Here is a 230,686-nt window from a genome sequence, read left to right as displayed (position 1 = left end):
ATCGTGCCGGATCATGAAGAAGACGATTTAACCGACACCTCGGACGGGTTGGCCAGCCAATTCTATGCCGGTACCGAGCGTTTCGCGCAGGGACGTGTTCAGATAAACAAGTCTGATGGAGAAGCCATACAAGCGGACGGAACCTGTACCCCCGAACAGCCCATGTATGCCGACAGTGACCTGCTTAAACAATTCGCTGCTGATCTGGCCGGTTGGGACAAGGATACGTCGGCGGAACTGGAACTTCCCCAACTGATCGTCCTGAGACCCTCGGGCGGGAAGGGAACCGCACTGGCGGTCCTGCATGATGGCAGCCAGATCTCGGCAGCCGTGCACGAGGCGCGAAAATTGGGCGCAGTTGTCAGTCTTTGGAAAACTCTCACCGAGGCCGACGCATGAACCGGCCCCTAACATTCAAATTTTCAACGAATTCAATCCTTGATTAGGATTAGCCAGGGTAAGTGTTATGAGTGAAAATCAACGACGTGAGTTGATACGCATCGCCGAAGAGATGAACGAGGTCAGCAATGAAGAGACCCAGCAGTTCATCTCGCGGATCGTCAGCGATCTTTCGAACCTGAAGCCGTCTATCGCGTTTGTCGGGCAAATCAAGGCGGGTAAATCCCGGCTGATCAATGGATTTACCGCGCAGGCCGGGTATTTGCCCTCGGACGTAAACCCGTGGACGACTGTAATCACCGACATGCATTTCGGTCACCCGTCCGGGCGAACCGACGGAGCAGAATTCCATTTCTTTGACAATCGCCAGTGGCAGGCCCTTATCGCGGAAGGCGAAGAGCTGCGCAACATGTTCCCCGATGATGAGGACAGCTATAAGCGCGAGATGATCGAAGAGCAGGTCGACGCGATGAAAACCCGCGCCAAGCTGCGCTTGGGTGAAAGTTACAAACATCTGCTGGGCCAGCATCACGATCTGGAAAAACTCACATCCGAAGACTTGGCGCGTTATGTCTGCGCGGGCGATGATCCGTCCGAGGATGGCGTGTATGATCCCGGTTCGGATCGTGGGCTGTACAGTGACATCACGCGCAAGGCCGAGGTGTTTTTCGACATCGGTCATTTCCCGTTTCCGGTGACGGTCACGGACACGCCGGGCGTTAACGATCCCCTTCTGATCCGCGAAGAAATTTCGCGTCAGTATCTTAGGGAATCCGATTTCTTTGTTGTGGTTCTGTCAGCGCATCAGGCACTGTCACGAGCAGACCTGAAACTGTTCCGCCTGATGCAGGCGCTTGAATTGGGTCAGATTGTTGTCTTCATCAACCGCGTCGATGAACTTGGTGGGGGCGCAGATGACGCCACCAAAGTACGTTCCGATGTGATGGACGGGTTGGACAAAGCACTGGGCAACTCTGACATTGATGTTCTGATGGGCAGCGCGCAATGGGCGCATTATGCACTGACCGGCGATGAAACCGGTATTAACCACGACGATGTCCTAGCCTGGTTGCGGGCCCATCCCGAACAGATGAAACAATATCTGGACGGTGTGGAAGAGATCAAACAAGGCCCCGGTCCAATCAGTCGCGAGGGCGTGCTGCGCTTTGCGGCGATGATTGCTTCTGGCCTTCCTGACTTGCGTCGGCATGTGACCAGTGCCCTGAATGACGGGCCCCGGAACGAACATCTTCGCATGGCATGGCAGCACCTTAACAGCTTTGCCCAAGGTGAAGTTGAGCGATCCAAGGCACATCTGCGTGCCATTGACGATGAAACCGCAAACAGCCCGAACACAGGGTCTGAAAACGATAAGACTTTGGCAAACCTTCGGGAATTGGTCAGCAATAAGACCGCTGGAATCGTCAATGATATGGACGAAGTGCTGGCAAATCTGCGTGGCGTCATGGACGACACCGTGGCCGAGGCTGTCTCGGGCGTTGTCAGAGGGCCCGGTGGGGCGTCTCCGTTGCTGGCCAAGGGCGGTGAAACGGAGCTGAACTTTGGACCGCTGCGCGATCGCATGCGCGAACTGGTGCAAGGGGCAACTCAGGTTGTGCGGCAAAGAATGCTTAGCGAATTGTACGCTGTCGACATGCAAAGCAATGCGGCCCTGCGCTCGCTTCCTGGCTGGCAGGACACGACGGACAATCGAATGAATACCAGCGCGGTCAGGTGGTTCCGTCCGGACACCACGGCCCTAACACGGGGCATCACGGTGGAATTACGCGTCACTTGGTTATCGCGTCTGATTTCCAGAAAAAGTGTCGTTTCGCGGGCTGAACAGATGATCGTTCAGGAATTCGAGATGATTGGCGACGATCTGGTGGACACCGCGCGCGCAGACCTGATGGAACGGCTGAATACCGTGCTGGATCACTATCTGGCGTTGTTGGCGGGTCACCTTGAACACCGCTCTGGTACTGGCGACACAAACGCCAGAACCGAGGCTCAGCACGCGTTTGACAGCGCCCAGCGTGTTGCGGATGAACTGGAAGCCGTCTTTGGCCCCGACTCCTCTAACAAGATACTACCCGAGGCTGCGGAATGATCGAATTTCCCCGAACCGAGCAGGAAGTGCGCAAACTCGAGCACTTTCTGACCGTCACAGAAAAACTGCCGTCGGACCCGGTGCTGAACGACCTGCGCGAACGGGCGCTGGCCCACGCCGAGCGGCTTTCAAACGCGGTGAATATCGGTTTTGCGGGCGAATTCGGGGCTGGTAAGTCCAGCCTGGCCAATATGCTGGCCGGGGCGGATATTTTGCCGACCGGGCCGCAGCATCTGAAACTGCCGCTGGTGATCGTGGCCTATGCCGAGGCACCAGAAACCACCGTCGGGTGGTGGGGCAAAGAGCCCAAAGTTTACTCGGGCATCGCGTTGGAAAAGGCAGCGGCGGACAATCCTGATTTTATTTCCGTCGGCTTGAACACCCCCGCCCTGCAAGAGATTTCTCTGTTTGACCTTCCCGGCGCAGGCGCATTGGACGAGTCCTACAAACCAACGCTTGATCTGTTGAAATTCGTCGACTGTGCAATCTGGTGCACCAACGGCACCAGCGCGTGGCGGGAAACCGAGCGTCATCTTTGGTCACAGGTCCCGCAGGAACTACGGGCCAATAGCCTCTTGGCAGTTACTCATGCCGATCTTCCACCCGTCAAAGACGCAATGGATCGGATACTGGCGCGCCTGAACAAGGAAAAGGGCGACATGTTCCGGTCTGTGGTTCCGATTGGAACCCCTGTTGCTGTTCGTGCCATGTCGCAGGAACCTGAACCTGATTTTGCCCTGTGGGAGACCTGCGGGGGCCAAAACCTGGCGGAGCATATACTGGAAATTGCCTCGAACCGGCGCCTGTCGGACATCGAAGCCGCGCGCAGTGATCTTGAGCAGGATCTGATGCCCTATCTAGACTCGCTTGAACCGCCCGAGGCAGAAACGAGCCTACCCGAAATTTCGCCAATTCAAATGACGCTGGAAGCCGCAATGCCGGCGCTGGAAAACCCGATCCTCGAAGACTGGTTAGCCGCGATTGCAAGCATCTACGAAGATCTGAGGGAAAGCTCGGACATCGAACCATCTGCCTTCCTGCATAGTTGTCAGGAAATCGTCGAAGACTTTGCCGAGCGTCTTGAGCAAGGTGGGGAAATCAGCTCTGAGGCCGATTGGATTCCGGGCGAGTTTGAAAAGGCCACTGATCTGTTGCTGTTGCTACAGTTTGAATCCGGTGACGCCCCGCTCAGGGATGCGATCAGCATTCTGGCTCAGCTCAGCGACAACCTTGCATGGGCCGGCAGCCGAGCAGACTCTGTGCAGTCCAAGACCGGCACCTGACTGTTTCGCGCTATAATTGAGCAGTAAGTCAGCGATTCGAAGACCACAGAATCGGGGCGCTATTGTTTCGAAATCAGCCACCAATCATTGCAAAATCGCGATTCAGTCCGCATTTATTGCGCTCCAGATATCAATATTTAGATTTTTTGCACAAGTATACTACTATATTTAGTTTTTCCACAATTCCCGTTCTCAGTGAAGCCATGAGGCGGCCCCAATAAAGTCAAATTTGAAACGTCTAACAGTCTCAAGTGTCCTGCGGTTGTGTTTGGTTGTGAGTTGTTGGGCTGTTTGCCCCGTTAAATGAACCGCAAAATGATTAGAACGGGCGGGAAGAAATGAGCCACAACCAGGCTGTCGATGCGACGCACGACGAACCGAAAATTGAGGGACTTCAACCGGGCGCCAAGCTTTTGCGTGGGCAGTATGAGATCCTGCGCTTTCTCAGCAATGGCGGCTTCGGTATCACCTATCTGGCACGCAACAGCCTTGAGCGGGAAGTCGTCATCAAGGAATGCTATCCGGGGGCGTTGTGCCGCCGAAACGGCGATCTTGTAGAGCCTGTCGAACCTGGATTTGAAAGCGATCTACGCTCGATCATTGATCTGTTCATTCAGGAAGCCCGAAATCACGCGCGCCTTGTCCACCCCAACATCGTCGACGTTCATCAGGTGTTCGAGGACAACAATACCGCCTACATCGCCATGGATTTCATCCAGGGATCCGATCTTCTGGATTATGTCGAAAACCCAGACAACGACGCAGGCCCTGATTTTATCGTTCAGGTGACCGAGAAAATGCTGTCTGCGGTGTCCTTCATTCACCAAAGCGGCATGTTGCACCGGGATATCTCACCCGACAACATTCTGATCGACGAGAATGGTGAGCCCGAGTTGATCGACTTTGGCGCGGCACGGGAACAGGCCGCCAACCAATCCGCCGCCCTTCTGACGCTGCGTGTGATCAAGGATGGCTATTCGCCACACGAATTCTACGTCCGCGGGGCCGAGCAAGGGCCCAGCAGTGATCTGTATGTTCTGGCAGCGACGCTGTATCACGCAATCAGCGGTGAACGCCCGATTGACGGCCAAACGCGTCTGAACGCCTTCAACAACAGTCAGGATGACCCTTACGAGCCTTTGAGCGGTCGATTTAACGGGTATCCGGAGGGTTTCCTGGAAGCGATCGACAAGGCGATGGAAGTCCACGCAACGGATCGTATGCAAAGCGCGCTGGATTGGCTGCGTATGTTCCGTGGTCCGGGCGTGATGTTTGACTCGTTCGATTACCGGCCCGTTTCGGTGATCGTCGCAATGGACCGCAAGGATGAGGCCGAAGAAAAAGCCCGCATCAAGGCCGAAAGCGAAAACGCTGAGGCCGTTGTAACGGCATTGTTGGCCGGAAATTCGGACATTGTTCTGGGCAACGAGGACAAGAAAGAAGATGAACTAGCCCAGTTCACGCCAAAAGAAGAACCACCGGTGGCAGTGGACACTGTCGTTAAAAGCGGATCGGGCGGCAGCGGCAAACTGATTGCAGGCGTCGCGGTCGTCTCTGCAGCGTTGGCCGCCGGTGGGTTTTTCCTGATGTCCGACACGGACAATGCGCCCGCACAAGACGCAACCCAAGACGCAGAAGTATCGCTGGCCCCCAGCATAGAAAATCCCGAGCCCATAGTTGAAGTGTTGTCAGAAGACACTCAGGACGCACCTGAGGTCGCGACAGAACAAGCACCCAAGCAGGTAGAACCCGAGCCAGAACCTATTGAGCAGACCCTGGTTCAACCGGCTGCCACACAAGAGGCAGACGCCCCGGCAGCCGGAACCCCAACCGAAGAAGCCCCCGCCCCGGTGGAAACCGGCACACCTGCGGAAACTCAGGTTGCGTTTTCCCACTGGGACGTTGAAATTCCGTTTCAGACCTCCAAGCGCCGGGCTTCAACGGGCAACGTGATCGCAGTCACGGGCGTAGATGCAACCCGCGACATGTCGATAATCGGTGAATGGGTTCAGCGTGGCGCGGCCATTTACACTCTGAACGGCAAACCGGTTCAGGCTGACGCCACCTTTGCTGCGCAAGTTCTGAACGACCTGAATGTCGATCCTGACGGCTTTATCCGTATCACCGCACGTTATCGGGCGCTAGGGAAGACACGCGCCCAGAACGGACTACTGGCTTTGCCTGCAATTCGCATGGTTGGCCTTGAAAACGGATACGGGTTCGAAATCCGCAATTCGGACGGCGCTTCGTGGACGACAGTCACCGAAACCGTTCCGGCCGATGCGGCAGGCGGTTTGCGGGAAGGCGACGTTTTGGTCTCTGAGGCGCAAACCGGAACTGCAATCGATGGACCGGAAAGCTTGGATACCATCCTGAGCAGCCTTGTTTCTGAAGACAAATCTCAGGCCCGTTTGACGGTGTTAAGAAACGGCGCCGAGGCAGAAGTTGTCATGCAATTGGTGCAGGAGTGATCAGACCGGTTCAATTGTAGTCCGCCAGTGTGTGTTTGCTGAGGGTCGCGCAAAAGTCAGCGCTACCCCGACGGGGACCGGCCCGCCGCGGAAAGTATGAGTGACAAGAGTTTTCAATCATCAGTACCGCTGCGCGATCCTGCGCAGAGGTGAGTAGCAGCCCCACAGGTCAGAAAGCCTGTGCCCAGTAACAAAAGGTGTCGTCACCATGTTCAAATACAAAAGCCCTCTCAGCCGGCTTCTCGAAGGTGCCGGCAAACCTAAAGAAGCAGAAACCGAGGAAGCCACCGCCCCCGAGGCGGAAAAGCCCGAGCCGATTGCAGATTTCAACGCTCTGCGCGAGGCGCTGGCCGGGGGCAATATGTCGTCGTCTGAAACCTACGAAGACAGTGACGAGTTGCTGCCCGAAGACGAGATGCCAGAGTTTACGGAAGAGGCAGACGCCAACGCCGCCGACGATACGGTCGAGGACATGGATGAAATCGTGATGACCGAGGTCATCGCCGAGATTCAGGAAACGCCTGAAAACGAGATGGTATCGGAAGAACCCGAACCAGAGCAGGTTGTGACACTGCATGTCGCGACCGAGGAAACCGTGGTCGCGGAAGAAATCGTCGTCGTCGATGCAACTCCGGAAGACACGGTTGTCGAAGTCGTTGTGGAAGAGCCCGAGGCAGCAATTGAAGAACCTAAGGTGGACGAAATCAAAACCGTCGCTCCAACGCCTGCGCCCGAGCCTGCCTCGGATCGTCGCGGCCGCGTCAAGACAACTTTCCTTGGGTTCGAACGTGCCGATACGCATGTTCAGGACCTGATTGAAACCGCAGAACCGGTCGCCAAAACCGAAGCTGCTGAGCAGACATTTCCCGTTGGATGGCTTGTGGTGACAAGCGGTCCGGGCCGCGGAACAAGCGTCACATTGTCCGAAGGTCTGATGCAGATCGGTCGAAACGATGATCAGGCCATCCAGCTTGATTTTGGTGACACCGGCATCTCTCGCAGCAATCACGCTGTGATCGCCTACGACCCGGAAGATCGCAAATGCTATCTGGGACATGGCGGCAAGGCCAACCTTGTCCGCCTGAACGGTAAACCGGTTCTCAGCACCGTCGCCCTGAACAGCGGAGATCTTATTCGCATCAGCGAAACCACGGTCCGTTTTGCCGCCTTCTGCGACGACGGCTTTGATTGGCGGGATGCCTGATTTATGCTGGCGAACCCGGCATATGACGTTGCGCTGATCCTGGATCAGGGTCAGCGCGAGAATCAGGAAGACGCTGTCGCATCGCGTATGTTCGACGCGTCGGATGCTGCCTATGTTGTCGTTGCAGACGGTATGGGCGGGCACGATGCCGGGGAAGTCGCGGCAGAGTTCGTAATCAATGCCTGGCGCGAAGCACTGGACCCCGAACTTGAAACAAAATCCCCGTCAGAATCCAATCTGATAGACGCTTTGCCGCTTGCGGCAATGCTCGCCAACGCCGCGGTCTCCAATCACTGCGAGGAACAAGGCCGGGGTCTCCAGATGGGCTCGACGCTTTTGGGCGTTTTGATCCTGGGTCGACGGGTATTCTGGATCTCAATCGGTGACAGCCCTCTTTACCTGTACCGGGATGGGACCCTGAGCCAGATCAACGAAGATCATTCCATGGCGCCACTCATTGATGCTCAGGTCACTGAGGGCACACTGACCGAGGATGAGGCCCGAACCCATCCCGATCGCAATCAACTGACATCGGTGATCATGGGCCGGGCCATCCCAAAGGTAGACTGCCCTGAAGACCCCGTGGCCTTAGAAGGCACTGACGTTCTGATCGCAGGCAGCGACGGTCTTCAATACATCACTGATGCGGAAATTCTGGCAGTTCTTCAGGCCAACTCTAATGCGCTGGCGCAGGACATTGCCGACGCCTTGTTACAGGCGGTTAAGGCCAAGAACGACCCTGATCAGGACAATGTATCGATCGGCGTCGTGAAACTCACAAAAAACGAATGAAGGCAAAGCGACAGGAAAAATGAGACCTAATCTTATCATATCCAGCCTGGCACTTGCTGCCGCCGCTGGTGCTGCCTCGGCGCAAGAGGCGTGCTCCACCTATGAAATTCAACGCGGCGACAGTCTTCGCGAGCTGACCATCGAGGTCTATTCCACCGAGGACTTTCGCATAATTTTTGACGCCAACCGCGATGTGATCGGAAACAATCCGAACATCATTCGTGTGGGCGATGTCCTGACCCTGCCTTGTCTCGAAGACATTGGCCGCGCACCAGCCAAACCTCAGACTGAGGCCGAGGCGATGGCTGCGGAAATGGCATCCGAATTGGTCAAGGCCGCCGAAGACCGTGCAGCCAAAGCCATCGCCGAAGCGAAAAAGGCCAGCGATGACGCCGTCATTGCAGCCCGCGCCGAAGCGAAAAAGGAAATCGAAGCCGCGCGCAGCGAAGCAGCTGCTTTGATCCGTAACGCGGATGCTGCCGAACAGCCGGAAATTCGTGACCGTCAATTGTTGCTAATCACCGGTGGCAACTATGCCCCTTTCACGGACGAGGCCCTGCCTCATCGCGGCCTTTATACAAACCTGGTCGAAACGGCGATGCTGCGCGCAGCGCCCGAGCAGGCCTATAAAATTCAGTTCGTGAATGACTGGTCTTCGCATCTGGATCTGCTGATGCCGACACTGGCCTTTGACGCAACCTTCCCTTGGTCGCGCCCCGTTTGCGAAGAACCCGCTGCCTTGTCGGAAAAAGACCGCAACCGCTGCGAAACCTACAATTTCTCGAACCCTTTCTACGAGGTCGTCGATACATTCTTCGCACGTGAGGGGTCGGGTTATGAGCAAACTCTGACTTATGCCGACTTCGCTGGAACCACGATTTGCCGCCCTGAAGGCTGGTCACTGTCGCACATGGACTCAGTCGGTCTTTATGAGCCAGCGATTTCCCTGATGCGCCCGGTATCCCCGGACGACTGCTTTCACGCCTTGATGGACGGCACTACCGACATCGTGGCGATCGAAGCTCATCTGGCCGTCGAAGCGATTGGCCGTCTAGGGTACGAACACCGCATTATCGAAAACCCCAACCTGGCGGCGATCAAGTCGCTTAACGTTATGACCCACAAAGATAATCCAGATGGGGAAGCGATCCTTGAGACGCTCAACCAGGGTCTGGCGATCATGCAGCAATCAGGAGAGTGGCGTGACATCGTCTCAACCGCTCTGCGTCATCAAATGGAAAATGGCTAAGGCCCCAATCGGCCTGACAACACATTAGTCTGGAGGAAGTGGACATGTTTAGTTTCAACCTGAAGAAAGTCGCGCTGTCGGCAACGGCCGTCACCGCCCTGAGCGCCGGGGCCGCCGCCGCGCAGGAAGCCTGTACAAATTACACCGTCGAGGATGGCGACACGATGGCAACAATCGCCATCGCTGCCTACGGCACGTCGAACTATCAGCCGATCTTTAACGCGAACCGTAACGCGATCACGAATCCGAACGCGCTTGAGCCGGGTTTGGTTCTGGCGCTGCCTTGTGAAGACGGCAGCCTGCCCAACGGTCAGAGTGCGCAGGAAATTATCGCAGCCGAAGAACAACGTGCGGCAAGCATCAAGCGTTCGAATGTTTACGCACCGCCGATCAAACTGGTCGCGGGCAATGGCTGGGAACCCTTTACCAGCGAAGGCCTGAGCGGGGGTGGAATTATGACACGCCTGGCGACAACCAGCCTGCAACGCGCTGGCAACAGCCGTGACTATTCGGTGAGCTTTGTGGACGACTGGGGTTCGCATCTGGACACCCTCCTGCCGCTTGGTGCTTTTGACATTTCAATCGCCTGGACCATCCCTGACTGCACCAACCGCACGTATGAGTGGTCCGCTGAAACTGAGGCGCGATGCACACAGTTTGTCGCCTCGGTTCCGGTGTATGATGTTGTTGGCGGTTTCTACACTCTGCCGGAAAACGAATACACAAACGCAACGACCTTCAGCGATCTGGAAGGTGCCACAGTTTGCCGTATGGCCGGATGGAGCATGGTCGTACTTGAAGAAATCGGCCTGAACCGGACCAATACGACTGTCGTTCAGCCCAACACTGCACGTGAATGTCTGGATGCGGTCCTGACCGGGACTGCCGATGTTGCCGCGTTCGAAGTTGAATTGTTCGCAGCAACCATGAAGGACATGGGCCTGACGTCGGCAGATATTGTCGAGAACCCTTACGTGTCCACGCTGTCGTCGATGAGCTTCCTTGCGCATCGCACCAATCCCTTTGCTCGTGAATACATCGCGATGATGAACAAGGGTTTGAACGAAATGCGCGAAAGCGGCGAGTGGTACGCGATCATCTCGGATACGCTGCGGGAACAGAATGAAAAACTGAACGCAGCATCGAATTAAGAAACTGTAACGGGGCTGGCTTGTCGTCAGCCCCGTTTCACAAACCCATTCGCTTGCCGGAGAGGCTATGCGCGCCCCGGCCACAAAAAAAGGGACCGACTTTCAAGGCCGGTCCCTTTTTTGTTGTTTTCCCCTAACGCACTTGAATGAGGGATTTCAGATATCAGTCGATCAAAGCGTTCAGTGTCGCGCTTGGGCGCATGACCTTGGCCGCTTTGGCGGGATCGGTGTGATAGTAACCGCCCAGATCCGCGGCCCCGCCCTGAGCAGACGCCAGTTCGGACAGGATCTTCTCTTCTCCATCCGCCAGAGCTTTGGCCAAAGGCGCGAACTCGGCCGCGAGCTCTGCATCATCAGATTGCGCCGCCAAGGCTTCGGCCCAATAGCGGGCAAACCAATAGTGGCTGTCGCGGTTGTCCGGCTGACCAACCTTGCGGCTGGGTGAACGGTTGTTGTCCAGAATACCCTGCGTTGCGGCTTCGGCTGCGGCGCCCAGAACGCCTGCTTTGGCGTTGCCTTTGCTGTCGGCCAGGAAGTTCAGCGATTCACCCAATGCGCAGAATTCACCCATCGAGTCCCAGCGCAGGTGGCTTTCCTCGACCAGTTGCTGCACATGCTTCGGGGCCGAGCCGCCCGCACCTGTTTCAAACAGACCGCCACCATTCATGAGCTTGACGATGGACAGCATCTTGGCCGAGGTGCCCAGCTCAAGGATAGGGAACAGGTCAGTCAGATAGTCCCGCAGCACATTGCCGGTGATCGCAATCGAGTCATAGCCCGCCGTGATCGTTTCTAGCGACTGGCGGGTGGCTTCGCGCGGTGCCATGATCAGGAACTTGTCGGCTACACCTGCGGCTTCAAGCGCCGGTTTGACGTATTTGATCAGTTCGGCATCATGGGCACGGTTTGCGTCCAGCCAGAAGATTGCCTCGGACCCGGTCAGGCGCTGACGGTCCATGGCCAGTTGAATCCAGTTCTCGATCGGCGCTTTCTTGACGGTGCACGAGCGCCAGATGTCACCCTTTTCGACATCGTGCGAATGCAGCACGTCACCATTGGCCAGTACGATGCGAATGGTGCCATCAGCAGGTGCCTGGAACGTCGTCGGGTGCGAACCGTATTCTTCGGCCTTCTGCGCCATCAGACCGACGTTTGCGACCGCACCGGCAGTCGCTGGGTTCAATGCACCGTTGGCTTTGAAGAAGTTGATCGTCTCGTCATAGACCGGCGCATAGCAGCGATCGGGGATCACGCAGTTTGTGTCGCCCTTGGCCCCGGCCTCATCCCAGCCCTTGCCGCCTGCGCGGATCACGGCGGGCATCGAGGCGTCGATGATCACGTCCGACGGAACGTGCAGGTTGGTGATGCCCTTGTCGCTGTCGACCATGTACATGGACGGACGGTCCGCCTTGATGGCGTCGATTGCAGCCATGATTTCGGCGTTGCCCTTCACGCGGTCCAGCAGGTCGCCCAGACCAGAGTTCGGGTTCACACCCAGCGCGTCCAGTTCAGCGCCGAATTTCTCGAACACGGGGGCCAGCCACGCCTTGACGGCATAGCCAAAGATGATCGGGTCGCTGACCTTCATCATTGTGGCTTTCATGTGCAGAGAGAACATGGTGCCGTCGTTCTTGGTGTCTTCAATGGCATCCGCCAGGAAGGAAGACAGTGCCTTGACCGACATGAACGTCGCATCGGCCACGGTTCCTTCGGCCAGCGGCCATCCGTCTTTGAGAACGGTAACGCTGCCGTCTTTGCCGACGAATTCGATCTTGGCATCCCCGGCCTGAGCCGCGGTGATGGTGGCCGACTTCTCGTTAGCATAGAAGTCATTGCCCGACATGGACGAGACTTTTGTTTTGCTGTCCGAGGCCCACTCACCCATCGAATGCGGGTTCTTCTGAGCATAGTTCTTCACAGCACGTGCGGCGCGGCGGTCGCTGTTGCCTTCGCGCAGAACCGGGTTCACGGCCGAGCCTTTGATCGCATCATAACGGGCGCGGATCGCTTTTTCTTCGTCGGTCGAGGGTTCCTCAGGGTAGTTCGGAATATCATAACCCTGCGCCTGCAGTTCTTCGACGGCCGCAACCAACTGCGGGACCGAGGCTGAGATATTCGGCAGCTTGATCACGTTGGCTTCCGGCGTCTTCACCAATTCACCCAGAGCGGCCAGATCATCGGTTATACGCTGTTCGTCGGTCAGGTTTTCCGGGAAGGTCGCAAGGATGCGGCCAGCCAATGAAATATCCTTGGTGCCAACGCTGACGCCCGCGGCCGAGGCGAACTTGCGAATGATGGGCAGGAACGAGGCGCTGGCCAGCTCGGGCGCTTCGTCTACAATGGTATACAATATGTCGAAGTTCGATTTATCTGCCATATTCTTTTACCTTTTTTAAGCCTTTCGGGGCGTGCGATCCAAGAGTTTGCCACGTTCGCGTGGCGTAGGTGGGGCGCGTTTATCCTACCGCCCCAACGGAGACTCTGATTTGACAGGGCCTCCCTTAAATCACGAATGGCTTGGGATCAATCACAACAAGCTGCGCATTTTGACACGTTTCGCTGAAAATCGTGAAGCAGACGCATGTCAGACACCCCAGGTATCGCTAAGCCTGTACCCGCCGGGCCATGGATCGTCAGGGTCCAGCATGTGTTGATGAACACCGGTTATCCAACCGCGACCGCCGATTTCAGGAATGATTGCAGCCCGGTCACCAACCCGTGTTTCATCGACAATCTTGCCCGAAAACCGGGACCCGATAATTGAGATCGCCTCGAATGTCTGTCCTACGACCATTTGCCCTTTTGCCATCATCAATGCCATCCGCGCCGACACCGCGGTTCCGGTTGGAGAGCGGTCTACCTTTCCCGGTTGAATGGCCACAGCAGATTTACTGCGTAACCCGGTTTCGGTGGTTTCAAGCGAGCCGCAGAATGCGCAAAATGAGATGTGGTTCCAGTCTTTGTTCGTGGGATGGCTGAAACCAATCTGATCGTTCGCCGCATTCGTTATTGCCACACCCAAACGCGCAATGTCGCGGGCGGCATCTTCCTGGATATCTATCCCAAGCGCAGCCGCATCAACCACAACGAAACTGTCTCCCCCAAATGCGGTATCCACCGTCAAAGTACCGACTCCTGCCACCTCAAGAGGCGCTGCAATCTTGTCGGCATAGCTGGGAAGGTTGCGCACGAAAATCCGCTCGGCTTTGCCGTTCCTGCAATCGGCGCGAACCTGCACCAATCCTCCGGGGGCTTCGAGAACAAGCTGAGTAACCGGTTCCTGCATCGGAATAATCCCGCTATCCAGCAGCACCGTAGCCACACAGATTGAGTTCGACCCTGACATCGGCGGCGTGTCTTCGGGCTCCATAATGATAAAGGCGGCGTCGGCATCCGGGTGCTTGGGCGGCACAAGCAGGTTCACATGGCGAAAGACACCGCCGCGCGGTTCGTTGAGAACAAAGTTCCGCAATGTCTGATCTTGCGCGATGAACGACCGCTGATCCCACAGCGTATCGCCAGGAGGCGGCTGAACCCCACCGACGATAACGTCGCCGACCTCACCTTCTGCATGGGCGGATATGACGTGGATCGTTTTTACACTTCGCATGTCTCTTCCTCAGAACCGTGCCGGAGAGTACGGAGCCAACGAAATCGGCACGTCCCGGTCATCAATGAGTGCCGCGACAAGTTCAGCGGTGCCCGCCGATTGCGTCAGTCCTAGATGCCCGTGGCCAAAGGCATAAATAACGTCAGCCGCGTTTGGAGACCGCCCAATCACGGGCATGCTGTCGGGCAAAGACGGACGAAACCCCATCCACTGAGTGCCACCTTCGGTGTTCAAACCGGGAAGAAACTGCGTCGCCTTCTTCAGCAATGTGTCCGCCCGTTTGAAATTTGGTGGCAAGCTCAGTCCCGCCAACTCGACCGCCCCGCCCACGCGGACGCCGCCGTTGATCCGGCTGGCCACAAAACCGTGACGAGAAAAGGTCAAGTGCATCCGAAGATCAAAGGCCCCATCTGGCAAGGTGGTGTTGTAACCCCGCTCGGTCTCAAGCGGTATGTGATCCCCAAGCGTCCGTGCAAGGTGATGCGACCATGCACCTGCTGCCAGCACGAGTTTTGCGGTGTCAATCGTACCCCCTTGCGTAGTGATACGCGCACCGTTTTCCAACGGTGTCAGCGCCCGAATGTCCTGCTGTTCGATCCTGCCTTGTCGGCCACGAAAGGCTTGCGCCAGATGCTCGACCCACTTCTTTGGGTCAATTGTGTTCAGCCAATCCGGCGTAAACCCGGCATGCGTGAAACGTGAACTGAGACCGGGCTGCTTTTCCGCGATCGCTGCCGGACTTTCCAAAAGCTCGAACTTGATGCCATGGGCGCGGCGAACTTCCCATGCTTGCAGGCTGGCGCGGAATTCGGCTTCGGATTCATAAAGCTGCATCTGCCCGTCGCGCTGCATCAGCGGTTCGCCATTGACGGCAGGAAGCAGCCGCTCCAACGCCGCCGCCGACAATCGCATCAGGTTGGCCTGCGCCTCTAACAATCTGGCGTATTGTCCCGGTTGGCTCGCGCGCCAGAACCGGTACATCCAAGGTGCGATTTTGAGCGCATAGGCCGGGGGAATGGACAACGGGCCAAGAGGGTCCAGTAGCCATTTCGGGGCTTTTCGCATGATGCCGGGTGTCGCCAGCGGCTCGACCTCGGGGAACGCAAAAGCACCTGCATTTCCGGCCGAGGTTTCAGCCGCAACACCACCCTTGTCCAACACCAGCACCGAATGCCCGCGGCGCTGCAATTCCAGCGCGGTTGTGATACCGATGACACCAGCTCCAATGACAACGACCTGTTCGGTCACAACGCGATCCCAGTCTTGAATGGATCAGCCTTGTCAAAGATCAACGTCGCTTCGGCCATGATGAAGGCCTGCCCAGTAATCGAAGGGATCACACCACCATTCAGGCCGGGTTGGTAAGACAGCCGATACTTACTTCCAATCACACTCTGCTGAACGATTTCCTCTCCCGGAGCCAGAACGCCATCTGCGGCAAGACACGCCAGCCGCGCTGAGCTGCCAGTTCCGCAGGGCGAACGATCATAATTATTGTCAGGGCAAAGAACAAAATTGCGACTGTGAACACTATTATCGGGCGAGGCGTCTTGAAAGATCACGTGATCTATGGGCTCGCCCTGCTCCCCTCCGATACTTTGTGAAACTGAGGCGTCACGGATCGCGATCGTAAGATCTGTCAGCCTGCGGATGTTGCCGGGCTCGACCGGAATCGGGCTTGGATCAACGATGAAAAACCAGTTGCCACCGTAAGCGACATCGCCGGTTACGGTTCCGTATTCGGGTACTTCGATGGAGATATCGCCGTGGACCCTCCGACTTTCGATATTCGTCACGGTGACCGTATGCGCATCGTGCAGTTCGACCGTGACGATACCGGCAGGCGTTTCGATCCGATGAGATCCAATACCTATGCGCCCCAGATGCCCAAGGGTCACGGTAAGGCCAATTGTTCCATGTCCGCACATGCCAAGAACAGCATCAACATCAAAGAAAATCACACCGGCAACACAGGTCTGATCCACTGGCTCGACCAATAGCGCCCCGACCATGGCCGATTGGCCGCGTGGTTCAAGCATAACCGACCGATAAAACCCCTCGTGATCTTCTGCCAACCTTCGGGCGCGCTCTGACAAGGCGCCCGTGCCCAGATCAGGCGCACCTTCTAGGATAACCCGTGTTGGCTCTCCTCCGGTGTGGCTGTCGATCACGTGCATTCAGCGATCACTCCGCCCTGCTTTGACCAGTTGGCAAACCACGCCTGAAAAAGAGCATATTGCTGCTCGCAGTAATTACGCTGCGCATCCGTCAACTCATCCGTTTCGTTAAAATGCAAACGGTACTCCTGTTCGCCGTTCAGCACCAGTAAGTGCTTGTAATAAAGCACCAGATCAGGCCCTTCGTCAAAGCTGGACAGGACGTGAATCGCCTCGGTCAATTCCTGCGCGCGCACCCGCGCCTCGGCATCCCCTTGCGCCGCTTTCTTGGACAGCGCCGCCAAAAGCAAGGCTTCGCGTGGCAGGGCCGTTCCGATGCCGGTGATCGACCCGGTAGCACCACAATTTACAAATCCGTGGTACACTTCGGTGTCGACTCCGACCATTAACGTCACGTGATCCTCCTGGCTGGTGATGTTTTCAGCGGCATAGCGCAGGTCGTCCTTACCCCCGAATTCCTTGAAGCCGATCAAGTTTGGATGCTCTGCGCGCAGAGCAAAAAACAGGTCAGCCCGGGTCGCGAACCCATAATATGGGCTGTTGTAAATGATCGCCGGGACGTCCGGCGCTGCGTTCAGGATCGCCTTGAAGTGGTTCTTCTGCGCAGTTGGAGAGCTGCCGCGCGATAGAACGCGCGGTATGACCATAAGGCCAACGGCCCCAACTTTCTGCGCATGGGCCGCATGGGCAACGGCTGACTTCGTGTTTATGGCCCCCGTGCCGACAACCACGGGCAAGCCTGCCGCGATGAGGCGCTCAACACCTTCCATCCGCTGCTCGTCCGTCAACAAGGGCCAATCACCCATCGACCCACAATAGACGACTGCCGACATACCAGCGCTGATCATCTGCTGCCCTTTGCGAACCAACGCGTCGAAATTAGGTGTGCGGTCAGCGTTACAGGGGGTCATCAGTGCAGGCATTGTTCCCGTGAACACATTGGTCGACATCCGTGTCATCCTTCCAATCAAACAGTATTCGGGCGCTGGTTTCAGGCCCATTCAACTCGCTCTATCGGATATTGGATACAAAATCCAGCTCTATTACATATGAAAAAACGCGCCATTCTGGTGCCCCGGCGCGTTTCTTCGTTGGACCCGACAATATGTATATTACCGGAGTCTTCCCCCCGCTTCGGGTTCAAACAACATGGCACGTTCCGGGCGAACTTTTATGCCGATCCGTTCGCCCTGTTTGCTGCGCTGATCTTCGCGTTCTTCGACGATCAGTTTGTCGCCATTCGGGGTCAACAGATACGAATAGCTCACACCGCCCAATGCTTCTGTCAGGTCGACCGTGCAGGTATCACCCGACCGATCAACTTCGATATGCTCGGGCCGAATGCCCAGAGTGACCTTGGTCATACCTTGAGGCACAGCCACACTCATCTCTAGTGGCTCAGCCAACGCGGGATGCAGAATCTTGCCGTCCTTGAAATCACATTCCAGAAAGTTCATGGCCGGGGAGCCGATGAATCCGGCGACAAAGCGGTTATCCGGATCGCGGTACAAGTCCATTGGCGCGCCGACCTGCTCGATCCGTCCGTCGCGCAGGACCACAATCTTGTCAGCCATGGTCATGGCCTCGACCTGGTCATGGGTCACGTAGATCATCGTCGCGCCAATCTCGTTGTGAAGGCGCGCAATTTCAACACGCATCTCAACGCGCAGTTCTGCGTCCAGATTGGACAAAGGTTCATCAAACAAAAAGACCTCGGGCCCACGGACAATCGCTCGGCCAATGGCGACCCGCTGACGCTGACCGCCCGAAAGGGCCTTGGGCTTACGCTTGAGATACTGATCCAGTTTCAGGATGCCCGAGGCCTCTTTCACTTTCTGATCGATCTCGGATTTCGCGACGCCATTCATGCGCAGCCCGAACCCCATATTCTCGGCAACTGTCATGTGGGGGTACAAGGCATAGGTCTGAAAGACCATTGCAACGCCCCGCTTGGCCGGGTCCATATGCGTCACGTCCCGCGAACCAATGTGAATTTGCCCTTCGGACGTTTCCTCAAGCCCCGCAATCATCCGAAGCAGCGTGGACTTGCCGCATCCCGAAGGCCCGACAAATACACAAAACTCACCATCTTCGATTTGCAGATCAATACCGTGAATAACCTGCGTTTCGCCGTAGCGTTTAATCGCCTGGTTCAGAGTTACACCCGTCATGTCGCTTGCTTCCTGTCGCTATCGGTGTTTGGGCCGGCTTCTGGGAACCGCCACGCTTGTACTTCGGCACCTATTTGTTCGGCCACGCGGCGAACTCGGGGTACCCATGTTTCCAGTTGGTTGAAATTCATGCGCTCGGTGCTTCCCGTCACCGAGATTGCCCCCAACATCCGTCCGCTTGCCGTCAGAATTGGGCAAGCGACGCAAATGATTCCGGGCTCGTGTTCTTCGTCGTCAATCGCATACCCGCGCTCGCGTATTAGATCGAGGTCGGCCCGCAATGCATCTTCGGATGCCAAGGTTTTTTCCGTGAACCTATGATAGCTTTGCTGTGAGACCGCATCATCCAATGCATCGCTTGCAAGATACGCCATCATCGCCTTGCCGACACCTGTGCAATAAGCGGGGCCGACCTTTCCAGCTTGTGAATACATCTCGATCGGCTGCGTTGCATTTCGTTTATCAACATACAGCACCTGACCGGCATCCATCTGGGCCAGATGCACGGTTTCACCCGTCTCGCGGCTTAGAGCATCCAAAAAGGGTCGCGCGATTGGCGCAAGCGAGCTTTGTGTCCATGCCGAATGGGCCAACCGGACCAGACGCAATCCCGGCATATAGGTTTGCCGGTCCGGGTCGTATGACAACATACCCTGATTGGTCAGGGATTGCAGGAACCGATATAAGGTTGCCTTGGGAAATTCACTGCTATCCAGCAGCTCTGCAAATCTAACAGGGCGCTGAAACGCAGCGACCTGATCCAGCACGTCACATGCTTTGCCTATTGTTCCGTCACCTGCCACGAGCGTTCTTTCTCCTCCCATTGATCCATCGGCATCCGCACGAGGGTCTTGACAAGGCTAACCGATTCGATGTGTAGTTTTCAATATATAAAACTCGGTTTCAATATTTGGAACCAAATGGAAGCTAAGGGAGGAAACTATGCATTCCATTTACAAGCGCACGACGGCTGCGCTGGCCATGAGCGTTGCACTCGCTGTTCCAGCCTATGCCGAACTGACTGGTGAGCTGCGAATCTTTCTTGATACGTCCAACCCTGCGCCGCGCGCGACGATGGAAGCGATGATCGACCGTTTCGCGGAACAACATCCCGGTCTGGAAATCGAGACCACGGTTATCGACCGCGAGGCATACAAGACCCAAATTCGGAACTTTCTAACCGCCGACACGCCAGATGTCGCGACGTGGTACGCTGCCAACCGTATGAAACCCTATGTCGAAGCCGGCCTGTTCGAAGATGTGTCCGACCTGTGGGCCGAGCCTGAGATCGCTGAAAACCTCGCATCGACCAAGGGTGCAATGACCATCGACGGCAAGCAGTGGGGCGTGCCCTATACCTACTATCAGTGGGGTGTTTACTACCGCAAAGACATCTTTGATGAGCTGGGCCTGTCCGAGCCGACCACTTGGGAAGAAGAACTGGCAAACTGCCAGAAAATCGTCGATTCAGGCCGCGCCTGCTATACGATCGGCACCAAGTTCCTTTGGACCGCTGGCGGCTGGTTCGACTATCTGAACATGCGCACCAACGGCTTCGACTTCCACCAGCAACTGGCCAATGGCGAGGTGAGCTGGGAAGACGACCGCGTCAAACAGACCTTCGCGAACTGGAAGCAACTGATTGATATGGGCGCCTTCATCGACAACCACCAGACCTATAGCTGGCAGGAAGCCCTGCCCTTCATGGTCAATGGTGAAGCGGCCGCCTACTTGATGGGTAACTTTGCCGTCGCGCCGCTGCGCGAGGCGGGCCTCAGCGACGATCAACTCGACTTCTACCAGTTCGTTGCCATCAACCCCGATGTTGAACTGGCAGAAGACGCACCAACCGATACGTTCCACATCCCGTCGAACGCATCGAACAAAGAAGCCGCGCGCGAGTTCCTGCGGTTCGTTGTTTCGGCTGATGAGCAGACGGAAATCAACAACGGCTCGAACCTTGGTCAACTTCCGGTCAATGCCAAGTCTTCGGTCGATGACGACAAATTCCTGAACCAAGGCTTCGAGATGCTTTCGTCGAACAGCCCCGGCGGTGTCGCCCAGTTCTGGGACCGCGACGCTCCGGCGGAAATGGCCAAGGTGTCGATGGAAGGTTTCCAGGAATTTATGGTCAAACCTGACAACGCGGACAAGATACTCGCCAAGCTCGAGCGCGCACGTGAGCGTATCTACGACAACTGATCCGGCATAGGCCGGGCGAAAGCCCGGCCTGCGTCACCCTCAATTGTAGGGCGGGCTTCAGCCCGCCTTCACCCCACCAGACCCGAGATACCTCATGTCCGCTGTCGACACCCCGGAACAAGAAAGCTGGTTCCACCGAAATCAACAACGCATTGCGCCCTGGCTGTTTCTGGCCCCCGGCCTGTTGTTTTTCATGGTCTACGTGATCATACCGGTCTTTCAGTCCTTCAATTTGTCACTTTATGAATGGGACGGGCTTGGCTCGGCCGAATATGTCGGGTTTCGCAACTACGAAGACTTGTATTGGGAATGGGTCGACCGGGATGCCTTCTTTGTATCACTAAAGAACAACCTGATCTGGCTTATCCTTTATCTGGCAGCTATCCCGGCGGGTTTGTTCATCGCTCTTTTCCTGAACCAGACGGTTTGGGGCATCCGACTGTACAAGTCTCTGTTTTTCTTTCCCTTCGTGATTTCTCAGGTCGTTGTCGGGCTGGTTTTCACATGGTTCTATGACCCGACATTCGGTCTGCTGAATGAATTTCTAGGCGTCTTCGGCATCGAACCCCTGAATGTTCTGGGCGATGAGCGCTTCGTCACCTACGGTATCATCTTCGCGGGCCTCTGGCCGCAGACGGCGTATTGCATGATCCTTTATCTGACGGGCCTGAACGCAGTGGACCCCGAACAGATCGAGGCCGGACGTCTGGACGGCGCCAAAGGTGTGCGCATGTTATGGCACATCATCCTGCCGCAACTGCGCCCTGCCACATTCATTGCCTTTGTCGTGACAATCATCGGCGCGCTGCGGTCCTTCGACCTGATCTCGATCATGACCCAAGGGGGGCCGTTCGGATCATCCCGCGTGTTGGCCTATTACATGTTCGAGGTTGCGTTGTCCGAATATGGTTTCCGCATGGGATACGGCGCGGCCATCGCGGTGATCCTGTTCCTGATCATGCTCTGCTTCATCGCCTATTTCCTATGGTCGATGTACCGCGAAGAGAGAGGGCACTGAGATGTTTCCCAAACCTATCGAAAAGCAATCTCGCGCGGCGCAGATTTCGTATCAGGCCATGTTGCCGCTTGCCCTTCTGTTGTGGCTGGGGCCGTTGTTGGCTGTTGCTCTGTTCTCGGTCAAACCGGCTGCGGACTTTACCAATGCGAACTACTGGGGCCTGCCGTCCAGCTTCGAGGGCGCCTTCAACTATGGGCAAGTCTTCTTCAACTCGGACATGCCGCGGTATCTGCTGAACTCGTTCCTGATCACAATCCCAACGGTGATCGGGGCTGTCGCTCTTAGTTGCATGACCGGGTTTGCGCTGGGGATCTACAAGTTCAGATCGAACCTATGGATTTTCTTCATGTTCGTGGCGGGTAATTTCGTACCGTTCCAAATTCTGATGGTTCCGGTGCGCGACCTGACACTGCAACTGGGTCTGTACAACACCAAAACCGGACTTGTCCTGTTTCACATCGCGTTCCAAACGGGCTTTTGCACACTGTTCATGCGTAACTTTATCCGCGCTCTTCCGTTCGAGTTGATCGAAGCGGCCCGGGTCGAGGGTATCAGCGAATGGCGCATCTTCTGGTACGTCGTCCTGCCGCTGATGAAACCGGCGATTGCCGCACTCAGCGTGCTTATCTTTACCTTCATCTGGAACGATTACTTCTGGGCCGTCGTCCTGACCCAAGGCGCTGAAAGCCAGCCGGTCACTGCAGGTATCACCAGTTTCAACGCGCAATTCCGGGCCGCCTATCAGCTCATGAGTGCGGGCTCGATCGTGGCAGCGCTGCCGCCGGTCGCCATGTTCTTTCTCATGCAGAAGCATTTCATCGCGGGGCTGACCCTCGGTGCCGTAAAATAACGCCAAACCAAAGGTTTGCAAAATGACCAAGATTGCTTTCGTTGGAGCAGGCTCCACGATTTTCATGCAGAACATCGTGGGTGATGCGCTGCTTACCCCGTCCCTGTCGGGCAGCCACTTTGCGCTGATGGACATAGACCCAGAAAGGTTGGCTGAAAGCGAAGCCGTAGCCAAAGCCATGATCCGGTCGGTCGGGACAGGCGCAACGGTCACCACGCACACAGACCGACGGGCGGCGCTTGACGGCGCAGATTTTGTGATCACCGCGTTTCAGGTGGGCGGTTACAACCCCTGTACGGTTACTGATTTCGAAATCCCAAAACAATACGGCCTGCGCCAAACCATCGCCGACACACTGGGCGTTGGCGGCATAATGCGTGGTCTGCGGACCGTTCCTGTTCTCTGGGGCGTCGCGCAAGACATGATGCAGCTTTGCCCCAACGCAACGTTGCTGCAATACGTCAACCCCATGGCCATCAACACCTGGGCGCTGGCCGAGCAATTCCCAGCATTAAAGCACGTGGGTCTGTGCCATTCGGTCCAGAACACAATCGAGGAACTGGCGCATGATCTGGACCTGCCCAAACAGGAAATCCGGTACAAGGTCGCGGGTGTAAATCACGTCGCGTTCTTCCTGCGGCTTGAACACGAAGGGCGCGACCTCTACCCGGCGCTTCGTCAGGGCTATGCCGGCGGGCAGATTCCTAAAGCTCCGTTGTTGATGCCTCGGTGTCCGAACAAGGTGCGATACGAAGTGATGGATCACTTGGGCTATTTCTGCACCGAAAGCTCGGAGCATCTGGCCGAGTATGTCCCTTGGTTCATTAAAGAGGGGCGGCATGACCTGATTGACCAGTTCGGGATTCCATTGGACGAGTATCCGACACGTTGCGAGGAACAAGTCGCCAATTGGAAGGAACAGGCCAAAACGCTTACCGATGGCCGCAACATCGAAGTAAAGCGTAGCCATGAGTTTGCCGCCGATCTGATGAACGCGATTGTCACGGACACACCCTATGTGGCTTATGGCAACCTGCCCAACACTGGACAGATTCCGCAATTGCCGTTTGGCGCGGCCGTTGAAACACCCTGTCTTGTAGACAGCAATGGTGTTCAGCCTGCCGTTGTGACGGATATACCGCCGCAACTGATTGCCCTGATGCGCACTCAGATAAACGTACAGGAACTGACCGTACGGGCTTTGGTCGAACAAAATCCAGAGTTCATTTACCACGCTGCAATGATGGATCCGCACACAGCTGCCGAATTGGATTTGCGCCAGATCCGCAATCTGGTCAGCGATCTTCTGACAGCACATGCCGATTGGCTGCCTGATTGGTGCCAACCCGCCAAAGCCGCTTGAAAGGGCAAAGTTCATGACCAAGAAACGCCGCTCGGAACATTGGTACGGAAAGCTGGACAAGGACGGCTTCATTCACCGCTCGTGGATGAAGAACCAAGGTTTCCCTGATCACGCATTTGATGGCCGCCCGGTCATTGGCATTTGTAACACATGGTCCGAATTGACCCCATGCAACTCGGGCCTGCGTGATCTGGCCGAGGGCGTCAAACGTGGCGTGTGGGAGGCCGGAGGCTTTCCCGTCGAATTCCCGGTCATGTCGCTGGGCGAGACACAGATGAAGCCGACCGCGATGCTGTTTCGCAACCTTCTAGCCATGGATGTCGAGGAATCCATTCGGGCCTATGGTATCGACGGTGTCGTCCTGCTGGGCGGCTGCGACAAGACAACGCCGGGGCAGTTGATGGGTGCGGCCTCGGTCGATCTGCCGTCCATCGTGGTCAGCTCTGGCCCGATGCTGAACGGCAAGTATCGGGGGCAGGATATCGGTTCGGGCACGGATGTCTGGAAGTTCTCAGAAGCCGTGCGCGCCGGAGAGATGACCCTGCAGGATTTCATGAACGCTGAATCCGGCATGTCGCGCAGCGCGGGTGTCTGCATGACGATGGGCACGGCCTCAACCATGGCTTCATTGGTCGAGGCGATGGGTATGAGCCTGCCTACCAACGCCGCCCTTCCCGCCGTTGACGCTCGGCGCATGGCGCTGGCGCATCTGACCGGCAAACGGATTGTCGAGATGGTGGACGAAGACCTGAAACCATCTGACATCCTGACAAAGGAAGCATTTGAAAATGCCATCCTGACCAACGCGGCGGTCGGCGGATCGACCAATGCGGTCGTGCACCTTCTGGCCCTGGCCGGTCGGGTCGGAGTGGACCTGACGCTGAAGGATTTTGAGATCGGGTCAGACATTCCCCTGTTGGTGAACTGCATGCCCTCGGGCCAATACTTGATGGAAGACTTCTGCTATGCAGGCGGTGTTCCGGTAGTTTTGAACGAATTGAAACCCTTCCTACGACCCGCGAAAACCGTGCTGAACAAGGATATCTCGGCCCATTACGAAGGGGCTGAATGTTTTAACCGCGATGTGATCCGCGGCTTTGATGATCCCGTGAAACCTGCAGCGGGTCTGCGCGTACTGCGTGGCAATCTGGCGCCCAACGGGGCGATCGTGAAACCCTCGGCCGCAACAGATGAATTGCTTGAGACCGAGGCTGAAGCCTATGTATTTGAAAGCATCGAAGATCTGAAAGCCAATATTGACCGCGAAGACCTGCCCGTCACACCCGACACCATTCTAGTCCTCAAGGGGTGCGGACCCAAGGGGTATCCGGGGATGCCCGAGGTGGGCAACATGCCGATCCCGGCCAAACTGGTGAAAGACGGCGTGCGCGACATGATCCGTATCTCGGACGCGCGCATGTCCGGAACGGCTTTCGGCACCGTCATTCTGCATGTAAGCCCCGAAGCACAGGCGGGTGGCACGCTGGCGCTGGTCAAAACTGGCGACCGCATCCGTGTATCCGCCAGCAAGGGCGAGCTGGAACTTTTGGTTGACCAAACCGAGCTGGACGCACGCCGCGCAGCATGGCAACCGGACGAACCGCACTACTCCCGTGGATACGCGAAACTTTACATTGATCACGTCTTGCAGGCCGATCAGGGCGCGGACCTTGATTTCCTAGTCGGCAAAGACACCCGCCTAGTTACCAGAGAGAGCCATTGATGGATCAACCAGCCACATTTCACGACCTGAACGAGGCCACAGTCTACATCACCGGTGGCGGATCGGGTGTTGGCGCGTCGCTGACCGACGGGTTTATGGCGCAGGGCGCAAACGTTGCCTTTATCGGCCGGTCTGACGCCAGCGAATTTGTCGAACAGATGCGCAACAAACATGGCCGAGCCCCCTTGTTCATGCAGGGCGACATGACGGATACCGGGTTGCTGCACGCGACGATGAACAAGGCGGCCGAGGAATACGGCCCAATCAACGTGTTGGTGAACAACGCCGCGAACGACAAGCGCCACTCTCTCGAAGAAACCACACCCGAATTCTGGGACTGGATGATCGAGGTGAACCTGAAAGCATATTACTTTGCCTGTCAGGAAGCCGCTCGGCAGATGCAGGGCACCGGCGGGTCGATCATCAATTTCAGTTCGATCAGCTACATGATGGGCAACGCCGGTTATCCAATTTACACAACCTCAAACGCCGGGATTACCGGGATGACCCGGTCGCTGGCGCGTGAGCTTGGGCCGCAGAATATCCGGGTAAACGCCCTGGCGCCCGGCTGGGTGCTGACGCAAAAGCAGTTGGATATGTGGGCAACGCCCGAGGATCTGGCCGCGCATTTGGACCGGCAATGCCTCAAGGAGCACCTGACGCCAGAAGACATGATCGAACCAACCTTGTTTCTGGCCTCGCGGGCCAGCCGGGCGATGACGGGACAATGCATGGTTGTCGACGGTGGCGTGGTGGTGACGGGGTAATGCAATGAGCGCTGAATGGATCGCGGCAGACTGGGGAACCTCTCATCTACGAGTTTGGGCAATGCAGGGTGAAAAGATTCTGGATCAAGCCGAATCCGACAAAGGCATGGGTCGTCTGAGTAAAACCGAATTTCAGTCGGCACTGTTGGACCTGATCGAAGACTGGCTGGGCGGCACGACAACCGACGTTGTCGCGTGCGGTATGGTCGGGGCAAGGCAAGGCTGGGTCGAGGCCCCCTATTCCACTGTTCCTGTTGCCCCTCTTCCGTCGGCCCCAATCCGCGTGCCCAACACGGATCCACGAATTCGGACGTTTGTTGTGCCGGGGTTGAAACAAAACGCTCCGCCAGATGTCATGCGCGGCGAAGAAACCCAGATCGCCGGATTTTTAGCTGGCCGCCAAAACTGGGACGGCGTCCTATGCCTGCCGGGGACGCATACCAAGTGGGTGCAGATCAGTGCCGATGAGGTCGTCAGTTTCCGGACGTTCATGACCGGTGAATTGTTTGAGCTTTTGCGCGGACAATCGGTTCTAAGACATTCGGTCAGCGAAGGCTGGGACGACGTCGCCTTTGCCGAAGCGGTCGCGGACACCTTGTCGAAACCGGAACAGCTTGCAGCACGGTTGTTTGGTTTGCGGGCCGCTGATTTATTGCGCGGTGAAGATCCTGGTGTCGCGCGGGCACATCTTTCCGGGTTTCTGATTGGCGCGGAACTTGCGGCGACACGCCCTTACTGGTTGGGTCAGCAAATCGCAATCATTGGCGCCGAAGGTATCGCAAATGTCTATGCAAGCGCCCTCAAGCAACAAGGCGCTCTTGTTGAGACTGTTAACGCAACCCAATCCACATTGGCGGGTCTGTTTCAAGCCCGCATGCTGACGAGGCAAACTGTATGAGCCGCCCTATCATTGCCATCCTTCGTGGACTGCAACCCACCGAAGCAGCCGAAATCGGACATGCCCTGATCGAAGCAGGCATTGACCGGATCGAAGTTCCGCTGAATTCACCCGACCCGTTAGACAGTATCTCAATTCTGGTTGAGAAGTTTGGCGATCAGGCATTGATCGGAGCGGGAACCGTTCTGACACCCCAGCAAGTAAACGATGCGGCCCGCGTTGGCGGAAAGCTTGTCGTATCGCCAAACTGCGACCCCGAAGTCATCCATCGCACGGTTGAACTGGGCATGCAGAGCTGGCCCGGAGTTTATTCTCCAACCGAAGCCTTCACCGCGCTCAAGGCGGGGGCGACGGGGTTGAAACTGTTTCCCGGTGTAATGGCGGGGCCCTCTGGCCTGGCGGCATTGCGTCCGGTCCTGCCTGCGGGATCGCTGATCTTTGCTGTGGGCGGTGCCGGCCCTGAGAACTTTGCCGAATGGATAAAGGCCGGTTCTGACGGTTTCGGCATAGGCTCTGCGCTGTTCAAGCCGGGTCTGTCGGTGCAAGAGGTCGCCGACCGAGCGCAGCGGATCGTATCAGCTTATGACACGGCCGCCGGATGAGCCCGGTCTTTGACAATCGCCCCTGCGAATTGGGCGAAGGACCGTTATGGCACCCCGAAAGGCATCAGCTTTTCTGGTTCGACATCATCAACAAACGCATGATGTCGCAAGTAGACGGCGAACAACTTAGCTGGGAATTTCCGGAACATGTTTCGGCCGCGGGATGGGTGGATGAGAACACCTTACTGATTGCGTCCGAAACCGGGCTGTGGCGTTTCGATCTGTCAAGTAACACGAAAGACCTTGTCATGCCGTTGGAGGCTGACAACCCTGTCACGCGATCAAACGATGGCCGCGCCGACCCTTGGGGCGGGTTCTGGATTGGCACGATGGGTAAAAGCGCCGAGCACGGTGCAGGCGCGATCTATCGCTATTGGCAAGGTGAATTGCGACAGCTTGTTCCCAATATCACGATCTCGAATGCCATTTGTTTCGCACCGGACCGGTCCTGCGCGTACTACACCAACACAGTGACCAAACAAGTTATGCGTTGGGCACTAAACACCGAAACCGGATGGCCCGAGGGCAAAAGCACGGTTTTCCTCGATCTGCGGGTGGACGGTTTGAACCCCGATGGCGCAGTTGTGGATACGGAAGGGAATATCTGGATCGCGCAATGGGGCGCACACCGGGTGGCGGCGTATGACGCTGATGGGCAGTTCCTCAAAGCGGTGACCTTTCCCGCTGCACATGTCTCATGCCCGGCATTTGGCGGCGCAGAGCTGACTACACTCTATTGCACAACCGCGCGGGAGGGTTTGGATCAAACCACCCTCTCACAACACCCCTCGAACGGAATGACCTTTGCCGCTTTTGATGCCGGCAAAGGGCAACCAGAACACAGAGTCATCCTATGAAGCCAGAACTTGGCGTTTGTTACTATCCCGAGCATTGGCCCGAGGAAATGTGGGCAGACGACGCCCGACAGATGATCGAAACCGGACTGAGCTGGGTTCGGATCGGTGAGTTTGCCTGGAGCCGACTGGAACCGACCGCAGGTGACCTGCAATTTGACTGGTTGGACCGGGCTGTTGAAACACTCGGGTCGGCCGGGCTTAAGATCGTGATGGGAACACCAACTGCGACGCCACCAAGATGGATGCAGGAAAAACACCCCAACATGCTGGCGATTGACGCGCAAGGGCAGCCGAGAAAATTCGGATCGCGCCGACATTATTGTTTCAGTCACAAAGGCTATGTCGCGGAATGCGCACGTATTGCCCAGATCATGGGCGAGCGTTACGGGGCCAATCCCCATGTCGCCGCTTGGCAGATCGACAATGAATACGGCTGCCACGACACGACACTCAGCTACAGCGACCCTGCCCTGCGCGCCTTTCAAAGCTGGCTTGAGGACCAATACGGCACCATTGATGCGTTGAACTCTGCCTGGGGTAATGTGTTCTGGTCGATGGAATACGATGGGTTCGATCAGATCGACCTGCCAAATCAGACCGTGACAGAACCAAACCCAGCGCATGTTCTGGCCTTTCGTCGGTTCAGTTCTGATCAGGTGGTAGAATTTAACAAGGCGCAAGTCGACGCTCTGCGCCCTCTGACAAACGCGCCCCTATTGCACAACTACATGGGGCGCACACTGGAGTTTGATCACTTCAAAGTCGGGGCAGATCTAGATATCGCCACATGGGACAGCTATCCCATCGGGTTCCTGTCAGACAGGCTTGAGGCTGATGAGGCGCACAAAACCGCCTTTCTGCAGCAGGGTGATCCCGACATGCAGGCGTTTCATCACGACCTTTATCGCGCGGTCGGGCGCGAGCGCTGGTGGGTCATGGAACAGCAACCGGGGCCGGTGAACTGGGCTCCGTACAATCCGGCTCCCCTGCCGGGGATGGTGCGGCTTTGGTCGCTTGAAGCGGTGGCTCATGGCGCCGAAGTGGTCAGTTATTTTCGGTGGCGGCAGGCTCCGTTTGCCCAAGAACAGATGCACGCAGGGTTGTTGACGTCGAACAACAAACCTGCACCGGGCTTGTCCGAAGCGCGGCAAACTTGGGGTGTGTTGTCCCAACTAGGCGACGTCCAACACAGCAAGGCCGATGTTGCTATCCTTTTCGACTATGCGTCTGACTGGGCGTGGGCAACCCAACCACAAGGCGCTGGATTCGATTACTTCCGCCTGGTGTTTTCGGCCTACCGCGCCCTGCGGCGGGCCGGGCTTTCCGTCGATTTCCTATCCGCGGACAACGTCCCCGAGAACACTTACAAAGTGATCCTTGCGCCGGGTCTGGCCAGTGTGGACAACGACCTTGAGATGCGCCTGAGCAAGGGATGTGCTCTGGCTGTCCTCGGCCCGCGCACGGGGGCAATCACGCCGGATTTCCAAATCCCCAGTACGGGGCGCCCTGGCTTGTCGGGTTTGGCCTGTGAGGTTGATCTGGTTGAGACCCTGCCCCCATCAGTAACACGCAAAGTCGAGGGTGTTGGTGCCGCCCAGCACTGGGTTGACCGCTTGTCTGGATCAGCGCCCGATCTGCTGACCTTTGAGGACGGCACTTCTGCCCTGAAAGGCGAAAACGGGTTTTGGTATCTGGCGGGCTTCCCCGATGAGGCGCTGTGGGATCGCGTGATCAAAATGGCCTCGCAACAGGTGGGATTGGCGCTGCACCCAATGCCCGGCGGCCTTCGTCGGCGAGACACCAAGGGCCATACATTCCTGATCAACTACAACGCAGTACCGGTGGAATGGAACGGTACAAAGATCAACGCGTGCGACGTGGCCATATTGGCAAAACATACGCCCGAAGAGGGGTAATCTCTTCGGGCGCAGGCGGCCTTTGTCAGGCTTTTCAGTTATTCAGATTTCAGGCTGTTTGGGTCGAATACGCCCCCGAAACCACCGTTGTTTGCCGGTGGCGTTTCGGTATCCTGGCTTTCTTCTTCGCCGCTGCCCAACGTGTTCGGTGCGAACACATTGCCAAAGCCGCTGTTGTTTGAAGGTTTCGGCGCAGATTGCCCCGCATCGCCTTGTTCGGCCTCTTCAGCTTCGCGCTTCTTGCGCTGTTCCTCGCGCTGCTTGCGCAGCTCTTGGATACGCTGTTCGGCTTCCAAACGTTTTTCCTCTTTGACATTGGCAATGCACTGGGCCGGGTTGTACGCGGTTGCGGTGCCGACCACGGTAATCGTGGCGACGGCAAACACGACCAGAAGCACGGCGGCCATGTTGCCTGCAAAGAAGCTGGGCAGTTTGATTTTCCCCGCCAGTTCCTCGACCGTGGCATTCTTGCGCGCGGCTGCAACCAGTTCCTGACGCTTCAACTTGGCCTCGTTCAAAAGGGCAAAGAACACGGTCAGCGCCACGATGATAAAGGCCAGGGCCGAGATCGACGGCGTGATGCCATAGCGTACCTTCTGCGCCAGTTCGATCGTCAGTGTCGGGTATTCGCCAAAGGTAAAGGTGGTCGTATTGTAGTTCTCGAACGATGCAAGGAATGCCAGCACAGCCGCCGATGCGATCGCGGGCCGCATGAACGGCAGCAGGATCTTGCGAAACGCCTGTGCATGGGTCGCACCAAGGTCCAGAGCGGCCTCGGTTAACGCCATGTCATAGCGTTGTAATCGCGCCACCAGAACCAGCATGCAGTAGCTTGCGATAAAGGTGGACTGACCGATCACTGTCAGGAAAACCCCGTTTGACAAAACGCTATCTGCGCCCAGCCCCAGCATCCGATTGATCCGGTCCCAGAATACAAGCGTCGAGATACCCAGAACCACGCCCGGTATCAGGATCGGGGCAATGATGATCGTGTAGTAGGTCGCACGCAGCTTGGGCCATATCTGAGTCAGCATCAGCGCACCCGCCAGCCCCATCGCCACCGACAGAACGACCGTTCCTGCACCGATGATCAGCGAGTTCTTGATCCCGTTCAGGATACGCTGGTCCTGAAACAGATCCCCGAACCACTGAAAGGTCAGACACTCCCACGGAGTCATCCGCGGGAAAGCCGAGGAATTGAACGCGGTAACCGACATGATCACAAGCGGACCAAGCAGGTAGAGGAAGAAAAGGGCCAGGTAGACCCAGATGCTTACGCGAAGGAAAGAGAGGTTCATTTCCCGATATCCCCCATGTTCACCTTGAACAGACGCATGACCGCCAGAACGAACAAGATACAGGTCACAAGCAGAACGATCGCGTAGGCGGCACCTTGCGGCCAGTCATTGTTGTCATTGAACTGCTGATAGATCAGTTGCGTGAACCACAGGCTGGACGGGCCGCCCAGAATCTGCGGCGCTGCAAGGGCACCGGCGGATAGCATGAAGACCATCGTGCAGCCCGAACTGATACCCGGCTTGGCGTAGGGAATAACCACGCGCCAGTGAATCCTCCACCAAGGCGCGCCCAGATCGCGCGCCGCCTCGATCTGGTTGTGATCAAGGCTTTCGATCACGTTGTAGATCGGGAAGATCATCAACAGGATGTAGGCATATCCGAGACCCGCATAGAGCGCGATGTCATTGCGGATAAAATCAAAGGGAGTATCCCAGATCCCCAGCCCCATGAACAAGGTGTTCAGAACTCCGGTCTCACCAAAGATGATCCGCAATGCGAAGGCGCGCAGGATTTCGTTGATCCAGTAAGGGATGATCAGCATAATCGCGAAAATGCGGATGTGGCTGCCTTTGGATTGCCCCAGATAGTATGCGATCGGATAGCAGATAATCAGGTTGAATATAGTCACGCAAACCGCCGCGAGCAGCGTTCTGAAGAACACCCTGAGATCGACCGAGTTGTAGTCCTGAGAACCCCCTTCGGGGCCGTAAATCAGGTATTTATAGTTTTCGAGCGTATAGACGTCCTTTGGTCCGCCAATTTCCGGCGGTGGCAGGTTCGGGCGGAACGAAAAGTCGAGCATCGACAATTGAGGCAGGATAATCAGGCCGATGGTCCAGAACAGGACCAGCCCCAATATCGCCAGCCCCATCCCGGTGCCGTTGCGATTGAAAAACTCCTTGAGGAACTTGGGCATGTGTCCGACCCTCTATTCCGCAGCCAGTTCACCCGCCGGGACAAGAACCGCGTTGTGGGTTTCGTATTCCAGCGTGATGTTCTGTCCGGTGTGGTCTTGGAAGGACTGTCCGTGGTTCGGGATCGACACTTTGATCTCTTTGCCGCCTTCACCTTCAGTGAAGATGTTGAACACGTTGCCCTCGAACTCTTCGTGATTGACCCGCGCCGTCACGAAATGGTTGCCAGATGCACCTTCGGCCGCAATGGCAAAAGCCTCGGGGCGAATGAACATCATCGCCTCATCGCCTTCTTTCATCTTGCCTTGATTGGCGGAGGATATCCGCGCCACCAGATCTCCAGAACGGTTAGTGGCGATCAGGGCCTCGGCCCCCATGATCTGTTTGATCTTTCCTCGGAACACATTGTTTTCACCGACAAACGAAGCTGCAAATGCCGTGTTAGGATCGTTGTAAATCGTCTTACCGTCAGCGATCTGGTCAATCACTCCAGCCCGCATGACAGCAATGTTGTCCGACATGGTCAGAGCTTCGCCCTGATCGTGAGTAATATAGATAAACGTGATACCGACCCGTTGCTGAATCTCTCGCAGTTCCGTCCGCATGTGTTGACGCAGTTTGAGATCAAGCGCCGAAAGGGGTTCGTCCAACAACAAAACATCAGGTTCGGCGCACAACGCGCGCGCAATCGCCACACGCTGACGTTGTCCACCTGACAATTCGCTGGGTAGCTTGTCGCCCTGACCGGGCAGAGCGATCATGTCTAGCAACTCGTCCGCACGCTTGCGGCGTTGAGCAGCGCTAGCGCCTTTTATCTCCATCGAAAATGTTATGTTCTCCCAGACCTTCATCAAGGGAAACAGCGCAAGGTTCTGAAAGATCAGTGCGGTTGGGCGTTTGTTCGGCCCGATGCCCTGCATGTCGTTGCCACCGATCAGGACCTTGCCTTCGCTTGGGTCCAGAAAGCCCGACACGGCGCGCAAAATCGTCGTTTTGCCACAACCAGACGGCCCGAGGAACGAAAAGAAATCGCCACCGTTGATATTCACATTGGCATCCCTAACGGCGACGAAGTCACCGAAGCGGATCCAAAGGTTCTCAAGATCTACACCGACCCCAGCACTCATTTTTGGTATCTCCGTCTGGTGCGTTTGCTATGCGCACCCAATTAGCGTCCGCTGCACCTTGACTGTGCGCGGTTTGATTACCCTTCGCCAGGTGGCGAAGGGTATGGGTTCATCGCGATCAGGCGCTTTTGAACTTGTTGACGAACTCGGTCCGGGTTTCCGCGTACCATGGGGCCTCGGCCGGCCATGGGTTCAGATTGGCCAAGGAGTCGCCCGGATATGCTTCCGCAAAGTTCTTCTTGTAGGTGTCGCCGGAATACTGATCGGCACCCAGAACAGGCGAGTTATAGCCATGGCTGTCAATCGCGACACCGGCCGGTTTTGCCTGGTACGCAAAGTCGATAAAGGCGTAAACCTGTTCGATATTGGTCGCACCGGTCGGCATTGCCATCCCGTCAACCCAAGCCATCGCACCTTCGACCGGAGCCTGATAGTGCACCGGCTCACCCGCCGATTTCAGCGCCAGCGGTGGACCATCCCAAGTTTGACCAACCACAACGCCTTCGTTCAGCAGACCATTTTTCTGGGTATCCGCGTCATTCCAGATCAATTTGATCCGGTTCTTACGCTCAACACACCAGTCGGTGATCTGACCCCAGACTTTACGCATGGTGTCTTCGTCACCATAGGCCGCCCAGACAGAACCCGGCTCCATCTCGCCAGCGCGCTCCATATACAGACCCGCACCCAACATCATGGAGTGTGCGCGGCCCATGGTCTTGCCGGCGTTTTCTTCGGACCAGACGTCGCCATAGGACGGCGCGTCCCCTTCGGGCAGCCACAGATCGGTGCGATATGCGATCCCTTCGGTGCCCCAGATATGCGGCAACCAATGAACGCCGCTGTCCGCAAAGTTCCAGGCATCCGTGCCTATCGCAGCCATCGCCGGGTTTACCAGATCAATCGGCACCTTGTTCATGTCAAAGGGCTGCAACAGCTCCAGTGGCTCCCACTGCAGGGACCGGTTGTTGGTGGGCGAGACAATGTCAAAGCCCTGACCTTTGGTCGCCTTCATCTTGTTGATGATTTCTTCGTTCGACCCGATACCGGTATAGTTCACCTTGATCCCGGTCAGAGTTTCAAACTCTTCCAGGAAACTGGGCGGCAGGTAGTCAGACCACATCAGAATGTTGATCTCACCCGATGAGGCAAGCGCGCTTTTGCTGTAAAGAGGTGCCGCCAGCGCCGCCGCGCCCGCACCTTTCAGTACCGTCCGACGGGACAGGTTTTGGTGTTTAGTCATCGTCATATCTCCCGTTGTAGATCCGTTTTTTTGTTTTTGTGGATACAGGCTAGACCTTTGCGATCCGGCTGTCAGTCCAAAAGTGACAGTTCCCAGTTTTCATAAGTCCAGTTTGAAAACGATGTGCCTCTCACATGTGGTGTATCGCAATGAAACAAAGGGGCTGATGCAGATTAACTAAAATAGCGTGATGCGCCCCCAAAATGGGCGCACCGCGTGTTTGCCACTTATTTTGGCGACGACGGTTCTGGTGACTGCTTGAACGGGATTGAACCGCGCTCCGTTCGCAGGTGCGATTCTATAACAGGTAAAGATATCAGGGCTTTTTCCGCATGGTTGTACCATTGTGGAAAAGATGCACCTTGTCAGGATCGGCTGAAAGGGCGACGATCTGCCCCCGCATGTTGCGCTGAATGCCTTGCAATTTTGCAATTACGGACTCGGCCCCTGTACGGTTTTCGAAATACAGCAAAGTGACCTCTCCCAAGGCTTCGGTGAAATCCACCACCCCCTGAAAGGCGGCATCCGTGTCGCTTGGAACAAAATCCTCGGGCCGGATACCAACATTCACATGTTTGCCCTGATCCCCGGCTTCGGTCGCAATACTGCTGGTGATGGTTCCCCCAGCCTCCAACTCGACAACAGTTGTTTCGCCCGTTTGTGCAATAACCCCCGGCAGCAGGTTCATCGAGGGCGAACCAATAAACTGTGCGACAAATTCGTTGTCCGGGGTCTCATACAGTTCCAACGGAGTGCCGACCTGAGCAATACCCTTGTTGGCCAAAACCACGATCCGGCTGGCAAGCGTCATCGCTTCGACCTGATCATGCGTCACATAGATCATCGTACTGTCGGGCATCGCCTCTTTCAGACGCGCAATTTCGATCCGCGTCGCCACGCGTAAGGCCGCATCAAGGTTGGAAAGCGGTTCGTCAAACAAATAAACCTTGGGGTCACGCACAATGGCCCGGCCGATGGCGACCCGCTGACGCTGCCCACCCGACAGCGCCTTGGGCAAACGATCCAAAAACGGTTCAAGCTGAAGAATTCGCGCGGCGCGCTCGACGGCGGCATTGACTTCGTCGGCTGGCAGTTTCGCGATCTTGAGGGCAAAGGCCATATTCTCGCGCACGGTCATATGGGGATAGAGGGCATAGCTTTGGAACACCATCGCAATACCACGTTGTGCCGGCGGCACATCGTTCATGACCTGACCTTCGATCTCGAGCGTTCCGCCCGAGATTTTCTCCAGCCCCGCAATCATGCGCAACAAGGTGGACTTGCCGCATCCAGACGGTCCTACGAAAACAATCAACTCGCCGCGCTCGATGTCGAGATTAATATCCTTCAGGACATCAACAGCGCCATAGGTCTTTGCGACATCCGTGAGATTGAGTTCTGACATGACCTACCCCTTTTCCCGAGCCATCAGACAGAATTGAGCAGCGCCGAGAGTCAGATTTCCCGACCCGCCGACGCCGCCCAACTCCTCCCCGATAACGCGCCATTGGCCTTCGGGCGTGACGACCTCTGCGGAGTCTGCGCCCAGATTGAAGGCACAGAACACCTGTTCCGCTTGGTCTTCACGCACGAAAGTAAGAACCGAGCCGGACTGGACCATCTGAACTTGCGCCCCCGACATCAAAGCCGAATGCGCGTGGCGCAGCGCAATCGCCATACGGTAGTGGTGCAACATTGACTTGGGGTCCTGCTCCAACCGGTCCACGGCGCGCTCGGCTTGCGACGAGCTGACCGGAAGCCAGGGGCGCCCTTTGCTGAACCCAGAGTGTTCTTCCTGCGCAGCCCAGACCATCGGCGTACGGCACCCGTCGCGGCCTTTGAATTCGGGCCAGAATTCGATGCCATAGGGATCTTGCAGATCATCAAATGCCACATCCGCCTCGGGCAGGCCCAGTTCCTCACCCTGATACAGGCAGGCCGAGCCCCGCAGGCACATCATGAGAACCGCGTGTTGCCGGATGGCCGCGTCGCTTAGCCCCCAGCGCGAGGCGTGCCGCTGCACGTCGTGATTCGAAAAGGCCCAACAGGGCCATGCATCGCCGGCCTTGTCCTGTAACTGGTCAAAGACCTGTTTGGCGTATGACGCGGTCAGGGCGCGCTTTTCCAGAAACTCGAAGGCATAGCACATGTGCATCCGCTTATCGCCGGTGGTGTATTCGCCCATGATCTCAAGCCCGCGCTGCGCGTCACCAACCTCGCCCAGACAGGCGCGGCCGTCATATTCATCAGTCAGCGCGCGCAGCCGTTCGAGGAAGGTGATATTCTCGGGCTGGCTCTTGGAGAAAAGGTGATCCTGATGGTTATACGGATTAACCATCGGCGCGATCGAGGCGTTGCGCTGATCCATCGGCAGACCGGGATTGTCGCGCAACTGCTGGTCGTGAAAGTAGAAATTGATCGTGTCCAGCCGGAACCCATCGACCCCCAAATCCAGCCAGAACCGGGCCACGTCCAGCAAGGCGTCCTGTACGTCCGGGCAATGGAAGTTCAAATCCGGCTGTGAGGTCAGGAAGTTATGCAGGTAGTACTGCAACCGTCGCGAATCCCATTGCCAAGCCGAGCCACCAAAGATCGACAGCCAGTTATTTGGGGGCGTTCCGTCCGGCTTCGGGTCAGCCCAAACATACCAGTCGGACTTAGCGTTCTCGCGGCTTGCGCGGCTTTCGCTAAACCATGGATGCTGATCCGAGGTATGTGACAACACAAGGTCGATCATCACTTTCAAACCTTGACCATGCGCGTGATCCAACAGGTCTTTGAAATCCTCCATCGTGCCGAACATTGGATCGACATCGCGGTAATCACTGACATCGTACCCGAAGTCCTTCATCGGAGATTTGAAGAACGGTGAAATCCAGATTGCGTCGACGCCAAGCGAGGCGATGTACCCCAGCCGTTGCGTGATCCCCTTGAGGTCGCCAATACCGTCGCCATTGCTGTCCTGAAAGCTGCGGGGATAGATTTGGTAAATCACGCCGCCGCGCCACCAGTCGGCCGGTGTTTGGGTTGCTTTTGTTGTATCTACAGTGTTCTGCACGTTCATCAGTCGCCTCTATTTGACGGATCCGGCCAGCAGGCCCCGGACCAGATATTTTTGCATTGCAAAGAAAACGATCAGCGGCACGGCAATCGACACAAACGCCGCCGTGGCCAGAATTTCCCAGTTGCCACCCCGCGTGCCCAACAACTCGACGATCTGGTTGGTCATGACGGTGGTCTGACCCGACGCGTCGATCAAAAAGACCTTGGCGACCAGCAGGTCGTTCCATGTCCACAGGAATTGGAAGATCGCGAAAGAGGCCAGCGCCGGGAAACTGAGCGGCAGGATCAGTTTGGTGAAGATCTGGAACTCGGTCGCGCCATCGACCCGCGCGTTCTCGATCAGATCACGTGGAAGACCAGCCATGTAGTTCCGTAGCAGATAAATCGCCAAGGGCATCCCGAACCCGGTATGGGCCATCCAGACGCCCAGATATCCTTTGCCGATGCCAATATTCAGATGGAACTTAAGCAGCGGGATCAGTGCCAGTTGCAGCGGAACAACCAACAAACCAACGACCGCTGCGATCAGCAGGGCGCGGCCCGGGAAGTCCATCCACGCCAGCGCATAGGCCGCAAAGGCCGCCACCAAAATGGGAATGATCGTCGCCGGGATGGTCACAGTCAATGTGTTGAAAAAGGCCCGCCCCATGCTGTCAGAGGAATCTTCAGCCAACAAAACCTTGTGATAATTGGCCAGCGTGAACTCGGGCGGCAATTCTGCGGTCACGAATACACGGGCGCCCCGGGTGCCGGTAAATTCTTCCGAATTCTCCATCCTGTAGTTACCTTGCGCATCCACAGTGATCGTACCGCCCCGACGTAGTTCCGCCGTATCGCCCGGAACAAACGCATCCACGGCCCGGGAGCTGACCCCCCATTGAGAGATCGTAGCCGACGTCCCCGCGTCGAACAGGTTGCCTTCGATCACGTAAATCCCGTTTTCCAGAACTTGTGTGTCCGGCGCGGCGGACCGCAGAGTCAGGTTCTGTTCGGACGGGAAAAGGGATTTCCACCAGCCGCTGGTCGCAATCTGGTCTGCCGTTCGAAAGGATGAAATCAACAGTCCCAGTGTCGGGACCACCCATAGCACCACCAGAAACAGGACCGAGGCATGCACGACCCAGCGTAGCGCCGGTTTGGTTCCTGCAATATCGCTCATCGCCTCACTCCATCTCTTTGCGCGCGTTGCGCACGTTCCAGATCAGGATCGGTGTTACCAGCAGCATAATCACCATCGCCGAGGCTGACCCTACGCCCCAGTCGTTGGCGCGGAACAGTTTGTCATACATGTAGTTGGCCAGAACCTGTGTCTCCCACTGGCCGTTGGTCATGGCAAAGACGATGTCAAAGACCTTTAGCACCGTGATAGTGATCGTGGTCCAGACCACCAGAATGGTGGTTTTAATCTGCGGCACCTTGATCTTGAAAAAAATCTGGAACGGGTTGGCTCCGTCCAGAATGGCAGCCTCGATCGTTTCTTCAGGAATGCCTCGAAGGGCAGCGGACAGGATCACCATGGCAAAGCCGGTCTGAATCCAGATCAGCACCACCATCAGAAAGAAACTGTTCCAGAGCGGAATAGTCAGCCAGGTCTGCGGCTCGGTCCCACCAAAGAAGATGTAAAGCGCATTCAGCATCCCGATCTGGTCCTGCTCGGCCGGACGGGTGTCGTAGACCAATTTCCAGATCACCGAGGCCCCGACGAAAGAGATCGCCATCGGCATGAAAATCAGAGATTTGGCGACGTTACCCCAACGGATGCGGTCCGTCAGTTGCGCCACCAGCAGTCCAAACGCGGTCGACATGGCGGGCACGATGATCAGCCAGAACATGTTGTTGCGCATGGCTTCCCAGAATTTGGGTTCGTTGGCCATCTGGATGTAGTTTTCCAACCCAACCCATTCATAACCGCCGCCGGGGACACGATCGGTCAGCGAAAGACGCAGGGTTTCCACCACCGGATAGGCCAGATACAGGCCCAACGCCGCCAACGCCGGAAACAAGAACAGCCAAGGCCGGATCATGTTCGCGCGATTGATATTGCGCCCTGCATTCGGACCGCGTGCCGGGAACAGCACTTTGTCCAGAAACTGGTTCGAAAGGTAGAAATAGCCCACACACCCTGACACGCCGATGGCGATGGTCAGCAGGCCCTGTAATGCCGGATGCATGCCGCGTCTCCCTTGCGACGGTGGCAGGCAACCCGAACTGGCGGGTTGCCCGATCAGGAACGCTTAGTCCAGCGCGTCCCAGGAGGACTGGATTTCGTTGGCAACCTCTTCCGCCGAGGCCCCACCAGCATAGTCGACCATGCCGGTCCAGAACGTCCCTGCGCCAACACCGCCCGGCATCAGGTCAGAGCCGTCAAACCGGAAGGTAGTCGCACCAAGAAGAATGTCGTTCATCTTCTTCAGCGTCGGGTCCGAGAACAGCGAGGTATCAACGCCCTTATGCGGTGTCAGGAACCCGGTCAGTTGCATCCAGGTCTCATGAGCCTCGGGGGTTTGCAGATACTCGATCAACGCATGCGCGCCGGGGCTGTCATTGGTGATCGCCCACAGGGTACCCGCGCCCAGAACCGGGCTGCCGAGGTCCTTGCCTTCATAAGCCGGGAAATAGAAGAAATCTGCGTCTTCACCTACAACAGTTCCTTCCGGAAAAAACGCTGGAATGAACGAGGCCTGACGGTGCATGTAGCATTGCGGAGGTGAGCTGAACATTCCCTTGGGACTATCGCGGAAGTCCGTCGTAGCCACAGCCCCTGAGCCGCCGGCAACATAGTCGTCATTGCGGGCAAACGCGCCGAACTCCTCGATCGCAGCGATGACCTTGGGATCGTTGAACTTCATCTCATTGGCGACCCAGGCGTCATAATCAGCCGGCGATTGTGTGCGCAGCATCATATCCTCAACCCAGTCGGTTGCGGGCCACCCGGTTGCACCACCAGAACCCAGACCGATACACCAAGGTGTCTCACCATCAGCCACGATCTGATCCGTCAGCGCCTTGAGTTCTTCCATCGTGGTCGGTACTTCGTAACCCGCATCTTCGAAATTCTCAGGCACGTACCAAACCAGGGACTTTACATCGACCTTGTAGAAAAAGCCGTACAGATTGTCCGCGCCGTCCGGTCCGCCATATGTGCCCAAGTCAACCCAAGACTGCCCCGCGGCATAGTTGTCGCGAATCCAATCTCCCGTTCCATCGGCAAGCGGCGTCAGAAAGCCGGACTTAGCCATATCTGCCGCCAGGCCCGGCTGCGGGAATACGGCGACATTCGGTGCTGAACCCGCCTCGGCATCAATTCGGATTTGTTGTTCAAAACTGTCTGACCCGACATAGGCGTATTCATGCCCGGTTGCTGCAGCAAAGCCGTCCAGAACCTTTTCGACATTTTCCTGATCCGGCCCCAACCACGGACCGAACACGGTAACCTTGTCCGCCTGTGCAGCGCCTGACATCAGGGCGAACGTGGCCGCACCTGCGTAAAGCGAGTGTTTCATGAAATCTCCTCCCGTATCATCTCTCGCCTTGGAATCGTATTTTCAAAGCGCTTTGGATGACGAACCTTATCCGCTAACATTCAAGCTCTGTCAATGTTTGGTTTGCCGTTTACCCAAGTTATTAATATTTGTAGGCATATGTTTGAATCTTATTGACGCAAAGGTTAATTCCCCACAATACAGATAGCAGTCCCAATTTGAAGGCGCTTTGAATCGAATATGAACCTAAAGCAGCTCTCAGAAATTCTTGGCTTGTCCCAAACAACTGTCAGCCGTGCGCTGAACGGCTATCCCGAGGTGAACGAGGATACGCGCCTACGTGTGCAGGCCGCTGCCACGAAACATGGTTACCGGCCAAACAGCCGCGCAAAAGGGTTGGCCACAGGTCGGTCCATGGTCATTGGGCACGTGATTCCCAGTTCCTCGCAGCATGAAATGGTCAACCCTATTTTCGGCGATTTCGTTGCAGGTGCTGCGCGAAAATATGCGGAGCATGGCTATGACATGATGTTCACGAATGCAGACGATACGTCGATCGAACGGGCGTATCGCGACCTGTTTCAACGCGGCGCCGTTGATGGAGTTGTCCTGCAGGGTCCGAAGGTTAACGAACCTCGGATCGGCGTACTTTCCCGCATGGGGGTTCCTTTCATCGTTCATGGTCGTGCGACCGGAGTTGATGGGCCCTACGATTGGATCGACGTGAACAACAAAAGTTCATTCCAAAGGGCCACCAAATTTCTGATCGACCTAGGGCACCGGCGCATCGCACTGATCAACGGGTTGGAAGATATGGACTTTGCCCAGCGTCGCCGCGCCGGATATCTGGAGGCTTTGCATGAGGCTGGGATAACGCCTGACCCGTCCTTGATGCGCAGCGCCGAGATGACCGAGGTCTACGGCCACCACGAAGCGCGCGCCATGATACAGATGGATAATCCGCCCACAGCCATTCTGATCTCATCCATGATTTCGGCGATTGGCGTAAGGCGCGCGCTGAACGAGGCTGGGCTGAAGATGGGACGCGATGTATCCGTCATCGCCCATGACGACGATCTATCTTACCTGAAAAACGGGCAGGACGTGCCGATCTTTACCGCAACTCGCTCATCTGTCCGGCAAGCTGGCGAAATAGCAGCCGAAATGTTGATCGAGCGAATAAAGTCGCCAGAGGGCCCGGTTCAAGCTAGATTGCTGGAGGCCGAACTGGTAGTTGGCGGCTCGACCGGCCCCGCTCCTGACAGGTTCTGAACATGAAATATGCCCGCACTGATTTCCCCAAAGATTTCCTCTTTGGCGTTGCAACCTCTGCCTATCAGATCGAAGGTCACGGACAAGGCGGCGCTGGCCAAACACATTGGGACACGTTCGCCGCGACACCCGGTAACGTGGTGCGCAATGAAAACGGTGACCGCGCCTGTGATCATTTGAACCGCTTTGACGAAGACTTTGAGCTTGTGCGCGACGCAGGATTTGACTGCTATCGGTTCTCAACAAGCTGGGCGCGCGTTCTGCCCGAAGGGCGCGGACCTATTAACCAGGAAGGGCTGGACTACTACGACCGCCTTGCCGATGCGTTATTGGAACGTGGAATACGCCCCTGCGCGACGCTTTATCACTGGGAGCTTCCCTCGCCGTTGGCCGATCTGGGTGGCTGGCGCAATCGGGACATAGCCAACTGGTTTGCCGATTTTACCGAGATTATCATGGGCCGCATCGGTGACCGCATGTTCAGTGTCGCGCCGATCAACGAACCTTGGTGCGTAAGCTGGCTCAGCCACTTTGACGGCCACCACGCCCCCGGTCTGCGCGACATCCGTGCCACGGCGCGCGCGATGCATCACGTCCTACTTGCACATGGACGGGCTATCGAGGCGATGCGCGGTCTGGGCATGTCCAACTTGGGTGCAGTGTTCAATCTGGAGTGGGCAGAACCTGCGGATGACAGCCCCGAGGCACGCCGCGCCGCTGACCTGTACGACGGTATCTACAACCGCTTCTTCCTGAGTGGCGTATTCAACAAAACATACCCCCAGGTCGTTCTGGACGGACTGGAACCTCATCTGCCAAGCGATTGGCAAAACGACTTCGACACGATTGGCACCCCGGTCGACTGGTGTGGCTTAAATTACTACACCCGCAAGCTGATCGCGCCCGCAGATATTGCTTGGCCCAGCCTAAAAGAAGTCCCCGGCCCCTTACCAAAAACCCAGATGGGTTGGGAAATCGAACCCAGCGCCTTAACACGTTTCCTGACCCGTACAATGCGCGACCATACCGGTGATCTTCCTATCTATGTAACGGAAAACGGCATGGCCAGCCCGGAACGACAGCAGGATGATGACCGGATCGACTATTTGAACCAGCACCTTGCGGCCGTGCATGACGCGGTGGACCAAGGCGTGCCGGTCAAAGGGTATTTTATCTGGTCCTTGCTGGATAATTACGAATGGGCCTTGGGGTATGAAAAACGCTTTGGTCTTGTGGACGTCGATTTCGAGACGATGGAGCGTCGGCCCAAAGCGTCTTACAATGCAGTGAAAACTGCACTGTCCGGCAGCACAGTTTCGCTGCCTTTGGCGCAACCTGCGGGATGTATGCACGACCACTGGAACTTGGTTGCCGATATCGGCGGCACCAATACGCGATTGGGTGTGGTCTCAAACGGTAAACTCACCGACCTGCGTAAATACCCCACGGGGTCACTTCCGCAATTGCTCGAAGCGTTTCACAGTTTGCGGGATGAAATCGGAACCGATCCGCGCGCCGTCGTCGCGGCCGGTGCGGGACCAGTGCAGAACGGTATGATCCGGCTTACAAACGCGCAGCTAGATCTGTCCGAGGCTGACATCGCGCGCGCGACGGGCGCGCAGCACACATTTGTCATCAACGACTTCACCGCCGCCGCATGGTCGGTTGCCGAAATCACCGGCGATAACGTCGAAGTTCTGCAAGGCGCCGAAACGCCACCGATGGGAACACGGTTGGTTGTCGGACCGGGAACCGGGCTGGGCGTCGGCTCTCTGCTCTATTCCGACGGTCGGTTTCACACCGCGTCTGGTGAAGGCGGCCACGTTGGATTGTCGCCCCGTCACGAGGACGAGGTCGAAATTTTCCGCGCCGCGCGCCAAGTTGCTCCGGACTGTTTTTTTGACGACACCCTGACGCTTGAAGCCGAAATGTTCCTAAGCGGCACGGGACTGCCGATCCTGTATCAGGCAATTCAATTGGCGACAGGACAGGCGACTGCCGAAACGCGCAGCGCCAAGGACATTCTGGATGACGCCCGCGGTGCCTCGGACCCGCTCGCGGTCAGGGCAGCGCAGATGTTCACCTCGCATCTAGGTGCCGTAATGGGCGACTTGGCCGTGGTCATGATGCCTACGGGCGGTGTTTTCCTCGTCGGCGGGGTGGCAGAAAAGAACCGCTGGCTTTTCGCCGACGCTTTCAAGGATGCCTTCAACGCTGGTGGGCGTTTCAGCGAATTGCGGCGGTCAATGAACCTGTACGTTTCAGAACAGGACGAATTTGGCATTGTTGGCGCTAACAACTTCTGTAAAAGTGCACTTGCGCGATAAACTGACCGCCTGACCCAATGATACAGAAAGGACCCGGCATGATCCTGTGCTGCGGTGAAGCCCTGATCGACATGATCGCCTCGCCCACCGTTACGGGCGAACAGGGATTTGTGCCCCATTCCGGAGGCGCGATTTTCAACACGGCGATTGCGCTTGGTCGACTTGGCGTTCCATCCGGAATGCTGACGGGCCTTTCCTCAGACATGTTTGGGCAGCAACTCGGCAGGTCTTTAAAGGCCAGCCATGTGGACACCAGCCATGTCATTGAAACCGACCGCCCGACAACTTTGGCGTTTGTGCAGCTAAAGGACGGGCACGCTACCTACAGTTTTCTGGACGAAAACTCGGCAGGTCGCATGTTGACGCCCGAGGACATGCCCAACCAGTTGCCAGCGGTATCGGCTTTGTATTTCGGCGGTATCAGCCTTGCCTGCGAACCCTGTGCCGACGCCTATGCATCCTTGTTGGATCAACACGGCTCGGAAAAGGCCGTTATGCTGGATCCAAACATCCGTCCCGGTTTTATCAATGATCAAACCCGTTATCGCACCCGGCTCAACGCGATGATCGCTCAGGCCGATATCGTAAAGGTTTCCGATGAAGATCTGGATTGGATCATTCCCGGGCCAGAAAGCCTGACTGACAAAGTTTCGCTGTTGCTGAAAGAAGGCCCCGCCATTGTCATCGTCACCAAAGGCAGCGAGGGGGCATCCGGATATCTGCCGGATGGCAGGTCAACCTCGGTGCCTGTCAAAAGGGTCGTAGTTGTGGACACCGTCGGCGCCGGAGACACGTTCAACGCTGGCGTATTGGCCGAGTTGGAACGTGCAGGCCACCTGAACAAACAAGGGCTTCGTTCCCTCAACCCAGACCAACTGAAAGATGCTCTTGCCAAGGGTGCACAAGTCGCTGCCGTGACGGTTTCTCGCGCAGGGGCAAACCCACCTTGGGCAAACGAACTCTGACCCCGAAAGGGACACCGATGAAACGATCAGATATCAACGCAATCAAAACCGAAGCCGAAGCTTTCATTCGGTCTTTCGGAGCGGTTTTGCCCCCTTTTGCCAACTGGACGCCAGATCAGATGAGAAGCGATCAGGCAACAGTTATTCGCGAACGTGGATTGGGGTGGGATATCACCGACTACGGACAGGGACGGTTCGATGAACTAGGGCTGTTCCTGTTCACGTTGCGCAATGGCGATGTCGCCGATCTGAACCAAGGGCGCGGCATGCTGTACGCAGAGAAAGTGCTTGTCTCGCGGGACAAACAGCTTTCGCCAATGCATCGTCATATCATAAAGGCCGAAGACATTATCAACCGAGGCGGTGGCGATCTGGTGATGGAAATCTACGCTTCGGATTCCGTGGGCGGGATCGACCGGGAAAACGCTGTGACAGTGCCCAGCGACGGGTGCCCGGTGTCGATCCAACCCGGCGAGCTTTTGCGGCTCGGACCGGGTCAAAGCGTAACCTTAATGCCGGGCATCTGGCACGCTTTCTGGGCCGAAAAGGGCGATTGCCTGATTGGTGAAGTGTCAACTGTAAACGATGATCGTACCGACAACGTATTCGAGGACCCAATTCCGCGTTTCGCCACAATCGAAGAAGACGCGGCACAGGAATTCCTTTTGGTTGCGGATTATTGAACCAATAATCCGCTCGCAATCTGGACGCATCAAGCAAATGAAATAGTGCCGTGCGTTCCCAACGATCTGCTGGATTGCCATGCAGACAAGTCGCGTTCGCTTATTGATTGGCGCCGACGTCCCGACCTTCGTTGAAACAACGGCTTAGCGTTGGTTTTCGGCCGCGATGCGCGTGCAACTGACACTTTGAAGTCGGCATTCCCTTTGGGGAAATATGTCAAAATTGCTTTAAAAAACATTCACCTGACTGTCATACGACCCACGTACCTAACGCTGAGTACGCATACCGTGTACAGCGTTCGGGGCCTTCCCTGATAGCGCTGCCATTCTATTACCCCAAGGGGCAAATGCCTCTGAATTTGGCGAGCCTTTTTGTCAAAGGCCGCTGCTGAACCGGAGTTAATACATGACCAATCTGAAGCTCTGCGCAACCGCTGCTGCCATAGCCTTTAGCGCGACTGCGACTTTTGCAGAAACCGAGATCACCTGGTGGCACGCCATGGGTGGTCAGCTTGGTGAAACAGTCAACAAGATCGCCGAAGATTTCAATGCCTCGCAAAACAGCTACAAGATCACTCCGGTCTATAAAGGCAGCTACGAAGAAACCCTGACCGCAGGTATTGCCGCCTTCCGCGCGGGCGAACAGCCCAACGTCATGCAGGTGTTCGACGCAGGCGCCGCCACCGTGATCGGGGCCAAGGGCGCGACCATTCCGGTTCAGGATCTGCTGGCAGACAATGGCGTTGAATTCGACATTAACGATTACATCGCCGGTGTGCGGTACTTCTATGCCGACAGCGACGGCAAAATGATCGGGATGCCCTTCAACTCGTCCACGCCGATCCTGTATTACAACATGGACGCGTTGGAGGCCGCAGGCGTCACCCCGCCGAAAACCTGGGAAGAGTTCCAGTCGACCACCGCACCCGCACTGAAAGACGCAGGCTATATCGCGCTCAGTCAGTCGCACCTGCCCTGGATCTTCACCGAAAACTTCATGTCGCGCCACAACCTGCCTTTTGCCACCAACAACAACGGCTATGACGGCACTGACACGCAGATTCTGGTGAACAACGACGCGATCAAAGCGCATTTCACCGCCGTGACCGCATGGAAAGACGACGGACTGTTCGAATGGTACGGTACCGGCTGGGGCGACAATGCCAAACCGTTCGAAGAAGGCAAAGTTGCCATGTGGCTGGGTTCGTCCGGCTCGTTCGGCGGCCTGCTGCAAAAAGACCTGCCGTTCGAATTCAGCGCGACCGAGCTGCCCTATTGGGAAGCCGTCACCACTGAGCCCACCCAAACCTTTATCGGTGGTGCCGCCCTGTTCGCCATGTCGGGTAAATCCGACGCGGAAAACAAGGCCACGGCTGAATTCTTCCGCTTTCTGACCGCGCCCGAGACCCAGTATTTCTGGCATCAGGAAACCGGCTATGTGCCAATCACCGAAGCCGCTTATGACGTCGCCAAGAAAGACGGCCACTATGACCGTTTTCCGGCTGCCGAAGTTGGTGTGAACCAGTTGCAGGCCAAAGCGGGCGACAACACCAAGGGCTACCGCATGGGCTTTTACGTCCAGATCCGCGACATCATGAACCGCGAATATGGCCGTGTCCTGACCGGTGAAACCGACGTCGAAACCGCGTTCAAGACTATCGAAGCCGAAGCCAACGCGCTGCTGGCCCGCTTCGCCAAGACCCAAGGTTAACGCCCTGGATCACCCCCAAGGATGGCCGCGCTGTCATGGCGCGGCCATCCCCTGTTCAAGACGGAATCCTTCTATGAAACGCGCGGGCTTTGACACGATCTGGCTTCCTGTGGCGCTGCTGTTGCCGCAGTTGATGATCATCGCCATCTTTTTCTACTGGCCTGCGGGCTGGGCGCTGCAATCCTCATTCTTTTTGCAAGACCCGTTTGGGTTCGGTTCGACCTTCGTGGGGGCTGAGAACTATACGTCGCTGCTGGGCAATGATCAGTACAAACGCGTTGCCGGGTTCACGATCCTTTACTCGGTGCTGGTGACTATTTTCTCGCTGGCTATCGCGCTGCTGCTGGCGGTCAAGGCCGACAAGGTGATCAAGGGGGCCAAGACCTATCGCACGCTGCTGATGTGGGTCTATGCCATTGCGCCGCCCGTGGCCGGGTTTCTGGGCATTCTGTTCTTTGACCAAAGCACCGGACCGCTGACCAAGTTCTTCCAGGTGTTCGGCTGGGATTTCAAACTGGGTGTGGATTACAACGCGACCGCAACAGCCATGGTTTTCGTGGCCGTGTGGAAGCAGGTCCCCGTCAATTTCATCTTTTTCCTGTCCGGCCTGCAATCCATCCCAAGGTCCGTGCGCGAGGCAGCGATGATCGACAACCGATCCGCCACCGGACGGTTCTGGCAGGTCACCTTCCCGCTGCTGGCCCCAACCGCGTTTTTCCTACTGATCATCAACGTCACCTATGCGCTGTTCGACACGTTCGGCATCATTGACGCACTGATGAAGGGCGAGCCGGGCAACAATCCGATGACGTTGGTCTACAAGGTCTACCTGGACGGCTTTCGAGGCAACGACTTAGGCGGATCATCGGCGCAATCAGTCATCCTTATGGCGCTGGTCCTGTTGCTGACCGTGTTTCAGTTCCGGCTGGTGGAACGCCGGATTCACTACACTTGAGGGCTTTGGACATGGCTGAGACAACACTCAACACCCCCGCTGAGACCCATCGCCCCCGTCGCATCAAATGGGAAGCGATTGGAGACCACATCATTCTGATCCTGGGCGCGCTGCTGATGATGCTGCCGCCGCTGCTGGCGTTGACTACGGCCAGCCATGACGCAGTGACAATCCACCGCGAAGGGCTGCAACTGACACTGGGCGACGATCTGGGTAAGAACTTTCGCGCCGCCATGTTCGAAAGGGGCGGCTTTACCCAAACGGTCGACGGGATGCTGATGCTGATGAACTCGTTCATCCTTGGCATCGGCTTTGCCGTGGGTAAGATCGTGATTTCGATGATGGCGGCCTACGCCATCGTCTATTTCCGCCTGCGCTTTGCCACGCTGGCCTTCTGGGTAATCTTCACCACCCTGCTGCTGCCGCTTGAGGTGCGCATCCTGCCCTCTTACGAAGCAATCCAGAAACTGGGCCTGACCAACACCTATACCGGTCTGATCGTGCCGCTGATCGCCTCGGCCACAGGCACGTTCTTTTTCCGGCAGTTCTTCATGTCCGTGCCCGAGGAATTGGCCGAACCCGCCCGGATCGACGGCGCAGGTCCGTGGAAATTCTTCGTCGATATCCTCTTCCCACTGAGCAAAACGATGATCGCGGCGATCTTCATTATCATGTTTGTCTTTGGCTGGAACCAGTACCTGTGGCCCACGCTGATCACCACGGATGAAGGCTTTTTCACGCTGGTCCGCGGCATCAAGCAGATCGTGTTGTCGTACACCGACAGTCAAATCCCCGAACACGGGCAGGCATTGGCGCTGGCCATCGTGGCGATGATCCCTCCGGTGTTGGTGGTGGTCTTTTTCCAGAACTGGTTCGTCAAGGGCCTCACAGAATCCGATAAATAAGGAATACGCGCATGGCTCAGGTTACATTAGAGGGCATCCGCAAAGTCTATCCCAATGGCTTCCAGGCCGTTCAGACCACCAGTTTCACCATTCAGGACGGCGAATTTGTTGTGCTGGTCGGCCCGTCGGGTTGCGGCAAGTCCACACTGCTGCGGATGATCGCGGGGTTGGAAGACATCACCGAAGGGGTGCTGAAAATCGGCGACCGCGTGGTCAATGACGTGGACCCAGCGGATCGGGACATCGCGATGGTGTTCCAGAACTATGCCCTATATCCGCATATGACGGTGCGCAAGAATATCGGCTATGGCCTCAAGAACAGAGGCACCCCCGCCGCCGATATCGCATCCAAAGTGGAAGACGCGGCAAAGATGCTGAACCTGTCCGAGTATCTGGACCGCAAGCCAGCGCAGCTTTCGGGTGGTCAGCGCCAGCGCGTTGCCATGGGCCGCGCTGTGGTGCGCGATCCGGCGCTGTTTCTGTTTGATGAGCCGCTGTCGAACTTGGATGCCAAGCTGCGCAACCAGATGCGGATCGAAATCAAAGCTTTGCAACGCCGCCTTAGAACCACCGCCGTCTACGTGACCCATGATCAGGTCGAGGCGATGACGATGGCCGATCGTATCATCGTCCTGAACGAAGGTCGGATCGAGCAGATTGGCACCCCGTCAGAAATTTATCACAACCCGGCCTCGACCTTTGTGGCCTCGTTCATGGGGGCACCGCCAATGAACCTGATCGAAGCTGAAGTTGATCAGCAAAGTGTTCGGATCAATGGCTTCGGCAACCAGATACAAGCACCCCAGTCCTTTGACGGACCTGTGACACTGGGCATTCGCCCTGAAGACGTTGAAATGGATGAACAGGGTCAGGTCGTATTCCATGTCGATATCCTTGAAGAACTGGGCGCGCATCGGCTGCTACATGGGCGGCTCGCAAATCAGCCCTTCTCGGTCATGCTAGGCAAGGATGACGCGGCGCAGGTTGGTGAAACCAAGATCAACCTAAAGCCCGAGGCCCTGCGCCTGTTCGACAGGGAAACGGGGCTGAGGCTGTGATCACTCAAACGCTAGTGACCCTTCCGGCTGTATCCGAAACCCAGCGGAGCGCAATCCTGTCGGCCCCACGCACTGCCGACGCGCATCGCAGGATATTGGCCAATATAGAAGCGATGAATGCCGTTCAGGTCGGAGGAAAGGCTCAATCCGCTCACCTGCCCAGTGAATTCACCGTGGCCGCCTGGAATGTAGAACGATGTCTTTTCCCTGAAGAGACGGCTGCGCATCTCGGGAAAGTCGCCCCGGATATTGTTCTGCTGTCCGAAGTTGATCACGGAATGGCCCGTACGGCACAGCGACACACAACCGAAGCGATGGCCGACGCCCTTGGAATGGCTTACGCTTTTGGCGTTGAGTTTCATGAACTTGATTTGGGCGGCCCGACCGAGCGCAAGTTCTGCACGGATGACTTCAACTCTTTGGGCTGGCACGGGAATGCGATCCTGTCGTCGGTTCCGTTTGAACGCACCGTCCTGGTTCGGCTGGACGATCACGGCCATTGGATTGCGGCAGATGCCGGGGCGAGCGATCCTGACCAGCCACGCATCGGGGGCCGCAACGCCATAGCCGCTATTGTACCGGGGGCCAGCGGACCGGTCTGCGTCGTCTCCACTCATCTGGAAAGCAACGCAAACGCCATTCACCGACATCAACAATTCGAACGGCTGCTACAGGTGATTGACGATTTCGCGCCGAATCTACCGGTCATAGTTGGCGGGGACCTGAACACCGGCAATCACCTACCCCCGGACTTTGACTGGCGGCGAGAAACCTTATTCGAACTGGCCGAGGCCCACGGTTATTCTTGGTCTTTCACGGCGCAAGGCAATACGACCCGCCCCAGCCTGATCACGCCCCACCCCGACCGGGTTATGAAGCTGGACTGGTTGGCGGGCCGGGGTCTCGAATGCCATGGCACTGGTATTCTGCCTTCGATTGCTGACGACGGAACGCCCCTGTCCGACCACGACTGCGTTTGGTGCCGGGCTGGCTGATCCCGCTTTTCCTGCAGCGATCTGTCTTACCGTCCGATAAGCCCCTTTTGCCAAAACGGAAAAACCGACTAACATGCGGTACAACGCGGTAGAGGGACCTGAACGATGGTAACAAAAGCAGAGCTGGAAGCCGAAGTTGCCGAACTTCGCCGCCAACTTGCCCAACAAACCAAGGCCGAGAAGGCCGATCCAAAGGAAGACCATTCCGACAATCTGATCGACACGATCGAAAACTGGTCAGACCAGATGGACGACGTTCTGACCGAACTTGGGGAGTTGCCGCACAAAAAGCCGATCCTGTTTGCGCTAGGCGTTTTCGCGCTTGGCTATCTGGTCGGCCGTTCCCGGTAGGAGCCCGCACATGAGCCGCATATCCCGCAATCTTTCAATCATCCTGCGTGCCGAAAGGCTGATTGCTCAAAGACAAGTCGCAGTAGCGGCCAAACGCACCGGTTTTTATGGCGCTGCGGGGCTGGCTATTGGCCTAGCGGTCGTAATGCTGAACGTCGCAGGCTTTTTCTGGCTGTCTGAGTCTGTGTCAAACGCGGTCGCGGCACTGATCATGGCCGGCGTCGATCTGGTGGTGGCTCTGTTATTGGCACTGTTCGCCAACTCCATGTCATCACAAACCGACATCTCTGCTGTGGTTGAGCTTCGGGACCTGGCGCTGCAAGACATTGAGACCGAGATCAAGGACAACTTGGCCGAGGCACGCGACGCCGTTACAGGTTTTCGGCGCGACCCACTTGGGGCCGTGACCCCCGAGATTGTCAGCGCCCTGTTGGGCGCTTTGATCAAACTCTCCAAATCTCGAAAAAAGTCTGGCGATTAACCTTATTGCATCAGTTTGACCGCGGCGCGCGCAATTACCATTTCTTCGTTGGTTGGTATCGACAGGATGCGGACGCGGCTAAAATCCGTCGACAAGACTGTGCCGCCATCCGCGTTTCGCGCGTGGTCCAATTCGATTCCGATCCAGCGCATTCCGTCGCACACCATCTGCCGAATCGGGGCCGAATTCTCGCCAACGCCACCGGTAAAGATCAGCGCGTCAATACCTTCCAACGCGGCGGACAGCGCTCCCAGTTCCCGGCGGATGCGGAACACGTAATAGTCGATGGCCTTGCGGGCATCCGGCGTATCAGCAGCCAAAAGCGTACGCATATCAGACGAAACACCAGACAGGCCGAGAAGACCGGACTTGCGATAAAGAACTTCGGCGATTTCATCTGCCGACATTCCATCCTGCTGCATCATGTACAACACCACACCAGGATCGAGTTGGCCGCTGCGCGTCCCCATCGGCAGACCGTCCAACGCCGAGAATCCCATCGTCGAGGCAACCGCGCGCCCACCCGAGACCGCACACATGGATGCACCATTCCCCAGATGCGCAATCACCACGCGGCCATCGTACAAACCCGGTGCGATCTCTTTCAGTTTCCCAGAGATATAGTCGTAGCTCAGCCCGTGGAATCCGTACCGACGGACCCCTTTTTCATAGTAACTTTGCGGTAAGGCAAAAGTATCGTTGACCCAAGGGTGCGTTCGGTGAAAGGCCGTATCAAAACACGCCACCTGAATGGTATCCGGGAATGCAGCGCTGGCGGCCCGGATCCCAGCCAGAGAATAAGGTTGATGCAAAGGGGCGAAAGGAACAAACCCCGTCAATGTATCTATAACCGTTTCATCAATAAGAACCGGTTCAGAATAGACGGTGCCACCGTGGACAACACGATGGCCGATTGCTTTCACATGGATATCCGGAAGATATTCCCGCGCCATTTCCAGAAAAGCGTGGATAGCTTCATCGTGGCTCTGGGTATTCGACAGCGGGCGGTTGATCGACCGACCTCCGGCAGACTGAGCCAGCAATCTAGGGGCATCCCCCAAACGCTCGATCTGACCTCGCCATCGCATGCTGGGGCGGTTTTCCTCGATGACTTCGTACAACGCGAATTTCAGTGACGAAGACCCGGCGTTCAGCGCCAATACATGATCAGCCATAGAGCTTACCTTTGCTTGCATAAGCATGCAGCGCCGCAACCGCACAGGACGCCAAGCGCGAGGCATCATCATCAGACCGCGAAGTCAAGATGATCGGGGCGCCCGCCCCTACCACGATGCCCGCAGCCTCGGCATGAGAAATAAAGGTTAGCTGTTTCGCAACCATATTGCCCGCCTCGATATTCGGGGCGACCAGAATATCTGCTGATCCGGCAACCTCGGACGTGATGCCCTTGGTGCGGGCAGCCTTCAGATCAACCGCGTTGTCCATCGCAAGTGGGCCATCGACCAACCCGCCGGTAATCTGTCCGCGTTCAGCCATTTTAGACAGCAGCGCCGCATCCACAGATGAGGGCATATGCGGGTTTACGGTTTCAACGGCTGACAAAACACCGACCTTCGGCGTTTCGATCCCAATGGATTGTGCCAGATGAATTGCGTTCTGAACGATGTCGGCTTTGGTTTCGAGGTCCGGCGCGATATTCACCGCCGCGTCCGTCACCATGATAGGTCTTGGCATCCCCGGGACGTCCATCACAAAGACATGAGACAAACGCCGACCAGTTCGCAATCCGTTTTCCCGGCGCAAGACGGCATGCAACAGCTCATCCGTATGCAGATACCCCTTCATCAGGGTCTGTGCTTTCCCTTCAACCACCAAATCTACCGCGCGATGTGCGGCAAGCCCGTGACCCCGAGCCTCGACGATCTCGAAACCGGAGATATCCGCACCTATCTCTGCTGCTGCGGCCTTGATCTTGTCAGGATCCCCAACAAGGATCGGCGTGATGATGCTGTTGGCATGACCCAGCAGCGCACCACTCAGCGAATTGCCATCCTCGGGCGCAACCACTGCCGTTGGCATAGGGTCTAAAGGTCTTGCCTTTTCAAGCAACGCGTCGAAATGACGATGGCGCTGGACGACAAGGCCCGGAACTTCGATCGAGTCGAACTCCATGTGCTGGGCCGGGGGCGTGACCTGAACTGTACCGCTCAGGACCAAGGCGTTATCTCCGACGCGGCGCACTTCGGCGCTGCAGATCAGATCGCCATCATCGCGCTTTTCGGCAACCGAAACAAACGCCGTTAATTCGTCACCGGCAAGAACGGGAATGTGGAAGGACAGGTCCGCCCGACGGGTTTGAGTCCCCGCCCCCGGCAATACGTTACCCAGCACAGCGGCAACCAGACCAGCGGGCCACAAAGCCGGTGCCACCGCCTCGGGCTGCCCATCGCCGTCACCGTCATAGGCCGCCAAGTGCAGGGGATTGTGGTCCCCCGATGCGGAGGCAAACGCATAGAGGTCATCAACCGTGCAAAGACGCGTCAGTTTGGCTTCGTCACCTACATTCAATTGGGCAAATGTTCGGTTCTCATAGATTTTCATTTTGAGCGGGCTTTTCTATCAGCAGGGGATCGCGCAGGCAGCGTCTCAGAGTTGTTCGCAGGCGCCGGTGCCGCTTCATCCTGAGGCTTTGGCAGGTCAAGAATGTCACACAATTCATCAACCATATCGAACAGTTCAGGAGTGGGCTTTTGCACTTTTCCGGCGATCCGCCGGAGAAGGTTAACCGCCTGCATACGGTCTTTCTTTAGGGGAAGCAAATCAGGCAACGTGTTTATCGCTTCTTGCTTATCAAAGGTCACTATAAGCGACTGTTCATGCAGCAGGCGATGACGTTGATCAACCGTAAGCCCTTTGAATGGTTCATCATGTTTGAAGACTTGGGCCCACCGGTCCAGAATTTCAGCCCGAAAGCTTTGATTGCTGTCGACCAGAAGGATCAGCATCCGAACAACAGCTTCAGCCAGTGACCCCTGTTTTATGTGCGCAAGTGCCGCTTCGACCTCGGGCAATGACTTCAGACTTTCAGGATTCACCAATGTTCTGTGCGCGGCGTTCTTCCGACCGAACCACGCTGCCAAAGGCCCGCTCCAAAGAGAAAAGAATGTCAGCTCGTACCACGCATCGCGAAAGTCGCGGCCATAATCCATCACCTGCTCTATCCAGTCCGCCGTAATCTTCTCGAGTTCCAAAAATGGATTTTCCGGCGCGGCGGGTTTGCGGTGTTCCCGCGCCATGTCCGCCCAGAATTTTATTCCCAATGTGGCAGGTTGGGCCGAAGACAATGCAGCGCATTGCACGCGCAGGGGGTGTAAGTCACGAAGCGCGTTTGCCGAAGCGGGCGTCGACAAGGATCGTACGATCGGACGGCCAAATGTCTCGTATAAATTGGCCTGAGTTTCTGACATATGGGCAACGGCGGCAAAGCTCATTTCATCCTGCTGGCCATCATCCAGAACGGCGAGATCTGCCAATGTACGCTCGTGAAAACGAACTTCGAATTCCTTGTCGGTGCCTTCACCCTCGATGTTTTCGATCTGCATTTCGTACAGGCCGGGTGCCATTGACTCGACGGTTTCCAGCGTAGAGGTAAGCTCTCGATGTTCTTTCCGTGCCACTTTTGACGAAACAAAGATGCCCAGATGACCCACCTCGTCGTGCAGCATATAGACGATGCGCTGCCCACGGACGCGGATTTCCTCTTCGTCGGAATAAGTCTCAGAAATCCAGTTCAGGGCTTGCTGCGGTGGTGTGATGTTGTCACCCTGACTAGCAAACACAAAGATCGGCCCTTTGATGGCCTTGATATCGACCGGGACACCGGGTTCGAGCTGAGCCGTGTTCTTGACCAAACGGTTACCGACGAAAAGCTGTTCGACGATCCAATGGATTTCGGCCTCATTCAGGATGAAATATCCGCCCCACCAGCGTTCGAAATCTATAAAGCGCTGTCGACCCCCGTCAGGATCCCTGTAGAGATCGAAGTATTTGCCAAAGTAGTTTCGGCTGGGATTTAGCTGCTCAAAGTTCATAACCAGATTGGCGCCGTCAAATTGACCTGCCCCCAAGTCCGACCAGAACATCGGCTGCCACGTCCCACCCAGAACCCCGGCATTATAGCGCATCGGGTTTTCCCCAACCGCCCCAGCCCAAGGCGCAACAGGCGCGCCGTTCAGAACCAACGGACCGTTTAAATCGGGATTGCACGCAGCCATTAGCAACGTCGCCCACCCGCCCTGACAATTTCCGGTGACAACAGGGTGCGGGCTGTTTGGATGGCGTGCACGCACGGTTCGGACAAACCCTGCCTCGGCATGCATGACATCCGCCAGAGTCTGACCGGGAACAGGATCGCGCCCAAAGCTGACGAAATAGACCGGGTGGCCCTTGGCCAGAGCAACACCAACCTGACTGTCATGCTTGAAGCCGCCGATGCCGCCGCCATGACCCGCGCGTGGGTCGATGATGATATATGGGCGCTTGTTATCTTCAACGGTCACAACCTCGGGCGGAAGGATGCGCAACAACTGATAGTTGCAGGGCCGTTTCAGGTGCCTACCGTCGGTGATTACCTCGTAATCATAGATAAGAACGGGCGGGCAGCCTGCAGCTTCGTGCTCGAGGAAGACATCTCCGCGTTCGCGCAAGGCATCCATGGTCAGGGCAACCCGTTGGCCTGCGTCTTTCAGGTATTCCCCCCAGTCTTTGACAATTGATCGGGATGCCACAAGCCGTTCGGAACATTCTGCCATGTTCTGAACCAACTGACGGGTCCGGTCCGTGTGGTCCTGCACGATCCTGCCGGACTGCAGCGCCATTGATTTTGACAGCAAGTTCCACTGAACTCCGGACTGTTCCAACGCGTTAGCTACGGCCCCGACAGTCCGTTCATTCACGGCAACCGCGTCCCTGGCCATATCAGAGCCAAACTGCAGGGATTTCGAATGAGCATTCGTAATCATGTGAATATCCTCTTTCAGACGGTGCTGAATCTGCCGACGGCAGAGCATGAACCAAGACATCCATAGCCAGGTGAAACCCCTCGACAGATGTAACGACATCTCGCTGGTGCAAACCTTTCTTTGGGGCAAGAGCAACGATAGGACGAGTGTTTCCAACTGCCCAGATTGTTGGCTGATCGTTAGCAATACCGGCAACCAGCGATTTCGCTCCTTCAAAACGGAACACGGTCGATTCTCTCGCATCTTTCTGCGGTGCAGCATAGCCTGTTTTGATGTTTACCACAAACTTTCCACGGCGATATGAAACTTTGACGAAATCGCGCGCCCTTGTTGGGTGATCGGGAAAGGAGATTGGGCCTAGGCAATGAAGAAACCCGCGAAACAGCAGCAAATAGGGACTTTTTGAAATATTCAAAAATCTGATTACTATGCCGGCACAAAACACATAACGAGGGCACAATGAACTCACTTACCAGAATAACTCGGGGAATTGGCGTCGCATTCAAAGATGGCAGAGTGAAGGGTATATTGGCCTTCACGGTTGGCATGATCCTTTGGGCTTCGGTTTTTTATCACTTCGTCGAAGGCTGGAGCTGGCTTGATTCCATCTACTTCTCGGTCGTGACCATCTCGACCGTTGGGTTTGGGGATTTTTCGCCGGAAACAGCCGCCGGAAAAATATTCACGATGGCGTATATCATCGTCGGCTTGGGTGTATTCGTTACCGCAGCGACCACAGTGGCAGACACAATTCTTTCACAGGACGACGACGGAAAAGACGGGTAGACAGCCGGAATCCTCTTCATTGAATTCAACGCAATCTCAGCCCGGGCGCCACTCGCGACCCGAATTTTTGAGTTTTCAATCAAGCCGATACAGCACCTCCAGAACCAAAAAAGTGTACATATCCAATTTTTTGAGGCTAATATTCAGATAAAAAAATATTTGGGAGGGATGGAATGGAAAAGACTCAAGACGCCAAGATCGTCGATCTGGCAATTCGCCTGCTGTTCTTAGGACTGTTTCTATATAGCGCGCTGATAATGGTAGCCCCGCTTGCAAGCGTTGTGATCTGGGCGGCAATTCTGTGCGTTGCGCTCTATCCTGTTTTCGACTGGCTCCAAGGCAAATTGGGCGGAAGAAAGTCGCTAGCGGCTACAATCTTGGTTCTGTTGGGTCTGTTGTTGACCCTGGGGCCTGTCGCCACCGCCGTTTCAGGGGCGGCTGAACTTGGCTCCGACTTCGCTGAACAAGCAGACCGCGGAGAACTTAAAATTCCACCTGCTCCCGAAGGCATCAAGGAATTGCCCTTGATCGGAAACAAGCTTGGCGAAGTCTGGACCATGTTTGAGCGAAACCTGGATGGCGCACTTGCCAAATACGGTGCTCAAATCCTTGAAGTCACAAAGTCCCTGTTTGGAAAGGTTCTGGGTATCGGCATTGGCCTTCTGGGACTTGCACTTTCAGTCATCATCATGGGGGCGCTATTCAAGCCGGGGCCGCAAATGGTTGAGGGGCTTCAACGGTTCGCCAACCGTGTCTTTGCCCCACGTGGTGGTGAGTTTGTCACCCTGGCGGGGGCAACGATCCGAAATGTCACCAAAGGAGTTATCGGAGTCGCCGCGATTCAGGCGATTGTTGTGTGGGTACTTTTGGCTGTCTTCGGGATTTCTTCGGCGGCAACTCTGGCCTTCGTGAGCCTTATCCTGTCGATCATTCAGATCGGCCCGGGCCTGGTTCTACTGCCCGTGATCATTTACGCTTGGAGTTCCATGTCAGGCGGCGCTGCATTGATCTTCACCGTTCTCGCCATTCCGGTCAGTATCATGGACAGTTTCCTTCGCCCGGTCTTTATCTCGAAGGGGTTGGAAACCCCGATGCTGGTTATTTTGATCGGCGTTCTGGGTGGCATGATGGCTTATGGCTTGATCGGAATTTTCATGGGGCCCGTCCTGTTTGCGGTTTTCTATGAACTGTTCAAGGTCTGGATCGATGCGTCGCCAGGAACCTCGGATTCGACCGAAGGTGCGGCGGAATGAGGAAAACGATTTGGACAACGCTTGCGGTTATTCTTCTGTTTCTGGTCTGGTATCTGGTCGCTGATCGCCAAACTCCGTTTACCGGCAATGCCAGGGTCAAGGCCGTTGCAACCCAGATTGTTCCTCAGGTCACCGGAACGGTGACCGAGGTTCTGGTGGAAAACGGTCAGGTCGTTTCAGCCGGGGACGTTCTGGTACGCATTGATCGCAGGCCGTATGAAATCGAACGGGCCAAGGCCGAAGCCGATCTGGAAGCGGCCACTCAGGAAGTGGGCGCATCGTCGGCTGAAGTCAGCGCGGCACAGGCAAAATTGGCGCGGGCCCAGAGCGACCTTGATACGATGCGCATTCAGACCGAGCGCGTCTTTGCCTTGGAAAAGAAAGGGCTGATTGCTGTCTCGCGCGCCGACGATGCGCGCGGGCAATTGGCCGAATCCGAAGCCAATCTGGAAAATGCCAAGGCTGATCTGGAAAAAGCAAAGCAACGCCTTGGGGATGAGGGGCTGGAGAACCCTAAAATTCAACGTGCACTTGCTGCTTTGGCCGATGCAGAGCTGAATCTGGAATGGACAGAATTGCGCGCACCTGCAACGGGCGTGATTTCGAACTTGCTTATTGCCCCCGGGACATATGCCCGCTCGGGTCAGGATCTTTTGACGTTCCTTGATGCAACCGATGTCTGGATCGAAGCCTATTTCACCGAAAACAACCTTGGCCGCGCCGTTGTCGGTTCTCCTGTCGAGGTTGTTCTGGACATGCATCCCGGTCAGATCGTGTCAGGCAAGGTCGAAAGCTTTAGCGCGGCTGTTTCCCTAAGCGGCGCTGATGAACCCGGCCAGCTTGCTAGCCCACCCAGTACCAAGGGATTCCTGCGCGAACCCGAACGGTTCCCGGTTCGGATCGTGTTGCCGGGCTATGAGGCCGGAAACGCCGAAGATGACCTTCGGTTCCAGCTCAACGGGCAAGCGGATGTGATCATGTACCTCAGCGACAATGCGCCTCTGAACTTGGTGGGTCGTACTTATATCCGCTTGGTTTCGATCCTGTCTTATGCGTATTGAAGACAAACACGCAGTACTCCGTCTGGCGCTTGGGGTAACGGGCGTTTTCGCCCTAGGTTTGTTTCTTGGATGGCCGCTGGCGGTCGTCGGCGCGGTGTTCACAGCTCTGTTCCTGCAAGCACCCGCAGCTTTGCCATTGGCCGCGTTTGGGAAGCTCTTCGTGTTTTCCATTGGACTGATGTTCATCTCGTTTTCGCTGTCGTCAGTCTTTGCGCCTTATCCGGTTGTTTTCTTGGTCTTAATGGCGATCGGAATCATACTGTCCTTTACGTGGTCTGTTTCCGGGGCCGGGGTATTGCCGGGTGTCATCGCGCTAATGGGAGCGTTGATGATCCCAAATCTTGTTCTTCAATCGCAGGATCTGGCGCTGGTATTGGTGTTCTGGATTCCTGTGAACCTGTTCTTTGCGGGTTTTGTATCCACTCTGATGTTCGTACTTATCCCAGCCGCCCCACCCGCCGAGGCGCAAAAGAAAGCTGTTGCTGATCAGGATTTTGATCCAAACCGGCGCATTTTCAGAATGTCTCTGGTGACAGTGCCGTTTGCGATTGCTTTCTTCCTTTACGGAGCGTCAGCGCTGCTTGTTCTGTTCTTTGTCGCGCTTCTCAGCCAACAGCTTGCAGCGATGCCTGCGGCCGGGAAAACCGTTGCCAAGGCGATGCTGACCGCGAACTTGCTGGGCGCGGCAGTTTCAATCATCTGCTATGAAATCAACGTCGTCGCGCCTGTTATTCTGACACCCGTACTGCTGTGCTTTTTCTTCTGCATTGTTCTTGGGGCTCTTGGAAAATCGCAAACTCCATTGGCGGCAGCAGCAGGATCGGCGATCACAACTGCTTTGATCGTCTACGGTGGATCAGTCGCCCCATTTTCGGATGAAGCGGATGTCAAAAGCATCACGCGCGTGCTGCAGGTCGCAAGTGCCGCATTCTTTGTTATCACAGCGTATGTGGTGGTGGATGAATTCTGGCCCGAACGAAAACAGCGCAACGCGCTTGGTTAGAACGGCTGCACGATATCGGGGCAGCATTTTAACGTGCCTTAGCGTTACGACGGTTTAAACAGGCTCCAGATTACCAAGCAATATAGATGTCATATCCGTCACGAAACCGCCGCCATCAATCGTGACACCCACGCCTGTCTCGTAGTCGACATTCGATCTGGTAATACCCGAAAGGTCCGCGTCATCATCCAGAAACACCCATTGAGGCTTGTGCTGGGACGTTTGACCAACGGCTGTTTGCAAAATGGCCAGGGCATCTAGCGCATTGACTGTTCCATCCCGTGTTATGTCGGCAGCAATGATGTTTTCCGGTGCTGGAGCTCCCCATGTCGGGTTCAACCCGACGGACATTCGCAAGACCTGCAATGCGTCCAACGCATCAATATCTGAACTCGCCGTGGAATAGGTCTTTACGATATCCAAATCGCCCGAGAACACTCCAGGCGGCAAACCCAAATCAAACCGTCCATCCTCATCCGTGCGCACACTGACCGTGCCGCCGCCATCCAGAGAAAACCTGACTTCAGCCTGTCCCAATGCGGGGTTTTCGGTTTGGGAATTAATGGTGACAGGCCCCAGAACACCGTCCGAGCTTCCGGGGTCTAGACCGCCGAAATCTCCGAAATCGACTGGTATGTGGTCAGGCCCGCCAAAGCCCGCACCAAAGACTTGATCCGCTGACAATCCGCCCCCCGACGCAGAGATCAACTCGACCTTTTCGTTAAGGTAACCGATCCTGGCGCCATGATGCGTAGAAGTGAACGTCAGTTGTCCCGGAGTTCGGAGAAGCGGGAAATCGTACATATCAAGACGGTCGAGACCAACCTGAAAATCGGTAATTGTCGTGGGATCGCTTCCGAATTGCATGACAAAGATATCCGCGCCTGACCCGCCGGTCATGGTCGTCGATCCCGTGCCAGCTATCAGAATGTCGTCTCCCGCGCCCCCCAACAATTCTGTGTCCAGAATGCCGCCGCTCAGCTTGTCCGCCCCGGCTGTGCCATGGACGGTTCCGAACCCTTTGCGCACCGCACCCAAATCCGGCAGATCAACGGACAGTTGTGTTAACCCAGCATCCTGTTGCGAAGAGACAAGCACCTGCAACTCATCCCCGACATGCGCAAGACTCAACGCTTCGACATTTTGCAGACCGCTTTCTACCGTATCCGCAAAGCTGTCCAGATAGACCAATTGCCCGTTCGGAATCAGGGTGAATAACGAGACCCCGTCATCCCCACCCCCGGCCACGACAAACACGTGCCCATCTAAATTGACAACGGAAATGTCCTGAACAGTTTCGAACCGCGTGTGCCGGGAATCCAAGACATGGTCTGTAGGGTCTAGGCGTCCATCGCTGGTCAGCTTCATCACACTCAGCGAGTTGCTCTCCGACCCAGCCACGATCACCCAGGACTGGTTATAGGCCTGAACGACCTCGATCTTAGTCGGTACTGCAATTCCCAGTGTCGCCAAGACCTCGCTATTGTCGACTACACTGAGACCACCGGTCGTGTCATCCACGCTAAATGTCTTTACGGAACTTGAGGTTGAATCGGACGCGACGACAACGTGATTTGCCCCAATCGTGACCGTCTGCATCGAATCTGCGGCGGCTGAGACCATTTGAACAAGTTGCAAATCCCCTTGCGCATCAACTGAGTACGTCGCGATTTGCCCAATGTCTTTCTGTGCCAAAACCAAAACGTCGTCAAAAGACGTCGGCACCTGCGCGACTGCAGACAGGTTGCCCCCGCCAACAATGCAAGACGATTGGTCTTTCTGCGAGTTTCAAGACCATCGCCCGCCGCGCTACAGCCAATCCACATCCCCAAGGAATATGTAGCCGGCACCATAGATTGTTTTGATCAGGCGAGGGTTTTTTGGGTCTTCACCCAACTTTGTACGCAAACGGGAAATTCTGACATCCATCGCCCTGTCAAAACTTTCACCCGCCGCTCCGCCTAACGCTTCTTGCATTTGGGCGCGGCTTATCAGCCTTTTTGGGCTTTCCAGAAACAGCCGCAAAACCTCACCCTCGGCGTGACTGAACGGTGTCTCTTGCCCGGCCTTATTCTCAAGGATGTAGCGGTCGAAATAAGCCGTCCATCCGTTAAACCGTGCTGCGTCCGACTGTGTGATTTGGGACCGTGGCGACCGCAGCCTTGCCCGGACGCGTGCAACGACTTCTGCCGGATCAAAGGGCTTGGTGATATAGTCATCCGCGCCAAGCTCCAGCCCTGTTACTCGGTCCTGCACTTGCGCCCGGCCGGAAATGATTATCACCGCCGCACCCTGTTCCAGCGCAAGCCTGTGAACCAACGCAAGGCCATCGGTATCGGGCAAGGACAAATCCACAAGACAGACATCCGGCGTGACACGCTTCAGCGATGCCTCAAATTCGCGGGCCCGTGAAAAACTTTGTGTCTTGAACCCCGCATCTTCGAGCGCATCAGTTAAAATCCGGCGGATTTCAGGTTCGTCATCGACGATGGTTACCAAAGGTTGAGTCATCACGCAGCCTCCGCGCGGATCAGGGCGGACAATTGAGCCCTCGTAAAGGGTTTACGCAGAACCGGCGCAAGCGTCAGCGCCTTTCGATGCAAGGGGTCGGAGTAAGGTAAGGACGTCATCAGGATACATGGCAACTTGGCCTTTAACCGATCCAGCAAATCCAACCCGGTGCCTTCCCCTTCAAGACGGATATCAGAAAGCACCAGCACGATATCCTCGATATCTGACGCAAGCGCCAGAGCTTCATCCACCGATGTCGCCTCGATCACCGAAAAACCAAGATCAACCAGCATGTCACGGAACTGACTGCGCAGGTCGTCACTGTCTTCGACCAAAAGAACCATACCTTCCTGAACAGGTGGCGCCGGTCGATAGGGCAATCGCAAAACAACCGAAGCCCCCGACGGAGTATTGCGCAAGTTCAGATCACCACCGGCCAGTTTCACCGTGTCATACACCATCGGCAAACCCAGACCTGACCCTTCGCTGCCCTTGGTGGTAAAAAACGGGTTCAATGCTTTCTTCAAGGCATCGGCAGAGAACCCCGGACCAGTGTCCGACACTGTGACTTCGACCCAAATCGAACCCACTGTATGGGCGCTGATCGTAATCTGACCCGTTTCGCGACACGCATCTCTAGCATTGAGAACAAGATTCAGTAGCGCATCCTGCAGCATTCCGGGATCCAGCATCAAAGCTTCGTCCGGAAGAGTGTTTACCACCGACAAACCGACCCCTCGCGGCAAAGAGGGTGACGCCAGAATGCGCAGGTCTTCCAGCAAACCACGCATATCGGTCGCCTTTGGCTGAGGTGTCCGGCTACCCGTCATATCGGCGATACGGTTGAGCAGTTGCCCACCCCGCCGGGCAGTCTGTTGTGTCGCTGCCACCAATTCGCGCGCAGGTTCCGGCAGATCCATCTTGTCCAACCGGGATTGCATGCCAAGGATGATTGTCAACAGGTTGGAAAAGTCATGCGCCAGCCCGCTTGTCATTTGTGCCGCCATGGCCCGTCTGCGTGTCTGCTGCAGAGCAACCCGCGCCTGTGTCTCTTCGGTAATGTCGACTGACATGACATAGACGCCGCCCACACTGTCTGGCGTAAAGGACACGCGGATACGTCTGGATCCCTGATCTTCGGTGAATTCAAAAACCGAGGTTTCACCCTCATAGGCTTTTTTCAGGTGCGGCTGGACACGCGCGTAAGAGGCCGCGCCCAATGCCCGTTCGATATGCATTCCCAAAATCTCGGATGGGCGTCCGGGCATGACGGAATTAAGCCGTCGGTTGGAATAATCGTACCGCCCCTCGGCATCCAAATGCGCGATATGAGCTGGCATCATCTCGGTCGTCATGCGCGTGCGGGCTTCGATCTCGGTCAACTGACGCTTGGCCTCTTCCAAAGCTGCGTTTGTCGCCGCCAGTTTTCGATTGGTTGCGGACAGCTCTTCAGCGCGGTCCAGAAGCTGACTGGACAGCTCAACCGATCGAGCACGCAGCAATGCCTCAGCCTGTTTAGTATTGGTTATGTCTGTATAAACAGCCACCCAGCCGCCATTTGGCAATGGGGCGCCTTCAACGGAAATAACCTGACCGTTAGAACGTACCCGCTCCAGGTAATGCGGCTCGAATGTCAGGGCCTGAGCGACGCGCGTTTCGACAATTTCCACGACACTGGCGTCATCTCCATACTCGCCGTTTTCAGCAAGGTATTGGATTGTATCGCGAAACAGCGAACCGGGTTCGACAAGGTGATCAGGCAGGTTAAACATGGCCTGGAACGGGCGATTGCTGACAACCAGCCGTAACTGATTGTCATATATAGACAAACCCTGCCCAATCAGGTTAAGGCCCGCGGTTGTCATAGTCTTGATCTGTTCTTCAGTAATGTTCAAATCCGCCCTCCGCACCCCTCATGCGTAACACCGGAATTATCGCAGGTGTAGGGGGGTTCGGCGTGACAGGTTGGGTGAACTTCAAAACCGGTCTTTCGACATAGGCCCATCTGGCGTGATCGAGTGAAGGGACAAAGTATGGTCCATATTTCGCATCCGATGGCGCAACATAAGGCGCGTCAGGCGTGCAAGTTCAGTCCCGTATTCTGGCTTTTCAGCGACGTTCTCCATCTCTCCCTGAGCAGCGTGATCAAACAGCATGGGCGCCACGTCCGCGGCGAATTCAACCAGTGTAAACCGGGCGTCGCGCAGTATTCCAAGGCATGAGTCGCTGTGGCCGGTTCCCAGTTCTCTCTGCCAGATGGTTGGTCTTTCTGGTTGGGAAAAATCCAATTCGCTGAACGTATAGCTGCGCCAATCATCCGGGACCTGCCCGTGCAGGACCGGCATAAGGGATCGCCCGTCCATCGAGTTTGGGATCGTTTGTCCAACCCATTCCAGAATGGTTGGGGTGATATCTATGGACTCGGTTGGTTCTGATACAACCGCGCCTGCCCGAGCCTGATTTCCAGGTAAGCGGATCATCAGAGGCGTGTGGTAGGCCGCATCATAGACAGTCATTTTGCCCCAACTATGTCGGTCCCCCAGCATCTCACCGTGATCGGCGGTGATGACTACCAAAGTGTCGTCGTACTGGCCGCTGTCCTTGAGAAACCGGAGAACACGACCCACGTGATGATCTACCTCGGTGGCCAGCCCCAGGTACACGGCTCTTAGCGTCTGGATGTTCTCGGGTGTCGGGTCGACCTGGTCGAAACCCAAAACAAAATCGGCAGGAGTCTGTTTGGCCATCGTCGGCCCAAAGAAAGGATGCAAAGCACGCTCGCTGTCTGCGTCGGCAAAGCCAACAGGCCGGGGCAAAGCGGTCGGATCATACATGTTGTTATAAGGCGCGGGGGCCACCAGCGGCGGATGTGGTCGGATATAGGTCAAGTGTGCGAACCAACCCTCACCTACGCGCGACGCCATGCTGTTCAGGAATACGTCTGTCAGGAACGCGGTATCACTGTCTTGCGCCGCGTACATGGCTGGGTCATTAAGGCGAGCTTTGCTTGCGTCTGGGGCTACGGGTTTATGGACGTCCCAGTAATCGTCGAATTCATAACCCTTTTGCAAAAGATGGGATCGCCAAGGGTAAGATTCCTCCAACCGCATTTCGACAACTTCTTCGAACCCGGACATCGGGTTTTCATAGGATCGCAAGATCGGGTCATTGGGGTCGTGAACCCTTGGGTCTGCCGTAGTGTCGGTATAGCCGAACAGCAACGGCACGTACCCAGCCTTTCGCACCTCGGTGGCAATGTTTGGTGTGTCATGCCGCAAAGGCGTTCCATTGCGCACTGAACGATGGTTCATCGCGTATTGGCCTGTCAAAATCGACGCTCTGGACGGTCCGCACGGATTCGTCACGGAATAATGGCGGTCAAATGTAACGGCATCCGTCATGAACTCCCGCAGGTTCGGCAAGTCGACATGCGCGGCCAACGCTCCGTTCAGACAATCGGCCCGCAATTGATCTATGATGATGAACAGGACATTTCCCGCGCGCCGCATTCCATTCTCCATGATTCCGTAGACGTGGGTCCGGGCAAACTCTGTCTTGGTTCGCGGTCGCGGGCAACAAGATTGTCGCGCGGAGATCCAAACGCCCCTTGCCCGGCCCTAAGCAAGTTCATGGCCCTGACAAACAAGGCCAAAGGAACCGACGCGAACGCGCTGTTGTTAAGCCACATTCCCCGGATGGCCTGCAAAAATGCATTGCAGCGCAACGCGGTTTCACATCACATACGCCCATGACACAACCAGCGATTCAATCTGACTGGAACGCCGACGGCGTTTACCTCAAGGTATCAGGTGAATTGGTGACGCAGTCACTCAGCAGCGTTGAAAACGCTTTTTCTTCTTTCAAACCTGACGGGACCTCGGTCGTACTGGATTTAACGAATGTGCAGGCCCTGGACACCGGCGGCGCCTGGCTTGTCGCCGACCTTGCGCGCCGTGTTCAGGCAACGGGGGCAGATGTTCAGTTTCAGGGTGTGATACCTGCATATTCCGACCTGATTGACACGGTTTCCAAAAACATCCCCGACGAACCGGGTGCCGCAGCACATCATCGCACCTTTGCCGACTGGGTTGCGACTATCGGCAAACGCACTGTTGGAGGCTGGAACGACAGCCTGTCGATTCTGGGGTTTCTGGGCCTGACCTTACATCGGCTGTTCAGAACTGTCCTGATGCCGCGCCGGCTGCGCCGTGCCGCATTGGTGTCGCAGATGGAGGAGGTCGGATTCAAGGCGATCCCGATTGTGGCCTTGATGGGTTTTCTGATCGGCGTTGTTCTGGCTTTTCAAGGCGCAACGCAACTCAAGCAGTTTGGCGCCGAAATTTTTGTCGTCGAACTGATCTCAATTTCAGTCCTGCGGGAATTGGGCATTCTGCTGACGGCCATTATTGTGGCGGGTCGGTCTGGATCGGCATTCACGGCCTCGATAGGTTCGATGAAAGTGCAGGAAGAGATTGACGCGATGCGAACCTTGGGGTTGGATCCCATCGAAGTACTGGTGATCCCTCGCGTTGTCGCCCTGCTGATCATGCTGCCGATCCTGGGCTTCATAGCTGACATGGCCGCCCTGTTTGGCGGAGGGTTGATGAGCTGGATCGACCTTGATGTCAGCCCGGGCATGTTTGCGACCCGGCTGAAGGAGAACACCGGCATCTGGCACTTTGCCATTGGGATGATCAAAGCGCCATTCTTTGCACTGGTCATCGGAGTCGTCGCCTGTTGGCAGGCAATGCAGGTCAAGGGCTCGGCCCAGAGCGTTGGGCAGCGCACGACCGCTTCGGTCGTTCAATCCATCTTCATGGTCATTGCGCTGGACGCCCTGTTTTCAATCTTTTTCTCTGTCATGGGGGTCTGAAATGGACGGGACACCCCTTGAGAATACCGCAAAGACCGACACAAAACGCGAGGCCGTAATTCGCGTTCGCAATCTGACCAATCAATTCGGCCCGCAAGTTGTACATCAGGATCTAAACCTAGATGTCTGGCGCGGCGAGGTTCTGGGCATCGTCGGAGGCTCTGGCACGGGCAAATCGGTTCTGTTGCGTACAATCGTCGGGCTGAACAAACCGGCAGCCGGCAGCATCGACGTGCTGGGGGTCGACGTTTTGAACGGCCCCGAACAGGAACGACAGCGTATCGAACAACGTTGGGGGGTGGCGTTTCAGGACGGCGCGCTCTTTTCGTCGCTGACTGTCCTTCAAAACGTGATGGCCCCGATGCGAGAACATACAGGGCTGAGCGAAAGCCTGATGACCGCGCTTGGTGGGCTAAAAATCAGTCTGGTAGGGCTGCCGCAATTGAGCTGCGGCAAATTTCCGTCCGAACTGTCGGGGGGGATGCGTAAACGCGCTGCACTTGCGCGGGCGCTCGCGCTGGACCCGGAAATCGTTTTTCTTGATGAACCGACAGCCGGTCTGGATCCGATTGGTGCCGCGGCCTATGACGAGTTGATCGGCGAATTGCAACACGCTCTCGGCTTAACGGTCTTTATGGTCACACATGATCTGGACAGCCTCTATGCCATTTGCGATCGCGTCGCAGTTCTTGCAGAAAAACGCGTGCTTGTTGAAGGCCCGATTGAAGAAATGACCAAAGTCGATCATCCTTGGGTTCAGGAATACTTTACGGGCCCCCGCGCGCGTGCTGCGCAAGAGAAGGGGCAAGACAGGTAGACGTTATGGAAACCCGAGCGAACTATATCCTGATCGGCGCATTTACCCTTGCGGGTATTCTCGGAGCGTTTGGGTTCTTCCTGTGGCTGGCAAAATTCGAAGTGTCGCGCCAATACGCCTACTACGACGTGCTATTCGACAACGTATCGGGCCTGTCGGCGGCCGGCGGGGTCAGTTTCAATGGTCTTCCCGTGGGTCAGGTGATCTCGTTGGATCTGGATGAAGAAGACCCATCCAAAGTGCGGGTCCGCATTGAAATTGACGCAGAAATCCCTGTCACGAACGAAACAATTGCGCAACTTCAGTCGCTGGGAGTCACAGGAGTCAGTTACGTGGAACTAACGGGGGGCTCTCCGACTGCAGAACGTCTTCCGCAAGACAGCCTGATCAAAAGCAAGCGAAGTGCGATTCAATCCTTGTTCGAAGGCGCGCCGCTGCTGCTGGAAAAAGCGATCACACTGCTTGAGGACGTCAACAAGATCGTGGATGAGAAAAACCGCGCGGCCGTATCGGATATTCTGGAAAACGTGGCACAGGCAACGGGCCAGTTGGACAAGACACTTTCAGACTTTGAATCACTTTCCTCGGACCTTGGTGGCGCCGCCAAAGAAATTTCGGCATTCTCGAAACGTCTGGATGAACTCGCCGATACTGCGGAAACCACTCTGACGACGGGAACGGATACGCTCAACAGCGTGAAAACCGCGTCTGAATCGGCAACTGAGACCCTGCAAAGCGCGAAAAACACCATCGAGTCCGCTGACCGGGTCATTCAACAGGACCTCAAACCGTTTCTTGACCGGGCGTCGACCCTGGCTGAAAATCTGACCGGTCTTTCTAACGAAGGCTCTGTGGCGCTGGCGACGGCGACGGAAACATTCCTCAACGCGAACGAGACACTGGGCTCCGTTACGGGTGCGATGGATACCGCTCAGAAAACTCTGACCTCGGCGGAACGCGCTTTTGACTCGGCCAATCGCATAATTGACGAGGATGTCGGTCAGGTGATGGCAGATATCCGAAATGCGGCCAATCAGGTGGCTTCGACCGTTACCAACGTCACCGAGCGTTTGGACGAAATCTCAGACGATATCTTAAGTGCGTCACAATCCGCCTCGGAACTTTTAGGAACTATCGACGGAATCGTGCAGGACAACCGGCGTCAACTGTCCGACTTTTTGCGAGTTGGCTTGCCCCAATTCACGCGCTTCATCGAAGAGTCTCAGCGTTTGGTCGTCAGCTTGGATCGGTTGGTGGACAGGGTCGAACGGGACCCCGCTCGCTTCTTACTGGGGACCCAAGCATCGGAGTTTCGCCAATGATCAGGTCATTTCTTACCGCTCTGGCGATCGTTTCGTTGGCCGGTTGCACCGGGCTGGGCACGCTTCAGCAGGCATCCAAGCCAAACGATCTTTATCTTTTGACACCAAAAAGCACCTTTTCCTCGTCCCTGCCGCGCGTCCAAAGGCAGATCGTTGTCGAAGAGCCTTCGGCGACTGCCGCAGTCAACACGGATCAGATCGCAATTCAGCCCACCCCCTTGCAGGTGCAGTACTTATCTAGGGCCCGATGGGTAGATCGCGCGCCGCTGATCGTTCAAACTTTGTTGGTTGAGAGTTTTGAAAACAGCGGCAAAGTGGCCGCCGTCGGCAGATCAACTGTTGGCCTAAGAGCAGACTATGTTGTTGTTCCCGACCTGCGCGAATTCCAAGGTATAGTCGTAAGCGAGACCGACAATTCCTCGACCGTGCGGGTCGAGGTTCGGATGAACATCAAGATCATCGATGAGTTTGAGGACAAGATCATCGCATCTAGCTCGTTCCAGGAAAACGTCGTTGCCGCCAGTGATCAAACTGAAGACTTGGTCACAGCTTTCGATGTCGCCCTGGGCAAGACCATGCGCGACGCGGTCGAGTGGAGTATCCGTAAGATACACACCCACGCCGCAAACAATCCAAGGTCGTTCTAGACGCGATCGAAAATGGGCGCTGTCCGACAGCGCCCGTCCCAGTTCACCGACCCAATGATTGTGCAAGGCGCATCAGCGTAACGGCTTCGGCTCTGTAGCCAAAAGGGTCTTCGCCGCGCGCAGTATTGGCCAGGCGGATTGCATCATCAAAGGTCCAACCCCCAAGATACGCCCCAGCCCTCAGCAATTGTCCAAAGCCAGCAATTGCGTATGAGAACCGCACATCGTCCGTGATCTCTCCCTGCTCAGAAAGAATGGGCTGTTCGATCAAACGGCTTTGTTGCGCACCGGGTTCCTTGTAGCGCATCTTGAAGAACCCAATTTCTTCTGACCCGTTGGAAACAGCTTGCTCGCCATACCGCAACGGGCCGTTCCGGATCGCGTCAGAGCCCACCGGGGTGACTTCGTAGATTGCGGTCACGCTGTGGCCTGCGCCAATATCACCGGCATCTACCTTGTCATTCGAAAAATCCTCACGCCGCAAAGCGCGGGTTTCATACCCGATCAGGCGGTATTCGGCGATTTGCGCGGGGTTGAATTCAACCTGAATTTTCACGTCATTTGCGATCGGGAATAATGCGCCGGTCAACTGATCAACCAGAACCTTCTGCGCCTCACCCAATGTATCTATGTAAACCGCCTGCCCGTTGCCGTTTTGCGCCAATGCCTGCATCGTTGCATCATCCAGATTTCCTCTGCCAAAACCCAAAACGCTGAGATATGTGCCGCTGTCGCGCTTGCGGGCAATAAAATCCTTCAGTGCTTCGGGATCGGACAAACCGACATTGAAATCGCCATCCGTGGCCAAAAGAACGCGCGTAACCTCGCCCTCTGAACCCATGGTTTCAGCAACTTGGTAAGCCTGCTGTAATCCTGCCTGCCCCGCGGTTGATCCACCTGCCTGAAGCCTGTCCAACGCGTTCAGAATTTTAGATTTCTTTGTTGCTCTGGTCGGCTCAAGAACCTGCCCCGCACTGCCTGCATAAGTGACGATCGAGACCTGGTCTTCGGGCCGCAATTCCGCCAGCAACAGACGGAACGATTGCTTCAGCAAAGGCAGCTTGTTTGGATCCTGCATCGAACCCGATGTGTCGATCAGAAAGACCAAATTCAGAGGGGGACGATCAGCAATTTCGGGCAATGCCCCTTGGATACCGATATGAACCAATTGCGTCGCCTCGTTCCAAGGTGTCGGGCTGACGGTAATGGACGGACGAAATGGGGCGTCCCCTTTGGGCACAGGATAGCTATACGGGAAATAATTCACCATTTCTTCGACCCGAACGGCTTCAGGCGGCGGCAGGTGACCATTCAGAAGCGACGAGCGCACAATCGAATAGGAGGCCGTATCGACGTCGATCGAAAACGTGGAAACAGGATCTTCCAACGTAACCTTAAGTGGATTTGTCTCCCCGTTCGAAAACGCTTCGGTCTTCTGTTCAATCCGGGTACTGAGCGAGCGCTCTGCCGGCACAGCGACGATTGCTGGCGCTTCCATCACCGCACCCCTACCGATCCTGATGGTCGACTGGTCTGCTTGCGACAAAGCAGTTTCCTGTCGTTTGCTTGTCGCGACAGGTTCGGATGCTTCATCTAACAAGACTTCTGGTGATTGCGACGGAGCGACTTCTTCACGATCCAATTCGGCGACAGGTTGCGGTAGGTGGTCTTCAACCCGAAAACTGGGCTGGACGACAGTGTCCCGCGTCTGGGGCAGGATGACGACCAATGCGACAGCGGCGATGGCCGTTGTCGCCGTTAGAACTCCACGGTGAGACAGGGCATTCAACATCAATTTAGCTCCTTCTGACAGGCGGACCAACGGGCCTCGCTTGACAGTGGGACGTTTCGTGGCGCCCGTTCCTTGGGCTGCCACGAAGTTTTCCTGAGCCAAAGCCACATTTGCGGCCCGCCGATTGGCATCGGGCGTTGGGGTGGCCGCATCCATCATGGATATCAGCTTGTCCAAATCATCTGTCATCGGCCAGCTCCTCATCTCGCATGGCGCGGAGACGTCTTCGGATTTCAGACATCCGCCAGGACACAGTGCCTTCAGAGACACCCAGCACATCAGCGGCCTGAGCATGGGTCAGTTCGTCTTCCAGCGTTAACGCCAAAGTGTCTTGTAACTCCGGCGGCAACGCCCGCATTGCGCGCTGCAACCAGTCGACGGCCTCTGCGGTCTCGGCTGCCTCGGCCCGTCGCATCTGTTCGACATCCCCCCAGCCATCTGCAGCGCGGCTACGGCTGGCACGCTTTCGCCTCGCGTCTTCAGCAGCGTTTACGACCACTCGATAGAGCCAAGTCGTAAATCGCGCATCCCCGCGAAATCCCGTGATCTTGGCTGGTAGTGTCAGGCAGATGTCCTGCGTCAAATCCTCGGCTTGGTCGGCGCGTCCGGACAGGCGAAACGCCAGCCGGAATATCCGGTCGTAATGGCGCTCTAACAGGGCGGCAAACGCGTTCGCGTCACCGTTGGCGGCGGCCATTGCCAGATCCTCATCCGAAGTACTCATGCGCATCACGAATGGTAAGACGGATCACAAAGGTCAATCCTTGGCGGTTCTTGAAAAAATCAGAACCGGGATGCCTGTGCCAAGTCCCAATCAGCCTTGAACTCGGCAGGGATCGACTCCGTCAGCAGCGCCCCCTCCTCCAGAAATGTGTAGAGTTCCCCATACGAATGCTCTCGCTCATCTGCGGTTCGGCGTCGAATGTCCGACGGGCGCAATTCTGACACCGTGCTTTTGCCCATGGCGCCCAACAGCTCACGGAAGCTCTCGAGCGTGGCGTCATGATACCTGTGCACGCGTTGGCGTTTCTGAGGAACATTCACCGCACGCCCCCGCACCGGATCCTGCGTTGCCACACCGGACGGGCAGCGATTGGTATTACAGTGCAGGGCCTGAATGCATCCGACTGCAAACATCATTGCACGGGCGGCGTTGCACATGTCTGCTCCGAGAGCGAATTTTTCCACCATATCATACCCGGTGGCCACTTTGCCCGAGCAGATAATCCGCATTTTATCTCGCAATCCGACGCCGCGCAGGCAGTTGTTCACGAAGATCAGCGCTTCGTTCAACGGCATCCCCAACCTGTTGGTAAACTCAACAGGGGCTGCGCCCGTACCCCCCTCGGACCCGTCAATCGTGATAAAATCCGGCAGGATTTCAGTTTCCAGCATCGCCTTGCAAATCGCCATGAATTCTGAAGGGCGACCAATGCATAGCTTGAACCCGATAGGCTTGCCATCCGACATGTCCCGCAGGTGCTGAACAAACTCCAACAGCCCGGTCGGTCCGTCAAAGGCAGAATGAATGGGCGGAGAGATTACGTCCTGATGCAGCGGAACGCCGCGAATATCAGCGATTTCCTGATCTACTTTTGCCGCAGGCAATACGCCGCCGTGCGACGGCTTCGCCCCCTGAGACAGCTTGATCTCAATCGCTTTGACAACGGGATTTCGGGCCTTTTCAGCGAATTTGTCTTTGTCGAAAGCACCCTCATGAGTCCGGCACCCAAAATAGCCAGTACCGATCTGCCAGATGATGTCTCCACCTTCGGCCAAGTGATGCGGCGACAACCCCCCTTCACCCGTGTTATGAGCGAACCCACCGTCCTTGGCACCGCCATTCAGTGCCCGAATTGCATTCGCACTAAGTGCCCCGAAACTCATGGCCGAGACATTCAGGCGGGACGCACTATAAGGTTGTTTGCATTGCGGACCGCCCAATGTAACGCGCTCTTCGCTTTCCGGTACGTCTTTGGGGGCCAGAGAATGATTTGCCCGGTGATAACCGACGGTCATGATGTCATATTGGGTGCCGAAGGCCTGAGTATCGACCTGACCTTTCGCCCGTGAATACACCAGACCCCGGATAATTCGGTTGAAGGGTCGACCGCTTTCATTGGTCTCAACAAAATACTGGCGGATTTCAGGGCTTACAAATTCCAACATGTAACGGAAGTGGCCCAGAACAGGGTAATTGTTCAGGACGTTGTGCTTGGTAGTCAGCATGTCGTAAAGCCCGATCACCGCATAAGGCACCAGTATCACCAGCAACCAATAGGCAGGCGGCCAGAAGTAACCCCAGAGCAGAGTTAACGGCAAGCAAACATAGCTGAGGATGTAATAGAGTCTGCGTACAATCATCTTGCTCTCCGATACCGCCATAGTCTTACCCAATCGTTGAGCAGATCCACGTTTGCTTGCAAGAGTTTACGCCGCACTTCACAAAAAAGGGCTTCATTGTGAAGTCGGGTCTTCTGTTGATCAGGTTGTTTGCTGTCTGTATCTGGAAAGACAGGTAAATTTGGGCGGGATCATTGGCTGTAAAAAAGACGCGAACAGCGTTTCGGACTTGGGCCCTTATGTTTTTGGCCGTATTTGTCGGCGGGGCCGCTGGTTCGCTGTTGCGAGAAAGCCTTTCAACGACGATCCCGGGTGCCCCGGTTTTTACCGCGACCTTCGGGATCAATGTCGCGGCGTGTTTCGTTCTGGGTTGGCTTTATTCGATCCGACATCGCGTTCATGCTCATGTCCTGCATTTTGGCGCCGTCGGGTTCTGCGGCGGGTTGTCCACCTTCTCGTCTTTTGTCCAAGAGCTCGAACGTCTGGCGGAAACCAGCGTCGCGAACGCAGCAACCGCCGCCGGGCTAGAAGTCGTCATCGGTATCACAGCGGCCATCCTTGGCGAATGGATCGGACGGCACACCCTTGACCAGAGGTCAGGTGAATGAGCGACCTGTTCCTTCACGCGATGTTTGGTCTGGGCGGAGGGTTGGGTGCTGTTTTGCGCCATGCAATCGCATTGATAATCCGGCACGATCTTCCAGTTTCGACGCTGATCGTCAATGTGCTGGGAAGCCTAATTTTGGGTTTGTGGATCGGCTATCTTGGGGGTCCCGCCGATATGGGCGAACACGAAAGGCGATTGGTCTTTGGCTTTTGTGGCGGGTTCACGACGTTTTCCAGTTTCGCCTATCAATCACTGGAACTGAGACGAGAGCGCACGATTGCATTGGCCGCAGGCAACATCTTCCTAAGCATCATACTGTGTTGGTCAGCCCTTTGGCTGGGGCTTGTCATCACCCGCTAATGGGCGTGCACAGCGGCCTGCGCCCCCGGCTTGGGAGCCCTGCAGAACAACAGCAATGGTATCGTCGCGAACGCCAACAAACCCAAATTGTTGAATACGGTCAGATAAGAAATCAACTCGGCCTGCCGAGAAACCTCCTGACCGAGAATTGCCGCGCCCTCTGCGCTGTCCGGCGTCAAACCAAGCGGTTCCAGATAGTTTTGCGCAGCAGTACTGTACGGCGTTACGTTTTGGCCCAGCACCGATGTATTGGTCTGCAATCCGCGAACGACCCATGTTCCAACCAAAGAAATTCCAACCGATGATCCAAGCTGTCGTGTGACATTGAACAGACCCGAAGCCTCGTCTTGGCGCGCTTGCGAAATGCTCTCAAACGCCAGAATAGACATGGGGACAAACACAAGACCCATGCCCAACCCGCTTACCGCGCCTGGCCAGGCCAACTGCCAGAACCCCGCGTCCAGATTAAGCGCACCAAGCATGAAATTCCCAATAGCGGTCAAGAGCATACCAAGCCCGGCCAGAACACGTGGATCGAACCGGGATGACAAAACAGCGCCCGTCAAAACCATTGAAGCGCCCGCCGCAATGCCTCGGGGGATGAACAGATGGCCGGACTCGATAACCGGATAGTCCAACAAGTTCTGTACAAAGGTTGGCAATATGGCAATGCCACCAAACAGCGAGATAGCAAATCCTGCGATTACCAGATTGCAAAGGGCAAAGTTTCGGTCTGCAAAAAGGCGAAGGTCGACAACCGGCGTTTTCGAGGACAGGCCGTGAACAAGGAACCCAAGCGCGCCCAGAACCGAAGCAATCAGTGCAATCTGAATGACGCGCGAGGACAGCCAGTCCTTGGTTTCCCCTTGATCCAGAACAAATTGCAAGCAACCGATCCCAATCGCCAACAACGCAAGACCTTTCCAATCGATCCGCACATCTTCGGTTTCGTCGTCAGGCAATTCTCCGGCCAATAGCAACAACGCCATCGCCGCAACCGGCAGATTTACGAAAAACACCATTCGCCACGAGAAATACTCGGTCAATATCGCGCCAATCGTTGGACCAAGTACCGGTGCAACGACAACCCCAAGCCCAAAGACGGCCATGGCCTGTCCTCGTTTCTCGCGCGGGAAGGCATCGAACAAGATGGACTGCGACAAGGGAATTAGGAAAGCCCCGAACATGCCTTGTGCCAACCGGAAGGCCACAATCGTTTCCAAGCTCCAGGACAGCCCACACATGACCGACATGGAGGCAAAACCGATCACAGCCGACAGTATCAATCGCCGCCGTCCTACCCTGCGGGCTACGAACCCAGTCAGGGGCATGACAATAACGGCCGAGACAATATAGCTGGTCAGAATCCACGTTGCCTGATCGGTGGTTGCGCCGAAAGCTGCTTGAATATGAGGCAGCGCGACATTGACGATCGTGCTGTCCAACACCTCGAGAATGGCGCTCAGCACCACGGCGACGACGATCACCCGATTGACGTGGCCTGCGGTCGAAGGTGTCATTCCTCGACCTGATCCGAAGTCGTATCTACCGTGACCTTTGTGCTGCCTCCTGCGCGCAAGGGGGCCTCTGTTGGATCAAGTTTGACCCGCACTGGAAAGCGGCGCGTGACCTTGACCCAGTTACCAGTGGCATTCTCGGAAGGCAGTAATGAAAACGTATCTCCAGATCCGCGGCCAATGGATTCAACTGTCCCGCTAAGTGTCACCCCCGGGAGCATGTCGATTTGAATTGTTACAGGCTGTCCGGACTTGATACGTGACAGAGACGTTTCCTTGAAATTCGCGTCCACCCACCATTCTGAGGATTCAACAATCGAAAACTGAGGCGCGTTTGCGGGCACGGCGGAGCCGGGGCGCAATGTCAGGTTCGCGATCCATCCATCCGCAGTTGCAAAAACTTTGGTCCAGGCAAGATTGGCCTCGTCAATCTCCAACTGAGCCCGAGCGGACAGAACATCGTCCTGTTTGGCCTGCAAACCGCTTTGCAATGCCAACAGACTTGATTGACTGGTTGTCAGCCGGGCAGAGACTTGCGCGAAATCCGATGTCGCCTGATCCAAGGACGCCTGCGCCAGATCGCCGGTCGCAAAAAGGGCCTTGGAACGTTCAAGATTTTTCTTGGATGTTTCCAAGGCCGACTGTGCAGACGCAACCAAAGCTTCGGCTGCAACGATCTGAGTGGCGTAGGATTCCGCCTGTTGTTCGGCGCTGCCAAGATTTGCCCTGGATTGATCCACCGACGCGCTGAACTGGGTGTCGTCAATTGTAAACAGCAAGTCGCCGACCTTGACTGCTTGATTTTCTACGACCGCAACCTCGTCCACCCGCCCCGTGACCTGAGCGGCCACATTCACGATATTGGCCCCCACATAGGCATCCTTGGTTGACGGGTACCGTTCTTGATGGCGCCAGAACAGTAGCAGGCCAACGCCCACTGCAATCAGCATTGCCACCGCCGCGACGGCTTTAAAGGATTTCATTTTGACGGTCTCCGTTTTTGATCGCGGTTTGGTCACATTGGAATGGTATGCATACGGACCGCCAGGTTGCCCATGATCCAGACTGTTCCAACGATGATGATCAGAAGGACCAGCGTTGAAAACAGCACCAGGTCAAGGTCTTCGCGGCTACTGCGCCGACGGTCGATATGAAGAAAATAAACCAGTTGAACGACAAGTTGCGCCAGCCCAAGAAGGCCGATTGCCAGATAGACCCCTTTTGTTTCGATCCCAAAAACATAGGCGATAGAAAAGACGGCTATCGTCAGAAAAAGGGAACCGCCGTAACCAATGACATAACGCCGCCGCTCGCGCCTGTGCATTTCGCTGCGTCTATCCATAGGTCAGACCTCCGAAATAAACGATCGTAATGATCCCGATCCAGATCAGATCAAGGAAATGCCAAAACAGCGCCAGCCGAACTACGCGCGACATCAGCAAATCTGTCAGTCCCATCAGTCGCAATTGGATGCCCAAAACAATCAGCCACAGACACCCGGCGGCGACGTGCAGACCGTGCAGCGGTACAAGACCATAAAACGCGGACAGAAACCCGCTGCGCTGCGGGACGCCGCCTTTTTCCGCCATGGCGACAAAGTCCCGGATTTCCAGCACCAGAAAGCCGAGCCCCAGAGCCAAGGTCACGCCAAACCACAGCACGATGCGTGAACGCGGCAGGTTGTATTTCAGTGCCAACATTGCCAGCCCGACCGTCAGGCTGCTGGTCAACAGGATCAGGGTCTGCGCAAAGATGCTTTTGAGATCGAACAGTTCGTGTGGCCCCGGCCCGCCCGCCTGCGCGTCGATCATGGTGATATATATGGCGAACATCAGCCCGAAATAGACCAGATCGCTCATCAGGAAGACCCAAAAGCCGAAGGTGACAACTTCGCTGGCCTTGTCAGCACCCGGATGCCGACGACCAAGGTTCAGGCCGGGATAACTGTGTGTCGGTGCGCGCTTCATGTGGCGACCTCCAGGTCCGGGCCAGCACGCCCCCGATTTTCCGAAGAGATTTCAAAGTCACGATTGATGGGGGCAGAGGCGTGGACAAGATCCAGCCAGGCCTCATGCTCCTGTTGAACCTGCGCGGCTGGAATAACCTCTTCGATGTCCGTTTTGAACGTCCACGCAACGAAAGACAACAACATCAGAATGGTGACCAACGCCGCCAACCACCAGATCCACCAAACCAAGGCAAACATCCAAACGCCGCTGAGAACGCAGAGTATGAATCCGATCCGCGTATTACGTGGAAGGGTGATGTCCTCATAAGCGCCCGGCGCCGGATAAGCCGTGCCCCTTTCCTTTGCGGCGGCAAAGTCGTCGCGGTCGGTGACATGCGGAATAATGGCAAAGTTGTATGGCGGAGGGGGTGCGGGAATTGACCATTCCAGCGTGCGGGCATCCCACGGGTCGCCAACTGGGACGCGGGTTTTCTCGCGGTCCCGAATGCTGACCCACAATTGAACCACCACAGCAAGCAGGGCGGACAAAATAACCAGAGACCCCAAAACGGCCACGATCATATATGGGTGAAAACTCGGGTCTTCCCAACTGAAAGACCGGCGCGGCATTCCCATCAGGCCGACAAAGTACAGGGGCAGGAATGTCAGCATGAAGCCAACTGTCCACAGGACAACCGTGATACGACCCCAGGTTTCGTTCAGGCGGAACCCGAAGGCTTTGGGGAACCAGTAATTGTACCCTGCCAGCAGGCCAAACAGAACCCCGGGCAGCAGGACGTTGTGGAAATGGGCAACCAGAAACAGGGTGTTGTGAACCTGATAATCCACGGTCGGGTTTGCAAGGATCACGCCTGAAAGCCCCCCGATGACAAAGAGCATAAGGAACGCCAAACCATAGAGCATCGGCACCGAAAACCGAATACGGCCCCGGAACAGGGTCGCCATCCAGTCATACACTTTTACCCCGGTGGGGATAGCGATCAGCATGGTCGCAATACCAAAGACCGCATTGATCAGCGCACTTTGACCCATTGTGAAAAAGTGGTGTAGCCAGACGGTGAAGGACAGCACCGCAATGGACATCGTCGCGATGACCAAGGAATTGTAGCCGTAAAGCCGCTTGGCCGAGAATGTCGCGAATACCTCGGAATAAATTCCGTATGCGGGAAGAACCAGCAAATAAACCTCGGGGTGCCCGAACAGCCAGAACAGGTTGGCATAGTTCATCATGTTGCCGCCAAGGTCATTGGTGAAGAAATGAAAATCCAGATACCGGTCGGCGGCCAGCATCAAGGCCGCGACACCCAGCGGCGGCATCGCAAAAACGATCAGGATCGAGCTGCAGATAATCGTCCAGCAATACATCGGCAAACGCATGAATTTCATGCCCGGCGCACGCAGTTTGTAAATCGTCACCGCGAAATTGATCCCGGTCAGCGTCGTCCCGATCCCGGAAACAACGATTGCCCAAATCCAGTAGTCCGGCCCAACTCCGGGATTGAAAGCGGCACCCGTATAGGGCGGGTAAGCCGTCCAGCCCCCGGTCGAGAATTCACCGACAAGCAAAGAAACCATCAGCATCATCCCGGCCGAGACCGTCAGGCCAAGACTGATCTGGTTCATTACAGGAAATGCGACGTCACGCGCACCAATCATCAGGGGAACCAGAAAGTTCGCCAATCCAAAGACAAAGGGCACCGCCACGAAAAAGATCATGATGGTGCCATGCGTGCTGAACAATTCGGCAAAGTGTTCGGCTTCAAGAAACCCGTCGCCGGGACCCGCTGCTTGTTGCGCGCGCATGACCACGCCTTCAAGGACCCCACGCGCCAGCATCACGATCGCGAAGACAATATACATGATGCCGATTTTCTTGTGGTCTGCGCTTGTCAGCCAATCGCGCCAAAGCGGTCCCCAAAGGCGGAACCATGTCAGGGCGCCGACAACAACCAGAATACCGACGATCACAACACCCGCAGCGGCATTGGCGACGATTTCGTTCGCGTTCGGAGTCTGAATAAGGCCAGCCAGAGGGAACGACTCCCAGCTTAGCCGGCCAAAGAAACCCGTATCCGCAGAACTCATTGCTGCGCCTCCTGCCCGTATTCTGCCGTTCCCGGCTGTTGATCTGCGGGCAACGGTTCTTCGTGGTGGTATCGGTGCAGGATTGTCTGAAACAAATCCGCGCCTTCTGTGGTGAAATACAGCGCATTATCCGGCATATCAGATGTACCCAAAGCGGCCTGCACCTCATCCCGGTCCGTGCGCATGGCCAATGTTCGGTATGTGTCTGCGTTCAGGGGAATCCCGTTGGCCCGAACGGTGTCCACCCAATCGGAGAATGCGTCTGGCTGCATGGCCAGGGTCTGAAACTTCTGCTTGGTGAAGCCCCGGCCATTATATTGCGTATTTTCACCCTGCATGGTCGCCGGGGCGTCAGCCACAACATGCAGTTTGGTTGTCATTCCCGGCATGGCATAGATCTGGCCTGCCAGAGCGGGAATCATGAAAGATTGCATCACGGTGTCCGTGGTCAACGTCATCGCAATCTGCTGTTTGACGGGTATCCCCATCTCGCCGACGCTGGCGATGCCTAGGTCCGGGTAGATAAACAGCCATTTCCAATCCAATCCCACGACCTGCACATTTAAGGCAGGTGTTTCACCAAAGGGCGCGGTGTACGGATCCAAGCGATGGGTGGCTTTCCAAAGATAGAAGGACAATAAGGCCACGATCAGAACCGGAATACCCCACATGACGAATTCAAGAGGGGACGAGAAGTCCCAGTTTGGCCGATACGCGGCGGCACCTTCTTTGCGTCGCCGGTAACGCACGGCAATCAAGGGTACCAGAACCAGAACAGGCAAAACCGCCAGCATGATCAGGACCGTCGCGCGCAGCAGGTGAAGCCTCTGAACCTCGGCGATTGGGCCACGTGGATTCAGGAAACTGTCACTCGCCCAGGCTGCGTGCGAGCAAAGAGCGAAAACTGTGATCGCAATCCCAAGTGTCTGCCACACGTTTGTGAACCTGATAGTGGCCACTCCTGTCTGTCCTTTCCTGCCTTTGTTTACAGGCAACTATCGGCAGACTTCCGAGTTTTCTCAAGGTTTTTCGTAACCGGGGATTGTCCTGCACCCGGTATGATCAACCGCGGAATTACGCGCAGACAATTGCCGTCAGACGTCAGTGTTGACTTGCCGCAATCCTCGGGCGACACCTTATGCACATGCGTTGGCTTATCGTGATATTTGGCCTCTGGTGTCTTCCCACAAACGCAACCGCACTGGACCGCGGAGCGGTCGAGCAGCAATTCCAGACGTGGTTATGGGAAACCGTTTGGCCGCAAGCCAAAGCCAAAGGTGTTTCCCGACGCACAATGGAGCGCGCCTTTAACGGCGTCACTCTTAATTGGAAACTGCCGGATCTGGTCCCTCCGGGTGGGACACAAAAAGTACCTAAACAGCAGAAACAGGCCGAATTCGGCTCACCTGCACGGTATTTCAAGGCCAACACGGTGCAGGGCGCAACATCCGTTGGCCGAAAGATGGCACAGCGCCACTCGACAACCCTCGCCCAGATTGAGGTCAGAACCGGCGTTCCATCACACATCATTCTGGCCATCTGGGGGCGGGAAAGCGGATATGGTCAGGTCCCGATCCGGCACAATGTCTTTGAAGTGCTAGGAACAAAGGGGTTCATGAGTACCAGGTCAGAATACTTCGCGGGCGAGCTCATCTCGGCATTGCAAATCGCCGAAGTAGGGCATGCGCCGCCGGGTGAAATGAAAAGCAGTTGGGCCGGTGCGCTGGGGCAACCACAGTTCATGCCGTCAAGCTTTTTGACCTTTGCGGCGGACGGCAATGGCGACGGACGATCCGATATTTGGACATCGCCCGAGGATACGATGGCATCTATTGCGAACTATCTGGCGCAACATGGCTGGGTGTCCGGTCGCGACTGGGGATTCGAGGTTTCTGTGCCAAAGTCCATATCCTGCGCCCTTGAAGGGCCGGATCAGGGACGCCCAATACAGGACTGGGCAGAGATGGGGGTTTCCAGAGTTTCGGGCAAACCTTTCCCGCAACATGAGCTTTCTGACGAAGGATTCCTGATGATGCCCGCAGGACGAAGTGGCCCGGCCTTTCTGGTGACGCCGAATTTCTATGTTCTGAAGGAATACAACAAAAGCGATCTTTATGCCCTTTTCGTCGGCCATGTCGGGGACCGGATTGAATACGGTGTCGGCAACTTCCAAGGTCAGTGGGGCAAAGTGGGTGATCTCTATCGTTCGGACATCGCAGCTATGCAGCGCGCCCTTGAACATAAGGGGCATGACGTTGGCGGTGCGGACGGCCTTGCGGGATTCAAAACCCGTCGTTCGATCGGGAGCTGGCAGGAAGCGACCGGTCAGGTGCCCACCTGTTTCCCTGCTGCACATATGAAAACAACCCTAAGCCGTTAGCGATTCGCGATTTGAGAGGCTGTTTGCTAAAAGGCTTACGCTGCGTCAAGCGTCACCCTGCGCTGCCACCGTTCACGAAAATGTTAAGAACGCATCTGGTTTCATCATAATATTTCCGGCGCCACGCCGTTTCCTTCACAATTCGCATACAACTGCCTAATTTGCGGGCAGAGGCTTTAACCTTTTTTTAAATAATGCCAACGTCGGCTTCAGTGAAAGGCGACTTTTGCAACCACGTTCCCGACTGAAAACCGAAAGACTGCGGCGCAGCCCATTTTGCGAACCAATTCAGCAATTTTCGGACCTGTACACGCGCTTTCGCAGTCGGACAAACAAGGCGGCTCTCTGCCATCTTGTTGGGATGGCCAACAATGCCGCCAAAAAACGGGAGTAAAAATATGAACAAACATATTCGGACAACGCTGGCGGGGCTGCTGACCTCGACCATGATCACCGGCGCGGCACTGGCCGCCGGAACGCACCCTGAAACCGGCGAAGCATTGGCGGATGATCAGACATTCACCTATCGTATTCTGGACGAACACAGCTCGGTCGACCCGCAGGTCGTCGAGGACGTATCGGGTGCCGAGATTGTGCGCGACCTGTTTGAAGGGCTGATGAACCAGGACGAAGACGGTAATCTGGTTCCTGGCGTCGCCACCGAATTCACCACCAACGATACCAAAGACGTCTATACGTTTACCCTTCGCGATGACGCCAAGTGGTCCAACGGCGACCCGGTAACCGCTGGCGACTTTGTCTTCGCATGGAAACGCGCGGTCGATCCAGCGCTGTCGTCGCCCTACGCCTGGTTCATGGAACTGATGTCGATTGAAAACGCGGCTGAAATCATTGCAGGCGATAAACCTGTGGATGAGCTGGGCGTCACCGCCATTGACGACCACACGCTTGAGGTCAAACTGAGCGCCCCTCTGCCTTATTTCGCGCAGATGACCACGCATTCCACGACCTTCCCTGCCCCGCAGAAAGTCATCGAAGAGTTTGGCGACGCGTGGACCAAGCCTGAAAACATCGTCTCGAACGGGGCTTATGTTCTGACCGAACACCTGCCGCAGGAACGCTCGGTTCGTGAGCGTAACGAGATGTACTGGGACAACGACAACACCATCGTCGACAAGGTTGTCGCATTGGTCATCAACGACGAAAACGTCGCCCTGACCCGTTATCTGGCTGGTGAACTGGACCGCACCGAGGTTCCCGCAGGTCAGTTCCCACGCCTGCAGAAAGAGCACCCGGAAGAGGCCATCAGCTTCCCGCGCCTGTGCAACTATTACTACACGTTCAACCTTTCCGACGGCGGCCCCGAAGCGTTCAAAGACCCGAATGTCCGCCAAGCGCTGTCGCTGGCAGTAGATCGCAAGATCATCACGGAAAACATCATGGCAGGTGGCCAGCCTCAGGCTTACACCTTTGCTCCTGAGGCGACCGCCGGGTTCACGGTTCCCGAAGTAGAAATGGCCTCGATGTCTCAGCAGGAACGCGACGAATTGGCCAAGGAATTGCTGGCTGCCGCAGGTTACGGTCCTGACAATCCACTGAGCTTTGAGATGGTCTACAACACCTCGGAAGCTCATAAGAAGGTCGCGGTGGCGCTGAGCCAGATGTGGAAGCAGAAGCTGGGTGTAAACGCCGAACTCGCCAACATGGAATGGAAGATCTTCCTGGAAGAGCGCGGCAACCAGAACTTCGATCTGGCCCGTGGCGCTTGGTGCGGCGACTATAACGAAGCCTCAACCTTCCTGGACCTGCTGCAATCGGACTCAGGCTACAACGACGGCAAGTATAACAATGCCAAAGTTGACGAGCTTTTGGCCCAAGCCAAAACATCGGACGATGCCGCGCCTCTGTATACCGAGGTCGAGCGGATCATCGCACAAGAGACCCCTGTAATCCCGATCTATCACTATGCTGGCGTCTACATGATGGACAGCGACGTTGGGAACTGGCCGGTCAATAACGTAGAGCAGAACTGGTACTCCAAGAACCTCTACAAAATCGCTGAATAATCATCTGTTGATCACGCTTTGCCCCGGAGAGTTCTTTGGGGCAAAGCCAATAATTGGGGGCATGAAATGCTTGCCTATATCGTCCGGCGGTTGCTAATCGCCGTCCCAACGATCCTTTTGCTGATCGTTGCAAGTTTCTTTTTGATGCACTTCGCACCCGGCGGACCCTTCACGTCAGAGCGGCCCTTGCCGCCGGCGGTTCTGGCTAATATCGAGGCGCGGTACGGACTGGACCAGCCGTTGTGGAAACAGCTTTGGGACTATCTGTACAACATCGTCGTACATTTCGATTTCGGCCCGTCCTTCAAGTTCAAGGACCGCGACGTGAATGACATCATCGCTCAGGGCTTTCCGATTTCGTTGACCTATGGCTCGCTGTCTTTCCTTGTCGCGACGGCCGTGGGTGTCAGCCTTGGGATCGCTGCTGCGATCAAACACAACAGTTGGATCGACTATTTCGCAGTTGGTCTGGGGATAGCGGCACAGGCGCTGCCGAACTTCATCATGGGGCCGATCCTGATACTGACATTCACCCTTTGGCTGGGTTGGTTGCCCGGGGGCGGATGGAACGGCGGGCAATGGCCTTACCTGATCATGCCGGTGATCGCTCTGGCGACCTCTTACATGGGGTCGATCGCCCGGATCACCCGGTCTTCGATGCTGGAAGTTCTGAACTCGAACTTTATCCGCACCGCGCGCGCCAAGGGCTTGCCGACAAGAACCGTCATTTGGCGGCACGCTCTGAAACCCACGCTTCTACCGGTCGTATCCTATCTTGGGCCAGTTTTTGTTTACGTTCTGACCGGTTCGGTCTTTGTCGACATCTACTTTTCAACCGGTGGGTTGGGACAAGCCTATGTGGGGTCCGCCCTATCACGAGACTATGCCGTGCTTCTGGGCGTCACGATCCTGTATGGCGTTCTGACCGTGCTGGTGAACCTGCTGACCGACCTGGCCTATGCCTGGTTCGATCCGAAAATTCGTTACTGAGGGGCCGGCAATGCTTGGAAAATCACAAAAAGCCGCGCATCTGGCCGAGGATATCACCGACTATACGGTCATTCAGGGCCGCTCGCTCTGGCAGGACGCGCGTATGCGGTTTGTCCGGAACAAGGCTGCAATGGCCAGTCTGTTCATTCTGGGTCTGATCGTTCTGTTCACTCTTATCGGGCCTTATTTTGCTGTGTGGAACAACGAAGAAATCGACTGGAATGTCATGGGTGACGTCCGGGGCATGGGGATGCCTTCGGTCGAGACCGGGCATTTCTTTGGCGTCGATGATCTGGGGCGCGACCTGTACAGCCGTGTCATTCAGGCGACCACCACATCGCTTTTGGTGGGGCTGATCGGGGCCGCGACCGCGCTGATCGTAGGAACCTGCTATGGGATTGCGGCTGGGTATATCGGTGGCCGCACCGACGGCATCATGATGCGCTTCGTTGACATCTTGCTGGCGATCCCGGCCACGCTTGTCATCATCCTGCTTCTGGTTGTGGCGGGCCGGTCGTTCTTTATGCTGTTCATCGCCCTAGGCGCGGTGGGGTGGTTGACAATGGCGCGGATCGTTCGCGGGCAGACACTAACCCTGAAAAACCGCGAATTCATTGAGGCCGCACGCGCCGCTGGCGTTAGTGAGTTCACCATCATGTATCGCCACATCCTGCCGAACCTGTTGGGTGTTGTGATTGTCTACGCCTCGTTGCTGGTGCCCGAGATGATCCTGACCGAAAGCTTTATCTCGTTCCTGGGTTTGGGAATTTCGGAACCCTATACCTCACTCGGCCGTCTGATCGCCGAGGGTGCTGGTACTATGGGCTATGGAACCCTCTGGCAATTGATGTTCCCCCTGACATTCTACGTCGCCATCATCATCACGATGTTCTTCATCGGCGATGGCCTGCGTGACGCCTTGGACCCGAAGGATCGCTGATATGAGTCTGTTTTCTGTAAAGGACCTAAGCGTGCAATTCGATACACCGGATGGTGTTGTCGAAGCCGTCAAAGGCATCAGCTTTGACATCAATCCAGGCGAGTGTTTGGGCATCGTTGGCGAAAGCGGATCGGGTAAAAGCCAGACGTTTATGGCTGCGATGGGGCTGCTGCCTCCGGCCGGGCGCGCCAGCGGGTCGGCTTTGCTGAATGGCAAGGAAATCCTGAACCTGCCCGTGAACAAGCTGAACCAGATCCGGGGCGACGACGTTGGCATGATCTTTCAGGATCCGCTGACCGCATTGACTCCGCATTTGCGGATCGGCCAGCAAATGCGCGAAGTGCTACAGGTTCACGAAGGCTTGCAAGGAAACGCAGCCCGTGCCCGGTGTCTTGAATGGCTGGATCGTGTTCGCATCCCCGAGGCAAAGCGACGTCTGGACCAATACCCGCATGAACTGTCGGGCGGCATGCGTCAGCGTGTCATGATCGCAATGTCGATGCTGTGTAGTCCCAAACTGCTGATCGCGGATGAACCGACAACGGCACTGGATGTAACGGTTCAGGCGGACATTTTGGACCTGATGGTCCGCCTGCAGAAGGACGAAGGCACGGCCATCGCCCTGATCACGCATGATATGGGTGTTGTTGCGCGTATGTGCGACCGTATTCAGGTGATGCGTCTGGGACAGTTTGTCGAAGCTGGCGACACGCGCGAAATCTTTCGCGCACCGCAGCACGAATACACACGTACCCTGCTGGAAGCGATGCCGCGCATTGATGCTGGGGACGCACCCAAGGCGCTTGGTAAAACCGAAGAACCTTTGCTTAAGGTCGATGACGTCAAGGTGCACTTCCCAATCCATGTCTCTGGCGGCCTGTTCGGACGCAAGGTACCTCTGAAAGCCGTTGATGGTGTGACCTTCGACATCCGCAAGGGCGAAACCTTGGGAGTCGTAGGTGAGTCGGGCTGCGGCAAGTCGACATTGGCGCGCGCCGTACTACAGCTTATAGAACCCAGCGGCGGTAATGTCAGTTGGCTGGGTCATCCCATCGTTGGACTAAAGCGGGCGGAACTGAACAAATACCGCAAGGATTTGCAGATCGTGTTCCAAGACCCGCTGGCCAGTCTGGATCCCAGAATGACAATCTCAGCTTCGATCGCTGAACCACTTAAGACCTATCGCCCCGACCTGACAGAGCGGGAGCGTAAGAAGATGGTTGCCGAGATGATGGAGAGGGTTGGCCTGAAAGCAAACATGATCAACCGCTATCCGCATGAACTATCCGGCGGCCAAAACCAAAGAGTCGGTATCGCGCGGGCGATGATCAACAAGCCCAAGCTGATCATTTGTGATGAGGCCGTATCCGCGCTGGACGTTTCGATTCAGGCCCAGATTGTCGAATTGTTGCGCGAACTCCAGCAGGAGTTTGGCCTGTCGATGATCTTCATCAGCCACGACTTGTCCGTGGTTCGTGCCGTATCAAACCGGATCATGGTTCTGTATCTCGGCCGGATCGTCGAATTGGGTGATGGTGAGGCCATTTGTTCCGAACCTATTCACCCGTACACCAAGTCCTTGATCTCGGCGGTGCCAATCCCGGACCCGGATGTCGAGCGTAGCCGCCAGAGGCTTAAACTGCCGGGTGAACTTCCTTCACCAATGGATCCGAAAGCGGCGTTGAGGTTCCTGCCCAGCCGTTTGTCTGCAGGGCAGACAGACTATGTGCCTCAATTAAACGAGGTGAAGCCCGATCATTTCGTGGCCGAACACGATCCACTTGAGGCAATCATGGCCAACGCGTAAGCAAAGACGCCCGACACCTGTCTACAGGCTTCGGGCGTTTTTCAATTCCGCCTAGGGATTGAACAAATCAATCAGATAGTAGGCAAACAATATTCCACTATTTGATATTATTGTTTCCTTTTTGGCATAAATACTCAGCTTTCCCGCTGCATGTTGCCGCAGTTCATTTTGACTCCCAATCTTCGTGATGGCACCATTTCCCATGACGCAGCATCCTGCATCAAACGGCGTTGATCATTCTGCGCGCACAGCCTAAGACGAAGCCACGAGAGCAAAGCGATTTTCGGGCAAATTTTTTTTAACTTGAGAGGTAACATGGCACGCAAGGTCACCAAGGCGATTTTTCCAGTTGCGGGTCTGGGTACACGCTTTTTGCCAGCAACTAAATCCGTCCCCAAAGAGATCATGACGCTGGTCGACCGGCCACTGGTTCAATATGCGATCGACGAGGCGCGTGCGGCCGGTATCACCGAGTTTATTTTCGTAACTTCGCGGGGAAAATCCGCGCTAGAAGACTATTTCGACCACAACCACATCCTTGAGCAAGAACTAAAGGCCAAAGGCAAGACGGACCTTCTTGAAACACTCAATGCCACCAACATGGAAAGCGGAGCGATTGCCTATATCCGCCAGCACAAGGCGCTGGGTCTTGGGCACGCCGTGTGGTGCGCGCGCCGCCTGATCGGGGACGAGCCTTTTGCCGTTATGCTGCCAGACGACGTGATCGCCGCCGACAAGCCCTGTTTGCAGCAGATGGTCGAAGCCTACCAAGAAACCGGCGGCAATATGGTTGCGGCCATGGAAGTTCCGCATGAAAAAACCCAATCTTATGGTGTGCTGGATGTTGGTGAGAATATCGGATCCGTCGTGCGCACCCGGGGCATGGTGGAAAAACCCAAACCAGAGGACGCGCCGTCCAACCTGGCCGTGATCGGGCGCTATATCCTGGGACCATCGGTTCTGTATAACCTGAACCAGAAGAAAAAAGGCAGCGGTGGCGAAATCCAGCTTACCGATGCGATCGCCGAAGATATCGGAAACGGTGTTCCGGTTTTTGGCTACAAGTTCGAAGGTCAGCGTTTTGACTGCGGCTCGAAGTCCGGCTTCCTGCAGGCAACGGTCGCATATGCACTGTCTCGCGAAGATCTGCGTGACGACCTGCGTGAATACATTCACGAAGTGATCTCTTCGGACAAGGCGGCTCAGTAACGGCCGCCTAACGTACACGGTTACCTATGTCCAAGCGCCGGGCTGGTGGCAGAAACTGAAACCTGCCCCGTGCCGACCGGGTCCAATCCCCAAGAATTAACGATTCTTTTCTGATGCGTTCGTGCAAGTCGGGAAGGATTCACATCTCTGCACTCACTGTGGCCCGCATTGCGTATGTCATTTCGACAGCCACAGGAGAACCCCGTGTCACAAAACTCACCCCGACTGGACTTGCCATTTATTCAACAGTCGCAAGCGCAGAAACACGTCACGCATAATGAAGCACTCAGGAAACTGGACGTCATCGTACAGTTGAGCGTCGCCTCGGCAGGCGCAATCAATCCTCCGCCCGCACCGGATCAGCGAGAAGTTCACGCTCTGGGGGCGGCGCCTACGGGTGACTGGGCAGGGCAAGCTGGCAAACTGGCCGCGTGGCTGGACAATGCGTGGCATTTCGTAAGCCCCGTATCAGGATGGCGCGCATGGGATGAAAGCCAATCCCGGCTGATCGTCTGGGACGGGTCAGATTGGGTAGATGCCCCTATTGCAACCCAAAACCTGAAAGGGATTGGTATTTCCGCGACATATGACGAGACAAACCGGCTGCCGTTCGGTCTGCCGCGTCGTTGCTCAGCCATGATGGGCTAGGTCATCAGTTGAAGATCAACAAGGCCAACGCGGCCGAAACTGCATCTTTGCTGTTTCAATCGAATTGGACAGGGCACGCAGAAATGGGGCTGTCCGGCAGCACAGGATTTTCCATCAAGGTCTCACCAGACGGAAGCAACTGGACCGACGCACTCAGCTTTGACCCGGCCTCTGCCATTGCAAGCGGTGCAGCCGTTCAAAACAGTTCAGATGATACAACGCCGGGTCGCCTGATGCGCGCAGACTTCGGCTACGGCCCCGGCAACCTGTTGGGCACAGTATCTTCAAATGGCGACGTACCGACCGGAGCGGTCATTGAACGCGGAACAACACCTGACGGGGACTATGTTCGGTTTGCAGACGGCACGCAAATCTGCACCGCGACACTGAACCCGACTTCCTGCACAGCGTCAGACGGTTCTCTGTTTGCCAACGGGACCGACGTCTGGTCGTTTCCGATTGCATTTGCAGCGGGCTCCACTCCAGTTATCAGCGGTAGTGGCAGCACCACCACCCTGTAGGCGCGCTCATAACGCTGCGCTCCTGCTATTGATTTCGTTCATCAATTTCAAGTGTGCTTGCCCATAACTTTGCGCCGTATTTGCGCACAATTTTGCACGATTTGCCCAAAAGTTTGCACGCCCCCATTTCGGTGTCGAATTACATCCTTCCGAAAGTCTTTTTGAGTTCTGCGACTTGTGCTGCATCCAACATCCGGTTTGGCATGTCCCGCAATGCCACGAGCAGCTTGGCTGTTTCTTCTAACTCTTCTGCTGCACAGACCGCCGAGAAGAGGTCCTTTCCCGATACGACTGGTCCGTGATTGGCCAACAGAACAGCACTAAATTTGCCGCCCAGTTTACGGATCAGATCACCTGATTTCGGATCACCCGGCTTGACGTATGGAACCAGTTTGACCGTGCCGACGCGCATCACCACGTATGGCGTAAGCGGTGGAATACAGTCGTCTGGATCGGTGTCTTCCAGACACGACAGTGCGGTGGCCCAGGTCGAATGCAGATGAACCACGGCGCCCGCTTCTGGTCTTGTCTCATAGAAAGCTTGATGCAGAAAGACTTCCTTGGTCGGCTTGTCTCCCGAGACGTGGTTGCCATCCAAATCAATCTTGGCGATGCGCTCGGGGTCGATATCGCCCAAGGTGGAATTTGTTGGCGTCATGAGGATCCCGTCATGTAAACGCGCGGAGACATTGCCCGCAGTGCCAACGGAAAAGCCACGTGCAAACAGTGAGGCACACAGCTCCGACATTTGCTGTCGTAATGCCTTTTCTTCAGAACTCATTTGCCGGCCTCCATCATTCTGAGAGCCTTCGCGAAAAAGTCCGGAGCGCCAAAGTTTCCAGATTTTAGAGCCAGCGCAATGGGTTCAGTTTTTCCGGCGCTCAGGACAGGTACGCCCGGGTCGATCTCTGGACCAATTGACATGGCCGGAGACCCCAGTGCCTCAGAGACAGCCTTGGCGACAGCTCCCGACGTCTCTCCTCCCGCCACCACCAATCGCTTGTAGCTCTTCTGAACAAGTTCTCGTGCTGTATCCGCAAAGAGATTGTCCAGCTTTTCCGCCACAGCGTCCTGACCGAATTTTTTTTGGATCGCGCGCACATCATCCGGGCTTCCTGATGAATACGCGAGCGGCGCCTGACCCGGATGCGTTTCAAAGAAATCCAGAAGCGTTTGCGTGGTTACATCCCCGGACATGACACCTGGAACATCAATGACGAACGTCGGATTGGATTCCGCATGAACATCGATCTGCCCGCGTGTCGCACCTGAACAAGACCCTGCAAGGATAGCGGCGGGCCCTGCGATACCAGTGAACGCAATGCCAACACTTTTGGATGAAGCCTCTCTCAGGAAGTTTCTTGGTAGACCCAGCGCTATACCCGATCCCCCAGTAATGAGCTTGGCATCCTTTAGAGCTTCGCCCCAGGCCAACAAATCTTCATCCGAAATCGCATCACCGATCACAAAGCGCCCGTCTGCGTTCCGCAATGCATCAGAAATCGCCTCTGGTCCCTGCTTCACGGTGTCAACTGGCACCGACCCAACCGCTTCTTCGGTCTGATGCTGCAACCAACGCCTAATGTTGGCATCCGTCATCGGAGTAAGGGGGTGATTTTCCATCCCGGACTCGTTCAACAGCCTGCCGAGCACAAAAAGATGACCGTGATAGACCGTGCGTCCCGTTGTAGGAAAGGCCGGGCAGAAAATCACTTTTTGCGCGCCCAGTTCGTTGGCCAGCGCTTCCGCAACGGGGGCGATATTTCCTTCCATCGTGGAATCGAATGTCGAGCAATATTTGAAGATGAACTGCTGGCATCCTTGGTCCACGAGCCACCTCAAGGCACTCAGACTGTCTGCAACCGCTTCCTCGACCGGTGCCGTGCGGCTCTTGAGCGAGATCACACCCGCTTCGATCTCTTCGCTGGCCGGGGTCATCGGAATACCCGGGAACTGAGCCGTTCGTAACCCACCTTCTGGCTCAACGCCCTTCGCCAAGGTGTTCGCAATGTCGCTCGCACCAGTGAAGTCGTCCGCTATGACACCGATTTTCATAGTTCAATGTCCCGCGTCGGCCCTGGATCCAGCCTATGGATATGCGGTGCCGCGCCTACGGGAAATACCTCACGCACAAGTGGATCATGGCCGGGCACGATAAGCCTAGGACGCGAGGCCAACCTCTCGAGTGTCTTGAAGCCGTCCATCATGTCTTGCAAATCGACGACGATAGGAAAAGCTTTGCGCGCCATGAAATTCTCATAATAATGCGAGGCATCAGAGGCGAGTACCATCCACCCGGCTGCCGTTCTTACGCGAACGCATTGCAACCCGCGCGAATGCCCACCGATGCAGTGCACCGTGACCCCATCTGCAATCTCGGCTTCTCCGTCGTAGAACACGACTTTGCCCGAATAGAGACGCTTTACGACCTCGCAGACATGGTCAGCCGTGAAAGGAGCACGCAGGTGATCGTGGCACATGCAGGGACCTGTAGCGAAGGCCATTTCCGCCGACTGCATGTGCAACTTCGCGTTAGGGAACATATGCAGCCCCCCTGCGTGGTCATAATGAAGGTGGGTCACGATGACCTCAGTCACCGCTTCCGGCGCGATGCCTAGTGGCCGCAGAGCTTCGCGAGGGTCCATCGCGATGGGACGACCACGAGCGGCGGCCTCATCGGAGTCGTAGCCAGTATCGACCAGAATGACTTTGTTGCCGCGTTTGAGCACCCAAACGAAATAGTCCATCGCATGGGGAGCATCGTGATTATCATCGATGATGAAACTATCAGCTCGCGTCCGGGCGTTGCGATCCGCGTATTTCACGGCGTGAATTTCCCAATCGTTCATCGGATAACCTCGGAATAATGCTGAACCACCTTGGTGGCGATCATATCAGCCACTGCCGTATCAAAGGACTGAAAATGCGCGCTTTCTAGGTGGGCAGAGAACGCCACGCTGTCATCATAAACCTCATAGAGAAAAACTGTCTCAGGATCGTCGCCGAGACATACGTCAAACTGCCGGCATCCGATTTCTTCACGCAAAGAAGTTGAAGCGTTTTCGACCATAAGCGGCAAGAAGATATCTCTGTTACCGGGCTTGAGAGTGAAGGTGACAGTAACCGCAAACATCAGACTGAAATTCCTTTTAGGCGTGAGAACGCGCGTTTCGCGACGGGCAGTTGGCTGAGGATCAGACCAATGTTGAGCACCAGCAGAATGGCCGCACCAGGCCGAGAAAAGAAGACCGAAGGATCCCCATCCGACAGGAACAGCGACCGACGGAAGGTTTCGTCAAACAGGCTGCCCAGAATAACGCCTATCACCAACGGCGCGATTGGGTACTTCATGAGGCTCATGAAATAGGCAACAGCGCCGACGCCAAGCATCAGGTAAAGATCATTGATGCCGCCGCCGACGCTGAAAGACCCGATGGTTGTCAGAACCATAACGACGGGCAAGAAGATGGTCTGCGGGATGGCGAGTATTTTGATAAAGACCCGAGCAGTGAACAGGCCCATTAAGAACATTGTCAGGGAGGCCAGCACTAAAATTGCAACCACGCGCAGAATGATCTCGGGGTCTATCGTCGGACCTGGGATCACGTTGTTGATCTTGAAAGCCCCCATCAAAGCCGCGGCGGGTGGTGAACCGGGAATGCCCAAAACCAAAAGCGGGATCAGCGCCCCCCCAATGCAGGCATTATTTGCTGTTTCAGAGCACAGCAGACCTTCCAATGACCCTTTTCCAAACTTGTCGCCCTCGGCAGATACGGTCTTGCCGACACCGTAGCTGACCCAACCGGCGACATCTTCACCCACGCCAGGAAGCGCTCCTACCCCGGTCCCGATCACCCCAGACCGGCCAATGGTCGGTAGATAGCGTAGGATGGAGCGTAGGTTCGGAAGGATGCGACCTTTCAGGGCCAGAACTTTCCCGGCCTCAACGTGCCTCAAACCGTCAATGATTTGGGGAATGGCAAAGGCCCCCATCAAAACTGGGACGACCTGAAACCCGCTCATCAGATAGGACCAGCCGAAAGTATAGCGCGGCTCAGACAACAGAGGGTCGAGCCCCACCATGGACATCGCAAGCCCGATCAAACCGGCGATCCATCCCTTAATCACCAGGTCTTCGCTCATTAAAGTGCCAGAAAGCAGAATGCCGAACAGGGCCAGCAATGCTTTCTCCGGGCTTGCGATGTTCTTTGAAACCAAGAGCAGAGCCCACACGAAAATCAAAAGCGTGATGGTCCCGATAACTGTGCCAATGAAGCTGGCCGTCGTGGTCAGCCCTAGTGCTTCGCCCCCTCGACCCGCATTGGCCAGTGGGTAGCCATCCATGGCCGTCGCCGCGCTGGCTGCCGTGCCCGGAATGTTCAGCAAAATAGACGGGTAAGAGCCGCCGTAAATCGCGCCGACATAGGCCCCGAGCAAAGCGATGAGCGAATAGTCGAGCGGGATTTTGTTGCCGAAGAAACCCGTCAGGATCGTCACAGCCAGGGTTGCCGTAAGGCCGGGCAGTGCGCCGAACGTGATGCCCAGGAACACGGAAGCGATCAGATACAGATAGGTCAGCGGGTCTACTGCCAGGCCCACGAATGCGGTCCCAAACCCAGCCAGTTGCGAAAGGATAAAGTCCATCCGGTCAGTCTTTCCATAGCGGACGAAGCGTCACGTAGTAGTGGTATTCGATTTGCTTGAAGATCAGCCCGCCGCGCGCGGGCACGTTCTGCCGGAAAACAAAGGCCATCGCACAAACGAGGATGAGCGGGGCAAGTATTGCCACCAATGGAACGAACCGCAAAACGCGCTCTGAAGCCGCTTTGGTCAATACCACTAGTGTTAACGCCACCCACAAGGCCAGTGTGAACCAATCATCAGCGTGTGCATTCCAATCCGCCTGAGCAGGAAACACGGCGAACGCAAACAAACCGGCGACGACAACTGCTATACAAGCCACCAAAGCACGCCGCGCATGACCCCCGTAGTAACCGTAAGTCAAAGCCGTGATCAGCAACCCAGAGCACAGAATGAAGTCCACTCTGGGAACCAGCCCGACGACATATGCAAGAAGAATCAGGCCTATGGTTGAAGCTCGATAGGCTTCCGACTTATCCCATCCGACCCCTAAAGCACTGAGCGCGTGTTGGGCTCCTCCTGAACGGATCGAAATCGCCAGCAACACGAAGGACAAGACAAGCAATCCACCGAAGATGAACAGCGGTACAATTGCTGCCGAGTTGTACCAATCAGACCCATTTACACCTGCGCGGTTTTCACCCCAAAGCGGGATGTCCGACGTCTTCCAAAGGAAAAAAGTGGAAATTGCTATTAGACCAATCGATGCCCAGAAATCGCGCGCCCGCATGATCAGTGTATCGTCAGGTTTGTCCATTGCCTGCCTCTTGTCAGAAAGGGCGCGATCAGGCGCGCCCTTGAAAAAGTGATAGGATTATGGCTTCTCGATACCCAGCGATGCCGGATCTACGGTCGCTGCGCCCAGATCTTGCAAGGTATATGCAAAGGTAGCTTCGAGGTTCGCAAACAGCTCTTGAGCTTCTTCGCCGTGTTGACCACCGACATCATAATTGTTTGCAGTGGCCCATTCAGCGACGGTGTCGGAGGCAATCGCTTGCTCGAAGGCATTACCAAGCGCGGCCTTAACGTCGTCCCCGGCTGAACTGTGAACTGCAAACCCGATGGCCTGCTTGAGCGGCAAATACTGATCGAGACCGTCATAAATGCCAAAGGCAGAAGGCACCGTTGCCCCTGCAATCTGCGCATCTTCGGGCGTCAACATCGCAAGCGGTTTAAGTTGACCGCCTTCGATCAACGCGGCCTGTTCAGCTAGAGAAGTCACAACCAACGCAACTTCACCTGCTATCGCTGCTTCCTGCCCTGGCGCTGAGCCTTTGTATGGAACAAACTTGAATTCTGCACCGGATCCTTTTTCGATGGCCAGAAGGTTCAAGTGGTGGATCGAACCTGCGCCGGAAGCCGCAGCCGGAATAGTCCCAGGAGCAGCTTTCGCAGCGTCGACCAGTTCTTCCAGAGTATTGTAAGGGCTGTCTGCCGGAACCGAGATCAGATCAGGTGATCCGCCAACGATAAACGGATACCAAAAATCAAATTTCTTATCCCAACCACCCTGCACGGCAGCGGTGACGTTAGACTCTGACAGACCAACCAATGTGTAGCCATCGTCCGGTTGGTTCATGACGTAGACCATGCCGTTGGAGCCCGCGACCCCACCTGTTTGATTGATCACATTGATCGAGACCGGAAGGTGTTTTTCCATCTCGGCCATGATCATACGGTTGATTGTGTCCGTCCCGCCACCGGCCCCCCAGACCACAGCTGTGGTGATATCACGATAGGGGTAATCCTGCGCAGACGCCGTCCCTGTAATACCGGTCGCCAACACCGCCGCGGCCACCAACCGCCCTAGTTTTCGTTTCATTTCCAAGTCCTCCCAAACAACTTTGCGTTTATTATTGCATTTATTTGCGTATACATTAAAGAATGCGCTGTCAACGGACTGTAGTGGAAGCTGCTATCGCGCTATTAATGCGAAACGGGAAGGAAGCGGGCCAAAATGAAAAAGACTTACGATGTCGCAGTGTTCCACGGGGATGGGATCGGCCCTGAAATTATGGGCCCTACGCTTGAAATTCTGCACCACCTCTCGCTCGGCAACCGCACCTACGAACTGGCGTTTACAGACGCGCCGGCAGGTGCAGGCCACTACGCCAAAACTGGAGAATCGTTTCCGGCTGGATCACTCGAAACTGCACGCAACGCTGACGCGATTCTGCTGTCTGCAATGGGCTTACCAGATGTTCGATACCCTGACGGAACCGAGATTTCACCGCAAATCGATCTGCGAAAGCAACTGGGACTTTTCGCTGGTGTACGACCAGTAAAGGTAAGCAGTGGACAAATGACCCCCTTGGCGCTGCCTCCCGGAAAAGAGATCGACTTTGTCTTGATACGCGAAAGCACAGAAGGACTGTTCTTCACCCAAGGCGCTGGCGAAGTTACCGAAGACGAAGCACGTGAAACTCTGTTGATCACTCGTGAGGTGTCCGAAAAGCTGTTCCGTTTCGCGTTTGAACTCGCCCAGAACCGCAAAAGAACCGGGCGCGGTCAGGGTCGAGTTACATGTGTCGACAAAGCCAATGTATTCCGCGCCTTTGCATTCTTCAGATCGATGTTTGATGCAGAAGCCGCCCACCATCCCGATTTGCAGGCAGACCATGCTTATGTTGATGCCACCGCACTGTGGATGGTCCAAAAACCTTGGGAGTTCGATGTCATGGTGACCGAGAACATGTTCGGAGACATCCTCTCCGACCTTGGTGCAGGTCTCATGGGCGGTCTTGGACTGGCTCCGTCAGCGGATATCGGATTGAATCACGCTGTGTTCCAACCCTGCCATGGTTCCGCTCCAGACATTGCAGGACAGGGTATTGCCAACCCCTTTGCGATGATCCTGTCCGCAGCAATGATGCTTGAATGGTTGGGGTTGACCCATGATCACCCAGGCCTGTCCAACGACGGCGAACGGTTGCGTGAAGCCGTGGAAAAGGTGACTGCGAACGGACAGAACCTGACGCGTGACCTAGGTGGCACCGCCGGAACGCAGGACGCAGCCTCATCGGTATTGGAAGCATTGCGGGCATGAATACTCAACAAGCCATCAGGGTCGCGTGTGTGGGTGCGGGGTATTTCAGTAGGTTCCACTACGAAAGTTGGTCCCGAATGCCCAGAGCGGATCTGATTGCATCCTGCAACCGTGATATCAACAAGGCGAAGAAAACAGGACTGGCCGCTTACGATGATCTGTCAAAAATGCTGGAGGCGGAAAAACCAGATCTCGTGGACATCATTCTTCCACCTGTGGCGCAGGCCGACGCCATTCGAACTGCGCTGCATTCGGGCATAAAATGGCTGATCTGCCAAAAACCTTTCTGCATGTCTCTGGATGAAGCGGAGAAGATCGTTTCAGAGGCTGAAGCGGTAGGTGCAACCATTGTCGTACATGAGAATTTTCGCTTTCAGCCTTGGTATCGTGCAATCAAGGTGGCGATGACCGAGGGTCGAATTGGAACACCTCTACAAGCGACTTTCCGGCTTCGGCCCGGCGACGGACAGGGACCGCGAGCCTACCTGGACCGGCAGCCGTACTTTCAAAAAATGCCACGTTTCCTAGTTCATGAGACAGCGGTTCACTGGGTAGACACATTCCGATTTTTGTTCGATGCGCCCAGCGCAGTTTATGCGGACTTGCGCCAAGTTAACCCCGTTATCTCGGGCGAGGATGCAGGTTACATCCTGTTTGACCACCCCAAAGGTTTGAAAGCTCTGTTCGATGGCAACAGATGCCTTGACCATAGCGCCAAAAACCCGCGTCAGACCATGGGCGAAGCTCTCATCGAAGGAACGGAAGGATCACTAGTTCTTTACGGCGACGGTTCCGTTGACCTCCGCGCGTTTGGAAAACAGGAGAGACAGCAGATTCTACCTCCAAGCGATCATGATGGATTTGGAGGAGACTGCGTTCACGCCTTGCAAAGTCACGTCATTTCGGGCCTTCTACTGGGCACGCCTTTGGAAAACACGGCCCGAGACTATTTGGATGTGATCCGCATTGAAGAGAATATCTACCTCTCAGCTGCGGAAGGACGAAAAATCAACCTGGAGACACCGTGAAGGATCAGGACGCAAAAACTCTTTCCAATACACAACGCGCTGTTAGGGATTTGCGGCGGATGATCCTGTCTGGCGAACTTGCGGCCGGAACTGACCATCTGGAGTCGGAACTCGCCGAGACCCTTGGCATGTCCCGCACCCCGATACGGGAAGCTGCGCTGATGTTGGAAAGTAAGGGGTTGCTGGAAATGCGACCCCGAAAGGGCGTTCGGATACTGCCTGTTTCATCAGATGATATGCGTGAAATCTACGACATCCTTACGGAACTTGAGAGTCTCGCGGCACAGCGCGCTGCCGAAGCGGGTTATTCAGAAGATGAACTGGCGGTACTCGCTGGATCAATTGCGAAGATGGACCAAGCCATCGAAGCCGAAGACCTTGAAGCGTGGGCAGAGGCAGACGAGTTGTTTCATCAAGAGCTCGTTCGGTTGGGCGGCAACCAACGAGTCGAAGCGATTGTTGCCATGATGAGCGACCAAGTCCGCCGCGCGCGTGCAACGACGTTGTTCATCAGGCCCCTGCCCGTTAAATCCAACGAAGATCACCGGGTTGTTTTTCAAGCGATTAGTGAAGGTCGTCCAGATGCCGCCCGTGAACGCCATCGAGAACACAGGCTGCAAGCACAGGCTATGCTTTGCGGGATACTCGAAAAGCATCGGCTTAACAGCCTCTGATTTTCTCGCATCCGGTCGTTAATCAACTAGAATAGCTGCTTTTTTAGGCACAAAAGACTCTCCGAACACCTGTCTAACACGGCAGTCTATCGTAGAGGCCGGCTGTTCTGATTTACTTTTTTCAGGTCACTCAACCAACCACTGCATCAATGGAGATGAAATAGTACGATTTCGAATTATATTAGTTCGATATCGTACTACTGGAGACTCAAGATGCCAAATCGAAGACGTTTTCTCAAGATTCTAGGCGGAGGCACAATACTGGCGGCAACGGGCGCGGTTGGGTTCCTAGCGACACGCACACCGCATGACGCGCTGGCTCCGTGGACGCCACAACCATATGACGACCCCCGCAAAGCCGCTTTGTCCTACGCGATTCTCGCCCCTAACCCGCACAACTTGCAACCTTGGCTGGTCGAGTTGGTTGGGCAAGACAAGGTGCGCATCCACCGTGATACAGATCGCGAGCTTCCGGAAACCGATCCTTACCACCGCCAGCTCTATATTGGCCTCGGCGCATTTGTTGAGACGATGGTCCTGGCGGCAGGTGCACAGGGATTTGATACCGAGGTCAAGTTACTGCCTGATGGGGATGACGGACCAATCGCAGAAGCAGTGTTTGTTTCTGGCGGAGCACCCGATCCACTATCAGATCAAATCCTCAAACGGCATTCCAACAAAGAACCGTACACTGAACAGCGGCTGTCCGAGACGGAAGTGTCGGTCCTTGAAAACTATGCCACTTTAATTTCCGATGAGGATCTAGTGGCCCGTGTTCGAGACCTCACGAAACGCGCATTTGAAATCGAAATGCGAACGCCGCAGACCCTGAAAGAATCCGTCGACCTCATGCGGATCGGGAAAGCAGAAATCAACGCCAACCCGGACGGGATTGAGTTACGCGATCCCATGCTGGAAACGCTGCGACTTACTGGCCTATTGGACAATGAGACCCTTATGAATGTTGACCACCCAGGCACTCAGTCTCACATGCGAGGCTACTTCGCTATGCTAGACGCGACGGCGCAATACGCAGTCCTCACGACAGCTACAAACACGCGAAGCGATCAACTCGAAGCCGGACGTCAATTGATGCGTTTCTACCTGAAGACAACCGAAATGGGTCTGGGCGTGCATCCGGTCAGTCAGGCCCTTCAGGAATATCCCGAGATGGCCGATGAATACGATCTTGCGCATGAGCTTCTTGCGTCACCAGGCCACACGGTGCAAATGTTGTTGCGTTTGGGGTATGGGCCTGAACCAATTGCCACGCCCCGTTGGCCTCTGGAGACACGAATTCTGAATGAAGCCTGAAGATGAGACCAACGAAGTCTACCGGTTCTTCACCGAGGTCGGGATCATCAACCAGCTGATCTCGACCAAGCTTGAAGCGTTCTTACCTGGCAGAATGACCGCTACCCAGTTTGGCATATTGGGCCACCTGGTCCGGCGCCCCGAGGGGGAAACGCCACTACAGCTGTCGAACGCTTTTCAAGTGCCCAAGACGTCGATGACGCACATGCTCGCGAGCCTAGAAAATCATGCCCTGATTACCCTTGAAACCAACCCCGAAGACAAGCGTTCGAAAATTGCCCGGTCCACGCCGCAAGGCGCGGAGTTTTTGAAAGCTTCTATGGAACGGATGTCTGAAGCCCTGGCTCCAGTTTTGTCCGAACTCGGGCCCGAACCGTTCCATAGGTCTTTACCCAATTTGACGCTCATACGTGAAACGCTAGACAACGAGCGCGACTAGCCGTAACCTGCATCGCCCCAAGCAAGCAGCCAAATTCTCAAAAGATCATACAATCCGCGCCCGGAGGCAGAGGCGGCGATCCTTCAGGCAAGGTGGGTGTGTAGTCAAATGTCACAATCTTCGCGCCACCGTCGAACGCCACGAACAGTTGGTTAGATCCCGGCCTAATGGCGATGCCTTCCGGGTCTGTTCCGAATTCCAACAGGCTTTGCTGGGCGAGCAGTTGGCCATCTGCCGTGAACTCATACAGGCTGTTTGACCCTTCCCAGTCATCAACGATCAACATGTGACCGGTTCGTGGGTCAATTGCGATGCCCTGTGCCTCGCTTAAGGGGGGAGAGAGCTTCATGGTATCCAACCTTGCCGTAAGGACGCCTTCTGAAGTGAACCAGGACAACCGTTCCGGATCATCTTCTACGGTCACGATCTGCCCCTTTGCATTGATCGCGATCCCTTCGGTATCCGCAAATCCACCTTCAAGTTCAAAGGGTGCTCCTAAAGTGACTCCTTCCTTCGTGACACGTTGGAGGCTGCCAAGACCGTCGCCTACCAACAAGTGATCTCCTTCGATAGCAATTGCCTTGATACGGAAGAGATCGCTGGATATGCGGCGCAACTCATCACCTTGCAATGTAACGAGAATGGCCTCGGGCCCCTCGTTGGCAATCCACAAGCCACAAAACGTTGGATCGTAGTCAAGGCTTGCCGGTTGGTTGAGCTCGTAGCGCCCAGTTTCGCGAAGCTCCAATGCCGTGGACGGAGAAGCCCCAGCGCAGATCAGTAAGGCAATGGTTCTTGCAAACACTCAGAATGCTCCCGGAAAGGTATGTTGTTTAAAAAAATACCTGATTATTGCGCCCCTTCAGTGAGAAAGAACAGCTCAATGGGCTGAGCAAGGCCACGTATTTCGTGATCCCCACAGCTAACGAACATGTTCGGTGAAGCACTTGCAACGGCTAACGTCGCCAACACTCTCTGACCAATTGATTTTGTTAAGTTTTCAATTCGGCTTGCGACGTTCACCGCACCACCCAAAACCGTAAAATCAAGCCTGCCGGGGCTGCCGATGTTACCGTAGCTGACCTGCCCAACGTTGATCCCAATTCCAATGTCCAAGGGCGGTTTTTGGAACTCGTCTCGTCTAGTGTTGAGAGCGTTCAAACCACTCAGCACACTCTGCGCTGCAAGAGCCGCCATTCTGCAACGGTCGGCATGGTTTTTTTGAGCTTCGATAGTGAAGATCGACAGGATGCCATCACCCATAAACTTGAGGACGTCTCCACCGTTGTCTTCCACGGCGTTGACCACCAGATCAAAATAGTCGCTGAGCGTGTCGAAGACTTCTTCTTCCGTAGAGGTTTCGGAAAATGCCGTAAAACCTCGCAGATCAGAGAACATAACCACGGCATCCAGAGTTGTTCGCTCACCGCGCTTGATGTTTCCGCTCCAGACTGCCTCGGAAGGCCCATCTCCTAAATAAGTTCGAAGTAGACCTTTAGACGATTTTCGCATCGTCACAGGTTCCAAGGCGCAAGAAAGGGCCGGTAAGACCGCTTCAATCAGCCTTAGATGTTCCGTCGAGAATCCATCCGGCGCCTGTGTAATGAACGTGCAACCATGCAGCGATCCATCACCATAATAAAGCAAAGTAGCGTAGTAGTCGGTGCCGCCTTGCTCTGCAAACTCCAAATAGGATGAATGCTCTGTTTCTGAGTCCAGTTGCTGAAGACTTTTGTGAAGCGGCTTTCTATTCGCCAGAATATACTCAAATGAGCTCCCAACATAACCATCCGTCAACGTCGTCTCATGGGTGACATCGTAGCTGTCGGTGCCGTTGGGCGTCCAAACCACGCCCCAAGCAATAAGCAATGGATTGGCAAAGCGTTGGCCAATGTTTACTCGCCACAGCGGAACTCCGGCTTCGACCAAGGAGGAACAAAAGTGTGACACCACTTTTACAGGATCGCCGGAGCTACGACCTTCTGTAATCATCCATTCGGTTAGTCGGGTGACTTCTTCCATGTACCCAAGTTAGTCGCTTGCAAAGGATGAGCAAAGGCTATTGGATTTGCATTGTCGCATGCTTTTTTGAGTCGCCTGATCTGGCTGGTTCAACGAAGATTGGAGCGTTGCACCCGGGCGACCTTCAGTAGAAACCAATCTCGCTGACATCTACGCTGGCCTCATGATCGTGCCCGAAGGCTACAACCCCAAATGAGGTTATTGCATCCGCATCGGGAATAGCGCGCAACATGGCACCTGAAGCCTTGAAGCCTGACAGAGGCAAATAGACTTCGGTCCAGTCTTCAGAAGTTGCGAACGCGGCCTGGTAGTATTGCCACGGAAGCACCGTGCCACGTGTTCTGAGGTGAACGAAGTATTGCTCACCGTTCCCCCGTACCAATAGCTTGACGCCTGATACAGCCTCATCTAGTCGCTCAGACAACTTGCGTCGGAACTGGATGAAGCCCCCGTTGTTTTCTGTACTCACGGTTCCGGTCAGCCGCGCGAATGCAACATCACCTTCCGAACGAAACTGCACCTGTCCTGAGGAAACTCCTCCCATGACGGTGTCGGCAACGTAGTCCCAACGCGTCTCCGGAGACTTGGAAAAGTCTTCATTCAGTTTTTCATCAGCCTGAGCCATTGTGCATCCGATGATAACAAAACCTGAAACAAGCCCGATGAAGTTTGCACGCATATTGTTCCTTGTCAGTTCAGTATCGCAATGGAGAGGTTCAGCGCCGTGGCAAATGCGACCCATGCAAAGTACGGCAGGAAAGCCAGTGCGGAAACCCGATCTGAATTCCTGACCCGAGCAATGAACATGACGATCACAGCCAACAACGTGACAATGATCACAAGGGCAAACCACGGCAGTTGCATTACGAAAAAGGCTGGCGACCACAAAAAGTTCAAACTCATCTGCGCCCACCACAGCTTCATGGCGGTCGAGCTTCGATCTGCTTCAAACTGACGCCAACCCGCCATGGCGATCAACACATAAAGCACCGTCCAAACCGGCCCAAAAATCCAATTTGGTGGATTGAAAGCCGGTTTAGAGAGCTGCGCATACCATTCGCCAGGTGCGGTCAGTGTTCCGATCAGAATGCCGCCTCCCAACATAAGCGCGAGGAATGCTATGCGGATCAACCAATTCGACATTGTAGGATGGCTTTCAGCAGTCCCTGGTCGTCACGTTTACAAGCGCGTCCGAAGAGAAGGTCGCAGTACTGGTCTCTTCCGCAACGGTATAGGACACCGTGGCGCCTTCGATCTCCGAGCCTGTAACAGTGATTTCGCGTTGCCCGATAGTATCATCGACATCGATGGTAAAGGCGAGTGTGTCCCCGGCTGCGAGGGAGGCGATTTCAAGTTCTATTGTATCTTGCCCGTCCACGACCGCTGGAATTTGCCGCAGAGCATCCGCACCCTCAACGAATTCGAGAGGCTGGAAGACCTCGACGCCCGCACCCTTTTCAGTAACGTCGAAAATCAGACGTCCCGCAGATTTCGACAAGTCAATTTTGAGGATCGAGGCTTCTACTTCGCAAGCTCCAACGTTTGTCAGAACAAAACGGTCCTTGGGTGCTCCTTCTATGAAGCGAATTTGTACACCGGCTTGAAGCGAAGTAGCTGCAAATAATCCAAGGGTCGCCGCGAGAATACTCTTCGGGAGCATATTTATCTCCTTGCTAAAGGGTTCTTGATAGATACGCTTCGGCGGGTTTCTTGGATCAGACTTATGCCCTCTGACTATCGTGGTTTAGCCGACAGGAGCTTTCAAAGCTCCATGCACCGCTGTCAGAACGGTTAAGTCAAAACATGCCATTGTCATTCTCGCTGTTTGCCGGAACCTCCTGAAGAACGTCCCAGTGTTCGACAACCTTACCTTCAGCATCCAGGCGAAAAATATCGATACCTGCGTACTCGAGACCATCAGGCCAGATTTGGTGGCAATGCAGAACAACGTGGTCGTCTTCAGCAAACGCACGTTTGATATCCACACGCTTTCCCGGATATTCGGCGGCCATGCGCTCGAAATATTCGATAAACGCTTGCTTGCCGTCGCCAACATGCGGGTTGTGCTGCGTATAGGTATCACCAACAAAGATATCTATGGCTTCCGCAGGCCGACACTCATTGAACATCATTTCGTAGAAAGCAATGACATTCTTCTTGTTGGTTTCGAGGTCCAGCATGCTGATCTCCAATTCGACGCTTGTACCGCCCAAAAATGTTGGTCCGGGTAATTCTTGGAAGCAACCCAGTAATGATCTCGATCACTAATCGGCAAGAATTTACGAGTTTAGTTTTGCGTTCCGACAATTGCGAGTGTTTGTCCCTTACTCGATTTCTTCAAAGTCTATGTGAATGTGATTTCCATCAGGATCGGCCACATGGATTTGGACCATTCGGGCGCCCGGGACGTCAGTTTTGCGGTACTTGATCTGATTCGAGCTCAGTTTTTCTTCGAATGCGCTCAAGCCTGTGGCTGAGAGCGCAAAATGCTCGAGCTTGAGCTTCACTTCGGAGCCGACATTTGGCGTTCCCTCGTGACCCACAAGATGAACCACTGCGTGATCACCCGCATACAACCAAGCTCCGGGGAACGGAAAATCAGGGCGGGTCCCGAGTTTCAAACCCAGGACCTCTTCATACCAAGCAACCATGTCAGGCAACCTAGTCGTCACGATGTTCACATGATCCAGCCGTTCAATTCTCATCTAAAAACCCTCAAGCACGAGCTTTCCTTTGGCCCTGCCGCTTTCAAGGATAGCATGCGTTTTCTTTAAGTTTGTAGCATTGATCCTACCAAGTGTATCGGTCGCTGAGGATCTGATCTTTCCGTCATCTATCAACCCAGCGACCTGATTCAGGATTTCGCTTTGACGGTTCATATCTCCAGTCGCAAAAAGCGACCGAGTGTACATGAACTCCCAATGCAATGAGATCGATTTGGGTTTGAAAGGCGCGATGTCGAAGGTTTCAGGATCATCAATCAACCCAAAGCGACCTTGAGGTGTCATCACCTCTCCAGCTTGGGAAGCATAAAGCAGGGAATGGTTTACCGGACGAACACTTCTCTGCTCTCAAATTGACGGTGGCGGCAGAGGCAGAAAAAAGGCCTGCATCGTCTCATCGCCGCGCTAGAGGAAATCGCTTCAGTGCAAGAATCCGACCCCCCTAGAACCGGGGATCCGGCAGATGACTAACACCTTCGGTTATGATGACATCCGCGGCTCCGTTGAGAAGCACCTCGGAAAAGACAATCTGGGCTGGGTTCGGATTGTCACCGAGTGCTTTGAAGCGATCAAGAAGCACTGCGACCGGCGTGAGGAAAGCTATCCATCGGTCGGCCAGATCAAGCAGAAATTCGGCTCGATTCGGATCTACATTGATGGGACGCAGTAAAACCCGCCTAGAGGTGCTGCTTTAACGGATGGGTGAATCCAATGCGCAAACTCAGAATGCATAGCGCATCCCGAATTCGGTGTAATTCTGGTTCAGTGTAAGATCGGCTTTCCGACTATCACGGATGACACGTTCAGCGTTGGGCAGATCGTTCGTTTTCGCGCGTTGCAACGCGGTTTTCGGATCAAATCCATGCTTGATCCAGCGGTGATGCAACCGCTTTACGAGTTCTTCCAAAGTTGGGCTGACAAAAACCGTTGCGGCATAGACATCCGCCAATGTTCTCCACGGGTCGCTATCCATCAGAAGGTAGTTCCCTTCAACAACAACAGTCCGAGTGTCGGGGTGAACCGCAATCGCGTTGGCAATGGCGAGATCCATTTGACGGTCAAATCTGGGGTGAAATGATTCATGCTGTGCGGATTGTAACTTTTTAATTGCATTGCAAAACCCAATTGCATCGAAGGTTTCTGACGCGCCTTTTCTCGCCAGAAATCCTCGCGCTTCAAGTACACGATTGTCTAAATGGTAGCCATCCATAGGCACTAACGTGGCTAAAGGAACCGCCGAGTTCTGTTTTGCGTTCAGCGATTGCACAACGGATTCTGCCAGGGTCGACTTTCCGGATGCAGGGGGGCCGGAGATTGCGACAATCGTCCGAACCCCAACCTGCTTCCGGGAGGAGATCAGGTCGCACACGCGCTTTGCATCCTGCTCGATCACGCGGCGTCTTCTTTTGGTGGTTCTTTGGCGCCGGTCATAAAGGCCACGGCGTCGGACATCGTGTAGTCCTTGGGATCAATCGTGCAGAGCCTTTTACCGAGCCGGTGCACATGAATTCGGTCAGCGACTTCGAAGACATGCGGCATGTTGTGGCTGATCAGAATGATCGGAATACCACGCGCCCGTACGTCCTGGATCAGCTCAAGCACCTTGCGGCTTTCCTTCACGCCCAAAGCAGCCGTCGGTTCATCCATAATGATGAACTTGGTCGCAAAGGCGGCTGCGCGCGCAACGGCAACGCCTTGACGCTGGCCGCCAGACAGCGTCTCAATTGCCTGATTGATCGACTGCACTGTCATAAGGCCAAGCTCGGTCAGTTTTTCACGGGCGAACTTCTCCATAGCTGGCCGGTCGAGCTGACGCATGTATTTGCCCATGAACCCCTTTTTGCGGATCTCGCGCCCCATGAACATGTTGTCCGCAATCGAAAGGGCAGGAGACATGGCAAGCTGTTGATAGACAATTTCGATACCCATATTGCGGGCGTCGATTGGAGAGGTAAAGTTTACCTTCTTCCCTTCGATCAGAATCTCGCCCTCATCCGGGATGGTGGCCCCGCAAATCGCCTTGACGATGGAAGATTTACCCGCACCGTTGTCCCCAATAACTGCAAGGATTTCTCCTTTCCGCAGTTCAAAGTCGGAATGGTCGATGGCGGTGACGTGGCCATAGCGCTTCACGATCCCGCGCCCTTGGACGACTGGAGTTGTGTCTGACATTAGCCCGATACCTTTCTGATCCACTGGTCGACTGCGACCGCTGCGATGATGAGAAGACCGATCAACAGGAAGGTCCACTGCGCGTCTGCGCCGAGCAGCCTTAGCCCAAGAGTAAACACGCCGACGATCAGTGCGCCGAATAGTGACCCCAGAATGGACCCCCGTCCACCGAACAAAGAGATACCTCCGATCACAACAGCAGTGATGCTTTCAATGTTGGCCAATTGGCCGGACGTCGGCGAGACTGATCCGATGCGCCCAATCAGAGCCCAGCCCGCGAAGGCACAAATCAAGCCAGACAACATATAGACGGACATGAGTGTTCGATGGACGTTGACACCTGATAGTTCGGCCGCCTCAGGATCGTCACCCACGGCATAGACGTGCCTTCCCCAAGCCGTGTGTTTAAGTGCATAGGCCAACACAAAAATCAGGGCGAGCATGAAAATGACGCCGACAGTAAAGGTCGCTCCACCAATGCTGAACTTGGTTCCAAAGAATTGAAGGAAGGGAGCGTTGGCTTCGATATCCTGACTGCGAATAGTCTCGTTCGCGGAATACAGAAAGTTAGTCGCCAGTACGATCTGCCACATCCCTAGTGTGACAATGAAGGGGGGAAGTTTAACGCGGCTGACAAGCCAGCCGTTCAGTGCTCCGATCAAGGTTCCAACCGCAAGCCCGCACATTACAGCGATTGGCACTGGAATGCCGTATCGGAAAGAGAACTGCCCCATGATAACAGAAGAAAATACCATAATTGCGCCGACGCTCAGATCGATGCCGGCGGTCAGAATAACCAGGCTTTGAGCTGCGGCCACGATTCCGACGATCTGAACCTGCTGGAGGATCAAGGTCATGGCAAACGGCGAGAAGAACTTCGATCCCAATAGCAGTCCGAAAATCAAAATCGCACCGACCAGAACGATAAGCGGCACAAAAGATGGGTTGACGTGGAGAAGATGCTGCAACCTCCCCAAAACGCCACGCCGATGGTCCTCAAAAGCTGCAACAGTTTCTGTCCTGCTGGCAGCGGATTCAAATTCCTTGGCGCTCTGGTTTGCTTCGGACATATCTCCCCCTTTTCGCGGGCGATGTAATGCCCACGAGATGAGTGTACAGGAAGTTTCGGTTTGCTGGTGAAAGGAGTGATGAGGCGCTCTCATGCGCCTCATACATTAGGTCTGATTTAGCCCCAGCAGAGCTCCAAGCCTTCGGCGACCGAAATCGATTCCACGCCATCAACAGGTTGGTCCGTGATGAGAGCGACTCCGGTATCGTAGAAGTCTTTTCCGGGTGTGTTTTCTGGCTTTACGCCTTCCTCAGCCCACTTTTTAACAGCCTCGACCCCAAGCGAAGCCATCAAAAGCGGATACTGCTGACTTGTAGCTCCAATAACTCCGGCCTGCACATTTTGTACACCGGGGCAGCCACCATCGACCGAAACGATCAGCACATCGTTTTCACGCCCAATGGATTTCAGAGCCTCATAAGCACCTGCCGCTGCTGGTTCATTGATCGTGTGAACAACGTTGATCGTCGAGTCCTTGGCCAAAAGGTTCTCCATGGCGCGGCGCCCACCTTCTTCGTTGCCGTCGGTCACGTCACTGCCGACCAATCGTGCATCAGATTCATCGCCGATGACATTGGGGTCTGCCAGGTCCACACCGAAGCCGTCTAGGAAGCCCTGATTGCGGAGAACGTCCACGGTTGGCTGACTGACGTTAAGATCAAGCGTCGCAATTTTTGCGTCAGCCGCTGCGTCGCCCATCTTTGCCTTCGCCCATTGCCCGATCAATAGGCCAGCTTTGTAGTTGTCTGTCGCAAAGGTTGCGTCAGCGGAGTCAATCGGGCTTAGTGGCGTGTCCAGAGCGATAACCAGCAAGCCAGCATCACGCGCCTGCTGAACAGCGGGGACAATCGAACTTGTGTCCGAAGCCGTCAGGAGAATTCCCTTTGCGCCGTCGAGAATACAAGTTTCAATGGCCTGAACTTGAGTTTCATGGTCGCCGTCGATTTTACCGGCAAAGGCCTTCAAGGTCATGCCAAGCTCTTCAGCCTTGGCCGTTGCGCCTTCCTTCATCTTTACAAAGAATGGATTGGTATCTGTCTTCGTGATCAGACAAACGGTTTCTCCGGCCGCGTGGGCAGATGCGGCAGCCACCGTAAGCGCGGTAGCAGATGCGGCTATCTTGAATAGATTTTTCATGTAGTCCTCCCAGAAAATTGTTGATGCCCCGCATGGCAGGCCAACGAGACTCGCCCTCATCCTCCAATGAAGGTCTAATTCAAGAAACTGTGATTCTAGCCTTTCTGTCAATAAATAAATAAAGTTTATTTATTAATTTACCTAAGCACCTTTTCATAAGAAAATAAGGTGTTTATGTTCAGGCTATGGAAAGAGAGGCGCTCAACACACTGACCGGTGGGGTAAGTCAAAGCGGGGTTCGCGATCACAACGAACGTCTGATTTTGACAGTTTTACAACGGCATGGGCCCGCCGCAGGCGCCGACGTTGCGCGATTAACAGGCCTATCTCCTCAGACCGTATCAATCATTTTGCGCAAGCTTGAAAAAGACACAATTCTCAAGCGTGGAACCCCACTGCGCGGGAAGGTTGGAAAGCCCTCAATCCCTATGGAATTAAATCCGGAAGGCATCTTGTCGGTTGGGATGAAGATCGGGAGGCGTAGCGCCGATCTGCTCTTGATCGACTTTACTGGCACACCGCGTCGCCAACTTTCCACGACTTATGACTATCCGCTACCAGAGGTCATTTTCGGTTTTTTGGAGTCTGGTTTGGAAACGCTTCTGTCCCACGAGCCCCAGAGGCTTCGTGATCGTGTTTGTGGGATCGGTATCGGGACCCCATTTGAACTTTGGAAATGGCACGATCTGTCTGGGCTTGCTGCAAAAAAATTTCGGTCTTGGAGAAACGTGAATTTCTTTTCCGAGGTCGCCAAGTTCAGCGATTTGCCGGTTTTTGTGGTCAACGACGCAACAGCCGCATGTCACGCAGAGCATCTCTATGGGCGTGGGGCAGAATACCGTGACTACTTCTACTTTTTTATTGGCTCAATGATCGGCGGCGGTGTTGCATTGAACGGCACCGTGTTCGAAGGCAACCAAGGCAATGCCGGTGCATTGGGCGCCATGCGCACGACCGGTCCTTTGGGTGAGAGCCAGCAACTGATCGACACGGCGTCGCTGTTTTTGCTTGAGGACCGATTGATAGAAGCGGGTGTCGACCCGGGGATTCTATGGAAGAAGCCGCAGAATTGGAGCAGCATTTCTCGCTATGTAGAACCATGGATTGGCACCACGGCGCAAGAATTAGCTAAGGCCGCTCTTTCAATCTGTGCTGTCATCGACTTCGAGGCCATTTTTATCGATGGCGCGTTCCCGCCTGAAATTCGGGAAGAACTGGTGTCAAGGGTTCGCCGTTACTTAATCAACCAAGACAAACGCGGTTTGATTCCTCCGGTCGTGGAGGCTGCAGCGGTTGGGGAAAACGCTCGTGGCATTGGGGCGGCTAGCAGCCCAATTTTCCGCCAGTTTCTATTGAATACCAACGCTGGGCTTTCTGGAATGTAGCCAGAACTCATCGAAGTCAAAGTTTCAAAGTAGGAAGAAGCCGCTAGTAATGCTTTTGAACGCTGCTTTGGCACATGCGAGCTCAGCTTGAATTGGACCAAATACCGGCCGCGAACAACCGCTTTGAAAGACTGCGTCGCAAGCTTATCACTTAGCACCTAACGTCGGTTATGGTACGAACATGACTAGAGATATCTAGGCTAACGCTCATACAGTCGCTGATGCCCTGACTTATGACCAGCAGATATCCAAACTGTCTTCAGAGGCGGAGTAGCTAGCGCTCCAATCTGTCAAAGCCAACAGATTGGAGCGCTAGCTGATCTGCGCAAGAGAACGCCGAAAAAGCCGTAAACTCATTAACAACAAAGCCGTTCCCAACAACGTCATCCAAACGAATTCCGGCCAGACAGTCTCAATACCAGCGCCTTTGAAAACAATAGCCTGACTTGCTGACATGTAGTGGCGTGACGGCAGAACCAAAGTACCTGCCTGCAACCACGCCGGCTGCCCTTCAATTGGGGTCTCTCCACCTGACAGCATTAGCATTGGCAGCACAATCAACATGACCAGAAGCGCGAACTGCGCCATAGAGCGCGCAATGGTTGCCAGAAACACCCCAAGCGCCGTCGCAGTAAAAAGAAACAACGCCGTGCCAACCAAAAACAACATCTTGGGTCCAGCGATACTAATGCCCAGAGAACCCTGCATCACAAAGGTTAGTGAAAGACCAGTCGCGACCAAAACCACTGCTGCATTCGCCCAAATCTTGGCAATGGCAATGTCAAATGGAGCAAGAGGCATGGCAAGGAGATGTTCAATGGTCCCGTGCTCTCGCTCTCTAATCATTGCCGCTCCGGTCAATATAGTTGTGAGCCACATGATCTGGCCGATCAAAGCAACGATACCAGCAAAACGTACAGTATCTCTATTTGGGTTGAAGGCGCTTCTAAGAATGACACTGATTGAGGGAGCATTTACTAGATCGATACCAATTGCATAGCGATGTATTTCAGCGCTCAAGATACTGGTGATGTAGTTTGCACCAATACCGGCCTGTTCCATGGCGGTTGCGTCAATAAGAACTTGAATCTCCGGACTGTGCCCTGCGCGCAGATCCTTTTCGAATCCGGGGGGCACAGCCACAACGAAAATAAAGCGCCCAGCGTCCATGTACGCAGGTCCTTTTCCGGGTTCGATTTGGACGACCGGTTGGAACTCTGGTGGGAAAAACGCTGTGGCAAGTGCTCGAGAAAGTGGCGAGTCGTCTTCATCCGCAAACGCTATCGAGGCGTTGTTTACAGAGCTTGCCACTCCCGTTGCTTCCATGATCGGGGCCAGCGTGAACGACCAGACCAACAATGCCATCATCACCCAATCACGGCGCAGGCTCATCACTTCCTTCAAACCTAGCCAGAATATGCAGTAGAAGCGCTGCATTCACTTCTCCTGCGCCCGAAGACATACGGCTGCGATCAGTGTCAGAACTGGTCCGAAGCAGGCGAGGGCCAGAATGTCCGGCGCAAGGGCCTCCCAACCCAAACCTTTAGTGAAGGCACCAACGTTTAGGTGTAGGAAATATGAGGAAGGCCAAAGTGAGCCCACCACTTGTGCGCCTCCTTCAAGCGTTGAAACAGGTTGCAACAGACCTGAGAACTGGATTGTTGGGACAACTGAGGCGATGGCAGTTGCAAATGTCGCGGCCACCTGACTGGATGTCATTGTAGCGATCAACAGCCCGTAGGATGTCGTTGCCCAAACGTAAAGAAGGGCACCAACAGCCAAAGGGAAAGGATTTCCTTTTAGCGGCACCCCGAAAAGAAAAACGGTCATTCCGGCCAAAAGCAGAAAATTTGCGTAGGCGATCAAAATGTACGGAATTTGTTTGCCGACTAGAAATTCAAGCCGCGTGGTTGGTGTCACGTAGAAATTGACAACTGACCCCAGTTCTCGTTCCCTTGCTACGCTTACGGCAGTCAAAACAGCTGGCAACATAATCAGTAAGATAGCAGGCATTGCCGGAGCCATCGCGGCGATACTTTCAAAGCTCTGATTGTAGCGAAACCGAGGTTCGATCCTGGCGATATCTATCTGGCTTTTGCCATTGTTAAGGGCATATTCCGCGAGAAATGATTGGTGCAATCCGGAAACATAACCTTCAACCGTCTCACCCTTAAATGGGATAGCACCGTCTACAGTTGCAAGTATCTGGGTTGGTTCACCCGTACTCATCTTTCGGTCAAAGTCAGGTGGTAACTCAACAACCAGAGAGACCTCACCTGACACTAGACGGTCGCGCCCTTCGCTGGCGCTTTGCAGCGGCGATTTGGCTTTAAAGTAGGACGATCCGGCGAATTCAGCCGCATAAGCACGACTCTTCGGCCCCTGAGAACGGTCAAGTACCGCGAATTCAAGCTCATCGATATCCAGCGTAATTCCAAAGCAAAAAACCAACATTAGAATAGCAGAACCCAGAGACGCGAAAGCCAGACGCACCGGGTCACGAGCTACTTCAACGGTCTCGCGCCGCGCATAGGCCAATACACGAGAAAACGCTCCTCCCCCGGCGTGGGATCTGGCCCTAAAACCGACCTTTGGCGCGACAACAGAGACTGGTTTTTCTGCTGCTTCCAATATCGAAATGAAGGCGTCTTCAAGGTTTTCCGCCCCTTCAACGGCGATCAGTTCAGCCGGAGTACCTTCCGCTAGAACTCTACCAGCATGCATAAACGAAACGCGATCACAGCGTTCCGCCTCACCCATGAAATGAGTGGACACAAAGATCGTTACCGACTCATTTCGCGACAGCTCAATCAACAAGTCCCAGAAGGAATCGCGCGCCTCTGGATCCACACCGGATGTTGGTTCGTCGAGTATTAGCACCCGCGGACGGTGGATCACTGCTACGGCTAGCGACAGTCGCTGTTTGATCCCTAGAGGCAGTGCCGTCGCCAACGTATGCCGGTGCTCTTCGAGCCCAAAGCGCTCAGTGAGTTCCGAAACACGTTGTTCTCGGTCGGCAATTGCAAATATCCGCGCATGCAATTGTAGGTTCTGATGGACCGACAACTCGCCATACAAGGAAAAGGCCTGGCTCATGTAGCCTATTTCACGCCTCATTTTTCGGTCATATGCATCGACAGGGTTGCCAAACAGCAGTGCTTCGCCTGAGCTGGATGGTAACAATCCAGTCAACATCTTCATTGTCGTGGACTTGCCGCAACCGTTTGATCCTAGAAACCCGAATATCTCTCCGCGATTGATTGTGAAGTCGACGTTGTCTACGGCCGTGAAATCACCAAAGCGTCGTGTCAGTCCACGCGCAACTATCACTGGGCTTGCTTCGATCTTCCCATTCGTTTTGTTTTTCCCCGCCGGTTCGACAGGCAACTCCCGCGCTCTCAGACGACGATATGCAATTTCGAGGTCATCATCACTCCCTTTCAATTCGGCGGGCTTCCCATGAAAGATGACTTGACCCGCGTCCATCGCGACAATCCGGTCAAAACCGTCGGCTTCATCCATGTACGCCGTCGACACTAACACCGACAGCTCAGGGTTTTTTTCTCGGATTGCGTCAATCAAAGCCCAGAACTGCCGACGCGACAACGGGTCGACCCCGGTCGTTGGCTCATCCAAAACCAAAAGTTTGGGGTCATGGATTAAAGCACAGCACAGGCCTAGTTTTTGCTTCATCCCACCCGAGAGCTTGCCCATCAGACGGTCTTCAAACTGCGCAAGCCCTGTCGCAGCCAATAGCGCTGCGATACGTTCGTCCCGCTCTGAATGCCCTTGAGCAAAGAGAACAGAGAAGAACTCGAGGTTCTCACGTACAGACAGCTCCGGATACAGGTTTCGACCCAGCCCTTGCGGCATGAACGCGATGGCTGGGCAAATGTTGTGTCGATGACCAGAATCGCCAATCGGGCCGCCTAAAACGTCGATATTGCCGCACTGCAGTTTCTTCGCGCCAGTGATCAAACCAAGCAGTGTAGACTTTCCCACCCCATCCGGCCCGATAAAGCCAACAAGCTGGCCGCCTGGCAGTTCTAACGAAACAGAATCCAATGCGACATGCTTGCGATAACGGTGCGTAACACCTGAAATGTGAATATCGCAGGCGTCATCCTCAACTCTCATTCGAACAGCTCTTCTGGGATGCGTTGTTCAAGCGCCTCAGGCCAAGCAGCGGCTGGGTTCAGCCGGATCACCGCGACACCGCGCAGACCGGTTTTGACGTGCTCAATCCGACTTTCAACCAAGTCTATTGGGATACGGACGCGAACGCGAAAAACCAGTTGCTCTCGCTCATCCAGGGTCTCGACCTGTTTGGGGGTGAATTGGGCCTCGGGAGAAACAAAGCTCACGTATGCAGGTATCGCATATTCCGGCAAAGCGTCGAGCACGATGCGAGCCTCAGCTCCAATGGGCAAAAGTCCGGCTTCACGCGCCGGAAGAAAAACTTCCATGTAAACATTCTCAAGACCAAGAATAGTCAGGATTGGTTCGCCTGCGCCAACGACCTCTCCGGGTTCTGCAAGCCGGTAAAGCACGCGTCCGGGCAAAGGTGCCACTAAAGCGCTGTCTTCAATCTGTGCTTCGATCCTGCGTACTTCCGCCTCAGCGGCAGCAATACGGCTTTCTGCGGTTGCGACTCGGGCTTTGGCGGCGCCCAATACTGCTGTAGCAACCTTATGAGTGGTATCGCGATCTTCAAAAATAGTTTTGGAGATATTTTGACCTGCCAGCAACGCCGTGGCACGATCAAGCTCTTGCTCGGCCCTGCGCTGTTCGCTTTCGCGTTGCACAACGAGCGCTTCTGCTTCAGCCCTTGTCTGATTTGCCAAGGCTACTTCGGCTCTAGCCCGATCCAGGTCCGCAGATTGCTCGTCTATGTCCATTTCGGCCAAGATTTGACCGGCTGCAACCATACTGCCCTCTGTTGCCGTTACCTTCGCAACCCGACCTGCATTAGTTGGTGCTATTTCGACTTGTTCCGCTTCAACCCGCCCGCTTCCTTGCACAAATCCGACCGGCAATTCATCGCCATCCTCGGCAACAACGACATACAGCAACGCACCAGCAATTACCAAACCAGCCAAAATAAGAAAAACCGATAGGTTTTTGGTCATAGCGTTTCACCTGAAACAGGGTTTCTGGCGCAGAGTTTAGTGTCTCAAAAGACCCAAAGCCTTGTTTTGGATCAAAACCGATCCGGGCACCTCAGTTCCAAGAATTTGTTTGTATGAACACCGGTTTGGGTGTTGCAGGCTCTTTCGCGATAGGTCGGAAGAAGTAGACTTGAAGCGTTTTTGTAATCAGTTTGGTATTGAAACGGGTGTTCTAACGCGCAATTGCGGTCGCCGCCAACCTGCTGCGCAATACAGCGAAAGGAAGCAATATGACCAAAACACTGAGAGCTTGTTTGTCTTTGTGGTTGGTTTCAATCGCTCCTGCGTTCGCGCAAGAACCTCCTCGTCTCGTTTTGCAGCTGACCGTTGACGCATTTCGGGGCGATCTGCCGACACGCTACTTTGAGAATCTTGGGGAGGGTGGCCTTAAGTATTTACTTGAAAACGGTGTACACTATGTGGACGCCCATCATTGCCATGCCAATACAGAGACTGTTGTCGGGCACGCCACATTGGCCACCGGGGCAACACCGGCAGTGCATGGGATGATCGGAAACATATGGTTCGACAGAACCTTGGACCGCGTTGTCTACAACGTTGAAGACAGCACCGCTCCGCTTCTTGGAGATGGCGCTGGCGTCAATGACGATATTGAAATTGACCCGACTCAGGCGGCAGCTGGCACAGATGGGCGGTCACCAAGCGCTATGCTTGTTACGACGCTTTCGGACGAATTAAGCGCCTCCACTGCTGGTGCGGCCAAGGTCTTTGGAGTTTCAATCAAAGATCGTGGGGCTATTACAATGGCGGGACAAAGCGGCAAAGCCTTCTGGTTCTCAAAAGCCGCAAATCGTTTTGTCACAAGCTCCTATTACTACGACAAATACCCGGATTGGGTTTCCGCATGGAATAACGCATCGCCGAGCGCCTCCTTTGAAGGAACCTCTTGGGAGTTGATGCACCCAAAGGAAGCCTATCTCTTTGGCGACCGCGACAACCAACCATGGGAGACGGATGTCGCCGGGTTCGGCACAACCTTTCCTCATCGCTATTCTTCGACGCAAAATGGGTTTGACCCGCTGGAAAATCCCTACTTTACGACCTTTTTAACGCTTAGCCCCGCTGGCGACGATCTGACGGCGCAATTTGCCAAACGATTGATCGCTGCCGAGAATATCGGGCAAGACGCGGTAACGGATTATCTGGCGATTAGCTTCTCGTCCGTGGATTACGTCAACCATGTGTTTGGCCCCTCCAGTCTTGAAGCCGAGGACACGATATACCGCCTCGATCAGACTCTAATGAATCTCTTCGCGTTTATCGACGAACGGATTGGGCTGGAAAACGTTTTGATCGTTCTATCGGCGGACCACGGCACCACCGATGCGCCGGGCTATTTGGAGAGTGTTGGCATCCAAACTGGCCTTGTTGCTCCGGACACATGGGACCCGACGGAACAGATAGCCAGGCTTAAGGAGCGGTTTGGGATCACCGGGAAACTGCTTGAGGGTTATAATCACCCCTATCTCAATATCGCCCCTGAAGTATTGGCTCGCCGTGATATTGATTTACCCACGCTGGAGTCAGCTATTGCAGAAGAGCTTCTATCCTTTCCCGATGTGGCATTCGCCGTCCCCAGTACGGCTATCGAAGCAAACCTCCTACCCGATACCGACATCATGCGCTTGGTCCGCAACAACTACCACCCCACCCGATCCGGGAACATATACGTAATTTTCAAACCCGGCTGGTTCATCGCAGACTTCGATGGTCTGTCCGTCACATCCACCCACGGGTCACCGTGGCGCGGTGACACACATGTGCCGATTTTCTTTGCTGGAGCGAACTTAAAATCGCAACGGGTTGCACGCCGGGTTTGTACGACTGCTATCGCATCCACACTGTCTGCATTATTAAGTACGGCACGTCCTAATGGTGCGAGCGGTGAGGTACTACAAGAAGTCTTGGATTAGACCGCTGTGAAGCGCGAGACATGATATTGAAGCAAGCTAGGCCAGACCGCGACGGCATCGTCTACAATTCGATCCGTATATTCGTTGCTTCCAGGCAATTACGGCACCCGCCCAACGCAGCACTCTTTTGCGTACTCAACTGCGAAGCAGAACTTCACGGAACATATCGTTCCGGCTTCGGAGACTGAATACTCTCCAAATACTCAGCAATTTCGATTAGTCTGGAAGGAATACGCGTAACCAAACCATTCCCCGTATCAAATTCGACAGTAGGGCCGTCGTTCAACTCGGTGATTATAGGCATGTCATCGCGAGGTTCTTGAACTTTCAAATAACCGTCCAAGATCGACATGACCTCCAACATGGGCCACACACCCCCTCTGCGTTCGGAAATCTTTGTTAAATCAGCAGGCTCTGTTTTCAAATCAGCTGCGTCAGGTCCTTTTCCATTTGCATCGATTCCGTGACATCTGGCGCAATGCTCAACAAAGAGGTCTTTGCCAAGGTCCGAAAACTCATCGGCCGCAGATATCGTCGCAACCGAAGAAATGCCCATGCTTGCAACGATCATAAAGTACCTCATAAGCCGGAGGTCCTTTGCTAAACGAGAGTTCACTACAACAAAAATGGACCGACATCTTCCCCCGGTCAACGTCGGTCGTTTAACACATAACGTTCGCTACCCGCTTCGGGCCGCAAGCAGCCAGCTATGCTCACCGCAAAGAACAGCAGTACCAAGCCCAGTACTACCGCCTTGGTGATTTTGCGAGCACGGTAGATACGGTGCGCGTCTTTCTACTTCTTGTGATCGCGATTGCGCCCAGCACTAAGGCACATGCAAAAGCTTGAGGAAAAGAGATGGCTTCGCCAAAAGCAAGATATCCCACGGCAAACATTGTGGGCAATTCGATGCTTCCGACGACCGCAGTTTGGGAAGCCCCAATAACAGGTGAGCATATTGTGTAGATAAGCTGGGGCACGAAAGCGGTAACCAGACCAATACCAACAATGAAAAGCCAATCGGATTGTTCCCTTGGGAGAAGCTCTCCAACCTCAGCACCAAGGATGAGCGGTGCGAGGCCCAGTACAGACCCCAGAGAAACTGACGCGATACGTGCCAACGGCGTAATCCGTGACAACCTATGTACCAGGACACAAATTCCGAAGCCAAACCCAAATGGGGCGGCAAGGGATAGCAGCAGCGTTGGTAGGTGTTCCGCAGCCACTGACGCAGGTGAGCCAGCAATGACAGCTGCCACCACAATCAGGCCAGCGGCCAACACGGCGCGTCGCGTGGGTGCATCGCAAAACACAGCCCAAGCAATAACTAGGGTGAACACCGGATAGGTCATGTAAAGCACACCCACTGTCGATGCGGGCAGTTTCTCCAGCGCTGTTACATATCCGATCCAACCAAGCCCCATTACGGCTCCGGCGGAAAGACCCCAAGTGATCTCTCGCCATTCTTTTCGGTGCACGATGAGAACGGGAAGCAGAAGAAGAGCTGCAACAATGTAGCGGTAGAATGCGACCGCATAGGGTGCAACACCCTGTTCGGTTAGGCTGCGGCTGAAGTAGGGAACCAGCCCGAAACAGATTGAAGCAAAAAGAACACCAATAACCGCAAATGCATAAGGGATGGATGGTCGATTTCGCGCAGATGTCGTTGCCATAATCTGGAGCTATCACGCATTTGAATTTTCGTCTTTAGTGATTCTACGAACGACTGCTTTGTCCGCACAGCGGTCGCTCGCGACATTTCGGCGAATGACCGCACCGAGCCCTGAGCGGACATTGATACGTTGAAGCAACTAGCTGTCGCCGATAGAGTTTCATAGAAAGGTTTGCTGCTATGTACACCCTGATTGACACTGTGGTTGTGGGCGGAGGTCAAGCTGGTCTTTCCGTTAGCTGGCACTTAAAGCAGGCTGGTCATGATCACGTTGTTTTGGACCGCGGGCAGATTGGCGATACATGGCGTAACCGTTGGGACTCGTTCTGCCTGGTCTCTCCTAACAAACTCTGCAGACTGCCAGGTTTCCATTACGATGGGGATGATCCCGATGGTTTCATGCTCCGCGATGAGATCGTCAAGTACATCGAAGACTATGCGAGCAGTTTTGGTCCGCCCTATCGAGGGGGCGTCGAGGTGGCTAGAATCGAGGCAAGTGCAGGACCGGGTAGGTTCAAACTAACCACATCAGATGGCGAAATCAGAGCGCAGAACTTGATCGTCACCGTAGGCACGCATCAACACCCGAATATACCAAGTTGGCATTACGATCTGCCCGAAAGGGTTACTGGCATACATACGTGTGACTATCGCAACTCAGCGAGCCTACCGGATGGTGCGGTATTCATTATTGGAAGTGGTCAGTCAGGGTGTCAGGTCGCTGAGGACCTGCACTTATCCAGGCGCGACGTACATCTCGCAGTGGGCAGTGCTGGCCGCATCCCACGTCGCTATAGGGGTCGCGACATTTTTGAATGGGACTTGGCGACTGGGTACATGAACATGGCGGTAAAGGACCATCCCAAAGGGACAGCTATCCGGTTCAAAGCCCATCCACATCTCTCTGGGCGAGAGGGTGGTCGTATAATTGATCTGCGCCAGATGGCGCTCGACGGGGTCAAACTACACAGCAAGGTTGAGGGTGTTCAAGACGGGTGTCTGATTTTGGCGGGCGGACTTGAAGAAACACTCAAGGCAGTGGACGATGTGTGTCTCGCGGAAATGGAGAGCATCGACACGTTTGTTGCAGAGAATGGACTCGATGATCCCAAGGAAATTGTTGACCCGATCAACTGGCAGCCCAAACCTGAACCACCGTTCTTCGACTTGGATGCGGCGAATGTTTCGACCGTCATATACGCAACTGGGTTTCACCGCGATTTTGGATGGATCGACTTGCCGGTCTTCGATGAGACTGGCTATCCGCAATATGAGCGAGGTATTACGGATATAGCAGGCCTGTACTTCTGCGGGCTGCATTGGATGCACACACAAGGGTCTGGCCTGTTTTATGGCGTGGGCGAGGACGCGGAGTATGTAGTTGATCACTTGATTTCCACTTCGAACAAATGAGGTGCGCGACAACCTCGAGCCTAGCTTGGTTCGAAAGTTTCCAACTGCAACTGGATCAGTTTTCGGACGTGTTCGCCGATACGACTTGCGACTGAGATTTTAGCCAATTGACGAAAACCTTAGCCTCGGGGCGCAGAAATTCTGCCTGCGTCTGGATGTAATAGACGCCGAAGAGAGGCTCAGAGAACAATTCAATCATCCGACCAGATGATAGATCGTCCTCGAAAAAAGCTCTGGCGGTATACGTGATACCGTCACCCCGGCGAACCGCAGTCATGATCAGGTTCCCCGGCATGTGATTTATGGTCAATGGTTCGGCAGGAATAACCCCGTGATAGGTGAACCAGTCAGCCGCCTCGTTGGTGCCCAGTTCCTGCAACCAGGGCAGCTTCGTTAAAGAGGCCGGGTCACGCAGATCTTGGCCTCCCACCAGTGAAGGTGCCCCGATCACGACCATGTCGGAAACAAGGACAGTATCCTCTTCTTTTCTCGGCATGCGTCTGTCGTGATACCGAATGGCGACATCGATACCACCTGGTCTTATCTGAACCAGTTCCGAAGTTGGGTTCAGCATCAAAGTGATCTCTGGATGTTCACGTTGAAACTCTGCCATTCTCGGCAATAGCCACTCCACCGCGAATGCGGGTGACATGGTCAATTGAACTGGGCGCTGCGCTGTGTGTTCTGTCAGTCGTTCGACACCCCTTCCGATAATTTCAAAGCCGATACCCAGTTCACGCGCAAGAATCATGCCTGGCTCTGTCAATTCGATGCTGCGCCCACGTCTGGCAACGAGAGCTACACCCAAATGTCTTTCCAACGATTTCACCTGCTGGCTGACAGCCGCTTGGGTAACGTTCAAGCGTTCAGCCGCCACGGTGTAACTCCCTGCTTCCGCAACTGCTGAGAAAGCGCGCAAAGCGTTCATCGGGGGAAGGTGCAACCAATCCATACTGTAGTTTTTCTAAAGCTTTGTTAGACTATTTGAGTCGCATGATATCGGCATTCTTGACATTATTCACAGTGAAACATGTTCTAAAATCATGAGATATTAGAGCAGATGCCTCACTATCGATGTAAACCTAGCCGCACGTTATGAGAGCTTGATACGATGAAAAAACTTCCAGGTGGATGTTACTGTGGTGCTGTTCGATACCAGATCGCGACACCACCTGTCTGGTCGGGACATTGCCATTGTCGTTCATGCCAAATGGCCCTTGGCGGCGCCTTTGTAACTTGGGCTAAAGTAGCAGCGGAAGACTTCGCCGTTATCAAAGGCGAAATCCAACACATTGAGAAAACTCCGGGTATTCGCCGCGGGTTTTGTCGGGACTGCGGAACGACGCTGACCTATGCCGCACTAAATGAAGTTGAGGGCCAAGACTGGAGTGCTGACGCTTGGTTTTCTGCTGTAACGTTGGACGACCCATCGATTGCGCAACCCAAGGCCCACGTCTTCGTGTCACATCAGCAGCCATGGATAAAACTCGACGACGGGCTGCCGACGTTTCCTGAGTTCTAACCAACTTTTCGAGCGAACGGAGGAGAAAGCGATGAACACTGTTTATTCATATGCCTGCAAGGATTGCGAGGGCATGGAGGCCTGCCCAGGCAAAGTGGTTGCAGCGACCAAGGACGAAGTCTGGAAGCTCATGGAACTGCACGCGGTGGTCGCCCATGGAGAGGACCCCAGCTCATGGGACGCCGACACTCGAGAATATCTGGAAACACTGATAAAGCCCACGTGATCAAATAAATTAGGCTTCGAACCCAATGATATTTCGGTATGGCTCGCTTGGTGACGAATGGCGGCTTTGTTGCGAAGGACCGGCTTGGGCTGCCAACCAGCTAATCATGTAAGCTGTAGGGATAGGCAGCTCTGTGCCCTGAGGAGACATGGTTAACCTTCTGGTTGATTGGTGAAAAGCAGCCTTTCTGCTAAAATGAATCCGTGGAAAATGTGGGATGGGAGGAGAAATCATGTCTTGGAATGTTTCAGGGGAGCTCGTCGAAACCTGCAATTGCAACATGCTTTGCCCATGCTGGTTCGGACAAGCTGACCTTATGCTCTTGGACCAAGGGTATTGCGCGACGTCCCTGTTGATACGCATTCGCGAGGGCTCTCATGAAGGCGTGGACCTTTCTGGCCAAAACGCGATTGTCTCATTGCATTTCCCCGGGCCGACACTATTCGACGCCAACGGCACCGGGCGAGTGTACATTGACGAAAACGCCAGCGATGCGCAGGCGGCGGCATTGGAGACTATCTTGCAGGGTGCGTCCGGCGGCGGCATGGAGGTGCCGGCAAGCCTGTTGTCGACCTGGCTTCCGACCAAACGCGCCGAGATCAGCGTGACCGAGGCCGATGGCGAAGTAACTGCAAGCGTGGCCGATGTGGGCGAGATGAAATCCCGTCGCCTGGTCAATGACCTCGGCAACAAGATGAAACTGCAGAACGCCGCGTTCAGCCTGGCCTTCGGGCATGAAGGGCATGAAGGTGATCTGGCCCCCAGTGAAGGAACCACCTGGAACGACGCGGATATGCCCGTGACCTGGACGGGCCGGTCGGGTGTGGTCGGACAAGTCGCTTGGGCCGGCTGAGGCCGGGCCGGATCGTCAGGCCGTCATAATGAATGCTGTAGGAGTTGCACGACGAGATCGGGCGCTGGTGCTGGCAGCGCTAGCCGCGCTCACGGCGCTGACGTGGGCCTATATAATTTACCTCGGGCTTGGTTCGTCCTCGATGACGATGGTTGGCGACATGGCCATGCCGATGATGATGCAGTGGTCCGTCGCGGATTTTGTCTACATGCTTGTCATGTGGGCGGTAATGATGTTCGCGATGATGCTGCCTTCAGTTACACCCGCCGTAATGATCTACGAGCGGGTCCGCGCGAAGCGGGAGGAGGCAGGGCGACCCTTCGTGCCAACGGGCAGCTTCGTGGCGGGGTATCTGTTGGTTTGGCTGGTATTCTCGCTGGCGGCGACGGTATTGAATTGGTGGCTGCACACGGGTGGCGCGCTTTCATCCATGATGGGGAGGGTTGCGCCGACTGTGGGCGGCGTGATGTTGATACTTGCCGGTTTGTTTCAATGGACGCCACTCAAGAACGCTTGCCTAGAGCATTGCCGCTCGCCCATGAGTTTTCTGACGGCTCATTGGCACGAGGGAACCCTGGGTGCCGCGAAGATGGGGCTTCACCACGGGGCCTACTGTCTTGGCTGCTGCTGGATGCTGATGGTGCTGTTGTTTGTGTTGGGCGTCATGAACCTGCCGTGGGTTGCCGTACTTACAATCGTAGTGTTGGCGGAAAAGACGTTGCCATTCGGGCGGTTTCTGAGCCGAGGATTGGGTTTGGTTTTGATTGCCTGGGGCGGGTGGCTGATCACGATTGCCTGAGGAAACATTGGTGTATTCACAGGCTGGATAAAGGCCACCGCAGAGCGATCTTCAACACGTCACCGGACAAGCAATTTCTGCGGGAGTTTAAGTCCCGCTCCGAATCCTTTGCGGTCATTCGGCTTGACCTGACGCAAGCATTCAAGACAAGCGGCAAAGCAAGGGCCGATCACAGGAAAAATCAGGCGGGGATACCTGCCTTTGCAAGCCCTGCAAGGTAAAGTTCCATTTGATCCTCCCGCTTCAGATAGAACAGCTTATTTTTTGCGAATGACCGCGAGAATTTCGGCTCTTCCACCATTAGGTTATGTACCATCTTGGCCAGATCTTTGTCCCGCCCGAGATTGGCAAGCGCCACGACTGCATGCGCGGTGGCCCAGTATTGGCAATTTGGCACATCGCGAGCCCGCTCTGCCCAGTCCAGAGCTTTCTCGAACTGGTGATCGAAAAGCAGAGTCAGCGCGCCATAGCTCAGAAAGGCCCAAAGCTGTGGATGGTTAGGGCTCATCTCCACGGCTTTTTCGAAATTGGCAATCGCCTCTTCGTATCGTCCCTCATAAGAAAGTGAGTCTCCCAATCCGCAATATGCTGGAGCCAGCGTCGGGTTCAATTTGATTGCAGTTTCATTCTCAGCCAGCGCGCTGCGGTATTCCCGGCGGGCCAGTTGGACTCTGCCCATCAGCATGTAGAGCAGCGCATTCTGGTTATCCATTGAAACGGCGGTGCGTGCGGCAGCCAGCGCTTCGTCCATAAGGGCAGAATCCGGTTCCGTGTCCCAATACACCATCCCGAGAATCGTGGCATAGGCCCACCAGGCATGTGCCTCGGGAAAACTGGGGTCCAGTTCGCGGCTTTGGAGAAACAACCTCTGAGCTTCACGGTTGCTTACGGCAGTAAACTTGTAAAAGTGCGCAAGCCCAAGATGATAGCAGTCCCAGGCATGGGGGTTTCGGCGCGGCGTATCTTCTAACTTGCGCCGGATCGCATTTCCGACCTCGGGCTCCAGCCTGCCAACAATTTTTTCCGTGATCTCGTCCTGAACATCGAAGATGTCTTCCAACTGACGGTCATATTTTTCCGCCCACACGTGGTTGCCAGTCGATGCGTCAATCAGCTGAACCGTGACTCGAATGCGCGCGCCCGCTTTCCTGACTGAGCCTTCGACAACGTAGTCGGCGTCCAAGTCATCGGCGAGCTGCCGAACATTCGGGGATTTTCCCTTGTAGGCAAAGGTCGTGTTGCGCGCGACGACCTCGAGCCAGTGGTGTTTCGACAGAGCCGTAATTATGTCTTCGGACAACCCGTCCGAAAAATATTCCTGTTCAGGGTCGCCTGAAATGTTGTCAAATGGTAATACGGCGATCGCAGTTCCGTCAGGGGACCCGGGCGGTTCAGAATCATAAAGCGGATCTACAGACTCGGCGTCCCCCCACCACCAGACTGGCACCGGTCGATCAATGTTCTTAAGCTCACGGTTTTCTCCGCCTTGGAAGGCGCAAGCCGTTTTGCTGTCCAGGCATTCATAGGCGGAGCCGGAGATGAGAACCTGCCCGGCTTCGGCAAGCGCTTCCAAACGAGCGGCGACGTTAACGCCGTTACCAAACACATCATCCTCCTCGAAAACGACTTCACCTGTGTGTATCCCAATTCTCAACTTCAGTGTATTCTCGCTGGCCAAAGAGTTCTGAATGGCGACAGCACAGGTCACAGCGTCAGAGACTGATGGAAACTCGACTATCCAACCATCCCCCATGCATTTCACTAAATTGCCGCGATGCGCGACTACAGAAGGGTCAAAAAGCCCAGATCGAAGCTCTCGCAACGCGCTGAGAGTTCCGCTTTGATCCGAGTTCATAAGGCGGGAATACCCAACCAGATCGGCTGCTAGTATGGCGGTCAGCCTGCGTTTCAGAGGTCATCCTCCTCCGAGCAAAGTGCAATTATCAAAGATTATCATGCGCAGGCTTGGAAAGAAACCGAAGGGCGACTTCGTCCGCAAGACGGCCGCCGGATGAGTAAAGTTGCAGCGAAGGCATGAGCAAGGCCATTGGATGTCACAGTCGTGCCGAAGCGCAACAGCAGCGCTACTGGCCCACGCGTAACAAGCTGAATTGGAAGGACTGAGAGCTTCCCCAAGGAGTATGGTGTGTGTGCTTCCGATGCGTGACCAGGGAAATACGATCGCCTAATACCTCACATAGCCCCTCTGGATCATAGCGAACGATCGGCAAACCGCTGCACTTCTTCGGACCGTCGAGCGCAAACGTTGCGATAATCGCATGGCTACCTGGGAGAAGGCAGCGGTGCAACTGGTCCCGGTAGGCGGAACGGTCGTCCGCATCGACAAGGAAATGAAATACTGCGCGATCGTGCCATAGATCATAGCTTCTCTCCGGGCTCCAGGTTGTGACATCGGCTGCGATCCATTCAATCTGCTCGCCTACGGCGCCAAGTTGTCCACGAGATCGATCAAGCGCAGCTTTGGATACATCGAGCACAGAAACGTCGCTCAGTCCTCTTTCGATCAGGCGTTCTGCGAAGTGTGAAGTGCCTCCGCCTATGTCTATCACAGAGGAGGCATTATCGACGCCGACCACGTCGCAGAGCTCCAATGAGATCGAGGGATCATCCTGATGCCAACTCAGCTGGGTATCGTCTTTCTCGCGGTAGACCTCCTCCCAGTGGCTCACTCTCTCGTCTGCCATGGTGTCTCCACTTGATCCCGTCAGGTGGTGATCATGTAACTTTAGGTCAATGACTGCAATGTCCGCGAAGGAGACCTTCGGTCGAAATTCGTGAGTGTCTGCTCTGAGCCCAATGCGGACGTTCAAATGCAGCACAAAACCAGATGCTGGTGAGCGCAAAACATTGAATGTGACTTCAACTGGAAACACAAATAACGCCATATTGTTATGATCATCACATTATCCAGTTAGCCTGAAAATTAGACGCTCATTCCAAAGGCAGCTTCCAACCAAGCCTGAATGACTTGAAAAATCTGATCTATGCGTAAAACTTAAAGCATGAGTGAGTATTTTGATGAAATGTTCAATGGCGATGGATCACTCAGAGGTCCATACGAAGAGATCGGCCGCTGGTTCAACGCGGAAGACGTATCACGTCTGAGGGCGAAACAGCGCGAAGCCGAAAAAGTTTTTAGGCTGACGGGCATCACTTTCAACGTATATGGCAAAGCCGAGGCCGAAGAACGTCTGATACCTTTTGATATCGTGCCACGAGTTATTTCAGCGCGGGAATGGCAGCGGTTGGAACGCGGTATCGAACAGCGGGTGCGGGCAATCAACGCATTTCTACATGACATTTACCACCGTCAAGAAATTGTCCGGGCCGGGCGTGTGCCAGCTGAGATGATTGCCGGAAACGAGGCCTTCCTGCCGCAGATGCTAGGTGTCTCACCGCCCGGTCAGGTCTATACGCACATTGTCGGCGTCGATCTGGTGCGAACCGGCCCAGACGAGTTTTTCGTCTTGGAAGACAATGCTCGTACACCATCCGGGGTCAGCTATATGCTGGAGAACCGGGAGACGATGCTTAAGATGTTCCCCGAGCTTTTTAGCGCGACCAATGTTCGGAATGTTTCCGACTACCCCCGCAATCTGAGGCGGTCTCTTGCGGCCTGTGCGCCAGCTTGTGCAGACGGAGAACCCACTGTCGCGGTGTTAACCCCCGGTATCTATAACTCAGCCTACTATGAACATGCGTTTCTTGCTGATCAAATGGCCGTGGAATTGGTCGAAGGCCACGACCTTCGCGTTGTCGACGGGCGCGTCTGCATGCGCACCACCAGAGGCTATAAACCCATTGACGTACTTTATCGCAGGGTTGATGACGACTTTCTGGATCCGCTGAATTTCAACCCGGACAGCGCGTTGGGCGTGCCGGGTATTCTGGACGTCTATCGCGCTGGCGGCATCACGATCGCGAACGCACCCGGAACGGGTATTGCCGATGACAAGGCGATCTATTCCTACATGCCCGAAATCGTCGAATTTTACACGGGCGAAAAGCCTCTGCTTCAGAATGTTCCAACCTGGCGATGCAGCGACCCTGTCTCGCTGTCTTATGTCATGGACAACCTGTCCGAGCTTGTTGTGAAAGAAGTGCATGGGTCTGGCGGTTACGGTATGTTGATTGGCCCGACCGCCAGCAAAAAAGAGATTTCTGCTTTCCGGGACAAGCTCAAAGCGCGGCCAGCGAACTATATCGCTCAGCCGACACTGTCTCTTTCAACAGTTCCAATCTTCGCACGTTCGGGGCTGGCCCCCAGACATGTCGACCTAAGGCCGTTTGTTTTGGTGTCTCCCGACGGGATCAAAATCACACCCGGTGGATTGACCCGCGTAGCGCTGAAAAAAGGCTCGCTGGTCGTAAACTCGAGCCAGGGCGGCGGGACCAAAGACACCTGGGTTCTGGAGGACTGACCATGCTGGGAAAAACTGCTGGTGGGTTGTTCTGGATGTCCCGATACCTGGAGCGCGCGGAAAACACGGCCAGGCTGCTGGAGACAGGTCAAAGGATGGCGTTGACCCGGACTAAGAACTCCGCCGAGGAATGGGGGTCGGTTCTGAAAACGGCCGGAGTTCTGGATGGATACCACGCCAAGTACGATGATATTACCAAGGACAACGCTGTTGATTGGGTGCTGCGGGATGCGGACAATCCATCCTCGATCAAGTCGGTTTTCAAGCAGGCACGAGACAACGCGCGCCTTGTTCGGACAGCACTGACCCACGATGTGTGGAGTGCTGTAAACGCGACTTGGATGCAGATTGACGAGGTCATGAAGCGCCGCGTGAACGAGCGGGATTTGCCTGCGACGCTGGAACTCATTCGTCAACAGGCGGCTCTGGTTCGCGGTGCCACCTTGGGGACGATGCTGCGCAATGACATTTTCGACTTCACCCGCATTGGCACATTTGTCGAGAGGGCAGACAATACCGGGCGCATTCTGGACGTGAAATACTATGTTCTTCTGCCCACAGCCTTCTCGGTCGGCTCGTCACTGGACAACATCCAATGGGAAAGCATCTTACGTTCCGTCGGCGCAGGTGGAGGGTATCGAATGACCCATGGTGAGAAAACTCGGCCGTCTGACATTGCGCAGTTTCTGATCTTGGATCAGCGGATGCCTCGCAGCCTTCACTTTTGCTGCAGAAAGATTCAAGAGAACCTGTCATACCTGAAGAAAGACTACGGCTTTGCCGGGCCTTCGTGCGAGGCGTCTAATGCTCTCTACGAAAAATACCTGGATCAGAAAATCTCGGATATCTTTGAATTCGGACTTCACGAATACATTCAGGACTTTCTAACCGACCTCGGCAACTTAAGCCGTCAAATCGAGATTGATTACCGGTTTTACGAGTAGACAATGAAACTGCACATTCGACACGAGACACGATACGAATTCGACGCACCAGTTCCCTTTGGGTTGCAACAGCTGAGGAAGACACCAAAGTCCTTTCGCAATCAAAGTATTGAAAGTTGGCAAACAGAAATCACCGGCGGGCGAAAAGAACTGACGTTTGAAGACTACCACCGAAACACTGTGGAATTGATCAGTTTCGACGCAAACACCCAAAGTATTTCGTTGATCTCTGAAGGCGTTGTTGAGGTGGAAGACACCCACGGCGTCTTGGGGCGTCACGAAGGGTCGACACCCTTGTGGCTGTTCAATAGGGGCACCCCGCAGACAACGCCGGGGAAAGGGGTCGCCGAACTGATAGGCACTTTACCCAAAGGCGAACCGCTGGAACAGATGCATGCCCTGTCCGAAAACATTCGAACTCAGGTCGCGTATGAAATTGGAAGTTCGCACCCGGGCTGGAGCGCAGAAGATGCACTCAAAGCTGGGCGCGGCGTGTGTCAGGACCACACTCATATCTTCATTACATGCGCGCGACAGATCGGAGTGCCAGCGCGCTATGTATCGGGTTACTTGATGATGAACGAAACGGAACTGCAGGACGCGACCCATGCCTGGGCCGAAGTGCATTTGGACGGGCTTGGCTGGGTCGGGTTTGACGTTTCAAACGGGATCTCGCCTGACGATCGATACGTCCGCGTTGCAACTGGGCTGGACTATGCCCAAGCCGCACCGGTAATAGGGAATAGAATTGGGACAGCGGGCGAGCAATTGACAGTGCAGTTGCAGGTCGCACAGCAGTAACGGAGAAACTGATGACCTATGCTGTGGGCATACGGCTGAATCACGGGCTGGTGTTCATGTCCGATACGCGCACGAATGCAGGCGTAGACAATGTTTCGACTTTCAACAAGATGTTCAATTGGACGGTAGAAGGGGACCGTTCGATCACAATCCTAACGGCCGGAAACCTTGCGACTACTCAGGCCACAATAAGCCTTCTGGAAGAACGAACAAAAGCGCCGGCAGATCGTTCACCATCGATCTTAGAAGCACCGACAATGTTTCAAGTTGCGCAACTGGTTGCGGCTACGCTGAACGACGTCATCGAGGAGCATGCCCGGTCCGGTCAGCAAGCTGACAGCGCTTTTCACGCGACGCTCATTGTTGGAGGCCAGATCAACGGCGGCCCGTCTCGCCTGTTTTTGATCTACCCTGAAGGCAATTTTATCGAGGCCGGCGACGACACCCCGTTCTTTCAGATCGGTGAGACAAAATATGGCCGTCCTATTCTGGTGCGAGCCTACGATCCGGAAATGAGTTTTCCAGAAACCGTGAAACTCTTGCTTGTCAGTTTTGACTCCACGATTAAGGCCAATCTGTCTGTCGGTGCTCCGCTCGACCTGCTTCTCTACGACGAAGACAGCCTTGACAGCGGTACACGGTCAAGATTCGAGTCCGACGACCAGTACTTTCGCATTGTTTCCGACGGATGGGGAGATGCGTTGAAGTCGGCCTTGGCCAAACTTCCAGAATACAAATCGGGGCGAAAATCAAACGATTGAGCGTCCGCTTTGTCCGCAAAGCGGTCGTTCATACCTAGTGCAGCGAACGGCTGCTTCGAGCCCAATTTGACCAATGCTGCGTGACCCCCCAATGACAGCGATGCGCAGAAAGCGGACTTTGCAAAGTGCAGCAGACTGCTCAAAGCGGGCATTCCTTCCAATAACGGCGTATTCGGTTTTGAGCTGGAAGCAGACTTTACGGCTGCGCTCTGACAACTTGTGTCTTGGTGCAGCTTCTCCTGTTTCGTTTGATTGATCTTCGTTGATAGTTAGGATGGGTAAACCTTCAAGACTAATCCGGGGTTAAAAATGTACAGATTTGTGCTGACAACGTTGGCTTTGTGTTGTGCAAGCTTACTTCATGCCGCCGGTATGGAGCGGTGGGGCGCATCCGGGGACTGGACAATCCTGATTGATCCCGAAAAGGGCAACGGCTGTCTCGCGTGGAAGCCCTTTGCAAATGACATGACCGTTGAAATCGGCGCGGCACCCAATCAGGCGGGTGGCTTTTTTGCTGCCTTTAATCCTGCCTGGGTGCAAATCGAGGATGGCGCGACAGGCATCATAAAGTTCGACTTTGGTGATGCGAAATTCGAAGGCGAAGCGGTTGGGGTCTTCAAGAATGGCGTGCCCGGTGGCTACGCCTTTTTCGACAACCCGGCGTTCGTGACCGAGTTTGGAAAACGCCAGAGTGTTACGATTATTGGCGAAAGCGGGGCCGAGGTGGAACTTGACCTAAGCGGGTCTGCCAAAGCCATTGAGGCCGTTCTGGAGTGCCAGGCCGAACAACTAGAACCATTGAAGAATTAGGTATTATTGCAATTGATTGATGTCTGGCACACAGGGTCGCCTGTCGACAGGCATGGCATCAGCGCCTTCCGGGGCCTTGTTTCTAGACCCGCCCACATCCAGCTTGAACTTCGGCGATGAAAGTTGGCCAGTCACATCAAAGGGCCAGGCGCTTCGGGATAGGGGTTTGCCAACGCGCCGGGGCTCCGCTCTGAGCGCTATGCTATCCTTCAGCCAGTCCACTTGTCCTCTGGCCACCAATTGAACCGATCCCGTTTCAATGACGATGGAGTTTGAGCTCACCCGACCAGCTTGAATTTCAACCGGGGCGACCACGCAAGTGATGTCGGTGTAACCTTGTCGAAGCTCTTCTGAAAACAGCCACGGGAAAATACCCAGCCCCGCCAGTTCCAATAGGCTGGTGCTTATGTAGCCCTGCGACATCGACAAAGACGCCTTGCCGCGCATCGAGTTGATGAAGGCCTTGCCCGAGGTAGTGCTGCCAGAAACGTCGAATTCACCGCTCAAACGTCCATAGGCATCAATACCAATTCCCAATTCATCAAGGATCTCACCGAACTCCCATCCTGAGGTCGATCCCGACAACGAAAGCCAATCAGGTGAATCAATCAGATCCATCACAGCCCGCAGGCTGAAGTTTCCGCCACCATAAGCCATCTGGAGCGGGCCGAAATCCAAGGTTCCGTCTTTTGCGGACAATTGGCTTGAAACAGATGTTACGCCTTGCTGGCCTACAATCTCTTTGAAATCGATCTGCACTTCTACGTCAGCCTCTTTCAGTACACGCTGCACATCCAGAAGATCGGCAGGTTTCCCTTTTTCCTTTGGCAACACCAGGGGCTGGACATCTGTCTCCTTCGACAAAACCAAGGGCTGAACTTCGGCGTCAGGTTCTTTTGAGGCCTCGCCCACCAAGCTTTTCAGTTGGTCCAACACGGCAGTCAGGTTCTTCAGGTCGTTGAGATCGAGCTTTTCACTCGTGATGTTGCCACGGACGACGGATGCACCTTCGGGAAACTGTGCATCCAAAGCTGCAAGAAGATGCGAAGACCCGGCCTCGAACTGGATTGCGGCATCAAAGTCTTCACCCTGCCTGGAGGTTTCAGCATCGATAGCGAGTGCTCCGATTTCAACAGGTTGCAGGTTGAGCGCGGTCAGAAACTGGGCACTGTCGTCGACATCCAGTTCCACATCGAAATCGAGACCGGCCAGACCTTTGAGTTCGTTGACAGATAGTGCGAGATCGAGCGCCCATAGTTCGGTGCCATAGTTGGTAGCATTGAACCTATTGAGAGAGACCGGGCCGCCTGTATTGGATATGTTGAAATCAGCCTCAATACCGCCGAATTGGTCAACGTAGCTTTTGTCGAGGTTGGGAAAAATCAACTTGGCGGGCCCGTTCAGCTCCCCATCGAAAGTTACGTCCTGAAGCTGAAGCAGATCGAGAATTTCCCCCTCGGCTTTCAGGACAGGCTCTTCAATTGGACCGGCTTGCAGCGCGATGCCCAGCATGGCGAGCCGGCCGTCCGGCATGCGACGAATGGTTTCGATAGAGGCTGGACCGATTACGTCTAGCCCCTGGTCAAACGCATTGGTCTGGAACAGCAACTTCTCGAATTCGAAGGAAGCCAGGGATCCAACCATATGCATTTCAAAGCCCGTGAACTTCAATTCCTGGATACTTTTAGCTGCTGGCGGCGGCTGTCCTTCGGGATGAAGCCGCGCATTGAAAAGCAGGTCGACGCCCTGAGCTGTGTAGAGGTCATCTATTGAACCCTCAGCTTCAAGTTTCTGCCCTCCCTCCAAGCTTACGGTGGTTGTAAACGCTTCGATTTTTAGGGCATCTTGGGACACGAGTTCAGCTTGCAACTGGCCATTGCCTTCCAAAACACGTTCCAATCCAATGACATCCAGAAAATCACCGAATTCTCCGGTGTCCATCTCCAATACAGCTCGATAGCCACCACCTTCGTCCTCCGAGAAAGGATCACCATCGTAGCTTACGGTCATTTCGCCAAAACTGGCCCGCGTCGTAAACGGTGCGGCGTGTGGGTAGTCGCCTTCGATTTGGAAACCCTGACCGTTGACGGAGCCGGAACCAGAGACCTTTGTTCTTTGCCCACTATCTAGTTGTTCGAGCGCGAGTGACTGAAGGTCAAACACAAACGAGAAGCCCGAGACCTTGTCGTCGATGTTTAACCCGATTGACGTGAAACTGACGTTCTTGTCGCTCAGGAAGTTCAGGATCCCACTGCTTTCTGTGTCGCTTTCATCGATACTATCAGCGCTAGCGACGTCTTTTTGATCGTCCGCTGATACAGGTTCCTCGGACAAGGGCCTGGGTGTTGGCCTATCTTTTAGCCAACTCGTGGTGCCGTCTGCGGCTGTAAGAATAGTAGCTTGAAGGCCTTCCACTACCAGATTGTCAAAATGCAGACGCCCGCTGGTCAAAGCGGCAGTGTCCAACTCCAGTTCCAGCAGGTTCAATTTTACAAGTGGTGAATCCGGCATTGTCTGGCTCGGGATGACCACCCCGCCAACGTAGATGTGACTAATGCGTCCAAGCGCGACGCTTACATCATCGTTGACCAAAAGGGGCCGACCAATTTGTTCCGAAAGAACTCTTTCTACAAGGCCGCGCCGCATGTCCGAGAACATCGGAGCAGCAAGCAACAACCAGACAAAAGCGATTGCAGCGAAGGCGAGAAATGCAACAAGCCCAACTATTCTTACGAGCCAAACCTTCATGTGCTCCCCTTTTGCAGCTCACGCTGCTTCGCATTTCCGCCAATTGGAAGTCACCAATCCTACTAGCAATTTAGCACGCTTAGAATTGCTCATCTCTTTTAGGATGGCGTGTTTATCGGTCCAAAGCTGCAAGTATTCGAGCATCTCGTTCGTATGGGTCCTCGCGGAAATGAACGACCCCATCCTCGACCCACGCAGTCCAATAGGTCAAAAGGACCGGCATGGGCTCGGGTAGGTTAACGCGCGTTGTCTTCCCGCTATCCAGAATGGATTGCATCTTTTGTCGGCTCCAGTCCGGCTCTCCCTCCATCAAAAGGCTGGCAAATTCGAACGGATACTCAAGACGCACGCAGCCGGAACTTAGGTTCCGCTCATTTTGGTCGAAAAGGCTGCGGTCGTTGGTATCATGCAAGTACACTGCGTATTTATTGGGAAACATGAACTTGACTAAACCTAACGCATTGTCTGGGCCCGGCTGCTGAACCAAAGTGACGCCGGGGTTCTTTGCCCCCCAGTTCACAGCGTTGGCAGGAATCGTCTGCCCGTCTTTGTTCCGAACTACGTAATTGTTGCGCGCCAGATAGGCTGGATCTTTGCGGATGCGCGAAAGCTTATCCTTCCGAAAAATCGAGGCGGGAACGGTCCAAGTCGGATTGAATTCCATATATTCAATTTCATCTCGGAACACTGGGGTTTTTCGGTAGGCTGATCCTGTGATCGACCGAGTGGTCCAAAGCGTCCCATCGGACGTGACCAAGTAAGTACGAGCGCCTGCAATGTTTACCAGCACGAACTCTTCGTCGATTTCGCGCATGAGCCAGCGCCCTCGTTCCAGGCTGAGCCGCAACTTATTTATGCGATCTTCGACAGGTTTGTTGAGAGACGCGAAGGTCCTACCACCAACGACGCCATCTGCCTCCAAGCCGTGACGATTTTGAAAGGTTTTTACCTGTTGCACCAAATTATCGTCATAAACCCAAGCTGGATTTATACCGTCGTGGCTGATTTCTGGAAATTCAATTGTTCCATCGTAGCCTTCTGTCGCTAGCCTTTTGCGCAGTTCGGCGACGGCAGGATCCACCATTTCCGGCTTCAGAACCGTTTCTTCGGGGACTGTGTTCCAGCCTCCCTTTGATGCGATAGCTCTGTATTTGCTCAATGCATCAATGAGCATCGTATATTGCGCGTTGTCGATATCGATGCGTTCAATTAAAGCGCTGAAGCCTTCACCCTGAAGATATTGGCTCAATACAACGGAAGGGTCTTGTTGAATTACTGGCTTTGAGAAATTCCAATCGTCGTCTAGCGCATTTGGGTCGACTTTTCCAAACACCAAATGGTGTACGAGTTTCACGGCCGCGTCAGTCGCCAGAATATCGAATAATGCTCGACTGGAGGCATCGCCACCCTGTGAAGCTTTGAATGCGGATCGAAGCTCTTCTAGTTTGAAGTCACTCGGCGTTAAGCCCTGATCAATTGCTCCACCCAACTCCTCAAAAAGCTCGTCAACCAATTCAAAATTGGTCCAAGCTGGCGAAAATTCTCTGTCCGTATAGAAACGAGGTACAAGGATTGCTGCGTCCAAACTCTTGCTGTTTGAAAGTGTACTACTCGCATTCGTATTTGACCGTAGCAGCGCTTCTATCTGCTCCGAGACTTGGTCCGCTGCGCCCAAGTTAGGGCATGTTATCAGCGTTGCAGTCAGTGCAGTTGCAACCGCTGATCTAAGAGCTTTCACCATCCCCTCCTAAATAGTCAATCTATATGTAGTTACTGCCACAAAGGATACTCCAGCATTTTGTATAATCAAATCGTATTTTATTGTTCTCAGATTTTGCTCGCAAAGCGGGCCTACTTCACGGGCATATCATCGAACATCGAGGTCGTGCCTTAACCGGTAAGGCGACGAACCAAACCAACGGCGACACGTTCGTGTAAACGCACTTGGGTTTTTGTAGCCCAAGTTCTTTCCGATATCTGTTATGGAAAGGCGCCCCTCGGTCAGCCATTGCTTCGCCTGACGCATTTTCGCTCTGTCTACGAGATTTGCTCCTGTGGTGCCGTGTCTTGCAAGTTCTCTTTGCAGCGTTTTGGGATGCAGCCCGATGAACTTTGCAAATCCGTCCAAGCCAGGCCATGCGGAGTAGTCAATCACAGAGAATAAGTCGGCCAAGTCGAGTGCTTTTTGAATGGGGCTGTCCGTTTCCGTCGCCTCGTTTCGTTCAAATTTCGACTGCTGCATCAACCAAGACGCGGGGAACGACATACTGAGGCCCCACGCATCGCATTTTTTAACCTGATTTTTGGGAATAAAAGTAGGCGGGATCGCTTTCGGATCAAAGACAAGTACTTCGACCAACGCGCTGTTCCATACTGGCCCCAACCTCGCCCTCAGCATTTCTAACCATGCAACAATATCCCATGCGTCTGCTTGGCCGGGAGGTTGAGAAGCTTGAAGTATCCGGCGGCCAATCAATATGGCCCGTCCATCTTTAATCGCCATCGTGTAATTCATTGAAATTTGCGCGGCTTCCACAAAATGAAGCCAAGCAACAAGCAGGTCTCCCAAGCTAGGCGTGTCGCTCATAGTTTCAGGCGGGACGAAACCGTCACTCCATTCAAATTGACTAGCAATCTCTGCGCAAAGATATGGATTTTTTGAAAGTCTGGCGGCACGGGTGGACGCACGATACACACATGCGCTTGGAATTGGTTGGGTAGGGCCAGATAAAACTTCTGACCTGAGCAAGCAGCCTTCCAAGACTATTCCTCTGTCAGCGCCCAGTTCGCAAGATCGATCTACCACCGCGGACAAAAATTTTGATTGCATGACTGGGATCGTCACTTGAGAGGCCTGAGCGTACATATGTCATCCAAGTTATCTTTACTGGACAGAGAAAAATAAGTTTGTCCTCAAATGACAATAAGTAATTCTCAAAAACCTTGTTAGCATAATCGCCACCTTGGATATATTTGAGCTGGAGATCGGAAAATGAACGTTCCCTTTGAGCTGCGCTTCAAACGGGCAATGTCAAAGAGTGCAGCCTCACTTCTCTTTGCGGGACTTCTGTCCAACCCGGCCCTCGCACAAGAGGATAGCTTTCCGATACTCTTTACCAATGTGCATGTTTTTGACGGCGTGAATGCAGAGAGAATTGAGAACGCGAATGTCTTGGTAGTCGATAATCTGATCGCAGAGGTATCGTCTGAAACCCTTGCCGTAGCCAACGCTAAGATAATCGACGGTGGAGGCAGAACTCTGATGCCGGGCCTGATCGATGCCCACGTACATATGGCAATAACTGAGCCTGTGGCTGATCTGAGAGATAACTTTGATTGGATGTATTGGGGCGCTGTTTCCACATCAGAAGCAGAAAAAATGTTGCTGCGCGGCTTCACAACTGTCCGTGATGCTGGAGGCCCTGCAATTGGACTGCAAAAGGCAATTGATCGAGGAAAGGCAGTCGGACCAAGAATATACCCATCCGGACCTGTGATCTCTCAAACCTCGGGTCACGGCGAACATCGCGTTTACACCGAACCGCACCCCAACTTTATGGGAGCTCAACCTTCATTCTTCAATCAACACGTTGAGTTTCTGGCGGATGGTGTACCAGAAGTACTGCGTGCAACGCGAGAAGCTCTTCGGCTTGGCGCTACGCAAATAAAAGTTATGGCAGGCGGCGGCGTGTCATCTTCTGTTGATCCGCTGCACACCGTGCAGGGCCTGCCTGAGGAGCTTGAGGCCTCCGTTAAGGCCGCGACAGACTGGGACACCTATGTCATGGTTCATGCATATAACGATGACTCGATCCTGCGTTCATTAGAGGCTGGCGTGATTAGCATCGAACATGGTCAACTCATGACCGAAGTCTCTGCACAGGCGATCAAAGACGCAGACGCATGGATTGTTCCATTTTACTCGTTACTTGGGCTGGACGAAGAAACAGTGGCAAAGGCACTGGGACCGACCGCTGGGGCAAAGTTTCTCAGTGTCCAGGCCGGTGCAAGAAACCAGATGAAGCTCATCAAGGATTTCGGAATAGAAAAGGTCGCATTCTCAACAGACATCATTGGAGACCCGGTTGCGCTTTCCAAGCAGAACGATGAATTCCAGTATCGGACCGAGGTCTGGTCATCTTATGAAATTCTGGTTCAGGCAACGTCCAAGACTGCTGAATTGCTCGCGCTTTCAGGAAAGCTAAATCCATACGTTGATGGCCCGTTAGGCGTGATATCGGAGGGAGCTTATGCCGATATTCTACTAGTGGACGGCAATCCAGTTGAAGACGTAACTATCCTCGTCGACTACGCGAACAACATCGATTTCATCATGAAGGATGGTGTGATCTACAAGAACGCACTCGAATGAGTGTCGCGCGGGGTGAACTTACCTCGGCACTCCGCGCACCTTTCCAATTGAAAACTCTTCAGACTTGACCGCAGCGATTAGCCACTTTGCCCGCTTCGCGGTGTTTGCAAAGTCTATTTGTGAATGTCTGCTTCGGGCTGAGACCGGTCCTCAACAACCATTGAGCCTATGGCAACTTTGTCCGCGTAGCAGTCGTTCACGCCAGGTGCAGCGAACGTCCGCTGCGAGCCCGAAGCGGAAATTCACCGCCTATGGCGAAGTGAGTGGTTTTGGACGATTTTGCGTTAGCCTGATCCCAAGTAGCAGTGACAAACATCCGAAAGCCAATCCCATAGCGAGGGCATTGGCTACGAAGATGCCGCCAAACAAGGATATAGCTGTTCTTCCTGCTTGTTCGATGGACGTGTCTACTACGATCGATACCCAGTCTTGAAGGTATAGCGCAAATAGGACCGAGAGCCCTATGGGCGAAATGATAAGCGCTGTGCCGAGAGAGGCCAATCCTCGGCCGAAGACGGCCCGCAGTGTCGACCCTTTCAGTACGATCGAAGCTGTGGAAGTAAAAACGACAATTGCAGAGAACAGGGCGAGTAACAGGTCCATAATTGGGGGTAGGTCTTTCGAGACCGCCCCGCTGACGGCCGAGGTGAAGGGCAATAGAACGAAGGTCACAAGCCCTGCAGCAACGAGCCCTGTGCATAGCTTTGGCAACATGTCAGGCGAACCTCTACCGCCGTAGTTCTTTTTTGCTGGTATGGGCAGAGCCGGGTCAATCTGATCCCACTGCACAGACATTGGTTTTGCACGAGAAAGCATAAAAGCCCCCTTGAATTGTTGAATTTGAGACGGCTCAGCCAGCCGCTTTTTTTTGGGAATCTGGTAGGCCGGAACGGAGTTTCTTTCGGCGCTTGGACTAATATCTGCGTGATCTAGACATGCCGACGCGCGAACATTGGTGTCCTTGCCATTTCAAATGATGAACAACCTGATTACGTAAGCGACAGTCGCTAGGCAAAAGACGCTGCCGAACCAGATCGCGCTGAACCAGAAAACTTGCTTTAGCAATTTCAATGGTAGCTCTCCTCTGGATCGATCTTTCCGCGGAAAACCCAGTACGTGTAGGCGGTGTAGGCCAAGATCACGGGCAACAGAATGACGGCTCCGACCAGTGCGAAAGCCAAACTGCTATTTGGCGCTGCGGCTTCGGCAATCGTGAGGCTTGGGGGTAGCATGTAGGGATAGAAACTGGTCCCAAGGCCAATGAAGCACACGACGAACAAGGCAATGGCGCAGAAGAAGGGCAGATAGTCGCGCTGTGTCTTCAGGCCGCGATGAAGCATCCATGCAATGAGAGCAACAACAGCTGCCACACACACAGAGAAAACGACACCGGGCCAAGAAAAAAATTTGATCAGATAGATTGGATCTTGGAGCGGGGTCAGAAGACTGACTAGGCCAATCAACCCGAGCGTAATGAGCATCAGCGGGCGGGCAAAAGAACGCATTTGGTGCTGTATCTCGCCCTTGGTTTTCATGTTGAGCCAGGTTGCTCCCAGCAAAGCGTAACCTATCACCAAGGCCACACCCGTCAGGATAGAGAACGGCGTCAGCCAGTCCCATTGTCCGCCTGCATACAGCCGATCCTCGACCGGGATACCCTGGACCAGCGCGCCAAGCGCGATGCCTTGGCAGAAGGCGGCTAGGGTTGACCCGCCGTGAAACGCAACATCCCAGAGCCAGCGTCCGCGCACCGTTCGCCACCGGTATTCGAAGGCAACACCGCGGAAGACAAGCGCGAGAAGCATCACGATAACGGGCAAGTAAACCGCGGGCATCACCACAGAATAGGCCAGCGGGAAAACGGCGAACAAACCTCCGCCTCCCATGACCAGCCAAGTCTCGTTCCCGTCCCATACAGGCGTAACCGAGTTCATCATGACATCGCGATCTTTGTCGGTTTTTGCGAACGGAAAGAGGATCCCAACTCCAAGATCGAATCCGTCCAGGATCACATAGGTCAGAACGGCAAAAGCAATGATGCCCGCCCAGATTGTCGAGAGTTCAAGCATTACGCTGCCTCCGCTAAAATAAAGATTTCAAGGGGTTTGTTACGTTTCTGGAAACCTTCGACAGGTGGTTTCCCCATGAGGCGCAGCATGTAGAACGTGCCCGCTCCGAACACAGTGAAATACACGACGATGAAGGCTACCAAAGACGCGGCAACTGTAGGTGCATCCACTTGTGACAGTGAGTTCGATGTCCGCATCAGCCCGTATACCGTGTACGGCTGGCGCCCCACTTCGGTGGTGATCCAACCGGCCAGTACCGCCACGAACCCGCTGGGCGCTAACAGAACGGATGTCCGGTGCAGCCAGCGGTCGTCGTTGAGGCGGCCGCGAACCCGCAGAACAAGCGACCACAGGCCAACGCCTAGCATGGCAAAGCCGATGGCGAGCATGATGCGGAAGCTGTAGAACACGATCGCGACTGGGGGTTCCTCGTCGTCGGGGATAGTGTCCAGCCCTTCAAGCGGAGCATTGGGGTCATGTTTCAGTATCAGCGAAGATAGTTTCGGGATTTCGATGGCATAGTCCACGCGCTTTTCTTCTTCGTTCGGAATGCCGAACAGGATAAGGGGTGCCCCTTCGGGATGGCTGTCGAAGTGACCTTCCATCGCCATCACTTTCTGCGGCTGATGCTCCAGCGTGTTCAAACCATGAAGGTCGCCGGCAACGATCTGCACAGGAGTGACCAGAACGGCCATCCACATTGCCATCGAAAACATTCGGGTGACCTCAGCCGTGCGATTGTGGCGTAGCAAGTGCCAGGCCGCAACCCCGGCTACCACAAAAGCAGTGGTGAGATAGGCGGCAAGAACCATGTGTGTCAGGCGGTAGGGAAAAGACGGATTGAAGACAATCGACCACCAGTCGACGGGAATGAACTGCCCCAGTTCGTTGATGTCGAACCCGGCCGGGGTCTGCATCCAGGAATTGACCGACAAGATCCACGTAGCCGAAATCAGAGTGCCGAGAGCGACCATCGCCGTGGCCATCATGTGCAAGCCGGGACCGACGCGTTCACGACCAAAGAGCATGATGCCGAGGAACCCAGCCTCAAGAAAGAAGGCCGTCATGACCTCGTAGGCCATCAAGGGTCCGATTACGGGACCTGCGGTGTCCGAGAATACGCTCCAGTTCGTGCCGAACTGGTAGGACATAACGATGCCAGAGACTACACCCATGGCAAATCCTACGGCGAAAATCTTTTTCCAGTAGTTGAAAAGGTTGAGGTAGACCTTGTCCTTGCGCCACAGCCAGAGGCCATTGAGAACGGCCAAGAAGCTTGCCAAGCCAATGGAAAAGGCCGGAAAGATGATATGAAACGACACAGTAAAGGCAAACTGGATGCGTGCCAGGGTCTCTGCGTCGAAGTTTGCGAACAGGTTCATTGCCGTTTCCTTTGGCATTGGGTTGTAAAGTGCGGCAGTGAACAGAGGCGTCTCGGCTGCCAACTCGTCGATGTCATTCAGATGAGCCGGATTTGGGGTGGTGTCTGGTTCAGTTCGTTTGGGTTCTGGACGGTTGTTTTTGGGTTTTGGACAAAACCCTGGTCGAGATGGGCGACTGAAATTTGAAACCGCGAGCGCCTCATACGTGTGACGTTCGACGGCCCAAAACAAAATTGCCACCCGGCTCGATTACGAGCTGGATGGCAACCTCTCAGAAACTGTGCGAGTTCTGTGGGGGATGGTCAGTCAAACTGCGTCCGGATGCTAACAGCGCAGGCTGACCGGTCAGGTTTGTTCGGCTGTGCTTCTCCTTTTTTGCTTCAATGGGGGTGGTGTCTTAGTCATTCCAGTCTTTGTGTTCTTCTTTGAAGTCGTCGCGACGCTCTTGGGCTTCGTCTTGCGCGTCTTCGAAATTGTCCTTTTGGATCGCACCGCCTACGGCTCCGACTGCGGCGCCAGCGGCCGCACCACCTACGATGCTTTCGCCTGCGATACCGGCGACAGTGGCGCCGACAACTGCACCCTTGATCGCCTTGTCGGTGACGTAGTCAGCATTTGCTGTTGCCGCCATGGTGATCAGAAGTGCGCCTGAGATCGGGGCGATAAAGAATTTCTTCGAGGTCTTCATAGGGTTCATCCTTGTTCTGGGTTAGCAACCACCGCGGCTGCTGTGTGCCATTGAACTAGGTGACCCGATGGCCCGCTTTCTTTTGGAGACGGGACAAGGTTTTGTGGATCTTGGACATCTTCCGCCCGCACACGCTGCAGTAGGAAGGGACCCTAGCGGCCAGCTTTACGGAACCTAGCGGGTGTTTCACCTGTCCAGCGCTTGAACGCCACCGAAAAGGCGGCCTGATCCGCAAATCCAAGCATGAAGGCTACGCGGGCAACACCTTCACCGCTACGCAGCATGCGTTTGGACAGGTCGCACAGCACACCTTCCAGAAGAGCCTTAAAGCTTGTTCCCTCGGCAGACAGGTGCCGGGTCATGGTGCGGCGCGTCAAGCCAAGCTCTCCGGCTATATCGTCGCCGTTTGGAATCGGTCCGGGAAGACGTTCGCCGAGCATATCCATAATGCGGTCGGAAAGACTGCGGACGGCACCGGGTTGAGCCTTCAGCTGTTCTTCCCCGTGCCGACGCAAATGCCCAAGCAAAGTGGAGTCCGCAGTCGGGATCCGAAAACTCATGCCGTTTGGGGGCAGGGCCAGGGCATATCCGGCTTTGAGCCCTTCGACGGGACAACCAGCAAGTTCGGCCAACTTCTTGCAATGCTCGATATCGTCCGTTTCCAGTTCAATCGAGATCGGGGCAAGCCCACCCGAGGTGATCTGTTGAACGCGCTTATAAAGACCGAAGATCAGCATTTCGCGGTGGCGCGGGTATTGATGGGCCGGGATTACACTGCTCTCCAAAGTGATCTTTGGCTCTTCGGGTGCCCCTACCACGTCAAGACGCAAGTCGGGGTCTTGCATTGCGTAGAAGCGCTGGGTCAGTGCCAGTGCGTCTTCTATCGTCTCGGCGGCCCGTACGATGTACGCCAAAAGCGTTCCGGGACCTTGCGCCGAAAGACCCACTCGCGCGGCAAAGGTCTTATCTTCCAAAACCCGGCACACTGTTTCGACTGCGCCTGCCTCATGTAACAGTTCGATAGTGGCGTCGGGGCTGTCGAGGATATCCGAGGGCGCGCCCGCCATTTCCAGAATCTCCGGAAATGGAATGCTCGCGCCAGGTTCTTGCGAATAACGCAGCCCGACGTTTTGCAGCCTGTAAGCACTGATGCGTGGCACTTTTGCGTCCTCCCCTGATTGGCACGCAAACCCTTGCAGTCGCTGCAATTGTCCAAAAGCCAACAACAAATGTCCAGAACCCTAAGGATCGGGGGCGTGACGACGGTTAGGTCCGGGTCATCAGAAAGGACAAGGCAATGATCTACTTCGCAAGGTACTACCGCGTATTCAAGGCAATCCACGACTCTGCCCGACAGGAATGGTCCGGCGGAAACATGCGCGGCTTGGACACTTCGTCACTTGGCGAACAAACCCCGAATGGGCGTCGCTGGGATCCCCCCTACACGCTGCCTGCACAGCCTTCGGAACCCTCACAACAACCGACCGAGAATTGACGTTCTTCGGACACTTTCATCTTCGCGCACGGAATGGCTGCGCAACAAAAGGACCTGAAACATGAAACCACCCGCGTTCCTGATGGCGCCTATGCTTGGGCTCATCTCAACCCCCGCCTTCGCCGCTGGCGGCGATCCCAGATGGTGGGTTGCGCCCAATCAAACCGATACCTATGCATGGGTAGGCTTGGTCGTGCTCGCCCTTGCGATCCTGCTGGTCGTGCACCTGTATGCGCGCTTTGAACGCTATACCAAACACAAATCAATCGGCACTTCGCTGCGGACAACTATTCCGACGATGCTGACCGTGGCGCTGGCGTATGAGCTGATGCCTGCGCTCAGCCACTTTAGCAACCTGCTGCCGGGCGCCCTGATCCTGACCGCAATCGCTCGCGACTTCATGCTGTGGTGGCATCCATCGAAAGAGGAGATGGGGAAATGATCGAACTTCTCGTCACATCTTTTCCGTTTGTCCTGCGCGTGATCTATCTGAAATGGCGCGGGATGCCCGTAACGCTCTACAACGTTCACCGTGCCGTCTTTATGTGGTTTGTACTGGCCCTGATCGTCTTTTTTGCGGTGTTCTACTACTATCCCAAATCCTACACCGGCCTTGTTCCGTTCCGGACTGTACCTGTCGTGGCCGAAAATGGTGGGACCGTCACGGACGTCTTCGTAAAGGGCGGAGACCATGTCGAGCCTGGTGATCCACTGTTCGCCGTTGAGAACGCGTCTGAGCAGGCTGCGGTTGATTTCGCGCAGCGCAAAGTCGAGGAAATCGAAAGCGCGAAACTGGCCGCCGAGTTGCAAGTCGAAACGGCACAGGCCGTTCTGGACGCGGCGCTCACCGCCAGAGAGCAGGCAAAACTGGTTCTGTTGGATCATCGTGCTTTGCAGGCCAAAGGATCTGCCGCGTTTCAGGTTAGCCAGTTGGAACGCGCCCAGGCGACCTTGGATACGCGTGAGGCAGAGGTTGAGGCCGCTGAGACACAACTGGGTGTAGCGCAAGTTCAGGCAAACGCCGTTTTGCCAGCCCAGCTTGCGTCGGCGCGTGCGTCGCTGAAACAGGCCCGGGTGGAACTGTCCAAGACATTGACGCTCAGCTCGGTAGACGGTGTGGTTGAGCAGGTCACGCTCAACGTTGGATCGCGTGCCGCGCAGGCGGCCATGAGCCCAGCCATGCTGATCGTCCCTGACCGCAAAGAGGCCGAGCGTGGACGTATCGTGGCCGGGTTCTCGCAGGTATCCCGCACCGAATTGTACGAAGGTATGGCGGCGGAAGTGGCCTGCGAAAGCAACTTCAACATCTCGATGCGCAATACGGTTCTTCCAGCAAGGATCGTGCGTATTCAAGAGTCGATCTCTTCCGGCCAGCTTGCGCCCAGCGGTCGACTGATTGAGCCCAGCGAAAAGGCAAAACGGGGTCAGATCGTTGTCCATCTTGATCTTGTACACCCCGAACACCGTGATCTTCTGGTGCCCGGCAGCGGCTGTATTGTTCAGTCCTACACCACCAGTTTCGAAGGGGACATGGAAGGGACACTTGTCGCGCATGGGATCCAAGCCATGGGTATCATCAAGGCGGTTGGTCTACGGGTCAAAGCCTGGTTTGGTCTGACCTCGGGCATCGGCCTGATCGGTGGCGGACACGCCTGATTTTTAAAAGAATCTCCTATTCAGTAAACACGGCTCCCGATAAATGTAGGGAGCCGTTTCTGCTATTTTTGGGCATGCCGCATGCCAAAAAAGGCGATTTCTTTCAGTGTTTTCTGCTGCGCTGCGAACGGTTCGAAAGACCGCTCAAGCAGTCTTTTGCAGCAAAGTGGCAGCTAAATACACTAGCCCGGAATGTCAGCTTTGTCCGCATACCCGACATACCAGCGAATTTGTTGAATGACCCCTTCGAGCCCAAATCGGAAGTTACCAAAGGCCGGTTAGTGGCGCATTGGAACTTCGATGACTTTCCATTAGCACACACCTCTGAAAGCAACCGTTTCATGTCCATTCGCCCCTAAACTTAGAGGAATTTCCACAATAACTGGAAATGCTTTGCCAGAAACGGCCAGAAGCCGTAACATGAGCCTGCGCTAGCAGCAACTCACGTTTGGTTTTTTCATGTGCGATTGATAGCCTTTTTTGGTCTATTTTACTTGGTGGCGATGTCTTTTTTTGCTTGGGGCTTCGCAGCCGGGCGCTATATGTTCCCGCCCGCAAGGGTTATGGCTTCGGTTAAAAATGAGATAAGCTCTTTTGTAGCTGGCGACTCCACCGAGAACACAAGTGTCATTCAAAAACTGAGAAATGATCTTGGTGGAAGACCAGAGCGCATGATCCGGACGTTCAGCCCGAAGGACAGGTCCGTCTATTTTGAGGTAGAAGTTGCTGGTCTGAAATCCAGGCGTAATCAACCAAGGCTCATGCTTTCTGCGAATTCAGCCGATTTTCATCGGATTTTAGTAGGCGCTTTTGATTTCGAAGACGCGTTCTGGGGCGCTATTCTTTTGGATCCTAACGGCAAGGTAGTCCATTCGTGGAAACTGAATGGGGAGATTGAACAGCTCAGCGACCAGCCCGACACCTTGAAAAACGCCTATGGCATTGCAGTTTTGCGCGACGGTTCCATAATTTACAACTTACAGGAACGCGGCGGCGGATTGATCAAACGGTCCTATTGTAGTGAGCTTGTTTGGACAAAACCGGGTGAGTTTCATCATTCCGCTGAACCGACCGAGAATTTTGAAGCCTTATGGACGCTGGGCGGCGCTCAGCGTGATATGCATTCCGTTCTTATTTTGCTCGACGCGTCGACCGGGGAAACTATCAAGGAAATCAGCATGGCTGATGTTGAGAAGGCAAACCCGGACATTGCGATCTTAAATCTCTTCCGCGGACAGCCCAGCGGCACAGTACATCCAACGCATTCGAATGATTTGGAACCGCTGCCAAGTCATCTGGCTGAGGCCTTCCCTATGTTTGATGTGGGTGATCTTGTGCTCAACTACCAAGCAACCAATCTTGTGTTCGTTGTGGACCCGGATGACCTGAAGATAAAGTGGTGGCATCTGGGAGCGGCGGATGGCGGCCACGATCCAGATTGGCAGGCAGACGGGACAATCGTGGTGTTCGATAATCGTTTCAGAGCTGAGCAGCGAGGTATTCCGGCTTACTCGCGGATCGTTGCGATCGATCCGGTCCACAACAAATTTGACGTAGTCGTTGACGGTGAAGATTTTGACTTCTACTCCCAATTCAACGGTCGCCAGCATGTGACCGAGGCTGGTACTGTTATCATATCTAGTTCCACGCAGGGACGCATATTTGAAGTTGACCGTGCTTCAGGCGATGTTGTGTTTGATTTCATCAACGCGTACGATTGGGAGAAAGGGATCACGCTACATGTAAGTGAAGCATTTGTTGTGAAGTCTGATACCGCTGAAGCTTGGCTGGAAAACGAGTGCTAAGAATGGAGCGCAAATATGAAGGCATCCAATTTTTTTTCATTTAGTTGTTTGCTTGCGATTTCTACTGCTGCATTTATTTTGTCGGCGGGTACAGCGCAGGCGTATGTCGGACCTGGGCTTGGCTTGGGTACTATCGCCGTTGTTCTTGGTGTTATCGGATCCATCTTCCTGGCGATATTCGCAATTATTTGGTATCCGGCCAAACGAATACTCAGAAAGCGTCGAGCAGCTGGAAGTGAAAGTGAATCCGACAAGGAAGCGAAATAGGTCGGGCAATGACATGGCTTTTTGCGGTATTGGCCAGCGTTTTCTTTGTTGAAACAATATGCAGGTTGCCATTCTTTGAAACACTGGCTCGGTTCAACGGCACGATTGGACGCGTCAGCAGAGTGATGCGTTCAGGCAATATCTCGGACCATTGGAAAGAGAAGTCCTTACCTCGCTACGCGATGAGGATTCTTTTGTCGTCAGTCGTGCTTTTTTTGATCATTTTGACCGCTTGCGTTCCAGTGCTGGTGTTAAGCTATATTGGCCAAGTACTTGAAATTAATTTCTTGTCGTTTGTCGCCACGTGGCGTGGCATGGTTTTCATGACGATCTGCAGTGTCGGTTTTGCAAAATTGCGCGGTTCCTATGTCAAAAAAAAACTATAACGCGGCTTCGAGATTTTTGCACCGAATTGCACTCAGCAAGCCTTTGGCGGAGCTATCATTCGACATGGATCAATTGTTGGTGAAATCCAATCTTGACGGAGTAAAGAACGAAAGACATGTCTTCGTTTCCGGGCTGGCGAGGGCCGGAACGACTGTGCTGATGCGTAGCTTGCATGAGACCGGGATGTATCGCTCGCTGACGTACAGGGACATGCCCTTTGTTCTGGCTCCCAACCTGTGGAGCAGGGTAATGCCAACAAAAACTCGCTTCAAATCTGCTTCAGAAAGGGCACATGGCGACGGAGTCTATGTCGACTTCGATAGCCCGGAAGCCCTTGAAGAAGTCTTTTGGCGCGTTTTCTGCGGTGATAGTTACATTCTCGCCGACCGGCTCGTCCCTATACGTGTCACAAAAGAAACGAAAACGGCCTTTGTGAGATACGTTGCCAACATTCTGGCTTCCGACAAACGTACGCGGTACTTGTCAAAAAACAACAACAATATTCTTCGACTTCAGGCACTTGCCGATTGCTTTCCACGCGCGGCACTTCTTGTTCCGTTTCGCAACCCTTTACAACACGCAATCTCGTTGCTTCGGCAGCACCTGCTATTCACAAAAAAACATGCAAAAGATCCATTCTCCCTCGATTACATGCGCTGGCTCGTTCACCATGAGTTTGGCATGGACCATCGACCGTTTAAATTCAAAGAAGAGACAAAACCTGCCGAACTGGCAATTGAAACACTTACGGTGGATTATTGGTTAAAGCTGTGGCGAGACACGTACCAGTACCTGATTGCACAAGCCAATGCCTCTTGCGTATTTGTCTCATACGAGCGGATCTGCGAAGATACTGCAAACGTGTGGCCTGCGCTTTGCGAGCATTTGGAGTTGTCATCTGGAGACATACCTGACCTTTCCTTGCGCGAGTCTCAAAACGAAATCGATTGTTCTGCCCAACTTCTTTCGGACTGTACCGAATTGTATCAAATCTTGTCAGAGAAAGCGCTGTGAAACTGTTGGCGCGGGCGAAGTTGTCCTACATCCCGCAGCATTTTTTTAATCATGGCATCAGCACTAACGCCTTTGATCAGCGATCCACCCCTCACCTCAGCGAAATCGCTTTTACGGCCGAGACACGCGTTAAAAGTTTAACTCGATCGTTTTTCTTTTCTTAAGCTAAGTACGTCCATCGGTTTGAAAGTCAGCATACGACTGTTTTGTCCGCATTGCAGTCGTTGCTTCGATTATGTCGAACATCCGCTGATAGTAGAAACTGCCGTTTAAATTCGAGACACTTCATAGGTCCTGAACCTAGACTTAGGCGGAGATTACCATCCCGGTTCTTCAAAACCTCGCTTGCATCGCAATCCAGCCGTCGGCGCGTATAATGCGAATATGACAAGAGATATTGAAGCTAACGCTCAGAAAATCGCTGATGCCCTGAACTCTGCCCAGCAGATACCTAAACTGTCCTCAGAGGCAGTACAGCTGACGCTGGATGACGCTTATTCGATTGCAAGTCGCGTCCGAAAGCTTCAGGGCAAAAAGAGAGTTGGTAGAAAAGTCGGCTTCACGAACCGCGCGATTTGGCTTGTTTATGGTGTAGATCAACCCATTTGGGGAGAGGTTCACGCAGATGGGCTGTTTTCGACTGATCAGCCGGTAAACTTGGCAAGGTATTCAGAACCGAGGATTGAACCAGAAATCGTACTCGGCCTTAGACATACACCGACGGCTGAAATGAACGATGAGCAGTTGGCAGGTTGCGTGGAGTGGGTCGCTCCAGGATTTGAAATCGTCCAATCGATTTATCCCAACTGGAAATTCTCGGTCGAAGACTCAATCGCAGCACAAGGATTGCACGGCTGCCTTGTTCTTGGCGACAAAATCGAGGCGACGCATGATATCTTGACCGGCTTGGCCGAAGTGCCACTAGCGTTGTTCAAGGGCGCCGAGGCTATCGAGGCCGGCAAGGGTGAAAACGCGCTTGGGGGCCCAATCAAAGTCCTGGCTCATCTTGTGTCTCTGCTTTCCAAAGACGACCAGCTTCAAAGAGGCGAGCTAGTCACAACTGGCACATTGACGGACGCATGGCCAGTGTCTCCGGGTGAAGAATGGTCAGCTGGTTTTGGTGGCGTGATGGACACCGAGCTCTCGGTGCGATTTACATGAGGCTTTGGTAGAGTGGTGACGCCGACTGCACCAAAGAAATGTTGCTCTCAATAGCTGACCATGATGGTCTTCCACTGGTTTCACCAATTCTGAAATGCAAATTACACGATGCTATCCAAATCAGACTACATGTTGTTTCTCAGGCACCCTGCCTGGCTCTGGATCAAGAAACATGCCAGGCATCTGTTGCCGCCAATTGACCCTTCGTTGCAAGCACGCTTTGATGAGGGGCACGCGTTTGAGCCTTATGCAGAGGAGCTTTTTGGTGATCTCGTTCGCCTCGGTTTTTCAGATTTTTCAGAATACCAGGCTCTGCCCGCGCGTACTTTGGAGGCTTGGAGAAACGGTGCAAACGCAGTGGCGCAGGGACGCTATGAAGATGGAAGCATAACTTGCATCTCCGACATCGTGAGCCGCAGTGATGATGGGTACGTTCTGACAGAGATCAAGAGCGGGACTTCTGCAAAGCCCGAGCACACTTTTGATCTCGCATTCCAGCGTGTCGTGCTTGAGGCGGTCGGGTTCCCCATTGCGCGCTGCGAAGTGGCACATGTGAACCGTGATTACGTCAGAAACGGCGAAATCAATCCTCAAGAGCTTGTCAGAATCACTGACATCACGGATGCGGTGACTGAGCAGCTCGAAAAAACACGCACGCGTATCGATCAGGCATTGAGCGTCGTTGCCAGCGGTACGATGCCTGATCCGTCCCCGGAACGTGCGCGCCTTAAATCCTATGGTGAATGGCTGGAGATCCGCGAGAAGCTAGACACTCCAATCGTGCAAGACAGCATCCACCGCCTTCCGTTCATGAACGCGGAAAAAGCCTCAGAACTCATCGCAGACGGGATCACAAAGATTGACGAGATCAGTGATCCATCTGTGTTGGGCAAGTCGACGCAACGCTACTTGAGAGCAGTGGCGAACGGTGCACGCACAATCGATCATCAGGAGTTAAGCAGGTTTCTGAGCGAGATTGTGTATCCGGTTTACTATTTTGACTACGAGACATCTCAGAGTTTGCTGCCACCCTGGGAAGGAACGCGCCCCTATCAGCAAGTGGCTTTCCAGTATTCCTTGCATATCCAGCATGAGGCTGGCGGAGAAATCGAGCACAGGGAGTATCTCCACCGAGACGCCACTAACCCGATGCCAGCCTTACTGAATAGACTTCGTGAGGACATGGGGGACGTTGGCTCTGTAGTGGTTTGGTATGCCCCGTTCGAAAAATCGCGCAATACAGAAATGGCAGAAACTTATCCAGAGCACGCAGAGTTCCTGGAAGGTCTAAATGCACGGGTTGTAGATCTGATGAAGCCGTTTGCGGATGAAGTGATCAACGATCCTGCGTTCAAGGGTAGCGCCTCTATCAAGGCCGTTCTTCCAGCGTTTTTGCCAGAACTTTCATACGATGATCTGGACATCAAAGAGGGGGCGAGCGCGTCTCGCCTTTGGAAGGACGTAACACTGACCGAACCGGATGATCCAGCGCGCGAGAAGGTCTATTCTGATCTTGTGGCGTATTGCGCGCGCGACACCTGGGCAATGGTCGCAATTCATCGGGAATTGTTGGCTATGTGAGCTGTGGTGCGTGCCGCAAGACTTTTGCGACTGAGCTCTGCGGGGTATCTGTGTGATCCGTCGGCGTTAAGGCAACCGCAACACTCAATCTTGCCACTCCAACCGATACAAGACGTGGTGACCGCTTAGACCTTTCAGGAGTCTGGGTTCTATTTCAGAAAACGAGAAATCGGTTCGTCCTCCGACCATGGCGCGAGTCGCATCTGAAACGAGTATCTCGCCTGCCGCACCAACGGTCGTTATGCGTGACGCTTTGTTGACCACAGTACCGAAAAAATCTCCACGAGATTGCACGACATCACCAGTGTGAATTCCAATCCGAACACCGAAAGATGGCTCCGCGGATACCGATGCAATGGCCTTCTGAATCTTGACAGCGGCCGTCAGTGCTTCTTTCGCGGACGGAAAGACGGATAACGTTCCGTCTCCAAGGGATTTCACGAACTGGCCATGATGCTTTTCAATGATCGCCGCCAAGACTTGGAAGTGGTTTTCGATCAGCACCGACCAACGCTGATCGCCCAACGCCTCCGCCAACGTTGTACTGCCTTCTACATCAGTGAAAAGTACTGAAGCCAAACCTTCGGTTTGGATCAGCTCGGGTCCATCTTCGCGCGCAGCATCAACCAGTTTTTGGATGGCCAGCTGCTCTTTACCCACGAGTTCAATATTTGGAGTTGGCACTGAAGCGTGGCGATTGATGATCTTCCAGGCTGCTCCCTCCAGGACAAAAATCAGAACGGTGCGGTAAAAGACGGCTTCATCAAAGCCGACGAACTGAATCTTGTGGACGAAGGATGACCATCCCGTCTCTCCGTTTTCGAAGGCCTCAGCTTCAACTTCTTCAAAAACGACGGGTGCCGGGATCTCCGCGAAAAAGCCGCTAACCCCATCGCGAACTGCTTGCCCGCTCCAAAACTCACCTTCGCCTGTTCCAACGAACCTTAGCTCATCTGATTTCGACAGAAAATCCTGCAACTCGTCAGTATTCTTCTTGGTTCTGAGTATTTCATACCAACGCCTGGAAACTGCCAGCAGTTCAGGAGAGGAACGTATCATCACAAATTACTCGAGACGCTAAATGGAATGAGACTTACAAGGTCTTGCAACCGGTATCTCCATTTTTCGAAAGATGCGGGTCAATGCTGCCGCTGAGGTTTGGTCAGATCAAGACTTTTGTATTTCTCCAGAACACAGCGCATCAGACGCAGATCAAAAAACGCGCGTCGAGTCAGAGCGTATTATCGATTGAGTTTCTAAGTTCGAGTCCGGATCACATGGCATCGAATCGCTTCGCTGTCTGAGAGCAACTCGTCGCTGTACTGACCCGCAAAATAGGATGCTTCATTCTTTTTGGCACACGCTAACCTAGAAGGTTCCCAGAACTACGCGGTGAATTTCGAAGTGCAGCACGCTCCGTCTTGACATGGTTATGCGAACTGGTTCAGCTTGCGGTCATGACGTTCACACGCATCCACTGCCATCGAATATCGGCCTGAGGTCGATAACCCACGCGAAATCCGCGGGAGGCAGCATTGGTATGCGGGCGAGGCTTATATCCTTGTAATTGCTCCAGATTAGAGTGCACGAGTCGGTTCGATTCCGACGCCTCCTACCATCCTCAGGAGGTGTCCGACATGGCGGACGAAGTCACGAACGCAATTGATTTCAAAGACAAAGATCAGGATGAAATTGATGGTCTCATGGAAAGTGTCGATCTAACTACCTACGGTCTGGAACGGGTGAAGATTGGTCATACTATAGGCCTGGATGACTCTGGCAGTGAGATTGATCCGCCAAATCCAAATCCCCGAGGTGGTCACGATGACCCAGAAAAAGACCCTTTAGACATGATCGAAGCCGCCTTCAACGAACGCTATTTCAATGGTTGGGATGCGACACCGGAGGAGCAAAGAATCAAGCTGATCAACATCCTCAACCACGCAATGAGCGACCCTGCATTTCAGAACAAGGTTGTATCCAACCCTGACGAACAAAATCGACGCATCGCCAGTGAAGCACTATTTGAAAAAGCAATGCGCAACGAACGTCGGCGAGAAATCGACTTTTACAAGAAGTACGCCTCAGATGACGATTTCAAATCAGGTCTTCACGAAGCTCTCATGCGCATGATGGAACAAGTTCTAAAGTCAGGAGACCACAGACCCGTAGGATAAACCTAGTGGTTTGTTGAGCTCAGCAATGCGCAAAACCCACCGGAAGCACACACCTGCAACTCTATCCTTGCCTTAAGTCTAGAACTCAAGGATCGCCCAATAGCAGAAATGCCGTCGGCATTCTGCACTTCTGAGTTGAAATCGCGCAAACTAATGCGCAAATCATGCAGACTTATGGGGTTCGTGCACGTTTGTGCGCGCCCCTACACACCCGCTTTCTAGGGATTGATGCACCGTCGGACTTGCAGGTGGTGTACAAAGTCTTTTCGGTCAACTCTGATCCGGGTCTGCACGCGCCTGCGCTTATTGCCATTGGCCGCTGGCGGTAACGCCAGCAATGCCGCCCGGACACTGGTTTGGGCGGCTATTTGGCCCGAATGTCAGCATCGCCCTGTTCAAGAAACCATGCGTAGGTCTCTCGTATTCCCTCTTCGAGGTTGACCTGCGGGCGCCACCCCATGTCGGCAAGCCGGGACACATCCATCAGTTTGCGCATTGTCCCATCTGGTTTGCTGGCATCCTGCGTGATCCGCCCGGTGAATCCGACCGTCTTGGCAACCATTGCTGCCAGTTCAGCGATCGAGATATCTTCTCCGCACCCTACGTTTATGTGGCTCAGCATGGGTTGCGTATTCTCTTCATAAACATCGCGGGGCAAGTCGAGTACAAACAGCGATGCCTCGGCCATGTCATCCACATGCAAAAACTCTCGACGCGGTTTACCAGTACCCCAGATAACCACCCCGTCCAACCCGTCCCGATGCGCTTCGTGGAAACGGCGGATCAAAGCAGGCAGCACATGACTGTTTTCCGGGTGAAAGTTATCACCGGGCCCATACAGGTTTGTCGGCATGACCGAACGATAATCGACCCCGTGCTGTCGATTATAGCTTTCGCACAGTTTGATTCCGGCGATTTTTGCTACTGCGTAAGGTTCATTGGTCGGCTCCAATACGCCAGTCAGCAGGGCGTCTTCGCGCATGGGCTGTGCGACAGCACGCGGATAGATGCACGAGCTACCCAGTTGCAGCAATGAGGTAACGCCTGCGGCAAATGCCTGATGGATGACATTACACTCGATCATCAGGTTTTCATAAATGAAGTCGGCAGGGTACGTATTATTCGCGTGAATTCCGCCCACTTTGGCCGCAGCGAGAATGACCACATCGGGGCGTTCCGTTTGCATGAAGTCCCGCACAGCAGACTGGTTGGTCAGGTCCAGTTCCGCGTGGGTGCGCGTGATCAGCGACAGCGCTTCACCCGCCGCTTGGCGATTTTTTAGACGGCGCAGGATCGCGCCTCCGACCATACCGCGATGCCCGGCAACATAGATTTTACGCATATGCCCCTCCTCAGCCATTTTCCAGACTGACAGGCAGATCGAACCCATGCTCTTTCAACAGGGCGTGGCGTCTGGCTGTTTTGAGGTCTTCCGACACCATTTCGGCGCACATTTCCTGAACGGTCAGTTCCGGCTCCCACCCCAGTTTGTTTTTGGCATTTGACGGGTCACCCAAAAGGGTTTCAACTTCGGCAGGGCGGAAATACTGAGGATCGATCCGCATAACTACGTCGCCCTGTTTCAGCGCCGGTGCCTTATCGCCGCGCACGGACTTAACGGTTGCGATCTCATCCACACCGTCGCCCGTGAACTCAAGCGAAACTCCCAACTCGTCAGCCGACAATTCGATAAACTGCCGGACGGAATACTGAACCCCGGTGGCAATGACGAAGTCTTCGGGCTGATCCTGTTGCAACATCAGCCACTGCATCCGCACATAGTCCTTGGCGTGGCCCCAATCCCGCAGGCTGTCGATATTGCCCATATACAGGCAGTCCTCGAGGCCCTGCGCAATATTCGCAAGACCGCGGGTGATCTTGCGTGTCACAAAGGTTTCGCCCCGGCGCGGGCTTTCATGATTGAACAAGATACCGTTGCACGCATACATTCCATAGGCTTCGCGGTAGTTCACCGTGATCCAGTAAGAATACAGTTTGGCCACCGCATAGGGTGATCGCGGATGGAACGGCGTGGTTTCACGCTGTGGGGTTTCCTGAACCAGACCATACAATTCGGATGTCGACGCCTGATAGAACCGTGTTTTCTTTTCCAGACCCAGAAACCGGATGGCTTCCAGCAAGCGCAGCGTGCCGATCGCATCCACGTCGGCCGTGTATTCAGGCGATTCAAAGCTAACCGCCACATGAGATTGCGCACCAAGGTTATAAACCTCGTCCGGCTGAACCTCCTGAATGATTCGGGTCAGGTTGGATGTATCGCTCAGGTCACCATAATGCAGGTGCAAACGCGGGTTGGGGACGTGCGGATCCTGGTAGATATGGTCTATGCGCTGCGTATTGAACGAGGACGCCCGGCGCTTGATACCGTGAACTTCATAGCCTTTTTCCAGCAAAAATTCGGCCAGATATGATCCATCCTGCCCTGTAATACCGGTTATAAGTGCAGTTTTTGTCATCGTCGCGTTCCACAAAACTCAATCTGGCTGATTGCACTCTCAGAAACAGCAAGATACCCCGGATTGCAAGCCAAGGCCGTCAGCAAGCGTTGAAAGCGGCGGAACTTTCCTGCGTGAAAACGCGCCAGGTCCGTCATTTCGGAGAAAGGAAACAAAGATGCGTATAGCGATGATCGGAACCGGATATGTCGGTTTGGTATCGGGCGTGTGTTTCTCGGATTTTGGCCATGACGTGATTTGCGTCGATAAAGCCGCCCAGAAGATCGAAATGCTGCAGGCAGGTAAAGTTCCCATCTATGAGCCCGGGCTTGACGCGCTGATGGCAAAAAACGTGGCCTCAGGCCGCCTGAGCTTTACCACCGACCTTACAGCTGCGGTCGATGGTGCTGACGCAGTCTTTATCGCGGTCGGAACTCCGACCCGCCGGGGCGATGGCCACGCCGATCTGACATATGTCATGGCCGCAGCAGAAGAGATTGCTCAGGCCGTAACGGGCTATACCGTCATTGTCACCAAATCGACAGTTCCAGTCGGGACGAACCGCCAAGTTCATGCGGTTGTTTCAGGCGCCAATCCCAGTGCTGATTTTGACGTCGCCTCAAATCCCGAATTCCTGCGTGAGGGGGCGGCGATTGACGATTTCATGCGACCCGATCGGGTTGTCGTGGGCGTCGAAAGTGAACGCGCCGCCGAAGTCATGGCCGAGATCTATCGCCCGCTTTACCTACGGGATTTCCCAATTCTGACAACGGATCTGGAAAGCGCCGAGATGATAAAATATGCGGCGAATGCATTTCTGGCCACAAAGATCACCTTCATCAATGAAATCGCAGGACTGTGCGAGCGCGTGAATGCCGACGTCAAAGAAGTTGCCCGCGGCATCGGTCTGGATGGTCGGATTGGCAACAAATTCCTACATGCCGGCCCCGGCTATGGAGGTTCGTGTTTTCCCAAGGACACCGCCGCTCTGGCCCGGATCGGGCAGGAACATGCATATCCCATGCAAATCACCGAAACGGTTATTCGTGTGAATGACGGGGTCAAAAAGCGGATGATCGAGAAGATCCGCGACGCGTGTAATGACAGCTTCAATCAAAAAACCGTTGCTGTCCTCGGCGTGACCTTCAAACCAAACACAGACGATATGCGTGATGCCCCGTCGCTGGCGATCATACCGGCCCTGATCGGCGGCGGCGCGACGGTTCGCGTGGTCGATCCGCAAGGCCGCGCCGAGGGCGAAGCCTTGCTTCCCGGTGTTGAATGGTGTGACGATCCCTACTCTGCTGCTGAAGGCGCAGATGTTGTCGTTCTGCTGACCGAGTGGAACGAATTCCGCGCGCTTAACCTGCCGGAACTTGCGGCTGCGATGAAGTCGCCGCAGATGGTCGATCTGCGCAACATCTATTCCAAACGGGCGGCCCTGAAAGCCGGGTTTCAAAGCTACGTCGGCGTTGGCCGGTAAACACCGCTTAGGTCGCCGCATAAAGCGGAACCGAATTGTCAGCGCCTTGCGCCAGTGCCTTGCTTTGATCCTGTCGTACTTTTTCATAGAGGGCGAGCGCCTCTTTCGAGAACAGTGCTTTTGGGGGCTCAACGTGCAGAAAATTACTTTGTGCGTCCCTTCCCCGCGCCGGCATCGCGTAATCACGTTGGGCAACAAGCTGCCTTGCATTTGGGTTCAGATACCGGATCGCCAGACCAATTCGCCGATCGTCTGACCGGTTCGGGCCCGAACCATGTATCGTCAACCCGTGGTGCAAAGACATTTGTCCGGGCGTCAATTCGATGTGGGTCTTGTCTTCTTCGGCAACTTCGACAGCGATCTCTTGTCCGCGCGACAGCAGGTTGGTTTCCGAATATGTATCGTTATGCGGCAGAATCGGATTCTTGTGGCTTGCCCGCACGAAATCCATGCATCCGCTTTCTACGGTTGCGGGCGATAGAGCGATCCACGCAGTCACCTGATCCGGTGTTTCGCCCATACCCCAATATGTCAGGTCCTGATGCGTCCCGACCGTGTGCTTGGTCCCAGGTTCTTTAACAAAAAACTCGGCGGACCAGATCATGATGTCCGGCCCCAATACACCCTGAACCACATCCAGAACACGTGCATCCAGCGCAATGCGCGCGGCCATCGGCATGACCAGATGTGCGTTCACCCGTTTGTAGGTATTCAACGGCAGCGGAAGATCCGCGTCTTGCCAATCTCGTTCAATCCCTTCGAACTCGGCGCGTATCTCAGACGCTTCTTGCTCGGAAAATACACTCAGAGGAAACAGGAAGCCGTCTTCCCAATAGCGGGCCGATTGCGTTTGGGTCAGCGTGGACTGATGTTTGGCGCTTTGATCGGCCATGCGTGTTCCTCCCCGATGCATGATTGGAAAAGGATAAGACAGAGTTTGAATTTCACAGAACGCGAACTCTTGCTCGTCAGGCTAAGTTCAGCTTAGCCTATTCACATGGCGACCCGTATCCCGTCCTTGAATTGGTTGCGCGTGTTCGAGGCGGCCGCACGAACCGAGAGTTTCTCCCGCGCGGCCGCACAGTTGAACATGTCAGCCGCAGCCGTCAGCCAACAGGTCAAGGCGCTGGAAACGCAGCTTGGGACACCCTTGTTCCATCGCCATGCCCATTCCGTCACCCTAACCGAAGCTGGTCGTGCTTATTTGCCGTCGGTTCAGCAATCGCTTTTGATGCTTGAAACTGCGACGACCGGACTGTTTGGGGAAACAAGGGAACAACGGCTTTATGTTCAATCTGTGCTGTTGTTCGCGCATGGGATCCTGGCTGCAGGTTTGCCGGACTTTCACGCGTCATATCCGCAGATCAACTTGTCACTGACCACCGGAAACGTGACCTCGGACTTTTCCAACCGGTTTACCGACCTTCAGATCGTTTTTGGAAACCCGTCCCTGTTTGGAACCGAGGGCGATGAATTGCTTCGCGAACACCTTTACCCGGTTGCGCCACCGGACGTGGCGACCCAGATAAGTCAGCCACAAGACCTGTTCAAGTTTACTCTGATCGAAGTGTCTACGCACCGAGCAAGCTGGCCACACCTTTTCGAAGCCCTTCGATTGCCCGCAGGACAAGCCCAGTACTTCTTCGCTGATAATTCAATCATGGCCGCAGAACTGTCCGCCAGTGGAGGCGGCATCGCGCTGGCCCGCGCCCCGGCGTCAGGTCGGATCATGTCGTTGTCTGGTCTGGTGCCATGTCTGGACGGGGTCACAGTCCCAGGCCAAGAGGCGTATCACCTGATATACCAGTCACGCGCAGCCTTGCGGCCTTCGGCTCGCGCCTTTCGCGAGTGGATCATGGACTACAGCGCCGCAGTCCAGACCCTATAACGTCCCTGCCCCGTCACTTCGCGAATCAAACCCCGATCCGTAAAACGATCTATGTTGCGCTGAACCGCCGCACGAGAAGCTTGTGTCAGCTCTTGTGCCAATGGCGCTGAAACCATGGGCCATGACCTGAGAACATCAATCAACAAGGGCGGCGTGCGCCCGCTCAGGTCGTGTATGGCGTCACGGGCACGGTCCTCCCACGCGTTCACGCGATCAAGGTGCAATAGACCCGCCAGAACCGCCTGCCCCGCCCCGTTGATCCACGCCGAGAGCTTTTCATCCGTCGCCCCCACCCCACGCAAGGCTCCGGGCCCAGACAGCGCCAGTGGCATGAACATCGCTCCGCCCCGGCCCATAGTCGCGCCATGCCGGGCGGCGATGATTGCGGCTTCGGTGTCCTGCCCAACCCTTTGAGACAGCGCTCGCCAAGCATGAAACCCGATTGCAGCCTGCGTGACCGGATGCAAGCCCTCGGCGTTCTCCATCACTTCGGCCAGATCGGCAACCGCTTCGGGAACCTCTTCGATCCCCTGAGCCAGTCGATCCAGAAACGCAGTCAGACCCGAGGCCCATCCCCCTTCCGACGGACCCGCCCCCGAGGTTAGTCGTCGGACAGCCCAGCCTGCGCGAAACAGCGCCTGCACATCGTCTCCGGTCGCCCCAATGCGCAAACCCGTCCATAAAGCCAGCCGATCGACACTGATGCGATCACCGGTCCACCACCCCAGATCCGACACATCCATAAGAGCCAACCGATGTGTCCAACCTGTTGGGCCGGCCCTCAGACGCTCGTCCAACGCGCCAAACGTGGCGGCCAGGTCTGCCAGCTCGAAAGAAAGTTCGGCCTGCGCCGCACGCCAATCGCGTGGATCAAACAGCAGGCGACGATCGGCCTTAGGTCCCGGTAGCAGGAAATCTTCTTCTACCTCTCCATCACCATCGTCGGGCAGAAACCAAAGATCATCCTCTTCCGACGGGTCGGCATCATAGATGCTTGGAGGCCCGAGCGTAGTGTCGTCCTCATCCTGGTCCGGCCTGACAGGGTCTGATGTCATGGCCGCTATATTTCTGTTAATTGCGATCCTTCACAAGGCGTTTTCGAACACCGAAAGAAATCAGCTTCTGAAAGTCCGGGTGTAAAGTTCCAGCAGACATTACAGATCGGCCTGTTCGTCAGTGATGATAGGCATAAACCCACGCCGTTTCCGCGATCCGGTGGCGTTGGTCATCTGTAATGTTTTCGCAAAACTGCAATCAAAAACGCAGGGGTGGTCGCTAAATCCGGTTCCCTTTGACCGACTTGCCGCGCTATCTCTTTCGCATCGCAAGTCGAGGAGATGCAGCGCATGAGCGAGACGGTCAAACTAAATCTGGAAGACATCCAAACCCTGTGTCAGACCGTTTTGGCCAAGTCAGGTTTCGGGCCTGATCATGCACAGGCCATCACCGAGACATTGGCCACTTGCCAGTTTGACGATTGCCAGTCTCATGGGCTTTTCCGGCTTTTCATGTGCGCCGAAACGATGAAGGCCGGAAAGATCGACGGGCACGCCGCGCCTGTTGTGACCCCCTCCGACAACGCAATTGTCCGCGTAGATGCCCAAGGCGGAATATCCCTGCTGGCATTCCAGAGCGCCCTGCCGGTTCTGATCGAAAAAACCCATACCCACGGAATCGCAGCAATGGTCATAAACCGATGCTATCATTTCTCTGCATTGTGGCCAGAAGTCGAGCGCTTATCCTCGGCTGGTCTTGCGGCTATGGCCATGGTGCCCAGCCATTCATGGGTGGCCCCGGCAGGCGGCACCCGGGGCAGCTTGGGGACAAACCCGCTGGCATTCAGTTGGCCTCGTTCTGGCAAAGATCCCTTTACCTTCGATTTCGCCACAAGCGCCTTTGCGCGTGGAGAGATTGAGTTGTACCGCCGGGCCGGAAAACCATTGCCGGAAGGCGTGGCCATAGACAAGGACGGAAACCCGACAACAGACCCGCAGGCTGCAATGGAAGGGGCGATGTTGACGTTCGGCAGCTACAAGGGATCAGCCCTTTCGATCATGATCGAGTTGCTGGCCGGGCCTTTGATCGACGATCTTACCAGTCTTGAAAGTATGGAATTCGCCGAAGGTGAAGGCGGGGCCCCCTATCACGGCGAGATCATCTTGGCCTTTGACCCTGCCCAGTTCAGCGGCGGTCGCGTGTCGGAAAATGACGCGCGGGCCGAGCGGCTGTTTTCGGACATTTCCGATCAGGGGGCACGCCTGCCATCCCAGCGCCGCTATGCTGCCCGCAGTCGGAATATGGCCCGAGGCTTTGTAGAGGTTTCGAAATCGCTTTACGACGATCTACAAGTCCTTGCCCAACAAGTCTGACGCCACTTCCCCTTGGCGAAGTGGCTGGCTAAGAAGGTTCTCCAATCAATTTCAGGAGACCCAATTGGACCGCATCGCTCGCACCATAGCCACCGAAATCAGCGCACGGCCCGAACAAGTCGAAGCAGCCGTCAAATTATTGGACGAAGGCGCCACTGTCCCGTTTGTAGCGCGCTATCGCAAAGAGGCGACAGGCGGGCTGGACGACACGCAATTGCGCGCGCTTTCCGACCGCCTGACATATTTGCGAGAACTGCAGGCGCGTCGCGATACGATTCTGAATACGATCAAGGATCAGGGCAAACTGACTGACGATCTTGCCAAGTCGATTATACAGGCCGAAACCAAGGCACAGTTGGAAGACATCTACCTGCCCTATAAGCCCAAACGCCGCACTAAGGCGATGATTGCCCGAGAAAACGGGCTTGAGCCGCTTGCAGACGCCATTCTTGCAGACAGGACCGCAGACCCGGACGTGTTGGCATTGGGATACCTGACTGAAACGATTGTAACGACAAAGGACGCATTGAACGGTGCTCGTGACATCATCACCGAGCGGTTGACCGAAAATGCCGTATTGCTGGGTGAGCTTCGAGCATTCATGCACCAAGAGGCATTACTGTCAGCCAAGGTGATCGAAGGCAAACAGCAAGAAGGCGCAAAGTTCAGAGATTATTTTGATCATTCCGAACTATGGGCGAACACCCCCTCGCACAGGGCACTAGCCATGTTGCGCGCGTCCAAGGAAGAAATTGTGACACTGGATATCGCGCCGAACTCCGAAGATGGGGCTGCACGGGCGGAAGCCATCGTAGCTGCGCATCTCCATACGCGTACTGATGCGCCTGGCGACGTCTGGCTGCGCAAGGTCGCTGGCTGGACCTGGCGCGTCAAACTATCCTTGTCGATGATGGTAGAGATGATGGCGGAGCTGCGCAGCCGCGCGCAAGATGAGGCAATTCTTGTTTTTTCATTCAATCTCAAAGACTTACTGTTTTCCGCACCTGCCGGAACCAAGGCGACGTTGGGTTTGGACCCCGGAATTCGCACCGGAGTAAAGGCGGCAGTCGTCGATGCAACTGGAAAAGTGCTTGAGACAGAAACACTTTACCCGTTTCAGCCCAAGAATGACCTTGACGGCGCGAAACACACGATCCTGAGTCTTGTGCGCGCGCACAATATCGAGCTGATCGCCATTGGTAACGGAACCGCAAGCCGGGAAACCGAAAGGCTTGTTTCTGATGCATTAAAGCATATTCCAAAGACTGAAAATACGCCGACAAAGGTTGTCGTGTCCGAAGCTGGTGCTTCTGTCTATTCGGCCTCTGAACTTGCCGCGCGTGAGTTCCCGGATCTGGACGTGTCATTGCGAGGCGCTGTTTCGATAGCACGCAGGTTGCAGGATCCCCTGGCTGAACTGGTGAAGATCGAACCAAAGTCGATTGGGGTCGGACAATATCAGCACGACGTCGATCAGCATCGGTTGTCACAGTCTCTGGACACGGTCATCGAAGACGTCGTGAACGCAGTCGGCGTTGATCTGAATACGGCCTCAGCTCCCCTGCTCTCACGTGTCTCTGGTTTGGGGCCTGTTTTGGCGGACTCAATCGTTGCCCATCGTGATGTGCATGGCGCATTTAAATCTAGAAACGACTTGTTGAACGTCGCGCGCCTAGGCCCCCGAGCCTTTGAACAATGCGCTGGCTTCCTTCGCATTCTAAATGGGTCCGAGCCGCTGGATGCGTCTTCGGTACATCCAGAAGCCTATAAGGTTGCCCGACGGGTCGTCTCTGCCTGTGGACGGGATATTCGTCAGATCATGGGGCAAGAAGGTGCCTTGAAAAACCTGCAAGCCGAGCGCTTTACCGATGACAAGTTCGGCCTTCCCACTGTTCAGGACATTTTCACGGAACTTGAAAAGCCTGGGCGCGACCCTCGACCAAGCTTTGTCACGGCTTCGTTCAAGGACGGGGTCGAGGATATTTCAGACCTTAGACCCGGAATGAAGTTGGAGGGGACGGTTACAAATGTCGCGGCCTTTGGAGCGTTCGTCGACATCGGCGTTCATCAGGATGGATTGGTTCATGTGAGCCAACTGGCGGATCGGTTCGTCAAAGACCCTCACGAAATAGTTCAGACGGGCCAAGTCGTGAAAGTCACCGTCGTCGACATTGATGTCAATCGAAAGCGAATTGGCCTGAGCATGCGCAAAACCAGAACGGCGTCGGACAATCAAAAACACGACGGCAAGAGTACATCGAGACAAACCCGTAAATCTGAGCGAAACGAAAAGCAACGCGCAAAAAATGACAATAATGCGCATCACGGCGCACTTGGCGATGCGCTTCGATCAGCGATGAAGAAGCAGTGAGGTCTGTGGCCTCCAATAATTCGCCCCTTCTATTCGAAAGCCTCTGGCTCCAGCTCCTCCCAAAAAGAAAAAATCCTAGTGGCGTTCAGGCCTGAGCGCCACCCATGCGAACGGAAATGTTCGCGATCTAGATCATTGTCCAAGCCTGCCATAAACAGTCTCTTGTCAGCGTCGCGTTGCGTTGGGTTTCGCCGCGAAACCAGCTCTTCTACCACGGAGAGTTTTCTGGACCTTTCGGTGCGTTCCGCAGCACGGGCGGCATAGGCCTTTTCTTCCTGAACTTTTTCTTCCTGCCTCAGTCGCGCGGATTCAATCGCTTCGGGACTTGGGGCAACCTGCGCTTCTTCGATTGGCGGCTTGTAGTCATCACGCAAGGCAGCGGACAGGTACCCGAGAGTAGACTTCACACCCCCCTGCCCTGTTACATAATCCAACTTTTGCTGAACATATTTTTCACCATGTTCAGCGATCCACTGCCGCGCCAGCCGGTCTGAGACCCCTTGCTTACGAAGTGTCTTGTAAACCGCCAGATTTCGCACACCATCGCTATCGTCGATTTCGAACATAGCTTTCTGCGGGTTCCCTTTAATCCGGAACCTTATGTCCGTAACAGAACGCCCCTTTTTTAGAAATTCTGGCTCAATAAGTATATCCGAGCTTTTATTTACTTCATTGACGGCTGGCTTGATTATCTTTGCGTTTAAATGTTTGAAGCTGCTGTAGTAGTCGCTGCCATCAACGCCCATGAGTTTTCTGAACACATCCAAGGACCACCATCCTGTGGATCCGGTCCTTACAAAACGATAACAGTTTTCATAAAGCGCCAACCCATGACCGGAACTGAAATTGCGTTGGATTTGCACATTGATCAAAGCATAGATCTTTGGGTCGTAGAGTTTCTGCGCCAGCGCGGGCGAGTAGGCATATTCACAAACACCACTTTTTAGCTTTGCAAAGCTAAGCAGCGAAGAAACGCCCCACTCTTGCCGGCCTTGCTCATCCAACATGTCCCATTCTGCGACGGTTTCCGCCAAAGCACGCAAACTTGCGCGCAATGTATCAAAATCATTGGAGTTATAACCAACCATCATGGCAAGTGTGCGTGCATCTATCGTGTGCGTAGATGCAGAAGTCAGCGCATCGTATGCATTGAGTAGCAGCACGTTAGAAAGCTTGCGTTGTAGCAGCGTGAGTTTACCGCTGATATGTATCGCGGCCACATTCTTTTTTACCGTCTCCCGACGCAAAGCGCCTGAAAGGTGGTCCATGTCCAATTGTGTTTCCGGCATGATTCTGCCTGACTGCTCGTTTCAGTATTTGTGGCACGAAGGGTACCCAAAGATCAATCACCTTTAGGTACCCAAATACAGTATGAGGCAGTTCCTGCAAACGGGTACCTTACTGTCGCGCGCAGAAAGTTATCCCCAGAAAAAGACCTCAGGCGACTCTCAACGCAATCGTACACTCTAACCAGCGGTAAGAAATGCGCATGAATAGGGTCTGAAACTCAAGAAAATCAGCCAACCCGAGAATCGGTGCATGTCGTACCGAGTCCTGCCACCCTTGGTCCCGTAACTTGGCACCTTTTAGCCTGAGTATTGGTGCCCATTAACCTGTAAACAGGTACCAAGTAGCGAGTAAGTCTCTGGTTTTATTTGTTTTCTTTTTCGCAAAGTAATTGAACTATCTAAAAAATAGAAACTATTTGTTGTGCTCATTTTCAATATTCCGAAAGTTTCGCGGCGAAACTCGATCAATTCTTGATTTTCTGTGGACAACTTCAGGGCCAAGGATAGCTTTTGTGGAAAATGTGCGCTACCTTGCGCTATATATGCCGCTAAGGCGAACATTTCCTGAGGCCCAGACAGTGAACAAATCCAACCCTCCTCAACTACCACCCTATTTGAATCTCGATCCGAAAGAAGCAGCAAGTAAGTTACCGGACCCTATAGGGACTTCTCGATTCGCAAAAGCCGCAGCATTCTGCACGAAAGGCAGAGAGGATTTAGCGCGTAGAGGTTACGCACCTGACGGCGAAAAACGGCTCCGCCGCTTTTCAATCTGGGAGATAACAAAATATCTCATTCCAGTCGCACCAGCGCACCTAAGGCGAGTACTCAAGGCGAACCCAGACCTTCCACAGGGTGAAGGCGAAACGGGGTCCAAGTGGTTTTCCTTGGAAGAGGTTCTGACGTTGCGAAAGCACTTTGCGGCGGGAGGTGTCAGCACCAAGGAATATTTGCCATATCGACCTGAGGGGTTGCCAGCAAAGGTTGTTGCAGTCGCAAATTTCAAGGGGGGTGTCGGGAAAACATCCACTGCAGCTCATCTTGCCATGTCCGCCGCCTTGGATGGATACCGTGTTCTGGTGATTGACCTCGACAGCCAAGGGTCGATGACGTCCATCTTGGGGGGTAACGTCGCAGACGAGTGGCAGACTGTGTTTCCACTGATTGCAAAAGATTACGCACAGGCCGTCCAGCAGGAAAACCGAGTTCGGAATGCGGCTGGACAATCAGAAATTCCGCTGGATGAGACCTTGAATGAAGCTCTTAAGACTGGTCCGAGCGACGTAATACAAAAAACCCATTGGCCCAACATCGATCTTATTGGCGCTCAGCTTAACTTGTATTGGGCAGAATTTCAGATACCGGTCTGGCGAATGGGTTTGCGGAGTTGGCCGTTGTGGGATGGCTTGACCAATTTCCTGCATCAGGACGGAGTTTTGGACGACTATGACATAGTGTTCTTGGATACCCCTCCTGCACTTGGGTACCTTACGATCAACGCTCTGGCTGCGGCGGATATTTTGTTGGTGCCCCTTGGGGCTTCATTCTTGGAGTTCGATTCGACCGGTCGATTTTTCGACATGCTGTACACGACCTTCGCGAGTATAGAGGATGGAGAGAACGCCGCTCAGCGAGCAGCGGGGCTTCCAGAACTTAAGTTCGAATGGGACGTTGTCAGAGCAATCATTACTCGATTTGATGCCAGTCAACAGACCGATATGGCAAATGTGATCCAGGCCTATTTCGGGGATTTCATGAACGCCTATAGACAGGACTACACCGCTTTGGTTGGGCAAGCCGGTGAGCAGGTCAATGGCATTTACGAAGCGGACTACCGGGACTTCAATCGCGATACTTATGTGAGGGGTCGCGAAACCTTCGACAGAACTTATGCGGAATTCAAAGAGGTTCTGATCGGGTGTTGGTGGCGGGATACCCATATGGGAGACAAGGCAGATGGCTAAACGCAGAAGATTGTCCGCTCCGGACACAACAGAGTTGGAGCAGATGGAGGCAGGTTTCGCGGCGAAACCCTCACTGAATCCATTTGAGGCAAAAGGGGCTACGCCTCCAATTGCCAAGGTTGCTGCCGAAGCCGCCACATTAAACAGCATGGCTTCCGTCACGGATAGGGTGGCACTGGCTCAGGACCAAGGAGATGCAGCGCGTTGGCGTGATGCCCAGGAAACCGGGCTCGTTGCGGAAATGATTCCGCTGGATCAGATAGATGCTGACTTTATCCGCAGGGACCGTATGGTCGAAGACGATGAGGCCATGAATGAATTGTTGGATTCACTGCGTTCGCATGGCCTGAGAACGCCGGTCGAGGTAACAAGGAACGAAGACGGTTTTGGGCTCATCTCAGGATACCGAAGGCTCAAAGCGTTCCGACTGCTTGCCGATACGGACAGTTCTTTTTCGTCGATCCCGGCCTTTGTGCGAGAGGCGGGTTCGGGGCAGGGCGCCTATATTTCAATGGTGGAAGAGAATGAGATTCGGTCAAATCTGACCCCATATGAACGTGGGCGAGTAGCTGTTCTGGCAGCAGGGCAGGGGGTCTTCGACTCCACCGAGGCCGCGGTTGATGCACTATTTGCAGCTGCTTCTAAGGCAAAGCGATCCAAAGTAAGAAGTTTTGCGATCGTTCATGAGGCGCTGGGTGATCTCCTGCAGCATCCAGTTAGTCTTACGGAAAAAGCCGGTTTGAAATTGGCCGCTGCGCTTCGATCCGGCGCGCAGCCAAAGTTGCGCCAAGTGCTGGCGGACGCCGGCACGCTTGAAATGCGCGAAGAGTGGGCGCTGCTGGAAGAAGCCTTGAAATCAGAGCCGAAGCCGACAAAGGAGAAAGCGCGTGGTGGACGTCCGCGACAAGTCTTGCATCTGAAACCTGTGCAGCTTCCTGGAGGCGGAAAAGTCTCAGCAGAGCTTTCCTCGACGGAAGTGCGGATCAAAATCAGTTTGCAGGATGTCTCAGTTGACGAGGCCGAAGAACTAGTGAAGCAAATAGCGGAACACCTTAGTTAGTTTGGTGGGGAGCCTCATCTACAGTAACCACCCGTTCTGCAATTTCACTCAGGAGCGTCGATTTGGGTCATTGCCAGGTGGTGCGCAAAAGTGGATAATAAAGATTATTATGTATTGAGCGGGTAATGTGGCTTAAGATTGAAAAACGGATATGTCCTAGACGACAGCTTGTTGATGCTGCTTCCACATACCGGTGAATTACATCCGGAATTTATTAACCACAAATATGTTCATGATTTCGTTCAAAGACGCCCAATATCCTGAAGATGTAATGCCTTAGGCTGTGTTCTTTTGCGCCAGAAACAACGTGCCCTAACCGTGATCAGCAAGAGGTTAAGGCAGAACACCGCTCCATTTTCCAGCGGCTTATTTTGTGGACATCATGCAAACCAGTGAATTCGGCGTGAGAAGTCGACAATGTGGGATTCGGGCCAAACCCAGAACGAATACCAGACTACCCGGGGTGCAAGGACTGGAGGCGCGTGTCGATACATAATGATCGCTGTCCCAGAGTCTTCCACTCCGTAATCGCCCTCGCGGCAACCGTCATCTATTAGTTGTATGTCCCGACCCTAACTCACAGTGGTGTAGACATACTACAGGTTTGCGTGTTGCTGTACGTGACTCTGAAACAGTCTGAGATCGGCTTTGAGGGTCAACCCCTGCGGGAGATTTCCTCGTCGATTGGGATCTCAAATGTTCCAAGGCACATTTCCTTCCTCTCGGATGGCACCCCAAAAAGAAAGGGTCTTGGGCTGATTGAACTGGCCCAGAATCCCGAAGATCGACGCCTGACGCTTCCCAAGCCATCAGAAGCTGGAATTGAGCTGATGACGGCAATTTCCTGCCGTCTGCTACACCGGCCTGCTGCTGAGCTTCGAAGGCCAAAGCCGGAAGCGATCGAGGCTTTGGATTTCCCGGACGATGTCGCAAAGCTGAAGAAAGGCGACTACGACTACATTGACCCGGACTCGCTGGAAAGACGGGATGATCAAAAATCCCAATAGGCAGAGTCGCACCAGGCACCGCTAGTGCGGCGTGTTGAGTGGATAGGATGAGCTATCCAAAATCTACAATATCCTGCAAAGCGGGCGGAAACAGGTCCGCGCAGTGGGGCTGCAGGCGTGTGCGCATCAAGTGAATTACGCCATAGCGCAAAAGAATAATTTTTACGTTGTAGCGTAACTTGCTTTGATTTACGCTGTGCCGCAAATGGAGCCAAGTCATGGACCTCACCGCCCGAACCGCTGAGCAGATCGGCGAGGCACTCCGCCGGAAGCGCAAGGCGCGCGGCTGGACCCAAAGCGATATCAGCGCTCGCACGAATTTGCGTGTCGCGACGATTTCGTCGCTCGAGAATGGCGACTCGGGAACCAAGCTCGCCACGGTGCTTGCTGTCATGGCTGCGCTTGGGCTTGAGTTCCGATTGGTGGAGCGCGGTGGCTCGCTTGAGATAGAGGATATCTTCTGATGGCCAAACACGGGCGCAGCAGCACGATGCAGGTGCGCCTGAACGGACGGTTGGTGGGGACTTTGCGTCTCGCCGGATCGGGAGCGATCAGCTTTGCCTACGATCCCGATTGGCTGTCGTGGGAGCACGCCATGCCCATCTCGTTGTCACTGCCTTTGCGCGAAGAGGCGCATCAAGGTGGTGCTGTCATTGCCTATATGGAAAATCTGCTTCCGGACAATCAGGCAATACGTGAGCGCGTGGCCGCGCGGGTGCGCGCAGGTGGCACGGACGCGTGGTACATGCTGGAGAAGATCGGGCGGGACTGCGTGGGGGCGTTACAATTTGTTTCGGGAGAGATGCCCGAGGTGGGCGCGCTCGAGGGAGAACCCGTATCTGCGGCGCAGATTGCTGACATGCTGCGCAACCTCGCAAGCGCTCCGCTAGGCTTAACCGAAAAAGACGACTTCCGCATTTCCATCGCAGGGGCCCAGGAGAAAACGGCGCTGCTACGCCACGAGGGCGTGTGGATCCGCCCGTCCGGGCTCACCCCTACAACCCATATCCTCAAAACCCAGCTTGGCATTCTGCCCGCAGGGATCGATTTGTCTGACAGTGTTGAGAACGAATATTTCTGCATGAGCTTCTGTCGCGTCATGGGGATGGAGGTGGCGGAGGTCGAGATTGCCGACTTCGAGGACGTACGGAGCCTTGTTGTGACACGGTTTGATCGGCGTTGGGCCAAGGATGGTCGATTGATCCGCCTCCCGCAGGAAGACTTTTGCCAGGCGCTCACAGTTCCACCCAGCCAGAAATATCAAATGGATGGCGGGCCGGGGATCACCGAAGGGATCGGGTTGCTGGCGGGCAGTGATGACCCCGAGTTGGATCAGCGCGCGTTTTTCCGTGCGCAGGTCCTATTTTGGCTTTTGGGAGCGACAGACGGGCATGCAAAAAACTTCAGCATCGCATTGCGCCCTGGCGGTTTCCGCATGACCCCGCTCTATGATGTGTTAAGCGCCCAGGAAGCTGTGAATGACGGGCAAATCCGCCAGAACCGGATGCGTCTCGCGATGGCCGTCGATGGACACTACCGGATTAACGAGGTGGTGCCTCGTCATTTCCTGCAGGCTGCGAGGGCGGCAGGTTTTGGTGTGGCGCTGGCGGATAAGGTTTTGTCGGATATCGCGTCTGAACTTGAACTCGCCTTGGACACGACACTAGCGGATTTGCCGGACGGGTTCCCAACGCCGTTGGCGGAATCCATTGCTGCTGGCGTGCGACGTCGGGCGGCTGCCTTTCATGGGGGATGATCAGCAGGTCATGTTTCCACTTTTTAACATAATTTAGCTTCTACGCTTTTGTAGTTGTAGCCGGTACCGGTGCTGGTCCAATGCTTTGATGCGCTATCTCTTTCCCAAGTAAAGGGCGCATCACTGTCAGCAGTATGTAAAATGCTGACCGTGCAATTTTAGCGGACGGTCCAGAGCTGAGCGGAAGCACCTGAGTGTACTTCTGCAGTCGCAGCCTGTCTTCCAGAAGTTCGATATTACGCAAAAAATTCGCCTAAACACAGGATTGGAGAAAGAGATTCTGGTGATCCATGTTCCACTGTTCCAGCCGGGCATGATCCAGAAATGTGCCGCACCCATAATGGGTGCAACTAGGATCGATTGCGTCGACCCATCCTCGTAACTTGTCAAAACCACGTGCCCCCAGTAGGTATTTGGTATGTTTCGCTTGGTCCTGTCGATACTTCTTGTTGTTGCATTCTCTGGCGCATTCGCAGCGTCGGTGAAGCATGGCTTGACCCATGGATCGGATCATTCTCGTCATCATGCTCAAATGGCGGGCGACGATCCGTTGGCTGATGCCAAGAAAGCTGCTGCGGATTGTTGCGACACCACTAGCGGCATGGGTTCAACATCCTGTTTTGGTGATCTTGTCGCCACGGCGGGGATTTCGCCGATTGCTCCATTGGTTATCGCAGTGAGTGGTTTGACGCACGCTGGAGCCGATTTTTCGGGCCTCGCACTGGGTGTTCCCACCGGTCCACCGAAAGCCTGAATGGCAACGGGCGCTCGCCCGCATTCCGTTCAAATTTCACATCAAAGGACCGACAGACATGATCACACGTCGTCACTTCATCAAACTTTCTGCAACTGCCTTCATCGCGACCGCTCTTCCCGTCCGTGCAGGCACCCCAATGCACGTGCTCAGCTCAACAAGTTGCGGATGTTGTCACGCGTGGGCCGACTTGGCTCGCGCACGTGGCTACGCCGTCACCGTTGAGGAACTTACAGACCCCGAGGCACAGAAGTCAGCGCGGGGTATCCCTTTGAACCTCGCCTCTTGTCACACTATTGAAGCCGATGGTTATGTCTTTGAAGGCCATGTACCGTTCGAAGCACTGGAAGCCGTATTGAAGGATCGGCCTGGCATCACAGGGCTTGCTGTTCCTGGCATGCCAATGGGCTCCCCTGGTATGGGCGACGATCCGTCCGCCCGTTACGACGTCATTGCATTTGGGGGAGAGGCTGGGGCCGGTACGGTATACTACCGCGCGGGCACCGCGCAGCCATTCGATACCTGATGCCTGGGCGCACAACACTCTTGGTCACCGGTGGGCTTGCGCTCACCGGTTTCGCCGTAGCTTTCGTTCTGGCCCAGCCCTCTAAGGCCGTCGGTCTATTGACGCCGGATGACGCCGAACTGTTCGCCACTGGCCAAGATATCTATGTAGACCAATGTGCTGCCTGCCACGGAGCACGCCTGGAAGGACAGCCAAACTGGCAGATACGCGGCGAGGATGGCTTGCTACCGGCACCGCCGCATGACACAACAGGGCATACGTGGCACCACGATGATGAAACGCTTTTCGCCCTGACCAAATTTGGCCTGGCCGGACTGATAGAGAATGCGCCCGCAACTGGTATGCCGGTCTATGAAGGCGTGCTCAGCGATGACGAAATCATTGCGGTGCTGTCCTTTATTAAATCAACCTGGCCTGATGACATTCGTGAGTATCACGACGAACTGAATGTCCAATCCGAATAGAGGAAAACTTAGATGATCAAACAAACTCTTCTCGGTTTGGCCGTAGCAACGGCTCCAATGCTTGCGGCTGCGCATTCAAAGTCCGAAGAAACGACACCGGCTGACGGCGCGACTGTCACGGAGGTGCGGGAGCTTTCTATGCGGTTCGATGATGCGATGCGCATCATCTCGGTCACGCTGACCTCACCAGATGGTGACGTCAAAATTGAACGCGAGACAGGTATGGACCCCACCACAGAATTCCGGGCCACGCCGTCGGAAGAGCTTGCACCTGGAAGCTACCGCTTCGACTGGCGGGGTATGGCGTCAGACGGTCACCCGATGCAGGGCAGCTTCTCTTTCACGGTCGCTGAGTGATCGGTTTGGCCCCAATTGACGGTGTGGTCGCCTTGGCCATTTTGGCGAAAACACTTGGCTACGGCGCGGCGCTGCTGGCAATGGGTGGCGTCTTGTTCACGGTCCTCTTTGCCAAACGCGCTGAAGAGTCTGTTCTACGCTTTGCGCGGCACTTCGCGGTCGGATCCGCGATTGTCGGTTTGGCCGTACTTGCTCTACGTTTTGGCATCAGAGCAGCGCGGATATCTGGGATGGGCTTTGAGGGCGCGACGGACCCAATGATGCTTGGTTTTGTCTGGGACAGTCCGCTTGGCACCGCCGCGATTTGGCGAGGGGTGGGTGAACTCGCGATATTGGCAATTCTGCTCCCGCGCGTCGGGCAGCGGATCGCTTTGGCGGGCACCCTTGCCATTGCGATTTCCTTTGCCCAGGTTGGACACTCGCTCGGACAGCCCAAGTCGGCTCTCGCAATCTTGCTGGTTCTGCATTTACTGGCTGCCGCGTTTTGGGTCGGTGCTCTCCTGCCTTTGCGCAAAGCGGCGCTCACTCCAACTGGGGCCGATCTACTGCACCACTTTGGCAATGTCGCTGCTTATGGAGTTGCCGTCCTGATTGTTGCAGGCGCAGCGCTCGCGTGGCTGCTTGCGGGCTCCGTGACCGCTTTGTTCGGAACGGCCTATGGATTGGTGCTTTTGGTCAAGGTCGGGATCGTTTCCGCCCTTTTTGGCATCGCGGCGCTGAACAAGTTGAAACTCGTTCCGGCTCTCAGGGCAGAGCAGCATGACGCGACTATCGCGCTCCGACGGTCGATTTCGATGGAGATGTTGGCTGTTGTCCTGATCCTGCTTACAACGGCGACGCTAACCAGTGTGACGACACCTCCTATCAATCTCTAATGGGCAATGATCCGAAGCCGAAACTGCAAAGTTTTGTTACGAATGTCCGTTTAGGATGGGCTGCGGTCCTTTAGTATCAGCAGGCCAATGACCGCTGCGTCTGCGGAGCAGTCCTTCACGCCGAGTGCAGCGAATGACCGCTTCGAGCCCAAAGGCGACGTCGCGTTCAGACGCAGCATCGGTCAACAGGGCGGAAACCAGACATTCGCTGCCGATGCAGCAAGTAGCTATGAAGAATACGAAATCGGACCTTCAGCGAAAAGTCAGTTGGATATTGGCGGCTGTTTCAAGAAGCGCTTTTTCGATGTTTGTGCTTTGTTTTTTGAACCGAGTAGTTGGTACCGGGATAGAAATCGCGTGCAAATCTCCGACCCAGTCGACGAAAGAGAAACCGATCGCCGATACACCTGCAGAATGCTCATCCAAATCATAGGCAAGGCCCTGTTCGCGAACCTTGTTCAGTTCGGAAAGGAACTCATCCAAATTTCTTTGGATACCATTCCGTTCCCATTCGTTCTGAACAAGCTTTGTCGCATCTCCTTCATCGAGTTGCGCGAGACAAGCTTTCCCATTTGCCGTGGTGGTCAGTGGAAAAACCTCGCCCACTTGCGAAACGGTCGTCAATCGATAGACGCCAGGGACCTGGTCTAAGAAAACCATGCCGATACCGCGCATGACGGCGAGGTCTGTGGTTTCCCCGGTCTTTTGGGTCAGTTCCGTCAAAAGCAGCCGACAATGTTCGACAATGCTGTACTGCGCAGCACCTGCGAGAGCGCTTAGTTCGGGGCCGAGCCTCAAGCCACCCCCATTTGCATCTGCTATGACAAGTCTTTCTTCAGCAAGTGCGCTTGTGATTCTCTGTACCGTAGAGCGGGGCAGGTCAACACGCTCGGCGATCTTCCCCAAGCTCATTCCGGATTGGTTTTCTTTTAGAACACGCAAAATCGAGGCCGCTCTGGAAATGACCTGAATGCCACCTTTATCCGCTTTTTCAGACATTTAACCTACCTCATTCTGTCTTCGCATCGTAGCTAAGGATGCTTGGCGATTTTCCAGTGTTGTACCACAATACGGTGCAAGTCAACCGTATAGTGAGTTTTTTGTTGACCGTTATGCGGTGCGTGTGCATCATCATACGGGACAGGTGGGGAGGCCACCCAGACAATTGAAAACCGAACACCGCCGCGTTGCCGGCGAACAGAGGAGATATGCCCAATGGTCGAAATCCGCGGCATTGAGTTTCAGGCAAACACCGACAATGACATGGGAATCGAGTTCTACAACTTGAGCCACAGATACGGGTTTCAGTGTCCCAACTGGCCGTATTTCAAGGACGTCCAGATCGACCGAAAGCACTATATGGCCAAGTCCGGCGTATTGTCTCAGACGATTACCACGACTATGCACGTGACCACGCATATTGATGCGCCAGCGCATGTTGTTCAGGGAACGCCGTTCATTGACGAGGTACCGCTCCCCCATTTCTTTGGCTCGGGTTTGGTGGTTTCCGTACCCAAGAAAAAATGGGAGCAAATCACCGGAGATGATCTGGAAAAGGCCTGTGGTCATGCAATCCGCAAAGGCGATGTGCTGATCATCAACACTGGTTGGCATAAGCAGTACGAAGACGGTGACTACTTTGCTTATTGCCCGGGCCTTGTTCCTTCCGCTGCCGAGTGGATGATCGAAAAAGGTGTGAAAGTCGTTGGCCACGACACCCAGGCAAACGATCACCCTCTGGCAACGGCCATTGGCCCGCAGCGTAACGGTCCAATTTTGCCACACCTTGAGAAAGAATATCTTGAATGGTCAGGCGGGACACCGTGGGAGGTTGATTTCCCCGAGTGGGAGCCAGTTCACAACATGCTTTTCTCAAAGGGCATTCTCGGCATCGAAAACGTCGGAGGGGATCTGGATGCGGTGACCGGAAGACGGTGCACCTTCGCGTTCTTCCCTTGGAATTGGGACCGTGGCGACGGCTGCATTATCCGATTGGTTGCGATGATCGACAAGAACCAGTCCTACCGCATCGAAGCTGGCGAAGATTTCTGAACACTCACGGACCGGTCGCCGGTTCGCCGGTGGCCGCCAATAACCTTGAGCGGAGATGGACATGCATCTGAAGCGCTTTCAAGACGCCCAACCCTACGAAGCACCGAACCATTTTGGGTGTCACGGGCTTCGCTTGCAAGGGTTTGAGGAAGGCGGGCCGACAAATCAGTGGATTGGCTTCAGCCAGTTCCTACCGGGCGGTGGTGCTGGGCCGGACTCAACACCTTTTGAGAAAGTCTACGTCGTCCTGGAGGGCGAGATGACCGTCATCGTTGACGGCACCGAAATCACTCTTGGACCGATGGATAGCTGCACGATCGCACCGGGCGAAGTGCGCAAAATTGAAAACCGCGCCAACAACACCTGCAAAATGCTGGTGGTCATTCCGTATCCACCAGAAAACTAGGAACGAAAAGAATGTCTGATCCACTCAAGATGTTTGACGTAAAAAACAACGTCGCACTGATCACAGGAGCGTCGGGCGCGTTTGGCATGGTTGCTGCGCGCGTTCTGGCTGGCGCGGGGTGCAATCTGGTTCTGGCTGCGGGCAATCAGGACGCGCTCGACGAGATTGTCAAAGAGTGCGAGGCGCTTGGTGCGACCGTCGTTGCGGTGAATACGCGTCCGTCTGACGAGGCATCCTGCGGTGCGCTTGTAGAAGAAGCAGTCAATAATTTTGGTAAGCTCGATATTCTTGTAGTCGCGTCCGGCATGAACAAGGTCGCGCCGATCAACGAAATGGCGCCGGAGACCTTCGATGCAGTGATGGATGCCAACGTAAACCAAAGCTGGCTTTTGGCACGCGCGGCCGCGGCGCACATGAAGCAAAGCGAATACGGCAAGATCATTTTCGTCAGTTCCGCGCGCAGTATCCTGGGACACCCTGCTGGCTACACGGCGTATTGCGCCTCAAAGGCTGCTGTGAACGGGATAACCAAAGCCTTGGGATGTGAGCTGGGTCCAACAGGGATCACCGTCAACGCAATCGCGCCGACGGTATTCCGATCGCCTTTGACTGCTTGGATGTTTGAGGAAACCGACGAAGCGAAGGCTGTGCGCGATGGCTTCCTGACCCGTGTTCCAAAGGGGCGGCTGGGTGAGCCAGAAGATCTGGCCGGACCCCTGCTTTTTCTCGCTTCACGCGCCTCTGATTTTTACACCGGGCATATCCTTCATGCCGATGGCGGATACACGGCGGGTTAAAGAATGGTGGGCAAGAAGCAGCAAATAGCAGTAATTGGCGCGGGGCTTATGGGGCACGGTATCGCCCTGACCTTGGCAAAAGCAGGTCAATATGTCGCCATCACAGACCCCGTTGAAGAGGCGCGCGCTACCGTGGCTGACCGCATCCGCGCCAGCATGGCCGCGATGGGGGACGAAGAGGTCAAAATCACGAAAACCCTCAAGATGATTGAGATCGTTGCGACGACTGAAGGTGCGGTTCGAAATGCTGACGCTGTATTTGAAGCCGCGCCCGAAAAACTGGAGCTTAAGCAAGCGATTTTTGCTGAGATTGAAGCGCATGCACCGGAGACCTGCATTCTCGCATCAAATACTTCGGTCATGCCCATCACTCAGATCATGTCTGGATTGCGACTGAAAAGCCGCGCGTTGGGAACGCATTGGTGGAACCCGCCGCACATGATTCCATTGGTCGAAATCATCAAGACGGAATGGACAGACACCGAGATAGCACGGACGATGTTCGATCTGCTGAAGGACGCTGGAAAAACTCCGGTGATGGTCGAGAAGGACGTGCCCGGCTTTATCGGCAATCGCCTTCAGCATGCGCTATGGCGCGAAGCGGTCAGTCTGGTGGAAAACGGTATTTGCGATGCGGAAGCCGTTGATACTGTGATCAAGTCCAGCTTTGGGCGCCGGTTGGCTGTACTCGGTCCGCTGGAAAACGCTGATCTGGTGGGCACGGACCTGACTCTCGATATCCACGAAAACGTGCTGCACGATCTTGAGGCGCAAAAGGGTCCTTCATCCTATCTGAAGTCGCTCGTTGAAGCGGGCAAGCTAGGCATGAAATCCGGCGAAGGTTTCAGGAAATGGGCTGAGGGCGAGGCAGATCAGGTTCGCCAACGAGTCGCGAAGCATCTGAAAAATCTCGAGAAGACTTTGTAAGATCAATCAAACGCTGGCGGGAGGCCGGTGAAGGGAGGACGCAATGACAAAGACTTTAAAAAAGGCCACGAGGCGCAGCTTTATTGCTGGGGCAACAGCGGCAATCGCTGCTCCGGCCATCCTCCGGGCAACGCGTGCTTATGCCGCAAACCCGACGCTAAGGATTGGTAATGTCAGCCCGCGTACCGGTCCATTGGCTGGTTTCGCTGAGGCCGACGAGTACGTGCTTCAAGCCATTCAGAAGGTCTTTTCGGCCGGGTTGGACAACAATGGAAAGACCTGGAATGTCGAGATCATCTCGAAAGACAGCCAGTCCAACCCCAACCGAGCAGCAGAGGTCGCCGCCGACCTGATCTTGGGCGATGAGGTCGATATCATCGTTGCGGCTTCAACACCGGACACGGTGAACCCTGTTGCTGATCAGGCAGAGATCAACGAAGTTCCCTGCATCACGACCGACTGCCCTTGGCAGCCTTATTTCTTTGGCCGCAATGGTGTTCCAGGTGAGGGTTTTGAAACGACCTATCACTTCTTCTGGGGTTTGGAGGATGTGATCGCGGCGTTCCTAGATATGTGGGACAAAACGGGCGTGACCAAGACAGTGGGCGGTCTTTTCCCCAACGATGCCGACGGAAATGCATGGGGTGATGCGGAATTGGGCCTGCCCAAACCGCTGGCCGCAGCTGGCTACACGCTGACCGACCCCGGTCGCTATCAGCCTCTCTCCGACGACTTCTCAAACCAGATCGCAGCGTTCAAGGCTGCGGGTTGCGAAATCGTCACTGGCAACATGATTCCACCCGATTTCGCTACGTTCTGGAGCCAAGCCGCCCAGCAAGGGTTCAACCCGAAGGTCGTGACCATTGGCAAGGCACTTCTGTTCCCATCGGTCATTGAATCGCTGGGAGACCGTGGTGACGGGTTGTCGACCGAGGTCTGGTGGTCCCCGCATCATCCGTTCTCGTCCTCACTCACCGGCATTTCCTCGAAAGACCTTGCCGAAGGTTATACAGCAGAGTCGGGTCGACCTTGGACGCAACCCCTTGGCTTTAAACACGCACTGTTCGAGGTCGTCGCGGATGTCATCAAACGGGCTGATGACCTGGAAGACCCGTCTTCGATCATTTCGGCAATCACGTCCACCAACTTGAACACAATTGTCGGGCCGGTGAACTGGGGTGATGGGCCGATGAACAACGTCACCAAAACTCCGCTGGTCGGTGGCCAGTGGCAGAAGTCCGGAGACGCCTATGAACTGCAGATTGTTGCGAACAGCACTGCGCCCGAAGTGCCGATAACGGCAGACATGAAACTGCTGGGCTGACCAAACATTCGGCGCCAATCTTGGCGCCGAGCCCTCCAACCGAGAGAAACATGACGACAATCTTGAGACTCCAAGACCTGAGCAAGGCATTTGGCGCGGTCACTGTCGCCGATGCCATGAGCTATGAGGTCCAGCAAGGCGAGGCACTCGGGGTAATAGGCCCCAACGGCGCTGGCAAAACCTCGATGTTCAACTTGATCACTGGGACGCTCAAATCCAATTCCGGGGTGATAGAATTCAGTGGGCAGAACGTCACCAAATGGAGCGCGGCAAAGCGCAGCCATGCAGGCATCGCGCGTTCTTTTCAGGTCCCGCAGCCGTTTTCGGGCATGACTGTTTTCGAAAACGCGATGATCGCCGCCACGCAATCAGCTGGCATGCATGGACACCAGGCCGAGAACTTTTGTCTGGAGGTTTTGGACCAAACGGAACTGCTGCCCAAGGCAAACGTTCTCGCCGGTAGCCTAACTTTGCTGGAGCGCAAACGCCTAGAACTAACACGAGCGCTTTGCGCCAAGCCCAAACTGCTGTTGCTAGATGAGATTGCCGGTGGTTTGACCGAAGCCGAGTGCAAGTCACTGGTCCAAACCATCAAGGACATCCACGCCGCCGGCGTCACCATCATCTGGATCGAACATGTTGTGCATGCGCTGCTGGCCGTCGTGGATCGTCTGATCGTCATCGACTTTGGCAAAAAAATCGCCGAAGGCGAGCCACACGCAATTATGGAAAGCGCTGAAGTCAAGGAAATCTATCTGGGGATCGAAGCCGATGCCTGACTCAATTCTTCAGATACGCGGTTTGAACTCCTACTACGGCGATTTCCAAGCGCTCTATGATGTCGAATTGGACGTCGGCGAGGGAGAAGTTCTGGCAATCATTGGTGCAAACGGCGCAGGCAAGACGACCCTGATGCGGTCAATCACCGGGTTGTTGACGAACGGAGTGGATCAGATTCACTATCGAGGTCAGGATATCAGCCGGCTTCGCGCAGACGAGGTTGCAGAACTTGGCATCGCCATGGTTCCAGAAGGTCGCCAGTTATTCCCATCTTTGTCAGTCAAAGAAAACCTGATGATCGGAGCCCAAGTTGGTCGCTCGGGCCCTTGGGATCTGAAAGCTGTCTATGATCTGTTTCCGATCCTTGAGGAGCGCAAGGATCAGGCATCAACATCGCTTTCGGGCGGTCAGCAGCAGATGGTCGCCATCGGGCGCGCATTGATGGCCAATCCTGATCTGATCCTGTTCGACGAAATTAGCCTGGGGCTGGCACCGATCATCATCAAAGACATCTATGAGGCGCTGCCCGGCATCATCGGCGAGGGCATGAGCGCGATCATCGTCGAACAGGACATCACCAAGGCACTTTCGGTCTCGAGCCGGGTCTATTGCCTGCAGGAGGGGCGCGTTTCGTTGGAAAGCGCGTCTGACACCGTTTCGCGCGAAGAGATTTCGCGCGCGTATTTCGGGATCGAATAATATGGAATGGCTGAACGCTATCGTGCAGGGAACTTTGCTTGGTGGACTCTACGCGCTGTTTGCCGCAGGTCTGTCGTTGATTTTTGGGGTCATGCGGCTCGTCAATATTGCCCATGGCGATCTGATCGTGTTGGCTGCCTATCTCGGCCTGACCGTGACGACCGCAACAGGGATGCACCCAATGGCCGCGTTGGTGATTGTAGTTCCCGCAATGGCGCTTGTTGGATACGCCCTTCAACGCGGCCTACTGAACCAAACACTGGGTGACGATATTCTTCCACCGCTGCTTGTGACCTTCGGGCTGAGTGTAATTATCCAGAACGGATTGCTGGAGGTTTACACGGCCGACCCCCAAACACTGAACGCCGGTGCGCTGGAAACAGCCAGCGTTGCAGTAGGCGGTGTGACCCTTGGGATCTTACCGCTGCTGACCTTCGGGATCGCCATCGCTGTGATTTGGGGGCTGCAATGGACCTTCTATCACACCGCACTTGGTCGAGCATTTCGGGCTGTTTCCGACAATCAAGACATCGCCCAGCTTATGGGCCTCAATCGCCGGCACATCTTCGGGCTGGCCATGGCGCTGGCCCTCGGTGTGACAGCGATCGCGGGTATCCTGCTTGGCATTCGAACAAGCTTTGATCCTTCGATTGGTGGCGGTCGCCTGATCTTTGGCTTTGAGGCCGTTATCATCGGCGGGCTCGGCAACCTTTGGGGCACGCTGGTTGGCGGCGTTATCCTTGGCGTCGCGCAAACCATCGGAGCAAAGATTGATCCGGGCTGGCAAGTGCTTGCCGGACATATCGCTTTCCTTGTCATTCTTGCCGTTCGTCCGAACGGTCTCTTCCCGAGGGTTTCCGGATGAACCTGCAGGACTACTCTGTTTCTCGATCGTCTAAAGCAGCACGAGTTGCCGCGATCCTTGCCGCAATCGGTTTGCTTGTACTGATTGCAGCGCCCTGGTGGGCAGGCCGCGCCGACATGCGCCTGATGGGGGAGCTGTTTCTTTACCTGTCCCTGGCCACTCTCTGGAACCTCATGGCGGGTTATGCTGGTCTCGTCTCTGTTGGTCAGCAAGCCTATGTGGGCTTTGGCGGCTATATGCTCTTTGCACTGACGATGCTGGGTGGGCTGAACCCATTGGTTGCTATCGCGGCAGCAGGCGTGATGGGGGCTTTGATCTCGATCCCGGTGGCTGTTCTGATCTTCAGGCTTCGGGGCGCTTATTTTGCCATAGGTACCTGGGTCATCGCTGAAGTCTTTCGGCTGAGCTTCGCGCAAATCTCAGCGCTTGGTGGGGGATCAGGATCTTCGCTGCCCGTTGCCATCGTCAAATCTTTGGCGTCCGGGCGCGCGATGCGAGAGGCGCTTAGTTATTGGCTGGCGCTCGGAGCGGCCGTGCTGGTGGTGACTGCCGTGTATCTCTTCTTGCGGTCTCGCCAAGGTTTGGCGTTGACGGCAATTCGCGACAACGAGTTGGCAGCGGGTAGCCTCGGCATCGATATCTGGCGCACGAAGTTCATCGTGTACGTTGTCACGTCGGCGTTTACGGCAATGATCGGCGCTCTGATCTTTTTGCAAAAGCTACGCATATCGCCGGATGCTGCGTTCAGCGTCAATGACTGGACCGCCTTCGTCATCTTCATCGTCGTAATCGGCGGTATCGGCACCATCGAAGGGCCAATCATCGGTACACTCGTCTTCTTTGCGCTGCGCGAAACGCTGGCCGACCTCGGAACAACTTACCTTATTGTTCTCGGCCTCGTTGCGATTGTCGTCATGCTCAAGGCGCCAAAAGGCGTCTGGGGAGTGATCCGAAGCCGTTATGATCTGCAACTTTTCCCGTTGGGCTATCGCGTAAAGCACATCGGACAATCCAAGGAAAACTGAACCTATGGCCCGTCAAAAAAAAACGATCATCACATGTGCCGTAACCGGTGCAATACATACGCCCACCATGTCGGATGCGCTGCCGTACAGCTATGATGATATCGCGGGGCAGGCGATCGAAGCTGCCGAGGCTGGTGCGTCGATCCTGCACCTGCATGCCCGCAACCCTGACAACGGATCGCCATCCGTCGATCCGAATGACTTTGCGCATTTCCTGCCCCGCATAAAACAGGCGACGGACGCCGTAGTGAACCTGTCCACCGGAGGATCGCTGACTTTGTCGATTCAGGAGCGGATCAATCCGGCCAAGACTTTCAGCCCCGAAATGTGCTCAATGAATATGGGGTCGATGAACTTTTCGTTTCACCCGCTAGCCAACCGGTATGGCGATGACGAATGGAAATTTGATTGGGAGAAGGACTATGTCGCGAACTCCGATCAGAACATTTTTCGCAATACGTTCCGGGACATTCGCGAGGCGGCTGAAACACTCGCGCCACATGACATCAAATTCGAACATGAATGCTATGATGTCGGTCACTTGTACAACTTGAAATTCTGCATGGATATTGGGCTGTTCAAGGCTCCCATTTTCATTCAGTTCATCTTTGGCATCCTCGGCGGCATCGGGTCCGAAGTCGACAACCTGATCTTCATGAAACGGACGGCCGACAGGCTGTTCGGTGACGATTACCGGTGGTCGGTGCTGGGAGCAGGTGGAGCACAGATGTCGCTTGCTACGACGGCCAGTCAGATGGGCGGCAACGTTCGCGTTGGATTGGAAGACAGTTTGTTCATCTCTCGCGGTAAATTGGCCGAAAGCAATGCTCAGCAAGTCGCTAAGATTCGACGTATTGTAGAAGATCTGGGCAGTGAGGTTGCGACCCCTGATGAAGCAAGGGAAATTCTGGATTTGAAGGGTGGTGATCGCGTAGCCTTCTGACGCTTACCGATGGATTTGTCCGCTGACTGTGAGTTCGACCGGCCCCCGTTTTTGCGCTCGCGGCGAATGTCTCCTCTGACGGGCCGCGTCGCAGCGACGGTGACCGAGGTCGAACGGCAGGAATGGGCCGTTAGCCGTACTTGTCGCTCCAAACCCGATTGTCTGCTTCGTCCCGCGCAGCGGTCATTCAGACGGAACGCAGCGAACGGCTGCGCTGAGCCCAAAGCGGTCAGTCAAAGAGGCAAGAATAACGGGCATTCTATTAATTTGGTGAATACCAGATCGGCGACGTATATGCGCGCTCTTGTCCGATCAATGTCGCTTCTTCGGGAATGTCAGCGCCTAGACGCACTTTGTCGTAAACAACCCAGCGTGGCGTCGGGATTTCAATGACGCGAGCGTAGTAAAACGCGTGCTCGGACGAATCAAAATCTGGGTCTGTCCAGACCGTTCCTAACTCTGAAGCGCCGATGGAGTTGATATAGTTTGCTGCTTCTAAATCGACTGTATTACCTACAGCCGGCAGTTTACCGTTAGCGTCCAGTTCACGTACATCCGACCACGCCACATCATAGACTTTTTCGGACAAGTTCCCGTCGCTGTCCATCCAGCCCTTGACGATCTGGATGCGATCAAGATTGGCCCCGATGGGATCGCGCAATGCATAGACCATGAAGGTTGGCGCGTCGGACGTTGCCGGGCGCAGATCACCACCCATCGGAACACCCTTTTCGTAGCCAACAAAGGCTGGAGCGCGAGACCTCATGTCATCCTCGTCGAACTCCCATCCCCCAAAGAACCGCACAGCCATGCGTGGACCTGTTGTGGCATAAACCTCGCGGCGCACCATGGCGTCCCATAGGCTGGCCCGCGTGTTCTCTTCGGCCCAGACGCCTGTGTAGCCTGACGCCACCAATGACCAACCTGGGAAAACGCCATTTTCTGTTTCGGTGAACGGGTGCGACGCGCGGGTCAATGATGGCTCGGCATTTGTTGCTTTACCAAAGTAATTGTCGCTGTCAGCGGTTGCCAGCGATGTATGGCTGTCCGTCGCGCCGGACAAGCCAAATTTGTAAGGGTTTACGCCCGTGCGCGCCTCGATGGCGAACCCCTGCTTAAGTGCCTCGCGCGCATATTCGCCTGCAAGCATATCTGGCGTTTTGGCTTCAGTTAGATCAAGGTTGCCCGCATCCCATGTTTCGTAATTCGCAAACTCGTCATCGGGACTAAGTGCGGGGTGCGCCTCGCCGTCTCCCTTGATCTGGGTGATTTCGTAAAGCGGTTCCCATCTCATCCGCGCCATTGCATAGGCTTCGTCCACAGGTTCGCCATTGTAACGTGTTTCAGATGGGAACATGATGCCGTTTGACAGGTTTCCATTGTGCGCGAGTGCAAAAGCTTGTCCACCCGTATCGGCCTCATAGGCCTCCAACCATTTGTACAAGTCCATCGGGTCTGTAGAGCCAACGGGTGCTTGCGTCGTCATAGGTTGGACCTGTTTGACCCGGTCTGCATTGTCACGAAAAATGATATTGCGGTGCATGTTGTTGCCCCGGATCAGCGACGTCCACTCAAAGCCGTGAAACGCCGTGAAGTCCCCAGGATCGTTGAACAATTCCACCGTGGCGATCATATCTTCCCAGACAGAGGCATATATGGGCGATCCGGGGGAATAGTCTGCGATCAAGTCCGGATCCATGTTCCCTTGAGAGAAAGTAGTGATCAGGTCCAGAGCTGCTTCAGCTGACGCCTCACCGCCTTCTTGCAGACCTTTTGCCCAGCGGGAGCCCTGTTCTGACTCCATAATGTTGGGAGAACCCTTGGCTAAATCGGTGATCATGCCCATTCCATCCGAGTGTTCCGTTGTCACGATCCAGTCTAATGGTCGCGCCAGCCTAACAGGCTGCCCTGTGGCCGAGACGACTTCTTCGCCGCGTGCAAACCGAAGCATTGTGTCAAGATCGGTCGTGTTCCCGAAAAGACCTGCGTCCATTGAAAGACCGGTGTGAATATGAGTGTCGCCCCAAAATACGCGCGATGGAAAGCTGCGTTGAGCATTGGGTGAATAGGCTTTGCCGGGGTAAAGGTCTTGAAGTGACTGTTCAGAGGGTAAGAACTGCGCGTTGGCTGCGCTCGAAACTACAAATATGGAAGAGAACAAAGCGGAATTTAGGTACCTGAGCATAATAAACCTCCCAAGACTTGCTGAAATCAAAACGCGTTTCTTCACGCAAGCCGCACATTCAGACCTGATGATAATACGTCATTATTACCATGTCTTCGAAATTCCGCTTTGTTCGCTGAGCCGTCATCGTACCAAACTACGGCGAAGGTCTGCTGCGAGCCCAAAGCGGGCGTGCTCGCGCATTGTCTCTCTCGCCAAGTGTATGAATGCTTTCGCTCCAAGTTCTGTCTTCGCCAAAAGGTACGGTCCTAAATCCGGTAACTGCTCCACGCCGTGAGCGGCTTCGGTACTATGCGTCCTAGGTAATCGTGTCGGGAGGAAAATATGTTTAGAAAGAAGGCCTTTTCGTGCAAGCATTGTAATCAAATGATCGCTTGAAATCAGGCTAGGGATAAAATGAACGGCGCTCAATCACTCGTAAAAACCCTATTAAACAATGGTTTAAATACGGTCTTCGCAAATCCCGGCACCTCCGAAATGCACTTTGTCGCTGCCTTGGACGAACACCCGGAGATGAATTGCATTCTTTGCCTGTTTGAAGGCGGCACGACGGGAGCTGCAGACGGGTATTTTCGCATGAAACGAGACGTCGCCGGCACGCTCCTGCATCTTGCACCCGGCTTTGGCAACGCCTTTGCCAATCTGCACAATGCCCGAAAAGCGGGGTCCGGAATCGTGAATGTAGTGGGCGATCACGCTACGCATCACCTCCGTTATGAAAGTCCTTTGAAGGGAGACATCCTCGGTACCAGCCAAGCGGTCAGTCATTGGACGCGTGTGTCGTCCAATGCCACCGACGTAGCCATGGACGGAGCGGCGGCGGTTCAAGCGGCCCGCGCGCGCAACGGTCAGATCGCAACGCTGGTCCTGCCTGCCGACACAGCTTGGAACAAAGCGAACGCAGCGACAAACCGGTTAGACAACCGAGAAAGCCTCCATCGACCGTCAGTAGGCGACATAGAGGCCGCTGCAGCCCGTCTTGTGACGCCGAAAGCCGCGCTGATGATTGGCGGATTAGCTCTGTTTGGACCGCAGCGTACACTGGCTGGAAAAATTGCCGCCGCTACGGGGTGCCGGTTGTTGGCCGATACTATGATACCTCGTATTTCCAAGGGCGCAGGAACAGCAAAGTTAGAGCAACTGGTCTATCCGATATCGCCCAAGACCGTTCAGCTGGAAGCAACGTCTTCGATCACTCTGCTTGGCGCAGATAGGCCAGTCGCCTTTTTTGCCTATCCTGGGAAACCTAGCGTGCCTGAACCACCGCATTGCCCCATTACGGACTTATGCACACCCACAGATGATATCGAGTGGACGCTGCAAGCGCTCGCCGAAGCGGTCGGGGTCACTGGTAAAACGGCGGCAGCAACCTTTCCGCTCGAACTACCAGACATTCCCACCGGTCAGCTAACACTCGAAAAAGTTGGTTTGGCTTTGGCTGCGCTGGTGCCTGAAAACGCCATCATCTGCAATGAATCCGTTACGTCAGGGTTTCATGTCATACCGCCGACGGCCACCGCTCACCCACATGATCTGCTCGCCGGCACCGGTGGCGCGATTGGGCTGTGTTTGCCTTGCGCAACAGGCGCGGCCACCGCCTGCCCGAACCGACAAGTCATTGCTCTGACCGGGGACGGGTCGGCCATGTACACACTACAATCACTGTGGACAATGGCGCGGGAAAATCTCGACGTCACGGTGATCGTATTTGCAAACCGCGGCTATCAAATTCTGCGCGATGAACTCACAAATGTCGGCGTGGCGAGCTATGGTCAGAATGCTCAGGCTATGTTTGACGTGGTGAACCCGACGTTGGACTGGGTTTCGCTGGCGAAAGGCCATGGTGTTCCGGGAACACGCGCAGATGACATGGACAACTTTGCAAAGGCGCTCTCCGCCGGTCTCTCCAGCGAAGGGCCATCGCTGATCGAAGTTGTGTGTCCACCACCCGCATGAGTATTCTGACACGGAACCTAAAGAGCAGACGAGGCTAGGAGGGCAAACTGCGGATTGTTATATTTTGAAGCTGAAAAAAGACTTGACGATGGTTCAGACGGTGGCGAAATTGCAGCTTTGTCTGCAGAGCGGGCGCTCATGCCGAGTATGGCGAACGACAGTATAGAGCCCAGAGTGACCAATGCTGCAATAAGCACTAAGGTCAGCTAAGCACCGATAGCCGACATCAATTGCAGTTTAAACTGAGATAGCGCGCAAGGTCATTGCACGCGCACCATTCCCAGCTAAATCTGATTACATCTCCACAACGACTTTTCCGACTGCAGCTCCATTTATCAGGTGCGCATAGGCGGCACCGACATTCGTCCACCCAAACGCCTGTTCGTCAACAATCGGTTTGAGCCCGCCGGCGTCTGCCAGTTCCGCTAGTGTCCGCAAGATGTCCCCATGGGTTTGCCGTTCGACATCGTGCATCATCGGGATCAACATGAAAACGACATGCAGAGACAGACCTTTGAAATGCGCGGGCGTCAAATCAATCTCGACCATCGCAACCGTTGAAGCGACTTGACCATTGAGTTTCGCCGCTTCGAACGAGTTAGTCATATTCGGTCCACCCACGCTGTCAAACACCACGTCGAAGCCTACACCATCGGTGTGCTCAGCCACGTAGTCCTCAACCTTTTGCGTTGTGAAGTCTAAGGGACGCGCACCGATACTCTCGATCAGGGCCATCTGATCTGCGCCACGACCTGTCGCCGAAACGGTGGCGCCGAGGTGTCGGGCGATCTGAACGGCGACATGACCAACACCACCGGCGCCGCCTTGGACGAGTACGGTTTGCCCTTGGCCAACATCGGCGCGCGTCAATCCTTCGTATGCGGTGATGCCAACGAGAGGCAGCGCTGCGGCTTCTCGCATGCTCAGCGACCTAGGTTTGTGGGCAATCAGGCGGGCATCCGCATTAATGTACTCTGCCAAAGAGCCCGGCAAGTCCATTAAGCCTCCGGCACAGCCATACACCTCATCGCCCTTGGCAAAACCCGTCACACCTTCGCCAATTGCGACGACTGTGCCAGCAAAGTCCATGCCGAGCACCGCGGGTAGTGCGGGGGAAAGGGGTAGGTCAGCGCCCATGCTTCGGATCATTGTGTCGACCGTGTTGACGCTGGCGGCGGCTACTTTGACGATCACGTGTCCAGAAGTCGCGACCGGGTCGGGCATATCTACAATCTCGAACGGCGCATCTGGCCCGTATGAATTTAGAACCATTGCTTTCATTGGTTTGTTCCTTTTTGTGACGTAATATCAGGGGCACGTTGCAACAACGCACGCCTGACGAGATCGATGTATTGGGGGGAAAGTCAGTTGATGTCCTGCACCTGCATCACCAGATCGCCCCATTTGCGCTGGTTCTCGATGTCGTGCTGTAACCCTTGTTCATCCGCGATGGTGAAACGTTTGACCGCCGGGGTTTTGCTGGTGGCCTGATAGAGCCAATAAGCCTCGGCTTTCAGCGCCTCATCAATGGGTTTGTCGATTGATTCGTAGACCATCTTCTTGCAGGCATTGATCGACTCAGCTGGGAATTTTGCAATCCGTTCGGCCAGTGCGGTTACATATGGGCCAATTTCGTCCGGCTCCAACGCCTTATTGATGGTGCCCAAACGCTCTGCATCATCCGCGTCATAGTCCTGCGCGCTCAGGATGATCTCAAGTGCTTTGCCAAGACCGGTCTGGCGCGCCATGCGAGAGGCGCCACCGCCGCAGGGTAAGATGCCCATGCCGACCTCCATCTGCATGAACTTGTACTTTCCTCGCGCGGCAAAGCGCATGTCGAGCGCCAACGCCAATTCGTGTCCGCCACCGCGTGCATACCCTTCCAGTTTTGCGATGGTGGCCTGCGGCACCTTGCTGATCCGTTCGCAAACCGATTGCAGGTCCAAAAGCTGTGCATCGTCGCGAGATACCGCCTCGGTCGACATATCCTTGAGAAGCTCGGTGTCGTAGTGGCAGACCCAGATTTCCGGATTGGCGGATTGGAAGATTACGACCTTGGTTTCGCGGTCACGCTCCAACCGCATTGCCAGGCTGTTGAGATCGGCCAGCATTGCCTGGCCTTGCACGTTCACGGAACCAAAGTTGAACGTCACGGTGGCGATGCCGTATTCAACGTCTACGTCAAAGGTTTGAAAGTTCTCGTATTTCATCAGGCAGTCCTTTCTTGGGCCTCGACGCGGCATGCGTGAGGGGTGTCGGAGAGTTAAAGGTGGAAGTGTGGGGCGCTTTCGCGCCGCGAGGGTTAGCCAGTCCGGCCAATCAAGTCCCTGATCGTGGTCATGACGTCGGCAACGTGATCTTTGTCCCGTGCTGCGGCATGCGGATTTGCGAAAGCACCAATATCATTGTCAAAATAGGCACCTGACGCATCGGTGAACCTCTCGCCTAGCGCCGCTTCAATCAGGATATCGGCGCCAATGCTCATGTCGTTGCCGGAAACGCCAAAGCCTTCTTTCACCATCTTTGAGGCCAAAAGTGATCCGGGATTTACAGCAACGATTACCGGTGTTTCGGCTCGCGACTTGGCCCAATCCTGAGTCCAGATGGTGATAGCTAATTTGCTTTGGGCATAAGCTTCCATATCCGCAAGCGGCACATTGCCTTGCATGGCTTTGATGTTTACCGGGGCTTGCGCTGCCGATGACAGGTTCACAACGCGACCGTCAGCGGGAATGACCGGCAGCAGCAATTCGGTCAGCAGATAAGGTGCGAGCGTGTTCACGACAAAACGGATGTCCTGCCCATTCTCAAGGACGGATTTCGGGGCTTTCAAAACACCTGCGTTGTTGATCAACACATCCAGTTTGTCATGCTTGGCCCGTACGCTTTCGGCTAGATCTCGCACCGCGGACAGATCGCTTAGATCGGCGACATAGGTTTCGACATCACCGCCGACTGCGGCAGCAGCACTCTCCAATTTAGATACGCTACGACCATGCAAGAGCAATTTGTGCCCGGCGGCTGCTAGCTTCTTTGCCGTGAGCAAGCCAATGCCGTCCGTTGAACCTGTAATGAGAATAATCTTGGTCATTGGTCTGATCCTTTAAGAAAAGTCAGGCAGCAAAGTATCCGCCAAGTGTTCGAGGGTCGCCTCGATAGGCGCTTGATTGAACCTAAGGTTCAGTGCGACGTGATTGACCCCAAGCATTTCAATCTCGCGCAGATAGCTGCGAAGGAAGCCAGTGCCAGATTGAAACCCAAGATGGATCGGGCGAGGAGGGGCAGCTGGATCAGCAACGACATCGACGTAAAGCGATTGCATGACCGGCTTGTCCGATTGGCCCGCGGCCTTCACCCGTCGCCGGTAATCCGCGATGACCTGCCCCTGAGCTGCGGCGTTGCGCGGATAGGTCATCCAGCCGTCGCCGTTCTGTGCCACCCAATTGGGCGTTTGCTGGCTACCACCGGTAATGAGCATCGGCAGGCGGGCTCCATGCGGTTTTGGCAATAGGTCAACCCCACCATACAGCGTGCCCTGAGCGCTTTCATGCTTGGGATAGTCCGATCCAACAGCGCGGATGTAGCCAACGCTGTCGCGGAAACGTTCATCCCTGTCATCATAGCTCTGGTTCATCGCCGGGTACTCCTCGGGGCGGTCGCCCGAAGCTACACCCAACAACAACCGTCCACCCGACAGCACATCTGCGGTCGCCGCTGCCTTGGCCACATGTGCCGGGTGGCGCAATGGTAGAATTACACTCGACGTTCCAAGCGCAATCCGGTCTGTCGCCGTTGCAAGTGCACCCAGATAAACAAAGGGATCGAATACCTGTCCGGGATCACCAAAGCTTGGAACATTAAACGGTATGTCCCGCAGCCACAGTGCTGCAAACCCAAGTTCCTCTGCCCTCTGAGCCGCTTCCAGATGTTCCCGCAGCGTCGGCTCTGCGCCGACTGCGTATGCTTCAAGCGGTAACACAAGGCCTACGCTTAGACGCCCCGGGCGAAACACCCGGTTGTAGGCCACGTTGATTTGGGAAAACTCAGTCGGCTGCGTTTCATCCAACATGTCAGGACCCCCTTAATAGCGCACCAAAGTGCGGCTCTCGATGCTCTTGCGAATGGTAGTGACATTTGGATCCTCGACCATATCAAGCGCGCTATGCGCAATCGATGGAAGGCCGCGATTGTCGTAGATGTTAAAGATCGCGACCTCATCTGGCGTCATCTTGGATTGATAGATCCACTCATGTTCGGGGTTTCCCACCAGCCCCATGATTTGCCCTTTGCGTTCGGGGTAGATCAGGTCCAGCAGGATCCAGTCAGACGGATCAACCGATGATGGGCAAACAAAGCCAAGCGGTGCTGAATTGATAGGATGACCCACAGGGCGCCACACATTGACAAAAGCATAGTGACCTTGCGCCCATTCCGCTGCGGTTTCGGCGCCCAACAGGTCGACAAGCCGCTGTTCGGCTCCGTCCTTGCTATAGTCACTGTGGACGTTGCGCGCGGGTTTCCGTGTCGCACCAGGATCATCGGTGCGAACGGTATGATCAAAAACCACAACTTCGCACACACTCAGCCTGTCCAATAGCATTGATGTCAGTTCTGCATCGTATGTTGGTTTCCAAGCATCCCTGGCAAAGTCTTGGACTTGCGTTTTCAGCGGCATGAATTCGATAGCATCGAACGCAAATGTAACTGTGTTGGTCGTAGCGCGGGTATCTTCTAACGTAACGGCTGTGGAGACCAGTTCGGGGGCAACCAGATTACCGGAAATCCCGCCTGCATCTAGTTCAAAGGCTTGCCGGTAAGGCTTGTGAACGTGGTAGTTGACAGTGGCTATCCGCGTCATTTGCGCCTCCTTCCTACGCTTTGTTGCATCGGTGAAAGGGATTTAACGCCAATCTATTTACATATAAACTGCCCATCCATGGATTGATAATTCGGGTTTTCGATATAATGGGACTTGATACAGATGCGCTGCGATTGTTTGTAGCAGCAGCGGAAATGCTGAACATAAGCGCTGCTGGGCGCGCACTGGGTATGGCTCCAGCGGTCTCGAGCGCAAAGCTAGCCAAGTTGGAGCAGAACCTGGCTTCCGAGCTTTTGCATCGCACAACGCGCAAAGTGTCACTGTCCGTCGAAGGTGCCGATTTCCTGCCTTTTGCCCGAGAGATCATCGCACAGGAGGAAGCGGCGCTTACGGCCTTGGGCAAGCAAACAACCGCCATCCGAGGCACATTGCGCTTCGCTGCGCCTAGCACTTTTGCACAGCGATACATCGCACCGATCTTGCCTAAATTTCTTCAGCAAAACCCCGACCTCACACTCGATTTACGTCTGTCAGATGTTCAGTTCGATCTTATCGAAGGGAGTTATGACTTAGCACTGAGGAACGCGCCGCTAGTGGACACCAGCTTGAAAGGTCGGAAACTGGCAGATGACCAGCGCGTTCTATGTGCCGCGCCGCATTATCTCGACAAACACGGCATCCCCAAAACTCCCAGCGATCTAACAAACCACCACTTAATTGCTTTCCAAAATCGCCAACCACGCCCGCTTACAGGACCTGCCGGCAAGGATGCGGTTTTCGATCCCGCATCCGCCAAGGGTCAATTGATTATCGATGACGGCCAAAGCCAGGTCTGTGCAACGCTGGCCGGGGCCGGTATTTCTCTGAACGCTCTGTGGAGTGTGCATGAACACCTGAAGTCAGGCCAGTTAACCCAAGTTCTGCCTAACTTTGTGGCCAAAGAAGATAATGTTCTTTGGCTTATCTATCCCAAGTCCAATGTATTATCTCCTAAAGTGCGGGTGTTCATGGATTTTCTGATCGCAGAGATTGGGGCAAAACCACCTTGGGAAACATGAGCGCAAAACAGGTCAAGTGCGCTTTCAGACATCCTGAAGCCAAGGTCGGGAACAGGCGCTAAGCAGACGTGCCTTGTCCAATCACAAATGTCTGGTTTGTCCACAGTGCCGTCATTCAAACCGAGTGCAGCGAATACCTGCTTTGAGCCCAGAACTGCCGTCCGTTGCGTGCGCGCCAGTGTTGGCTATCGCGTTTTGCGAGCCCTGCGAGCACCGGCTATTGCGCTCCCGGGGCAATCTTATTCCGCTGTGCGGTTGTACCACGTTTGATAGGCCGCCTGATCGTCGAAGCACGCCTGCAACTTTATCGCAATGATCCGATTATGATCGCTGCGACCCATGCGCGTCTCACCCGTCAGGGTCAAGCACATTTCGGGACTCGACGACGGTGCGATGGTGCCTGCACCATTAAAGACCCAGTTTTGAGCGGCAGAACCATCAAAAGTGGCCAATTCTGCTGAAGCACCTGCCTCGGTTGAAAGAGTCTGTATGCAGACATCAACCTCAGGCAAATAAAGCGCCGTCCGCGAATTGATCGGGGTAGAACGCCTGCCCAATAGCACTTTGCCGGAGGGGCTGTAGCAGGTCCTCGGTTGAAGCCCAGCTTCAGGATTAGCGGCCACGCCAAGCCCTCCAGCGATGTCGATACAACAACCGTTCTGAATGTTGTCGAGTATAAGTGGACATTGGATTTTAGTATGCGAGGTGTTGCCCGGTGAAACTAAGCAAGAATATCATTCGCTAAAAAAGAAGCCGGCAAGTACGGTTTCTTCGCCGGTCCAGGTCGTGAAAGAAAAATACGATACGCGGGTTTCCGAACTTATTCAAAATACTCCGGATGGCGTTCGTGAATAAACGCAATGGTGTCATCAAGGCGGGACAAGTGTTTTCTAACTGCGGTCTGCGCTCTTGACAGATCCCGCAAAGCGAGCCCGTCTGCGATTTCATAATGGTCTTCTAAAATGGAATTTGCTTCGCGGTCTTTCCCAAGGCCAAGCATGCAGAGACGATCCACTTTTTGCTTGCATTCCAGCATTACTTCGAATGCTAGTGGATTGCCGCCCAGAACATAGATCAGTTTGTGAAAATCATAATCAAGCGCATGGAAGGCGGGTAAATCCCCTTTGGCCAAGGCGTTCTCCTGAAGGGCGAGGTTTTCACCAAGCTTCGCATCCTTCTCTGCGTCCCAAGTTTCGATCGCTCCATGAATAACTTCAAGTTCGACGGCCCTGCGTACCAAACGAGCAAGCTCTAGGCGGTCCATTGAAAAGCCGCGCACCTCTGTCGCTTTTTGCGGTCGGATAAGTAGCAAATCCTCATTTCCAAGCCTGGTGAAGGCGTTGCGAACAGGTTGGCGAGAGACGCCAAATCGGCGTGCGACTTCCGTCTCGGATAATTTTGTACCGGGAAGAATTGCGAGCGAAACGATCTGATCGTGCAGTGTTTCGTAGACGGCATCAGTGGTTGTTCGGGTTCTAATTCCGTCCACGATTTTTTCTTCCATCCTCTGATTCATAATGCTGTCGCCACGGTCTGGTGGGTGGTTAAGGCAATGTTATATAATACTAAAATCCGTATCTCCTACGTATTTCAGCAAGGCTTTTTCAGCTAATATCAAAGAGCCTGTAATCATTGAAGTCAAGGCCGTCGCATGTTTCAAACGAGTTGTTGACTTATCTTGGATACTAGTGTCCTTATAGGTTCAGCAGTGATTCCGGCTCTGGGAGGAAGCAGGAAGTTTTGCGACTTTCATCCTCCAGACGACACTTTTTGGCCTGTTGCTGCCCAAAAAAACGGGAGGAGACCCATGACTTCTACGAAATCGCTTTTTGCAGCAGTAACCGTTGCACTGATCGCCTCATCAGCATCGGCCGAAAGCTGGCGCGCTTGGAACATTCACAATGACGGCCACCCCAATACGGCGGCGATGGACAAGTTTGCTGAGCTTGTAGACACAGCCACAGATGGTGAAGTCACGGTAGATGTGTTCCACGGCGGCGTTCTTGGCTCGCAGCCCGATGCGCTGGAGCAAGTGCGTATTGGAGCCATCGAGGTTGGCAACTTCAACCTTGGCCCGATTGGTCCGATGGTCAAAGAGGCAAACCTTGTATCGCTTCCGTTCATCTTCAAAAGTGTGCCGCACATGTTCCGAGTAATGGAAGGTGAAGCTGGCGCGGTCGTTGCCGAAGCGATGGGTGAGGCAGGGGTCCTTCCACTTGCATATTTTGATGCTGGAGCCCGGTCATTCTACAGCCAGAAGCCGATCAACTCTCCAGCCGATGTGGAAGGCCTGAAGATCCGAGTTATGAACAACGATCTCTACACTTCGATGATTTCGGCGATGGGTGGAAATCCGTCTCCCATGGCGTTTTCGGAAGTACAACAGGCTCTGAAAACAGGCGTTGTTGATGGTGCAGAGAACAACTTCCCGTCGTTCAAAAACGTTGGCCACTATGAAGTCACATCGCACTATTCCCTATCTGAGCATCTGATCATCCCCGAGTGCATCTGTGTGAATACGGCTAAGTTCAACGCGCTTAGCCCCGAACTACAAGAAGCTGTACGCAGTGCGGCACAAGAAGCGGCTCTGTATCAGCGCGAACTGTGGGCTGTTGGATCTGAGCAAGCGCGCTCTGACGTTGAAGCGGCTGGCATCACAGTCAACGAAATAGCAGACAAGGGCCTCTTCCAGTCCGCGATGGACGTAGTCTATGCCGACTACCTTGCTGCCAACCCAGATATGACAGCGTTGGTCGAAATGGCCCAGGCCACTGAGTGATTTTCCAAAGCGAACACAAAAAAGGCGCGTCCGGTTTCCTTCAAAGAAGCCGGGCTCGTAAAACAAAAAGGGGGCAGCATGCGAGTTTCAGGCAAGACATCGGAGTTTGTAAGGAGGATGGATATCTTCCTCGACCTGCTCGCCCGCCTTTGTACCTTGTTGGCCGGCGTCGCCATCGTGACTATGACCGCCATCTTCGCGTGGCTGGTCTTTGGCCGGTACGTCCTCAATGACACGCCCACCTGGGTTGAACAGGTATCGCTTTTACTTGTCATGGTCATTGCCTTCCTCGGCGCAGCAGCCGGGGTGCACAACCACACCCACCTCTCTGTTGTTCTTTTCCGGGGCATGGTGCCGCCGAATGTACGAACAGTTTTTGTCTGCATCACAGATTTGCTGCTCGCCGGGTTTGGCGCGATGATGTTCTGGTATGGGCTTGAATTGACTGAATTCAAATGGGGCACGTTGATCCCGCTTATTCAATGGCCCGAGGGCCTGAGATCCCTGCCTATGACCATAAGCGGAGCATTGGTCCTTCTGTTTTCCATCGGCCATCTGATCCGCCTGTTTCTAGGCGAGGATGCGCGCCAAGACAGTATAGATCAGGGTTAATCATGGGACTTGCAGTTCTTCTCGGGGTCTTTGCCGTTTCCGTCATCATCGGCACTCCGGTCGCTTACGCACTCGGGATTTCTGCCTTGGCAGCGTTTTGGTACGAAGGTTTGCCGTTGTTCGTCGGCTTTCAACGAATAGTCGCAGGAATCAACGTTTTTTCGCTTATGGCGATCCCGTTTTTCATTTTCGCTGGTGAGCTGATGTTCCACGGCGGGATAGCCGTTAGATTGGTTAGGTTCGCGCAAGCTGCTGTCGGTGCCGTGCGCGGCGGGCTTGGCATTGTAAACGTGTTTTCCTCCATGCTTTTTGGCGGGATATCAGGTTCGGCGATCGCGGACATCTCTGCGCTGGGCTCAATTCTCATCCCCGTTATGAAGGACAAGGGATACGATGCTGACTATGCGGTGAATGTCACGGTGACATCTTCCATCGCCGGAATCATCATTCCACCCAGTCACAATATGATCATCTTTGCTCTTGCTACGGGCGGTGCGGTATCAATTTCCAAGCTGTTCTTGGCGGGTGTGATCCCCGGCATCCTGATGTGCTGTTGCTTGGCAATTGCTGCGTATGTGGTCGCAGTAAAGCGCGGCTATCAGGCCGAACGGTTTCCAGGATGGACGGCGCTGGCATACGCGTTTATCGGCTCCATCCCCGGCCTGCTGACTGCCGTCATTATCGTCGGAGGTGTCCTATCAGGCATCTTTACTGTGACAGAGTCCGGTGCGTTCGGGGCTATGTATGCCTTTGTCGTCACGCTGATCGTCTACCGAAGCCTGTCATGGGATGCTTTCAAGACCGCTGTAATTTCGTCTGTGCGCACAACGTCGATGGTCATGATCCTGATCGCCTGCGCCGGTGCCTTCGCCTACATGCTGACCTACAACCGCGTACCAACCAAAACGGTCGAGTTCCTTTTGGGGATAACTGAGAACCCAATCCTGATTTTGCTGATGATCAATGCCGTTCTTTTGCTGCTTGGCATGATTATGGATATGGCAGCCTTAATCCTCATCTGCACGCCGATCTTCTTACCGGTGATGAATATGCTGGGGATCGATCCGCTGCAATTCGGCATGATCCTTCTGGTGAACCTTGGACTGGGGCTTTGCACGCCTCCGGTCGGGACCTGTCTGTTTGTAGGCTGTGCGGTTGGCCAGTTGCCGATGGAAAAAGCCATTAGAACGATCTGGCCTTTCTACCTTGCGATCTTCGCAGCGCTGATGCTGATCACCTTCGTTCCTGCTATCTCGCTCACACTTCCCACTCTCCTAATCGGCCCATAAGGCCAAAGGACGCCGCTATGCTGAATATCAAACGATTGGACATTGAAGAAGCGCGACGGCTGATCGCGGTTGCTAGGCTCAAAGCCGAAGATATCGGGGTGCCAATGTGCATCGCTGTTACCGACGAGAGCGGTATCCTCATCGCATTTGAGCGAATGGATGGCGCCAAGATTACCAGCGTCAATCTGGCGATCGACAAGGCTTATACCGCATGCGGCATCAAAAAGAGCACGCAAGCCTTGGGTGAAGTCAGTCAACCGGGAATGCCAGCGCATGGCATCGCCTCGGCTTTAGGCGGACGTATGGTGACCGTTGCTGGCGGTCTTCCTGTGCTTGCTGGTTCTGATGTCGTCGGCGGCATTGGTGTTAGCTCAGGCTCGCCTGCGCAAGATCATGACGTCGCCCAAGCTGGGGCCGACGTCCTTTCCAAAATGAAAAACCCAATCGCTTAGGAGGCGCATATGTCGAACCCAAAAATCGGTTTCATTGGTCTAGGCCAAATGGGCAGCAAGATGGTTGAATGCCTCCAAAACAATGGTTTTGATCTTTTGGTCATGGGCCGCAACAAAGCGGCGGTTGCCCAAACCGTTGCGCGCGGCGCGGTCGAGGTCAGCACCCCTAAGGAACTCGCCGAGGCCAGTGATATCGTCATGCTCTGCGTGACAACATCTGACGTGGTCGAAAGCCTGATTTACGGCAAGAATGGTATTCTCGCCGGGATCAAAGAAGGCGCGGTGGTCATAGATTTCGGCACGTCCATTCCAGCGTCAACAAAGAAAATTGGCGCGGACCTTGCGAAAAAAGGGGCCGGGATGCTCGACGCACCGTTGGGGCGTTCACCTATGCACGCCAAGGACGGTTTGCTGAACATCATGGCAGCGGGCGATATCGAAACGTTTGAAAAGGTCAAACCTGTGCTCGACGTGCAGGGCGAGAACGTGTTCCATCTTGGCACACTCGGCGCGGGCCATACGACTAAACTGATTAACAACTTCATGGGTATGACAACAGCGTGTACCATGAGCCAGGCATTTGCAGTTGCAAAACAAGCGGGCATCGATGGCCAGCAGCTTTTTGAGATCATGTCTGCGGGCCCGTCCAATTCTCCATTCATGCAATTTTGCAAGAATTACGCCGTCGATGGTGTAAGTGATCTTGGGTTTTCGATCAGCAATGCCAACAAGGACATCGCCTACTTCGTTCAGATGATCACTGACATTGGAACACGCTCCGAAATCGCTGAAGGCACTTCCGCAAATCTTCAAACGGCGCTTGATGCAGGGATGGGCGAAGGCAATGTACCCGAAATCTACGACATGTTCGTCAAACGCGGTGCAGCCTAAGCAAGCGCCCGCTGGAGCACGACAATTTTCAAATCAGAGCAATGATGAGGGATGGCTATGAAGCTCGCTGGAAAATCGGCAATTGTAACTGGAGCTGGCCGGGATATCGGTGCAGCTGCTGCAATCAAACTAGCCTCCGAGGGCGCACACGTTGCAATAAACTATTTTGCCAGCAGCGCAGGCGCTGAGGACGTTGTGGCCAGGATCAAAGCAAATGGCGGAACCGCATTCGCGCTTCGAGGAGACTTAACGCAGAAAAGCGACGTTGACGCATTGGTGGCGCGATCTCTCGCGGAGTTCGGCAGTATTGACGTTTTGGTCAATAATGCGGGCGGTTTGGTTGCCCGCAAAACAGTCGCAGAGTCCTCACTTGAGCATTGGCGGTATGTGATGGACTTGAATCTGACCAGCAACTTCATGATGACGAACGCCTGTTTGCCTCATATGAAAAGCGGTACAATCGTCAACTTGGCAAGCCAAGCCGCTCGCGATGGCGGTGGCCCCGGCTCAGTTCCCTATGCGACCTCAAAGGGCGCGATCATGACGCTGACGCGGGGTTTGGCCAAAGAGCTAGGCCCGGATATCAGAGTCAATGGGCTTTGCCCTGGGATGATTGATACTGATTTTCATAACATCCACACACCGGACGCAGGACGTCGCGGCTTTGAAGCCGCTGCGCCAATGAAACGTCAGGGCACAATTGAGGATGTCGCAAACCTTGTCCTATTCCTAGCCTGCGACGACAGTGCTTTCATTACAGGAGCTAATGTCGATCTGAATGGTGGAATGCTTTTCTCATAAAATATAGCGGAGGTACACCTTGCCTGAATTTCCAGTTGTCCCGACAGGAGAGAATGTCACACGGCAAGTTCTCTCTGATCATCCTAATCTCATGGTTGTTGCCTTTCGGTTCAGCAAAGCAGGTGCGATAGGCGCGTTGCACAGCCATCCGCATGTCCAGTCAACATATGTCGAAAGCGGCCGGTTCCGATTCACTTTGGGCGAAAGTGACCAAGAGTTCGGGCCAGGAGACAGTTTTGTCATTCCTTCAGATCAAACCCACGGATGTGTTTGCCTGGAACCAGGAAAGCTCGTGGATAGCTTCACTCCGCGGCGTGACGATTTTTTGTAGAACCCATGCGTATCTTAGCAATCGGCGAGTGCATGGCGGAACTTGCTCCCCTAGGCGGTCCAGGGGAGTTAAAGATCGGGTACGCTGGTGATACGTTCAACACAGCTTGGTATTTAGCGAAAATATCACCGAATACAGAGGTCGCTTATTTTACGACAGTTGGTGACGACAAACTGTCCCGCGAAATGCGAGCCTTTATTGACAGAACAGGCATCGATACCTCTCACATTTGTGAAATCTCGGATGGAACTGTGGGTCTCTATATGATCCACCTTTCCAACGGCGAGCGTAGTTTTTCCTACTGGCGCAACAGCTCCGCCGCCAAACGGCTTGCTGACGATCCAGATGCGCTTGACCGTGCTATCGAAAAAGCGGATTTGATCTATTACTCAGGAATTACGCTGGGAATTCTTGGTCCTCAATCGCGTGAAAACCTACTTGGTGCTGTCCAAAAGGGGCGCGATGTAGGGAAAACCGTGGCTTTCGATACGAACATCAGACCCAAACTTTGGTCGAGTACCGAAGAAATGAAGCGTTCAATCATGCGCGCTGCTGAACTCTCGGATATCGTGTTGCCGTCTTTTGACGATGAAAGCGCGTGGTTTAATGACGACTGTCCGACCGCGACTCTTGAACGATATGCAAGACATGGTGTGGAGCGGATCGTCGTAAAGAACGGCGAGCATTCTGTGGTTTATCAAGATGGGAATATTAGAGGGGAGGTGCCCGCTAAGCCGGAAACTTCCGCTATTGATACAACAGCCGCTGGTGACAGCTTCAACGCTGGCGTTTTGCTCAGCGTTTTGGAGAAAAGCGATTTCCGCGCAGGAATATCATTAGGCTGCCAATTGGCCAGCTACGTAATCCAAGCCAAGGGAGCGCTGGTTCCTGTCGATGCACTGCGTGTTACAGCCTGAGGCGATAAATCCCGACTTGTGTTTAACGTGGAATATTCGCACCGCACGGCCATTATCTCAAGAAAGGTAACTTTAACACTGAAACAATAAAGGCATTAGAAAAGGTCATTCGCTTAAGTTCAATCAAAAGACCGCAATACGCAGTGTGCCATTGGTCGTCTAAATAAAAAGCAGATGTGAATGTGCCCTAATTTCAGCGAAAATCTCAATGGCAATTGACGTTGGCGTGGGCCAGTTGGGATGCAACACTGCTTCAACAATATCTGCGTCAGCTACAAACCGCGCGTTATGTTTCGCCGCAAGATATCGCATGTGGCGGTTTTCCTTCAGACACATCATTTGGATAGTCCGGACGCCTCTGTTCTGCGCCATCGCGTACATCTGTCGAAACAAAGCGTCGCTAATCCCAATGCCTTGCCATTCGGCTTCGACAGAGAGTGCAACCTCTGGCTTTGATGGCCATGAATGAAAGAGGCCGCGCAGTTCCACAAGGCCCCTCAATTGGCCCCAGACAAACGCTCCACAAGCGATACTGTTGTATCGAAGGATATTCTGTGCGTAACTCAAGACACCATTGTCGTCGACGGCTCCACAAAACCGTGCCCGCCGCGTTTGGACATCTAACCGCAGAAAATGATCACAGATTTTATCTTGATCGCCGAAACCGAGACGACGGACGACCAGATCTTGTGAAGTTCTCCTATCGCTCATTTTTCGGGGCTCCTGCTTGGCAGGTTGGTTTGGGCCAGCACTTTCGGGAGGAGTTGAAAATGCTGGCCCGTGCGTTGGCGCTCCCTGTTGACTTTTTCGCCACCGCTCATGCTGGCTTACTCTGGGAGGAGCGAGAACCAGCTTTTTCCGTGTAAGCTTTTGGACCTGAGGGCTCGCTTACTTATTCGTCAGCCATCAATTTTCCGGCTTATTCCGGGATCTCAGATCGCGAAATTCCGATCTGAGAGAGTTGGTAATCGCTCATATTTGAAAGCGCAGAGAGCATCCGGGCCATTTTCAGTGCCTTCAAGGCCGCATTGGCCGTGGCTCCGATCCTCGCTAGGAAGCTGATTGATAGGGCGATGGAGTGACTACGATCTGTACTAGCCGTTTGGGTGTTAGCAGCCATATGCAGCCTCCATAGCAAGTCTTTTGATGCTACTGCGTGGAATGCCCAGATCTATTAAGTCACGGTCAGATAGCACCGAGAGCTCATAATACGTTGCGCAATAAACCCTGCGTTTGGCCTGTGCCTTTCGCATCGTGTCCAGATTTTGATGAAAGAACGTGCGGCCAGCTTCGAAAACGACATCCAGCGCGCTGTTTGATCGTGTAATTGCCATGATATTGCCTCGTCCGTTGCTGCAGTGCAGTATTTATGCTGCAATGCAGAGGTACGCCTGTTTGATAGCGCTCACAATTTGGCAATCTGGCACAGGCCCCATGCCAGATTGGAACAGCAAGGGTCATGACATGGATATTTCTGCGCAAATGTTAATCTTTGCGACGGTTGTCGAGCAGGGCAGCATCTCTGCGGCTGCAAGATCAATGGGGCAGACCCCATCAGCAGTAAGTAAGCAGATCGGATTACTTGAAGATCAGGTTCACTACCGCCTTCTTAATCGCACCCGAACGGGTGTCTCTCCGACGCTAGAAGGCCAAGATTTCTATGAAAAATGCAAAGCGATGGCTGACAAATTCAATGAAGCCAAAGCGATGATCCATAGCTTTGACGGCGTCCCACGCGGAGAACTCAGGATCGCATCCACTGTTGCATTCGGTAAGTCCCAACTGATTCCTGCCCTCCCAGAGTTCATGAAAGAGAACCCAGAGGTAGAAATGTCTTTAAATCTGACCGACCGAGAAATTGATCTTCGGAGCGAAGGGTTCGACGCGGCGATCTGCTTTGCGGAACAACGGAAGAATCCAGATATGGTCATTAGGCGCGTTATGCAGAGTCGAAGGGTACTATGTGCCTCACCTGAATACCTTGAGCGTTGTGGAACACCGTCGAATTTTGCCGAACTGGCTGAGCACAATTGCTTGAGAGTTGCTGGGAGAAGCCAACGGAACGCTTGGAAAAGCATCGAACCGAACGCAGGCGAAAAGTTTGAAGCAACGGGCAGCTTTGAGGGGAACAGCACCGATGTCGTCTTTAGAGCCGCTCTGGCTGGTATCGGCATCGCACGGCTGCCCTGCTATATGGCAAACAGGAAATTTCTCTCTGGCGAACTTGTCCATGTCATGCCGGAGTATGCACCTCCCAGCACGGATATTGTCGTAATGTTTGCCGAACGGAGGAATCTGGCACCAAAAACGCGCGCGTTTGTGGATTATCTCGCGCGGCGGTTTCGGAATGCCGAAGAGAACCAAAGGAACGGCTAACTACGCATAGAAACGGTCGTAGTTGTCCAAAATATTCCGGTCCCGTCCGCTGTGAGTGGTTAAAATTCCGGCCGACATTGGAAGAGAACTGAAGGGGTACCTCCATCAAAAACCTGGCATTGATCAAAAAACACTACATAGGTCATTTCGGTCACCTAGCTGCCTTCTCCGAACGCGTTATCAATGGCTGATATCAGCGGCATAAAAGTGATAGTACGTTTAACCCGCAGTTGAGCTGAACACTTATCGATGAATCGCTTCATCTAAAACCGCTTCGACAATATCCGTCCATGGTTTCGAAACCATAAAAACATCCAATAGTAGGGATTGCGGGCCAAGACCTTGTCGCAGAATCTCTAACTGCGAAGTTCAAGTTACTGTAGCATCTAAGGTCTTGGCCAAGATGGGCCGAGGATTTCAACGAAAAGATATCAACGCATGACTGGCTTGGTAGCTTGTACCAATTACTTCAGATAGGTGTTGAACCAATCAATTGTGCGGTCCCAGGCTAGGTTTGCCATTTCCTCATCATAGCGTGGCGTACTGTCGTTATGAAAACCGTGGTTGGCGTTTTCGTATATATATGCCTCGTATACTTTGTCGTTGGCCTGCAGAGCAGCCTCAAAATCCGGCCAACCTGCGTTGATGCGCTCATCAAGCTCTCCCATCTGAATTAGTAACGGCGCTTGAATTTTGGCTACATCCTCAGCTGCTGGCTGGCGACCATAGAACGGCACGCCTGCGGCCAGTTCCGGGTAGGCCACGGCAATTGCACTGACTACACCGCCGCCATAGCAGAAACCCACTGCGCCGACCTTTCCGGTGCTGTCATCTCGGTTCAACAGGTATTCAAACCCATTGAAGAAATCGTTCATCAACTCGACACGGTCCACTGTCTTTTGCAACTCGCGCCCATCGGCGTCGTTGCCCGGGTAGCCGCCAACCGATGTCAGGCCGTCGGGGGCCAAAGCCATAAATCCGGCTTTTGCCAACCTGCGCGCCACATCCTCGATGTAAGGATTCAAACCGCGGTTTTCGTGGATCACCAGCACCCCAGGTAGGGGCTCTTCAACGCCAGCGGGCCGGACAAGATACCCTCGGACATCACCGGTTCCATTGGGTGACGGATAGGTAATGTAGTCTGCGTGGATATCGGAATCGTTGAATGACACTTGCTGAGCCATCGCATAATTCGGGCTAAGCATGTTCAGCAAAGCAACCGCTGTGACGCCGCCGACCGCGAACTTTCCGGCGCGATCCAGGAATTGGCGCTTGGTGATCTTGCCGTGCGCGTAAAAGTCGTACAGGTCCAGAAGTTCCTGGTCGAAGTCTTTTGCCGTCATGCGGGTCATTATGGATCTCCTAATGAGTTTGGCAGTCTGAAGGGGAGGGTAGTATCCGATCTGAAAGTCTTTATTTGATTGAGCGTCTGGATGGGCTTACTAAGATTCTGCCGGCGACAGTTCCATGTCCGCGTACCGTTCGCGCAGCACGTTCTTTTGAACTTTTCCCATAGTGTTTCGCGGCAATTCCGAGACGAATTCGTAGCGGCGCGGATGTTTAAAGCGCGACAGCTTGTCCCTAATGGTCTCAGCAATCTGATCCGCTTCAAGTTTTACGCTTGGCTCAATAACCAGAGCGGCGATGATTGCTTCGCCAAAATCGTTGTCGGGGACGCCGAAAACCGCCGATTCCAGAACACCGTCGATGTCGTTCAGTATCTCTTCAATTTCTTTGGGATACACGTTGTAACCCCCGGTAATGATCAAGTCTTTCGACCGCCCCACAATCGACAGATAGTTGTCCTCGCTGAATTGGCCCAAGTCCCCGGTGATGAAGAACCCGTTCTCTCGTAACTCTTCGGCGGTTTTCTCGGGCATCTGCCAATAGCCTTTGAACACGTTGGGGCCGCGGACTTCGATCATTCCAACTTCGCCAGGGGGAAGTGGTTCTCCGGTTTTCGTATGTGTCACGATAACCTCGATGCCGGGCAGTGCCATGCCAACAGTTCCCGCGCGACGTTCGCCACTATAGGGGTTAGAGGTGTTCATGTTTGTTTCGGTCATGCCATAGCGCTCAAGTATTCGGTGGCCGGTGCGCGTTTCGAATGCCTGATGGGTTTCGGCAAGCAGGGGGGCAGAGCCCGAGACGAACAGGCGCATGTTCCCTGTGATCTCTTTTGTGAACCGGTCGTCTGCCAACAGTCTGGTATAGAAAGTGGGAACCCCCATCAAAAGGGTCGACTTGGGCAATTCATCCAGGATGGCGCCGAGGTCGAACTTTTGCATAAGGCGAACTCTGGCACCGGCGAGTAGTGACGTATTCATCGCCACGAAAAGCCCGTGCGTGTGAAAGATCGGCAGCGCGTGAACCAAGCGATCGTCGTTTGTGATACCCCACAGACCAACAAGAGCTTGGGCGTTGGACAATAGGTTTTGATGGCTCAGCATTGCGCCTTTGGAACGGCCTGTGGTGCCTGATGTGTAGAGCAACGCGGCAAGATCGTCCGGAGCGCGATCCACGGTTTCGAATACGCAGGGCTGCGCGTCGGCCTCGCTGCTCAGGCTAGGGTAAACGCCGCCGAGTGTCCGCAGCTTCGCCCCAGACCGAGCCGCCAATTTTCCGACTTCAATTTCGTCTCTGCTATCGCAAACGATCATCGAAGGTTGGGCATCAGAGATGAAATAGTCCAACTCTGCCAATGTGTAGGCAGTGTTAAGCGGCAGATAGACTGCACCTGCCTGTACCGAAGCGGCGTAGAGGGCAATCGTATCGGCCAACTTGGGCGCTTGCACAACGATGCGATCGCCTGGTGAAACGCCGTTGTTTTGCAAAACATGCGCGACCTGCGCGGTGCGCTTCAAAAACGCGTCATAGGACACAACCTGGTCATCGTCGAGTTGCAGGAACGGAGCCTCGTTGCCCTCATGCCGGGCAAACAGGCTGTCGTATAGAGTGTTGGTCACGCGGTATTTTCCCTTGGCTTGGTCGCAAGCGCAGCGGTTGAGGCCGCGCGAACAGAACGCGAGGCTTCGATCGTCGCATGTGTCGCGAACTCTTCGTGATGACGTTCTGTTTTGTTTAAATCGTACAGGTAGTTCACCATCGCACCGCCGGATTGTGATCGCCCGTTCGGTGACAAATCGGCTTCGGCGTGCAACTCGTGCAACTCGGCACCGTTTCCGAGGTGAAAGCGGGCCACGGGATCCAACGGCATCCCATCCTCGCGCTTGGCGAACAACAGGTACCGGGCGGCCATTGCGCGCAAATCTTGCGGCGAGGTTGTTGCCGCAAGTACGGCCTCGGCGGCGTGGCCGTGCTCAGGATTGTCTGTTTCGCCCTCTAGCCAACGGTTCAGTCCCGGTATCGGCGACAAGGTCACAAATGTATCAAGCCCCTCAAGTTCTCGCGACAGCTCAGTTACAACCTGTTTGATCAACAGATTGCCAAAGCTGATACCGGTTAAACCTTTCTGGCAATTCGAGATAGAGTAGAACGCCGCGACTTTCGCTTGTTCGGTTTCGATCGGTTCCCGATCTTCGGACAAAAGCGCATCGATTGCGTCTGGAACTTCAGCCGTCAGAGCAACTTCGACAAAAATCAGCGGCTCATCTGGCATCGAAGGATGGAAGAATGCAAAGCAACGACGATCCGGCGGGTAGAGCCTGCGTCGCAGATCATCCAGATCGTTGATTTGATGGACCGCTTCGTAGGCAACGATCTTGTCCAAAACGCGGGCAGGGGTATCCCAACTGATTTGTTTGAGGACAAGAAAACCCCGATTGAACCAACTTCTCAGCAAATGAACGAAATCAATATCTGTTCGTTTGAGCTCGGGGTTGGATTTAAGAAAGCGCAATAGGTCAACGCGCATTGCTACGAGTTCTTGTGTCGCGCCGGATGGTTGGTTCAATCGGCGCAACAACTCTTGCCGTTTGGGTTCCGCGAATTCGCTAAGCTTTTGATATAAATTGACACTTCTGTCGTTGGCATAGAGGCCTGCCGCTTCGGCAAGCTGATCCGCGTCTAGCTCAAGTTGGTCATTCAAATAGGCAAAAAACTCCAATTTCTCGGGGTCTTCTAAGGTCTGGTACCGATCAAGAATTGTGGAGGCGAGGGTGAAGCCTGATACTTCGCCTTCGGCGGACAACAAGGCCTCACAAAGCTCTGCAATGGATCGATAGTCATCGTTGCCGCGCTTTTTGCCGGGACGATCGAACAGCTGATTCAGCAGATCGCCCAGAAACCAGTTCCGCTGCATTTCAGGACTCCATCTGACTGCTCAGGTACTTACCCGTCCGGCGGTAGTGGTTGAGCAAGTGCCGGGTCGCGCTGTCTGCATCGTGGTCGAGTGCGGCATCCAGGATTTGCTGGTGTTCGGCAGCGATATCGCGCTTTTTGTAACTGGGCCCTCCCGCCGCCAGATAACGATAGCGAATGTTGAGGTCATAAAGCTGCGAGCAATACCGTAGCAGCAACGGCAGTTTTGCATTTTCCAACAAGGCCATATGAAACACTTTGTGGGCGTCTTCGAAGTCTGGTGCACTTTTGTGACTGGCCTTTTTCATATGGTGATGCCGCAAAACAAGCCTGTCCTCCCAAGCTCCATCTGCTTTAGCGATGGAAGCGCGCAGCGCTGTTTCCTCGAGGTTGCATCGGAGCAACAGTATTTCCTCGAAGTTGGATTTGCTGACTGGCGCCGCCCGAAATCCGCGCTGATCAATCCGCTCGACCAGCATGTCAGACGTCAGGAGGCTAAGCGCCTCCCGAACCGGGCTTGCGCCCGTATCCAGAAGGCCACGGAGTTGTTCGATCTTGAGCTTCTGTCCGGGCGGCAACTCGCCTGTGAGGATCATATCGCGCAGCCGTCGATACGCACCATGAGTGGCTGATTTCTCTTTGCCCTCGGTATCAAGCATGACGTCCATATCCGACTTTTCCTCTTTGAATGCGCAATCTTTGAAGTGCTTTTAACTGAGGGCGCTTGTTCCGGTCGATAGGCCGACTGTCAGGTTCAGTGAGCCTTCGTTGATCATCCAGCGCCGAAGAACAAAACTGCGCGCCCCGCTTTTATGCATCGGGTCGTCCTCGGCTAGATTTCGAGCGGCCTCAAGGCTGTCGGCGCGGTAGATGATCAGGCCCATTCCCTGCATATGCTCACCGGTTTCATCCGACATTGGTCCGGCAAAAGCCAGCTGACCCGAACGTTCAAGCTGCGCCTGATATGCCAGGTGATCAGGAAGTGACGCCTTCACGTCTTCGGGCGCTTTGGCAGGCGTGCTGTGTGCAACGTAAAGCTCCAAAGCAAGTGCGCCGCGGCTCTGTGCTTCTGATTTGTAGTCTGCCCAGGCAACCATCTGCGCCCTCCAATAAAATCGATATTAATTGACATATGGCAAAATAATCGGCAAAAATCAAGCAAACTGATATGGATGATGAAAATGAAATACCTAGTGGGAGAGACTTTGGAAGGTACCGCGGTGTTTGCCGTGAACGGCGAAAAAGCAGTAAATTTAACGGCTTTGGACTCTGGTGTCGGCACAGATCTGATGGGGTTGATTGCCGATCCTGGTTTGAGCGACTCACTGGCCGATAAAATCTCAGCAGCGGTGCCTGTGCCAGTCTCGACTATCACGCCGGCATTGCCGGTGGCCGCCCCCGGTACCATTGTTTGCATGGGATTGAACTATACCGACCATATCAAAGAAGGTGGATACGACATTCCCGAGTACCCCACGCTGTTCATGCGCGGAAAGAACTCAATCATGGCGGCTGGCAAACCCATGGTGCGACCGGCGGCTTCCGAGCATTTCGATTATGAAGCGGAATTGATGCTGATCGTTGGGAAACGCGGTCGCCATATCTCGGAAGAAAAGGCGCTGGATCATGTGTTTGGTTATACCGTTTTCAACGATGGGTCGGTGCGGGACTATCAGCGCAAAACGGTTCAGTGGACGCCGGGTAAGAACTTTGACGACACGGGCGCAATTGGCCCCTTCACCGTGACTCAGGATGAGTTGCCCGAAGGCGCTTCGGGCCTCAAGATCGAAAGCCGCGTTGGCGATGAGGTTCTTCAAAGTTCGAACACCGCCAACATGATCTGGGGTGTCCGCCAGGTGATCGCGACAATTTCGGAATTCATGACCCTGGAACCGGGAGATCTGGTTGCATTGGGAACACCGCCGGGCGTGGGCCATGCCAAAAAACCCGACCCTCGCTGGTTGAAGCCGGGAGAAACCGTTGAGGTCGAGATCGAAGGTATCGGCGTCTGTTCCAGCCCGATCGTGGACGAAAAAGACAATAGGTCAAAGGTGGCAGCAGAATGAGCGCACCGACCGGGGCAGAGCTGGAGGCACTTCGCGCCAAGGCGCAGCAAGATCATCGCGATCTGCGCGCGCGCATTCCTCGTCTGTCGGATGACGCAATCGCCTTGATTCTGCGCGAGTCCCGGTCGCACTATGCGTGGACAAACAAGCCGGTTTCCGACGCGTTGCTTGAAGAGATTTACGACATCACGATCAACGGCGCGACCAGTATGAATACACTGCCTGCGCGGTTCATTTTCGTGAAAAGTGCCGAGGGCAAAGTGCGGCTTGCCAAGTCTTTGAAGCCAAAGAACGTGCCAAAGATGATGGGCGCGCCAGTCACGGCCATAATTGCCTACGACATGGAGTTCTGGAAGGAACTGCCCTTCCTTTTCCCACACGAAGATCGTCGGCCGTTGTTCGAAAACAATCCCGATTACGTTGCCGATACGGCGTTTCGCAATGGTACGCTTCAGGGCGCCTACTTCATGATCGCGGCACGGGCCGTTGGGTTGGACGTTGGTGCCATGTCAGGCTTTTCGAACAAGATTGTCGACGAGGAGTTCTTTGCAGGAACCACCCTCAAATCGAACTTTCTGTGCAATCTAGGTTACGCCGATGAAACGGGTTTGTTTCACAAACTGCCGCGATTTCCGTTCGACAAGGTTTGTTCTTATGCATGAGGAAATGACGCAAGTGGGCGGCCAATCGGCCAAGTACTTTGCCGTCGCAATGCTGCGCAAATCGGTTGGTGTGGAAAGGACTGACTGCCGGGGTTCAAGGCGAACAAATAAAGGGCAACAAGATCAAACTTTCTGGGAGGAGAGATAATGAAAAACTGGATCAAGTGCAGTCTGCTGGGTGTTGCCGTGGCAAGCACTATGGCACTGTCAGTCGCAGCGGAAGAGACCATTTCAGCTGTCGTAATTGATGGTTACCCAGACCGGGCCTTGTGGGTGAAAGAATTCACAAACTTCTTTATTCCTGAAGTGGATAAGCGGTTGGCCGAGTCCGGCAATTACAAGATGAACTGGCAGGAGAACTATGGCGGTTCTATTGTAAAACCCAAAGGTGTTCTGGAAGGCGTACAGTTGGGTTTGGGCGACATTGGTATCGTCACAACCATCTTCCATTCGTCCAAGCTACCCAGCCAGGGGATCTCGGGCTCGACACCATTCGTCGCGTCGGATGCTCGCGCAGTGGCCAAGGCGGTCGACGAGATCGCGCGAGAATATCCGGCGATGCAGAATGAGTTCGCTGCGCAAAATCAAGTCTATCTGGCGACAGGCGTTGTGCTCGACACATATCAGATGTTCTGCTCAGAGCCGGTCGAGAAAGTTGCAGACCTTGAAGGACGCAAGATCGCGGGTGCTGGTCTGAACCTGCGCTATCTCGAGGGTATCAAGGACGCGGCGGGCGTACGCGGAGGCCTCACTGATTTCTACAACATGGTTCAAACCGGCCTTGTCGATTGCGTAATGATTTGGCCGGAAGCTTCCAAGACGTTCAAAATCGTCGAAGTGGCCCCTTACATGTTGAAGGCAGACCTTGGTGCGGTGAATACAAAAACAGTCACCGTCAATGCCGACTACTGGGCGAGTCTGCCCGATGATGTCAAAGAAGTACTACAGGCCGTGGCTATCGACTACCGTGACCACGTGGCAGGTATTGCAATGGATCGAGCCGCTGCGTCGCGAGATGCATTTGTAGAAGCTGGCGGATCGATCATTGAAATCTCGGACGAAGACCGCGCTGCGTGGGCAAATGCGATGCCCAATGTTGCGCAGGAATGGGCCGCCACGCTGAATGAGAACGGCGAGCAGGGCACAGATATGCTGGCCGCTTATCTCGGCAAGCTTCAGGATGCTGGTTTCACTGGTGTGCGGGACTGGACGGCCGAATAATCGTTCGGCGACCCGAGAAAGGGGCCAGACATGCTGAAGACCGCAGTTGCCGTCCTGTCGCGGGTCGCCAATTCGCTTGCTATCGCCGCCAACGCATTGGGTACGCTTGTCGTCCTTGCGTTGGTGGTCATCCTGAATGTCGACGTCATAGCGCGCGGCTTGTTTTCGGCCCCATTGCGTGGAACCTATGAGATGGTTCAGTTCTCGGTCGTGATGATCGTTTTCCTGCAGTTGGCCGACGTGGTCAGGGTGGACCGGCTGACACGTTCAGACGGGTTCCTGAACCTGATGCACCATCGTCGCCCCGGCCTGACGGCCAACCTCAGGCGGATCATCAATGCGATCTCGGCGATCTTCATGGGATTGATCGCCTATGTGACCTTTCCGGAATTTCTTCATATGTGGGAGACGCAGGACTATTTCGGAGTGCCCGGTCTTTTCACATTACCATGGTGGCCGGTCAAACTGGTCATCGCGTGCGGGACTGCGCTTGCCTGCGTGATCTTCCTGCTCAAGGTCGTCACGGCGCAGGACCGCCCGCAACTTGTCCGCACCCCCGAGCATGACGAGGCCGCAGAATGACTCCGATCGAGATTGGCCTGATCTCGGTCGTTGCAATCGTTTTCCTGATTTACGCAGGCGTCTACATCCCGATTGCGCTGGGCGTCGTGTCGTTCGTGTCGATCTGGCTGATGCGGGACAACTTCACACTTGCGCTGAACCTGCTGAAAGTAGCGGTGGGCGACAGCGCGATGGAGTACAGTTTCGCGACCATCCCGTTGTTCACCTTTATGGGTCTCATTGTCTCGAAGGCCGGGTTGGGCAAGGACATCTACGAAGTCATGACCATGCGGTTTCGCAAGGTCAAAGGCGGCATCGGCATGGCAACCGTCGGAGCCAACGCCGTCTTTGCAGCCGTAACCGGGTCTTCAATAGCCTCCGCTTCCGTGTTCACCAAAGTCTCGGTTCCTCAGATGATGGCGCAGGCTTACAACCCGCGCTTTGCTGTCGGGGTGGTCGCCGGGTCTTCGGTCTTGGGTATGATCATCCCGCCTTCGGCCATGCTGATCATCTATTCCTTTGTCGCCGAACAATCCGTGGGCGACATGTTCCTGGCAGGCGTCATTCCGGGGATCATGCTGGCCATTGCCTACGTCGCCGCGATCTGGGTTATGGGCCGTTTTACACCAGCTTTTGTTGGCGGCCGGGTCGTGGAAGACACCGAATGGATGTCCGGCCGTGAGGTCGCGTCGAAAACCTTGCCGACACTGTTCATTATCACAGTCGTGCTCGGCGGGATTTACACAGGGTGGCTAACCGCAGTCGAGGCCGGTGCAGCCGGGGCGCTGGTTGCGCTTATCATCGCTGTGGCGCGCAAATCCATGACGCCCAGAGCCTTCTGGGACGCCCTGCTGGAAACCGGCCACATTACAGCGGCGATCCTGTTCCTGATCACTGCGGCTTCGATATATAGCCGGATGCTGGGGCTGGCCGGGTTGCCCAATCAGTTGCAGGACTTGCTTGCTGGGAATTCGGCGTCCTTCTGGACGATCATGCTGCTTTACGTCCTGCTGATGTTGTTTCTGGGAACACTGCTGGACACGGCGTCAATCATTCTGATTGTCGTCCCGCTGTTCCTGCCCATGGCCGAAGCCCTTGATATGTCCCTGATCTGGTTTGGCATCATCACCGTTGTCGGTGCTGAGATAGGGCTTTTGACGCCACCTCTGGGGATTTCCTGCTTTGTTATCAAGTCCACGATTAACGATGACCGGATATCACTAAAGGATGTGTTCATGGGCGCGCTGCCCTTTGCGTTTGTTATGCTGATCGTCCTGTTCATTCTGATCGAATTCCCGATCCTCAGCCTTGCCCTGATTTAAGGAGACCCAGATGCGCTCTGTCACCAAAGACAATATCACCGACGTGTTCATGGGATACCTGTCCAAAGACACCGATCCGAGGATGCGAGAAGTCATGGGGTCTCTGGTCAAGCACCTGCATGACTTTGCCCGGGAAACCAACCTGACGCATGAAGAATGGCGCGCCGGAATCGCGTTTCTGGAAGGGTGTGCCGCAGTGGAAACAGAGGACAGGCATGAATTCGTGCTGGCCTCGGACGTGCTGGGCCTATCGTCGCTGGTGGATATGCTGCATTCCAGCCCGGATGCGACCAGCTCGTCCGTATTGGGCCCGTTTCACGTCTCTGGCGCGCCTGCTTTGCCTATCGGTGGCGACATGAAACGCGACTACGGCGGGCCGGTGCTGCTTGCAGAGGGCGTCATACGCGATACCGAAGGCAATCCGATTGCCGGGGCCGAGCTTGATATCTGGCAAACGGCCCCGAATGGCCTTTACGCCAGTCAGGATGAAGAACAGGACACCTACTCTTTCCACGGGCTGATGACAGTTGGTGACGATGGCAGATATGCGTTCACCACAGTAAAGCCAGTTGAATACACTGTGCCGTCTGACGGGCCAGTTGGCGATATTCTGCGTGCTTGCGGTCGCCATCCGTGGAGGCCCTCACACCTGCACTTTATCGTCAAAGCCCCCGGCTATCGCTCACTCGTGACCGAGATTTTTCCGGAAGACGATCCCTATCTGGATCAGGATACGGTCTTTGGTGTTCGAGACGATCTGGTGATGACGTATGTTGAACGACCAGCTTCGGAATTTCCCGATGACATGGCACTTTCTGGTAGGATCACTGAACCTTACCTGCACGTGAATTTCGACGTCACGCTTGCTCGGGACTGAACGCTATGGAGGATGCTTGAAGTGCTAAAATACATATTCATTGTATATGCAGCGCTAGTCAGCGGAGTGGCCATCGCCGATGAGCGACCGATTTTCGATGCGCATATTCACTACAGCCATGATGCTGTGAAACTGGTTCCGCCCGAACAAGTGGCCAAAATCCTGCGGGATGCAGGCGTGCGGAAAGCCCTGGTTTCCAGCTCGGACGATAGCGGAACGCAACTGCTTTTGGCTGCAGCGCCGGACATCGTTGTTCCGGCACTTCGTCCCTATCGTCGTCGCGGTGAGATCAACACCTGGATGCACGACGAAACAGTAATCGATTATCTGGAAGCAAATCTGTCGAAGAACGACTACGAAGCCATCGGCGAGTTTCACGCCTATGGGGACGATATCAAAACGCCGGTTATCCAGCGTATGATCGCACTGGCGAAGGAACGGAACTTAATTCTGCACCATCACGGTGATCGCGACGCGGTTGACCTGATCTTCGAAACCTGGCCGGAGGCTCGGGTACTGTGGGCACATTCTGGCTTTGACGATCCAGGAAAGGTTGTCGACGCTTTGAATGCGTATCCCCGGCTTTGGGCCGATCTGGCGTTCCGTTCCGACATGGTCTCGCGGGGCCGTGTCGATCCGGATTGGCAAGCTGCGTTCGAAGTGCATCCTGATCGGTTTATGGTCGGTACCGATACATTTGCGCCGGAGCGCTGGTATTACGTCGGCCCGCACGCAGATTTTTCACGCGAATGGCTGGATTTGCTTCCAGACCAGATAGCGGACAACATTGCCTATGCCAACGCAGAACGATTGCTGGCAACAAAATGATCCGCTGGCTCGTCTGGTTTCTGGTATCTTCCGGCGCTGCCGTCGCTTGTGAGGCGACCGGGCAACGGATGGGTTCGGAAATTCAGAACGCGCCTGCTGTGCATTTGACCGTCAACGAAATTCCGTTGGCTCAACCGTTTTCAATACTCCTCACTGTGTGCAGCGAAATTGCCGTGAGTGATATGCGCGTCGATGCAATCATGCCTGCTCACCAACACGGGATGAACTACCTTCCAGTCGTCACTGCAAAAGGCGACGGTGTGTTCCGTGTTGATGATATGCTGTTTCACATGCCCGGAATGTGGGAGCTTCAAGTGGACGTCGAATACAAAGGGCAATCGGTATCCTACACCTTTGACATTGCGCTGAAATGAAGTTGTGGGTGACAGCTGCGTTAGTCTTACTGACGAGTTCGGTGCGTGCAGAAGTCCTATTGTCAGAAGACGAAATCCAACAAACGCTGTCCTTTGGGCCGTGGCCACCATCATTCCAACCTGATCCAAGCAACAGGGTTTCAAACGATCCCCGAGCGATTGCGCTGGGCGCAGCGCTTTTCGACCATCCGGTGTTGTCGATTGATGGTGCATTTGCCTGTGCAAGTTGTCACGACCCCCAGCAGGCACTCACCAACTCCGAGGCACGAACATTCGGTCGCGTGATTTTGGATCGGAATACGCCATCACTGCGAAATCTGGCAGGTCTGCGATGGTACGGGTGGGGCGGAAAGAGCGATAATCTGTGGGCTGCCAGCTTGCATCCGATCATTGAAGAACAAGAGATGGCGCACAGCAAAGAAAGCCTAATGAGAGCCATTTCCGAGAGTACGTACATTGAAGATTTTGAGGTCATTTTTGGCGATGTTCAAAGCCAAGACACAGAGCAGGTCTTGGTAAACATTGCCAAAGCCCTATCAGCTTATCTGGAAACGCTGGTAACCGAGCGGACACAATTTGACGATTTTCGCGACGCGTTGGAGCGCAGCGATCTGGCAGAGGCTGCGAACTACCCCGAAGCTGCCCAGCGAGGGCTTCAGCTCTTCTTGGGGCGCGGGAATTGCGCGTTCTGCCATAATGGCCCGAGATTTTCCAACAACGAATTCCACGACGCGGGCGTGCCATATTTTCTGAGTGAAACCGAAGTCGACGATGGCCGGTTCGGAGGGCTGAACTTCTTGCTCTCCAGCCCTTACACATTGGACGGAGACTGGACTGACGATCCGGAAAAGCAAGGCGCGTGGGCGGTCCGAAATGTACGAAGGAGCCATTCCGATTTTGGAACCTTTCGTACGCCCAGCCTTCGAGGTGTGGCCGAAACCGCCCCCTACATGCATGACGGCAGCCTGGATGATCTGGACGCCGTGGTCCGACACTATAACGAAATTGATATAGAAAGGCTTCACGCCGATGGCGAAGCCATACTCTCTGAACTAAATTTATCCGAGCAGGAGATTGCAGACCTGGTTGAGTTTTTGGAGACTCTGTCCGGCGTTACGCGGCCTTGAGATACTCCAATGCAGCCTGAGTACCGCCTTTAGTGTGCGGCACGCCGCTTTTTGCGAGTCCCATTTCTACGCCTGAGAGTGTGCCCATCAACATCAGGTCGTTGAAATCGCCCAAGTGACCTATTCGGAATACCTTGTCGGCTACTTTGGATAGACCATTTCCGAGTGAGATATTATAGTGCTCCAGCGCCGTCGCACGAAAGGCATCAGCAGAATGTCCCTCAGGCACTTTGACAGCGGTCAGTACGCCTGACTCCTGACCTTGGCGGGCACACAATACCTCAAGCCCCCATGCTTGCACGGCAGCTCGAGTCGCGGCTCCGTGGCGGGCATGACGAGCGAATACGTTCTCCAGCCCCTCCTCGTGCAACATATCGATGGCCTCATTCAATCCATAGATAAGATTGGTGCCAGGGGTATAAGGGAAGAACCCTTTCTGGTTCGGCTCGACCATATCCTGCCAATTCCAATAGCTGCGTGGCATGGTCACGGATTTTGAATGTTCCAGAGCACGATCGCTCACAGCGTTGAAGCTGAGACCCGGCGGTAGCATCATCCCTTTTTGCGAACCGGAGACACAGACATCTACGCCCCATTCGTCGAACCTAAGATCGATCGATGCAAGGCCAGAGATTGAATCAACCAAAAGAAGGGCAGGGTGTTTCGCCGTGTCTATTGCCCTGCGCACTTCCTCAATAGGCGAGACTGACCCGGTAGAAGTTTCATTGTGGACGACGCATACCGCCTTGATCTCGTGCTGACTGTCCGCGCGCAAGCGGTCTTCTATCTGATTGGGGTCCGCACCGCCACGCCAATCCCCTTCAATCAACTCTGGCTGTAACCCTATTTTTTCAGCCAAGTTGCACCACATGTATGCGAAATGTCCTGTTTCGTACATGAGAACATTTCCGCCCGGCGACACTGTGTTCACAAGCGCAGCTTCCCACGCGCCTGTACCGGATGAAGGGTAGATAAAGACGTTTTGTTCTGTCTTGAAAATTGTTTTCATCCCAGCGAGGGCTTTGTGGCCTACTTCTGCAAAATCTGGCCCCCGGTGATCGATGGTCTGCATGCTTATGGCCTTCAGGATGCGTTCCGGCACGGCACTTGGCCCTGGGATTTGCAAAAAATGTCTGCCCGCCTGGCGCATCTGAACTGATCCTTCCGCTGGCGCCGAAACAGTGGCGCAATTACCTATTGGCAAAAGTTAATTATGAATTCATTATTCAGTCAACGGTGAAGTGAAGCTTCTAATTGGCTAGTTGGGAAGGGAAGGCGAACCCGATGCTTGAGAATGGATCGTTGCATCGCCGACTGATGTCTGACGTCCAAGGCGAGGTGGTGGCTGACCCGGCATCACGCGCACGATACTCGACTGACGCTTCGATCTATCAGATGATGCCGGACGCCGTGGTCATGCCCCGAAACAAAGAGGACGTGCAGGCCGTGATGTCTGTAGCGCGCGACGAAGGATGCTCCGTTCTTCCGCGCGGCGGCGGCACATCGCAATGTGGGCAAACGGTCAATCAAAGCGTTGTCTTAGACAACACCAAGCACTTGAATCGTGTTCTTGACGTGGACGTTGAGAACCGTGTCGCGCGTGTTCAGCCCGGCGTTGTTCTGGATCAGTTGAACCAGTCACTAAAGCAATATGGCTTATGGTTTCCCGTAGACCCCTCGACCGCGTCGCGTTGCACGCTTGGAGGAATGGCCGCCAACAACTCTTCTGGTGGAAAATCCCTGCGCTACGGGATCATGCGCGATAACGTCCGTGCAATAAGTGCAATCCTCAGCGATGGTATGGAAGCACGGTTCAGCGCCGATACGACGGCATCTGGCGATTATGCCGATCTTGTTGGGGACATGCGTGCTCTGGGGCGTCGCGAGGCTGCGGAAATTGACGCCCGGTTTCCCAATCTCCAGCGTCGTGTGGGCGGGTATAACATCGATGCGCTTGTCGGCAACGATGTCAACATGTCTCATTTGCTGGTGGGGTCAGAAGGCACTCTGGCCTATTTCGCTGAATTGGAACTGAACCTTGCTCACTTGCCGGGCGAGAAAGTTGTCGGCGTGTGTCATTTCCCGACGTTCCGTGCTGCGATGGAGGCAACACAGCACCTCGTGACGCTCAAGCCGCAGGCGATAGAATTGATCGACGACACCATGATTGCGTTGGGGAGAGATATCCCATTGTTCCGCAGTACGATTGAGGCGTTTGTAGAAGGCAGCCCTGAAGCGTTGTTGTTAGTGGAATTTGCTGAGGGTAGCGCTGACGCCAATGCTGCAAAGCTGGTCGAGCTATCGCAACTGATGGGAGATCTCGGGTTTGATTTCCGTGGGACTGAAAACCGTTGGGGCGGGGTTGTATCAGTTACTGATACCAAACTGCAAAACTCGATCGCCGAATACCGAAAATCCGGGTTGAACGTTATGATGTCGATGAAGGAGGCCGGCAAGCCGATCTCTTTTGTGGAAGATTGCGCCGTCCCGTTGCCTGATCTCGCCGATTATACCGCTGGCCTGACCGAAATTTTTACCCGGCACGGCACAAAAGGGACATGGTACGCGCATGCCTCAGTCGGGTGTCTCCATGTTCGTCCTGTCCTGAACATGCGGCAGGACAAAGACGTCCGGACAATGAGGGCGATTGCCGAAGAGACCTTTGATCTAGTCAAGAGATACAAAGGGTCTCATTCAGGCGAACACGGTGATGGGATCGTGCGATCAGAGTTTCATGAAAAGATGTTCGGCCCTCGTATCGTTTCCGCGTTTGAACAGGTTAAGGCCCGGTTTGACCCTGCTGGGCTAATGAACCCCGGCAAAATCGTGCACGCGCCTGCCATGGATGATCGCCGCCTATTCCGCTACAGCCTGGACTACTCAGTTCCTGTATTCGAAACGGCGCTGGACTGGTCCGCTTGGCCGGGTGCCGGAGGAGGATTTCAGGGTGCCGTCGAGATGTGCAACAACAACGGTGCGTGTCGCAAGCTCAAGGGCGGAGTAATGTGTCCTTCCTTCCGTGCGACGAGAAACGAGCGTGATGCCACACGTGGGCGGGCAAACACGTTGCGTTTTGCCATCAGCGGGCAGTTGCCGGGTGGTTTAACTTCAGACGCAATGCAGGACACGATGGAATACTGCGTGTCTTGCAAGGCTTGCGCGCGTGAATGCCCGACTGGCGTCGATATGGCCCGCATGAAGATCGAAGTACTTTCAGCAAAGCGCAAAAAAGACGGGCTGACATTGGCTGAAAAATTAATAGCTTATCTGCCGAGATATGCACCAAAAGCTGCAAAAGTCGCGTGGTTATTGAATGCTCGGAACAAAATTGGGCCCTTGCGTACGCTGTTGGAGAAACCAACTGGAATTTCGGCGCGACGTGACCTGCCAGTGTGGTCCTCCGACCCGTTCCGGGATGTCGAGGCCCAAGACACAGATCCGCAGGTGCTTCTGTTTGCCGATGTGTTCAACCGATATTTCGAGCCAGACAATCTGCGCGCCGCTGTCCGGGTTCTGCGTGCGCTAGGGCTTCGGGTTGCCATAGCAAGAGATGACCAAACAGGAAAGTCGCTGGATTGCGGGCGCACTCTTTTGGCTAAGGGTTGCGTGGAAGAGGCGCGTCACGAGGCACAGCGTGTGATTGACGCGACGCGAGAAGCAGCTGCACAGGGCATACCGGTAGTCGGTCTCGAACCTTCTTCTATCCTTACATTCCGGGACGAATATTTGGCTCTTTGTCCGGGGCGGGATGCGGAGTTGCTATCCAAAGCCTCTCATACCTTTGAGGAGTTTCTGGCCAAACAGCCGGATCTGCCTCTCAAATCGGTAGATCGCCCCATTTATGTGCATGGTCATTGCCACCAGAAAGCACACGATGCGGTTACACCGATGCTCAACTTACTTAAACGTATTCCCGCATCACAGGTTCACATGATCGAAAGCAGTTGTTGTGGTATGGCCGGGGCGTTTGGATACGCGCCCGGCACTATTGATGTCTCGATCAAGATGGCGGAACTCGACCTGTTTCCAGCTTTGGAGGCGGCGCCTGCGGATGCAATTGTTGTGGCGGATGGAACATCATGCCGCCACCAAATCGCCGAAGGTACGCAGCGCCAAGCGATGCACGTCGCGCGCCTGCTGGATATGGTCCTTGAATATTAGGATGTGGATATGAACCTGACGGATAGCATTAATCGCCCGACCCTACATGAAGAGTTGGTCGAACGCTTGCGTAATCTTGTCGTCGAAGACGTTTTGAAGCCGGGTGAGAAAGTGCCCGAGAAACAGCTTTGCGACTCATTGGGTGTTTCCCGGACACCATTGCGAGAGGCCCTAAAGGTTCTTGCATCCGAAGGCTTTGTGGTGCTTCAAGCCAACCGGGGTGCCCGTGTCGCGAGTGTTACGAGGGAAGAATTGGAAAACACGTTTCCAGTGCTCGCAGCGCTTGAGCAACTGGCGGGGGAAATAGCGTGTCAGCAAATGGACGTTGCGGAAATTCAACGGATTGAAAGTAGCCACAAGGATATGCTGAGCGCGTACGAAGCGCGTGATCGACAGGCGTACTTTAAAGCCAATCAAGACATCCATCAGGCACTTATAAAGGGTGCGCGAAACGACATACTGGAAAACCACCATAAGCTTTTGGCCGCACGGGTCCGCCGTGCACGTTTTTTGGCCAACTTGTCGGACGAGCGTTGGGCACAGGCAATTGACGAACATGAAACCATGATGGAGTTGCTCAAGGCCCGAAATGCAGATGGGCTTGGTAAGGCAATGAAACTTCACATGATGAACAAACTTTCGGCGCTTGTAAAAGAGCTGAAGCCAGAAGTGACGCCTCGCTAAAACCTGGTAAAAAGTGCAGTCCGGCTTCCCTCAGATATGCCGCTAGTCAGTGTTAACATCAGGAAACGGGGGAGTCAGTCCACAGTCCAGGGCGAGACTGTTGAGGTCTCGGCAAAGAGCGGAGTTGAGGCTTACACCGTCTTTGCGACGGGCCTCAGCTGCAGCCGTTTTTCCGTCTCCGGGCAGGCGTACCGGGTCATGACCGGGCAGGGGGGCGGATGCGCGCATTTCGGAGAAGACGCGGGCTGCATTCGAAGCAAAGTCTTTTTCCATTCCAAAGGCCGCCGGATCAAGCGCCATTACGAATTGCCCTGTGTTTGTGGGTGAGGTTGTGTCTGATGTGAAGTTGACTACGTCAGAGCCGAAGGCAGCGCCGTTCAAGACTCCGGACATCAACCCTATGGCCACGGAAAGGCCGAAACCCTTCGGACCTCCGATCGGCAAAAGAAACCCTTCTGATTTGCGGGCAGGGTCCGTTAACGGATTGCCATCACGCCCAACCATCCAACCTTCGGGCATAGGTTCGCCTTGCTGCAACAGGGTCTTGATCTTACCCATCGCGGCAACTGTCGTCGCCATATCAAACACAAACGGGTCGGGGCCAACGGCAGGCGCAGAGAAAGCGATAGGATTGGTGCCAAGAAGCAAGTCGCTTCCGCCATAGGGTGGAACGTGGTTAGCACTGCCCACCGCTGCGGCCATGCCAAGCATTCCAGCTTCGGCTTGTGGGCGCACATAAAGTGCCAAAGGTCCAGCATGATTGCCGCGCCGAACACCGACCCATCCGATACCTGCCTCTTTCGCCTTTTCTATCGCAAGATCTCGCGCCGCCGACATAGCCAAATGCCCAAGGCCGTCATCGCCGTCAATCAACGCGGTCGCGACAGACTGATGTATGACGGTAACGTTTGGTTTGGCGTTGCACCCGCCTCCGGCCAATCGGGCAAGATACTGGCGCAAGCGAAAGACTCCATGGGTGCCATATCCGAATATGTCGGCCTCAACCATCGTCGAGGCCACCTGATCTGCATCCGCTTTTGGAACACCTCGAGTTTCGAGCGCGCTCGCCACAAATTCACGCAAGATCTGGCAGTTTATTTTCACTGGCTCAGAAGTCATCTCTGCCAACCTGCTCTTTGTGCCAGAACACCAGTTTTCGCTGTGTCCAAACCACCGTCGCAAATACAGCGAGACCAACGAGACTTAGGTACAGGATCAAGGAGAACACGCGCGGAGTATTGAGCTGCGATGCCGCAACACGGATCAACTCACCAAATCCCTTACCGCCCCCTAGGAACTCTCCTGTGATCGCGCCTGCCATAACACCAACTGCTCCGATTTTAAGGCCGGTGAATATCTGCGGCAGACCGGTTGGCAGCTTCATCTTGATCAATGTCTGCATCCGGCTGGCGCCCATCGTCTTGAACAACATGCGCGCGTTTTCGTCGGCGGCGTGAAGTCCGGCCGCAGTCCCAACCACGATTGGAAACGTCGCGATAAAGGCCGCAAGTGCCACCTTGGATTCAATGCCGAAACCCAACCAAGCCACAAAAAGAGGAGCGAACGCGACTTTCGGCATCGTATCGATAGAAACCAAATAGGGCATTACTGCCTTCTCGCCAAAGGCTGTTTCGCCAACCAAAACACCCAGCGAAAATCCGATCGCGATTGCCAGCGCAAAACCATAGATGACCTCTTTGATGGTAATCCACAGTGCCCCAAGCATGTAGCCGCCGGTCAAAAGGTTTT

At 54.7% G+C, this 230,686-nt stretch carries 215 protein-coding genes, 1 tRNA gene and 2 pseudogenes (2 of these 218 only partly in view); 125 read left to right on the top strand and 93 right to left on the bottom strand.

Going from position 1 to position 230,686, the window contains the following annotated elements; all coding sequences use genetic code 11:
* The 8 genes from GOV88_RS01355 to GOV88_RS01320 form a co-directional block, all read left to right on the top strand.
* On the top strand, positions 1–399 hold the final stretch of the coding sequence (locus GOV88_RS01355) for a hypothetical protein (RefSeq protein WP_171125064.1). It extends 447 nt beyond the left edge of the window; the window shows 399 of its 846 coding nt (coding positions 448–846); the start codon falls outside the window, past its left edge; its stop codon occupies positions 397–399.
* Between the two features lie 67 nt (positions 400–466).
* Entirely contained in the window at positions 467–2,509 is a 2,043-nt protein-coding gene (locus GOV88_RS01350; RefSeq protein ID WP_171125066.1) for a dynamin family protein, read from the top strand.
* Positions 2,506–3,792 carry a dynamin family protein gene (locus GOV88_RS01345; RefSeq protein ID WP_171239302.1) on the top strand — a complete coding sequence of 429 codons (1,287 nt, stop codon included), beginning with the start codon at positions 2,506–2,508 and terminating at the stop codon, positions 3,790–3,792. The genes GOV88_RS01350 and GOV88_RS01345 overlap by 4 nt, the downstream gene beginning before the upstream one ends.
* 338 nt (positions 3,793–4,130) lie before the next feature.
* Entirely contained in the window at positions 4,131–6,263 is a 2,133-nt protein-coding gene (locus GOV88_RS01340; protein ID WP_171125070.1) for a protein kinase, read from the top strand.
* Between the two features lie 208 nt (positions 6,264–6,471).
* Positions 6,472–7,467, top strand: coding sequence for an FHA domain-containing protein (locus tag GOV88_RS01335; protein WP_171125072.1), 996 nt, complete (start codon positions 6,472–6,474; stop codon positions 7,465–7,467).
* Between the two features lie 3 nt (positions 7,468–7,470).
* On the top strand, positions 7,471–8,259 hold the full coding sequence (locus GOV88_RS01330; RefSeq protein ID WP_171239301.1) for a PP2C family serine/threonine-protein phosphatase: 789 nt from the start codon (positions 7,471–7,473) through the stop codon (positions 8,257–8,259).
* 19 nt (positions 8,260–8,278) lie between these two features.
* Positions 8,279–9,508: a transporter substrate-binding domain-containing protein gene (locus GOV88_RS01325; RefSeq protein ID WP_171239300.1), complete on the top strand. Its 1,230-nt coding sequence runs from the start codon at positions 8,279–8,281 to the stop codon at positions 9,506–9,508.
* A 44-nt stretch (positions 9,509–9,552) separates the two neighbouring features.
* The gene (locus GOV88_RS01320) at positions 9,553–10,659 is read left to right on the top strand and encodes a transporter substrate-binding domain-containing protein (protein WP_171125077.1); all 1,107 of its coding nucleotides are present in this window, start codon (positions 9,553–9,555) and stop codon (positions 10,657–10,659) included.
* A 163-nt stretch (positions 10,660–10,822) separates the two neighbouring features.
* Here the strand turns inward: GOV88_RS01320 and GOV88_RS01315 are convergent, their stop codons facing one another.
* The 7 genes from GOV88_RS01315 to GOV88_RS01285 form a co-directional block, all read right to left on the bottom strand.
* Entirely contained in the window at positions 10,823–13,036 is a 2,214-nt protein-coding gene (locus GOV88_RS01315) for an NADP-dependent isocitrate dehydrogenase (RefSeq protein WP_171239299.1), read from the bottom strand.
* A gap of 207 nt (positions 13,037–13,243) precedes the next feature.
* Complete coding sequence (locus tag GOV88_RS01310) at positions 13,244–14,269, bottom strand: proline racemase family protein (protein WP_171239298.1); 1,026 nt, start codon at positions 14,267–14,269, stop codon at positions 13,244–13,246.
* Positions 14,270–14,278: 9 nt separating this feature from the next.
* A complete protein-coding gene (locus tag GOV88_RS01305; RefSeq protein WP_171239297.1) occupies positions 14,279–15,517 on the bottom strand; it encodes an FAD-dependent oxidoreductase in 1,239 nt (412 codons plus the stop codon).
* On the bottom strand, positions 15,514–16,446 hold the full coding sequence (locus GOV88_RS01300) for a proline racemase family protein (protein ID WP_171125085.1): 933 nt from the start codon (positions 16,444–16,446) through the stop codon (positions 15,514–15,516). The genes GOV88_RS01305 and GOV88_RS01300 overlap by 4 nt, the downstream gene beginning before the upstream one ends.
* On the bottom strand, positions 16,437–17,396 hold the full coding sequence (locus GOV88_RS01295) for a dihydrodipicolinate synthase family protein (RefSeq protein ID WP_171239296.1): 960 nt from the start codon (positions 17,394–17,396) through the stop codon (positions 16,437–16,439). Before GOV88_RS01295 ends, GOV88_RS01300 begins: the two co-directional genes overlap by 10 nt.
* A 162-nt stretch (positions 17,397–17,558) precedes the next feature.
* A complete protein-coding gene (locus GOV88_RS01290; protein WP_171125089.1) occupies positions 17,559–18,617 on the bottom strand; it encodes an ABC transporter ATP-binding protein in 1,059 nt (352 codons plus the stop codon).
* Positions 18,614–19,420: an IclR family transcriptional regulator gene (locus GOV88_RS01285; RefSeq protein WP_171125208.1), complete on the bottom strand. Its 807-nt coding sequence runs from the start codon at positions 19,418–19,420 to the stop codon at positions 18,614–18,616. Before GOV88_RS01285 ends, GOV88_RS01290 begins: the two co-directional genes overlap by 4 nt.
* A gap of 139 nt (positions 19,421–19,559) precedes the next feature.
* On the opposite strand from GOV88_RS01285, the gene GOV88_RS01280 reads away from it, so the two are divergent.
* The 10 genes from GOV88_RS01280 to GOV88_RS01235 all read left to right on the top strand — a co-directional run bounded on the left by GOV88_RS01280 (position 19,560) and on the right by GOV88_RS01235 (position 30,813).
* Positions 19,560–20,819, top strand: a complete 1,260-nt coding sequence (locus GOV88_RS01280; protein WP_171239295.1) for an ABC transporter substrate-binding protein — start codon at positions 19,560–19,562, stop codon at positions 20,817–20,819.
* A gap of 94 nt (positions 20,820–20,913) precedes the next feature.
* Positions 20,914–21,837, top strand: coding sequence for a carbohydrate ABC transporter permease (locus GOV88_RS01275; protein ID WP_171125093.1), 924 nt, complete (start codon positions 20,914–20,916; stop codon positions 21,835–21,837).
* Between the two features lies 1 nt (position 21,838).
* Positions 21,839–22,687 (top strand): carbohydrate ABC transporter permease, encoded by an 849-nt coding sequence (locus tag GOV88_RS01270; RefSeq protein WP_171123295.1) that lies wholly within the window; start codon positions 21,839–21,841, stop codon positions 22,685–22,687.
* A gap of 22 nt (positions 22,688–22,709) precedes the next feature.
* The gene (locus tag GOV88_RS01265; protein ID WP_171239294.1) at positions 22,710–24,050 is read left to right on the top strand and encodes an alpha-glucosidase/alpha-galactosidase; all 1,341 of its coding nucleotides are present in this window, start codon (positions 22,710–22,712) and stop codon (positions 24,048–24,050) included.
* Between the two features lie 13 nt (positions 24,051–24,063).
* Complete coding sequence (locus tag GOV88_RS01260; RefSeq protein ID WP_171239293.1) at positions 24,064–25,773, top strand: IlvD/Edd family dehydratase; 1,710 nt, start codon at positions 24,064–24,066, stop codon at positions 25,771–25,773.
* Complete coding sequence (locus tag GOV88_RS01255) at positions 25,773–26,540, top strand: SDR family NAD(P)-dependent oxidoreductase (RefSeq protein ID WP_171239292.1); 768 nt, start codon at positions 25,773–25,775, stop codon at positions 26,538–26,540. Before GOV88_RS01260 ends, GOV88_RS01255 begins: the two co-directional genes overlap by 1 nt.
* Before the next feature lie 4 nt (positions 26,541–26,544).
* A complete protein-coding gene (locus tag GOV88_RS01250; RefSeq protein ID WP_171239291.1) occupies positions 26,545–27,438 on the top strand; it encodes a 2-dehydro-3-deoxygalactonokinase in 894 nt (297 codons plus the stop codon).
* Entirely contained in the window at positions 27,435–28,040 is a 606-nt protein-coding gene (locus GOV88_RS01245; RefSeq protein ID WP_171125103.1) for a 2-dehydro-3-deoxy-6-phosphogalactonate aldolase, read from the top strand. The genes GOV88_RS01250 and GOV88_RS01245 overlap by 4 nt, the downstream gene beginning before the upstream one ends.
* Complete coding sequence (locus GOV88_RS01240) at positions 28,037–28,897, top strand: SMP-30/gluconolactonase/LRE family protein (RefSeq protein WP_171239290.1); 861 nt, start codon at positions 28,037–28,039, stop codon at positions 28,895–28,897. Before GOV88_RS01245 ends, GOV88_RS01240 begins: the two co-directional genes overlap by 4 nt.
* Positions 28,894–30,813 carry a beta-galactosidase gene (locus tag GOV88_RS01235; protein WP_171239289.1) on the top strand — a complete coding sequence of 640 codons (1,920 nt, stop codon included), beginning with the start codon at positions 28,894–28,896 and terminating at the stop codon, positions 30,811–30,813. Before GOV88_RS01240 ends, GOV88_RS01235 begins: the two co-directional genes overlap by 4 nt.
* A 38-nt stretch (positions 30,814–30,851) precedes the next feature.
* On the opposite strand, the gene GOV88_RS01230 is transcribed toward GOV88_RS01235, so the two are convergent.
* From GOV88_RS01230 to GOV88_RS01190, 9 genes are all read right to left on the bottom strand, one after another.
* Positions 30,852–32,111, bottom strand: coding sequence for an ABC transporter permease (locus tag GOV88_RS01230; RefSeq protein WP_171123311.1), 1,260 nt, complete (start codon positions 32,109–32,111; stop codon positions 30,852–30,854).
* Entirely contained in the window at positions 32,108–33,028 is a 921-nt protein-coding gene (locus tag GOV88_RS01225) for an ABC transporter permease (protein WP_171125111.1), read from the bottom strand. Before GOV88_RS01225 ends, GOV88_RS01230 begins: the two co-directional genes overlap by 4 nt.
* 12 nt (positions 33,029–33,040) lie before the next feature.
* Complete coding sequence (locus GOV88_RS01220) at positions 33,041–34,153, bottom strand: ABC transporter ATP-binding protein (RefSeq protein ID WP_171125113.1); 1,113 nt, start codon at positions 34,151–34,153, stop codon at positions 33,041–33,043.
* Positions 34,154–34,271: 118 nt separating this feature from the next.
* Entirely contained in the window at positions 34,272–35,396 is a 1,125-nt protein-coding gene (locus GOV88_RS01215) for an extracellular solute-binding protein (RefSeq protein WP_171123318.1), read from the bottom strand.
* Between the two features lie 316 nt (positions 35,397–35,712).
* Positions 35,713–36,801 (bottom strand): ABC transporter ATP-binding protein, encoded by a 1,089-nt coding sequence (locus GOV88_RS01210; protein ID WP_171239288.1) that lies wholly within the window; start codon positions 36,799–36,801, stop codon positions 35,713–35,715.
* Between the two features lie 3 nt (positions 36,802–36,804).
* Positions 36,805–38,460, bottom strand: coding sequence for an alpha-glucosidase (locus GOV88_RS01205; RefSeq protein ID WP_171239287.1), 1,656 nt, complete (start codon positions 38,458–38,460; stop codon positions 36,805–36,807).
* Between the two features lie 9 nt (positions 38,461–38,469).
* Positions 38,470–39,618, bottom strand: a complete 1,149-nt coding sequence (locus GOV88_RS01200; RefSeq protein WP_171125119.1) for a carbohydrate ABC transporter permease — start codon at positions 39,616–39,618, stop codon at positions 38,470–38,472.
* A 4-nt stretch (positions 39,619–39,622) separates the two neighbouring features.
* Positions 39,623–40,630 carry a carbohydrate ABC transporter permease gene (locus GOV88_RS01195; protein WP_171123326.1) on the bottom strand — a complete coding sequence of 336 codons (1,008 nt, stop codon included), beginning with the start codon at positions 40,628–40,630 and terminating at the stop codon, positions 39,623–39,625.
* 63 nt (positions 40,631–40,693) lie between these two features.
* Positions 40,694–41,962, bottom strand: a complete 1,269-nt coding sequence (locus GOV88_RS01190) for an ABC transporter substrate-binding protein (RefSeq protein WP_171125121.1) — start codon at positions 41,960–41,962, stop codon at positions 40,694–40,696.
* 219 nt (positions 41,963–42,181) lie between these two features.
* Between GOV88_RS01190 and GOV88_RS01185 the strand changes: the two genes are divergently transcribed.
* The 12 genes and pseudogenes from GOV88_RS01185 to GOV88_RS01135 all read left to right on the top strand — a co-directional run bounded on the left by GOV88_RS01185 (position 42,182) and on the right by GOV88_RS01135 (position 53,644).
* Positions 42,182–43,213 carry a LacI family DNA-binding transcriptional regulator gene (locus GOV88_RS01185; RefSeq protein ID WP_171239286.1) on the top strand — a complete coding sequence of 344 codons (1,032 nt, stop codon included), beginning with the start codon at positions 42,182–42,184 and terminating at the stop codon, positions 43,211–43,213.
* 2 nt (positions 43,214–43,215) lie between these two features.
* A pseudogene (locus tag GOV88_RS20420) lies at positions 43,216–44,517 on the top strand (GH1 family beta-glucosidase); the annotation flags it as partial.
* 42 nt (positions 44,518–44,559) lie between these two features.
* Entirely contained in the window at positions 44,560–45,540 is a 981-nt protein-coding gene (locus GOV88_RS20415) for an ROK family protein (protein ID WP_254428840.1), read from the top strand.
* Positions 45,541–45,578: 38 nt separating this feature from the next.
* A complete protein-coding gene (locus GOV88_RS01175) occupies positions 45,579–46,505 on the top strand; it encodes a carbohydrate kinase (protein WP_171239567.1) in 927 nt (308 codons plus the stop codon).
* 17 nt (positions 46,506–46,522) lie between these two features.
* Entirely contained in the window at positions 46,523–47,188 is a 666-nt protein-coding gene (locus GOV88_RS01170) for a D-lyxose/D-mannose family sugar isomerase (protein ID WP_171125127.1), read from the top strand.
* A 406-nt stretch (positions 47,189–47,594) separates the two neighbouring features.
* The gene (locus GOV88_RS01165; RefSeq protein WP_171125129.1) at positions 47,595–48,899 is read left to right on the top strand and encodes an extracellular solute-binding protein; all 1,305 of its coding nucleotides are present in this window, start codon (positions 47,595–47,597) and stop codon (positions 48,897–48,899) included.
* A gap of 73 nt (positions 48,900–48,972) precedes the next feature.
* The gene (locus GOV88_RS01160; RefSeq protein ID WP_171239284.1) at positions 48,973–49,854 is read left to right on the top strand and encodes an ABC transporter permease subunit; all 882 of its coding nucleotides are present in this window, start codon (positions 48,973–48,975) and stop codon (positions 49,852–49,854) included.
* A gap of 11 nt (positions 49,855–49,865) precedes the next feature.
* Positions 49,866–50,759 (top strand): ABC transporter permease subunit, encoded by an 894-nt coding sequence (locus tag GOV88_RS01155; RefSeq protein ID WP_171239283.1) that lies wholly within the window; start codon positions 49,866–49,868, stop codon positions 50,757–50,759.
* An 11-nt stretch (positions 50,760–50,770) separates the two neighbouring features.
* The gene (locus tag GOV88_RS01150; protein ID WP_171239282.1) at positions 50,771–51,817 is read left to right on the top strand and encodes an ABC transporter ATP-binding protein; all 1,047 of its coding nucleotides are present in this window, start codon (positions 50,771–50,773) and stop codon (positions 51,815–51,817) included.
* Positions 51,814–52,812 carry an endonuclease/exonuclease/phosphatase family protein gene (locus GOV88_RS01145; protein ID WP_371808208.1) on the top strand — a complete coding sequence of 333 codons (999 nt, stop codon included), beginning with the start codon at positions 51,814–51,816 and terminating at the stop codon, positions 52,810–52,812. The genes GOV88_RS01150 and GOV88_RS01145 overlap by 4 nt, the downstream gene beginning before the upstream one ends.
* A gap of 105 nt (positions 52,813–52,917) precedes the next feature.
* Entirely contained in the window at positions 52,918–53,163 is a 246-nt protein-coding gene (locus GOV88_RS01140) for a hypothetical protein (RefSeq protein ID WP_171123346.1), read from the top strand.
* 10 nt (positions 53,164–53,173) lie between these two features.
* Positions 53,174–53,644 carry a hypothetical protein gene (locus GOV88_RS01135; RefSeq protein ID WP_171123348.1) on the top strand — a complete coding sequence of 157 codons (471 nt, stop codon included), beginning with the start codon at positions 53,174–53,176 and terminating at the stop codon, positions 53,642–53,644.
* Positions 53,645–53,646: 2 nt separating this feature from the next.
* Here the strand turns inward: GOV88_RS01135 and GOV88_RS01130 are convergent, their stop codons facing one another.
* Genes GOV88_RS01130 through GOV88_RS01115 form a run of 4 tightly spaced genes read right to left on the bottom strand, consistent with a single transcriptional unit; the run spans position 53,647 to position 58,909 of the window.
* Complete coding sequence (locus tag GOV88_RS01130; protein ID WP_171125137.1) at positions 53,647–54,819, bottom strand: acetate/propionate family kinase; 1,173 nt, start codon at positions 54,817–54,819, stop codon at positions 53,647–53,649.
* Positions 54,812–56,206, bottom strand: a complete 1,395-nt coding sequence (locus tag GOV88_RS01125; RefSeq protein WP_171239281.1) for a bifunctional enoyl-CoA hydratase/phosphate acetyltransferase — start codon at positions 56,204–56,206, stop codon at positions 54,812–54,814. Before GOV88_RS01125 ends, GOV88_RS01130 begins: the two co-directional genes overlap by 8 nt.
* Positions 56,203–58,626, bottom strand: a complete 2,424-nt coding sequence (locus GOV88_RS01120) for a DUF3141 domain-containing protein (RefSeq protein ID WP_171239280.1) — start codon at positions 58,624–58,626, stop codon at positions 56,203–56,205. The genes GOV88_RS01125 and GOV88_RS01120 overlap by 4 nt, the downstream gene beginning before the upstream one ends.
* Positions 58,583–58,909, bottom strand: coding sequence for a hypothetical protein (locus GOV88_RS01115; protein ID WP_171125143.1), 327 nt, complete (start codon positions 58,907–58,909; stop codon positions 58,583–58,585). Before GOV88_RS01115 ends, GOV88_RS01120 begins: the two co-directional genes overlap by 44 nt.
* A 233-nt stretch (positions 58,910–59,142) precedes the next feature.
* Here GOV88_RS01115 and GOV88_RS01110 point away from each other — a divergent pair, with 233 nt between their 5' ends.
* The 4 genes from GOV88_RS01110 to GOV88_RS01095 all read left to right on the top strand — a co-directional run bounded on the left by GOV88_RS01110 (position 59,143) and on the right by GOV88_RS01095 (position 62,729).
* Positions 59,143–59,412 carry a potassium channel family protein gene (locus tag GOV88_RS01110; RefSeq protein WP_371808207.1) on the top strand — a complete coding sequence of 90 codons (270 nt, stop codon included), beginning with the start codon at positions 59,143–59,145 and terminating at the stop codon, positions 59,410–59,412.
* 173 nt (positions 59,413–59,585) lie between these two features.
* Positions 59,586–60,665 carry an AI-2E family transporter gene (locus tag GOV88_RS01105; protein ID WP_171125145.1) on the top strand — a complete coding sequence of 360 codons (1,080 nt, stop codon included), beginning with the start codon at positions 59,586–59,588 and terminating at the stop codon, positions 60,663–60,665.
* Complete coding sequence (locus GOV88_RS01100; protein WP_171123361.1) at positions 60,662–61,726, top strand: HlyD family secretion protein; 1,065 nt, start codon at positions 60,662–60,664, stop codon at positions 61,724–61,726. The genes GOV88_RS01105 and GOV88_RS01100 overlap by 4 nt, the downstream gene beginning before the upstream one ends.
* Entirely contained in the window at positions 61,716–62,729 is a 1,014-nt protein-coding gene (locus GOV88_RS01095) for a DUF2955 domain-containing protein (protein ID WP_171239278.1), read from the top strand. The genes GOV88_RS01100 and GOV88_RS01095 overlap by 11 nt, the downstream gene beginning before the upstream one ends.
* A gap of 54 nt (positions 62,730–62,783) precedes the next feature.
* On the opposite strand, the gene GOV88_RS20690 is transcribed toward GOV88_RS01095, so the two are convergent.
* The 4 genes from GOV88_RS20690 to GOV88_RS01075 all read right to left on the bottom strand — a co-directional run bounded on the left by GOV88_RS20690 (position 62,784) and on the right by GOV88_RS01075 (position 68,749).
* Complete coding sequence (locus GOV88_RS20690; RefSeq protein ID WP_371808206.1) at positions 62,784–64,250, bottom strand: M10 family metallopeptidase C-terminal domain-containing protein; 1,467 nt, start codon at positions 64,248–64,250, stop codon at positions 62,784–62,786.
* 288 nt (positions 64,251–64,538) lie between these two features.
* On the bottom strand, positions 64,539–65,240 hold the full coding sequence (locus tag GOV88_RS01085; protein ID WP_171125153.1) for a response regulator transcription factor: 702 nt from the start codon (positions 65,238–65,240) through the stop codon (positions 64,539–64,541).
* Positions 65,240–67,105 carry a PAS-domain containing protein gene (locus tag GOV88_RS01080; protein WP_371808212.1) on the bottom strand — a complete coding sequence of 622 codons (1,866 nt, stop codon included), beginning with the start codon at positions 67,103–67,105 and terminating at the stop codon, positions 65,240–65,242. Before GOV88_RS01080 ends, GOV88_RS01085 begins: the two co-directional genes overlap by 1 nt.
* A 111-nt stretch (positions 67,106–67,216) precedes the next feature.
* Positions 67,217–68,749, bottom strand: a complete 1,533-nt coding sequence (locus tag GOV88_RS01075; RefSeq protein ID WP_171125157.1) for a sulfatase-like hydrolase/transferase — start codon at positions 68,747–68,749, stop codon at positions 67,217–67,219.
* A 239-nt stretch (positions 68,750–68,988) separates the two neighbouring features.
* Between GOV88_RS01075 and GOV88_RS01070 the strand changes: the two genes are divergently transcribed.
* From GOV88_RS01070 to GOV88_RS01055, 4 genes are read left to right on the top strand one after another with little or no spacing between them, the layout of a single operon-like run.
* Positions 68,989–70,113 (top strand): ABC transporter permease, encoded by a 1,125-nt coding sequence (locus tag GOV88_RS01070; protein ID WP_171239275.1) that lies wholly within the window; start codon positions 68,989–68,991, stop codon positions 70,111–70,113.
* A 1-nt stretch (position 70,114) separates the two neighbouring features.
* Positions 70,115–70,930 carry an ABC transporter ATP-binding protein gene (locus tag GOV88_RS01065; RefSeq protein ID WP_171123405.1) on the top strand — a complete coding sequence of 272 codons (816 nt, stop codon included), beginning with the start codon at positions 70,115–70,117 and terminating at the stop codon, positions 70,928–70,930.
* 5 nt (positions 70,931–70,935) lie between these two features.
* Positions 70,936–72,252, top strand: coding sequence for an MlaD family protein (locus GOV88_RS01060; protein ID WP_171125162.1), 1,317 nt, complete (start codon positions 70,936–70,938; stop codon positions 72,250–72,252).
* A complete protein-coding gene (locus GOV88_RS01055; protein ID WP_171123408.1) occupies positions 72,249–72,899 on the top strand; it encodes an ABC-type transport auxiliary lipoprotein family protein in 651 nt (216 codons plus the stop codon). Before GOV88_RS01060 ends, GOV88_RS01055 begins: the two co-directional genes overlap by 4 nt.
* Before the next feature lie 43 nt (positions 72,900–72,942).
* Here the strand turns inward: GOV88_RS01055 and GOV88_RS01050 are convergent, their stop codons facing one another.
* From GOV88_RS01050 to GOV88_RS01040, 3 genes are read right to left on the bottom strand one after another with little or no spacing between them, the layout of a single operon-like run.
* Positions 72,943–74,880, bottom strand: coding sequence for a VWA domain-containing protein (locus GOV88_RS01050; RefSeq protein WP_171239274.1), 1,938 nt, complete (start codon positions 74,878–74,880; stop codon positions 72,943–72,945).
* Positions 74,870–75,415: an RNA polymerase sigma factor gene (locus GOV88_RS01045; protein ID WP_171239273.1), complete on the bottom strand. Its 546-nt coding sequence runs from the start codon at positions 75,413–75,415 to the stop codon at positions 74,870–74,872. Before GOV88_RS01045 ends, GOV88_RS01050 begins: the two co-directional genes overlap by 11 nt.
* 59 nt (positions 75,416–75,474) lie before the next feature.
* Positions 75,475–77,055 carry an FMN-binding glutamate synthase family protein gene (locus GOV88_RS01040; RefSeq protein WP_171239272.1) on the bottom strand — a complete coding sequence of 527 codons (1,581 nt, stop codon included), beginning with the start codon at positions 77,053–77,055 and terminating at the stop codon, positions 75,475–75,477.
* A 218-nt stretch (positions 77,056–77,273) separates the two neighbouring features.
* On the opposite strand from GOV88_RS01040, the gene GOV88_RS01035 reads away from it, so the two are divergent.
* Both GOV88_RS01035 and GOV88_RS01030 read left to right on the top strand, forming a co-directional pair.
* Positions 77,274–77,642 (top strand): CrcB family protein, encoded by a 369-nt coding sequence (locus tag GOV88_RS01035; RefSeq protein ID WP_171125170.1) that lies wholly within the window; start codon positions 77,274–77,276, stop codon positions 77,640–77,642.
* On the top strand, positions 77,639–78,001 hold the full coding sequence (locus GOV88_RS01030) for a CrcB family protein (RefSeq protein WP_171125172.1): 363 nt from the start codon (positions 77,639–77,641) through the stop codon (positions 77,999–78,001). The genes GOV88_RS01035 and GOV88_RS01030 overlap by 4 nt, the downstream gene beginning before the upstream one ends.
* Here GOV88_RS01030 and GOV88_RS01025 read toward each other — a convergent pair.
* From GOV88_RS01025 to GOV88_RS01000, 6 genes are read right to left on the bottom strand one after another with little or no spacing between them, the layout of a single operon-like run.
* Positions 77,998–79,521, bottom strand: a complete 1,524-nt coding sequence (locus GOV88_RS01025) for a DHA2 family efflux MFS transporter permease subunit (RefSeq protein WP_171239271.1) — start codon at positions 79,519–79,521, stop codon at positions 77,998–78,000. The two genes, GOV88_RS01030 and GOV88_RS01025, sit on opposite strands and share 4 nt — an antisense overlap.
* Positions 79,518–80,501: an HlyD family secretion protein gene (locus GOV88_RS01020; protein ID WP_171125175.1), complete on the bottom strand. Its 984-nt coding sequence runs from the start codon at positions 80,499–80,501 to the stop codon at positions 79,518–79,520. The genes GOV88_RS01025 and GOV88_RS01020 overlap by 4 nt, the downstream gene beginning before the upstream one ends.
* A 32-nt stretch (positions 80,502–80,533) precedes the next feature.
* Positions 80,534–80,860, bottom strand: coding sequence for a cytochrome o ubiquinol/quinol oxidase subunit IV (locus tag GOV88_RS01015; protein ID WP_171125178.1), 327 nt, complete (start codon positions 80,858–80,860; stop codon positions 80,534–80,536).
* Entirely contained in the window at positions 80,853–81,485 is a 633-nt protein-coding gene (locus GOV88_RS01010) for a cytochrome c oxidase subunit 3 (RefSeq protein WP_171239270.1), read from the bottom strand. The genes GOV88_RS01015 and GOV88_RS01010 overlap by 8 nt, the downstream gene beginning before the upstream one ends.
* The gene (locus GOV88_RS01005) at positions 81,482–83,572 is read right to left on the bottom strand and encodes a cbb3-type cytochrome c oxidase subunit I (RefSeq protein ID WP_171239269.1); all 2,091 of its coding nucleotides are present in this window, start codon (positions 83,570–83,572) and stop codon (positions 81,482–81,484) included. The genes GOV88_RS01010 and GOV88_RS01005 overlap by 4 nt, the downstream gene beginning before the upstream one ends.
* Complete coding sequence (locus GOV88_RS01000; protein ID WP_254428835.1) at positions 83,569–84,531, bottom strand: cytochrome ubiquinol oxidase subunit II; 963 nt, start codon at positions 84,529–84,531, stop codon at positions 83,569–83,571. The genes GOV88_RS01005 and GOV88_RS01000 overlap by 4 nt, the downstream gene beginning before the upstream one ends.
* Before the next feature lie 185 nt (positions 84,532–84,716).
* On the opposite strand from GOV88_RS01000, the gene GOV88_RS00995 reads away from it, so the two are divergent.
* The 8 genes from GOV88_RS00995 to GOV88_RS20400 all read left to right on the top strand — a co-directional run bounded on the left by GOV88_RS00995 (position 84,717) and on the right by GOV88_RS20400 (position 94,094).
* Positions 84,717–85,952, top strand: coding sequence for a lytic transglycosylase domain-containing protein (locus tag GOV88_RS00995; protein ID WP_254449153.1), 1,236 nt, complete (start codon positions 84,717–84,719; stop codon positions 85,950–85,952).
* Positions 85,953–86,350: 398 nt separating this feature from the next.
* Entirely contained in the window at positions 86,351–87,979 is a 1,629-nt protein-coding gene (locus GOV88_RS00990; protein ID WP_171123430.1) for a peptide ABC transporter substrate-binding protein, read from the top strand.
* Positions 87,980–88,045: 66 nt separating this feature from the next.
* On the top strand, positions 88,046–88,969 hold the full coding sequence (gene oppB / locus GOV88_RS00985; RefSeq protein ID WP_171212408.1) for an oligopeptide ABC transporter permease OppB: 924 nt from the start codon (positions 88,046–88,048) through the stop codon (positions 88,967–88,969).
* 10 nt (positions 88,970–88,979) lie between these two features.
* Positions 88,980–89,909 carry an ABC transporter permease subunit gene (locus GOV88_RS00980; protein ID WP_170389022.1) on the top strand — a complete coding sequence of 310 codons (930 nt, stop codon included), beginning with the start codon at positions 88,980–88,982 and terminating at the stop codon, positions 89,907–89,909.
* A gap of 1 nt (position 89,910) precedes the next feature.
* On the top strand, positions 89,911–91,716 hold the full coding sequence (locus tag GOV88_RS00975) for an ABC transporter ATP-binding protein (protein WP_171125186.1): 1,806 nt from the start codon (positions 89,911–89,913) through the stop codon (positions 91,714–91,716).
* Between the two features lie 315 nt (positions 91,717–92,031).
* Positions 92,032–92,925 (top strand): UTP--glucose-1-phosphate uridylyltransferase GalU, encoded by an 894-nt coding sequence (galU, locus tag GOV88_RS00970; RefSeq protein ID WP_171125188.1) that lies wholly within the window; start codon positions 92,032–92,034, stop codon positions 92,923–92,925.
* Between the two features lie 204 nt (positions 92,926–93,129).
* Entirely contained in the window at positions 93,130–93,573 is a 444-nt protein-coding gene (locus GOV88_RS20405; RefSeq protein WP_371808190.1) for a DUF2793 domain-containing protein, read from the top strand.
* Positions 93,574–93,581: 8 nt separating this feature from the next.
* Complete coding sequence (locus tag GOV88_RS20400) at positions 93,582–94,094, top strand: hypothetical protein (protein WP_254429200.1); 513 nt, start codon at positions 93,582–93,584, stop codon at positions 94,092–94,094.
* A 139-nt stretch (positions 94,095–94,233) separates the two neighbouring features.
* Here GOV88_RS20400 and otnC read toward each other — a convergent pair whose 3' ends face one another.
* Genes otnC through GOV88_RS00930 form a run of 7 tightly spaced genes read right to left on the bottom strand, consistent with a single transcriptional unit; the run spans position 94,234 to position 100,557 of the window.
* Entirely contained in the window at positions 94,234–94,875 is a 642-nt protein-coding gene (gene otnC, locus GOV88_RS00960) for a 3-oxo-tetronate 4-phosphate decarboxylase (protein WP_171239267.1), read from the bottom strand.
* Positions 94,872–96,149 carry a 3-oxo-tetronate kinase gene (gene otnK, locus GOV88_RS00955; RefSeq protein ID WP_171239266.1) on the bottom strand — a complete coding sequence of 426 codons (1,278 nt, stop codon included), beginning with the start codon at positions 96,147–96,149 and terminating at the stop codon, positions 94,872–94,874. Before otnK ends, otnC begins: the two co-directional genes overlap by 4 nt.
* Positions 96,146–96,943 carry an N-acyl homoserine lactonase family protein gene (locus GOV88_RS00950; protein ID WP_171123441.1) on the bottom strand — a complete coding sequence of 266 codons (798 nt, stop codon included), beginning with the start codon at positions 96,941–96,943 and terminating at the stop codon, positions 96,146–96,148. The genes otnK and GOV88_RS00950 overlap by 4 nt, the downstream gene beginning before the upstream one ends.
* A complete protein-coding gene (locus GOV88_RS00945) occupies positions 96,940–97,227 on the bottom strand; it encodes a putative quinol monooxygenase (RefSeq protein WP_171123443.1) in 288 nt (95 codons plus the stop codon). Before GOV88_RS00945 ends, GOV88_RS00950 begins: the two co-directional genes overlap by 4 nt.
* Positions 97,227–98,738, bottom strand: a complete 1,512-nt coding sequence (locus tag GOV88_RS00940) for a tripartite tricarboxylate transporter permease (protein WP_171239265.1) — start codon at positions 98,736–98,738, stop codon at positions 97,227–97,229. The genes GOV88_RS00945 and GOV88_RS00940 overlap by 1 nt, the downstream gene beginning before the upstream one ends.
* A 4-nt stretch (positions 98,739–98,742) precedes the next feature.
* Positions 98,743–99,492: a hypothetical protein gene (locus GOV88_RS00935; RefSeq protein ID WP_171123447.1), complete on the bottom strand. Its 750-nt coding sequence runs from the start codon at positions 99,490–99,492 to the stop codon at positions 98,743–98,745.
* A 57-nt stretch (positions 99,493–99,549) separates the two neighbouring features.
* On the bottom strand, positions 99,550–100,557 hold the full coding sequence (locus GOV88_RS00930) for a tripartite tricarboxylate transporter substrate binding protein (protein ID WP_170353706.1): 1,008 nt from the start codon (positions 100,555–100,557) through the stop codon (positions 99,550–99,552).
* Positions 100,558–100,692: 135 nt separating this feature from the next.
* Between GOV88_RS00930 and GOV88_RS00925 the strand changes: the two genes are divergently transcribed.
* From GOV88_RS00925 to GOV88_RS00905, 5 genes are all read left to right on the top strand, one after another.
* Positions 100,693–101,781: an isocitrate/isopropylmalate dehydrogenase family protein gene (locus GOV88_RS00925; protein ID WP_171239264.1), complete on the top strand. Its 1,089-nt coding sequence runs from the start codon at positions 100,693–100,695 to the stop codon at positions 101,779–101,781.
* On the top strand, positions 101,778–102,809 hold the full coding sequence (locus tag GOV88_RS00920; RefSeq protein WP_171125200.1) for a Gfo/Idh/MocA family protein: 1,032 nt from the start codon (positions 101,778–101,780) through the stop codon (positions 102,807–102,809). The genes GOV88_RS00925 and GOV88_RS00920 overlap by 4 nt, the downstream gene beginning before the upstream one ends.
* Positions 102,806–103,483, top strand: a complete 678-nt coding sequence (locus GOV88_RS20685; protein ID WP_171123453.1) for a GntR family transcriptional regulator — start codon at positions 102,806–102,808, stop codon at positions 103,481–103,483. Before GOV88_RS00920 ends, GOV88_RS20685 begins: the two co-directional genes overlap by 4 nt.
* Before the next feature lie 213 nt (positions 103,484–103,696).
* Positions 103,697–104,797 carry a nitroreductase family protein gene (locus GOV88_RS00910; RefSeq protein WP_171239263.1) on the top strand — a complete coding sequence of 367 codons (1,101 nt, stop codon included), beginning with the start codon at positions 103,697–103,699 and terminating at the stop codon, positions 104,795–104,797.
* Positions 104,787–105,236: a MarR family winged helix-turn-helix transcriptional regulator gene (locus GOV88_RS00905; protein WP_171239262.1), complete on the top strand. Its 450-nt coding sequence runs from the start codon at positions 104,787–104,789 to the stop codon at positions 105,234–105,236. Before GOV88_RS00910 ends, GOV88_RS00905 begins: the two co-directional genes overlap by 11 nt.
* A 37-nt stretch (positions 105,237–105,273) precedes the next feature.
* On the opposite strand, the gene GOV88_RS00900 is transcribed toward GOV88_RS00905, so the two are convergent.
* From GOV88_RS00900 to GOV88_RS00865, 8 genes are all read right to left on the bottom strand, one after another.
* Positions 105,274–106,041: a hypothetical protein gene (locus GOV88_RS00900; RefSeq protein WP_371808205.1), complete on the bottom strand. Its 768-nt coding sequence runs from the start codon at positions 106,039–106,041 to the stop codon at positions 105,274–105,276.
* Positions 106,042–106,085: 44 nt separating this feature from the next.
* Entirely contained in the window at positions 106,086–107,258 is a 1,173-nt protein-coding gene (locus GOV88_RS00895) for an adenylate/guanylate cyclase domain-containing protein (protein ID WP_171212950.1), read from the bottom strand.
* Positions 107,259–107,382: 124 nt separating this feature from the next.
* Positions 107,383–107,937, bottom strand: a complete 555-nt coding sequence (locus GOV88_RS00890; protein WP_171239261.1) for a CIA30 family protein — start codon at positions 107,935–107,937, stop codon at positions 107,383–107,385.
* A gap of 11 nt (positions 107,938–107,948) precedes the next feature.
* Positions 107,949–108,401 carry a TspO/MBR family protein gene (locus GOV88_RS00885; protein WP_171239260.1) on the bottom strand — a complete coding sequence of 151 codons (453 nt, stop codon included), beginning with the start codon at positions 108,399–108,401 and terminating at the stop codon, positions 107,949–107,951.
* A gap of 13 nt (positions 108,402–108,414) precedes the next feature.
* Positions 108,415–108,918 (bottom strand): aggregation factor core, encoded by a 504-nt coding sequence (locus GOV88_RS00880; RefSeq protein WP_171212948.1) that lies wholly within the window; start codon positions 108,916–108,918, stop codon positions 108,415–108,417.
* A gap of 136 nt (positions 108,919–109,054) precedes the next feature.
* On the bottom strand, positions 109,055–109,438 hold the full coding sequence (locus GOV88_RS00875) for a nuclear transport factor 2 family protein (RefSeq protein ID WP_171123467.1): 384 nt from the start codon (positions 109,436–109,438) through the stop codon (positions 109,055–109,057).
* 144 nt (positions 109,439–109,582) lie between these two features.
* Positions 109,583–109,963 (bottom strand): VOC family protein, encoded by a 381-nt coding sequence (locus GOV88_RS00870; RefSeq protein WP_171124963.1) that lies wholly within the window; start codon positions 109,961–109,963, stop codon positions 109,583–109,585.
* The gene (locus tag GOV88_RS00865) at positions 109,964–110,296 is read right to left on the bottom strand and encodes a zinc-binding dehydrogenase (RefSeq protein ID WP_256368088.1); all 333 of its coding nucleotides are present in this window, start codon (positions 110,294–110,296) and stop codon (positions 109,964–109,966) included.
* A 148-nt stretch (positions 110,297–110,444) separates the two neighbouring features.
* Here GOV88_RS00865 and GOV88_RS00860 point away from each other — a divergent pair, with 148 nt between their 5' ends.
* Positions 110,445–110,651, top strand: a complete 207-nt coding sequence (locus tag GOV88_RS00860) for a hypothetical protein (RefSeq protein ID WP_171212946.1) — start codon at positions 110,445–110,447, stop codon at positions 110,649–110,651.
* A gap of 51 nt (positions 110,652–110,702) precedes the next feature.
* Here the strand turns inward: GOV88_RS00860 and GOV88_RS00855 are convergent, their stop codons facing one another.
* The 4 genes from GOV88_RS00855 to GOV88_RS00840 form a co-directional block, all read right to left on the bottom strand.
* A complete protein-coding gene (locus GOV88_RS00855; RefSeq protein WP_171239259.1) occupies positions 110,703–111,374 on the bottom strand; it encodes a uridine kinase in 672 nt (223 codons plus the stop codon).
* Positions 111,371–112,153 carry an ATP-binding cassette domain-containing protein gene (locus GOV88_RS00850; RefSeq protein WP_174825670.1) on the bottom strand — a complete coding sequence of 261 codons (783 nt, stop codon included), beginning with the start codon at positions 112,151–112,153 and terminating at the stop codon, positions 111,371–111,373. The genes GOV88_RS00855 and GOV88_RS00850 overlap by 4 nt, the downstream gene beginning before the upstream one ends.
* Positions 112,153–113,223, bottom strand: a complete 1,071-nt coding sequence (locus GOV88_RS00845) for an ABC transporter permease (protein WP_170353974.1) — start codon at positions 113,221–113,223, stop codon at positions 112,153–112,155. The genes GOV88_RS00850 and GOV88_RS00845 overlap by 1 nt, the downstream gene beginning before the upstream one ends.
* Before the next feature lie 116 nt (positions 113,224–113,339).
* A complete protein-coding gene (locus tag GOV88_RS00840; RefSeq protein ID WP_170353723.1) occupies positions 113,340–114,359 on the bottom strand; it encodes a sugar ABC transporter substrate-binding protein in 1,020 nt (339 codons plus the stop codon).
* Positions 114,360–114,544: 185 nt separating this feature from the next.
* Between GOV88_RS00840 and GOV88_RS00835 the strand changes: the two genes are divergently transcribed.
* On the top strand, positions 114,545–115,744 hold the full coding sequence (locus GOV88_RS00835; RefSeq protein ID WP_171212945.1) for an ROK family transcriptional regulator: 1,200 nt from the start codon (positions 114,545–114,547) through the stop codon (positions 115,742–115,744).
* A gap of 312 nt (positions 115,745–116,056) precedes the next feature.
* Here GOV88_RS00835 and GOV88_RS00830 read toward each other — a convergent pair whose 3' ends face one another.
* Genes GOV88_RS00830 through GOV88_RS00820 form a run of 3 tightly spaced genes read right to left on the bottom strand, consistent with a single transcriptional unit; the run spans position 116,057 to position 120,873 of the window.
* On the bottom strand, positions 116,057–117,181 hold the full coding sequence (locus GOV88_RS00830) for an ABC transporter permease (RefSeq protein WP_171123479.1): 1,125 nt from the start codon (positions 117,179–117,181) through the stop codon (positions 116,057–116,059).
* Complete coding sequence (gene rbbA / locus GOV88_RS00825) at positions 117,182–119,881, bottom strand: ribosome-associated ATPase/putative transporter RbbA (protein ID WP_171239258.1); 2,700 nt, start codon at positions 119,879–119,881, stop codon at positions 117,182–117,184. It lies immediately after the preceding gene.
* Positions 119,878–120,873 carry an HlyD family secretion protein gene (locus tag GOV88_RS00820; protein ID WP_171239257.1) on the bottom strand — a complete coding sequence of 332 codons (996 nt, stop codon included), beginning with the start codon at positions 120,871–120,873 and terminating at the stop codon, positions 119,878–119,880. Before GOV88_RS00820 ends, rbbA begins: the two co-directional genes overlap by 4 nt.
* 269 nt (positions 120,874–121,142) lie before the next feature.
* On the opposite strand from GOV88_RS00820, the gene GOV88_RS00815 reads away from it, so the two are divergent.
* Complete coding sequence (locus GOV88_RS00815) at positions 121,143–122,846, top strand: alkaline phosphatase family protein (protein WP_171239256.1); 1,704 nt, start codon at positions 121,143–121,145, stop codon at positions 122,844–122,846.
* 154 nt (positions 122,847–123,000) lie between these two features.
* On the opposite strand, the gene GOV88_RS00810 is transcribed toward GOV88_RS00815, so the two are convergent.
* Positions 123,001–123,417, bottom strand: coding sequence for a cytochrome c (locus tag GOV88_RS00810; RefSeq protein WP_171124941.1), 417 nt, complete (start codon positions 123,415–123,417; stop codon positions 123,001–123,003).
* A 175-nt stretch (positions 123,418–123,592) separates the two neighbouring features.
* Positions 123,593–124,519, bottom strand: a complete 927-nt coding sequence (locus tag GOV88_RS00805) for a DMT family transporter (protein WP_171239255.1) — start codon at positions 124,517–124,519, stop codon at positions 123,593–123,595.
* A 179-nt stretch (positions 124,520–124,698) separates the two neighbouring features.
* Here GOV88_RS00805 and GOV88_RS00800 point away from each other — a divergent pair, with 179 nt between their 5' ends.
* Positions 124,699–125,931, top strand: a complete 1,233-nt coding sequence (locus GOV88_RS00800; RefSeq protein ID WP_170425578.1) for an NAD(P)/FAD-dependent oxidoreductase — start codon at positions 124,699–124,701, stop codon at positions 125,929–125,931.
* A gap of 55 nt (positions 125,932–125,986) precedes the next feature.
* Here the strand turns inward: GOV88_RS00800 and GOV88_RS00795 are convergent, their stop codons facing one another.
* Positions 125,987–126,859: a LysR family transcriptional regulator gene (locus tag GOV88_RS00795; RefSeq protein ID WP_254449152.1), complete on the bottom strand. Its 873-nt coding sequence runs from the start codon at positions 126,857–126,859 to the stop codon at positions 125,987–125,989.
* A 183-nt stretch (positions 126,860–127,042) separates the two neighbouring features.
* On the opposite strand from GOV88_RS00795, the gene GOV88_RS00790 reads away from it, so the two are divergent.
* From GOV88_RS00790 to GOV88_RS00775, 4 genes are all read left to right on the top strand, one after another.
* Positions 127,043–127,453: a GFA family protein gene (locus GOV88_RS00790; protein WP_171239253.1), complete on the top strand. Its 411-nt coding sequence runs from the start codon at positions 127,043–127,045 to the stop codon at positions 127,451–127,453.
* Positions 127,454–127,484: 31 nt separating this feature from the next.
* Complete coding sequence (locus GOV88_RS00785; protein WP_170425569.1) at positions 127,485–127,679, top strand: DUF1059 domain-containing protein; 195 nt, start codon at positions 127,485–127,487, stop codon at positions 127,677–127,679.
* Between the two features lie 217 nt (positions 127,680–127,896).
* Complete coding sequence (locus GOV88_RS00780) at positions 127,897–128,532, top strand: DUF1326 domain-containing protein (RefSeq protein ID WP_353390386.1); 636 nt, start codon at positions 127,897–127,899, stop codon at positions 128,530–128,532.
* Between the two features lie 28 nt (positions 128,533–128,560).
* Complete coding sequence (locus GOV88_RS00775; RefSeq protein ID WP_171239252.1) at positions 128,561–129,331, top strand: DUF2182 domain-containing protein; 771 nt, start codon at positions 128,561–128,563, stop codon at positions 129,329–129,331.
* A 181-nt stretch (positions 129,332–129,512) separates the two neighbouring features.
* Here GOV88_RS00775 and GOV88_RS00770 read toward each other — a convergent pair whose 3' ends face one another.
* On the bottom strand, positions 129,513–131,222 hold the full coding sequence (locus GOV88_RS00770) for a tetratricopeptide repeat protein (protein ID WP_353390795.1): 1,710 nt from the start codon (positions 131,220–131,222) through the stop codon (positions 129,513–129,515).
* 193 nt (positions 131,223–131,415) lie between these two features.
* A complete protein-coding gene (locus GOV88_RS00765; RefSeq protein ID WP_217358908.1) occupies positions 131,416–132,237 on the bottom strand; it encodes a trans-aconitate 2-methyltransferase in 822 nt (273 codons plus the stop codon).
* Positions 132,238–132,354: 117 nt separating this feature from the next.
* Here GOV88_RS00765 and GOV88_RS00760 point away from each other — a divergent pair, with 117 nt between their 5' ends.
* The 5 genes from GOV88_RS00760 to GOV88_RS00740 all read left to right on the top strand — a co-directional run bounded on the left by GOV88_RS00760 (position 132,355) and on the right by GOV88_RS00740 (position 137,089).
* A complete protein-coding gene (locus tag GOV88_RS00760; RefSeq protein WP_170699323.1) occupies positions 132,355–133,773 on the top strand; it encodes a circularly permuted type 2 ATP-grasp protein in 1,419 nt (472 codons plus the stop codon).
* A gap of 2 nt (positions 133,774–133,775) precedes the next feature.
* Positions 133,776–134,717, top strand: coding sequence for an alpha-E domain-containing protein (locus GOV88_RS00755; RefSeq protein WP_170483327.1), 942 nt, complete (start codon positions 133,776–133,778; stop codon positions 134,715–134,717).
* Between the two features lie 3 nt (positions 134,718–134,720).
* Positions 134,721–135,518, top strand: a complete 798-nt coding sequence (locus tag GOV88_RS00750) for a transglutaminase family protein (protein ID WP_171239251.1) — start codon at positions 134,721–134,723, stop codon at positions 135,516–135,518.
* Between the two features lie 11 nt (positions 135,519–135,529).
* Positions 135,530–136,279, top strand: a complete 750-nt coding sequence (locus GOV88_RS00745; RefSeq protein ID WP_171239250.1) for a peptidase — start codon at positions 135,530–135,532, stop codon at positions 136,277–136,279.
* Positions 136,280–136,588: 309 nt separating this feature from the next.
* A complete protein-coding gene (locus GOV88_RS00740) occupies positions 136,589–137,089 on the top strand; it encodes a hypothetical protein (protein ID WP_171239249.1) in 501 nt (166 codons plus the stop codon).
* Between the two features lie 3 nt (positions 137,090–137,092).
* Here the strand turns inward: GOV88_RS00740 and GOV88_RS00735 are convergent, their stop codons facing one another.
* The 3 genes from GOV88_RS00735 to GOV88_RS00725 all read right to left on the bottom strand — a co-directional run bounded on the left by GOV88_RS00735 (position 137,093) and on the right by GOV88_RS00725 (position 142,703).
* Entirely contained in the window at positions 137,093–139,837 is a 2,745-nt protein-coding gene (locus GOV88_RS00735; protein ID WP_171239248.1) for an AsmA family protein, read from the bottom strand.
* Positions 139,838–139,949: 112 nt separating this feature from the next.
* Positions 139,950–141,575 (bottom strand): murein L,D-transpeptidase, encoded by a 1,626-nt coding sequence (locus tag GOV88_RS00730; protein WP_371808204.1) that lies wholly within the window; start codon positions 141,573–141,575, stop codon positions 139,950–139,952.
* A 129-nt stretch (positions 141,576–141,704) separates the two neighbouring features.
* Positions 141,705–142,703: an AraC family transcriptional regulator gene (locus GOV88_RS00725; RefSeq protein ID WP_171239247.1), complete on the bottom strand. Its 999-nt coding sequence runs from the start codon at positions 142,701–142,703 to the stop codon at positions 141,705–141,707.
* Positions 142,704–142,829: 126 nt separating this feature from the next.
* On the opposite strand from GOV88_RS00725, the gene GOV88_RS00720 reads away from it, so the two are divergent.
* Positions 142,830–144,209 carry an amidohydrolase family protein gene (locus tag GOV88_RS00720; protein ID WP_171239246.1) on the top strand — a complete coding sequence of 460 codons (1,380 nt, stop codon included), beginning with the start codon at positions 142,830–142,832 and terminating at the stop codon, positions 144,207–144,209.
* Between the two features lie 969 nt (positions 144,210–145,178).
* On the opposite strand, the gene GOV88_RS20680 is transcribed toward GOV88_RS00720, so the two are convergent.
* The 5 genes from GOV88_RS20680 to GOV88_RS00695 all read right to left on the bottom strand — a co-directional run bounded on the left by GOV88_RS20680 (position 145,179) and on the right by GOV88_RS00695 (position 149,508).
* Positions 145,179–145,274: a DUF2474 family protein gene (locus GOV88_RS20680; RefSeq protein ID WP_371808211.1), complete on the bottom strand. Its 96-nt coding sequence runs from the start codon at positions 145,272–145,274 to the stop codon at positions 145,179–145,181.
* A 2-nt stretch (positions 145,275–145,276) separates the two neighbouring features.
* On the bottom strand, positions 145,277–146,278 hold the full coding sequence (gene cydB, locus GOV88_RS00710) for a cytochrome d ubiquinol oxidase subunit II (protein WP_171239244.1): 1,002 nt from the start codon (positions 146,276–146,278) through the stop codon (positions 145,277–145,279).
* Positions 146,278–147,660: a cytochrome ubiquinol oxidase subunit I gene (locus GOV88_RS00705; RefSeq protein ID WP_217358907.1), complete on the bottom strand. Its 1,383-nt coding sequence runs from the start codon at positions 147,658–147,660 to the stop codon at positions 146,278–146,280. Before GOV88_RS00705 ends, cydB begins: the two co-directional genes overlap by 1 nt.
* A gap of 397 nt (positions 147,661–148,057) precedes the next feature.
* Entirely contained in the window at positions 148,058–148,348 is a 291-nt protein-coding gene (locus GOV88_RS00700) for a glycine zipper domain-containing protein (RefSeq protein WP_170637607.1), read from the bottom strand.
* Positions 148,349–148,500: 152 nt separating this feature from the next.
* Positions 148,501–149,508 (bottom strand): AraC family transcriptional regulator, encoded by a 1,008-nt coding sequence (locus GOV88_RS00695; RefSeq protein ID WP_171239243.1) that lies wholly within the window; start codon positions 149,506–149,508, stop codon positions 148,501–148,503.
* Between the two features lie 137 nt (positions 149,509–149,645).
* Between GOV88_RS00695 and GOV88_RS00690 the strand changes: the two genes are divergently transcribed.
* From GOV88_RS00690 to GOV88_RS00650, 9 genes are all read left to right on the top strand, one after another.
* Positions 149,646–149,843 carry a hypothetical protein gene (locus tag GOV88_RS00690; protein ID WP_171239242.1) on the top strand — a complete coding sequence of 66 codons (198 nt, stop codon included), beginning with the start codon at positions 149,646–149,648 and terminating at the stop codon, positions 149,841–149,843.
* 61 nt (positions 149,844–149,904) lie between these two features.
* Complete coding sequence (locus tag GOV88_RS00685; RefSeq protein ID WP_171239156.1) at positions 149,905–150,285, top strand: hypothetical protein; 381 nt, start codon at positions 149,905–149,907, stop codon at positions 150,283–150,285.
* Positions 150,282–151,499, top strand: a complete 1,218-nt coding sequence (locus GOV88_RS00680; RefSeq protein ID WP_171239241.1) for an HlyD family secretion protein — start codon at positions 150,282–150,284, stop codon at positions 151,497–151,499. Before GOV88_RS00685 ends, GOV88_RS00680 begins: the two co-directional genes overlap by 4 nt.
* A 461-nt stretch (positions 151,500–151,960) precedes the next feature.
* On the top strand, positions 151,961–153,304 hold the full coding sequence (locus GOV88_RS00675; RefSeq protein WP_171123244.1) for an arylsulfotransferase family protein: 1,344 nt from the start codon (positions 151,961–151,963) through the stop codon (positions 153,302–153,304).
* Between the two features lie 15 nt (positions 153,305–153,319).
* Complete coding sequence (locus tag GOV88_RS00670) at positions 153,320–153,571, top strand: hypothetical protein (RefSeq protein ID WP_254428790.1); 252 nt, start codon at positions 153,320–153,322, stop codon at positions 153,569–153,571.
* 8 nt (positions 153,572–153,579) lie between these two features.
* Positions 153,580–153,957 (top strand): hypothetical protein, encoded by a 378-nt coding sequence (locus GOV88_RS00665; protein WP_171123242.1) that lies wholly within the window; start codon positions 153,580–153,582, stop codon positions 153,955–153,957.
* Between the two features lie 64 nt (positions 153,958–154,021).
* Complete coding sequence (locus tag GOV88_RS00660; protein WP_171123240.1) at positions 154,022–154,972, top strand: sulfotransferase; 951 nt, start codon at positions 154,022–154,024, stop codon at positions 154,970–154,972.
* Between the two features lie 345 nt (positions 154,973–155,317).
* Entirely contained in the window at positions 155,318–156,133 is an 816-nt protein-coding gene (locus GOV88_RS00655; RefSeq protein ID WP_171124921.1) for a 2-keto-4-pentenoate hydratase, read from the top strand.
* Positions 156,134–156,262: 129 nt separating this feature from the next.
* The gene (locus GOV88_RS00650; RefSeq protein ID WP_171239240.1) at positions 156,263–157,714 is read left to right on the top strand and encodes a DUF2779 domain-containing protein; all 1,452 of its coding nucleotides are present in this window, start codon (positions 156,263–156,265) and stop codon (positions 157,712–157,714) included.
* Between the two features lie 84 nt (positions 157,715–157,798).
* Here the strand turns inward: GOV88_RS00650 and GOV88_RS00645 are convergent, their stop codons facing one another.
* Positions 157,799–158,773: an adenylate/guanylate cyclase domain-containing protein gene (locus GOV88_RS00645; protein ID WP_171239239.1), complete on the bottom strand. Its 975-nt coding sequence runs from the start codon at positions 158,771–158,773 to the stop codon at positions 157,799–157,801.
* A 465-nt stretch (positions 158,774–159,238) separates the two neighbouring features.
* On the opposite strand from GOV88_RS00645, the gene GOV88_RS00640 reads away from it, so the two are divergent.
* A tRNA-OTHER gene (locus GOV88_RS00640) sits at positions 159,239–159,332 on the top strand.
* Positions 159,333–159,351: 19 nt separating this feature from the next.
* A complete protein-coding gene (locus GOV88_RS00635; protein ID WP_171239238.1) occupies positions 159,352–159,891 on the top strand; it encodes a hypothetical protein in 540 nt (179 codons plus the stop codon).
* A gap of 364 nt (positions 159,892–160,255) precedes the next feature.
* On the opposite strand, the gene GOV88_RS00630 is transcribed toward GOV88_RS00635, so the two are convergent.
* Both GOV88_RS00630 and gmd read right to left on the bottom strand, forming a co-directional pair.
* Positions 160,256–161,233: a GDP-L-fucose synthase gene (locus GOV88_RS00630; RefSeq protein ID WP_171239237.1), complete on the bottom strand. Its 978-nt coding sequence runs from the start codon at positions 161,231–161,233 to the stop codon at positions 160,256–160,258.
* 10 nt (positions 161,234–161,243) lie between these two features.
* Positions 161,244–162,368, bottom strand: coding sequence for a GDP-mannose 4,6-dehydratase (gene gmd / locus GOV88_RS00625; RefSeq protein WP_171123490.1), 1,125 nt, complete (start codon positions 162,366–162,368; stop codon positions 161,244–161,246).
* Positions 162,369–162,525: 157 nt separating this feature from the next.
* Between gmd and GOV88_RS00620 the strand changes: the two genes are divergently transcribed.
* Complete coding sequence (locus GOV88_RS00620; protein WP_171123491.1) at positions 162,526–163,830, top strand: UDP-glucose/GDP-mannose dehydrogenase family protein; 1,305 nt, start codon at positions 162,526–162,528, stop codon at positions 163,828–163,830.
* A gap of 7 nt (positions 163,831–163,837) precedes the next feature.
* On the opposite strand, the gene GOV88_RS00615 is transcribed toward GOV88_RS00620, so the two are convergent.
* Positions 163,838–164,722 carry a phytanoyl-CoA dioxygenase family protein gene (locus GOV88_RS00615; protein WP_171239236.1) on the bottom strand — a complete coding sequence of 295 codons (885 nt, stop codon included), beginning with the start codon at positions 164,720–164,722 and terminating at the stop codon, positions 163,838–163,840.
* Between the two features lie 105 nt (positions 164,723–164,827).
* Here GOV88_RS00615 and GOV88_RS00610 point away from each other — a divergent pair, with 105 nt between their 5' ends.
* The gene (locus tag GOV88_RS00610; protein ID WP_171123495.1) at positions 164,828–165,718 is read left to right on the top strand and encodes a LysR family transcriptional regulator; all 891 of its coding nucleotides are present in this window, start codon (positions 164,828–164,830) and stop codon (positions 165,716–165,718) included.
* Here the strand turns inward: GOV88_RS00610 and GOV88_RS00605 are convergent.
* Positions 165,691–166,773, bottom strand: a complete 1,083-nt coding sequence (locus tag GOV88_RS00605; protein ID WP_171212417.1) for a helix-turn-helix domain-containing protein — start codon at positions 166,771–166,773, stop codon at positions 165,691–165,693. The two genes, GOV88_RS00610 and GOV88_RS00605, sit on opposite strands and share 28 nt — an antisense overlap.
* A 291-nt stretch (positions 166,774–167,064) precedes the next feature.
* Here GOV88_RS00605 and GOV88_RS00600 point away from each other — a divergent pair, with 291 nt between their 5' ends.
* On the top strand, positions 167,065–168,087 hold the full coding sequence (locus tag GOV88_RS00600; RefSeq protein ID WP_171123499.1) for an Ldh family oxidoreductase: 1,023 nt from the start codon (positions 167,065–167,067) through the stop codon (positions 168,085–168,087).
* Between the two features lie 64 nt (positions 168,088–168,151).
* Positions 168,152–170,458: a Tex family protein gene (locus GOV88_RS00595; protein ID WP_171123501.1), complete on the top strand. Its 2,307-nt coding sequence runs from the start codon at positions 168,152–168,154 to the stop codon at positions 170,456–170,458.
* Between the two features lie 29 nt (positions 170,459–170,487).
* Here GOV88_RS00595 and GOV88_RS00590 read toward each other — a convergent pair whose 3' ends face one another.
* Positions 170,488–171,747, bottom strand: a complete 1,260-nt coding sequence (locus GOV88_RS00590; protein WP_171123503.1) for a replication initiation protein — start codon at positions 171,745–171,747, stop codon at positions 170,488–170,490.
* 542 nt (positions 171,748–172,289) lie between these two features.
* Between GOV88_RS00590 and GOV88_RS00585 the strand changes: the two genes are divergently transcribed.
* The 11 genes and pseudogenes from GOV88_RS00585 (at position 172,290) to GOV88_RS00535 (ending at position 180,510) form a co-directional block, all read left to right on the top strand.
* The gene (locus tag GOV88_RS00585; RefSeq protein ID WP_171239562.1) at positions 172,290–173,711 is read left to right on the top strand and encodes an AAA family ATPase; all 1,422 of its coding nucleotides are present in this window, start codon (positions 172,290–172,292) and stop codon (positions 173,709–173,711) included.
* The gene (locus GOV88_RS00580; protein ID WP_171239235.1) at positions 173,704–174,771 is read left to right on the top strand and encodes a ParB N-terminal domain-containing protein; all 1,068 of its coding nucleotides are present in this window, start codon (positions 173,704–173,706) and stop codon (positions 174,769–174,771) included. The genes GOV88_RS00585 and GOV88_RS00580 overlap by 8 nt, the downstream gene beginning before the upstream one ends.
* 467 nt (positions 174,772–175,238) lie before the next feature.
* Positions 175,239–175,328 (top strand): annotated as a pseudogene (locus tag GOV88_RS00575) (IS5/IS1182 family transposase); the annotation flags it as partial.
* A 54-nt stretch (positions 175,329–175,382) separates the two neighbouring features.
* Entirely contained in the window at positions 175,383–175,778 is a 396-nt protein-coding gene (locus GOV88_RS00570) for a hypothetical protein (protein ID WP_171239234.1), read from the top strand.
* A 218-nt stretch (positions 175,779–175,996) separates the two neighbouring features.
* Entirely contained in the window at positions 175,997–176,242 is a 246-nt protein-coding gene (locus GOV88_RS00565) for a helix-turn-helix domain-containing protein (protein WP_171239233.1), read from the top strand.
* Entirely contained in the window at positions 176,242–177,534 is a 1,293-nt protein-coding gene (locus GOV88_RS00560) for a type II toxin-antitoxin system HipA family toxin (protein ID WP_171239232.1), read from the top strand. Before GOV88_RS00565 ends, GOV88_RS00560 begins: the two co-directional genes overlap by 1 nt.
* A gap of 418 nt (positions 177,535–177,952) precedes the next feature.
* Positions 177,953–178,288 carry a hypothetical protein gene (locus tag GOV88_RS00555; protein ID WP_171239231.1) on the top strand — a complete coding sequence of 112 codons (336 nt, stop codon included), beginning with the start codon at positions 177,953–177,955 and terminating at the stop codon, positions 178,286–178,288.
* Positions 178,289–178,346: 58 nt separating this feature from the next.
* The gene (locus GOV88_RS00550) at positions 178,347–178,814 is read left to right on the top strand and encodes a DUF411 domain-containing protein (protein WP_171239230.1); all 468 of its coding nucleotides are present in this window, start codon (positions 178,347–178,349) and stop codon (positions 178,812–178,814) included.
* Positions 178,814–179,278, top strand: coding sequence for a cytochrome c (locus GOV88_RS00545; protein ID WP_171239229.1), 465 nt, complete (start codon positions 178,814–178,816; stop codon positions 179,276–179,278). Before GOV88_RS00550 ends, GOV88_RS00545 begins: the two co-directional genes overlap by 1 nt.
* Positions 179,279–179,290: 12 nt before the next feature.
* Positions 179,291–179,635, top strand: a complete 345-nt coding sequence (locus GOV88_RS00540; RefSeq protein ID WP_254449134.1) for a copper resistance CopC family protein — start codon at positions 179,291–179,293, stop codon at positions 179,633–179,635.
* On the top strand, positions 179,632–180,510 hold the full coding sequence (locus GOV88_RS00535; RefSeq protein ID WP_171239228.1) for a CopD family protein: 879 nt from the start codon (positions 179,632–179,634) through the stop codon (positions 180,508–180,510). Before GOV88_RS00540 ends, GOV88_RS00535 begins: the two co-directional genes overlap by 4 nt.
* Positions 180,511–180,762: 252 nt before the next feature.
* On the opposite strand, the gene GOV88_RS00530 is transcribed toward GOV88_RS00535, so the two are convergent.
* The gene (locus GOV88_RS00530; protein WP_171239227.1) at positions 180,763–181,509 is read right to left on the bottom strand and encodes an IclR family transcriptional regulator; all 747 of its coding nucleotides are present in this window, start codon (positions 181,507–181,509) and stop codon (positions 180,763–180,765) included.
* Positions 181,510–181,725: 216 nt separating this feature from the next.
* Here GOV88_RS00530 and GOV88_RS00525 point away from each other — a divergent pair, with 216 nt between their 5' ends.
* From GOV88_RS00525 to GOV88_RS00480, 10 genes are all read left to right on the top strand, one after another.
* Positions 181,726–182,562 carry a cyclase family protein gene (locus GOV88_RS00525; RefSeq protein ID WP_217358906.1) on the top strand — a complete coding sequence of 279 codons (837 nt, stop codon included), beginning with the start codon at positions 181,726–181,728 and terminating at the stop codon, positions 182,560–182,562.
* Positions 182,563–182,623: 61 nt separating this feature from the next.
* Entirely contained in the window at positions 182,624–182,968 is a 345-nt protein-coding gene (locus GOV88_RS00520; RefSeq protein WP_171239226.1) for a cupin domain-containing protein, read from the top strand.
* Between the two features lie 11 nt (positions 182,969–182,979).
* Positions 182,980–183,765 (top strand): SDR family NAD(P)-dependent oxidoreductase, encoded by a 786-nt coding sequence (locus GOV88_RS00515; RefSeq protein WP_171239225.1) that lies wholly within the window; start codon positions 182,980–182,982, stop codon positions 183,763–183,765.
* 3 nt (positions 183,766–183,768) lie between these two features.
* Positions 183,769–184,692: a 3-hydroxyacyl-CoA dehydrogenase family protein gene (locus GOV88_RS00510; RefSeq protein WP_171239224.1), complete on the top strand. Its 924-nt coding sequence runs from the start codon at positions 183,769–183,771 to the stop codon at positions 184,690–184,692.
* Positions 184,693–184,735: 43 nt separating this feature from the next.
* Positions 184,736–186,016, top strand: a complete 1,281-nt coding sequence (locus GOV88_RS00505) for an ABC transporter substrate-binding protein (RefSeq protein WP_171239223.1) — start codon at positions 184,736–184,738, stop codon at positions 186,014–186,016.
* 50 nt (positions 186,017–186,066) lie between these two features.
* Entirely contained in the window at positions 186,067–186,795 is a 729-nt protein-coding gene (locus GOV88_RS00500) for an ABC transporter ATP-binding protein (RefSeq protein WP_171239222.1), read from the top strand.
* Positions 186,788–187,495 carry an ABC transporter ATP-binding protein gene (locus tag GOV88_RS00495; RefSeq protein ID WP_171239221.1) on the top strand — a complete coding sequence of 236 codons (708 nt, stop codon included), beginning with the start codon at positions 186,788–186,790 and terminating at the stop codon, positions 187,493–187,495. The genes GOV88_RS00500 and GOV88_RS00495 overlap by 8 nt, the downstream gene beginning before the upstream one ends.
* Before the next feature lies 1 nt (position 187,496).
* The gene (locus GOV88_RS00490; RefSeq protein ID WP_170356877.1) at positions 187,497–188,360 is read left to right on the top strand and encodes a branched-chain amino acid ABC transporter permease; all 864 of its coding nucleotides are present in this window, start codon (positions 187,497–187,499) and stop codon (positions 188,358–188,360) included.
* Complete coding sequence (locus tag GOV88_RS00485) at positions 188,357–189,385, top strand: branched-chain amino acid ABC transporter permease (RefSeq protein ID WP_171239220.1); 1,029 nt, start codon at positions 188,357–188,359, stop codon at positions 189,383–189,385. Before GOV88_RS00490 ends, GOV88_RS00485 begins: the two co-directional genes overlap by 4 nt.
* Before the next feature lie 4 nt (positions 189,386–189,389).
* Positions 189,390–190,328: a 3-keto-5-aminohexanoate cleavage protein gene (locus GOV88_RS00480; protein ID WP_171239219.1), complete on the top strand. Its 939-nt coding sequence runs from the start codon at positions 189,390–189,392 to the stop codon at positions 190,326–190,328.
* Between the two features lie 262 nt (positions 190,329–190,590).
* On the opposite strand, the gene GOV88_RS00475 is transcribed toward GOV88_RS00480, so the two are convergent.
* On the bottom strand, positions 190,591–192,513 hold the full coding sequence (locus GOV88_RS00475) for a DUF3604 domain-containing protein (RefSeq protein ID WP_171239218.1): 1,923 nt from the start codon (positions 192,511–192,513) through the stop codon (positions 190,591–190,593).
* 396 nt (positions 192,514–192,909) lie between these two features.
* Between GOV88_RS00475 and GOV88_RS00470 the strand changes: the two genes are divergently transcribed.
* Complete coding sequence (locus tag GOV88_RS00470) at positions 192,910–194,469, top strand: acetolactate synthase large subunit (protein WP_171239217.1); 1,560 nt, start codon at positions 192,910–192,912, stop codon at positions 194,467–194,469.
* 294 nt (positions 194,470–194,763) lie between these two features.
* On the opposite strand, the gene GOV88_RS00465 is transcribed toward GOV88_RS00470, so the two are convergent.
* The 5 genes from GOV88_RS00465 to GOV88_RS00445 form a co-directional block, all read right to left on the bottom strand.
* Positions 194,764–195,750: a zinc-dependent alcohol dehydrogenase family protein gene (locus tag GOV88_RS00465; RefSeq protein WP_171239216.1), complete on the bottom strand. Its 987-nt coding sequence runs from the start codon at positions 195,748–195,750 to the stop codon at positions 194,764–194,766.
* Positions 195,751–195,833: 83 nt separating this feature from the next.
* Entirely contained in the window at positions 195,834–196,679 is an 846-nt protein-coding gene (locus tag GOV88_RS00460; protein ID WP_171124931.1) for an enoyl-CoA hydratase/isomerase family protein, read from the bottom strand.
* A gap of 92 nt (positions 196,680–196,771) precedes the next feature.
* On the bottom strand, positions 196,772–197,560 hold the full coding sequence (locus GOV88_RS00455; RefSeq protein WP_171124929.1) for an SDR family NAD(P)-dependent oxidoreductase: 789 nt from the start codon (positions 197,558–197,560) through the stop codon (positions 196,772–196,774).
* A gap of 12 nt (positions 197,561–197,572) precedes the next feature.
* A complete protein-coding gene (locus tag GOV88_RS00450) occupies positions 197,573–198,538 on the bottom strand; it encodes an LLM class oxidoreductase (protein WP_171212745.1) in 966 nt (321 codons plus the stop codon).
* Positions 198,539–198,550: 12 nt separating this feature from the next.
* Entirely contained in the window at positions 198,551–199,327 is a 777-nt protein-coding gene (locus GOV88_RS00445) for a CmcJ/NvfI family oxidoreductase (RefSeq protein ID WP_171239215.1), read from the bottom strand.
* Positions 199,328–199,434: 107 nt separating this feature from the next.
* Between GOV88_RS00445 and GOV88_RS00440 the strand changes: the two genes are divergently transcribed.
* Complete coding sequence (locus GOV88_RS00440) at positions 199,435–200,346, top strand: LysR family transcriptional regulator (protein ID WP_171212776.1); 912 nt, start codon at positions 199,435–199,437, stop codon at positions 200,344–200,346.
* Positions 200,347–200,585: 239 nt separating this feature from the next.
* Here the strand turns inward: GOV88_RS00440 and GOV88_RS20395 are convergent, their stop codons facing one another.
* Together GOV88_RS20395 and GOV88_RS00430 are read right to left on the bottom strand one after the other, a co-directional pair.
* Entirely contained in the window at positions 200,586–200,969 is a 384-nt protein-coding gene (locus GOV88_RS20395; protein ID WP_171239214.1) for an RICIN domain-containing protein, read from the bottom strand.
* A 197-nt stretch (positions 200,970–201,166) separates the two neighbouring features.
* On the bottom strand, positions 201,167–201,850 hold the full coding sequence (locus GOV88_RS00430; RefSeq protein ID WP_171239213.1) for a GntR family transcriptional regulator: 684 nt from the start codon (positions 201,848–201,850) through the stop codon (positions 201,167–201,169).
* A 303-nt stretch (positions 201,851–202,153) separates the two neighbouring features.
* Here GOV88_RS00430 and GOV88_RS00425 point away from each other — a divergent pair, with 303 nt between their 5' ends.
* The 8 genes from GOV88_RS00425 (at position 202,154) to GOV88_RS00390 (ending at position 208,418) form a co-directional block, all read left to right on the top strand.
* Positions 202,154–203,125, top strand: coding sequence for a TRAP transporter substrate-binding protein (locus tag GOV88_RS00425; protein ID WP_171239212.1), 972 nt, complete (start codon positions 202,154–202,156; stop codon positions 203,123–203,125).
* A gap of 117 nt (positions 203,126–203,242) precedes the next feature.
* A complete protein-coding gene (locus GOV88_RS00420; protein ID WP_254449133.1) occupies positions 203,243–203,737 on the top strand; it encodes a TRAP transporter small permease in 495 nt (164 codons plus the stop codon).
* Positions 203,738–203,739: 2 nt separating this feature from the next.
* A complete protein-coding gene (locus GOV88_RS00415) occupies positions 203,740–205,026 on the top strand; it encodes a TRAP transporter large permease (protein WP_170620203.1) in 1,287 nt (428 codons plus the stop codon).
* A gap of 17 nt (positions 205,027–205,043) precedes the next feature.
* Positions 205,044–205,478: a heme-binding protein gene (locus GOV88_RS00410; protein WP_171239210.1), complete on the top strand. Its 435-nt coding sequence runs from the start codon at positions 205,044–205,046 to the stop codon at positions 205,476–205,478.
* A 9-nt stretch (positions 205,479–205,487) separates the two neighbouring features.
* Positions 205,488–206,369 (top strand): NAD(P)-dependent oxidoreductase, encoded by an 882-nt coding sequence (locus GOV88_RS00405; RefSeq protein ID WP_171239209.1) that lies wholly within the window; start codon positions 205,488–205,490, stop codon positions 206,367–206,369.
* 57 nt (positions 206,370–206,426) lie between these two features.
* Complete coding sequence (locus tag GOV88_RS00400; protein WP_171239208.1) at positions 206,427–207,170, top strand: SDR family NAD(P)-dependent oxidoreductase; 744 nt, start codon at positions 206,427–206,429, stop codon at positions 207,168–207,170.
* A 19-nt stretch (positions 207,171–207,189) separates the two neighbouring features.
* Positions 207,190–207,501: a cupin domain-containing protein gene (locus tag GOV88_RS00395; RefSeq protein WP_171239207.1), complete on the top strand. Its 312-nt coding sequence runs from the start codon at positions 207,190–207,192 to the stop codon at positions 207,499–207,501.
* 5 nt (positions 207,502–207,506) lie between these two features.
* Positions 207,507–208,418, top strand: a complete 912-nt coding sequence (locus GOV88_RS00390; RefSeq protein ID WP_171239206.1) for a sugar kinase — start codon at positions 207,507–207,509, stop codon at positions 208,416–208,418.
* Positions 208,419–208,577: 159 nt separating this feature from the next.
* On the opposite strand, the gene GOV88_RS00385 is transcribed toward GOV88_RS00390, so the two are convergent.
* Together GOV88_RS00385 and GOV88_RS00375 are read right to left on the bottom strand one after the other, a co-directional pair.
* The gene (locus GOV88_RS00385) at positions 208,578–209,129 is read right to left on the bottom strand and encodes a hypothetical protein (RefSeq protein WP_171239205.1); all 552 of its coding nucleotides are present in this window, start codon (positions 209,127–209,129) and stop codon (positions 208,578–208,580) included.
* Positions 209,130–209,527: 398 nt separating this feature from the next.
* Positions 209,528–209,752, bottom strand: coding sequence for a DUF1127 domain-containing protein (locus GOV88_RS00375; RefSeq protein WP_171239203.1), 225 nt, complete (start codon positions 209,750–209,752; stop codon positions 209,528–209,530).
* Positions 209,753–209,882: 130 nt separating this feature from the next.
* Between GOV88_RS00375 and GOV88_RS00370 the strand changes: the two genes are divergently transcribed.
* The gene (locus GOV88_RS00370; protein ID WP_171239202.1) at positions 209,883–210,794 is read left to right on the top strand and encodes a LysR family transcriptional regulator; all 912 of its coding nucleotides are present in this window, start codon (positions 209,883–209,885) and stop codon (positions 210,792–210,794) included.
* 464 nt (positions 210,795–211,258) lie between these two features.
* Here the strand turns inward: GOV88_RS00370 and yghX are convergent, their stop codons facing one another.
* The 5 genes from yghX to GOV88_RS00345 all read right to left on the bottom strand — a co-directional run bounded on the left by yghX (position 211,259) and on the right by GOV88_RS00345 (position 216,151).
* On the bottom strand, positions 211,259–212,146 hold the full coding sequence (yghX, locus tag GOV88_RS00365) for a YghX family hydrolase (RefSeq protein WP_171239201.1): 888 nt from the start codon (positions 212,144–212,146) through the stop codon (positions 211,259–211,261).
* A 90-nt stretch (positions 212,147–212,236) separates the two neighbouring features.
* On the bottom strand, positions 212,237–213,760 hold the full coding sequence (locus GOV88_RS00360; RefSeq protein WP_171239200.1) for a malonyl-CoA synthase: 1,524 nt from the start codon (positions 213,758–213,760) through the stop codon (positions 212,237–212,239).
* Positions 213,757–215,055, bottom strand: a complete 1,299-nt coding sequence (locus GOV88_RS00355; protein WP_171239199.1) for a malonyl-CoA decarboxylase — start codon at positions 215,053–215,055, stop codon at positions 213,757–213,759. Before GOV88_RS00355 ends, GOV88_RS00360 begins: the two co-directional genes overlap by 4 nt.
* Position 215,056: 1 nt before the next feature.
* On the bottom strand, positions 215,057–215,722 hold the full coding sequence (locus GOV88_RS00350) for a GntR family transcriptional regulator (protein WP_171239198.1): 666 nt from the start codon (positions 215,720–215,722) through the stop codon (positions 215,057–215,059).
* 42 nt (positions 215,723–215,764) lie between these two features.
* A complete protein-coding gene (locus GOV88_RS00345; protein ID WP_171126194.1) occupies positions 215,765–216,151 on the bottom strand; it encodes a YciI family protein in 387 nt (128 codons plus the stop codon).
* 84 nt (positions 216,152–216,235) lie between these two features.
* Here GOV88_RS00345 and GOV88_RS00340 point away from each other — a divergent pair, with 84 nt between their 5' ends.
* The 9 genes from GOV88_RS00340 to GOV88_RS00300 all read left to right on the top strand — a co-directional run bounded on the left by GOV88_RS00340 (position 216,236) and on the right by GOV88_RS00300 (position 224,092).
* A complete protein-coding gene (locus GOV88_RS00340) occupies positions 216,236–217,120 on the top strand; it encodes a fumarylacetoacetate hydrolase family protein (protein ID WP_171239197.1) in 885 nt (294 codons plus the stop codon).
* Entirely contained in the window at positions 217,117–217,782 is a 666-nt protein-coding gene (locus tag GOV88_RS00335) for a malonic semialdehyde reductase (protein WP_171239196.1), read from the top strand. The genes GOV88_RS00340 and GOV88_RS00335 overlap by 4 nt, the downstream gene beginning before the upstream one ends.
* Positions 217,783–217,929: 147 nt before the next feature.
* Entirely contained in the window at positions 217,930–219,003 is a 1,074-nt protein-coding gene (locus GOV88_RS00330) for a C4-dicarboxylate TRAP transporter substrate-binding protein (protein WP_171239195.1), read from the top strand.
* Positions 219,004–219,033: 30 nt separating this feature from the next.
* The gene (locus GOV88_RS00325) at positions 219,034–219,585 is read left to right on the top strand and encodes a TRAP transporter small permease subunit (RefSeq protein WP_171239194.1); all 552 of its coding nucleotides are present in this window, start codon (positions 219,034–219,036) and stop codon (positions 219,583–219,585) included.
* Positions 219,582–220,886 carry a TRAP transporter large permease gene (locus GOV88_RS00320; protein WP_170385124.1) on the top strand — a complete coding sequence of 435 codons (1,305 nt, stop codon included), beginning with the start codon at positions 219,582–219,584 and terminating at the stop codon, positions 220,884–220,886. Before GOV88_RS00325 ends, GOV88_RS00320 begins: the two co-directional genes overlap by 4 nt.
* A gap of 10 nt (positions 220,887–220,896) precedes the next feature.
* The gene (locus GOV88_RS00315; protein ID WP_171239193.1) at positions 220,897–221,763 is read left to right on the top strand and encodes a dioxygenase; all 867 of its coding nucleotides are present in this window, start codon (positions 220,897–220,899) and stop codon (positions 221,761–221,763) included.
* Positions 221,764–221,784: 21 nt separating this feature from the next.
* The gene (locus GOV88_RS00310) at positions 221,785–222,591 is read left to right on the top strand and encodes an amidohydrolase family protein (protein WP_171239192.1); all 807 of its coding nucleotides are present in this window, start codon (positions 221,785–221,787) and stop codon (positions 222,589–222,591) included.
* On the top strand, positions 222,588–222,965 hold the full coding sequence (locus GOV88_RS00305; RefSeq protein ID WP_171239191.1) for a FixH family protein: 378 nt from the start codon (positions 222,588–222,590) through the stop codon (positions 222,963–222,965). The genes GOV88_RS00310 and GOV88_RS00305 overlap by 4 nt, the downstream gene beginning before the upstream one ends.
* 8 nt (positions 222,966–222,973) lie before the next feature.
* Positions 222,974–224,092, top strand: coding sequence for a cytochrome c peroxidase (locus tag GOV88_RS00300; RefSeq protein WP_171239190.1), 1,119 nt, complete (start codon positions 222,974–222,976; stop codon positions 224,090–224,092).
* Here the strand turns inward: GOV88_RS00300 and GOV88_RS00295 are convergent.
* Positions 224,079–225,242, bottom strand: coding sequence for an alanine--glyoxylate aminotransferase family protein (locus tag GOV88_RS00295; RefSeq protein WP_171239189.1), 1,164 nt, complete (start codon positions 225,240–225,242; stop codon positions 224,079–224,081). The genes GOV88_RS00300 and GOV88_RS00295 overlap by 14 nt on opposite strands.
* A gap of 134 nt (positions 225,243–225,376) precedes the next feature.
* On the opposite strand from GOV88_RS00295, the gene GOV88_RS00290 reads away from it, so the two are divergent.
* Both GOV88_RS00290 and GOV88_RS00285 read left to right on the top strand, forming a co-directional pair.
* Positions 225,377–228,253, top strand: a complete 2,877-nt coding sequence (locus tag GOV88_RS00290) for an FAD-binding and (Fe-S)-binding domain-containing protein (RefSeq protein WP_171239188.1) — start codon at positions 225,377–225,379, stop codon at positions 228,251–228,253.
* Positions 228,254–228,262: 9 nt separating this feature from the next.
* Complete coding sequence (locus GOV88_RS00285) at positions 228,263–228,937, top strand: GntR family transcriptional regulator (protein ID WP_171239187.1); 675 nt, start codon at positions 228,263–228,265, stop codon at positions 228,935–228,937.
* 42 nt (positions 228,938–228,979) lie between these two features.
* Here the strand turns inward: GOV88_RS00285 and GOV88_RS00280 are convergent, their stop codons facing one another.
* Positions 228,980–230,056, bottom strand: a complete 1,077-nt coding sequence (locus GOV88_RS00280; RefSeq protein ID WP_171239186.1) for an Ldh family oxidoreductase — start codon at positions 230,054–230,056, stop codon at positions 228,980–228,982.
* On the bottom strand, positions 230,046–230,686 hold the 3' portion of the coding sequence (locus GOV88_RS00275; RefSeq protein ID WP_170383463.1) for an ABC transporter permease. It continues 232 nt past the right edge of the window; 641 of the gene's 873 nt are visible here — the last part of the coding sequence; its start codon lies beyond the right edge, outside the window; the stop codon is at positions 230,046–230,048. Before GOV88_RS00275 ends, GOV88_RS00280 begins: the two co-directional genes overlap by 11 nt.

The sequence above is a fragment of the Ruegeria sp. HKCCA5491 genome, from assembly GCF_013034565.1.
GTDB lineage: Bacteria > Pseudomonadota > Alphaproteobacteria > Rhodobacterales > Rhodobacteraceae > Ruegeria.
The sequence above is the reverse complement of the archived record's forward strand: the minus strand, read 5'-3'. Positions and strand labels throughout refer to the sequence as shown.

Excerpts from the sequence above, each read along its gene's own strand:
- GOV88_RS01350 (WP_171125066.1), top strand. The coding sequence starts at position 467 with ATGAGTGAAAATCAACGACGTGAGTTGATACGCATCGCCGAAGAGATG.
- GOV88_RS01345 (WP_171239302.1), top strand. The coding sequence starts at position 2,506 with ATGATCGAATTTCCCCGAACCGAGCAGGAAGTGCGCAAACTCGAGCAC.
- GOV88_RS01340 (WP_171125070.1), top strand. The coding sequence starts at position 4,131 with ATGAGCCACAACCAGGCTGTCGATGCGACGCACGACGAACCGAAAATT.
- GOV88_RS01335 (WP_171125072.1), top strand. The coding sequence starts at position 6,472 with ATGTTCAAATACAAAAGCCCTCTCAGCCGGCTTCTCGAAGGTGCCGGC.
- GOV88_RS01330 (WP_171239301.1), top strand. The coding sequence starts at position 7,471 with ATGCTGGCGAACCCGGCATATGACGTTGCGCTGATCCTGGATCAGGGT.
- GOV88_RS01325 (WP_171239300.1), top strand. The coding sequence starts at position 8,279 with ATGAGACCTAATCTTATCATATCCAGCCTGGCACTTGCTGCCGCCGCT.
- GOV88_RS01320 (WP_171125077.1), top strand. The coding sequence starts at position 9,553 with ATGTTTAGTTTCAACCTGAAGAAAGTCGCGCTGTCGGCAACGGCCGTC.
- GOV88_RS01315 (WP_171239299.1), bottom strand. The coding sequence starts at position 13,036 with ATGGCAGATAAATCGAACTTCGACATATTGTATACCATTGTAGACGAA.
- GOV88_RS01310 (WP_171239298.1), bottom strand. The coding sequence starts at position 14,269 with ATGCGAAGTGTAAAAACGATCCACGTCATATCCGCCCATGCAGAAGGT.
- GOV88_RS01300 (WP_171125085.1), bottom strand. The coding sequence starts at position 16,446 with ATGCACGTGATCGACAGCCACACCGGAGGAGAGCCAACACGGGTTATC.
- GOV88_RS01295 (WP_171239296.1), bottom strand. The coding sequence starts at position 17,396 with ATGTCGACCAATGTGTTCACGGGAACAATGCCTGCACTGATGACCCCC.
- GOV88_RS01290 (WP_171125089.1), bottom strand. The coding sequence starts at position 18,617 with ATGACGGGTGTAACTCTGAACCAGGCGATTAAACGCTACGGCGAAACG.
- GOV88_RS01280 (WP_171239295.1), top strand. The coding sequence starts at position 19,560 with ATGCATTCCATTTACAAGCGCACGACGGCTGCGCTGGCCATGAGCGTT.
- GOV88_RS01275 (WP_171125093.1), top strand. The coding sequence starts at position 20,914 with ATGTCCGCTGTCGACACCCCGGAACAAGAAAGCTGGTTCCACCGAAAT.
- GOV88_RS01270 (WP_171123295.1), top strand. The coding sequence starts at position 21,839 with ATGTTTCCCAAACCTATCGAAAAGCAATCTCGCGCGGCGCAGATTTCG.
- GOV88_RS01265 (WP_171239294.1), top strand. The coding sequence starts at position 22,710 with ATGACCAAGATTGCTTTCGTTGGAGCAGGCTCCACGATTTTCATGCAG.
- GOV88_RS01260 (WP_171239293.1), top strand. The coding sequence starts at position 24,064 with ATGACCAAGAAACGCCGCTCGGAACATTGGTACGGAAAGCTGGACAAG.
- GOV88_RS01255 (WP_171239292.1), top strand. The coding sequence starts at position 25,773 with ATGGATCAACCAGCCACATTTCACGACCTGAACGAGGCCACAGTCTAC.
- GOV88_RS01250 (WP_171239291.1), top strand. The coding sequence starts at position 26,545 with ATGAGCGCTGAATGGATCGCGGCAGACTGGGGAACCTCTCATCTACGA.
- GOV88_RS01245 (WP_171125103.1), top strand. The coding sequence starts at position 27,435 with ATGAGCCGCCCTATCATTGCCATCCTTCGTGGACTGCAACCCACCGAA.
- GOV88_RS01240 (WP_171239290.1), top strand. The coding sequence starts at position 28,037 with ATGAGCCCGGTCTTTGACAATCGCCCCTGCGAATTGGGCGAAGGACCG.
- GOV88_RS01235 (WP_171239289.1), top strand. The coding sequence starts at position 28,894 with ATGAAGCCAGAACTTGGCGTTTGTTACTATCCCGAGCATTGGCCCGAG.
- GOV88_RS01230 (WP_171123311.1), bottom strand. The coding sequence starts at position 32,111 with ATGAACCTCTCTTTCCTTCGCGTAAGCATCTGGGTCTACCTGGCCCTT.
- GOV88_RS01225 (WP_171125111.1), bottom strand. The coding sequence starts at position 33,028 with ATGCCCAAGTTCCTCAAGGAGTTTTTCAATCGCAACGGCACCGGGATG.
- GOV88_RS01220 (WP_171125113.1), bottom strand. The coding sequence starts at position 34,153 with ATGAGTGCTGGGGTCGGTGTAGATCTTGAGAACCTTTGGATCCGCTTC.
- GOV88_RS01215 (WP_171123318.1), bottom strand. The coding sequence starts at position 35,396 with ATGACTAAACACCAAAACCTGTCCCGTCGGACGGTACTGAAAGGTGCG.
- GOV88_RS01210 (WP_171239288.1), bottom strand. The coding sequence starts at position 36,801 with ATGTCAGAACTCAATCTCACGGATGTCGCAAAGACCTATGGCGCTGTT.
- GOV88_RS01205 (WP_171239287.1), bottom strand. The coding sequence starts at position 38,460 with ATGAACGTGCAGAACACTGTAGATACAACAAAAGCAACCCAAACACCG.
- GOV88_RS01200 (WP_171125119.1), bottom strand. The coding sequence starts at position 39,618 with ATGAGCGATATTGCAGGAACCAAACCGGCGCTACGCTGGGTCGTGCAT.
- GOV88_RS01195 (WP_171123326.1), bottom strand. The coding sequence starts at position 40,630 with ATGCATCCGGCATTACAGGGCCTGCTGACCATCGCCATCGGCGTGTCA.
- GOV88_RS01190 (WP_171125121.1), bottom strand. The coding sequence starts at position 41,962 with ATGAAACACTCGCTTTACGCAGGTGCGGCCACGTTCGCCCTGATGTCA.
- GOV88_RS01185 (WP_171239286.1), top strand. The coding sequence starts at position 42,182 with ATGAACCTAAAGCAGCTCTCAGAAATTCTTGGCTTGTCCCAAACAACT.
- GOV88_RS20415 (WP_254428840.1), top strand. The coding sequence starts at position 44,560 with ATGCACGACCACTGGAACTTGGTTGCCGATATCGGCGGCACCAATACG.
- GOV88_RS01175 (WP_171239567.1), top strand. The coding sequence starts at position 45,579 with ATGATCCTGTGCTGCGGTGAAGCCCTGATCGACATGATCGCCTCGCCC.
- GOV88_RS01170 (WP_171125127.1), top strand. The coding sequence starts at position 46,523 with ATGAAACGATCAGATATCAACGCAATCAAAACCGAAGCCGAAGCTTTC.
- GOV88_RS01165 (WP_171125129.1), top strand. The coding sequence starts at position 47,595 with ATGACCAATCTGAAGCTCTGCGCAACCGCTGCTGCCATAGCCTTTAGC.
- GOV88_RS01160 (WP_171239284.1), top strand. The coding sequence starts at position 48,973 with ATGAAACGCGCGGGCTTTGACACGATCTGGCTTCCTGTGGCGCTGCTG.
- GOV88_RS01155 (WP_171239283.1), top strand. The coding sequence starts at position 49,866 with ATGGCTGAGACAACACTCAACACCCCCGCTGAGACCCATCGCCCCCGT.
- GOV88_RS01150 (WP_171239282.1), top strand. The coding sequence starts at position 50,771 with ATGGCTCAGGTTACATTAGAGGGCATCCGCAAAGTCTATCCCAATGGC.
- GOV88_RS01140 (WP_171123346.1), top strand. The coding sequence starts at position 52,918 with ATGGTAACAAAAGCAGAGCTGGAAGCCGAAGTTGCCGAACTTCGCCGC.
- GOV88_RS01135 (WP_171123348.1), top strand. The coding sequence starts at position 53,174 with ATGAGCCGCATATCCCGCAATCTTTCAATCATCCTGCGTGCCGAAAGG.
- GOV88_RS01130 (WP_171125137.1), bottom strand. The coding sequence starts at position 54,819 with ATGGCTGATCATGTATTGGCGCTGAACGCCGGGTCTTCGTCACTGAAA.
- GOV88_RS01125 (WP_171239281.1), bottom strand. The coding sequence starts at position 56,206 with ATGAAAATCTATGAGAACCGAACATTTGCCCAATTGAATGTAGGTGAC.
- GOV88_RS01120 (WP_171239280.1), bottom strand. The coding sequence starts at position 58,626 with ATGATTACGAATGCTCATTCGAAATCCCTGCAGTTTGGCTCTGATATG.
- GOV88_RS01105 (WP_171125145.1), top strand. The coding sequence starts at position 59,586 with ATGGAAAAGACTCAAGACGCCAAGATCGTCGATCTGGCAATTCGCCTG.
- GOV88_RS01100 (WP_171123361.1), top strand. The coding sequence starts at position 60,662 with ATGAGGAAAACGATTTGGACAACGCTTGCGGTTATTCTTCTGTTTCTG.
- GOV88_RS01095 (WP_171239278.1), top strand. The coding sequence starts at position 61,716 with ATGCGTATTGAAGACAAACACGCAGTACTCCGTCTGGCGCTTGGGGTA.
- GOV88_RS01085 (WP_171125153.1), bottom strand. The coding sequence starts at position 65,240 with ATGACTCAACCTTTGGTAACCATCGTCGATGACGAACCTGAAATCCGC.
- GOV88_RS01080 (WP_371808212.1), bottom strand. The coding sequence starts at position 67,105 with ATGACAACCGCGGGCCTTAACCTGATTGGGCAGGGTTTGTCTATATAT.
- GOV88_RS01075 (WP_171125157.1), bottom strand. The coding sequence starts at position 68,749 with ATGCGGCGCGCGGGAAATGTCCTGTTCATCATCATAGATCAATTGCGG.
- GOV88_RS01070 (WP_171239275.1), top strand. The coding sequence starts at position 68,989 with ATGACACAACCAGCGATTCAATCTGACTGGAACGCCGACGGCGTTTAC.
- GOV88_RS01065 (WP_171123405.1), top strand. The coding sequence starts at position 70,115 with ATGGACGGGACACCCCTTGAGAATACCGCAAAGACCGACACAAAACGC.
- GOV88_RS01060 (WP_171125162.1), top strand. The coding sequence starts at position 70,936 with ATGGAAACCCGAGCGAACTATATCCTGATCGGCGCATTTACCCTTGCG.
- GOV88_RS01055 (WP_171123408.1), top strand. The coding sequence starts at position 72,249 with ATGATCAGGTCATTTCTTACCGCTCTGGCGATCGTTTCGTTGGCCGGT.
- GOV88_RS01050 (WP_171239274.1), bottom strand. The coding sequence starts at position 74,880 with ATGACAGATGATTTGGACAAGCTGATATCCATGATGGATGCGGCCACC.
- GOV88_RS01045 (WP_171239273.1), bottom strand. The coding sequence starts at position 75,415 with ATGAGTACTTCGGATGAGGATCTGGCAATGGCCGCCGCCAACGGTGAC.
- GOV88_RS01040 (WP_171239272.1), bottom strand. The coding sequence starts at position 77,055 with ATGATTGTACGCAGACTCTATTACATCCTCAGCTATGTTTGCTTGCCG.
- GOV88_RS01035 (WP_171125170.1), top strand. The coding sequence starts at position 77,274 with ATGTTTTTGGCCGTATTTGTCGGCGGGGCCGCTGGTTCGCTGTTGCGA.
- GOV88_RS01030 (WP_171125172.1), top strand. The coding sequence starts at position 77,639 with ATGAGCGACCTGTTCCTTCACGCGATGTTTGGTCTGGGCGGAGGGTTG.
- GOV88_RS01025 (WP_171239271.1), bottom strand. The coding sequence starts at position 79,521 with ATGACACCTTCGACCGCAGGCCACGTCAATCGGGTGATCGTCGTCGCC.
- GOV88_RS01020 (WP_171125175.1), bottom strand. The coding sequence starts at position 80,501 with ATGAAATCCTTTAAAGCCGTCGCGGCGGTGGCAATGCTGATTGCAGTG.
- GOV88_RS01015 (WP_171125178.1), bottom strand. The coding sequence starts at position 80,860 with ATGGATAGACGCAGCGAAATGCACAGGCGCGAGCGGCGGCGTTATGTC.
- GOV88_RS01010 (WP_171239270.1), bottom strand. The coding sequence starts at position 81,485 with ATGAAGCGCGCACCGACACACAGTTATCCCGGCCTGAACCTTGGTCGT.
- GOV88_RS01005 (WP_171239269.1), bottom strand. The coding sequence starts at position 83,572 with ATGAGTTCTGCGGATACGGGTTTCTTTGGCCGGCTAAGCTGGGAGTCG.
- GOV88_RS00995 (WP_254449153.1), top strand. The coding sequence starts at position 84,717 with ATGCGTTGGCTTATCGTGATATTTGGCCTCTGGTGTCTTCCCACAAAC.
- GOV88_RS00990 (WP_171123430.1), top strand. The coding sequence starts at position 86,351 with ATGAACAAACATATTCGGACAACGCTGGCGGGGCTGCTGACCTCGACC.
- oppB (WP_171212408.1), top strand. The coding sequence starts at position 88,046 with ATGCTTGCCTATATCGTCCGGCGGTTGCTAATCGCCGTCCCAACGATC.
- GOV88_RS00980 (WP_170389022.1), top strand. The coding sequence starts at position 88,980 with ATGCTTGGAAAATCACAAAAAGCCGCGCATCTGGCCGAGGATATCACC.
- GOV88_RS00975 (WP_171125186.1), top strand. The coding sequence starts at position 89,911 with ATGAGTCTGTTTTCTGTAAAGGACCTAAGCGTGCAATTCGATACACCG.
- galU (WP_171125188.1), top strand. The coding sequence starts at position 92,032 with ATGGCACGCAAGGTCACCAAGGCGATTTTTCCAGTTGCGGGTCTGGGT.
- otnC (WP_171239267.1), bottom strand. The coding sequence starts at position 94,875 with ATGAGTTCTGAAGAAAAGGCATTACGACAGCAAATGTCGGAGCTGTGT.
- otnK (WP_171239266.1), bottom strand. The coding sequence starts at position 96,149 with ATGAAAATCGGTGTCATAGCGGACGACTTCACTGGTGCGAGCGACATT.
- GOV88_RS00950 (WP_171123441.1), bottom strand. The coding sequence starts at position 96,943 with ATGAACGATTGGGAAATTCACGCCGTGAAATACGCGGATCGCAACGCC.
- GOV88_RS00945 (WP_171123443.1), bottom strand. The coding sequence starts at position 97,227 with ATGTTTGCGGTTACTGTCACCTTCACTCTCAAGCCCGGTAACAGAGAT.
- GOV88_RS00940 (WP_171239265.1), bottom strand. The coding sequence starts at position 98,738 with ATGGACTTTATCCTTTCGCAACTGGCTGGGTTTGGGACCGCATTCGTG.
- GOV88_RS00935 (WP_171123447.1), bottom strand. The coding sequence starts at position 99,492 with ATGGACAAACCTGACGATACACTGATCATGCGGGCGCGCGATTTCTGG.
- GOV88_RS00930 (WP_170353706.1), bottom strand. The coding sequence starts at position 100,557 with ATGAAACGAAAACTAGGGCGGTTGGTGGCCGCGGCGGTGTTGGCGACC.
- GOV88_RS00925 (WP_171239264.1), top strand. The coding sequence starts at position 100,693 with ATGAAAAAGACTTACGATGTCGCAGTGTTCCACGGGGATGGGATCGGC.
- GOV88_RS00920 (WP_171125200.1), top strand. The coding sequence starts at position 101,778 with ATGAATACTCAACAAGCCATCAGGGTCGCGTGTGTGGGTGCGGGGTAT.
- GOV88_RS00910 (WP_171239263.1), top strand. The coding sequence starts at position 103,697 with ATGCCAAATCGAAGACGTTTTCTCAAGATTCTAGGCGGAGGCACAATA.
- GOV88_RS00905 (WP_171239262.1), top strand. The coding sequence starts at position 104,787 with ATGAAGCCTGAAGATGAGACCAACGAAGTCTACCGGTTCTTCACCGAG.
- GOV88_RS00895 (WP_171212950.1), bottom strand. The coding sequence starts at position 107,258 with ATGGAAGAAGTCACCCGACTAACCGAATGGATGATTACAGAAGGTCGT.
- GOV88_RS00890 (WP_171239261.1), bottom strand. The coding sequence starts at position 107,937 with ATGCGTGCAAACTTCATCGGGCTTGTTTCAGGTTTTGTTATCATCGGA.
- GOV88_RS00885 (WP_171239260.1), bottom strand. The coding sequence starts at position 108,401 with ATGTCGAATTGGTTGATCCGCATAGCATTCCTCGCGCTTATGTTGGGA.
- GOV88_RS00880 (WP_171212948.1), bottom strand. The coding sequence starts at position 108,918 with ATGCTCCCGAAGAGTATTCTCGCGGCGACCCTTGGATTATTTGCAGCT.
- GOV88_RS00875 (WP_171123467.1), bottom strand. The coding sequence starts at position 109,438 with ATGCTGGACCTCGAAACCAACAAGAAGAATGTCATTGCTTTCTACGAA.
- GOV88_RS00870 (WP_171124963.1), bottom strand. The coding sequence starts at position 109,963 with ATGAGAATTGAACGGCTGGATCATGTGAACATCGTGACGACTAGGTTG.
- GOV88_RS00860 (WP_171212946.1), top strand. The coding sequence starts at position 110,445 with ATGACTAACACCTTCGGTTATGATGACATCCGCGGCTCCGTTGAGAAG.
- GOV88_RS00850 (WP_174825670.1), bottom strand. The coding sequence starts at position 112,153 with ATGTCAGACACAACTCCAGTCGTCCAAGGGCGCGGGATCGTGAAGCGC.
- GOV88_RS00845 (WP_170353974.1), bottom strand. The coding sequence starts at position 113,223 with ATGTCCGAAGCAAACCAGAGCGCCAAGGAATTTGAATCCGCTGCCAGC.
- GOV88_RS00840 (WP_170353723.1), bottom strand. The coding sequence starts at position 114,359 with ATGAAAAATCTATTCAAGATAGCCGCATCTGCTACCGCGCTTACGGTG.
- GOV88_RS00835 (WP_171212945.1), top strand. The coding sequence starts at position 114,545 with ATGGAAAGAGAGGCGCTCAACACACTGACCGGTGGGGTAAGTCAAAGC.
- GOV88_RS00830 (WP_171123479.1), bottom strand. The coding sequence starts at position 117,181 with ATGCAGCGCTTCTACTGCATATTCTGGCTAGGTTTGAAGGAAGTGATG.
- rbbA (WP_171239258.1), bottom strand. The coding sequence starts at position 119,881 with ATGAGAGTTGAGGATGACGCCTGCGATATTCACATTTCAGGTGTTACG.
- GOV88_RS00820 (WP_171239257.1), bottom strand. The coding sequence starts at position 120,873 with ATGACCAAAAACCTATCGGTTTTTCTTATTTTGGCTGGTTTGGTAATT.
- GOV88_RS00815 (WP_171239256.1), top strand. The coding sequence starts at position 121,143 with ATGACCAAAACACTGAGAGCTTGTTTGTCTTTGTGGTTGGTTTCAATC.
- GOV88_RS00810 (WP_171124941.1), bottom strand. The coding sequence starts at position 123,417 with ATGATCGTTGCAAGCATGGGCATTTCTTCGGTTGCGACGATATCTGCG.
- GOV88_RS00805 (WP_171239255.1), bottom strand. The coding sequence starts at position 124,519 with ATGGCAACGACATCTGCGCGAAATCGACCATCCATCCCTTATGCATTT.
- GOV88_RS00800 (WP_170425578.1), top strand. The coding sequence starts at position 124,699 with ATGTACACCCTGATTGACACTGTGGTTGTGGGCGGAGGTCAAGCTGGT.
- GOV88_RS00795 (WP_254449152.1), bottom strand. The coding sequence starts at position 126,859 with ATGAACGCTTTGCGCGCTTTCTCAGCAGTTGCGGAAGCAGGGAGTTAC.
- GOV88_RS00790 (WP_171239253.1), top strand. The coding sequence starts at position 127,043 with ATGAAAAAACTTCCAGGTGGATGTTACTGTGGTGCTGTTCGATACCAG.
- GOV88_RS00785 (WP_170425569.1), top strand. The coding sequence starts at position 127,485 with ATGAACACTGTTTATTCATATGCCTGCAAGGATTGCGAGGGCATGGAG.
- GOV88_RS00780 (WP_353390386.1), top strand. The coding sequence starts at position 127,897 with ATGGGAGGAGAAATCATGTCTTGGAATGTTTCAGGGGAGCTCGTCGAA.
- GOV88_RS00775 (WP_171239252.1), top strand. The coding sequence starts at position 128,561 with ATGAATGCTGTAGGAGTTGCACGACGAGATCGGGCGCTGGTGCTGGCA.
- GOV88_RS00765 (WP_217358908.1), bottom strand. The coding sequence starts at position 132,237 with ATGGCGTTATTTGTGTTTCCAGTTGAAGTCACATTCAATGTTTTGCGC.
- GOV88_RS00760 (WP_170699323.1), top strand. The coding sequence starts at position 132,355 with ATGAGTGAGTATTTTGATGAAATGTTCAATGGCGATGGATCACTCAGA.
- GOV88_RS00755 (WP_170483327.1), top strand. The coding sequence starts at position 133,776 with ATGCTGGGAAAAACTGCTGGTGGGTTGTTCTGGATGTCCCGATACCTG.
- GOV88_RS00750 (WP_171239251.1), top strand. The coding sequence starts at position 134,721 with ATGAAACTGCACATTCGACACGAGACACGATACGAATTCGACGCACCA.
- GOV88_RS00745 (WP_171239250.1), top strand. The coding sequence starts at position 135,530 with ATGACCTATGCTGTGGGCATACGGCTGAATCACGGGCTGGTGTTCATG.
- GOV88_RS00740 (WP_171239249.1), top strand. The coding sequence starts at position 136,589 with ATGTACAGATTTGTGCTGACAACGTTGGCTTTGTGTTGTGCAAGCTTA.
- GOV88_RS00735 (WP_171239248.1), bottom strand. The coding sequence starts at position 139,837 with ATGAAGGTTTGGCTCGTAAGAATAGTTGGGCTTGTTGCATTTCTCGCC.
- GOV88_RS00725 (WP_171239247.1), bottom strand. The coding sequence starts at position 142,703 with ATGTACGCTCAGGCCTCTCAAGTGACGATCCCAGTCATGCAATCAAAA.
- GOV88_RS00720 (WP_171239246.1), top strand. The coding sequence starts at position 142,830 with ATGAACGTTCCCTTTGAGCTGCGCTTCAAACGGGCAATGTCAAAGAGT.
- cydB (WP_171239244.1), bottom strand. The coding sequence starts at position 146,278 with ATGCTTGAACTCTCGACAATCTGGGCGGGCATCATTGCTTTTGCCGTT.
- GOV88_RS00705 (WP_217358907.1), bottom strand. The coding sequence starts at position 147,660 with ATGAACCTGTTCGCAAACTTCGACGCAGAGACCCTGGCACGCATCCAG.
- GOV88_RS00700 (WP_170637607.1), bottom strand. The coding sequence starts at position 148,348 with ATGAAGACCTCGAAGAAATTCTTTATCGCCCCGATCTCAGGCGCACTT.
- GOV88_RS00690 (WP_171239242.1), top strand. The coding sequence starts at position 149,646 with ATGATCTACTTCGCAAGGTACTACCGCGTATTCAAGGCAATCCACGAC.
- GOV88_RS00685 (WP_171239156.1), top strand. The coding sequence starts at position 149,905 with ATGAAACCACCCGCGTTCCTGATGGCGCCTATGCTTGGGCTCATCTCA.
- GOV88_RS00680 (WP_171239241.1), top strand. The coding sequence starts at position 150,282 with ATGATCGAACTTCTCGTCACATCTTTTCCGTTTGTCCTGCGCGTGATC.
- GOV88_RS00670 (WP_254428790.1), top strand. The coding sequence starts at position 153,320 with ATGAAGGCATCCAATTTTTTTTCATTTAGTTGTTTGCTTGCGATTTCT.
- GOV88_RS00665 (WP_171123242.1), top strand. The coding sequence starts at position 153,580 with ATGACATGGCTTTTTGCGGTATTGGCCAGCGTTTTCTTTGTTGAAACA.
- GOV88_RS00660 (WP_171123240.1), top strand. The coding sequence starts at position 154,022 with ATGGATCAATTGTTGGTGAAATCCAATCTTGACGGAGTAAAGAACGAA.
- GOV88_RS00650 (WP_171239240.1), top strand. The coding sequence starts at position 156,263 with ATGTTGTTTCTCAGGCACCCTGCCTGGCTCTGGATCAAGAAACATGCC.
- GOV88_RS00645 (WP_171239239.1), bottom strand. The coding sequence starts at position 158,773 with ATGATACGTTCCTCTCCTGAACTGCTGGCAGTTTCCAGGCGTTGGTAT.
- GOV88_RS00635 (WP_171239238.1), top strand. The coding sequence starts at position 159,352 with ATGGCGGACGAAGTCACGAACGCAATTGATTTCAAAGACAAAGATCAG.
- GOV88_RS00630 (WP_171239237.1), bottom strand. The coding sequence starts at position 161,233 with ATGCGTAAAATCTATGTTGCCGGGCATCGCGGTATGGTCGGAGGCGCG.
- gmd (WP_171123490.1), bottom strand. The coding sequence starts at position 162,368 with ATGACAAAAACTGCACTTATAACCGGTATTACAGGGCAGGATGGATCA.
- GOV88_RS00620 (WP_171123491.1), top strand. The coding sequence starts at position 162,526 with ATGCGTATAGCGATGATCGGAACCGGATATGTCGGTTTGGTATCGGGC.
- GOV88_RS00615 (WP_171239236.1), bottom strand. The coding sequence starts at position 164,722 with ATGGCCGATCAAAGCGCCAAACATCAGTCCACGCTGACCCAAACGCAA.
- GOV88_RS00610 (WP_171123495.1), top strand. The coding sequence starts at position 164,828 with ATGGCGACCCGTATCCCGTCCTTGAATTGGTTGCGCGTGTTCGAGGCG.
- GOV88_RS00605 (WP_171212417.1), bottom strand. The coding sequence starts at position 166,773 with ATGACATCAGACCCTGTCAGGCCGGACCAGGATGAGGACGACACTACG.
- GOV88_RS00600 (WP_171123499.1), top strand. The coding sequence starts at position 167,065 with ATGAGCGAGACGGTCAAACTAAATCTGGAAGACATCCAAACCCTGTGT.
- GOV88_RS00590 (WP_171123503.1), bottom strand. The coding sequence starts at position 171,747 with ATGCCGGAAACACAATTGGACATGGACCACCTTTCAGGCGCTTTGCGT.
- GOV88_RS00585 (WP_171239562.1), top strand. The coding sequence starts at position 172,290 with ATGCCGCTAAGGCGAACATTTCCTGAGGCCCAGACAGTGAACAAATCC.
- GOV88_RS00580 (WP_171239235.1), top strand. The coding sequence starts at position 173,704 with ATGGCTAAACGCAGAAGATTGTCCGCTCCGGACACAACAGAGTTGGAG.
- GOV88_RS00565 (WP_171239233.1), top strand. The coding sequence starts at position 175,997 with ATGGACCTCACCGCCCGAACCGCTGAGCAGATCGGCGAGGCACTCCGC.
- GOV88_RS00560 (WP_171239232.1), top strand. The coding sequence starts at position 176,242 with ATGGCCAAACACGGGCGCAGCAGCACGATGCAGGTGCGCCTGAACGGA.
- GOV88_RS00555 (WP_171239231.1), top strand. The coding sequence starts at position 177,953 with ATGTTTCGCTTGGTCCTGTCGATACTTCTTGTTGTTGCATTCTCTGGC.
- GOV88_RS00550 (WP_171239230.1), top strand. The coding sequence starts at position 178,347 with ATGATCACACGTCGTCACTTCATCAAACTTTCTGCAACTGCCTTCATC.
- GOV88_RS00545 (WP_171239229.1), top strand. The coding sequence starts at position 178,814 with ATGCCTGGGCGCACAACACTCTTGGTCACCGGTGGGCTTGCGCTCACC.
- GOV88_RS00540 (WP_254449134.1), top strand. The coding sequence starts at position 179,291 with ATGATCAAACAAACTCTTCTCGGTTTGGCCGTAGCAACGGCTCCAATG.
- GOV88_RS00530 (WP_171239227.1), bottom strand. The coding sequence starts at position 181,509 with ATGTCTGAAAAAGCGGATAAAGGTGGCATTCAGGTCATTTCCAGAGCG.
- GOV88_RS00525 (WP_217358906.1), top strand. The coding sequence starts at position 181,726 with ATGGTCGAAATCCGCGGCATTGAGTTTCAGGCAAACACCGACAATGAC.
- GOV88_RS00520 (WP_171239226.1), top strand. The coding sequence starts at position 182,624 with ATGCATCTGAAGCGCTTTCAAGACGCCCAACCCTACGAAGCACCGAAC.
- GOV88_RS00515 (WP_171239225.1), top strand. The coding sequence starts at position 182,980 with ATGTCTGATCCACTCAAGATGTTTGACGTAAAAAACAACGTCGCACTG.
- GOV88_RS00510 (WP_171239224.1), top strand. The coding sequence starts at position 183,769 with ATGGTGGGCAAGAAGCAGCAAATAGCAGTAATTGGCGCGGGGCTTATG.
- GOV88_RS00505 (WP_171239223.1), top strand. The coding sequence starts at position 184,736 with ATGACAAAGACTTTAAAAAAGGCCACGAGGCGCAGCTTTATTGCTGGG.
- GOV88_RS00500 (WP_171239222.1), top strand. The coding sequence starts at position 186,067 with ATGACGACAATCTTGAGACTCCAAGACCTGAGCAAGGCATTTGGCGCG.
- GOV88_RS00495 (WP_171239221.1), top strand. The coding sequence starts at position 186,788 with ATGCCTGACTCAATTCTTCAGATACGCGGTTTGAACTCCTACTACGGC.
- GOV88_RS00490 (WP_170356877.1), top strand. The coding sequence starts at position 187,497 with ATGGAATGGCTGAACGCTATCGTGCAGGGAACTTTGCTTGGTGGACTC.
- GOV88_RS00485 (WP_171239220.1), top strand. The coding sequence starts at position 188,357 with ATGAACCTGCAGGACTACTCTGTTTCTCGATCGTCTAAAGCAGCACGA.
- GOV88_RS00480 (WP_171239219.1), top strand. The coding sequence starts at position 189,390 with ATGGCCCGTCAAAAAAAAACGATCATCACATGTGCCGTAACCGGTGCA.
- GOV88_RS00475 (WP_171239218.1), bottom strand. The coding sequence starts at position 192,513 with ATGCTCAGGTACCTAAATTCCGCTTTGTTCTCTTCCATATTTGTAGTT.
- GOV88_RS00470 (WP_171239217.1), top strand. The coding sequence starts at position 192,910 with ATGAACGGCGCTCAATCACTCGTAAAAACCCTATTAAACAATGGTTTA.
- GOV88_RS00465 (WP_171239216.1), bottom strand. The coding sequence starts at position 195,750 with ATGAAAGCAATGGTTCTAAATTCATACGGGCCAGATGCGCCGTTCGAG.
- GOV88_RS00460 (WP_171124931.1), bottom strand. The coding sequence starts at position 196,679 with ATGAAATACGAGAACTTTCAAACCTTTGACGTAGACGTTGAATACGGC.
- GOV88_RS00455 (WP_171124929.1), bottom strand. The coding sequence starts at position 197,560 with ATGACCAAGATTATTCTCATTACAGGTTCAACGGACGGCATTGGCTTG.
- GOV88_RS00450 (WP_171212745.1), bottom strand. The coding sequence starts at position 198,538 with ATGTTGGATGAAACGCAGCCGACTGAGTTTTCCCAAATCAACGTGGCC.
- GOV88_RS00445 (WP_171239215.1), bottom strand. The coding sequence starts at position 199,327 with ATGACGCGGATAGCCACTGTCAACTACCACGTTCACAAGCCTTACCGG.
- GOV88_RS00440 (WP_171212776.1), top strand. The coding sequence starts at position 199,435 with ATGGGACTTGATACAGATGCGCTGCGATTGTTTGTAGCAGCAGCGGAA.
- GOV88_RS00430 (WP_171239213.1), bottom strand. The coding sequence starts at position 201,850 with ATGGAAGAAAAAATCGTGGACGGAATTAGAACCCGAACAACCACTGAT.
- GOV88_RS00425 (WP_171239212.1), top strand. The coding sequence starts at position 202,154 with ATGACTTCTACGAAATCGCTTTTTGCAGCAGTAACCGTTGCACTGATC.
- GOV88_RS00420 (WP_254449133.1), top strand. The coding sequence starts at position 203,243 with ATGGATATCTTCCTCGACCTGCTCGCCCGCCTTTGTACCTTGTTGGCC.
- GOV88_RS00415 (WP_170620203.1), top strand. The coding sequence starts at position 203,740 with ATGGGACTTGCAGTTCTTCTCGGGGTCTTTGCCGTTTCCGTCATCATC.
- GOV88_RS00410 (WP_171239210.1), top strand. The coding sequence starts at position 205,044 with ATGCTGAATATCAAACGATTGGACATTGAAGAAGCGCGACGGCTGATC.
- GOV88_RS00405 (WP_171239209.1), top strand. The coding sequence starts at position 205,488 with ATGTCGAACCCAAAAATCGGTTTCATTGGTCTAGGCCAAATGGGCAGC.
- GOV88_RS00400 (WP_171239208.1), top strand. The coding sequence starts at position 206,427 with ATGAAGCTCGCTGGAAAATCGGCAATTGTAACTGGAGCTGGCCGGGAT.
- GOV88_RS00390 (WP_171239206.1), top strand. The coding sequence starts at position 207,507 with ATGCGTATCTTAGCAATCGGCGAGTGCATGGCGGAACTTGCTCCCCTA.
- GOV88_RS00385 (WP_171239205.1), bottom strand. The coding sequence starts at position 209,129 with ATGAGCGATAGGAGAACTTCACAAGATCTGGTCGTCCGTCGTCTCGGT.
- GOV88_RS00375 (WP_171239203.1), bottom strand. The coding sequence starts at position 209,752 with ATGGCAATTACACGATCAAACAGCGCGCTGGATGTCGTTTTCGAAGCT.
- GOV88_RS00370 (WP_171239202.1), top strand. The coding sequence starts at position 209,883 with ATGGATATTTCTGCGCAAATGTTAATCTTTGCGACGGTTGTCGAGCAG.
- yghX (WP_171239201.1), bottom strand. The coding sequence starts at position 212,146 with ATGACCCGCATGACGGCAAAAGACTTCGACCAGGAACTTCTGGACCTG.
- GOV88_RS00355 (WP_171239199.1), bottom strand. The coding sequence starts at position 215,055 with ATGCAGCGGAACTGGTTTCTGGGCGATCTGCTGAATCAGCTGTTCGAT.
- GOV88_RS00350 (WP_171239198.1), bottom strand. The coding sequence starts at position 215,722 with ATGGACGTCATGCTTGATACCGAGGGCAAAGAGAAATCAGCCACTCAT.
- GOV88_RS00345 (WP_171126194.1), bottom strand. The coding sequence starts at position 216,151 with ATGGTTGCCTGGGCAGACTACAAATCAGAAGCACAGAGCCGCGGCGCA.
- GOV88_RS00340 (WP_171239197.1), top strand. The coding sequence starts at position 216,236 with ATGAAATACCTAGTGGGAGAGACTTTGGAAGGTACCGCGGTGTTTGCC.
- GOV88_RS00335 (WP_171239196.1), top strand. The coding sequence starts at position 217,117 with ATGAGCGCACCGACCGGGGCAGAGCTGGAGGCACTTCGCGCCAAGGCG.
- GOV88_RS00330 (WP_171239195.1), top strand. The coding sequence starts at position 217,930 with ATGAAAAACTGGATCAAGTGCAGTCTGCTGGGTGTTGCCGTGGCAAGC.
- GOV88_RS00325 (WP_171239194.1), top strand. The coding sequence starts at position 219,034 with ATGCTGAAGACCGCAGTTGCCGTCCTGTCGCGGGTCGCCAATTCGCTT.
- GOV88_RS00320 (WP_170385124.1), top strand. The coding sequence starts at position 219,582 with ATGACTCCGATCGAGATTGGCCTGATCTCGGTCGTTGCAATCGTTTTC.
- GOV88_RS00315 (WP_171239193.1), top strand. The coding sequence starts at position 220,897 with ATGCGCTCTGTCACCAAAGACAATATCACCGACGTGTTCATGGGATAC.
- GOV88_RS00305 (WP_171239191.1), top strand. The coding sequence starts at position 222,588 with ATGATCCGCTGGCTCGTCTGGTTTCTGGTATCTTCCGGCGCTGCCGTC.
- GOV88_RS00295 (WP_171239189.1), bottom strand. The coding sequence starts at position 225,242 with ATGCGCCAGGCGGGCAGACATTTTTTGCAAATCCCAGGGCCAAGTGCC.
- GOV88_RS00290 (WP_171239188.1), top strand. The coding sequence starts at position 225,377 with ATGCTTGAGAATGGATCGTTGCATCGCCGACTGATGTCTGACGTCCAA.
- GOV88_RS00285 (WP_171239187.1), top strand. The coding sequence starts at position 228,263 with ATGAACCTGACGGATAGCATTAATCGCCCGACCCTACATGAAGAGTTG.
- GOV88_RS00280 (WP_171239186.1), bottom strand. The coding sequence starts at position 230,056 with ATGACTTCTGAGCCAGTGAAAATAAACTGCCAGATCTTGCGTGAATTT.